Consider the following 230,686-nt stretch of genomic DNA (forward strand, 5'->3'; position numbering starts at 1 on the left):
TGCCTATAAAAGAAGTGTTAGTTCCTCTTATAATAGAAGCAGAGTACAATTATGAGAGTCGAATGGGGATGGAAGCAATGAATGAAGAGTACATGAAGACCCCGGAGAATTTCAACAACGTTCATGCCTTTTTGAGAAAAATGGTAACTTTGACGGGAAAGCTTCAGACCTGGGAGTTCGTCAGATTCGAGTTTTGGGAGTGTTATGAAGCCGCTAAAAGCCCAGACCCGAGCTTCAAGCAAAATAATGCACACCTATGGAAGAATGAAGCCGGTGAGATAACAGGCCTTTTCATTTCCGAATCCGGAGGCGGTTTCTTCAGCTTAATCGTTCATCCGGATTACCCGTATCTGGCGGACGAGATGGTCGCATGGACCCGGAATGTATGGGGCAAGGGGAGAAAGAAGCTTAACACGGATTGCTATCCCTATGGTCAGGAGGTTCAGGCATTATTGGATCAAGGTTTTGTGCAAGATTCCCATATCGGGAATACCCGAAGATACGATCTTGCGCATACTGAGTACACTTTTAACCTGGAAGAAGGCTTCTACATCCGGTGCATGGCGGAAGGGGCAGACGAGGAATCGAAGGGCGAGTTGATTGAACATATCTTCTCTCCGTCTGATTCCGGCCCAGTCAAGGTAGAGTATTGGAGAAAAACTCTGCCGTCCTATCTTGCGGAGCTTGATTTCTCTGTGGTTGATGATAAGGGCCGGCATATTGCCTTCTGTTTCGGGTTCGTGGATCAGGATAACGGGATCGCGGTTATAGAGACGATTGGGACCCGCCCGGATTATCGGCAACGCGGCTTCGGCAAGGCGGTTGTTACAGCCTGCTTCTTGCGGCTGAAGGAGCAAGGTGTGACAACGGCATATATTACAGGGTTCTCTGCTGAGGCTAATGCTCTATATCAATCCCTGCAGCCGGTGGAGATTACTCCGATGCATTCGTATGTATACGAAGATTAAATACAAGCGGGACTGTCCAATGTAGAAGCGTCTATCCTTCATATATATTTTTCCGAAACAGCTTCCTCAGCAGGATTTCACACTTAGTTTATCGAATAAACAAAGTGTGAAGATATACATATAATCTATGAGAGGAATGAGCAGCTTTGGACATGAACCAACAGAAGTATACAACACAAGCAGCGGGATATGATCAGGAGAAAGCAGGGATTGAGCGTGGTAAGATCACGATGATTGAATATCCATCTGCAACAGTGGGCACCACCCGGAAGGCAAGAGTATACACACCGCCCGGTTATTCCAGCAGAGAGAAATATAATGTCTTGTACCTGCTGCACGGCATCGGCGGGGATGAGGACGAATGGTTCACCCACGGCACTCCGCAGATTATTCTCGACAATCTGTATGCCGATCACAAGCTGAAGCCGATGATTGTTGTGTTGCCGAACGGCCGGGCGATGCAGAATGACCGGGCGGAGGGCGACATTTTCGCGCCTGACAAGTTGGAAGCCTTTGCAACCTTTGAGTCTGATCTGCTGAACGATCTGATCCCTTATATCGAAGCGAATTATTCCGTGCTGACGGACCGGGAGCACCGTGCGCTGGCCGGCTTATCCATGGGCGGAGGGCAATCGCTCAATATGGGTCTGAACAACCTGGACCGCTTCGCCTGGGTAGGGGCCTTCTCTGCGGCACCTAACACGAAGGAGCCAGAGCTGCTGGTACCTGATCCGCAGAAGGTAGCGGACGCGCTTAACCTGCTCTGGTTATCCTGCGGAGACCGGGACAATCTCAAGTATGTCAGCGACCGCACCCATGCCTACTTCCTGGAGCATAACGTGCCGCATATCTGGGTGGAAGAGCAGGGCGACCATGACTGGCCGGTCTGGAAGAACGGGCTGTATCAGTTTGCGCAGCTTATTTTTTAAATGGTGTAGAGGGCGTCCTGAGCGGGCGCCTTTTATTCTGGCTGGAAGTTGCCGCTGTATGCCGGGTAATCCTTAGAAGTCCAAATGTTCACCGCAGTGACGATAATGCTTCCAGTTTTAATTAGTAGTGCGTCAGTGTGTCTTACATTCACTGAAGCGCAAAAAAGGCAGCCCCAAGCCATATCTATGGCTCGGGGGCTGCCTTTTCTATCATCTCCGCGCTTTGCAGGTCACCGCTTATTTATTAGCAATCGCATCGGCGCGCATTTTAACGATTTTGTCTGCTCTTTCCTTGTCTACGGCGAAGACATCGTTCCAGCCGAGTCCTTCGACATCGCTCTTCAGCTTGGTCCAGAGCTGGTCGAATTCGGCCTGGTCCTTGGCGAAGATCATTTTCCAGGAGGTGTTCTTGACATAATCCGAGATCTGGCTGCGTTTGTTCTTAACGTCAGAGGAATCGGAGCCAAGACTGGTGTTGATGTTCGGTACGATGTCAATCATGTTGTTCTTCGTATAATACTCAGTCGGAGTAGTGGCGTCATAGGTTTTCTGCCAATCTGTAGTCAGCGCAGTCTTGTTGGCTTCGATGGTGGACGCCCAGTAGGTGCTGTTGTAGAACTCTTTGGTTTCCGGGTCGGTCACGAAATCACTCATAATCATCGAGTTGACCTTGCTCTGGCCATCCTGGTAACCGCCGCCGCCGTATTCAGCAGGCACAGGAGTATTTTCCTGGAATGCAGTCTGACCAACTTCGGTCAGCTTGAATTTGCCGTCCGGTGTTTTTTCATAGTTGAAGCCTTCGAAGCCGTTGGTATAGTAACGCAGGCCTTCCGGAGAGGACATCCAGTCCATCAGTTCCATGATTCTTTCCGGTTCTTTCGCTTTGGAGCCGATGGCGAACACTCTGCCGTTCCCGAAGTAAGCATCACTGTTCTGGATCAGGTGGGTATCGCCGATCGGAACGGCTACGTTGCCGTCACCCTGGTTGCCGCGTTCAATCGTGTTGTAGAAGCCTCTCTGCCAGGAGTACCACAGGAGCAGCACCTGCTTGTTGGTCAGCTTCTCAGATACCTTGTTCCAGTCCTGGGAAGGGGAATCCGGGTCGACGAGACCCATTTTGTTAGCGTCATAATAGAACTGCAGAATCTTCTTGTACATGCTGTTGTCGTCAACGATCGGCACGATGTCACCTTTGGCATTCAATTGAATTGTTGTTGTGCCGTTCGGCTGCTCATAGCCATACCAGTTGCTCAGCCACCGGACATTCTCCATGCTGCCGCCATCCCAGTCCTTCCACAGCGTAATCGGAACAATCGGCTTACCGTCCGGAGTCTTCGGATATTTAGCCTGCATATCCTTCAGGGCGGTCATCAGGTCGTTCAGATTATTCAGCTTCGGCGCGCCGATTCCCTTGTAATAATCCCAAGGCATAATCGGGCTGGAGTAAGGCAGCTCTTCTGAGAAAGTCGTTGGCGAGGTGTCGGCGGTGAAGGCCGGGAGAGCATAGATTTTACCATCCGGGTTCTGCTTCTCGAAGGCCACATTGAACGGCTTAAAGTGATTGTCTACATATTGGGACAGATGCTCCGTGTTCTTAATCATGTCGGTTAAATCCATAATCATGCCTGCCGGAATCAGTTCCTCAAGCTGGCTGTTCTCAATAATCAGGAGGTCGCCGAGGTCACCGGATGCAGAGCGGGTCTTGTACAGCTGGTCGCCCGCTACCTGCGGAGCCAGAATGTTCAGTGTGATATTGAATTTGTCTTTCAGCAGCTTGCCGTACCATCCCGTCTGCTCGCCTTGATAGTTAGCTGCGTTGTCGAATACCGTAATGGTTAGAGGTTTGCTGTGATCGATGCCTGTGCTTGTGCCCGGATCGGATGACTCAGTAGGTGTTCCGGGTTCGGCCGTCCCCGCAGCAGCTCCTCCATTGTTGGAATTACCGCTGCAACCACTTAACGCCGTTGTTACCAGCAGGATGGTCGTCCCTAGTAACAGCGCGGACTTTCTGCCCAGCTTAATGTGTGTTTTCATGTGTAGCCCCCCGAATGATTAATGTATCATAAATGGCGCTGTCGGATTAGCCCTTGACGGCACCAATTATAATTCCTTTGACAAAAAATCTCTGGAAGATCGGATATACCAGCAGGATCGGTGCGACTACGATAATGGTTACAGTCATGCGGATGGAGGTCGAGGTCTGCTTGGTCGCCAGAGTAGCCATCGCCGTGGATCCGGCATTCTGCAGGTTGACCATGGTGGACAAGGAGCTCGCCTGGTTGATGTAGTTATACAGAATGAACTGCAGGCTGTAGAGCTTGCTGTCCGTCACCAGCAGGAGCGTATCTTGGAAGGAGTTCCACTGGTTGACTGCCGAGAAAATGGCAACGGTTGCAAGGATCGGCTTGCTGATCGGCAGAATGACTTTGTAGAAAATCGTGAAGATTCCTGCACCGTCAATGCTGGCCGCCTGCTGAAGCTCCTTCGGTGTTGCCTCCACGAAGGTTTTGACCAGGATAATGAAGAAAGGAGCAACAACGGACGGAAGAATATAAGCCAGGAAGTTGTCCGTCAGATGCAGCGATCTCATGGTCAGATACCAGGGGATGATCCCGGCGTTGAAGAACATTGTGATGATGGTGAAGCGGTACCAGAATTTCTTGCCCCACATATCCTCCTGAGCGAACATGAATCCGAGGAAGGCCGAAGCGCCGACCGTCAGTAACGTACCGATCACGGTTCTGCCGAGGGAAATCATGAACGCATTGCCCAGACCCGGGATTTTGAATACATCGACATAGTTCTGGAAATGAATCCCCTTAGGCCAGAAAATAATTTCGCCTTTAGCGCTTAGGTCGTTCGCGCTGATCGTATTGATAATGATCGAGTAGAACGGGTAAACGCAGATGAAGGCGAACAGTGAGAACAGGATATAGATAATAGTAGAGATGATTTTATCGGTAGCGCTGACCTGCATTTTGACCGTTTTTTTGGTGATGTCGATCTCCCGGGTGTTTGGCGTAAGACTGGTCTGGTTGTCACTCATACAATGCCCTCTCCTCTCAGCATTTTGGACAGCCCGTTCACCGAAAAGAGAAGCACCACGCTGATTACACTCTTCAGCATACTGATCGCAACGGAGACGGAATAGCTGCCGCCGCCCATGGCGAGGTTATACACATATAGATCAAGAACCTGAATAGTGTCCTTGTTAAACGCATTTTGGAAGACGAAATATTGCTCCAATCCGTTATTCAGGAAGCTTGCAATCTGGAGCATCAGGAGGACGAAGTAGGTTGGCATCATGCTTGGCAATACGACATGGCGGATCACCTGCATCCGGGTAGCCCCATCCACATAAGCCGCTTCATACAGCGATTCGTCGATGCCCATGATGGCCGCGATGTACAGAATGGCAGACCAGCCGAGTGTCTTCCAGGTAGCCCAGGCCCACATGGTCCACCAGACATGCTCTGAGCTCTGCAGGAACATTGTAGGTGAATCGGTCAGCCCGGTCATATGCAGGAAGCCGTTGACCATCCCCTCACTGGAGAACATGGAGAAGGCGAGGGAGTACACCAGCACCCAACTGATAAAGTTCGGCAGCGTGGTGACCGTCTGGATGAATTTGCGGAAACGTACCGCCTTGATCTCGGTCAGGAAGATGGCGAAGATCATCGGGAGCCAGGAAAAGAGGATACCCAGTCCGCTGATGCCGAAGGTATTCCAGATGACCTGCATCAGCTGATCGATCTTGACCTGATTCTCAACCAGGGAATGGAACCATTTGAAGCCGACAAACTCGGATTGTGACAATGGGATAGGCGGGGTGTAGTCAAAAAATGCATATACCCATCCATAGAGCGGATAGTACGCAAAGACAGCGAGTAAAAGCATAAAGGGAGAGATGTACAGGAATTTCCGGAACGAATTGCTTCTCATGCACTGGCTGCGCATTGTTTCACTCCTCATCATATTCTCTTTGTATGATTGCTTCCTGAAGCTAAGCCGGGGCAAGCAATCCTGAGTAACTTGTCTGGCTGTCATCCCCCTTCATAATAAAAGCAATGAAAAGCAAATGTGGAGCAATTGATAACGCTTTCATGTATGAAACTATAATAAGTTATCGTCTATCTTCCTACAATGACCGATCCTCACCAATTATTGATCTATTGTCAGGTGAAGGAGACGCGGACGAGAAGGGAAAGTGCATGGGAGGGGGAGCGAGAGTTGCAAGGGACACGGATGAAACGGGAGTTTATAGGAGCGGGAAGAAAGGAATACGGGAGGCTAAACGGAAACCCAGAGAGTGATGAGGGGTATTAATACACCTGATTTTATCAAAAGAGGGCGGATGAGTCGAATGAAGGGTATTAATACACCTGATTTTATCAAAAGCGGGCGGATGAGTCGAATGAGGGGTATGAATACACCTAATTTCATCAAAAGCGGGCGGATGGACCGAATGAGGGGTATTAATACACCTGATTTCAACAAAAGTGGGCGGATGGACCGAATGAGGGGTATTAATACACCTGATTTCAACAAAAGTGGGCGGATGAGCCGAATGAAGGGTATTAATACCAATGTCATTAAGATAAGATATAGAGCCAAAAACAAGAAAAAGGCAGGTTATCGAAAAGATAGCCTGCTCTTTTTTTGCACAAAAAAATCTTGACAATCCGTAGAAAACGTGTGGCGAAGCCCCTTGAAAAAACGAGGAGGTTACGCCAATGAATGCTTATGCAAATTCGCTGAAAGACAGACTGACATCTCTCATCCGTGAGATGGCGGCTGCCCCCGCGCCTTACGTCAGAAACCCGGGAAAGGATTTTACCCGAACGAAAAAACTACCCTTTGAAATGGTTATGCAAACCCTGATCTTTATGGGCGGCAACAGCCTCTATAAGGAACTGTTGGAATCGCAGGGCTATGACGTTAACACCGCAACTTCTTCTGCTTTTGTTCAGCAAAGAAATAAAATTTTGCCGTCTGCGGTCGAATCTTTGTTTCACACCTTTACCGCGTCCCATACGGAATTCAAGGATTATCGAGGCTATCGATTATTGGCCATTGACGGTTCCGATCTGCATATTGCAACAGATCCTGCGGACCCGTTGACCTATTCTCAAAGTCAGCCCCACTCGAAAGGCTTTAACCTTCTGCACTTGAACGCTGCTTATGACCTCTGTAACCGGCTTTACGTGGACGCCATCCTTCAACCTCGAAAGCTGCGCAACGAAGGAAGGGCGCTGTCCACGATGGTGGATCGGTCCCCTATTCAGGGGAACGTCATTGTGTTGGCGGATCGAGGATTGGAAAGCTACAATACGTTCGCGCATCTGGAACGGAAAGGATGGAAGTACGTCATACGGGTCAAGGATTTGCATTCGAATGGCATTCTTTCGGGCTTGCACTTGACCTTTGAAGGGGCGTTTGATCAGGAGATTCACCTGACGCTGACTAAAAAACGAACGAAAGCGTTCAGGGATCACCCCGAAATCTATAAAATTCTTCCGGCCACCTCTAGCTTTGATTTTCTGGACATGCAAAAGAACCTGTTTTACCCGATTTCCTTTCGGGTGGTTCGTTTCCTCCTGCCCAGTGGCGATTATGAAACCGTCATTACCAATCTACCGGCTGCTGAATTCTCACCGGATGAACTCCGGGAACTGTATCACCTGCGATGGGGGATTGAGACCTCTTTCCGGGCCTTAAAATACACCATCGGTCTGACCCATTTTCACGCAAAGAAGCAAGAGTCCATTACCCAAGAGATATTCGCAAGAATGATCCTCTACAATTTCGCTGAAATGATTACCTCGCACGTAGTCATTTCCCAAAAGGATAAACGGCACCTCTACCAAGTCAACTTCACGGTGGCCGTTCACGTCTGTAGACATTTCCTGCGCTCCAAGGGCGATGGACCCCCGCCTGATGTGGAAGCTTTGATTCGCAAAAATATGTTGCCGATTCGTCTCACCCGTCCTGGGCAAAGGAATACACGCAGAATACGTAGCAAATCCGCCATTAGCTTCGTCTACAGAGTAGCATAATTCGGTTCGCATGAACATTTTTTTAAGTGGATCTTCCATCCGCTTTGTTTGCTATGCGCTTTTTTCCTTCCTTACACCAAAAACAAACGGCATAGGACGTTTCCCCATACCGTTTTGGATTCTCTTTATTAATTCCAAACTTATCTTTGAACTTATCTTAATGACATTGGTATTAATACACCTGATTTCGGAAGAAGTGGGCAGATGAGCGGGCAGGTGCGAACTGGAACGCAACATTATACATAACGCACAGGCCGCTCACTCCACCCCCCTCCGCCTCAGGCAATGACGAAGCATTGCTTGCGGTATTCATTGGCGCTGGTTCCCGTGTATTCTCTGAATTTCTTGTAGAACCAGTCGATTTCCGAATATCCGACAGCGTCTGCAATCTCATAGATCTTCATGTCGGTCGTTTCCAGCAGCAGCTTGGCCTTCTCCATCCGCTGGCGCAGAAGATATTCGTTGAAGGACATCTTCTCCTGCTGCTTGAATTTCTGTCCGAGATAGGCGCAGTTGAAGTTCAGGGAGTCGGAAATCCGCTTGAGTGTAATATTATGATGGAGCTGCTCATCCACGTATTGCTTGATCGTACTGACGATCGGGCACGGGGAGGACGGCTCTTTTTGAATGGTGAACTGAGCATAATCCCGCTCCGCAGCAGCCGGTCTGCCGGCCGGAGCCAGCACCCGTCGAACCGCCTCCAGACTTCCGCCCAGCTCAGCCGGATCCACCGGGTCTGTTAAGTAATCGCTTACATTATAGAGTAAGGCTTGGCGCGCCAGCCCGAAATCTCCGCTGCCCCCGAGCAGAATAATCGGAACGGAGCTTCCCTGCCTGATCTGCTCACAGACTCGCATGCCCGGCGTATGGGCATCCCTGATATTCAGAAGAACCAGTGATATCCCCTCGCTGCGGATCAGCCGCAGAACATCGGATGAATAATCAGCATGCGCATGAATGATGAAATTCTTAAGTCTGCTCCCTGCCATATAAGAAGCGATCTCCCGCACTTGGGCGTTTCGCTCTACACATAAGATTCTGTACAACATGAAGACCCCGCTTTCAGAGAGAAGTTAAGCTTCCTTCATTCATTATGTGCAACAGAGCCGGGCGCTACAATGTGCAATTCTTGCACCAGGCTCCATTTGTTTACCTGATCGGAATCCGGTTGCCCGGTGGATAAGGACTTGTGGACCCGACCTATAATTTGACAGGTGAACACCTGAAGTTAGACGGGTTGCTGCCTGAAAATGTAAGCGCTAAACTTTCAAGGTAAGTCATTCATACTTGGGGGGACAGATCATGCGGGCAAAAAAAGTAATGTCAGTATTCATTAGTATGTTGTTATTAGCGGCAACGACGGCATGTGGAGGAGCGGGGAACGGCGGAAACGCCGGCGGGGGAGCGTCAGCCCAGCCGGCAGCGGCTACGGAGACTCCGGCAGCTGAAGCCACTGCGGAAGCTACGCCCACTGCGGAGCCGAGCAATGCTACACCAGAAAAAGACTTCGATATGGGCGGCCGAACGATCAAGATTGTGTCCTGGTGGGATATGACGATTCCTGAGGACAATCCTGACAATATCCAGCGCTCGAAGAATCTGAAGGAATTGATGGCCAAGCATAATTTCAAGGTTGAATATGTAGCGCTGGACTTCGGTGAATACCAGAAGAAGGTAGTGGCTTCACTGGTCGCCGGTGAACCGCTTGGCGATATTGTCAGAATGGGCAAGGGCTATATGATTCCGGTGCTGACCAAGCAGGATATGTTCTGGCCGGTTGACGAGTATACCAAGAATGAGAATGCCTTCAATCAGCGGATGACTACAGAATTCTCACAATATGAGGGCCGGGGCTATGGCTTCTCGGAGAATGCGGGCAACCTGATCAGCGGGATATTCTATAACCGCACCCTGATGAAGAAGCTGGGCATGAAGCCGCTCCAGGAATATGTGAACGAGGATAACTGGAACTGGGAGACCTTCACCCAAGTCGCCAAAGAAGCGAACAAAGATACAGATAACAACGGTAAATTTGATGTTTGGGGCTTGGCCTCCGGGGGGTTCCTGGAAATGGCGCTGGCCTCCAACGAGACCGATCTGACCGTTGACGACAAACAGAATCTCGATGATCCGAAGCTGCTGGAGGTCTTCAAGTTCATCGCCAAGCTGGGTGCCGAGAAGGTAGCACGGCCGACAGAAGGCGGGGACTGGCAGGAACCGGCGCAGTTCTTCCGTCAGGGGAACACGCTGATGTATGCAGGAGCCGATTATGAGGCGAACGGCTTCAAGACGGATATGAAGGATTATGATATCGGCTTTGTTCCTTTTCCAAAAGGGCCTAATGCTACCGAATACCACAGTGTGGAATCCAATGTCCAGTTCCTGACCATCCCGAAGAAGGCCGAGAATCCGGATCAGCTGCTGTATATCTGGGAGAAGATCAACGATATCGAGTCGATCTACGATTATCCGAAGCAGGCTTCCCTGGAGAGCACGTATGACAACGAGGACGATATCAACAACGCCAAGCTGGTCGAAGGCGGCATGCTGCTCACGAACCATAATACCTTCTCGACCATGCCTTACTACGAGATGATTGACGAACTCAAGAAGGGAACCTCGGCCTCTACTGTCATTCAGAAGTACAAGGCTAAGGTTCAGGCATCTGTAGACGCAGTTTACAAAAAATAAACGGATACCGCATGGAACAACAGTCCCCCGCGGACTGTTGTTCCCATTCTTGCTGAAATTTTATGATCCATCGCTTAAGGGGAGGAGTACGATTGAATATTCGAATCAGGAACATAGCGATTATATTGGTTGTTGTCCTGCTGGCCGGGACGATCTGGATATTTAATTCCCCGGGGCAGCCTGTGCATTCCGACTCTCCCGCAGTAGGCAAGTTCACGGCAGCCGCGCAGGACGCCGCAGAGGGCAGCTATGAAGCCTATCTGAAGCAGCATGCGAACGCCGCACGCCCTGACCGGGAGATCCGCATCGAAGGGGAGAGCTATTCCCCAGGCAGCGGAGATGTCTTCGAGGTGAAGCAGCAATTCGAGGGGCTTGACGGAGCAGCAGTCATTACCCCGGAATCGGGAACCATCTCCTGGGAGGTGCCGGTTCCGGAATCCGGGCTGTATAACCTCCGGGTTCATTATTATCCGGTGGAAGGCAAGAGCTCGTCGATTGAGCGTTCCTTATCCATCAACCGGGAGGTGCCGTTCAAGGGAGCGGATACCCTGCTCTTCGACCGGGTCTGGGGGAACCGTGAGGAGGTCATTAAGCAGGATGACCGCGGCAACGATCTGCGCCCCAGACAGGTGGAGCAGCCGGTGTGGCAGTCCACAGTCATTGCAGACAGTGAAGGCTTCTATGAGGAGCCGTATGCCTTCTATCTGGAGCAGGGGAATCAGACTCTGTCGCTGACCGCGCTCCGTGAGCCGATGGCCATTGATTATATTGAGCTGTTCCAGGACCGGACAGTGCGCTCTTATGCAGAGGCTAAGCAACAGTATGAGACTAAGGGTCTTCAGCCGGTAAAGGAGCCTTATATCGAGGTCCAGGCCGAAGCGGCATCTGCCAAATCCTCGCCCACCTTATATCCGTTATCCGACCGCTCCAGCCCGGCAGTGGTTCCTTATGCCGTCTCGAATTTAAGGATCAACACCATCGGCGGGGTGAACTGGAAGCTTCCGGGGCAATGGATCGAATGGGAGATTGATGTCCCTGAAGAAGGTCTGTACCGGATAGCGCTCAAGGAGAAGCAGAATCAGCTCCGGGGCGTCTATGCCAACCGCAGCCTGACCATTGACGGTGAATATCCGTTCACCGAGATGAAGCAGATCCGCTTCAATTACTCTCCCGGCTGGCAGATGAATGTACTCGGCGGGGAAGAGCCTTATCTGTTCCATCTTACACAAGGGACGCACAAGCTGAGACTGACCGTGACCCTTGGCGATATCGCGCCGCTGGTCCGTACGGTCCAGTCCAGCGTCCTGACCTTGAATGAAATGTACCGCAATATTCTGGCGATTACCTCCAATAACCCGGATAAGTTCCGCGATTATCAGCTGGAGAAGCGGATACCGGAGATGACTAAGGTATTCCGGGAGCAGGCGGAGATTATCCGCAGTGTCGGCGAATATCTGGAGCAGGCAACCGGGGAACGCAGCGACAAGGTATCCGTGCTGTACTCGATGGTCACCCAGCTGGAGGATATGGCTAAGCATCCGGACACGGTAGCCAAACGGCTGGTCTCCTTCAAGACGAATGTCGGCGGTCTGGGGACCTGGATACTTAGCGTGCGGGAACAGCCGCTGACGCTGGATTCACTGGTGGTCTCGGCGCCGGATAAGCCGCTTCCGTCTGCGCAGGCGACCTTCTTCCAGAAGCTGAAGCATGAGCTGAGGGCTTATGGCGCCTCGTATACCGAAGACTATGACAGTATCGGCAATGTGGCGAAGAACCAGAAGGCGATTACGGTCTGGATTTCAACAGGCCGGGATCAGGCTCAAGTGATGAAGAGCATGATTGACGATACCTTTACGCCGGATTCGGGCATCTCCGTGGCACTGCGGCTGGTGCCTCCGAACATTCTGCTGCCGGCAACCCTGGCGGGCGAAGGGCCGGATGTAGCCATGCAGATCGGCGAGGATCTTCCAGTGAACTATGCGATGCGCAAAGCATCGGCCGATCTGTCGCAGTTCGCCGATTTCAAAGAAGTAGCTGACCGGTTCCGGGACAGTGCGCTCACGCCTTATAAGTACAACGGAAGCGTCTACGGGCTGCCTGAGCAGCAGATCTTCCCGATGCTCTTTTACCGGAAGGATATTCTGCAGGAGCTTGGCCTGGAGCCGCCTACCACGTGGGAAGAAGTCTACAATGTGGTCTCTGTTCTGCAGAGACACAATCTGGAGTTCTATCTGCCCCTGGAGGATACACTGAACAACGCGACGCTGGTGCCGAATGCGGCCTTCACCATGCTGCTCTACCAGAACGGCGGGCAGCTCTACACGGATGACCAGAAGCGAAGCGCCCTGAACTCGGAGACCTCCATGAGTGAATTTAACAAGTGGACCCAGTTCTATACCAATTACAAGTTCCCGGTGAAGGTGGACTTTCCGAACCGCTTCCGTACAGGCGAGATCCCGATCGGGATTGCAGATTATACCATCTATAACAGCCTGACGGTGATGGCGCCGGAAATCCGCAATTTGTGGGAATTCACGGTGGTGCCGGGAACGAAGCAGGCGGACGGCACGGTGAACCATAGCGTGGCCAGCCATACAACCGGCGTCATGCTGCTGGAGAATGCCAAGGACAAGGATTCGTCCTGGGAATTCATGAAGTGGTGGACAGACAAGGACACCCAGGTCCAGTACGGCCGGGAAATGGAAGGGCTGATGGGAGCGGCGGCACGTTATCCGACCGCCAACATCGAAGCGCTGGAGGAGCTGCCTTGGCCGGTGAAGGACTACAAGGAGCTGGAGAGCCAGTGGCAATGGGTGAAGGGGAACCCTCAGGTTCCGGGCGGCTACTTCACAGGCCGGCATCTGGACAATGCGTTCCGCAAGGTGGTCAACGGGAATGTGAATCCGCGTGAAGCCCTGTCGGATTATCTGATCTACATTAACGATGAAATTCAGATCAAACGGAAGGAATTCAAACTTCCGTATTAGGTTGGAGGCTGCAAGCTGATGGTACAAATACACAATACCACTGAACCAGCCTTGCAAGGGCTGGCTGGCGGTCCGCTCAAGGAATCCCGCCTGGCGCAATTATGGAAAGATATCAAGAAGAGCAAGCATTATTATTTCATGATGAGTCCCTATATGATCATCTTCTTCCTGTTCACGGTGATCCCGGTGGTCGTCTCCTTCGGGCTGAGCTTCTTCTATTTCAATATGCTGGAGACGCCGAGATTCATAGGCTGGGAGAACTATTCCAGGCTGCTGCTGGGCGATGATGTGTTCATGATCGCACTGAAGAACACCTTTTTGTTCGCTGTCATCACAGGCCCGTTAAGCTATATCGCATGCTTCCTGTTCGCCTGGCTGATCAATGAGCTGTCACCCTTTGTCCGGGCGCTGATGACACTGGTCTTCTATGCGCCCTCGATCTCGGGCAATGTGTTCTTCATCTGGCTGATTGTCTTCTCGGGGGACAGCTATGGTTACCTCAACGGCTTCCTGATGAAGATCGGGGTGCTGCTGGAGCCGATTCAATGGCTGCAGAATGAGAAGTATATTCTCGCCATTGTCATTATCGTCCAGCTCTGGCTGAGTCTCGGCACAAGCTTCCTGGCGTTCATCGCCGGACTTCAGACCGTGGACCAGACGCTGTTCGAGGCGGGGGCGATGGACGGGATCAGGAACCGCTGGCAGGAGCTGTGGTTCATTACCCTGCCGTCCATGCGTCCGCAGCTGATGTTCGGTGCAGTCATGCAGATTACCGCCTCCTTCGCGGTGGCCGAGGTCTCTATTGCGCTTGCGGGCTTCCCGAGCGTTAACTATGCGGGACATACGGTGGTAACCCATCTGATGGATTACGGGACACTGCGCTTTGAGATGGGCTATGCCTCTGCGATTGCCACCATTCTCTTCGCGATTATGCTCGGAACCAATATGATGACCCAGAAGCTGCTTCGAAAGGTGGGTGAATGACCCTGTATTCAAGAGTGATAGGGGCCCTTCGCCCTCAAAAAAGACTGAACCGTTCCTTTGCTGTCAGCTTTATGCTCTTCGGCCTGCTGCTGGGCTTCGGCGCGTTCATGGTTCTTCCGCTGATCTACACGGTGAACAATGCCTTCAAGCCGCTGGATGAGCTGTTCATCTTCCCGCCGAGATTCCTGGTGCGGAACCCGACGCTGGAGAACTTCACCGATCTGATGGTGATCATGGGCAATTCCTGGGTGCCGTTCACCAGATACATTGCGAATACACTGCTGATTACACTGGTAGGAACCGCAGGACATATCCTGCTGGCGTCAGCAGCGGCGTATCCGCTGGCCAAGTTCAAATTTCCGGGCTCCAGCATTCTGTTCAAAATTGTAGTGCTGTCCCTGATGTTCTCGCCGCATGTTACGGCGATCCCCAACTATCTGGTCATGTCGCAGCTGGGGTGGATCAATACCCAGGCGGCGATTATCGTGCCGTCACTGGCCTTTTCACTAGGTTTGTTCCTGATGAAGCAGTTCATGGAGCAGATCCCGGATGCGCTGATTGAGGCGGCCAAAATCGACGGTGCGAACGAGTACCGCGTGTTCTGGCAAATCGTAATGCCGAATGTGAAGCCGGCCTGGCTGACGCTGATGATCCTGCAATTTCCGGCGCTGTGGGGCACAGATGGAGGGAGCTTCATCTACAGTGAGAACCTGAAGACGCTTCACTACGCGCTCAGCCAGGTCATCCAGGGCGGGATTGCGCGTGCCGGGGTCGGAGCGGCCGTCGCGCTGCTGCTGATGACTGTGCCGATTCTGTTGTTCATTATTTCACAGAGCAGTGTCATCCAGACGATGGCCACATCCGGTATGAAAGAGTAGAGAGGAGGAACGGTGACAATGGTCGCAAGGATAAAGAAACTGAGAACCGGTCTGCTGGCCTTGTGCTGCCTGGTCAGTCTGGGGCTTGGCGGAGAGCTGGTCCTGGCAGAGAGCGCAGCCCCTTCCTACAATTATTCATACTGGGGGAATGCGGTGGCGGCTCCGTCCGCCTACGAGGCTACTACGCTCATCACGGGTGCCAGCTCCGGTGCGGGTCCCTTCAACAATCCGCAGGATATTCAGGTTACGGCGGATCAGCAGATCTATGTTCTGGATAGCGGCAATAACCGGTTTGTGATTCTGGATAAGGATTACAAATCCGTCAAGACGGTAGACGCATTCCAGTTCAAGGGGAAGGCGGAGAAGTTCAACAATCCGCAGGGCATCTATGTAACGCAGCAGAAGGAAGTGTATATCGCGGATACGGGTAATAAGCGTATCGTCCATCTCGACAGCAGCTTCCAGGCGGTGGGGATCATTGAAGCCCCGAAGTCCGAGCTACTGCAGGCGAACTTTGAATTTCAGCCAGTCCGTGTTGCTGTAGATAAGGCGGACCGCATCTATGTGATGTCTGCCGGCGTCTTCGACGGATTCATGGAATTCGGGGCGGATGGTGTGTTCAAATCGTTCATTGGTGCGAACCGGGTGCATGTCGATGCGGTGGAGTATTTCTGGAAATCGATCTCGACCAAGGCGCAGCGCGAGCAGATGGTGATGTATACGCCAACCGAGTTCACGAATCTGGACATTAATGATGAAGGCTTTCTGTACGCTACCAACGGTGACGATTACGGGGACCCGATCAAGAAGCTGAACGCGCAGGGGGCAGATATTCTGCGGAGAGAGGGCTATTACAAGCCCAGCGGTGATCTGCTCTACTCCACGCGCTCAGGGGGTGCCCCGCGGCTCGTGGATATCGATGTGAGCGACAGTGAAATATACGCGGTGCTGGATGCCAGCCGGGGCCGGGTGTTCACGTACAACGGGGACGGCTATCTGCTGTACATTTTCGGCGGAATCGGTAACCGTCTGGGCGAATTCAACACTCCGGTTGCCATTGAGCACAGCGGTGACGATATTCTGGTGCTGGATCAGGCGCTGGGTGAAATCACGGTATTTCAGACCACAGAGTATGGAAGAACGCTGAACAGTGCCGTGCGCAGCTACTATAACGGTGATGAGGAGATGGCCTCTCAGCAGTTCAGCAAGGTCGTCAACCTGAATGCGAATATGGAGTATGCCTATGCGGGCATAGGCAAGGCTTATCTGCGGCAGGGCGAGTACAAGGAGTCGGCGGAGTATTTCGAGCGCAGCATGGACCGGACCAACTATTCCAAAGCGTTCCTGCTCTACCGTAAGGAAGTGCTTCGCGGACATTTCTCCACCATTATGACGGCTCTGATCGCGCTGGTGGCCCTATGGCTGGGCCTGAGAATGTACCGGAAAATGAAGGCCAGAAAGAAGGTGGAGCTCCATTGAACAGAGAAGCGCTGCAACATCCGCTGTATGTGATGGTTCATCCGTTCAACGGATACTGGGACCTCAAATATGAACGCAGTCAAAAAACCAGTCTGATCATCTCCTTCGGTATTCTGTTTATGCTGATTCTGACGAATGTTCTGGGCAATCAATACAGCGGGTTCCTGGTCAATATGAATAATCCCCGGTATCTGAACAGCCTGCTGGAAGCGGTCTATGTGCTGGTTCCTGTTCTGTTCTGGTGTGTGGCGAACTGGTCGCTGACCACGCTGATGGACGGGGAGGGGAAGTTCACGGAGATTTTTATTACCACCTGCTTCGCCCTGGTTCCAATTGTCCTGATTAATTTCCCCTGGATCTGGATCAGTAATTTCATCTCGGCCCAGGAGAGCTCTTTTTATTACTTTTTCAAAAACTTTGCCATTCTCTGGTCGGGATTGCTGCTGTATGTGGGCATTATGACCGTTCATCAGTTCTCCCCGTCCAAAACGATCGGGACGATTCTGCTGACGCTGCTCGCTATGGCCTTCATGGCTTTCCTGACCCTGCTGTTCTTCAGTCTGGTTCAGCAGATGATTGCATTCGTCTCGACCATATACCAAGAAATTGTCTTGAGGAGATAGGAGGAGGACCGGGAATGAGGAAGCCGTTAATCATGCTGCTCTCGATTCTCTTCAGTATGAGTGTGCTGGCCGGCTGTTCGGCGTCGAGCTCAGGCAGCCAGGCCAGCGGGCATGAACCGAATCTTGAAGTGTCCTTTACGGAAGGGAGCGCGCTGAAATCTGCCTTCACCGATAGTGGGGTGAGCGGCATGACAGGGGTGCTCGAGAACGCGCAGCTCCGGCTGTTCATGGATGAAGCTACCGGAGGAATCGCCGTCAAGAATCTGTCGGACGGGACGCTCTGGTACAGCAACCCGCCGGACCGTGAAGCGGATGCCAAGGCCAGCGGGGATAATAAAGACCTGCTGTCCGCGCAGCTCAAGCTGGATTTCTATAACAACCTGGGTCAAGTCAGCTCTGTCAATTCATATACGGACAGCGTGGCCCATAAGCAAATGAAGCTGGAACTGACGCCGGAGGGCGTCAAGGTCTTCTACCAGTTCGGAACGACCGCCGCAACGGCGGAGGATCTGCCGATGAAGATGGGCAAGGAGCGGTTCGAGGAGAAGATCATGAGCAAGATGGATAAGACCGGGCAGCGGACGATGAAAATTGCCTACACCTTCGATGAGGAGAACGGGGTATATACGCGAAACGATGAAGCGCTGAAGGGGCTTCAGCTGGAGCGGACTCTGAAGGGCTTCGAGAAGGCGGGGTACACAGAGGAAGATCTGCAGCAGGACATCGCCGAGAACAACCTCAGCCAGACCAAGCCTGCGCCGCGTATTTTCCAGCTCGCCATTGAATACGCCCTGGACGGGGATCAGCTGGTCGTCAAGGTTCCGGCAGCGGATATCCGCTATCCTGCGGATTATCCGGTGAATGACATCTCTCTGCTGAGCTTCCTGGGTGCCGGTGGGAGCAAGGATTCGGGGTCCATCCTGGTGCCGGACGGCTCAGGAGCGCTGATTCATTTCAATAACGGCAAGACCCGTTATCCCGCATACAAGCAGGCGGTATATGGTGTGGACGGGACGATGGAGACCACAGATGCCTATGCGCAGCAGCAGGAGGTCAAGCTGCCGGTGTTCGGCCTGATCCGGGAGGAAGGTGCAATGCTGGGCATTATTGAACAAGGCGCTTCCTTGGCTACCATCAACGCGGATACCAGCGGCAGATTGAACGGATACAACTACGTGTATCCGAGCTTCACCCTGATTGCCAAGGGAGATCTTACCCTGACGTCAAGCGATCAGAACCGCACCCTGCCGAAATTCCAGCAGGAGCCGCCTAAGACAGATTATGTCGTCCGTTACGCGTTCTTGAGCGGAGCAGAGGCCTCTTATCCGGGCATGGCGCGTTATTACCAGAGCTATCTGGCGGAGCATGGCGGACTGCCTGAGGCACAGCCGGCCGCTTCCGCAGAAGCTCCTGTGAATACGCCGTTCTATCTGGAGCTGGTAGGCGGAATCACGAAGACCAAGCATGTCCTGGGTATTCCATATCAATCGCTGGAGGCATTGACCACCTTCGAAGAGGCCCAGAGCATTCTGGAGCAGATGAAGCAGCGCGGCATTGATAATATCAAGCTGAAATATGCCGGCTGGTTCAACCGGGGCCTCGATCACAAGGTGCCGGACCGGCTGTCTGTGGATCAGGCGGTCGGCGGCAGCAAGGGACTGAACCGGCTGGCTGCATACGCCAAGGAGCAAGACATTCAGCTCTTCCCTGATGTGGCTCTGCTCCGGGCGAACCAGACCTCCGGCTTCCGGATTAACCAGAAGGCTTCCCGGATGCTCAGTGAGATTCCGGCAGCTGTCTATCCGTACAATATGGCCTTGAACCGGCGGGACCGTTCCTTCACCCCGGCCTACATTATTTCGCCAAGCAGGGTCGGCGGATATGTTGATGCCACGCTGAAGGACATCGCACCGTTTCAGACCGGCGGCATCTCGCTCAGGGATATGGCCGATCAATTGAACAGCGATTTCCGCAAGAATCAGGAGGTCGACCGGGCAACGTCCGAGCAGATCTCGGTCCAATCGCTGGAGAAGATCACGGGGCAGTCGCTGCGTATTCTTGCGGATGGCGGCAATGCCTATGCCCTGCCGTACCTCTCTGACATTACGGATGCTCCGGTGTCCAGCAGCAGGTTCAAGCTGGAGGATGAGGAGATTCCGTTCTATCCGATGGTGGTGCGGGGATATGTGAATTACACCGGCAAGCCTTTTAACCTGTCCACGTTCACCAATCCAAGGCAGTATATCCTGAAGAGTCTGGAGTACGGCTCCGGTCTCTATTATGAATGGATGTATGCGCCTAATTACAAGGTGAAGGATACCGACTTCGATAACCTGTATGCGGTCCATTATGAGCAGTGGATCAACCAGGCGGCCGATATGTACACGGAAGTGAACGCAGTGATGAAGAATGTTCATAATCAGCGGCTGACGGGTCATGAGAAGCTGGCAGACGGTGTCTATAAAAGCACTTACGGTAACGGGATGTCTGTCATCGTCAACTACAATAAGACCGCAGTCCTTGCCGAAGGCCGGACGGTTGAGGCCGAAAGCTATATTACGGGTGGTGAGCAATCTTGAAATCCATACTTAGACTGGACCGCAGATCCTACAATGAGCAAAAGGCATTAATGGGCTTCTTCTATGTACTGCCCTGGCTGCTGGGGTTCATCTTCTTCTTCCTGATTCCGTTGTTGTCTTCGCTGCGCTACAGCTTAAGCTCGGTGCAGGCCAACTCCGACGGACTGATTGTTCATTTCAGCGGCTTCCAGAATTACGTTGAAGCGCTGACGGTGAATACGGAATTCAACCGCTCGCTGGCCGATGCCATATTGAATATGGTCATCAATGTGCCGCTGATCGTGATCTTCAGCCTGTTCCTGGCGGTGCTGCTGAATCAGAAATTCATTGGCAGATCGCTGGCCCGCTCGATCTTCTTCCTGCCCGTCATTCTGGCCTCCGGGGTTATTCTGAGTCTGGAGAGCACCAGCCTGATTCAGGCGGTTAACGATCAGAATGCCGGAGCGGGAGCGATTCAGGGACTGGGCACCTTCGAGCTGGAGGGGCTGATGCTGGATGCGGGCTTAAGCGAATGGGTAGTGAACTATCTGACCAGCGCCGTGAGCCGCATCTATAGTATTGTGAGCCAGTCCGGCGTACAGATTCTGATTTTCCTGGCCGGCATCCAGACCATCTCGCCGCAGCTGTATGAGGCGTCCAAGATGGAAGGGGCAACCGGCTATGAGGCCTTCTGGAAAATCACTTTTCCGATGGTCAGCCCGCTCATTCTGGTGAATTCTATCTATACGATTATCGATTCCTTCTCGAATAACGCCATGACGGACCTGATCCGGGAGACCGGCTTCACCCAGTTCAACTTCGGTCTAAGCTCTGCGATGGCCTGGCTGTATTTCGCCGCAGTGGCCTTAATTCTGGCTGTCAGCAGCTATCTGATCTCGAAGAAGGTCTTCTACTATGATTAAAGGGAGGATGGGACAAATGCATGCGACCCGCTTACTGTCGCTCGAACGCTGGAAGAAATGGATATGGTCCTTCGTGCGGCTGACGCTCATTGCAGGCCTGTCGTTCGTGATCCTCTATCCGGTACTCCAGAAGATATCCACGGCCTTCAAGGCCAAGAGCGATCTGTATTCACCGATTGTCGTCTGGCTTCCCGAGAATTACACGCTCGACAATTTCGTCAAAGCGATTGGAATTATGGATTACTGGCAGGCCTTGCTGAATACCTTCACCCTGTCGGCGCTGACTACAATCTTGACCGCCATCTCCTGCGCGCTTGCAGGGTATGGCTTCGCCCGGCTGAAGTTCAAAGGGAGCCAGCTGCTGTTCGCCGGGGTCATATTGACGATCCTGGTTCCGCCGATCACGATTCTGATTCCGGTCTACCTGAATTTGAAGGATTTCAGCCTGATGGGGCTGATTCCACTCCTGACCGGCAAATCGGTGAATCTGCTCAACACCTACTGGCCGTTTATTCTAACCTCTGCTACAGCGAATTCGCTGAAGGCGGGGCTGTACATTTTCATCTTCCGGCAGTTCTTCCGGGGGATTCCCAAAGAGGTGGAGGAAGCGGCTTATATCGACGGGGCCGGGGTAGGCAAGACCTTCTACCGGATTATGCTGCCTAACGCGATACCATCCATTGTTACGGTACTGCTCTTCTCGTTTGTGTGGCAATGGAACGACAGCTTCTTCACCACGACTTATCTGACCTCCAGCAAGGTGATGGCGACCCAGCTCGGCTCGCTGCCGTATAATCTGGCGATTCTGCTGGAGGATGGGGCCAATTCCAAGGCTGATCCGTTCTACCTCAGCATGGTCCAGGATACAGGGATTCTGCTGGCGATCCTGCCGCTGATCATTATCTACCTGTTCGTGCAGCGGTATTTCGTGGAGAGTATTGAGCGTACCGGGATTGTCGGTTAACCGTAGAAGGAGGATGACTGTGCGCCAAAATAACAGAACAAGCACTCCGGCCAGACTGGCCCGGAGTATAGTCTTCGCAGCCGCGCTTCTATGGTTATCCGGCTGCTCCACTTCGGGCGGGGATGCAGCTCCGGCTGCTTCCCCGCCAGGGAATGTAGCGTCATCCCCGGCAGCCTCACCCGACGGGACTCCGGCCGCTGCCCTTGCAGCTTCGCCTGAAGCTGCGGCGGAAGCTCCGGTGCAGCAGGAGGCTCCGCCGCTGGCGGCAGCCTATGCGGATTACTTCCCCATAGGCGCTGCGGTGGAGCCGGACCAGACAGAAGGGGCCACGGCAGAGCTGCTGAGGCGGCATGTGAACTGGCTCGTGGCCGAGAATGCCATGAAGCCGGATGCAATTGCACCGGCTGAGGGCACCTTCACCTGGGAACGGGCCGACCGGATCGTCGCCTTCGCCAAGGCGAACGGCATGGGGCTGCGCTTCCACACCCTGGTGTGGCACAGCCAGACGCCGGAGTGGTTCTTCCGGGATGAAGCCGGCCGGGCGATGGCGGATGAGACCGATGCGGCGAGGCGCGAAGCGAACAAGAAGCTGCTGCTGAAGCGTCTGGACCGCTATGTCACTGCCGTGGTCGGCAGGTATAAGGAGGACATCTCCTCCTGGGATGTAGTGAATGAGGTGATTGAGCCGAATGACCCGGATGGCATGCGGGCGAGCGACTGGTACAAGCTTACCGGTACCGGATTCATCGAGACCGCCTTCCGGGCGGCCCGCAAGGCTGGAGGACCGGAGCTTAAGCTGTACATCAATGATTACGGCACAGACAACCCGGAGAAGCGGGACCGGCTCTACGAGCTGGTGAAGGACATGCTGGCGAAGGGAGTGCCGATTGACGGGGTTGGCCACCAGACCCATATTAATCTGGAGTATCCTCCGGTGGAGAGCATTATCGAGTCCATGGAGAAGTTCCATGCTCTGGGCCTGGATAATCAGATCACCGAGCTGGATATGAGCCTGTATGTCTATAACGATCTCAGTGATGTCGGACCCGTGGTTCCCGAAGACATCCTGCAGCGGCAGGCCGCGCGGTACGGCGAGCTATTCGCTGCTCTAAGAGACAGGAAGGAACTGCTAAGCGGGGTCATGTTCTGGGGCATTTCGGATGATCATACCTGGCTGAGCACATTCCCGGCCGAGCGGACCGAGGCCCCGATGCTGTTCGACAGGCAGCATCAGCCCAAACCGGCCTTCCAGGCGGTCACTGATTTCTAAATAGTAAAGAACGGGTAAGCCAAACAAGAATTGCACCTTACAATTTCATTATTTTTGCCGGGATAATATAATATTCCGGTATTCATAATCTTGCAAAGTGAGGTTGCAACTGGTGCCCAAAACAATCAAGAACACGATGGCCTGGACTGTCACAGCATGCATGGTCGTAGGGCTGCTGACCGCTTGTGAGAGGAGCGATAGCCTTGCGGAGCGTTCTCCGGTCCCTGAGGGACAGCCGGGGAGCGCTTCGTTATATGAAGAGCCGGGTCTAAGCAAATATGATCCGGCCATCCAGCTGTCGTTCGTACGTGAGAACAACGATGCGCTGGAAGAAATACTGAAGGAATTGCCGGGAGAGTCGCTGGAGCATAACCGCTGGACCGAGCTGTATGAAGAGGTGCTCGGCATTAGGGTCACCTATGATTGGACGGAGTGGAGTTCCATCTACTCCCGCAAGCTGGGGGTATCTCTGGCCTCCGGGGATATCCCAGATATTGTGCGGGTGAATGCTTCGCAGCTCAGGGTGCTGAGCAATGCAGGGCTGATCCAGGACCTGAGCGAAGTCTATGACAAGTATGCAACCCCGTTAACCCGAAAGGTGCTGAGTGAGGAAGGAACGGGTCCGTTCGAGACGGTTACCCTTGACGGCAAGCTTATGGCGATCCCGGAGACCAATTCGTCCATTGAGGGCGCGATGTTCCTGTGGATTCGGACGGACTGGCTGGAGCGGCTCGGCCTGCAGCCGCCGCAGACGATGGCAGAGGTGCTGGCTATTTCGAAAGCGTTTACGCAGCAAGATCCTGACGGTAACGGCAAGCATGATACCTATGGCCTTGCGGCAACCAAATATCTGTGGGACCCGGTCATGGGACTTACGGGGTTCATGGCCGGTTATGGTGCGTATCCCGGAATCTGGATTAAGGACAAGACCGGCAAGCTGGTCTATGGAGGTATCCAGCCGGAGGTCAAGCATGCCCTGCAGGTGCTTCAGGACTTGTACCGGACAGGGCAGATTGACAGGGAGTTCGCCTTCAAGGACGGGGTCAAGGCCAGCGACTGGATTGAGCATGAGCAGGTCGGCATGATGTACGGGGAGCAGTGGGGCTCCTTCCTCGCGCAGTCCAGCCGTGAGCATAATCCGCAGGCCGAGTGGCAAGCCTTCCCGCTGGTCTCGGAGTCGGGGGCCGCGCCGAAGGTGCCGCTTCCGTTCAGCACTAACCAGTTCCTGGCGGTCAAGCAAGGCGTCCAGCATCCGGAGGCGCTGATTAAGCTGATTAACCTGCATCTGGAGAAGAATTGGGGGGCTACGAGTGAGGTGGAGCGGTACTATAACGCTCCGCAGGCGGTGTGGAAGCTGTCGCCGGTGACACCGTTTCCGGTGCAGAAGAACCTGGAGGCCTTCCGGGAGCTGGAGACCTTCCGGCGCACTGGCGATGCCTCCGTGCTTCAGGATGAAGCGAAGACGATCCAGAAGCGGATTGCCGCTTACGAGGCCGGAGGTGCGGACAGCGAGACAGGCTGGGGCTGGGAGCGGACGTATGGGCCTTCGGGTGCTTTTTCTATCCTGGACGGGTATGAACGTAAATCTCAGCTGCTCTATGAGAGCTTCGTCGGCGCACCTACAGAGACGATGATCGAGAAGCAGAATATTCTAAATAATCTTCAGATTGATGCCTTTCTTGATATCATTCAGGGCAGACCGCTCAGCGAGTTCGATAATTTCGTGGCCCAGTGGAACAAGCTGGGCGGCGAGCAGATTACGGCTGAGGTTAACGACTGGTATGCAGAGAAGGGCGGGAGCGGCAAATGATCGGACCTGAGCAGACGAGTGGAGGCGGTGCACGTGCTTAAGTTTCCTGCGGTGTCGATGCGCCACACTATTTTTATCCGGATGGTTGTCACTTATCTCGCTATTATTCTGCCGATTCTGCTGCTTGGACTCTACCTCTACAACTGGAGCTACAGGAATGCAAGCCAGGACCTGTCCAGAGCGACGCTGTCGCAGCTAACCTATTATCTGGAGGACCTGAACCGCGAGGTGGAGTGGATGGAGATCCAGCAGTATGATCTTGCCCAGGATACCGAGCTGAACAAGATTGCCGTCACCTGGAATTACATGGACGATGTTCAAAAGCGGGAGAGCCTGAACTACATCACGCAGCGGCTCACCTCCCTGAAGAACAGCAGCGCCTACATCGGCGATGTGTTCGTTCATATCCGTACCATTAACAAAACGCTGTCCGCGATGAACGGCATCGATGATTTTGACAGCAGCAAGTTCAATTTCTTCCGGTCCGTCGATCTCAGAAAAGAAGGCCGGCTGATCAACTGGAACAACTTTCTGGAGCTAAGCGTTACCCAATCCAGCGGCAGGAGGAATGAGCCTCCGCTGTTCATCGTTCAGATCGAGCTGGACAACGAGAAGCTGAAGGATTCGCTCCGGGCGATCAACGCGTACGAGGAGAGCGGCTCGCTGCTGGTCTCGCGGCTGACGGATTATGCGCTCGGTACAGAGAACAGCTCCCCGGAGCTGATTGAGAGCTATCACCGGGCGATCGATGAGGGGAATCTGTACAACTGGGAGCTGGACGGAATACGGTATCATATTGACAGCTTCACCTCGGACAAGCTGGGGATGGCTGTGGCCACCTATTTGCCGGAGAAGGCGGTCAAGCGGCCGCTGACCAAGTTCGTGGTCTGGGCCTGGCTGTTCGCGGCGGCGTCCTTCCTGGCGGTGCTGATCTATTCCTACGCGACCTATAAGTTCGTCCAGAAGCCGCTGCTTGTGCTGATCCGCAGCTTCAAACGGATGGAGAGCGGCTCGCTGGATATTCAGATTGACCATGGCCGCAAGGATGAATTTGGCTATCTGTATCTCCGGTTCAACCAGATGCTCAGCCGGCTGCGGATGCTGATTGACCAGGATTACACCCAGAAGCTGATGATGCAGCGGGCGGAGCTGAAGCAGCTCCAGTCGCAGATCAATCCGCATTTCCTCTATAACAGCTTCTTCATTCTCAGCGCCCTGGCGAAGCAGGGGGACAGCTCCCGGATTGAGGAATTCTCCGGCATGCTGGGCGAATATTTCCGGTTCATCACCCGTAACGGAGAGGATAATGTCCGGCTTGCGGAGGAGACGCGCCATTCCCGGATGTATACGGAGATCCAGAAGATGCGCTTCTCCAGGCGCATTCAGGTTCAGTTCGATGACCTGCCGGAAGCGATGGAGGAGCTGCGGGTTCCGCGTCTGATTCTCCAGCCGATTATCGAGAATGCCTATGAGCATTGTCTGGAGAAGCAGGCGGAGGATGGGGAGCTGCGGGTTTCTTTTGAACAGGAGGAACGGGAGATTCGCATTATTGTTGAGGATAACGGAAGCGGGCTGACCGATGAACGGATCGAGACCCTGAGAAGGCGGCTGAATCAGAACGGCGGAACGCATGAAGTCACCGGCATGAGCAATATCCACCGGCGTATCCAATTAATCTACGGGGAAGGCAGCGGCCTGTTCCTGGACAGAAGCATGTTAAGCGGCCTCCGGGTCGAGATCCGGATTAGACTGACGGGAGGTGAAGGTCTTGTACAGACTATTGATCGTTGATGATGAAGAGATAATAACAGACGGCTTATACGAGGCGTTCAACCAGCTGCTTCCGGACAAGCTTGATGTCTACAAGGTCTATTCGGCCAAAGCGGCCCTGGAGTGGCTCTCGCGCACCCGGATCGATATTGTGCTGACCGATATCCGCATGCCCGGCATGAGCGGGCTGGAGATGTCTGAGCAAATCCGGGAGTTCTGGCCGCGGTCGCGGATTGTTTTTCTGACCGGCTACAGCGAATTCGATTACGCCTATAGTGCGCTGCAGCTTCCCGGGGCCCGTTATCTGCTGAAGACGGAGGGCTTCGACAAGATTATTGAGACGGTGCAGGAGGTGCTGCAGGAGATTGAGCAGGGCAACATGCTGAGCGAGCTGCTGGAGCAGTCCAGGGAGCAGCGCGATTCCATGGAGACGGCGGCGCAGGGCGATTATCTCCGCCATCTGCTTCAGGACAGCCAGGCCTTGTGTAAGGATACGGATGCGTTACGTGCAGACTTCAGCAAGCTGGGTATCAGCCTTAAGGCTGATACCCCGGTCATGCTCGTTCTTGGACGGCTTACCTACCCGGAGGGCATCTCTTACATGGACCGGCGTGAGCTTCTGACCTCTTCCCGGCTGATCTGGAATTCCCATCTGGCGGAGATGACCCGGCATGCCTGGGTGCTTGACAGGCACGGGGATCTCCTGTGGCTGCTGCAGCCTCTGCACAATGCCGGGGCTGCCTTCGGCGTGAATTTCGCGCGGTATCTGGAGGGGACGCTGGAGATGATCCAGGAGTCCTGCCGGCAGACGCTGGGCCTGCCGGTTGCTTTTACGGTCAGTGGCTCGGCCTGTGCCTGGACAGAGACCGGACGCCATTACGAGCGGCTTCACCGTCTGCAGCAGATGAAGATCGGGGACGGCATCTCCATGGTGCAGATTGACCGCAGCGGTCCGCCGGAGCCTGACGCAGTCCGTGAGACGGGAGTGCGGCTCCACCAGCGGGTGGAGAATCTTGCGGCCCATCTGGATGCCGGACGGCGGGAGCGGTTCGCTGAGACGCTGGAGGACATCCGGGAAGGCATTCATTCGGGCGTCTCCGTGGAAGAAGCCGCCGAGCTGTATTATACAGTTGCCCTTGTGCTGCTGTCCCATATGAACCGCTCGGAGCTCTACAGCCTTGTCAATGAATATGGCAAGCTGATGCGGCTGGATGAGCATTCGTCCCTGGGGGAGGGCATCTATTATCTGGAGAGGCTGGCCTCAGATCTCTTCGAGCGGAGAAGCACAGCCGAGAAGGAACGCTCCTCGGAGGTTATTGAACGGATCTGCGATTATATCCACAGCCATTTGGGCGAAGACCTGTCTCTGGTGCGGCTGGCCGAGCTGCATTATTTCAATCCGTCGTACCTGTCCCGCTTCTTCAAGCAGGAGCAGGGAATTAACCTGTCTGAGTACATTGATCAATGCCGGGCTGTAAAAGCGAAGGAGCTGCTGGGAAATGAAACGCTCAAGATCCGCGATGTGGCGCTGTATGTCGGTTATGAGGCCCACCATTCCTTCACCCGGTTCTTCAAAAAAATGACGGGAATGACCCCCCAGGAATACAGGGAGTCTCTGCATGTAAATTTATAATCTGAGTCTATCAACTATAATTTGTAAGTCTATCAACTATAATCACACAGGTTTCAGCCCGTCTCCCCGCAGAGTACAATTCAGATGTATTCGCTTTCATTAAGACGGCATCTGCCGATTACACGTTCATGAGAAGGAGATGGGTATCTGTGAGAAAAAGGAAGTTAAGCTTATCCATGAAGCTGCTGGTGATGCTGGCCCTGCTGCTGACGCCGATGCAGTCCGGCGGCGGCACTGCAAACGCTTGGGAGGGTTCGCCTGTTCCCAAGCTGCATGTAAGCGGCAATCAGCTGGTGAACAGCAGCGGGCAGCCTGTGCTGCTAAGCGGCTGGCATCAGCCTACCGGGGCTTACTGGACGTATCAGAACAGCAATTATTACCTAAACCGCAACGGCGGGAACCGGCATAAGGCTACTCTGGAGTACCTGAAGGAGATCACGGATACCTTCACCAGCACCTCCGGCAAATACGGCAACAGCCACGGCTGGTACTCGAATCAGGTCCGCCTGTTCATCGACCGGGAGGATATGGGCGATGTCGCAGCAGGAACGTATAACTTCGCGGGCCTTCAGGCAGCTACCCAGAATCTGATCATTCCCTATGTGGAGTATGCGAAGACGAAGGGGCTGTATGTCACGCTGGGGCTGGACTTCACCCTGCTGGACAATAAGGCGACCACCCAGGCCAATCTGGACAAGTTCAATCAGATCTGGGGTTACCTGGCCTCCCAGCCGGGACTCAAGAGCGCGGATAATGTCATGTTCGAGCTGGTGAACGAGCCGGTGCTGAGCGATGTGAACGGACAATGGGGCGGCAATCCCTCCCAGCCTAACTTCGCAGCGTTCTGGAATTCGCTGAAGAACTTCCAGAACTCCATGATCTCCACGATCCGCAGCAAGGGCGCGGATAATGTGATCTGGGCTTCCGGACTTGGCTGGGATCAGCATTATCAGCTGACGGCATCCAGTCCGCTGACCGATCCGCTGAACAATTACGGCTATGCCGTACACTGGTATCCGGGCTACGGCGCTTATGACAATTACAACTCGCTTCAGCAGATCTGGGATAGCAGCATCAAGCCTGCTGCCGATGCTTACCCGATCAATATTACTGAAACGACCTGGTTCAAGAACCAGCCGGGCGATTCCGCGTATTGGGATCTGTTCAACGGTACGAACGCAGGCTTCGGCAAGAATACCAAAGCGATCTTCACCGCCGCCGGCAATGTCAGCATTGCGGTCCATATGAACGGCTTCCTGCTCAATCCCGGTCCCAAAAGCTCCTTCGCCGATCCCGACGGCGGGCTGCTCTATGACGGCAACGCCACCCGGGACGGCATGGCGCGCTTTATCTTCGAATGGTATTACGAGCGGGCACAGTTCAACCCCTGGAACGGGGTGTGGAACGGGGTCACCAACAATGCGAAGTATAAGCTGATCAACCGGGCGTCCGGCAAAGCGATTGACGTTCCGAACGGGCAGAATACGAACTCCCTTCAGCTCCAGCAGTGGCCGGAGAACACCGCGCTGGCTCAGCAATGGACGGTTACGGATATGGGTACGTACAATAATATTTACCGGCTGCGCAGCGTGAATTCTTCCGACAATAAGGTGATGGATGTGCGTAACGGCACGAAGAATAACGGCGAAGCCATCCAGCTGATGCAGGATTTGAACAATACCGCCCAGCAGTTCCGGCTCATCAAGCTGAGCAACGGCTACTGGAGCATTCTTAATGTGAACAGTAACAAGGCAGTCGAAGTCACAGGAGCCTCCATCGCAGACGGAGCGAAGCTCCAGCAGAACCTCTACCGCGGGGATCTGCACCAGCAGTGGAAGCTGGTCCAGGTGAACTAGAGCTTTATGGTAAGAGCCCCCTTCTCCATCTGCAGGGCGGTCCGGGACAGTACCGGATTGCCGCGCGGGGAAAGGGGGCTTTTTTGAGCGTGCGGGAGGTGCGAGTGCCGAATGTAGTCGCAAAACCGATTACATTCGGCGCTGCGGAGGCGTGCGGGCGAAATGTAATCGGAAAACCGATTACATCGGGCAGGACGGAGGCGAGCGGGCGAAATGTAATCGCAAAACCGATTACATTCAGCGCTGCGGAGGCATGCGGGCGAAATGTAATCGCAAAACCGATTACATCGGGTGTGTGTGTAGGCGCGTGGGCGAAATGTAATCGCAAAACCGATTACATTCAGCGCTGCGGAGGCATGCGGGCGAAATGTAATCGCAAAACCGATTACATCGGGCGTGTGTGTAGGCGCGTGGGCGAAATGTAATCGGAAAACCGATTACATTCGGCGCTGCGGAGGCGTGCGGACGAAATGTAATCGCAAAACCGATTACATTCGGCGCTGCGGAGGCGTGCGGGCGAAATGTAATCGGAAAAACGATTACATCGGGCGTGTGTGTAGGCGCGTGGGCGAAATGTAATCGCAAAACCGATTACATTCAGCGCTGCGGAGGCATGTGGGCGAAATGTAATCGCAAAACCGATTACATTCAGCGCTGCGGAGGCGCGTGGGCGAAATGTAATCGGAAAACCGATTACATTCAGCGCTGCGGAGGCATGTGGGAGACGGGTGTCGGAGGCTGGAGCGCCGGGCGCTAATGTGCGGAGGGAAACAATTGCCTTCTATACACTTACTGATGAACGGAAGGCTTCTCCTACAGCAACGGTTGGAAAAACAACACGTACTCCCGCCCACTCCCGCCGAAGTTGCTGCATATGCGCCCACAAGCATCACAATCCGCATAAAACAAACCAAGCTCTTTACACCTTCGACTCTCTCACTCCTTATATAAGAAAAGCAACATCCATCCATATGAAAGCAACGTCAAGCTATAGATTACAAGGATTGGGTGTGATTAAATACATAAATAATACAGCATTTTCCCAGGGATCAATTCCTGTCATAATGCGAAAGGATGAATACAAATCATGGACAAACAGCAACAGCTTGGCTTAACGCCTCCGATGGGATGGAATTCGTGGAACACGTTTACTTGGGATATCAACGAGCAATTGATCCGGGAAGCGGCCGATACACTGGTGGCGGACGGTTATAAGGATGCAGGGTACGAATACATTGTTATTGACGACTGCTGGAGCCTGAAGGAACGGGACAAGGATGGCAAGCTGGTGGCTGATCCGGTTAAATTTCCGAACGGAATGAAGGCGGTTGCAGATTATATTCACTCTAAGGGACTGAAGTTCGGCATGTACTCTTGTGTGGGAACGCATACCTGCGCAGGGTATCCGGGCAGCTTCGAGCATGAATTCCAGGATGCCGCGTCGCTGGCGGAATGGGGCGTAGACTTCCTGAAGTATGATTACTGCTTCAAGCCGCGACATATGTCGGGCGAACTGCTGTACAAGCGGATGAGTCTCGCACTTAAGAACTGTGGAAGAGACATTCTTTTCTCCGCATGTAACTGGGGTGAGGATAATGTCTACCAGTGGATTCGTGAATCCGGCGCGCATATGTACCGTTCCACCGGCGACATTCAGGACAGCTGGGAATCGATCAAGACCCTGGCCCTGTCGCAGCTCGATAAAGCCCCCTACACCGGTGCGTACTGCCATAACGACCTGGATATGCTCGTTGTGGGCATGTACGGGGGGAGCAACAGCGACTTCATCGGCAGCCAGATCGGCGGCTGCACGGATGTGGAGTACAAGACACACTTCTCGCTGTGGAGCCTGATGGGTTCTCCGCTGATGATCGGCAGTGATATCCGCAAGGCGAACGAGGCCACCAAGAACATTCTGCTTAACCCCGATCTGATTGCCATCAATCAGGATATCGAGGGCCGGGGGGCTTACCGCATTAAGCCGGAGCCGCAGTGGTTCCATACCAATGAAGTGTTCATGCTGGTCAAAGTGCTGGCGGACGGTGACCTCGCAATCGGGTTCTTCAATCTGAGTGATGGTCAAAGAGAGATGTCGCTGCAATTCTGGGATTTCGGGCTTCCGTATGCCTCCGGCAAATCGCTGTCGCTGTATGACTGCTGGGAGCACAAGGAGCTTGGAGTGTTCAGAGAACGGTTCGCTCCGGTTGTGCCGGCTCATGACTGTCTGATTGTACGGGCCAAGATCGTCTAATAGGCAGCCAAAAGATGAGCAGAACCTGCAGAAAATGCGGCGTCCCCTTAATGACGGATGATGTGGCGATTTACCTGAAGCTGGTCACCCGCAATGCCCAGGACTTCCTGTGCATCGATTGTCTCGGGGAACAGCTGAAATGCGGCCGTGAGCCGATTGAGAAGCTGATCAAGTATTTCCGGGAATCCGGCAAATGTGTGTTGTTCCGTTAACGTTACTGACAAGCCTGAGCAGCGGTCTCCATGAATGGAGATTCGCTGCTCTGTATATGTTTTGGGGTCCCCGTAAAGTACCTGATTTATCATCGAAGCTAAAGCCCCACTTTATGGGGGTGTTGTTAGAGGATCAGTGTTGTCAAGACAGGGCGCATTCCGTATATATACGGTTAACATTCTGGCTATGTCTTCAGGCGGCATGGCACGGCCGCTCGTAAACCAGTGATGGATAAGCCCAAATTGTGCGTTACCCAAATAAGCGATGGCATATTCAGTAAACAGACGGCTTTCTTTATCCATCTCCGGTTGCTGATGCTTCAGATGATCATATAAGCGTGTACCGGTCAGATAACGCAGCCGTTCCTGGATCTCAGCCGGAGCATCCGGATGGAATAGCGCCTTGAAAAAACTGGCGTGCTGCTGCATATACTCAAAGGCCTTAGTAATAGGAGGGAATGCTGCTTGCGGATCAGGATAGTCCATTAACTCTTGCATCTGGATAGGCGCAAATACCTCTAATAGTCCTTGGAAAAATGATGTCTCCTCAATCAGATGAAAAATATCTCTATAATGCAAATAGAAGGTGCCCCGGTTAATCCCTGCTTGTTCACAAAGGTTTTTGACCTTCAGCCCTTTAATTCCTTCCTTCTCCAAGATAGACAATAAGGCGTTTTCCATTTGAGTGCGGCTGCGGACGGCTCTCATGTCAGTACTACGTTCAATCATGGGCGGAGCTCCTTTGTACGGATAACCATTATTTTATCAACACTATTGACATTGTATCTATTAATATACACTTTGCCTCTAATGTTCATTGATCTCCTTGTTATGCCTGATTATAATGGGTCCTAGCGCTGGAATCAACACGTGTTCATTATCTTCGCCATGGCAGGAATTTAACTAGGAGGATGATCATGGAATATCGTTATCTTGGAAAGACAGGTACTAAGGTCAGCAGCTTTGCGCTCGGCGGGTCTGGTTTTGGAACCAGGACAAGTGAAGAAGAGAGCCGGCAAATCATAGATAAGGCTTTGGATTACGGGATTAATCTGGTGGATACCTCTAATATTTACGGAAAGGGGGAATCAGAACGTGTAATAGGCCAAGCCATTAAGCACCGACGGCAGGATGTTCTGCTGGCTTCTAAATTTGGTGCGGAGTCTTCTGAGAAAATCAATCAGAGCGGCGGGTCACGCCGCTGGATACGGACGGCTGTCGAGCAAAGTCTGTTACGCCTGCAAACCGATTATATAGACATTTATCAGCTTCATCTTCCGCTGGAGTGGATGGGCTATGAAGAAATTCTGCTTACCTTGAACGATTTGGTGAAGGAGGGGAAAATCCATCATATCGGTACCTCCAATCACCTCGGCGGGCAGCTTGTGCATGGACAGGCGATTAGTGACCGGTATCATATTCAGCGTTTTGTAAGTGAACAGACACCCTATTCGTTGATTAACCGGCGCATGGAATTTGAACTTGCCGGAATCGCCAAGCAATACCAGTTGTCTCTATTTGTGTATAGTCCTTTATCCGGGGGTTTGCTGACTGGCAAATATAAACCGGGCCAGCCTGCACAACGCGGCACACGCGCTTCCGAATTAAAAGGATACATGGATAATCTCGACCCGGAATTAGCCGAAAATGAAAACAAGTTCAAGATCATTGCCCAATTGCAGCAGTTGGCCAATGAATCCGGGATGGAACTTGCGGATATGGCCATCGCTTTTACACAAAGCCATCCGGCCGTCACCTCCACTATATGGGGGCCACGGACCTTGGACCAATTAAATGCCTATATCTCCGGTGCGGGGATCAGGCTCAGCACAGAGGTGCTGGATGCGGTTGATGGTATAGTTCCGCCAGGCAAGCGGGTGGATGATAAAGAACAAACCTGGACTCCGGAGTGGATGGAGCCGGAACAGCGCAGGCGGCACATGTAGAGCACGAACGGGAAGCTTAGGTATATAACAACAACAGCGGCAGAATAGGGCGGGTACCCGCCCTATTCTGCCGCTGAGTTATTTATTTAGAGGGATGAAGGATGCTAAATCACCGGGAGTTAGTTCATTAATTCCGCTTGCATCAGCAAGCGGAGAATGACGGTTGCCGCCTCCGCACGGGTTGCGGATTGACCCGGCTGGAATTGCCCCGCCGGTGTCCCGGTGATCAGGCCGGCCTGAACTGCCTTGGCCACATCCTGCTGCGCCCAGCCCGCAATCTTGTCGGCATCCTTGAAGGCTGTAGGCTGAAGCTCTGAAGCTGGGAGCGGCGAGCCTGCAAGGGCCATCGCCTTAACCAGAATAACAGTCATCTCCTGTCGGGTAATGATGTCGCTTGGCCGGAAATTATTGTCCGTTCCACCCTGCACCAGACCCAGCTCAGCGGCTGTTCCGACACTTCCGGTGTACCATGCGCCGGAGGGGGTATCCTTAAACGAAACATCTGCGGAACCGGAGGAGGAGTAGCCCAGCGCACGAACCATCATCGCTGCGAATTCCGCGCGGGTTGTGGTAGCGTTCGGTGCGAACCTACTGTCCGTTAAGCCGGTGAGGATGTACTTGGAGGCCAGCTTTTCGACGGATGCCTGTGCCCAGTGCTCCTTGATATCCTCAAATGTCTTGTTGCTTGAAATCACTGCAAACGTACCGTTACTTGGACTGTAGAAGGTTACACTGGTGCCGTTGAAGACCGCCGGAACGAAGGTGAAGCTTCCGTCCTTCCCGATCCGCACCACAGTCGCATTGCGGCTGTCCGCCGGAGCATCAAGCTGCAAGGTGTGCCGGGAATAGCTGCCCTTGAAGCCCGGGATCTCCACCGTACGTCCATTGGCTTCAGCTGTTACCGTGTATTCAATGGCTTGGCTGATTAATTTGCCCTTGGCTGCCAGAACAGCCTGAAGGATCTCTTGCTGCCGCTGTTCCGGCAGGACCGTCATACTGACCTTAAGCTTCCAGTCCCCGGTTCCCAATTGCTGTCCCCAAGCTGCGGTATCAACCGCTTTGACAGGGAAGTGGAAGGTGCCGAGCGGAGACGAGACGGTGATCTGGTCTGCCGCTTTTACTTTCTGCGCGTCCAGTGTGGCTGTAGCAGTAGTTCCTGTAACCTCTGCTTCGACGGTCAAATGGCCGCTGCCGCTTGGTGCTTCCGGCTGAGCAGGGGTGACCGAACCAACGGTAGAGCCACCGCCGTTGCCACTCCCGGCGTTCCCGCCGCCGTTATTACCGCCGCCAGGATCACCGCCGCCGTTATTGCCGCCGCCAGGATCACCGCCGCCGTTATTGCCGCCGCCAGGATCACCGCCGCCGTTATTGCCGCCGCCAGGATCACCGCCGCCGTTGTTGCCGCCGCCAGGATCACCGCCGCCGTTGTTACCGCCGCCGGGATCACCGCCGCCGTTGTTACCGCCGCCGGGATCACCACCGCCGTCAGTCGCAAGCGTATGCCGGGCATAAATATCGAACCGGTCGAACGCAGGCGCGTATTGGCGCGGGACCGCTGTGTAAGGAGTGAAGCCTTGCGCCCCGGTTCCTCCATAAGGGTTAGACCCGCCGTCATACGTATTATTATTGGAGAAACGGATGCTGTTGGTGCCTGCTTTCAGTTCAACATCAAAGGTCTGTGTGGCGAACTGTTGCCATGAGATGGTGTTCTTGAAAAAGACCGTCTGCGGCTCGCCCCCGTTGACGCTTACTTGCGCATACCGTTCAACAACGTCATTGTTGTAGGCGTGCGTCCCGGCGCTTTCACCGTTCGCGTAGGTAACGACCAGCTTGTAGGTGCCTGCTTTGGACACCGTGATGTCCTTAAGCTCCAGATACCGCTCTGCTCCGTCGAAAGAGGTAATGCCGTTCACATATTTGCCGCCGGAAGCGTATTTGGCAAAGGCATCCTCGCGGATGAGCGGCAGCTCGGAGCCGGCCGGAGTACCTACGACCGTTGCCGCCTCTGCTTCAACGGAATATACAGAAGTCTGGCTGACGAAGGCTGCATTAATATAATCGAGGCTAAGCGCAGCGCTGGAACGCACATCAACCAGGTTAATGCCTGTGCGTAAGAAGGTTGGTACTGTAGCGGTCTGCCATTGTCCGCCAGTATCGGTAACAGGCAGATCCACGAGCGGCTTGCGGTCATGTTGAATTTGCAATTTGCCCGCGCCCGATGCCGCATAGCGAATCTGCAGATCATACATGCCGTCTTGCAGCACACTTACCACAAAGCGGGTATTGGCGTTCTGGCTGCTGCCGTAACCGGTCACATATCCGGCACCCTCGAAGCCTTCGAGGCTGCTCTCTCTGGATAATCCCAGCGCAGAATCATAGTCGGCGAATTCCGCTTGAACACGGTAGCTCGGCTCTGCGCCCAACACACCGCTATAAGTTAATTCCATCGCATCAAGGGTGGACTCGCCCTGGCCCGCTTCTCCCGTATCCGGGTTGTACTTGCTGATGCCGATGGAATGTGTCCCTTGCGTCAGATCGGCAAAAATCGTATTGCCTCCCAGCAGCTGCATGTTGTAATCCGCACGCAGAACCACCTTCGTTGCCGGCTGATCATCAATCTTGATGAACCATTCGGAATTGATGCGCTGATTCGCATCTCCGGTATTGGATTGATTGCGCAGGGTGGAGGTTGCGCCGCTGCCGCCAATCAGATCCAGACGGTAGCTCCCGTCTGCCGGAACCGTAACCTCCGTCCATTTCACCAGGCTGTCCGCAGCCTTGATGCCTTGGACATACTGGCCGTTCGAGGCGGAGCGTCCGGTGCTCTTGCGCGGATAGTGATCCGTCAGTGTCACATTGGTCCGCACCTCTGCATTCTCAGCCTCGAAGCGCTTATAGAAAGTCTCCTTCGGGGCATGAGCTACCGCCGGAGTAATGACTGCATAATACGCCGAGGTGTAATCGTTCAGGTTGACATCCAGTGTGACCGAGCCGTTCTTGACGGGATAATCACGGTCCAGGATCTGGGTAGGCTCTACGAGAAATCCGGTCAAGCCCGTATATCCAGCATGCCATACGGTGATATGCACCGCTTCTGCTTCTGTGAGGAAGGAGGGGCTGTTCCCGTTGCCGGTCACGTTGTTGAACACGATCTGGCCGTCTCCTTGTGTGCCTCCGAACGCGATACTGACCTGCTTTTTGTTGTCCTGAATGGAGCTTAGCCCGTACAAGCCGGGGCCGAAGGCGTCATTCTCATGTCTCGCGTTGATGACCTCAATCTTGGCCATGTCGCCGCCCATCATATCGGCATACCATTTGTAGAGCCACCATGCCCCGTTAGGCTCATTCTGCCCGGCGAGCAGGGACCCGTAGGAGTTGGCCGTGTTCCAATACGGCAGCATGCTGTTCATTTTCAGCTCATCATAACGTGCGATGTAATGAATCAGCGAGCCGCCTACGGCAATCTCCGAGGTTGCTGCATACTCATTGATGTCCACCTTGATCGGGAAGGGGACCGTCCGGTCCGGGTACAGCTCCCGATAGCGCTGCACGGACCTCTCTTCCACCGTCCGGAAGGTGGCTACGTTGGAGGGAGCCTGGTTGAAGGCTTTGTCCCACAGCATATGCCAGCTGATAATGTCCGGCAGACAGTCATTCTCTACGCAGTAGGGAATGAAATCTTCGAATACCTTGGCTCCGTACTGGGTTAGATTCACTCCCGAAATGACTGCCCCGGGGTCAATCTCCTTGATCTTCTTCGTTACCGCCAGCCAGTCGCTGTTGAATACGGCTCTTGAATTCTTGCCTGTCTGGTTATCCGCCAGCAGCTGGGGATAACGGGTATTGTTCTGCTCCGGCTCATTGAACGGGATATAGATGAATCTGGCATCCGCATCCCGTCCCGGATTCGCGGCCTCCCATTGCTGCTTGTAGGCCTTGACAGCTGTTGTAATCGGAATGACGGCTTCCTGAATATATTCGTCAGCCGTTCTGGACGGATAGTACCAATGCTGATAATAATCCTGCATGACGATATTTACAGCTTCCCCGCCAGCCTCGAAGAAATAGTCCGACACCCGCAGCGCGTCGCCGGTCGGATGCTGGATGCCGTTCGGCGGCTTCTGGGAGATATGCGAGGGCTTGATCGGAATCAGTGTATTGATATCCGGCACATTCGGCTCGCTGATCGCATACAGTGCGCCGGAAGATCCATGGAATACAGGTCCGAGCGAGCGGTCTGCCAGATCGACCGAGATTTTGGCCGGCTTGGCTGAAGTGTTCTCTTCATGCTTCGTCGCCGCATAGAGTGCGCTGACCTGAGTGGCATTTAACTGGACATTATAGATCCGCAGATCGTCGAATTTCCCCTTGATATCTCCATCCGAGGTATAGAGTGATCTGCCGAAATCGTTGAATTTCAGCGCGTTCAGATAATCACGCGAGAAGAAATGCTCCAGAACGGAGGACATGGTCGCTTCAGGGGAGCTTTTGCCCTGATCCAGACCTTTGGTGCCAACGGGAACACCGTCCAGGTATACCTCATAGGCCCCGCTGCTGGTCATAGTGACAGTCACCTGCTGCCATTTGCCCTTGGCCGGGTTACGGTTCCAGACGATATCGCCTTTGTAGCTGGCAATCTGACTTGGATTCGTGCCGGTATAGACCCGGTTGCTGAACGTGCCGTCCCCGGCGATGATAATGAATTCGGAGTCCTGCCAGCCGCTTACCCCGGCATTCGTCAGCCCCTTCTCGGCAATTGTGGAGGACAGCAGACGGTTATAGGCGTTAGCCGAAGAGTCGATGTTGGCCCAAAAGGAAATGGACAGTTCATCCTTGATCCTGCTGTAGAGCTGATCGGGCAGCTTCAGCCAGGCAGTACCGTTCCCGCCGCCTGGTAAAGAGAGGACGTCTCCGCGCTGGTCGTCATAGACAATGGCTGCTACTCCCTTAAGCTCAGCACGTTCAGCGGCCGCATCGGGGTAGACGCTGTTCACCACCGTGGTGCGGTCAAGCACCTGTCCGGGGCGGAAGCTCCACTGGAACAGCGGGGCCGCCTCAGCAGCGGTCTTCAACTGGAGCTGATCCGGCGCAGTCTCCTGAACAGGAGCCGCCTCCCGCAGTGCAGCAGCGTCCGCCACCGCAGCAGCATCCGGCTCTGCCGGGGAAGCAGGCACTTCATCGGAATCAGGTGCCGGAACCGGATCGGTTACTAACTCCGAATCAGTCACCCATACAGAATCTGCCACAGGAACCGGGTCTGCGGCCGGAGCTGTGGAAGCGCTTGCCAAACTGGAGGGCAGAAGAGTCAGAATTGCCAGTATAGATATCAGTGAACGCTTAAGATATAGCCTCAATAGATACTCACCTCTTTTGTTTTTTGGGGATACCTGTCCTAATAGAACGGTCTGCGCACTTGAAACAATTCTCTATTCACTAACACTTATCTCCGCATAGGCACCGCAACCTCCCTGTCATTGCTGCTTCGCTTCACCGAGAATGTTAAGTGAATGACCCTTACTATAAAATCAAGCTTTTTTACTGTTTTTGTTCCTTTCTTTACGTCTCTGGGTTACTGCCTGGAGCGGGCAGACAGGGAAGCAGAAGCGGGAGCCGTAGAATCCTGCCAGCCCTTTCCCCGTAATCCCCCTACATGTAAAAAAGGGAACGAAAAGAGTAAAAAAAAGACATGCAGAGCAGGGTGGCGGGAAAGCAGCCGGGAGTCTATCATTAAAGGTATTCTACAAAGGTGTTCCACCAACTCTGCTGCCGGAGGTTATGACTTGAAAGCTCCCTTCACCTTGAAGCCCAGCCGCCGTTTTGTGAGCGTGAAGAACAAAATGCTGTTCTTTTTCCTGCTGGCCATTCTGATTCCGGTTGTGATTCTGTTCGTTACCTCCTATATCTCCTCCCAGCAGATGCTTGAACGTAAATATACGGACCTGCTGGCCGATGTGACGAGACAGTCGAATATCCGCATCGAGGAATTCCTGGAGGACACGAAGCAGATTTCGCTTATCGCCAGCTACGGGATTAACAGCTACATCTCAGCCGTCTCGCAGGAGAACTACCCGGTACAGAACTATCTGCACGACAGCTCTGTGACGAACGAACTTCAGGCCACGCAATTGCTGATGAATTACATCACGATGAAGGACCGCGCCATCTCTATCTATGTCTACAATCTGGTGAATGGCAGCGACCTCTATGTGGCCCCGAACAAGCCTGTCGACTATACGTATAACCCCCGTGAGGAGGACTGGTTCACCGAATTCCTGCGTTCTGACGATATTACGCGCGATCTGCCGACCCGGCTGGACCTGCAGACCAAGGCGGACAGCAATTGGACGATTTACAATCTGCGTAAAATCTTCGATATGGAGAACGGCAAGCTGATCGGCGTAATGGCGGTAAGTGTAGACATAGATTTCATCAACCGGCTGAACAAGCGGATGGAGGCAGGCAACCGTTCGGCCTTCACCGTTACCGATGACAGCGGCAGGATTATATTCAACAACAATTATAACCTGATCGGCAAGCCGTTCAGGACACTTTTTCCGGTGCGTGAGGAAGAACTTGCCGCAGGTTCAGGCAGGCAGATTGTCCGTGTATCCGGCAAGGACTATATTCTGATCCAGTCGCCATTTGAGGAACATAACTGGAAGACTTATATGTATATGCCCGTGGAAGAGCTCGCGGTGGAAGGCGATATCCTGAAGCGGAATCTGTGGACGATTGCTGTCGTGCTTATCCTGTTCGCCCTGGCCAGCTCGGTGTACATGTCGAATCTGATCACCCGGCCGATCAAGCAGCTGATCCGCAATATGACGCTGGTGGAGCAAGGGAAATTCGATAATCTCCCGGCGGTCCGCTCGAATGATGAGATCGGTGTCATGGCCAGCCGGTTCGAGCAGATGTCCGCTGAACTCAAGCAGCTGGTGGAGCGGATCTACGTGGAGCAGGAGCAGAAGGTCGAGGCTGAAATTCGCGCGTTGCAGGCCCAGATCAGTCCGCATTTCCTGTACAATACGCTGAATTCAGTCAAATGGATCGCCACCATGCAGCAGTCGGAGAAGATTGTTGAGATGACCGGAGCGCTGATCTCTATGCTCCGTTATACTGCCAAGACGGACAATCGGCTGGTGCCGATCCGTGAGGAGCTGGAGCACATCGGCCATTATATAATCATTCAGAAGGTGCGGTATTTCAACCGGATCGAGTTCCATTCGGAAGTGGAGGAGACGCTTGCGGAGCAGGAGATTCCGAAGCTGAGCATCCAGCCGCTGGTCGAGAATGCGATCTTCCACGGAATTGCCGACCAGGAGGACGGGCTGCTGTCTATTGAGGTCCGGCGGGCCGGGAATGCTGAACTCACCATTACGGTCAGAGACAACGGTGCGGGCATCAGCGCTGAGGCGGCAGCGAAGCTGCGCAGCAGACTGGGCGGTGCAGAGGACAGCGGCGGCATCGGCGTTACCAATGTGCATCAGCGGATACGCCGGTTATACGGCGAGCCGTACGGGGTATCGTTCGAGAGCAGTCCGGGGCAGGGTGCGGTATTCGTGATCACAATTCCTATTCGGGACAGGAAGGGGGCTTATTGAGTATGCTGGGTGTGCTTATCGTGGATGACGAGCTGCTGATGCGTATCGGCCTGAAATCGATTATTCAATGGGAAGATGAGGGATTTACGATTCTGGGGGAGGCCGCAAACGGGCGCGAAGCGCTGGAACTGGCCGGGACGCACCGGCCGGATCTGATTATTACGGATATCAAAATGCCGGTGATGGACGGTCTGGAGCTGATCCGGGAGGCCCGGCGGCTGGACATCGGCGGGCAATTCGTCATTCTTAGCTGTCTGGATGAATTCCAGTATGCGCAGGAGGCGCTCAGGCTCGGGGCGGCGGACTATCTGATCAAGAGCGATATGAAGCCGCAAGAGCTGGTGCATGTGCTGGAGACGGTTAAGAAGCGGGCGGTCCGCCTCTCCGCAGGCAGCTCCTCCGCAATGCCGCCCGGCTCCTACAAGGAGAGCATCGAGCATTTGAAGGAGACACTGTTCAAGGAGGTGCTGAGCGGCTTCAAGGGAGCCGAAGAGGTGCTCGCCCGGCGTGAAGCGCTGCATATCCGCCTGCCGGACGGGCCGATGGTGCTGATGAAGCTGCGGATCAACCGGTTTGACCAGCTGCGGCGCAAGTACGTGGAGCAGGATGAGAAGCTGCTGCGCTATTCGGTGGCGAATATTCTGGAAGAGATCCTGCCCCGCAAGCGGGCGAAGGAGATCATCGTCATGAATTCCGCGGAATATGTGCTGCTGCTCGATCTCGGAGAGGAAGGCCAGATTGTCCGCGCGGAGATCGAGCGCGCCGCCGCCAAGATCCAGGCGGCGATGAAGGATTTCCTGAAGCTGACCCTGTCGATCGGGGTCAGCGGTCCGGCTCCCGGCTTTGACGGCCTGAAGCGGGCCTATCAGGAGGCGGACATGGCGCTTGACGAGCTGTTCTTCGCCAGCGGGAGCGGCCTGTCCTTCTATGATAAGGCCAGGAGCCGTCAGAGAAGCGGGGAGCGGCTGTTCATCGACAAGCCTTGCATGCGGAAGTTCAGGCAGGATACCGAGAGCGGAAGCGAAGGGGCGCTTGCCTTCCTGAACAGCCTGAAGGATACTATGCTGCTGGAGGGATGCACGAAGCAGGCGGCGCGTTCGACCTACATACGGATGCTTGGGGCGATTCTGTCCTGCTTCCCGGCGCTTCCCGAGCCGAATGAAGCCGGGCTTACGGTGTACGAAAGCATTCTCCATGAAGAGAGTCTGGAGGGGCTGCACCAGACCGTCGCCGGTTATCTGGAGCAGTGCAGAGCGCAGATGTCGGAGGGGCAATCCTCCCGGAGTTATGCAGAGCAAGCGAGTGAGCTGATGATGCAGCTCTACACAGAGGATATCTCGCTGCAGTCGGTAGCGGAGCAGATTAACGTGAACGCCTCTTATCTCAGCAGGGTATTCAAGCAGGAGACCGGCGAGAATTTCGTCAGCTTCCTGACCCGGCTTCGTATGGAGAAGGCCAAGAGCCTGCTCAGGGACAGGAACATTAAGGTCTATGAGGTTGCTGAGCGTGTGGGTTATCCGAACACCGCGTACTTCAGCAAGCTGTTCAAGAAGCTGAACAGTATGAGTCCGGAGGAATATCGGGGCTAGAAAAGTATCAGATTAACGGACCTGAGAGACCCTATTCCCAGCAAAACGCCACCTTTTGCGGATTAACGGACTCAGTAGCCCTTATCGTCTCTCTACGAGAGGTTTAGGAGTAGAGATTCCAAGAATAAGCACCATGAGGTCCGTTACTTGCCCAAGTGGTGACGTTAAACCAGAATAAGCGCGCCTCAGTCCGTTACGCCGGGCAATACGCCTTAAATGGACAACTCCCGTCTTCATCTGGGAATGTTACCTGAAGGGGGGCCCCACTCCTGTAGTCATTCAGGCAGGATAGTGGCCCATCCACCAGTATAAATCGCTTTGGTAAATCGTTTGCTGTGGGTTTGCAGCGCCCCGATTACCATACCTGCTCATGAGCGCTACGCTTAATTGTATTTTGTGCAACTAAAATGTCTGTTTTACTCCATCTTCTCACCTTAGTTGTATTTCGTACAATTAAAATCTCTACTTTCCCTGGGTTCCGCCCTTTGGGGCAGATTTAGTTGTACAGATTACAGCTAGAAGAGGTAAGCCTTCTTTTTCGCTGTTTTTAAGTGTACGTTATGCAACTATCACTGAATGTCTACTTGAACGGCAATTGTCAAAAAAAGAACAGAGTCTGTAAAAGAAGTGCATCCGCTGCGGGTGCACTTTTTGCCGCTTCCGGGGATTGGTCAAAAAAAGGAAATGTTCCGTAAAAAACAGCCATTTCGATACCGTCCGCCTTCACCTACTATTGGAGGTGCAGCAGACGCAGCACATCCTAAATGGAAGTTGGGGGTAATTCTAGTGAAGAAAAAAAGCTTAGCAACCGTATTGTCCATCCTGCTTGCAGCGGTCACCTTGACCGCTTGCGGCAGTGGCAACGGCAACAGCAATACATCGGCTTCACCACCGGCAGAGGCAACGGATGCCGCAGCGGCTACCCAGGCGGCAAGCGGCGAGAAGGTCCAATTGACCTACGCGATCTGGGATTCCAATCAAGAGAAGGGTCTGCGGACCATTGCCGATGAATTCGAGAGCAAGAACCCGGACATCAAGGTCGATATTGAGGTGACCGGCTGGTCCGATTATTGGACGATGCTGGAAGCGGGAGCCACCGGCGGCTCGCTGCCGGATGTCTTCTGGATGCATTCCAATGAGATCTACCGCTATGCGAATAACGGCATGCTGCTTGATCTGACAGACCGCATCAGTAAGAGCGAAGAAGTCAAGCTGGAGAATTACCCGGAAGGCCTGAACCAGATCTATAATCTGGGGGGCAAACAATATGCGGTTCCGAAGGATTTCGATACCATCGGACTGTGGTACAACAAGACGCTGTTTGACGAGGCGGGTGTGAAATACCCGGATGAGAACTGGACCTGGGATGATCTGCACAGCGCAGCGAAAGCGCTCACCAAGGACGGGGTATACGGCTTCCTCGCGCCGATGCACAACCAGGAGGGGTATTACAACTTCGTCTATCAGAACGGCGGCACCATTATTACAGCGGACAAGAAGTCAGGCTATGACGATCCTAAGACGATCGAAGCGCTGGATTTCTATATAAGCTTCGTACGTGACGGACTGTCCCCTGAGGTGTACGGAGATGCCGAGCGTGCCGATCTGCTGAAGAACGGCAAGGCGGCGATGGGCCTGTTCGGTTCATGGAACCTTAGCGGCTTCACAGAGAACGAGTTCATGGCGAAGAATTTCGATGTGGCCGTCCTGCCCAAGAAGGCTGCACAGGCCTCCATCTATAACGGCCTTGGCAATGCGGTTGACGCCAAGACGAAGCATCCGGAGGAAGCGTGGAAGTTCGTGGAATACTTAAGCTCCAAGACAGGTCAGGAGCGCCAGGCGGAGCTGGGTGTTGCCATCTCGGCGTACAAAGGTGCGGCTGACAAATGGGTGGATTCGAACAAGACCTTCAACATCAAGGCATTCGTTGACATGGTCAGCTATGGCGTAATCCGTCCGTATTCCAATACAACGGCTGTCTGGGAAGACAAGGCTTATGAAGCGCTGAAGCCGGCGTTCTCCGGCAAGGTGTCCGTAGAGGAAGCAGCCCGTAATGCAGCGAAGGTGATGAATGAGAGTCTCGCGGAAGAGAAATAAGCAAGAGTCATATGCCTGCGGCAGCCTGGGGGCTGCCGCAAGTTTGATAGGAGAGGGAAGCAGATGAATCAACCCGTCAAGAGGAAAATAGGAGCCAAAACCTGGAATGAATGGTCCTGGGGCTGGTTCCTGATCGCGCCAACGATGATCGGCCTTATCGTCCTCAACTTCATTCCAATAGTGCAGACCGCTTACCTTAGCTTCTTCAAGAGCGGAGATTTCGGCAGAGGCAATATCTATATCGGAGGGGAGAATTACCGCAAGCTGATTCATGATCCCCAGGTATGGCATGCGGTCGGCAATACACTGCTCTACACCTTGCTGGTCGTGCCTGTCAGCATTGCAATCGCCATGCTGGTGGCCGTCCTGCTGAACGGTAAGCTCGCGGGCCGCTCGCTGTACCGCACGATCTATTTCATCCCGATGGTCGCCGCTCCTGCGGCAGTTACCATGGTATGGCGCTGGATGTATAACCAGCACTACGGCCTCATTAATTACGGGCTATCCAAGCTGGGCCTTCCGGCTGTCAACTGGACGACGGACCCGAGGGTAGCGATCTTATCCATCGCGGTGATCGGAATCTGGAGTGTCATCGGCTATAATATGGTGCTGCTGCTCGCCGGTCTGCAGGAGATCCCGAAGGACTACTACGAGGCCTCGGATATCGACGGAGCCAGCCGGGTGCGCCAATTTTTCGTGATCACTCTGCCGCTTGTAACGCCAACACTGTTCTTTGTTGTGGTGACCACGATTATCCAGGCCATGCAAGTGTTCGATGTCATCTATATGATGATCGATGTGAGTAACCCGGCCTATGATCATACAGTATCGCTTGTGTATCTCTTCTATAATAATTCGTTCAAGTACTCCAACAAGGGTTATGGCTCAGCGATTGTAATGGTGTTGCTCGCGCTGATCATGATCATCACCTTCTTCCAGATGCGAGCGCAAAAAAAATGGGTCAACTACATGTAGGAGGCGGCACTATGGCCAAACATAAACAACTTAACCGTATCTTAGCCCACCTTGTGCTGCTCCTGGGAGCAGCCGCGATGATTCTTCCGTTCGTCTGGATGGTGCTGACCTCGTTCAAGTCGGTTACGGAGTCCACCTCGATGAATCCCTTTATCTTTGTCCCCAAGACCTGGCGGGTGGAGAATTATCTGGAGGTATGGCGGCAGAATAACTTCCTGATCCTGTACTGGAATACGTTTGCGATGATGGCTCTGCGGGTGCTATGCGCGGTGATGTTCAGCGCGATGGCGGCGTATGCTTTTGCCAGACTAAGATTTCCGGGGCGTGACTTCTGCTTCAGTCTGGTGCTGTTCCAGATGATGGTGCCGACCCAGATCTTCATCATCCCGCAATATCTGATGGTCGATGCGCTGGGGATGCGCAATACGATCTTTGCCTTGCTGTTTCCAGGGCTGGTCAGTGCCTTCGGTACCTTCTTATTGAGACAATTCTTCATGGGCCTGCCTAAGGAGCTGGAGGAGGCGGCGAAGATCGACGGCTGCAATATCGGCCAGACCTTCGCCAGAATCATGCTCCCGCTGGTCCGCTCCGGTCTGGTGGCCCTCGGGATATTCACGGCCCTCTTCTCCTTCAAGGACCTGATGTGGCCGATGATCGTCAACACAAGCTCGGACGCTGCGACCCTCTCCTCGGCCCTGGCTAAGATTCAAAGCGCCTTCGCCGTGGACTACCCGGAGCTGATGGCGGCGTCCGTGCTGGCGATTTGGCCGATGCTGCTGATCTATATCCTGTTCCAGCGGCAATTTATCGAAGGGATTGCAACTTCGGGGGGCAAGCTCTGATTGTCCGTTGACTGCAATCTATTGGATCGGTCAGAATATAACGATAGGGCAAGAACGTTACAGAAGCGAATGGAGAATAGATTAAGGAAGGGGAAGCGTCATGAAGAAGTGGAGACCCGGTATCGGGGGCAGCATTGTTCTGCTGCTGCTCACGATTGGCGGCTGTGATACCCGGAGCAGTACAGACGCTTCCCTGCTGTCCGGCGGAGGCGGCGCGGCAGACACCCGCGAACCTGTCACCCTCCGGTACTCCAGCTATCTGCTGGATACGGCACAAGCAGGCAAAGTGTATTTTGACGCGATTGCCGAATTCGAGAAGCTGTATCCCCATATCCAGATCGATGCAGATTTCATCCAGAACAATAATTATACGGCGGGGATCAAGATCCGGCTGCTTGGCGGTGAGAAGGTGGATGTATTCGATACGTGGTCGCCCAGCCTGTTCGAGGAATTCCGCGCCCTGCGGAGCGATATGTACCTGGACCTGACCGGAGCCGATTTCCTCAAGGAATTCTACCCGAACTCCCTGCTGCCGGTTACGGTGGGCGGCCGGGTATACGGAGCGCCGGAGGTCATGCACAGTGACGGGCTGCTCTACAACAAAACCTTGTTCGACTCTCTCGGGCTGGAGGTTCCGCGCACCTGGGACGAGTTCCTTGCGCTCTGCGTGCAGCTGAAGCAGGAAGGGCTTATTCCGGTGGCAATGGATGCGGAGTGGTCCACGGCCCAGTTCTTCTGGGGGTCTATCATGTCGGATAACGGGGCGGATGCCGCCTGGACGAAGAAGCTGGAGAGCGGGGAGATCACTATCGATGATCCGGTATTCGTGGATGCCATCCAGAAGCACCGGGAGATTATCGACCGGGAGTTCGTGCCGCCGAACTGGAAGAGCCTGAAGCATGAGCAGGCCAAGGATCTGGTCGGCACAGGCCAGGCGGCCATGATTATTACCGGCACCTGGGACATCCCCAGCATCAAGGAGCGGAATCCGGCACAGGATATCCGGTTCATGATGGTGCCGGGCAGTGTGCGGACGGTGCCGAATATCAATGTCGGCACGTACCGGGTGATCAGCTCGCGGACGGAGCATCCCGAGGAGGCCAAGCAGTTCGTGGCATTCATGAACGGCAGGGCTACGCAGGAGAAGCTGGCCGCAGGCGCTCTGGCCGTGCCTTCGGTCATCTCGGCCCCTACGGACCGGAGCGATTCGGTCTCGTCCATTGCCGCTGCGGTAACGCGCGAGGACGCCACGCTCTATTGGCCGCATACAGTATCGACGGAGTCGCTCCAGGTGAAGATTCTGGAGGGCGTCAACCAGTATCTTGCCGGACAGCCCATGGAGACCGCACTGGCCAATATCCAGCAGGCGATTGATGAGGCTGCGGCCAAGCGGCAGCAATCAGAGTGACCTGAGCAGGAGATGGGGGATGCCCATAGAATATAGTCAGGGAAGCAGTTGAATATACAGACTGGAAAGGTAGGACGACAATGGTTAACTACAGAACGGCAGCTCCGCACGAACGCGAGGAATACATAGATTTGGCCAACCTTGCCTTCCGCTTTGATTTTGAAATTCTGATGCCCAAGGCGTATGACAAGAGTGTAGATTCATCAGCGATGCATAAGGTTGCTGTGGACGAGCAAGGCAGGCTGCGTGCGCTGGTGGCTGTTTTTCCAGAGTCTCTGACGGTATGTGATCATACGCTGCGCACCGGCTATCTGGGTACGGTATCTGTTCATCCGCGTGCGCGAGGCGAAGGTCATATGAAAGCGCTTATGAACCTGTGGCTTGAAGAGCTGCGGGGTACCTGTGATATGGTTGTATTATATGGACAGCGGCAGAGATATGAGTATTTCGGCTTCACGCTTGGCGGTGTCAAGTTCAAATATACCTTGGCAGAGGCCAATGTCCGCCATGGCTTAAGAGGGGTGAATGACACCGGAATATCCTTCAGTCCGCTGTTTGACATGGAAGGTGGAGCAGAATTTGCATATACCCTGAACACCTCGCGGCTTGCTTATGTTGAACGTAACTTAGAGCAATTGCCGCTGATTTTCAGTACACTCTGTCAAAAGGCACTTGGCGTTCTGGATCAGGGCAAGCTGATCGGGTATCTGGTTGTCAACGAAGCGGGCGATGATATCGCTGAAATCGCGCTGAAGAGGGCGGATGACATTCTGCGGACGATCAAGGCCTATATGGCTTACAGCAGCGCAGGGCAGATAACGTTGCACGCGCCGGAATATGACATCCCGCTGAATAAGGCTCTTGGCGGCATTGCGGAAGACTTCGTGACCGAGAACTCGGATATGTATCATATTTTGGATTTCGCCAATGTCCTGAAGGCGTACCTCACGCTGAAGTATAAGACCACAGGCATTATCCCGGGAGAATTCTCCGCAGTCATGGACGGACAGCCGGTGACGGCGCGGGTGGACGAAGAGGGCGTGAGCGTCGAGCGGTCAGCCAAGCCGGATGCAGTTGTACTTAGCAGGCAGCAGGCCCAGGCCCTGCTGCTTACACAGCACAGCCGTTATATGGCCTTGCCTGCACCCGCAGGCTGGTTCCCGCTGCCTCTGTTCTGGTACAAGATTGATAAATACTGAGTCATCCGTCGCGCGATAATCCCGGCCGTTCCCGCCTACAGCGACTTGCGGAATTCCGCCGGAGTCATGCCGGAGAAGTTACGGAACAGCTTGATGAAGTAGCTGACGTTGTCATAACCCAGCTGCTCCGCGATTTCCACGATGGTCAGATTCGTCTGATTCAGGAGATCGCGGGCCTGCTCCATTTTCACTCTGGTCACGTACTCGATGAAGGTCAGCCCGGTCTCCAGGCGGAATAACCGGCTGAAATGGGTGGGGTTCAGGCCCAGACGCTTCGCCATCTCCTCCATTCCGACCTTCTCGCCTATATGATTCATCACATACCGTTTGGCTTCGGCTATTTCTTTGCGGACATTCTGCTTCCACATGGAGCTTAGCATGAGTATTTTATCCTTCAGGAATTCCTCCAGCCATTCCATAAGCTGCTCCAGCGTTTCGAATTCCTGGATTGAGCGCTGGAGCCGCTCACTGTTGAAGTTGCTGACGAAGTTCTGCATGACGACATATTTCAATTCCAGCTCCATCACCATCTTGAGCAGCCAGCTCTTCACACTCTCCACCGGATACTTCTGGTCCCCGATATACTGCTTGATCTCCCTGACCTTGGCCGCAAGCTGCGGGCTGTCCTCCTGCTGAATGCAGTCCCTTAGCTGCTGAAGGATCTCCGAATAATGCACGAACAGGTCCTCGCCGCTGGTCTGGACAGGTGCATACTTCATAACCGCTCCCTCGGCAGTATAGAAGCGCAGGGCCTGGGAATCCAGCAGCGCCTGAATCTGCTTCTTGATATCGATCAGACTTGGAGTAGCCTCCCCGTAAAAGAAGGAAATCCCCATCCGCAGATGCAGCTTCGCCATTCTCTGGACATGCCGGAAGTTATCACGGAACTCCTCATAAAGATTGCGGACGAGGATATGCGGCAAAGGAATGAACAGGATGAACTGCCGTTCCGTCAGCGCGAACTGGATAATGCCGTCAATCTCCAGAAATTCCTGCAGCACATTATCCATTACGAATTGCAGGTTCACGACTCCGCCGAACCGCCTCTCCAGCTCATAGGAGCGCTCCGGGACCGCCAGTACAGGCAGATACGGGGTGCCTTTGTGCAGGCTGATGCCCATCGCTTCGGCTTGTCCGAACCACTCGGCTTCATCCCAGACCGGCTGCTCCACGAACATGCGGATGAACCTGGTCCGGATGGCGGCGTGGTTCTGGCTGACCAGCTTCTCCATCTGGAGATAGTGGTTACGGGATTTCAATTTCACCTCCAGCCGGGCCACCGCTTCCGTCAATACGGCAATCACCTGATCGATCTGCAGACTCTCCTTCAATATATATTCGGCCACATTCAGTTTCACAGCCTTCTGGGCATATTCGAATTCCCCGTGGCAGGACAGGATAATCGTCTGAAGCTGAGGGTTCATCTCCCGCGCCTTCTGGATTAGCTCCAGTCCATTCATCGCCGGCATGCCGATATCCGTAAGCAGAATATCCGGCTGATGCAGCTGGCAGGCTTCCCAGGCCTGTCTGCCGTCCGAGCAGCAAGCCGATAGTTCAAGGCCGAGGGTGTCCCAGGGAATCGAAGTGCTTAAATACTCCAGCACCGGATAATGATCGTCTGCCAGTACTACTTTATAGGTCATGATTATCTGCTCCTATCCGCTTCACGGGCATGATTAACTGTACGGTGGTGCGCCCCCCGTGAATGCTCTCAATGTTCATCTCGAAGCGCTCCCCGTAGATTAGCTTGAGCCGCTGGTAGACGTTGATTAATCCGATGCCGTGAGCAGACTCTGCCACTGGCGTCCCGTCAGCACTCAAGGCGCCGATCTCCGCATCCTTCTGCCTGATGTGCTGAAGCAGGGCTGCGAGCGTATGCTCCTCAATTCCCGTGCCGTTATCCTCGATGGTAATGGTTAGCCTGGACTGAACGAGTCCGATGGTGATGACCACCCGCCCTCCGCCCTGCAAGAACCCGTGCTTGTAAGCATTCTCAATAATAGGCTGCAGGATGAACCTCGGCACCGTCTCCAGCAGCAGCTCTTTGTCCACATGTACTGCATATTCCGTAGGATATCTCATCGTGAACCGCATTAATTCCATATACTGCTTCGTGAAATCAAGCTCACTGGCAATGGAGACGAATTCCTCCCGGCTGGAGAAGCTGGCCCGCAGCATAGCGGAGAGGGAGCCGACAATCGCAGCATTCTCTTCATCCTGCTTCATCAGCAGCTTCAGCCGGATCGAACTTAGTACATTGAATAGAAAATGAGGGTTAATCTGGGCCTGCAGCATCGCAATCTCCGCCTGGCGCTTGAGTTCCTGCTCCGTCTCCACCTGCCTGAGCATCAGCTGTACCCGGTCCAGCATGTTATCGAAGGAGTGCCCCAGGCTGCCGATCTCATCGGCTCCCCGGATGCCCGAGCGGACCATGAGATCCCCGTCTTCCACCCGGCGGGCCGCTTTGCCCAGAACAAGCACAGGCTTGGTGAATCTCCTCAGCAGAACCGTCAGCGCGAACAAGAAGCTGACCGCAAATATCGTCTGAATGATCAGGCCGGTCCGGTTAATCCCGTTCAACCTTTCTGTTAGCTGCTCATAGGGAGCGACACTGATGAGTCTCCATCTGGCAAACTTCAGCGGCAGCGAGAGGAGGAGCTGATTCTCCCCCTTGAACTTGACGATGTCAGGGAAGACCAGCTCATCTACAGGCAGCAGATGGTCAAAGCTTGTGCCTATCAGCTCCTGGTTCCGGTTCGACAGAATGTTCTCCTCTTCATCCAGCAGATACACATCCTCTTCCAGGGAAGCAAACCGTTCACGGATCGAAGCCTCGCTGCGGCTGACAATCAGGTAAGCGTAGGGAGCGGCAGTCGTTTCTTCTCTTAAGGCACGCGCTGTCATGAAGATATACGGCTGCTCAGCCTGCAGGGAGGTCAGGTAATTGTCTTCTGCTCCCATAAATAAGGTGTCATACGGCGGGAGCTGCTCCAGCGTAGAGAACCAGCCCCGCTTCAGAAATTGCCGGGGATCATAATCATAGAAGGAATAATCGGAATAGGCATGTCCTTCCTTATCCAGCAGAGTGATCCTCAGATCGATGGTGTCTCCGGCCACCTGCTCCAGGCGGCTGGTCAGGGTACGCGCAGCTACGGGATTGGTCTTGGCATCCTCCAGCAGCGTCTTGATCTCCGGGTCGAAGTGAACGAAGTTCGACACCGACACCATCTCCTCGAAGATCACATCTATCTGCGACTGGACAATTCTCAGGGACTGCGTGGCCTTCTCCAAGGAATGTTCCCGGATAATCAGCTTGGAATAGACGTTGGTAATATAGAGCATCCCCAGTGCCGGAATGACCAGGCAGGCGATGGAGGTAAGGATTAGCTTTTGCCGGAAGGAGAGCTGACTGAGCCTGTGCTTTTCTTTCATTAATATCCCTCCAGTTGTAGACCTTCACAGACTTATGGTACTTGATTCTGCGGTTCGGCTCATCCAATAAATTTTTCAATTTAGAAAAAATAATGCTATACAAAGTTTTCACCACAGATAAATTCGTTGCATGTGCAATAAAAGTTGTCCTTCTATAATGAAGCTACAAACATAAAAAGAGGTGGATACAGTGGACGTTATTACTGAAGAGGGGACGGCACAACGGTCCGGCAGCCCCGGGATAAGCAAGATGCGCAAGCAATCCTTTTACGACAATATTGCAGGGTATTTATTCATTGCCCCCATGCTCATTCTGACCGTAACGCTGGTAATTATTCCGATTCTCCTATCCGGTGTGATCAGCTTCTCGAACTGGAACTTTGTATCCGGGCTGGACGGATTTCAATTTATCGGTCTGGATAACTACACCCGGCTGGTACAGGACGAGTCCTTTCACCGCTCGCTCTACAACAACCTGATCATGATTGCCGTTGTTCCGGTAGCGATGTTCCTGGCGCTGGTGCTGGCGGTGCTGATCAACAAGGCAACGTATTTCAAAACCTTTTTCAAAGTGATCTACTTCATGCCCTTCATCTCGAGCTTCGTGGCCATCGCCCTGCTCTGGAGAGTGCTCTATCACCCGAACAACGGTCCGATTAACGGCTTCCTCAGATCTATAGGGATCGAGCATCCGCCCATGTGGCTGGCTGATCCCAAGTTCGCCCTGATCTCGGTCATGATTATTATGGTGTGGACTTCACTGGGCTTCAACATGGTCATCTATCTGGCGGGCCTGCAGAATATCTCACGGGATTTGTATGAAGCCGCCGATGTGGACGGGGCCTCACCGCTCAGACAATTCTTCAGAATTACACTGCCGATGCTGTCGCCTACGTCCTTCTTCCTGCTGATCACAGGAGTTGTCGGGTCCTTCAAGGTCTTCGATCTCATTATGGTGTTAACCGGCGGCGGCCCGGCAGGCTCAACCTCAGTTATTGTCTACTATCTGTATGAGGTGGCGTTCGTCAATCTGGAGTCGGGCTATGCTTCGGCGATGGGCATTATTCTGCTGATCCTCATCCTGCTGGTGACCTTGTTACAATGGGTCGGACAAAAGAAATGGGTCAACTACTAGGAGGTATACACATGCGATCGATCAAGCTTAACCGTGTTATTGTTACCGTTTTCATGGGGGTTGCGGGCATCCTGTTCATCATGCCGTTCTTATGGATGCTCTCCGCCTCCTTCAAGCCCGAGCTGGATGTGATGAAATATCCCATAGAATGGATTCCGTCGAAATGGAATGCGGTGGAGAACTACAAGCAGGTATGGGCGGGAGCCGTGCCGTTCACACTCTATTACTGGAACACAACGAAGGTTACCCTGATGTCTACAGCGCTGTCGCTGATTATTTCTGCTATGGCGGCTTACGGCTTCTCCAAAATCATGTTCAAAGGGCGGGACATCCTCTTCCTGGTTGTCTTGGCCACCTTCATGATTCCGACGCAGGCCATTCTGGTTCCGCAGTTCATCATGTACCGCTGGCTTGGACTCTTCGACAGCCATTTCGGGCTGGTGCTGCTTGCCGCCTCCGGCGTGCTGGGAACCTTCCTGCTGAGACAGTTCTTCCTGGGAATCCATGATGAAATTATTGAATCGGCGCGGATTGATGCAGCGGGCCATTGGACGATCTTAATGCGGATTGCCATGCCACTGGTGCAGCCAGCCCTTGCTACCTATATGATTCTCCGCTTTATCTGGACCTGGAATGATTACCAGAATCCGCTGATCTTCCTTCGTTCCGATTCATTGTTTACCCTGCAGCTGGGCATCCGGAAATTCGCTGATTTCAGCGGCGAGTTCTACTCCTTAATGATGGCAGGTGCCGTATCAGCCATTCTGCCATTGTTAATTATTTTCATGATCGGCCAGAAGCAGGTGATTGAGGGAGTTGCGATGGGCAGTGTCAAAGGCTAGACTAATTACATTACAGGGGGCCAAATCATGTCAAAAGTAAAACGCAATCTATTCATCGCCGTACCGCTGTTATCCCTGCTGGTATCCGGTTGCGGCGGCGCCGGCAATGCAGAGAAGGAGCCGGCGGCAACGGGTGCCGGAACAGATGCAGAACAAGCGGTAACCATTAAGCTGAGCAACTGGTACGCCAAAAAAATGGACAACTGGGATATCGTCATTGCCGAGTTCGAGAAGCAGCATCCGAACATTAAGGTGGAATTTGCCTCTGCGGAGGACAACAACTCCAACGAGTATTATAAGAAGCTGGACCTTGCGGTGGCCGGCGGCGATGATCTGGATATCCTCATGTTCAGTAACATGACCTTCCTGTCCCAGCGTGCAGGGCTCGGTATGATCCAGCCGCTGGATGATTATCTGGCGAAGGACGGCATCAATTTCAAGGATGAATATACAGCCGATACCAGCATTGACGGCAAGGTCTATGGACTGCCCGGCAAGTCCTCCCAGGGTCTGGTGATTATTAACGAGGATCATCTGAAGGAGGCGGGACTTGAGCTGCCTAAGGACTGGACCTGGGATCAGTATATGGATTACGCTAAGGCGATGACGAAGAAAACGGGCGATAAGACCCGGTATGGCACCTACTTCCACAGCTGGATTCAATACGGGTATGTGGCACAGACCTTCGGGCAGGCGGTGAATGCCAATCTGACTACCGATGACGGCAAGACCGCCAATATTGACAATCCATTCATGCGCAAGTCGCTTGAGCTGCGGCTTCGGGGAGAAACGGAAGGCTCCGCAACCCCGTATTCCGAGGTGGTCAGCCAGAAGCTGAACTACAGACCGCAATATTTCAACCAGGATACCAGTATGCTTGTCACCGGCTCCTTCCTGATCCCGGAGACTGGCGGAACGGAGACGATTCCGGCCAGCTTCAAGACCGTGTTCGCTCCGCTGCCGAAGATGAAGATCGAAGATCCGATGTCCTCGAACGTGAGCGGGGATGTCCTGAGCATCTACAGCAAGTCCAAGCATAAAGACGAAGCCTACACCTTCATCCGCTGGTTCTCCACCGAGGGGATTGTACTGCAAGGGAAGAATATTCCGTCCTGGAAAAAAGCTGACTTGAAAGATGTGGTGGACCGGATTATCGCAGGCAGCAAGACCCCGGAAATGATCGACAAGGCTTCGCTGCTCTATGTTCTGGAGAATACTATACCAACTACAGCAGCTACAGCAGTGCCTTATCACGCTGAGCTGGAGAAGGTGCTGCTGGAGGAGTTCGACAAAATGCTGCTGTCCGGTCAAAGTATTGATGATACGATTCAGCATGCACAAACCAAGATTCAGAAGATTATTGATTCCAAATCCTAAGAAGCAGATATCACAGATTAGATAGGAGTGCTGCCCGTGCTGTATCCAATAATGACGGAAACCCGCAGTCTGTACGATCTGGGCGGGGTATGGAATTTCAAGCTGGACGATGGCACCGGCTGGGATGAGAGCTGGCAGGCATCGAAGCTCACAGATACGATCCCTATGGCGGTGCCCTCGGCTTACAATGATCTTGGCGTGAGCCCGGAGATTCGTAATCATGTCGGCTGGGTCTGGTACGAGCGGGAGCTGACGCTCCCAGCGAACATCCTGAATGAACGGCTGGTGCTGCGCTTCGGCTCGGCTACCCATAAGGCGAAGGTATTTATCAATGGAAGCTTGGTAATGGAGCATGCCGGCGGCTTCCTTCCCTTCGAGGGCGTGATTAACGGCTATATCCGCCCTGGAACGAACCGGTTGACGGTGGCTGTTCATAATGTCGTGGATTACACGACACTGCCTGTAGGCCTGTACACAGAGACTGAAGGCCCGGACGGGAAGACCAAGGTGAAGAATCAGCCGAATTTCGATTTCTTCAACTTTGCCGGATTGCAGCGGCCGGTGCGGATCTATTCCACGCCGCAGACCTTCGTTCAGGATGTTACTGTAGTGACCGATTACAAGGAGGAGCAGGGGAAGGAGAGGCAGGGGATAGTCCGCTATAGCGTGGACATTAGCGGAGAAGCGGAGGTCCGGGTCACGCTACTGGATGAAGAGGGGAAGGCGGTCTGTTCGGGTTCAGGGCGGTCCGGCACTCTGGATATTCCTGGCGTGATCCTATGGCAGCCGCTGAATGCCTATCTGTACACCCTGAAGATTGAGCTTCTGCAAGCGGAGCAGTTGGTTGATGTCTATGAGCTGCCGTTCGGTGTGCGGACGGTAGAGGTGAAGGACGGGCAGTTCCAGATCAATGGCGAACCGTTCTACTTCAAGGGCTACGGCAGACATGAGGATACCCCGTTCCATGGACGGGGACTGGATGAAGCCGCGAACATTATGGATTTCAATCTGATGAAATGGTCCGGGGCCAACTCCTTCCGCACGGCGCATTATCCGTATGCCGAGGAAGTGATGCGTCTGGCCGACCGTGAAGGCTTCGTCGTGATTAATGAGACTCCGGCGGTAGGCTTGGATCTTAATTTCCTGGTGATGTTCTCAGGAGGTTCGAAGAAGGATACCTGGGCAGAGGTCCAGACCTTCGGGCATCACCGGCAGGTGATCCGGGAGCTGATTAACCGGGATAAGAACCATGCCTGTGTAGTGATGTGGAATGTGGCTAATGAACCAGCCTCTTATGAGGATGGGGCTTATGAATATTTCAAGCCGCTGATTGAGCAGCTGCGGGAAGAAGACCCGCAGCATCGTCCGGTTACGCTGGTGACGCATATTGAGGCATCCCCGGCGAACGACAGAATCTCTGAGCTGATTGATGTGCTGGCCTTCAACCGGTATTACGGCTGGTACGTGGACGGGGGAGATCTGGAGTCGGCGAAGGACAAGCTGAGGCTGGAGCTGGAAGCCTGGACCCGGCAGTGCCCGGGCAAGCCGATGATGATGACCGAATATGGAACCGATACCGTGGCCGGACTGCATGATGTGGAGCCGATTATGTTCACGGAAGAATATCAGGTGGCGTTCTACCGGGCGAATCATGAAGTCTTCGATGAGTTCCAGGAGTTTGTGGGCGAGCAGGTATGGAATTTCGCCGACTTTGCCACCAGCCAGGGCATCATCCGCGTGCAGGGGAACAAGAAGGGCATCTTCACCCGTGACCGCAAGCCCAAGGCGGCAGCGCACGAGCTGCGCCGGAGATGGACGGCTATACCGGATTTTGGGTATAAGAAGTAGATTGAGTTTAAGTTACAGCGTAAGTTTGCAAGCCTCCCGTTACGGGAGGCTTGTTTTTTTGCCGCACTCCGAACTGTTTAATCCAGCTTGGCGTACCTTCCAGGGGATACTCCGGCGATCTTGGTGAAGCTGCGGATGAAATTGGCGTAATCGCTGAAGCCGGATTGATAACAGGCCTCGGTAAGGCTAAGCCCGTCGCGGAGGTAAGCCTTGGCCAACGAAATCCTGCGGTCCAGTATGTAGGAACGTAGCGTCAGGCCTGTGTGCTGTTTGAACTGACGGCTAATATAGGTGCTGTTCAAATGAAAGGTGCTGCTAAGCTGCTCCAGCGTGATGGTCTGCTCCAGATGGGCGTCAATGTACTCCATCGTCCTGCGGACCAGCTCCGGCATGATATTGGCAGGAACGATACTTGTCTTATGAAACGCCGCATTGGTTAGCACCAATAATTGAGCAAGCATGCTGTTGGCGAGGATATCTGCTCCATACGCATCCGATGAGAGGGCCTTCTCCAAGTCACCGGTCAACCGTAGCACCTGTTGAAGCTCGGCTTCCTCCAGATGCACAATGTTGCCCTTACCCTTCGGACGGTAGTCGAAGCACCAGGATAGCGGGGTAGCCGGAGTAGACAGGCGGTGCAGATAGGATTTTTGGAGATTGATCGTGATCCGTTCGTATTCTGATTCATCCTGGCTGAAGGAACGGTGCATCTCTTCCGGGTTCAACACAAGCAGATCACCGCGTTCCAGATGGTAACAGCTGTTCTCAATATAGAAGTTGACATTGCCGCGCAGGAACAAGTATAACTCATACGCTTCATGGCGGTGATAGAAGGTCCCCATATTATAGGTAGTCGTCCTGTGCAGGTAGAGGAAATCTTTATGGATAGGATCATACCGCAGCTCAAAAGGGTCGTTCATCGGTAACCTCCAGGTGTCATTTGGCGCAATACATCGCGCGGAATTCGCAAGGATTCTTCTCTGGAACTACTTTAAAATGTCATTATCCTAGCATGTCAGGATATGAATTGCAAGCGTTGTATTGTACACACCGGACTGGAGGATAGGATGATGGAACTAATCTTAACAGCTAGAAGCAAGCTTCAGGAAGATCCTGAATATACCGGATTGAACGGACATGGATTACAAGCATCCGTCGAGATAACAGGCGGAGCAGGCAGTGCCGTGCAGCCTTATCAGGCATCTGTAACGATCACGAATCTGAACAGCACGCCGTGGTCGGGTGTCATTCATGTAGAGCTGCCGTTTGCGAAGACAGCCCCGCGCTTTTTTCTTCCTGCCTTTATGTATGGGCGCAACCGCGGAGAGGCACCGCAGAATGTTCCGAATGAGTTCCCGCGGCTTAGAGACGGCCAGCCCTCGCGTCCTTCTTCTCCCTGGTGGATGGTCCGAAGCGACCGGCTGTCGCATCCGGCAGCGCTGGCATATGACAACGGTAAGGTATGGGGACTGTGTGCCAGCCCTTACTTTGTACACCAAGATGGGGGGAAGTCCCAGTGGAGGCCCGGGCATGAAGGGGAGTTCTACCAGTATGGCGGCTTCACCTGCTCACTTGCCAAGGGAACGGTCGGCTATACGCTGGGGTATGAGAATGCTCCGCTTCTGTTCATCAAATCGCGTCTTGTCAAGGAACGGGCACCTCTGGAGGAGAACTGCTTTGAACTGGCGGCCTCAGAGTCAGTAGCGTTCATGCTGGATCTGTATGACTACAAGGCTGAGTCTGAGCTGGGCATTAATACTGCGCTGGAAGACATCTATTTCCGCTATCATCAGCCACCGAGATCTGGAAGTGATATGCGGACCGCTGCGGCCGATCTGTCGAAGGCGATCTATCAATATGCATGGCTGCCTGAGGACCGGAGCTACACCACCTTCGTCTATGAGGACAAGGAGACGGGCGGGTACCGGTATAATAAAATCATCTCGACCAGTTGGACAGACGGTCTGACTGTAGCCACTCCTATGCTGATGGCTGCGCTGCGGCTGGAGGATGAGCCGATGCGCGGGCAGGCACTCTCCTGCATTGAGAATATCATCGGGAACTCCATGAACCCGGCTTCCGGTCTTCCCTACGAGGCCTATCAGGATGGGAAATGGAGTATTAACGGCTGGTGGTTCGACGGAATGCGTACTCCGGGACATTCCGCCTATCTGTGCGGACAGGCCTTATTCTATATTATGAAGGCCTATGAATACGAGAAACGGCTCAAGCATGTCGTTCACGAGGAGTGGGTGGACTTCGTGCGGAAGATTCTCCCCGTACTGGAACGAAGCCGGAATTCGGACGATGAATACCCGACGATTCTCTCCGAGCGAACCGGTGCCGGGCTTGAATACGATTCCTTCAGCGGAACCTGGATTATGGCTGCAATCGCCTACTACAGCTGGCTAACCGGAAACCGGTCGCATCTGGACAGCCTGAAGCGCAGCGAGCGGCATTATTATGAGACCTATGTGAGACGGATGGAATGTTATGGGGCGCCGCTTGATGCAGATAAGGCGGTAGATTCTGAAGGGATTCTGGCGTACATCCGGGCGGTCAGATATCTGCACGCCCTTACAGGGGATGAGCTGTATCTGGATCATATGCGGGATGCGCTTGCTTACGAGTTCACCTTCAAATTCGCCTATAATTCACCGGTTAAAGTGCCGCCGCTCAGCACAGTGGGCTGGTCCAGCTCCGGGGGGAGCGTGACCTCAGTCGCCAATCCGCATATTCATCCCATGTCGAGCAGCGTGGTAGATGAGCTGTATTATTATATGAAGCGGCGTGAAGATCCGTATGTGAAGCAGCGGATGCTGGATACCGTCGGCTGGGGCTGTCAGACCTACAACCGGTATGACCGGGAGTTCGATCACGGCTTGACGGGCTGGATGTCCGAGCGCTTCTGTCATTCCGAAGGGCTGGTAACAGAGACCTACAGTGACGGCTCACCGGCCAGCACCTGGTTCTGTCTGATGCCCTGGGCCAGCGGCAGTATTATTGAAGGTCTTGTTGGGGACTATTGGGAGGCGGACAGCGAGTAAAGCTGTTCATTCTCAATGTTGATATTCTGTCAAAAATATGGGGCTGTCCCAAAAGTGACAGCCCCTTTTATTGTGGGAACGAAAAACAGCATACATTGTGCTGATGCGCAGGCGTGAGGCCTGAATGTATGCGAAAAACAGCATACATTTGCTGATGCGCAGGCGTGAGGCCTGAATGTATGCGAAAAACAGCATATATTTTGCTGATACGCAGGTAATGTCGGAGTGTCCCCTCCCCCAGGTGCTCATGCTGAATCTACTCCAGCAGAAAGAGCTATCCCAAGCAGCCGTTTCATGGCTTCTGGGACAGCTCCGATTAAGCTACCGTAAATTTCATACCAGCTGTCTGCAATACTTTTCCTTGAACTTCAGTGACCCCGTCTTCTGCGGAGACCGGAATTTCCAGTGCTGCTATAAGCTTTGTCCAGAACTTAACCGCTTTTACATTCGATTTGAACATCCCCACCTCGTAGCGGCCCGAGTGCAGTTTTAAGATTTGCATGACAGCATCTTTGGCTATATTCGTGCCTCTGTATTTGGGCAATACAAACAGCTCCTGCACTGAATAGTCCACTTCCTGTGCAACATAAGGAGGAGAGGTAACCAGAATAAACCCAACGATTTTGCCATTAAACGTGATGAAGTAAGGATGCAACCGTTCATCCCTATAATATGGCGAGATGTCTTCCATTTCGTAGATGCCTTTTGTTCCAACATCCTCCTGTGAGTAAGCAGAAAGCTCGTAGAGATAATAATTAAATAAGTTCTCAAATTGTTCCTTGTTTGTATCTGTTATTGGTTGAATTGTCGCCTTCATCTTAACCCCCATAATATTATTCTCTTAACCTACTGTATCAGCACATTACGCCGAACGTAAGGGAAAAGACCGCTATAATGAACCTTACCTTTTTCAAAAGAATGCCCAGGCACTTACGGCAGCATCCCTGCCCGGTATCTGCCCGGAGATACTCCGGCTACCTTGGTGAAGCTGCGGATGAAGTTGGCGTAATCGCTGAAGCCGGACAGCTCGCAGGCGGCCGCGACGCTCTTGCCGGCGGCAAGGTGGCTCATGGCCAGGGAGATGCGCTTATTGACAATATAAGAGCGGATGGTAAGTCCCGTATGCTCTTTGAATTGCTGGCTTATATATTTGCCGCTGTAATGAAATTCCTGCTCCAGCTGAGCGGAGTAGATCGGTTCGAGCAGGTGTTCCTCGATGTAGGCCATCGTCAGCCGGACCAGCTCCGGCATGAGATTGTGCGGCAGGGCGGAGGAGGATTGCTGCAGGGTATTAATGAATACAAGCAGCCGGGTGGCATAGCAATCGGCCAGCAGGTCCTGTCCGTAATCCTGCGAGTGGAGGCTATGAATCAATTGGTCCGCCAGCCGGGAGTAGAAGGCGCACTGTTCACGGGAGAGCCGGATCAGTGTGTTCAGCCCGGAGGGTGAGGATTGGAAGCAGGCCAGCAGATTCGTCCGGCTGCTGGACAGCCGCTGAAGGGCGGACCTTCTCAGGTTCAGCCCGATCCGTTCATACGGCTGGTTGTCGGCACAGACGCACCGGTGCATCTCACCGGGCCGGATCAGGAGCAGATCGCCGGGTGTCAGCTGGTAACAGGCCTGCTCCACATACATATAGGCATTGCCTCTCAGAAACAGGTAGATTTCGTAAGCATCATGCCGGTGGTAGGGCTGAGCCGGGTTGAGCTGCTCCGTGGTGGTTGACTTGTGGAAGCAGATCATTTCTTCCGGGATCGGGGTGAACACATACTGGACATCCTGTTCCATGGCATACATCCCTTCAAATGGAAATATAGGGATTATCGGTATCCGCGCAATATATTCTCTCTGATGTGCAACGACTAGACTAGCAGATATTTACTATAATACAGGAAAAGGAAGCGCTTGCAAGTGCTGCAAGAATCATGGACAAGCCTGTATGGCGTTCATCTGCCGCTTCTAGCAGACAGGAGGTGTGGCGGGAGAAGATCCGGCAGAACTGATAGCTTAAGAATATTTCATATGAAGAGGAGCTGAAGCAATGAAGTCAAAATTCAAAAAATCACTGTTGACCCTATTGGCTAGTGTGACCATGCTGTCTGCACTGGTGATTCCCCCGCCGCCCAAAGTAAATGCGGCCAGCGATGTGACCGTCAATCTGTCCGACCAGAAGCAGGTAATTCGCGGGTTCGGGGGTATTAACCATCCGGTCTGGATCGGGGATCTGACAGCCGCGCAGCGGGAGACCGCCTTCGGCAACGGGGCGAACCAGCTTGGATTCTCGATTCTGAGAATCTCTGTAGACGAAAACCCGAACAACTGGTATAGGGAGCTGGATACGGCCAAGGCGGCCATTGCCAAGGGAGCAATCGTCTTTGCTTCGCCGTGGAATCCGCCGAGCAGTATGACAGAGACCTTCAACCGCAACGGGAATCCTTCAGCCAAGCGTCTGAGATACGACAAGTACGGCGCATATGCCCAGCATCTGAATGATTTCGTGACGTACATGAAGAATAACGGGGTTGACCTGTATGCGATTTCGGTGCAGAATGAGCCGGACTATGCCGAGACCTGGACCTGGTGGACGCCTGCCGAAATGCTGAACTTCATGAAGAATTATGCCGGTGCGATCAACTGCCGTGTCATTGCGCCGGAGTCCTTTCAATATCTGAAGAATATGTCTGACCCGATTCTGAATGATTCCCAGGCGCTGGCCAATATGGACATTCTGGGGGCGCACTTGTATGGAACTCAGGTGAACAACTTTGCCTATCCGCTCTTCAAGCAGAAGGGTGCAGGCAAAGATCTGTGGATGACCGAGGTCTACTATCCTAACAGCAATAACAACTCGGCCAACCTGTGGCCGGAAGCGCTGGAAGTGGCATACCATATGCACAATGCGCTGGTTGAAGGGGATTTCCAGGCCTATGTATGGTGGTATATCCGCCGTCAATACAGCCCGATGAATGAGGACGGCACGATCAGCAAGCGCGGGGACAGTATGGCCCAATTCTCCAAGTTCGTCCGTCCGGGTTATTTGAGAGTGGATGCCACGAAGAACCCGAATACCAATGTCTATGTCTCGGCCTACAAGGGAGATAACAAGGCAGTTATTGTCGCTATTAACAAAAGCACATCGGCCGTAAGCCAGAAGTTTGTCCTGCAGAACGGGACGGCCTCCAGTGCCTCGGCATGGATCACGGACGCGAGCCGCAAGGTTGCTGCGGGAGCATCCATCAATGTATCGAACGGTTCCTTTACAGCCCAGCTTCCGGCGCTAAGTGTAACGACCTTTGTAGCGGAACTTGGAAGCGGGGGCGGTACCGGCTCGGGAACGACTTATGAGGCTGAGACTGGCACCACACTGACGAATGCGGCCGCAGAGACAGTCAATGCCGGTTATACGGGCAGCGGCTACGTCAATTTTAATGCGGCAACAGATGCTGCGATCCAGTGGAACAGTGTGTACTGTGCGGTGGCCGGAACCAAGAATCTGAAATTCCGCTATGCCCTGGAGAGCGGCACAAGAAATCTGGATGTGTATGTGAACGGCAGCAAGGTTATCAGCAATGCCGCGTTTACCGCAACGGGTGCCTGGTCCTCCTGGGGGGAGAAGACGGTTCAGGTTCCTATGAATGTCGGCAATAATACGGTAAAAGTGGTGACTACCGGTACGGAAGGTCCGAATGTGGACAGCATTACTGTGACCGCCCAGTAGGTTCTGGAGCCTCATCGGTTCAATAGGCTGAAATTTAATCCCGGCTTGTAGACAGCAGCTTGTATAGTGCGTTTACGGGCCGGGGTTTTTGGCATTCCGCGACATCGTTTAAATTTGAAAGAGAATAGTGTTATTTTAAAATGAATCGTGCATCCTTCTGCTACAAATGTCCAAGTTCAGTTGTTAAGATATTACCAGGTAAAAACATGTAAGCGCATACAAGAGGAGGAATCTCTAGGATGAGTAAAAAGATCAGGAGAAAGGCACTCTCGGTTTCAATGGCTGGCGTGCTGCTGCTGTCCGTCATTACCCCTATGCCATTCTCTAACCCGCTTCAAGCTGCTCCGGCTGCTGCCGTTCAGGCCGCAATTGCCCCGGCACAGGTAACCGCGGACTGGTACAAGACTTACCAGACGATGGATGGTGTTGGCGCCGCTTATGCTTACACGGATTCCATCCATATGCTGCAGCTGGCGTCGGCCGGACATCAAGACACTGTCAGGCATCTGCTGGATCTGACCTTCAGTGAACAGGCAGGAACAGGCCACGATATTGTCCGGGTGATCATCGGCGACAACGGCGGCCTGACGACTTCCGGGGCTACGGCGGCCAGCCCGGGCTTCAACCCGCTCACCAGTCTTCTGGCCGATGTGAATAATCCCGGCTTCGATATTGAAGGCAATGCTATTCCCCTGCGTGGAACGGGCGGGCAATATGGATACAAAATAGAAGCGGAGAACCGCTATTACGATGGTAATACAGACAGTATCTGGCCTGTTGAACCGGAACACGCTCCAGGGACGCTGGTGCCTGTGCAGGATTTCGTATGGGATTATCCTTCCTGGGATCAGCCGGCCGCGAATGACGATGGAGGCCCGACCAATCTCCTGAGCGCGCCTGGGGATCATCCTGTGGTAATTAAGAACTCACCGCGTACCCGCAAAGAGCTGTTCGATGTGGATCAGGTCTGGACAATGCGCCAGGCGATGCAATACGGCGTCAAGCAGTTCTACGCCTGTACATGGACTGTGCCTTACTGGATGAGCCAGTCTTCGACAGGCTCCCCGAATAAGATTGTCCGCAGCGATACAGCCATGATTAATGGAAAAGCGGTGAAAATCTATTATCAGGCCTATGCCGATTATCTCGTGAATTATATCCGCGGAATGTGGGAGCAATACGGAATTCCGATTACCCATATCAATCCCTTTAATGAGGTTGATCTCGCGGGCGGGTCAGCCGCGTACGTTACCGAGCTGATTAACGGTTATATCGGTCCTGCCTTGAAGAAGTCCATGCAGCCGGGCGGCGACCTCTACGATATCAAGAATCCGGACGGCCAGCTCATTGACTTCATTCCCCAGCTTGCTGCCGTGGACGGCACCAATCTGAACGCTTCCTTAAGCAGAGGCGGCGAAGTGTTCAGTCAGACCGACCCTGACAATGCACTGGACAAAAACCCTTATCTCGACGTATTTACCACCCATCTGTATGGAACGGTCGGGATCGGCACGGATGAGAACAAGCTCTACCATACCGGTGACTTCTCCCAGAGTCCGCTGGATTACTCCAAGGATGGAAGTAAGTATCCCGAGTACCTGACCAAATACAAGCTCTGGCAGGCCGAGTTCATGAATCAGGATACCGGTGACGGATCGGCCGGTGCCTACACCCAGCGTTACGGCAACCAGAATATCAATGACGCTGTACGCTGGTCCAATCTGCTGACCAATATGTTCAGCAGCAACCCCGGATTTAACGGCTTCGTCTGGTGGAGCATGTGGGACAGCAACGGTGCGGACGGCTCCGACCTGATCCGCTTCGTGACGACCAACTCCCAGCAGGAGCCGGGACGGATCAGCACGCTGACGGGGGAATACCGCTTGTTCAAGCGCTTCTACGGCTATGGGCATTTCTCCCGGTTCATGAATCCCGGAGATGTACGGTTTGATGTGACACGGGTACCTGCGGCCGATATCAACGTGGTCGCCTTCAAGAGCCCGGATACCAATGATTTCTCGATGACAGTATCGAATGCCAAGAATGATGACAGCGTTCAGCCGCTTGAATTCAATCTGAAGGACTTCCCGGCGGGCACGACAAGCGTAACCGTGTTCCGGACTTCAGGCAGCGAGAATCAGAAGAAGCTGGCCACGATTCCGGTAACGGGCGGCAAGTTCGTTGTTGACATTCCGTCGGCCAGCATCGTAACGGTGGTTCCGTCCCAAGGCAAATTCGCCACGTACCAGGGACTTGACGGCGAGCGCGATATTTTTTCAACGCTGGAAGCAGAGGGGAATGACAACAGCGTGCCCGGCGATAGTGCAGGTAATGCGGGCCGTGCGAATGAGGCAGTGACACTGGGTGCAGGCGGTTATCTCGCCTATAGAAACCTGAACTTTGCAGATGGCTCCGCGAACGGCGGCGTTGTACGCAGACACTTGCTGTACCTGACCGCCCAGAGTAAGTCGGCTCAAGGAGGTAAGCTCGCCGCCTATGTGCTTCCGGTGGGAACCGCTGTCGGCAATAGCGCCGATATCCTGTCCCAAGGCACGCGCGTAGCAGAAATTCCGGTACCAGCCAATGAGGTATACGGTAAATTCCAGGACATGGTCGATACAGGCGATCTTAGTGCTTACGGCCATAAGGATCTGTATATTGTGGCCGAACCTAACGGGACTGCGGGTACCCTCACCGTTGACCGCTTCCTGTTCGGAGCAGGCGATGCCGACTGGAGTACTGCGGCTAATAACTCTACAGTATTCATACCAGGCAATCTGCTGCTCAACGGGGATTTTGATACGGCGACCGCTTCCAATACAGACAACTGGTCTGCAGGACGTTACAACAAGGGAACCTTTGAGCCTGCTGCCGCAGGACCTGTGTTAACGGCGGATACCATACAGAGCTATTCGGGTCTGTCACGTTACCTGAAGAACAGCTCCACCTCGAAGGTTGCCGGTTCCGGCAAGCTTGCTGGCCGCATCGACGCTGCGCAGCAGTATGACGGAATGTGGCAGGATGTTACCGGTAAGCTGAACAAGGGAGAGAGCTATAACTTCAAGGGCTACTTCCTCTCGATGATGAGCCGTCCGGAGAGCTATGATGTGGCTGCGGAGCATCCGGGTGATGTCGAAGCGGCGCTGGTGTATTACGACGGGAACGGGAACCAGCTCGGCATGACTCCGATCAATGGCCGCGATATGCCTGAACCGTACGCAGCCCGTGAAGCCGGTGATCCTGCATACTGGGCGGGCGGCAAATTCATCGGACGCATTCTTGAGGGCGGGCCGCTCAGCTTAAGCTCCTTCCAGCCTGTGGATGTGAAGGTGGCGGACTGGCATGAGACGCCTAATGCTCCGTTTACCTATGATGAGCCGGCAGGTACGGCCAAGGTGGTGCTGGCGGTGTATGCAAAGGATGCCAACATCCTCTACGCCGATCAGCTATCACTGACGCCGGAGGCTGTGACTTCGCGCAATATTTTCGTGGATGGCGTTCAGCCGTCTAACTTCGATGCCGCGAAGTATGAATACAAGTACACGGTTACCGGGAACACCGTGCCGAAGGTAACAGCATCAACCAATGACCCGTCTGAAATCGTAAGCATCTCCCAGGCGGACAGTGCGCAAGGCACGGCAGTAGTCCGGTTCGTCAAAGGAGAACAGATCAAGACTTATAAAATATTCTTCAGTACCAACGAGGTGGTTGATTTCTCAAATGGCCTTCCGGCGGGCTGGGAAGTCATCAATCCGGCTGATCCGCAGACTGCCCTTGGCTATAGCGCGGAGGGCGCGGCCATTCAGACCTTGAAGGGCGACACGGAATATCCGGGCAGCCATAATATGCTGCAGATGCCGGGTTCGGCTGAAGGTAACTGGACACTTACAGCGAAGCTTACGGTAGACAAACCGCTTAATGATTCGTCGGTGGGTGAGAATTCCCAAGCAGGACTTGGCATCAGCCGGACTACAAACGGTGAATTTTACCGGATCAATGCCAGGAAGGTAAGCGCCAATATCAAAGTGAATAATTCGGGGTTAATAGGCAATCAGCCCTTCACGAACAATACGAATCAGACGAATCTGAGCGGCACGAACTATTATTTGCGGATTGCAAAAGAGGGCAATGTGGTTCAAGGGTATTTCTCCACGAACAGCGGTTCTTCCTGGACGGCGATGGGCAATCCGTCAACGTATACCCCGGACTTCTTCAAGGATGCCAAGGTGCAGTTGTACGGAACCAATACGAGCGCTGTAACGGACTTCAAAGTCACCTTCTCTGGGGTCACACTGGTGAAGACCCTGGGCGAGACGGGACAAATCTGGCCTGAGGGAAGCAAGCTTGAAGCTACCGGTGTTACGCGCAACGGGGTTACCTTATCGTGGCCGGCGGCAATGGATAATCTGGGTGTTACCGGCTACCGCATCTACAACGGGATCGATGCCGAGCCGCTGCTTGTAACCGGCATTGAGCCGGTGGAGACCGGAGCCGGAGCCGTATACCGTTATGAGGTATCCGGGCTGTTGCCGAACACGCAGTATACCTTCAAGGTGGAGGCAAGAGATGCTGCGGGGAATTGGAGTAAGGACGGACCGAGCGCCATGGTGACCACTCTGCCGGGTGAAGACATCACACCGCCGGTCTGGGCGGAAGGCAGTACACTTGCCGCTTCCGGCATCACAAGTAGCGGGCTGACGCTGACCTGGTCGGCTTCGGCCACAGATGACAGCGGCATCTACGGTTACCGGATTACGAACGGAACCGGAGACCAGCCGATTACGGTTACAGATGCTGTGTACACGGAGACCGTAACCGGTGCTGTATATAGTTATCAGGTAACGGGATTACAGCCGGGTAAGCAGTATACGTTCAAAGTGGAGGCAGGCGATATGGGCGGCAATTGGAGCGAGGGTGGGCCTTCGGTGTCAGCAACCACGCTGCCTGCTACCGACACCACACCTCCGGTCTGGACGGAGGGCAGCAAGCTTGAAGCTTCACGGATCACGGCATCCGGCCTGACATTAACCTGGACGCGGGCTGAGGATGAGACGGGAGTGACAAGCTACAGAATCTATAAGGAATCGGAGGAGATAGCGGCGTTACCTGGTACGGTGCTGCAGTATGAGGTAGCCGGACTTGCTGCGGAAAAAGAGTATCATTTCTCGGTGCAGGCCGGGGATGAGGCAGGGAACTGGAGCACGAATGGTCCCGCCCTATCTGTAACTACGCTAAAAGACAGCAGCGGTCCGTCTGAGCCGACGCCAACACCAACAACACGACCAACACCAACACCAACACCAACACCAACACCAACACCAACACCGACACCGACGCCAATATCGACACCAGCGCCGACATCTGCGCCAGGTTCTATCCCGTCATCTGCACCAACGCCTACCCCTGTGCCTGGAGCAGTAGTGTCGCCATCGCCGTCACCAGCTGTAACTTCGGCACCTTCACCGGTGCCTGCCAGCCCATTCCAGGATGTGCAGGCCAAGTATAGATGGGCTTCTGAGGCGATTGACACGCTATACGGGATGGGTATAATCACAGGAATCTCCAGTACCACGTTTAACCCGGAGAAGAACATCACGAGAGCGGATTTTGTGCTGATGCTGGTGCGGGCACTGGGACTTGAAGCAGAGGCAGATTCCAGCTTCGCGGATGTCAGTCAGGGTGCCTACTATTATGAAGCATTGAGCATTGCGAAGAAGCTGGGAATCATCCAGGGAGTAGACGGAAGCAGGTTCAATCCGAAGGGAGAAATCACCAGACAGGATATGATGGTCATCGCTGCCAGAGCACTTATGGCGGTGAACAAATTGACGGTTAGCGGCAGTGCGGGAGACTTAAACGGCTATACGGACAGCAGTAAAATAGCGAAGTATGCCGTAGATAGTGTAGCCGCTCTGGTCAGAGACGGCATCGTGCGGGGAGACGGCATATCCATTCATCCCGCCGCAGCCACCACCCGGGCGGAAGCCGCCGTCATGATTTTCCGTATGCTGAAGAAGTAATGAAGTAACACCCCGCAGGTAAAACCATAGAATCACATCAAATAACCCTCACGGCCGCGAGCGTCCACCCATCGGAAGATGGGCCGGATTTCGCTGGCCGGAGGGGATTTTTGAGTAATATAAACTCCCGCGTACCAAGCGCAATCCCTCGCCGTACCTACCACCGAACAAACCAGCATACTAATAATCCCGGGTGATCCCGGAAACAAGAAGCTACCAGGACCGGAATTGTTGGATAAAGTACACTTGCTGATGAGCGAATGGACACTACTGGAGCAGCAGTTGAAAAAAAATCCCTAGGATATCAGCGAATTAAGATATGTTTTTCCAAGTGTTTGCGGCTTGAAGGTGTGCGTGGAAGCTACTCCCCAATAACCGCAATATCCGTGTTGATCCATTTGGCTGTGTCTACGCTCTTGGCCAGTAGAAGCAGCGTGTTGATGATATCCTCACCCCAGTTCTGCTCGTTCTGTGAGATCACCCGGGTAATCTGGCCGTTATCCAGCGCCTGCTGCAAGGCAGGGGTCAGGCCTAGGGCGAGGTTATAACGCTTCAGCCCCTTGGCCTTCCAGACCAGCACAGAGCTGGTGCTGGAGACGAAATCCAGATTGACCAGCGCGCTGAAATGGGGATGATCCGAGATCATCTGCTCCAGCTGCCCGGCAGCCCGCTCCTCACTGCCGTCGTTGTGACGGATCTCCAGTACATCGATGTCTGTATGCTGAGTCAGGTAAGCTTCAAATCCCAGCAGACGTTCCCGGGTGCTCTGCATCCGGGACATCCCGGACTCGACCAGAATCATTCCTTTGCCGCTTAGCAGGCGCTCCACCGTCTGTCCCATCACTGCGCCGGTTGCGCGGTTATCTGCCCCGATATAGGCTGCTCTCCGGCTGGCAGGCGAATCCGATTCGAAGCAGACCACGGGAATCCCTTGGGCGGCCGCTTTGTTAATCATGGCGGTGAGCGCCTGCGAATCCACCGGAGCAATCGCAATGCCGTCTACCCCCCGTTTAATCATCATCTCCATGATGCGGATCTGCTGCTCCAGATTGGCTTCATCGGGAGCTTGCACCAGCAGCTCCACATTATGCTTCCGGGCTACCGCTTCCGCTTTGCCGGTGATCATCTCATAGGTGGCATTCACCATAGGGTAGATGATGCCGAAGGTCAGCCGAGGTTCTTCGCTCGTGCTTGCCGGGGAATCTCCAACGCCCATCTGATGAGTATCCGCTGCTCCGGCAGCCTTAAGGCAGCCGCCAAGCAGGCAGCCTGCCGTCAGCAGCAGGAGAACCACGGACCAGCCCCGCAGCCTATTTACGCTCACGCATTTCCCGCCCCTCTGCGGATCGTCTGCAGTTGCTCCTCGGGTTTTCCCTGCTTGCGGAATTCCATGGGCGTCATCCCCGTTACTTTTTTAAACAGATTGGAGAAATAATGCTGATCGTTGTAGCCGACCAGATAGGCGATTTCAAAGGTTTTGTGCCCCGTGGATTTCAGCAGCTCCTTGGCCCGGTCCATACGTGTAGCTGTCAGGAATTCCGTGATGGTCTGTCCGGTCGCCTGACTGAAGGTCTTGCTCAGATGGCTGGGACTGACCCTGACCACCTTGGAGATGTCATTCAGGGAGAGCTGCTCCTTGTCGTATTGCTCCCGGATATACTGCTTCACCCGGTCGATCAGCTCACGGTGCTTGTCTGCGCCTTCGGACCGCCATTCCCACAGCCGCTCGTACAGCTGCTTGAGATACTGAAGGCCGTCATCACTGCTGGAGATTTGCTTCAGCTGTGTCTGCAATTCCTGGAGGATGCCGGCGTGGCCCGCCGCTGCGCGGAACCCGTTCTTCGCCGTCTGCACCAGCTCCAGGGTGATATCGTTCATCAGGTAACAGGCATATCCTGAGTTCCAGTTCATCTGCTCAAGCTCCTTGGACAGCTCCAGCAGGAAGCCGGACATCTGCCTGTGGTCGCCTGACTTCAGGAACTGGACCAGCCGGCTTCTGTCGAGCAGAACCCCATGGGCGCTAGGGTCATAATACGCCTCAAGCATGGCGGCGGAATGCATTCTGGACATCTGCTTGAACATCCGGTCATTCTCAGCCTCCAGATAGGAGAGATGAATGCCCTGAAGACGTTCGCAGACCTTGCCCCGGCTGACGGACAGCTCCAGCCCGCAGCCTTCCCTCAGCCGCTGCTTCGCAGCCGTGCACAGGTCATCCAGAGCGCAGGTCATCCGGAGCGGATCACTGCCTTTATAGATCAGGACCATCTCCATGCGGCTGCGCTTGTAGATGAAGCTGTCGGCCGCCTCCTTGAGCAGGCCCGCTAACAGCGCCTCTGCATCCGGTGAAGCGGGGGGAAGCTCAGGGGCCTCCTCCATATTCTGCGGATGCAGAGTAAATATAGCGGCGGCGTAGTAAGGAGCTGTTAACTGCAGCTCAAGCTGGGCCGCTGCTTCGTAGGCGGCAGCGGTGCTGATCAGGCCTCCGCACAGATCGGCGAACAGGTTCTCGGGGGTGTAGGCATATTTGTGCCTGATCCGTAATTCCTCATCAATCCGTGCGCTGACGCTGCGCAGAAGCTGCAGCAGGTCGGCTGCGCTGAACGGCTTCAGGCAGTAATCCTCAACCCCCAGGCGCAGCGCCTGCTGGGCATACTGGAAGTCATCATGGCCGCTGAGAATGATGATTTTGATCTGCGGGAATTTCTGGCGGACGACAGAGGTAAGCTCCAGGCCGTTCATGAACGGCATTTTGATATCGGTAATCAGAATGTCGGGCAGCTGCGCTTCAATAATAGGCAGCGCCAGCTCACCATCGGGAGCGTCACCGCAATAGAGGAAGCCCTCCTTCTCCCAATCGATGCATTCCCGGATATTCTCGCGGATCAGGATCTCGTCATCCACCAGCATAATCTTCTTCATCACTAGACCCCCCTGTTCTTGGGTATGCGAACTGTAATCTGTGTGCCATAGCCTTCCGAGCTGTCCAGACGGATACCATATTCGGGCCCAAAATACAGCCGCAGCCGCTGATGCACATTCTGCAGGCCGAAGCCGCCCTGGCCGGTGTCCTCAGGTTCCTCCGACTGAATGGGATGCTCAACCGATTCCCTTAGCGCCTCCAGCCGCCCGGCGGGGATGCCGATGCCATTGTCCGAGACCGTAAGCATAATGGTGCCTCCGTCGGTGTACGCGCCGATGCGGATCAGTCCCATGCCCCGCTTATTCTTGATTCCGTGATACAGGGCGTTCTCGACCAGCGGCTGCAGGGTCATATTCAGAATCGGATACTCCTGCAGCTCCTCCGCCACTTCCAGCTTGAACTCCAGGATGTCGTGGTAGCGCATCTGCTGGATGATCAGATAGCTCTGCACATGGGCCAGCTCGGAGCGGATCTGTATCCAGTCGCGCCCGTTGTTGAGGCTAAGCCGGAAGAACGCGGATAACGCCTTCACCAGCCGGATCACGCCATCGTGATTCCCCGCTTCCGCCATCCAGACAATAGAATCGAGAGTGTTATATAGAAAATGAGGGTTAATCTGCGCCTGAAGCGTCCGCAGCTCTGCCTTTTGCAGCTGCTGCTGCTTACGGATGCTCTGGGCCAGCAGCTCTTTGATCTGCCCGACCATGATGTTGAAGCTCTGTCCGAGATCGGCGATCTCATCGGTGCCATCCGGCTTGACTTTGGCTTCCAGATAGCCACTTGCGGTCAGACGCATCTTGTGCTGGAGCAGCTGGATGGGCCGGGTTAGCCGCCGGGTCAGCAGATAATGAAGCGTGATCGCAAAAATAATGCTTAAGCCCACGCTGACAATAATCAACTGCCTAATCCGGTTCGCCTCGGCCACAATCTCCTGCAGCGGGGCTATGCCGATAATCGTCCAGCCTGTCGCCAGCGACGAGGTATGGACGATGAACCGGGGCGGGCCGCCCGTCTGAAGCACGAAGCTGCCGCTTCGGCCCCGTTCCCCCGCAGGAATCAGGTTGTCCTGAATGACGGCCAGCTCTCCCGCCCGCACAGGAGGGACATAGAGGGGACGGTTCTGCTCGTCCAGCAGGTAGAAGAATCCGGTAGTGCCGATCGTCACCTTGTCGCAGAACTCTTTAATGAAGGAATCGCTCAGATCCACAATGATATAACCGATGACCTCATGCGTAATCCGCTGCTTGACCGCCGTCATAATCGAGATCACGCCCTCGTCCCCGTAGGTGAATCCGTCCACCCGGTCATAGCCGGTAATCAGCGGCGGGGGCACCCGAAGAATAAGCTCCGGCTGCTGGGATAACGCCTGAAAATGCGGATTACGCAGCGGGTTGCTGGCCGACTGGAAGATTCCCCGGCGCTCGCTGATGCCTTTGCCGTACAGATTAATCAGGCTGATGTTGAGCACATTCTCATACTTGTAGGTGTCCCGGTAGAGGGTGAAGGTCTGCAGAATATCCTTGGCCTCCTGATAGGTCTCCGACTGTGAGAACAGAAAGTGGATGACCTGAGGATTATTGCTAAGCTCCAGCAGACGCTCGGTATCCTTGAACAGGTTGTCCATATTCGTTCCCAGCATATCGGCCTGAAGCATGCTTGAAGCCTTGCTGTGACTGGAGATGGATTGGTAGGATTTCTGGTAGGAAATGAGGCCGACGGCAATCAGCGGTATGGTGGACAGCACTATGAACAAAGCCAGCAGTTTGGCTCTAAGACTGGAGGAGATCCAGCGTGTAATCCGCATTATCGGGAATTCCCTTTCACAAGTAGAGTAGATGCCGTTCCTAGCTCTATTTTATAACAAATATTGGAATACCGAAACAAAAAAGAAAGCGCAAACAAAATATCCACCTTTTGAATAAAAAAGTACACCAAAACACCCGCCCGGGGGCAATAAACCCAAAATTAGAAAGCAAACGCCAAAGGCTGCCCGTATAATGCCCTTCTGTAAGCGTTCTATAATGGGCACAACACCGGAACAAGGTGAACGTCAAGGGGGAGGAATAACGAGATATGAAAAAGCTTGGAAAAGTGGGGGCTGTGCTGGCCCTGACCCTGTCTATGACCCTGTTAGGGGCATGCAGCAGCAATAACGGCGGGAACACGGCGGCGGATGCGGGCAAGACAGACAGTGCAGCAACGAAGGCGCCGGCGGCAAATGCCACCAAAGAGGCCAAGGACATCACGCTCGGCTTCTCACAGGTTGGGGCGGAGAGCGGCTGGCGCAGCGCGAATACGAAGTCCATTCAGGATTCAGCCAAGGAAGCGGGCTACACACTGAAATTCTCGGATGCCCAGCAGAAGCAGGAGAATCAGATTAAGGCACTGCGTTCTTTTATCCAGCAAAAGGTCGATGTCATCTCCTTCTCTCCGGTAGTAGAATCCGGCTGGGATACTGTGCTGAAGGAAGCGAAAGCGGCGGGCATTCCTGTGGTTCTGACCGACCGTGCGGTAGATTCCAAGGATACCTCGCTGTATGTTACCTTCCTGGGCTCCGATTTCGTGGAAGAAGGCCGCAAGGCAGGGAAGTGGCTGACCGAGCAGTATAAGGACGCTTCAGAGGACGTTAACATTGTGGAGCTGCAGGGAACTACAGGCTCTGCTCCGGCCAATGACCGGATGGCAGGCTTCGCCGAGACCATTAAGGATAACCCGCACCTCAAGGTCATTGCTTCACAGACCGGCGACTTCACCCGCGCCAAGGGCAAGGAAGTCATGCAGGCCTTCCTGAAGGCCAATAAGGATATCGATGTGCTGTATGCCCATAACGACGATATGGCGCTGGGGGCGATTCAGGCGATTGAAGCAGCAGGTCTGAAGCCGGGCCAGGATATCAAGATTATCTCTGTCGATGCCGTGAAGGACGGCATGCAGGCCGCCAGTGAAGGTAAAATCAACTTCATCGTCGAGTGCAACCCGCTGCTTGGACCTCAGCTGATGCAGGTAGTGAAGGATGTGGTCGACGGCAAGCCGGTAGAGGCCCGGATCGTGACCGAGGAGACAACCTTCACTTCCGAGCAGGCCAAGGAAGCTTTGCCTAGCCGCCAGTATTAAATATTGTATAAGAAGAACTTAAGAAATTAACGAAAAGCAAAAAGAAGCGGAGGGGAAATTTGGAACTGTAGGAGCGGCAGCGACCGCCTTTGTCACCGGATTTCAACCGCGAAGAGCGGATTAAATCAAGAAATCTGGTGACAACAGCGGCCGTAAGTCCAAATGTTCACCGCAGTGACGACCAAGCTTCAAGTTCAAACTTAAGTGCGTGGAGAATAAGGAGTGGATATAGCCTTGAGCATACAGCAGCCCATACTGCAAATGACCCGGATACATAAACGGTTTCCGGGGGTGAAAGCCCTGACAGATGTGAGTCTGCGCCTGTTCCCCGGCGAGGTTCATGCCTTGATGGGCGAGAATGGCGCCGGCAAGTCCACCTTGATCAAGGTGTTGACCGGCGTCTATTCGATTGACGAGGGCCTTGTGGAGATGGAGGGTACCGCCATCTTCATGCGCAGCCCGCAGGAATCACAGTCTGCGGGCATCAGCACCGTGTACCAGGAGGTGAATCTGTGCCCCAACCTGACCGTGGCCGAGAACATCTTCATCGGCCGGGAGCCGCGGCGGTTCGGCTGCATCCAGTGGAAGCAGATGAATCTGCGGGCAGAAGAGCTGCTCCGGGAACGGATGAATCTGCACATCGACGTCACCCTGCCTCTACAGAGCTACTCTGTTGCAGTTCAGCAATTGGTTGCCATTGCCAGAGCGCTGAATATCTCAGCGAAGGTGCTGATTCTGGATGAGCCGACCTCAAGCCTGGATCAGAATGAAGTGGATCAGCTGTTCCGCATTATGAGGAAGCTTCAGCAGGAGGGGCTGTCGATCCTGTTTGTGACGCATTTTCTGGACCAGATGTATGAAATCTCCGACCGGGTCACCATTCTGCGCGGCGGTGAGCTGGTCGGAGAATACATGGCGAACGAGCTAAGCCGCCTGGATCTCGTACTCAAAATGATCGGCAAGGAGCTTCATCTGTTGGATGAGCTGCCTGAGCTTGCAGCACAGGACAAGAACAGCCTGGGCGATGAGCTGCTGAGGGCGGAAGGGCTGGGCCGCCGGGGCGGAATCGAGCCGTTCGACCTGAATATCCGTAAGGGAGAGGTCGTCGGACTGGCCGGGCTGCTGGGTTCCGGGCGGACGGAGGCGGCACGGCTGTTGTTCGGTGCCGACAAGCCGGACTTCGGGCAAGTGATCCTGCCGTCAACTGGCGGCGGGGTGCACTCCCCCCGGGAAGCCATAGGACGGCGGATCGCCTTCTGCTCGGAGAACCGCAAGACCGAGGGAATCATCGGCGATCTGACAGTAAGAGAGAACATTATTCTGGCGCTCCAGGCCAAGGACGGGATGTTCAAGACGATCCCGCGCAAGCGGCAGGAGGAGCTGGCCGGAGAATACATCCGCATGCTGAATATCAACCCTCCCAGCCCGGACCAGCTGATCAAGAACCTCAGCGGCGGCAATCAGCAGAAGGTGCTGCTGGCCCGCTGGCTGCTGACGGAGCCGGAGCTGTTCATCCTCGATGAGCCGACGCGGGGCATCGATATCGGAGCCAAGGCAGAGATTCAGAAGCTGGTGCTGACGCTCTCCCGGCAGGGGATGTCGTTCCTGTTCATCTCCTCGGAGCTGGAGGAGGTGCTGCGGGTCAGCGACCGGATCGCCATTCTGCGCGACCGCCGCAAGGTGAAGGAAATTTCAGAGAAGGACATGAGCCAGCAGCAGATTATGCAGGCGATTGCGGGAGGCTGAACCGATCATGAGCTCAATAATGAAGCATCATTTATTCTGGCCGCTGTGCGTTCTGGCTGCACTGCTGCTGTTCAATCTGTGTTATTCGCCGGATTTCTTCTCGATCACCGTCCATGACGGGCATTTATACGGCAGCTTGATCGATATTCTGAACTTCGGTGCCCCGCTGATTCTGGTAGCTATCGGGATGACGCTGGTAGTGGCTACCAAGGGGATCGACCTGTCGGTCGGTTCCATAGTAGCCATCTCAGGCGCCATCGCCTGTCTGAGCATCAGCAGAGCAGCGGATCAGAACAGTCTGGGGCTGATCCTGACCTCGGTGCTGCTCGCCGCAGGCTTGTCCCTGATGCTGGGGGCCTGGAACGGACTGCTGGTCTCAGGGGCCGGGATTCAGCCGATTATTGCCACACTGATTCTGATGGTTGCGGGAAGAGGCATCGCCCAGCTCATTACCGGCGGACAGATTATTACGGTAACCAGCACCAAGTATGCGTTCATCGGGTCCGGTTCACTGGCGGCGCTGCCTTTCTCCATTTTTGTCGTAGCGCTGGTTCTGGTGATCGCTCTGCTGCTTACCCGGCGGACGGCCCTCGGCCTGTTCATCGAATCGGTGGGCTGTAATCCGGCCGCCAGCAGGATGTCCGGCATCCGTGCCCACTTAGTCATCTTATCTGTCTATGTGTTCTGCGGCTTATGCGCCGGCATCGCCGGCCTGCTGCTCAGCTCGAATGTCTCCAGCGCTGACGGCAATAATGCCGGTCTCTGGTATGAGCTGGACGCTATTCTCGCCGTGGTCATCGGCGGGACGTCGCTGAACGGCGGCCGCTTCTATCTTACCGGCACCGTGATCGGAGCGCTGATCATCCAGACGCTGACCACCACCATTTACATGATCGGCGTGCCGCCGGAGATTACGCTGGTTGTTAAGGCCTGTGTCGTCCTGGCCGTCTGCCTGATCCAGTCGGACACTTTCCGCGCTGCGGTTGCCGCCCGCTGGAAGTCGCGGCATTACCCCGCTGAGAAGGAGATGAGCCGCCATGCCTCTTAACCGCAAGTATATTCCGATCGTTGTCACCATTCTGCTGTTCATCGTCATGTTCACCGCCGGTTCCTTCCGGTACACAGGCTTCTTCTCTCTCCAGGTGCTGATGAATCTGCTGGTGGACAATGCTTTTCTGCTAATAACGGCTGTGGGCATGTCCTTCGTCATCCTGTCCGGCGGCATCGATCTGTCGGTCGGCTCGGTGATTGCGTTATCCACAATGGTCTCGGCGAGCCTTGTGCAGCAGCAGGGCTGGCCGCCCGCCGTGGTGATCCCGATTGTGCTCCTGATGGGTGCCGTATTCGGCACGGCTATGGGAGCGATTATCCATTATTTCTCCATCCAGCCGTTCATCGTCACACTGGCCGGAATGTTCCTGGCCCGGGGCTTATGCTATGTCATCAGCATCGATACCATCACCATCGATAACACCTTCTACACCGCCATGGCCCAGACGCGAATTCCGCTGCCGGGAGGCAGCTTCCTCTCCATCAGCGCGGTTATCGCCATACTTGTCGTTGCCGCCGCAATCTTCACGGCCCACTATACCCGGTTCGGTCGCAATGTGTATGCCCTTGGAGGCAGTGAGCAATCGGCGCTGCTGATGGGGCTGCCTGTGGCGAGAACCAAGGTACTGGTCTATACGCTTAGCGGGCTATGCTCGGCGCTGGCAGGCGTGGTGTTCACCTTTTACATGCTGTCGGGGTATGGGCTGCATGCCGTCGGCTTCGAGCTGGACACGATCGCGGCGGTCGTCATTGGCGGCACACTGCTGACCGGAGGGGTCGGATATGTGCTGGGCACCTTCTTCGGTGTACTGATTCAAGGCGTCATTCAGACGATTATCAGCTTCGAGGGCACACTCAGCTCCTGGTGGACGAAGATCGTCATCGGCCTGCTGCTGTTCATCTTCATCCTGCTGCAGCGGGTGCTAAGCTCCAGGCGGCTGACTTTAAAAGAATAAGTACGGAGATCGGGGAGACAAATCATACTTGTCTCTCCATTTTTTTGAAATATAATAATGTATAGGTTTCACGCTATACATTATCCTTCTATTTCTCGCCGAAACGGTACCATCCTTTAAAAGGATGGCAATGCCGTTTCCACTTGCTATATTATTGTAATCGCTATCATACGGAAGGGGGGATCTGCTTGCAAACGGTAAAAGAGTGCCTGCTGCTGCTGTTGTTCATCCTAACACTGATGCTGACGGGCGGCTGCACGGGTGGCGGGAATAACGGCGGGCAACAGGCACTGCCAATGCAGGAGCCTTCTCCTGCGGCCCTTACAGGCCTGCTGCCATCGGCAGCGGAGATCGCCGCTGACAACAAGCCTATCGTGCTGGGCTTCTCCCAGCTAGGGTCGGAGAGTACCTGGAGGGAAGCGAACACCGCCTCGATCCGCGAAGCCGCCGGGGAGGCGGGAATTACGCTGCTGCTGAAGAACGCCGAGCAGGATCAGGAGCAGCAGTTCGAGGCCATCCGCTCTTTTATCCGCAGCGGGGCCGATGTGATCGCCATTGCGCCTGTGGTGCAGACCGGCTGGGAGCCGATTCTGCTGGAGATTAAGCAGGCCGGAATTCCGGTGATTATCCTGGACCGTTCAGTGAATGTACCGGACAGCTCGCTCTATGTCACATTCATCGGCTCTGACTTCTACGAAGAAGGGGTGAAGGCGGCCAAGTATGTGAGGGACAAGATGCGCCATCATAGCGAAGAGATCCGCATTGCCGAATTGCAGGGAACCGTAGGCTCAACGCCGTCCATCGACCGCGGGCGCGGGTTCCGCAAGCTGATCGCGGATCAGCCGAACCTGCGGATTACCCTGAGCGCCCCGGCGGATTTTACACGCAGCGGCGGTCATGAGGTGATGAAGACCTTCCTGCAGCAGCCTAAGGAGCAGTGGCCCCAGGTGCTCTATTCCCACAATGACGATATGGCAATCGGTGCAGTGGAGGCTATTAAGGAGGCCGGACTTGTGCCGGGAGAGGATATTATTATTGTGTCGGTGGACGGAACGCGGCGGGCATTCGAGCAGATGGTGGCGGGCAGCATCAACGCGGTGGTCGAATGTAATCCGCTGCTCGGGCCGCTGCTGATGCAGGCCGTGAAGGAGATTATCGCCGGCCGGACTCTGCCGAAGCGGATGGTGACCCCGGAGGATATATACACTCAGGAGCTGGCTGCAATAGAGATTAACAACCGCAAATATTAAGACAAAAAACCAAAAAATTTCAACTTTTCAAACAAAAATCTACATTGTTCATTGGGCAGAAGTATATTAAGATGATCTCGAATAACAAATATTAGTAGATTCATTCAAGTAATTCTATAGGAGGGGAGGATTGTGAGCTTCCGGCATAAGTAGCGCATCCGATTGAAAGGGTTTACACAAATTCGAAATGGAGGAGAATGCCGATGTTCAAAAAGCTCTCGGTGCTTGTGATGACCTTTGTTCTGCTGCTGGGCTGTATGCCTATGCTGTCTGCTCAAGCGGCAGGGAACGCCACAGCCAAACAGCCGGGAAATTCCAATCCGCTGATGGACCACAAGCTGGGTGCCGATCCCTTCGCATTGACGTATAACGGAAGAGTCTATATCTATATGTCGAGTGATGCCTATGTCTATAACAGCAACGGAACCGTGAAGGACAACGATTTCAGCGCACTGAACAAAATTAATGTCATCTCTTCGGCAGATATGGTGAACTGGACAGACCATGGTGCCATCCCGGTTGCCGGAGCCAATAATGTTAACGGTTCTGCGGGCATTGCCAAATGGGCCTCGCTCTCCTGGGCACCTTCAGCAGCCGTCAAAAAAATCAACGGCCAGGATAAATTCTTCCTGTACTTCGCCAACGGGGCGTCAGGCATCGGGGTACTGACAGCCAACTCTCCGATTGGCCCATGGTCCGATCCGCTCGGTAAAGCGCTGGTGACAGGCAGTACACCGGGAATGTCCGGGGTGACCTGGCTGTTTGACCCGGCGGTACTGGTCGATGACGACGGCAGCGGCTATCTGTATGCAGGCGGGGGCATCCCCAACAATTCGGACCCGGCATCTATTGCGAGTCCCAAGACAGCCCGCGTGCTGAGACTTGGTGCGGATATGACCAGCATTATTGGAAGCGCCTCCACGATTGATGCTCCCTATATGTTTGAGGATTCGGGCATCCACAAGTATGGCGGCAAATATTATTACTCGTATTGCTTCAACTTCTCCGGCACGCATCCGGCTGCCTATCCGGCAGGTGAAATCGGGTACATGGTCAGCAACAGTCCGATGGGACCCTTCACCTATACCGGGCATTTCCTGAAGAATCCGTATACGTTCTTCGGAGTGGGCGGCAATAACCATCATGCCGTGTTCAACTTCAATAACGAGTGGTATGTGGTGTACCATGCCCAGACTGTAGCGAAGGCAGTACTTGGCGACGGCAAGGGCTACCGCTCACCGCATATCAACAAGCTGTTCCATAATTCCAATGGGACCATTCAGGAGGTTCAAGGCAATATGGCGGGCATCGCCCAGATTGCCAATCTGAATCCGTATAACAGAGTCGAAGCCGAGACGATTGGCTGGAACGCTGGCATTACAACGGAACGTACGCAGGCTGCGGGCGGTCCTGTCAGCAATATGAATGTGACCAATATTAACAATGGAGACTGGGTTGCCGTGGGCAATGCCGATTTCGGCTCCGGCGCTTCCAGCTTCAAGGCGAATGTGGCATCGGCTACAGGCGGCGGTAAAATCGAAATCCGGCTCGACAGCGCAACCGGCCCGCTGGTCGGCACACTGAATGTTCCTAATACAGGAGGAGCGCAGTCCTGGCAGGAGGTACAGACTACGGTCAGTAATGCGGCAGGGGTGCACAGACTCTATCTGGTCTTCACCGGATCAGGCTCCGGCAATCTGTTCAACTTCGATTACTGGCAGTTCTCTACGGGCGGTGATGGCGGCACGACACCTCCTCCGGTAAGCAAGGTGGAAGCGGAGGACATGACGCTCAGCGGGACCTATGCCGGCAAGATCACTTCCCCTTTCAGCGGAGTGGCGCTGTACGGGAATGATGACGCTGCTGCATTCAATCAATATTATGCCTACGGTACGCATAACTTCTCGGTCCGGGGGGCTTCTAACAATTCCTCTACGGCGCGGGTGGATCTGCTGATCGGCGGTGTGAACGTTGGCTCCTTCAATTTCAGCGGCACAACGCCCTCGGTACAGACATTGACCAACGTGGCCCACGCCACCGGCAATCAGGAGGTCAAGCTGGTGGTTACCACAGATAATGGAAGCTGGGATGCCTATGTGGATTATATTGAATGGAGCCAGTGATGAGGCAATCAGATGGGAGGAGGGGCGCTATGGCAAGTGGAAACGGCCGTGTGCAACATATAAATTCTATTTTTAAAAAAACAGGGCTGTACCTGCTGGCAATTTCGCTCATGCTCGGCATCCTGTTCAATCCTTCTACGGCTGCGGCCGCGACCTTCACGAACCCGTTTATCTATGCCGATGCCCCGGACAATGATGTCATCAGGGTAGGCAATGTGTATTACATGACCAGCACCACCATGCATATGACCCCCGGAGTCCCTATCATGAAGTCCTATGATCTGGTGAACTGGGAAATCGTGAACTATGTCTACGATACGTATGCGAACGGGGATGCCCAGAACCTGAACAACGGACAGAATGAGTATGGCAAGGGTTCCTGGGCAAGCAGCATCCGGTACAATAACGGGATCTACTATGTGTCCTTCGGGTCCAACTCTATCGGCCGGACTTATATCTATCAGACCTCGAATATAGAAAATGGCCCCTGGACCTCATCGGTCCTGAACAGCTATTATCACGATGCGTCGCTGCTGTTCGACAATGGCCGGGTCTTCCTGGTGTACGGAGTTGATAATATCAGCCTGATTGAGCTGACGGCAGATGCCAAGGCGATTAAGTCTGGCGGAATCAGTCAGGTCATCATCCCGAATTCCAGCAATATTGCCGGTTCGAGCTTCGTCGTGAAGGCCGAAGGCGCGCATATCCAGAAGATTAACGGCTATTATTATGTGTTCCTGATCTGCTGGCCTTCGGGAAGCGGACGCACCCAATTGACCTACCGCTCCACCAGCTTAACCGGAGGCTATACGGGGCAGGTGTCACTTAACGACTCGGGCATTGCCCAGGGAGGAATCGTGGACACGCCATCCGGCTCTTGGTACGCGATGCTCTTCAGAGACAGCGGGGCGGTCGGGCGGATGCCGTATCTGGTGCCGGTAACCTGGTCAGGGAACTGGCCGGTCTTCGGAAGCGGGGGTAAGGCGCCGCGGACCCTGAACCTGCCTGCCGAAGGGTATCCGGTGAAGAAGGTGTACGCGTCAGACGAGTTCACAGCACCATCTTCAGGCTCAGGGCTGGCTAAGGTCTGGCAGTGGAACCACAATCCTGATAACTCGAAGTGGTCGCTGACTCAGCGCCAAGGCTTCATGCGGCTGACGACCGGCAAGGTAAGCACAAGTCTGCTGGATGCCCGGAACACGCTGACCCAGCGGACGTTCGGACCGAAGAGCACAGGCGTCACGGCTCTGGAGACGGGCGGAATGAAGGACGGGGACGTTGCCGGACTGGCTGCTTTTCAGGCGAAATACGGGTTCGTCGGCGTGAAAATGTCCGGCAATTCCAAATCCATTGTGATGGTCAATGCCAGCTCCGGGTCTATGACTCAAGTGGCGGGTGTGCCGCTCAGCCAGAACAGAGTCTATCTGAAGGTGCTCTGCGATTTCACTAATCAGACGGATAAGGCGTACTTCTCCTATAGTCTGGACGGCAACAACTGGACATCCATAGGGAATACGCTGCAGATGTCTTATACGCTGCCTCACTTTATGGGCTACCGGTTTGCACTGTTTAATTATGCGACGAAGTCAGCGGGCGGCTATGCGGATTTTGATTATCTGCGTCTGGAATAGCTTGTTTGAATTTGAACCCAATTAGAAAAAGGAGATGTATTCAATTGAAGAATAGAATCAAGAAGGTTGTGGGCGGGCTCGCCTTAGCGAGTGTCCTGCTCACCTCTGTGATGGCAGGCAATGCCAGCGCAGCAATTACCAACGGATCGAAGTTCCTGGGGAATATTATTGCAGGCAGTGCTCCCAGCAACTTCACCACCTATTGGAATCAGGTCACCCCTGAGAACGGCACCAAATGGGGAGCGATTGAAGGCAACCGCAACCAGATGAACTGGGGCAATGCGGACATGATCTATAATTATGCGATTAGCAAAAACATCCCGTTCAAGTTCCATACCCTGGTCTGGGGAAGCCAGGAGCCTAACTGGGTTGCCGGCTTATCGGCAGCGGAGCAGAAAGCGGAGATCAGCTCGTTCATTACTCAGGCAGGGCAGCGTTATTCGGCCAAGTCAGCCTTCGTGGATGTTGTCAATGAACCGCTTCATGCCAAGCCTTCGTACCGTAATGCCATCGGCGGTGAGGGAAGCACCGGCTGGGATTGGGTCATCTGGTCCTTCCAGCAAGCCCGGGCGGCGTTCCCGAATTCCAAGCTGCTCATCAATGAATATGGCATTATCGGTGACCCCAGCGCGGCCGATAAGTATGTGACCATTATCAATCACCTGAAGTCCAGAGGACTGATCGATGGTATTGGTATTCAGTGTCACTACTTCAATATGGATAACGTTAGTGTGAGCACCATGAATACTGTACTGAATAAGCTTGCTGCAACAGGCCTGCCAATCTATGTCTCCGAGCTGGATATTACCGGTGATGACAACACCCAGCTTGCCAGATACCAACAGAAATTCCCTGTGCTCTGGAACCATCCTTCCGTTAAGGGCGTAACCCTGTGGGGCTACATCCAGAATCAGACTTGGGCAGCGAATACCCATCTGGTGAATTCCAACGGTACAGAGCGCCCGGCGATGAAGTGGCTGAAGCAATACCTGGGCGGCTCCTCGGCCCTGATGGAAACCGCCGACACCCAGGACATCACCGACAGCGTAATCCAGCCGGACAGTGTGGTTGAGCCAGACCTGCAACTGGATCTCCAGCCGGTGCTGGAACCCGTTCCGGCCGAGTAAGGTGACAGCATAAGGGCTGTTGCCAAAGTGTGAACAAGGCTGTTACTGATGCATGAATATGGCTGCTCCCCATGCGTGGTAAGACGCGCCGGGAGCAGCCTTTTTTTGGTGGGATGCAGTGCGGAGGTGCATGGGCCAAATGTAGTCGAAAAACCGAACACACATTGGTTAGTGCGGAGGCGCGTGGACCAAATGTAGTCGAAAAACCGAACACATTGGGCAGTGCGGAGGTGTGCGAGCCGAATGTAAGCGAAAAACCGCACACATTGGGCAGGCACAGGCGGACCGGAAGGCAGCTTGTGATTTTCATCTTGCGTTCGCTGACCAAAAGTGGCACACTAGTAATAAATATATTGAACGTGGCAAAGTATGCCCCGCTCCCTTCTCTTGTAGAAGGAGGCGGGGTTTTGTGCGTTTATAGATTAATCTCATTGCAGAGCGGGGGAATTAAAGTGGGATTTACAGAAGAACATGACCAGTGGTTAAACAAGCATTTGAAACAAAGAAAGGGGGAGCGGCTTGATGCACTTAAGCGGGGGCATAGCTACGGTAACCGCTTATTTGTTGAATGTGTGTGGTGGCCACTTACCGGACATTTTCACGGACTCCATCCGGAATATGAAGTTAAGGATTGGCGCGGCAGATCCTATTTTATTGATTTACTGTGGGAGGTTGGTTCCTCGCGTATTGCATTTGAAATTATGGATTACGGATCGCATGGAACGGACCGGAGCAAATACCGGATGGACTTGAATCGCGGTCTCTTCCTGCAATCGCAGGACTATATGGTTCTTTATATCTCGCTGGATGAGATGAAAGAGAATCCGTCTTTTGTCCTTTCCACACTGCGGAATGTGCTGACTCCTTACTTGTTGGCAGGAACTGCTAATAGAAGCACAGAGAAATCCTATTCCAGAATTGAACGGGATTTGATGAGGTTAGCTATCCGTAACTATCGTGTCCTTCGTCCCGGCGATGCAGCGAGAGAGCTTGAGCTACACTACACCACAATTATTAAATACAGCCGTATGCTGGTGGATAAAGGGAAATTCCGCCCTGTAGCGAGAGGGACTTCTCCGCGAGTTACATACTACGAGTATATAGGCACCATTCAAAGCCCAGATTTGGTCTAAAAAACAGCGTCACCGAATGTAATCGAAAAACCGATTACAATGGGCCGGACGGGAGGCGTGGACGAAAATGTAATCGAAAAACCGATTACATTGCGCCGGATGGGTGGTGCGGACGAAAATGTAATCGAAAAACCGATTACATTGCGCCGGATGGGCGGTGCGGACGGGAATGTAATCGAAAAACCGATTACAATGGGCCGGATGGGCGGTGCGGATGGAAATGTAATCGAAAAACCGATTACAATGGGCCGGATGGGTGGTTCGGATGGAAATGTAATCGAAAAACCGATCACATTGCGCCGGACGGGGGGCGTGGAGGGAAATATAATCGAAAAACCGATTACAGTCGGCCGGACGGGGGGCGTGGCCGAAAATGTAATCGAAAAACCGATTACAATGGGCCGGACGGGGGGCGTGGACGAAAATGTAATCGAAAAACCGATTACAGTCGGCCGGACGGGAGGCGTAGATGGAAATATAATCGAAAAACCGATTACAATCGGCCGGACGGGGGGCGTGGACGAAAATGTAATCGAAAAACCGATTACATTGCGCCGGATGGGTGGTGTGGACGGAAATGTAATCGAAAAACCGATTACATTGCGCCGGCTGGGTGGTGCGGATGGAAATGTAATCGAAAAACCGATTACAGTCGGCCGGACGGGTGGTGTGGATGGAAATGTAATCGAAAAACTGATTACATTGCGCCCGCCATCGCTCACTGCACAGGCAGCTTGTCCCCGCACCCGCCAATCTCACCCGCCATCCGCCGCAGGAAGAACGATCTTCCCCTCCCTATACACCTTCCTATACTGTGAAGGCGTGTAGGAAGTAACCTTCTTGAATATCTTCGAGAAGTACAGCGGGTCGTGGTAGCCGACCGAGTAAGACAACGACTTCACCGACAACCGCGACTCCGCCAGCAGCTCACAGGCCCGCCGGATGCGCAAGGTGGTCAGGTAGCTGGAGATGGAGGTGCCTGTCTCTTTTTTGAACAGCCGGAACAGGTAACTGCGCTCAATCGACACATATTCCACCACATCCAGCACCGACAAGGAAGACTTCCAATAGTTACTCTCGATATAGGCCTTCGCTGACCCTACATAGTCCTTCTTGAGACTGGCCTGCTCACTCGGATAATACTCCATGTAATACGACAGCAGCAGATGAAGCGCCGCATCCGAGCGCTCCCGTGCATACGGCTCCTGTTGATATCCCTTGACCTCATCGTACATAGCTCTGAAATCCTGCGGGGCAGCCGTTACAACGGGCTGGTCCGGTGAGATATGAATCATGGCAAGCAAGCGCAGAGCCTCTGCCCCGCTGAACTCGATCCAGCAATACGCCCACGGGTCCTGCGGATCAGGATAATAATACACCTCCGTCTGCGGAAAAATCATGAAGCTCTCGCCCGTCTCCACAGGGTGTACCGTCTGGCCGGTCTTCAAGTAGCCCCTGCCGCTTACGATATAATGCAGCGCATATACATCCCGGACGCCGGGTCCCCATCTGTGCAGATTGGGGGGCTTATATCCGTTTCCTTTTACCATTGGACCCTCATTGAGTCCGTATTCCCTAGAGTTCATAGTCGGCACCTGTACCCTTTAAAATGATAATACTACTATTATAAGCTGAATATCAGCCACTGGCTCTATGCCCAGTCGTCACTATAGTGAATATTTGGACTTCCTGCATAATACCCCAACAGGCTGTCAGAATTAACTGGATTTTATAGGCGTTTATGCAACTATATAGATTGAACTTGATAACTCAAGTTAAAGGAAAAGGGACGGAGGGGAATTTTGGAACTGTAGGAGCGGTAGCGTCCGCCTTTGTATTTGGATTTCTACCGCGAGGAGCGGTTTCAATCAGGAAATCCTAATACAACAGCGGCCGGAAGTCCAAAACTTCTCTGGAGTCGCGGCTAATCCCAAAACATAAAAATAATTAGTTCAATTTATATAATAATGTAGATGGAGCCAGTTAAGTATGTCTTAGCCGTATTCAAAAATGACAACGCTTTCTTAAGAATGTTGGCTTACGCCGTCCCGGAGCTTGCAGGTAAACTAAAGGTACGAGGGAGGAGCGCATATGGAATTGGAAACACAGCCAAAAAGTCCCGGAACCGGCGGCGGCCGGCGGTCGTTTTTATGGAAGCGGTTTAAAAAACAGAAAGTACTGCATTTGTTCGTCGGGCTAGGCATGATCTATCTGCTGATCTTCGCGTATACTCCGATGTTCGGCATTCTGATGGCGTTCAAGGATTACAGCATCTCCGGCGGCATCAAAGGAATCTTCACCAGCGATTGGGTCGGGTTGAGGTATTTCGATGAATTTGTCCATGACTATCAATTCGGCAAGCTGGTCCGCAACACGCTGGTCCTCAGTCTGCTGAAGGTCATCTTCGCCTTCCCGGCGCCGATCCTGCTGGCAATCATGCTGAATGAAGTGAAGCACATGGCCTTCAAGCGGTTTGTGCAGACGATCAGCTATCTGCCGCATTTTATCTCCTGGGTGGTCGTGGTTGGCGTATCCTATGCCTTCCTGTCCGCCGATGTCGGTGTGGTCAATAAGGCGCTGATGGCGATGGGCTTCACGGATGAGCCGCTGGCCTTCCTGACCAGTCCGAATTACTTTTGGGGGCTGGCGGTAGGGAGTGCGGTGTGGAAGGAGATGGGCTGGTGGACGATTATTTTTCTGGCAGCGATCTCGGGGATCAGTCCTTCCCTGTATGAGGCTGCTGAGATTGACGGTGCTGGAAGGCTGGCGCGAATCCGTTATATCACCCTGCCGGGGATGAAGGGAACCATCGTTGTTGTACTGGTGCTGACCATCGGAAGTATTCTCGGCGGCGGACTGGTAGGCTCCAACTTCGAGCAGGCCTACCTGCTCGGCAACAGTATCAATAATCCAACCTCTGAGATTGTCCAGACCTACGCATTCAGGGTGGGGTTAAGCGACGGGCGGTTCTCCTATGCAGCGGCGATCGATTTAATTCAATCGGTAATTTCGGTAGCGCTGATATTCTCCAGTAACTATATCGCCAAGCGGGTGTCAGGCTCAAGTCTGTTTTAGAGAAAGGAGGGAAGGCTATGCTGAAGAGTCAGCGGCAGAAGGATTTTGTTTTTGACAGCGTGATCTATGTGGTATTGTTCATTATTATGCTTACGATGCTGTATCCGTTCTATTATGTGTTAATTGCCTCCTTCAATAAAGGCTCGGACTCGCTGCTGGGCGGTGTGTATCTGTGGCCCCGGAATTTTACCCTGGAGAATTACCGGGTGTTCATGGATGATCCCAAGTGGGTGAAGGCGTTCCTGGTCTCCGTACTGCGGACAGTGTCCGGCACCTTGCTCGGACTGCTGCTCACCAGCATCGTCGCTTACGGTCTATCCCATCGTGATCTGTTATTCAGCAAGGTCTATTTCACAGTGATCGTATTCGCTATGTACTTCTCCGGCGGACTGATCCCTTATTATGTAGTCCTGCGTTCACTAGGCTTGTTAAATTCCTTTGCGGTGTATATCATCCCGTCCATGCTCAGCACGTTCTTCCTGCTCATTGCGATCTCATTCTTCCGTGAAATTCCCGCTGAGCTAAAAGAATCTGCGCATATAGACGGGGCCGGTGAGCTTACGATATTCTTCCGCATCATCCTGCCGGTCTCAACGCCGGTGCTGGCGACTATGGCCTTGTTCATGGGGGTGGGGCAATGGAATTCCTGGCTGGATTCGGCTTATTTCGTCCAGTCCGAGGAGCTGCGTACGCTGGCCTTCCGCATGATGGAGGTCATCAACAAGAGCAACTCTCCGATGGATTCGCTGGCGGTAGCCAACAGTGCCTCGGCGGGTGTGACCAGCTTCTCCTTACAGGTCACTTCAATGGTCGTTTCCATTGTTCCCATTATCTGTGTGTACCCGTTCCTGCAGAAGTATTTTGTTCATGGCATCATGCTGGGTTCGGTAAAAGGCTAGGCCAGTGCTTCAGTGTTCAAATGTTCCATTGCTCATACAGCTCATTAATTCAATCATGGAGGGATTAGCTTGAACAAAAGCAGAAGCTTCAAGATCGTCGCAGCCGCACTCTCAATGGCCGTAGTGTTATCCGCCTGTGGCGGTAACGGGGGAAATACCGCCCAGCCCGCCCCGTCCGGCAGCCCGGACGCCGCAGCAGGCGGGAATGCACCGGCCAAGCCCGGACAGGTGAAGGAGTTAAGCCTCTTCATCGATGCGTCGTGGTACCCGGTTACGGAATGGAAGGGCCCGGTCGCCGACATGATTACCGAGAAGACGGGAGTGAAGCTGAAGGTTACGGTCGCTACCGATGATAAGCAGCTTCCGCTGATGATTGCCTCCGGTGACCTGCCGGACCTGGTGTTCACCTCTTCCAACATAGACCGGTTATCCGACTCGAAGCTGTCATATTCCTGGAATGAGCTGATTGAGAAATATGCGCCGGATTTCAAGATTGACAAGACCCGGATTGCTATTCATACCATGGATGACGGCAAGTTCTATACCGTGCGGAATTCCTTTGCTACCCAGGAGGAGATGGCGAATAGTAAATATTCGTTAGGCAGCGACGGCAACCCGGGCATCGCGGTACGGGAGGATATTCTGAAGGAGCTGGGGAATCCGCCGATCAAGACCCTGGATGATTTCGTCAAGGTGCTGGGCATGGTCAAGGAGAAATATCCCGAGATGGTCCCGCTGATCATGGACAAGGACTGGATCGAACAGTATTTCCTGGCCCAGTTCGGTACGGAGACCCTGCTCGACGGCTGGTATGAGCAGGACGGCAAGGTGGAATATGCGATCAGGCAGCCTAAGATGCTGGACTTCTTCAAGTTCATGAATAGCCTGTACCGCAACGGATATATCCTGGCTGAGAATTTCGCACTGGCCAATGACCAGATTGATGATCAATATGCTACGGGCGGCAAAGCCTTCGCCCATAGCCACACCGTCTCCACCGCAGATACCGATAACATCAAGATCAAGAGCAATCAGGGGAACTTCTCCTTCAAGATGCTGCCAAGCGTATTGTCGAAGGATGCCAAGGTAGTCAGCTCAGGACTCGGCTTCTCCGGAACCTTCATCACCAAGAAGAATAAGGACCCGGAGGCCTCCATCAAATTCATGCAATATCTGGCCAGCGACGAGGGCAAGAAGCTGACGATGTTCGGGGTAGAGGGCGTGCACTGGACCTGGAATGAAGAAGGCCACCCCGATTTCAAATACAATCCGTCCGATGCCGATTTCGTGAACAGCAACGGGATTAAGTGGTGGTATCTGTATAACGATGGAGTTACGGAGGGCATGCTGTCCTATGTTCCTGAGCTGCAGAAGACCCAGGCACTGATGGAGCTGAAGTCCGTCAGAGTCTATAAGCCGGAGATCGGCCTGATCCAGACTCAGCCGGATTCACAGGAGAAGACCATTAAGACCAAGATTGATGAGATGGTCAAGAATGAGAAGGTCAAAATCTATCTGGCTGAGTCGGAGGAAGCCGCAGTAGCAGCCTATGAGAATATGCTGAAGAACGCAGAGAACATCGGCCTGCAGAAGCTGACCGATTGGGCGAATGCGACCTATCAGAAGAAGAAAGAACTGTTCAAGTAAGCGAATTCCTGCCGGTAGAGACCTGTCTCTACCGGGTTTTACATGTTCATGGTAGGATTAGAGAACACAAGTCGGGCACCGGAGGGACAGACTGCCGTGAGCATTGTACGCAAGATGATAGTAGGGTATATCTTTCTGATTTTTATTCCTGTAGTTACGTTTGGCTACTATTATTATAGTAAGATCTATGACAGTGTAAGCAGCCAGTTTGTGGAGAGCCGTCAAAAGATACTGGAGCAGGCCTATGCCAATATGAAGGCGGATCTGGCTCGGATTGATTCCACCCAGCGTATGCTGCAGTACAACCCGTATGTCACCGACTATCTGGACGGCAGCTATGAGACGGACTCAGAGAGCATATATGCCTATAACCGTTATATCAATCCGGTGATTCTGCAATCGCTTAATATCAGTCCTGAGATCGACACGTTCAGAATCTATATAACCAAGCAGGGCGTGCTGCCCATTACTGACCGGCTGCTCGAACTATCGGCGCTGGATGAACAGGGTGCCGAGGCTACCCGTATACTCCGGCCGGGCCAGGGCAAGTGGATCATTCCCGATCCTGAAGTGGAAGCGCCCCCGCTGGTATTCTACCAGAAAATATATAATAATGACTTTACCGAGATTGTGGGATTGCTGGAGCTGCGGGTCGGCAGTGAGCTGATCCGCAAGTTCTACCGGGCAACAGGCGGAGGGGATTGGACCGCGCTGCTTCTGCCGGCAGAGGGTGAGCCGCTGGAGCGGGAAGGCATTCCCGCAGCGGTGGACGATGCCACCTGGAGCAGACTGGCTTCGGGAGAAGCACAGACCTATTTCATTAACCGGGAGGTCATTGTTAATCAGCTATATATGAAGGAACTGGGCGTACGTGTCGCGGTAATCGGCAAGGTATCCGAGGTGTTCCGCTCGATCAGGAGCCAGGAGCTGGTGATGATTACGACATTCGCGGTGCTGCTTGCGTTATTGTCGTTCGCCTATTACACACTTGCATCAACGATTACGAAGCGCGTACTCCGGCTCGCCAGGCATATGCGCAATCTGAACGATGACAACCTGAAGCAGTCGGTCAGCAAGGAAGATAAGCCGGGCCGCAGGGATGAGATCAGCTTCCTGACCGAGACCTACAATTCGATGCTCCTGCGCATGGATGAGCTGATCAACAATGTCCACCGGGCCGAGCTGCGCAATAAGGAAGCCGCTTACAAGGTGCTCCAGGCCCAGATCAAGCCGCATTTTCTCTATAATACGCTGGAGACCATCCGCATGCTGGCCGAATCGAACAACGACAAGGAAGTGGCGGAGATCTCTTACTGGTTCGGCAAGCTGATGCGCTACAGCCTGTCCGCCCAGGACGATCATACCGTTCTCTCCCAAGAGCTTGAGACCGTAGTTTTCTACCTCAATATTCACAAAATGCGGCTGCAAAAAAGACTTACCTATGAGGTCGATATCGCTGTGGCTGCCGAGAACCTGATCTGTCCAAGATTCATCCTCCAGCCGCTGGTCGAGAATAGTATTATTCACGGAGTTGCCGTGACACTGCGGCCGGTCCATATCCTGATTCAGGCGAAGGAGACGGCGGATGAGATTCGAATCAGCGTGTCGGACAGCGGCATTGGCATTCCTGAGAACCAAGTGCGGCTTATTCGCGCCCGGTTATCCCGCGCAGAAGAGGTGAGGACTCAGGAGGAGGCGGAGGGAGGCGTGGGGCTGTATAATGTCAGCGAACGGATTAAATCATTCTATGGCGGGACTTCACGGCTGGATCTTGAGAGTGAAGAGGGCAAGGGGACCTGCCTGACCATCATCCTATCGAAAGGGGCGGCAGAGCAAGCATGAGAATTCTGATCGTAGACGATGAGCCGATTATCCTTGGAGGGCTGGTGAAGGTGATTGGCGGAGCCGCGCCGGTCGGAGCCGAGATCCGCGAGGCCGGCGACGCCTTCGAGGCGCTTCAGATTATGAAGGAATACATGCCGGATGTGACGGTAACCGATCTGCATATGCCGGAGAAAAACGGGTTCGAGATGATGGAGGAGGCGAAGGAGAACGGTTTATGTGAGCGCTTCATTATTCTTACCGGACATGATGACTTCGAATATGCCCGCCGGGCGCTCCGCTACGGGGTAGTGGACTACCTGCTGAAGCCGGTGGATAAGGAGGAGGTAGCCCGGCTGCTGAGTCTGGTGAACCGGAATCTTCCCTCCCTGGACAGTACGGACTGTCCGCCTCATGCCAAACGGATTCTTGCCTATACCCGGCTGAATTACATGAATGACCTGTCCCTGGATCATCTGGCTGAGCTGATGCATCTTCATCCGAATTACATTAGCAGCCTGTTCAAGAAGGTCACCGGCGATACGTTCGTCAATTACCTGAATACCACCCGGATCAAGGAAGCGCAGAAGCTGCTAAGCCTCCACCGGGATCTGCCGGTAGGTGAGATCGGACGCCGGGTCGGGTATGAGAACAAGCATTACTTCAACAAAGTGTTCAAAAAATACACCGGCAGCACCCCGGGCTCTTACCGTGACAATCACTAATTAATTCCCCTCTTGGCCTTCATGCACTTCAGCTTGTAGGTACGCCCGTAGGCTGTGCCGTATCTTACGATCCGGTCCAGCATCCGGGTATCCTTCAGCTTGGTGAACGGGCAGGGATCGGGGGCGGTGTTCACCTCCAGAATCCAGGGAGTCAGCCGCCGGTCCAAGGCCAAATCCAGGCCGATTTCCTTAAGTCCGGGATAGGCAGAGCTTAACTGGAGGGCGCACTTCACGCCAAGTTTGTACATTTGGGCAAGCAGCTCACTGCTTTTTTCTGAACGGGTGTAAGCCTTCAGCAGCGTCTCCACCGGATAGATGGTTCCGCCCTGGCTGCCATTCGTAACCACCTTCTGCGGATGTGCCACGCGTCCCGCCGCTCCGGTAGCCTCCCACTCCCCCTGAAGATTACGCTGCACCATCACCCGGATATCAAAAGGCCGTCCGCCGTAAGTCAGCAGCCGGATGCCCTTTTGCACCAGATAGGATCGGCCCCGGGTCTCCGCCAGGAGGGCCTGATAGGCCTCGTTATAATTACCGAATGTGCGTATCCTTGTCCCTGCCTGATAGCGGTAGGACCGTCTGGTCCCCGAATCAGTCCCGCTTCCGCCAGCGCCGCTACTGCTCCGCAGCATCCGCTGTTCAACCCTTATGACGCCTTCGCCCAACGAACCGCAGCAGGGCTTAATGTAGACCATCTGATGATTTTGCAGCATGGCCTGGAGTACTCTCCGGCTTAATTGCCGGGTCTCCGGGATATGTCGCTTTAATTCAGACTTCTTCGCCAGTACCGTTGTCTTCGTTAATTTATTGGAGATTCGGCTGATTTGCTCCTTCATGCTACTCCCCCGTTCTATGGACTCTAATAGGCTATAGTACGGTACAGAGCAGGATTTGGCTTGGGCGGATGCCCCGGGGCCGAACACACAGGCCGATGATTACATAGATTATTGAAGGTATTCATCCGGGGCTGCGTTCAGGCAACCGGTGCGGGAGGCGTCGAGAGGAATGGCGGAGCAGTGGCGGGATAAAGTAAACGAAGTAATCAGGTACTTCCCCTGGTACAAGGATCTTATCGGCAATGAGCACGTGAATTACAGTCTGGAGCAGCTTCCCCTTATGACTTCGGATCTGCTGGATATTCATTATTATAACAACGAACCCGATGCTTCCCATGCCGTCTACCGGACCTCGGGCACCAGTACAGGACGGCGTAAGGCAATCGTCTATTCGGAAGAGGATGAACAGCATTATATCGATATCAAAACCAGGCTGTTCGGGGAATTGCTTCAGGGAAGCGGATGTGCCCGGGCGCTGGCGGATATGGGAACCGGACATGCTGCGCATACGGCGCTGGCTATATTTGCACGGCTGGGACTGGTGAACAGCTCCATTCCCTTCGAGTTGCCGGTAGAACAGCATATTGAGCGTATTCAGGCTTTCCAGCCCGACCTGCTGTACACCATGCCCTCGATCTTGGATCATATCGTATATGCTGCGGAGGACCCCCGGGCGTTCGGAATCCGCAAAATCATTCTGGTCGGCGAGATCGCTACCCGCGAGTGGCAGCAGAACATGGCCCGCCTGTTCGGCCTGAAGCCGCAGGATATTACCGATACGTACGGGTCGATTGAAATCGGCACGATTGCTTATTATTCGCATGAGCTGGGCCGGTATCTGCTGGCTGAAGGCATCGTTGCCGAAGCTGTGGGAACGGAGATCGTAGGGGAAGGGCTCGACCCGCTGGGTAACGGCGAAGGCATTCTGGTGTTAACTTCAACCGTGCGTAAGCTGCTGCCAGCCCTCCGGTTTGTCACCTATGATGTGGTGAGGGATTTCAGGACTGTGCAGGTAGACGGGGTGGAGCGGCAGAGCTTCCAGTCCATCGTCAAGCGGGTGGGCCGTGAGCTGAAGCATGGGGAGAAAATCAGCATCTACGATATTGAACAGGTGGTCTACCGTCATCTTCAGCAGGCCAGGGTCCGGGTCGGGGTCAGCCATAATGCATTATCCGTGTACATCCAGAGCAGGTCAGCTGCTCCATCCTGCGTTCCGGTCATCAGGGAAGAGATCAGGGCATGCATCCCGGAGATTGGTCTGATGATCGCAAATCACCTGCTTGACGATATTGAAGTCATTCTGATGGCAGAGGATGGGGAGCTTGCGGGCGGACAGGTGAAGAACAAGAAGCTGTATTATCAGAAGGAGAAGGACCAAATGCAGGGCAGGGCGGAGCCGCAGACAGTGGAGCAGCGGGCAGAGCCTCAGCTTACCAGCGGGATTTTATCGGCTATCGGACATACACCACTCCTGAAGCTGGATAATCTGTTTCCTGCCAGCGGGTTCAGCGTCTACGCCAAGCTGGAGCTGATGAACCCGGGAGGAAGCGCCAAGGACCGCCCGGCCTTGCGGATGATCCGGGAAGCGTGGAAGGACAGTCTTATTGGGCCGGGGACCGTTATTATTGAATCCAGTTCCGGGAATATGGCCATCAGCCTGGCCATGATATGCAAGCAGCTGGGGATGACCTTCATCAGTGTGGTGGATGCCAGAACCACCGGGATGAATCTTCAGCTGCTGAAGGCCCTGGGTGCGGCTATTGATTTCATTGACCGCCCTGATCCCGAAACCGGGGAATTCCTGCCGGCCCGGCTGAAGCGTGTGCAGCAGCTGCTCGCGGAAATACCGGGCAGCTATTGGCCGAATCAGTATGCCAATCCCAATAACTATTTATCCCATTATGATACGACTATGCCGGAGATCGTGAAGGAACTGGTGCAGGTCGATTACCTGTTCTGTAGTGTTAGTACCTGCGGAACGATAAACGGACTGGCAGAATACGTGAAGGACAAGGGACTGCGGACCCGGATTGTGGCGGTGGATGCAGAGGGTAGCGTTATTTTTGGCGGCCATGCGAAGAAGCGGCACTTCCCTGGACTGGGTGCCGGTATTGTGCCCCCGCTGCGCAGACCGGATTTGATCGACCGGATTGTGCATGTTACCGACGCCGATATGGTCAAGGGCTGCCGGGCGCTGGCCCGCAGGGAATCCATTCTGGCCGGAGCCTCCTCCGGGGCCGTGCTTGCCGCTATTCGGCAACTTAAGGAGGAGATCCCTCCCGGCGCAGTCTGCACCGCCATCCTGCATGATAAGGGAGAACGGTACCTCGATACGGTATACTCGGATACCTGGGTTCAGAGCCAATTCGGAGCGGAGCTGCTATCAGCTACGGAAGAGTTCCTAGTGTGATTACAACAGGGAGAACATTTACGTGGACGATCATACCTGACACGAGCTTGGTATTATCGGCTGGAGGCTGATAATGCCAAGCTCATTGTCAGCTGACCCTTAGCGCTCCTTGGCAGCAGGATTGAACGGATTCAGAGATAGTCATCACCTGGGAAGAAGGCCTATGGTATGATGGACGTAATCGTAATAGCAGAACCGCCCGTGATTTTACACCCCATTAACATGCTTCATATGTTCGCGTGATATAACTGAAACAATCGGTTATAAGAGGAGAAGATGAGATGAAGCTAAGCAAAGAGGAGAGATCGTGGATTCTGTACGACTGCGGAAATTCCGCTTATTCGATGGCCGTGACTACGGCGCTGCTGCCGATTATCTTCGGGATGTTCGATAATGTGGGCAGCAGTATGGACCTGGGGTACTTCAACTCCATCGCCAGTATTCTGGTCGCGGTCCTCAGCCCGATTCTGGGCACGATTGCGGATTATAAGGACCGGAAGAAGCGGTTTTTTATTTTTTTCGCTGCGCTTGGTATCCTTGCAACCGCCTCCCTGGCCTTCGTGTCCCCGGACAGCGGTCAATGGCAGCTGCTCATCGCCTTTTACATTCTGTCAGCGGTCGGCTTCGCCGGGTCTAACATCTTCTACGATTCCTTCCTGGTGGATATTACGGAGGACGAACGGATGGACAAGGTGTCTACCCGGGGGTTCGCCTACGGCTACATCTTCAGTTGTATTCCGTTCGGCATCAGCCTGCTGCTGATCTTCCTGCTGGGGATGGACAAGGCCATCGGCTACCAGATCGGGTTCATCATTACGGCGCTCTGGTGGGGGCTGCTTACGGTGCCGATGATCCGCGATGTGAAGCAGAGATATTATATCGAGCCTGAGCCGAAGCCTGTTGCCCGGAGCTTCCAGCGTATCGCTGCCACCTTCAGGAATATCCGCCAGCACCGAATCGTCTTTGTGTTCCTGCTCGCCTACTTCTTCTACATTGACGGAGTAGATACGATTATCAAAATGGTTGTGCCCTACGCCACCTCCGTCCTCGGCACAGATGCCCTGGATACCTTCACGCTGCTGGGAATTCTGCTCATCATCCAGATTATTGCCTTTCCCTGCGCGATTCTCTATGGCAATCTGGCCAAAACCTACTCCGCCCGGAATCTGATTATTGCCGGGATCTTCACCTACGTTATTTCTTGTATCGCAGCGTTCTTCATTAGCTCGGTATGGCATATTTTCCTGCTGGGTGCGCTGATCGGCTCGGCACAGGGCGGCATTCAGGCGCTTAGCCGGTCCTATTTCGCCAAAATCATCCCGAAGGAGAATTCCAACGAATTCTTCGGGTTCTATAATATTTTCGGCAAGTTCGCGGCGATTCTCGGCCCTGCCTTAATGTCTCTGACCACTACCTTGAGCGGGGATGCCCGCTACAGTATTTTATCGATTATTCCGCTCTTTCTGATCGGCTTCTTGATCTTCATCACATTGCCAAAGGGGACATAGTATGGAATCTACTGGACTGCAACCGCAACCACCCCCGGCAGCCAAGCATCTGATCGTCATCTCCTATGATGCCTTCTCTGAGGATCACTGGGAGCTGGCCAGCCGCCTGCCTAATCTGTCGAAGCTGATCACCAGCGGTGCTTACAGCAACCGTCTGAGAAGTGTCTATCCCACGCTCACTTATGTGGTGCATACGACCATCGCTACCGGCGTCTACCCGGATAAGCACGGCGTTTATCACAACAATCCGCTGCAGCCGTTCGTGCCGGAGGAGGAGCAGCGCTGGTTCTGGTTCCGGGAGGCAGTCCAGGTGCCAACGATCTATGATGCCGCGCGTAAGGCGGGTCTGAGTACGGCGGGACTGCTGTGGCCGGTAAGCGGCAAGTCCTCAATTCAGTATAATATTCCAGAGATCCGGGCGCTAAAAGGAGAGAATCAGGCGCTCAAGATACTGCGAAGCGGCAGTCCCCTGTACTGCGCCCGGCTGGAGTTGAAATACGGACGAATCAGGCAGGGAATCACCCAGCCGCAGCTCGATAACTTCACCACGAAGTGCGCCGCCGATACAATTAAGCGGCATAAGCCGAACCTGCTGCTGATGCATCTAATCGACCTGGATGACACCAAGCATATGTACGGCACGGATAGCGGGGAAGTGGACGATGTCATCCTGCGGATGGACAACCGGCTGGGTGAGATCATGCAGGCGGTAGAGGATGCCGGAATCTGGGAGGAGACGGTGATTATGGTACTGGGTGACCATGGTCAGTTCAACGTGCGCTACAAGGTGCATTTGAACAACCTTTTGCAGGCTAAGGGGCTGATCTTTGACAAGGACGGTGAGATGCACTGGCGGGCCTACTTCCAGAGCGGCGGCGGTTCAGCTTATCTGCATGTGCAGCCCGGAGATGAGGAAGCGCAGCGGCTGGCCTTGGCGGTGGTGGATGAATATAGGCGTGAAGGAGCATCAGGAATCGAGAGTGTATATACGGAAGAGACGCTGAAGCAGCTCCACGCCAGCCCGGTGGCAAAAGTCATGCTTGAAGCACAGCGGGGCTACAGCTTCGATGAGACGCTGGCGGACACGCTGATCACCGATCTGCAGGCTGAAGGCATACGCTATGCTACGCATGGCTACTCGCCGGATGCAAGCGGGTACCGCTGCAATCTCGTCATCGCAGGGGCCGCGATCAAGCAGAGCTACCCCATCGGTGACCTGGAGATGGTCGATATCGCCCCGACGATGGGACGGATTCTGGGGATGGAGTTCGGGCCGGGGGACGGGCGGGTGTTGGAGGAGATTTTTGAGGCATAGCTAGGGGAATAGTAGTGGTAGTAGGAATGCTAATAGAGCAACTTCCATCGGTCTGATCAGGATGTCCGCGCACGCGGCCGCCGGGTTGGGCTTTTTTTTGTTGATTGCAGAGGCCAATATGATGATAGCTAGCTTATGCGGAGGTGTGGAGCGGGAGACTGTAATTTAAATTTAAATTACCGTTGACAATTTGCCTATGATCAAATATATTATCCATAAGAATAAAAGTTTCCTGAAGGAAACATATATGCAGATGAGAAACAATAGACATATTAATAGGCTTTATAGTTTGAACTAAAAAATTTAAGTTTAGGGAAAAGTGGCGAACAGCCAATTCCAAAACCTAAAAAATCATTAGTTCAATTTAGCCAGATAGGCTAAATAAGAGACGGGGTGCTGACATGATTCAGATTAAAGGTTTAAATGTTGATTATTTCGGCCATTCGGCGCTGGAAGGAGTGACGCTCGATATCCCCTTCGGGCATTCGGTAGGCATTATCGGGCCTAATGGCGCCGGTAAATCCACGTTCATTAAGGCGCTGCTGGACGTAATCAAGAAGAGAAGCGGAACGGTGAAGGCAGAGGGGAAGGACATCGCCCTGTACAGACGGAATATCGCCTACGTGCCGCAGAAGAACGATATTGACCTGACTTTTCCCATTACAGTGAAGGATACGGTGCTGACCGGAACTTATCCGAACTTGAAGCTGTTCCGGCGTCCGGGCAAGAAGGAGCGGAATATTGCGGAGCGCAGCATGGCGATGGTGGAGATCGGTGACCTTGCGGATAAGCAGATCAGCAATTTGTCCGGCGGGCAGCTGCAGCGGGTGTTTATCGCCCGGGCGCTGGCTCAGGAGGCCAGTGTGTTTTTCCTGGATGAGCCGTTTGTGGGCATTGATATGGTCAGCGAGCGCATCATTGTGAACCTGTTCAAGCAGCTCCGCGAGGAAGGCAAGACCATCCTGGTGGTGCATCATGATCTGCATGAGGTCGAAGAATATTTTGACAAAATCATTCTGCTCAACAAGCAGCTAATCGCCTTCGGAGATGTACAGGATACCTTCACCACGGAGAATATCCGCAGAGCCTACGGTACCTCCTTGGGCAATGTAATGATCCAGGGGGCAGGAGGTGCCGCTCATGCTTGAGTCCTTATCCAGCCTGCTGAATATTCCAGTGTACGCCATTAACGCCGGGCTATCTGCGATTATCCTCGGGATTGTCTCGGGGGCGCTGGGCAGCTTCATCGTTCTGCGCAAAATGTCGCTGATGGGCGATGCCTTATCTCACGCTGTGCTTCCAGGCGTCGCCCTGTCTTATATTCTGGGCATTAACATCCTGCTGGGCGCTTCGTTATTTGGCCTGTTAGCCGCTATTCTCATTCAATTCATCACCAGCCGCAGCAATATTAAGAGCGATACCTCCATCGGCATCATTCTCAGCTCCTTCTTTGCACTCGGCATTGTTCTGATTACATTCGCCCGCAGCGGGCTGGATCTCACCCATATTCTGTTCGGCAACATTCTGGCCGTTCCGCAATCCGAGCTGCTGCAATCCTTCATCATCATGCTGGCGGTGCTTGCCATTATTACACTGCTGTACAAAGAACTGCTGATCAGCTCATTCGATCCGGTGGTAGCGAAGGCATACGGGCTGAAGACCGGCTTCTATCATTATCTGCTGATGATGCTGCTCTCCGTAGTGACCGTCTCCTCCTTGTCCCAGGTTGGGATTGTGCTGGTCATCGCCATGCTGGTCATCCCGGCAGCCACCTCGTATCTGTGGTCTAATTCCTTACTGCATATGATCGTTTTAGCCTCTGCAGTAGGGGCAGCCTCGGGGATCATCGGCGTATACGTGAGCTTCCGCTACAATCTGCCGACAAGTGCAACAATCGTGCTGGTTGGCGTCACCCTGTTCAGCATTTCATTCATCATATCGCCCAAAAATAATTTTCTGCGGAAAGGATTGAAGCAAGCATGAGACTGTTCAAAATACTATCGGCATCCGTACTCCTTCTACTACTAGCAGCCTGCTCCAACACCAGTAAGGGGGGAGCGGATGACGGTAAGCTGGAGATCGTGGCCACGTATTCGATTATTGCCGACATGACCCGGAATATCACCGGAGATAAAGCGGAGGTCTATAGCATGGTGCCTATCGGCACAGACCCGCATATGTATGATCCGCTGCCCGCAGATACAGGCAAGGTGTCGAGTGCGGACCTTATTTTCTATAACGGCTTGAATCTGGAGACCGGGAAGGGCTGGTTCCAGGATCTGCTCAAGGTGACGAAGAAGGAAGCGGCCGCGTTTGCCGTCTCTGAAGAGGTTGCTCCGATGTACCTAACGGAGAAGGGGAAGGAATCTCAGGTTGACCCTCATGCCTGGCTGGATATACAGAACGCGGTCAAGTATGTGGATGTCATTACCGCGCGTGTGATCGAACGGGACCCGGACAACAAGCAGTATTATCTGGATAACCAGACCGCGTATGTGAAGGAGCTGACCGAGCTGGATCAGTATGCCAAGGAAGCCGTGAGCAAGGTCCCGCAGGAGAAGCGCGTCCTGGTGACCAGTGAAGGAGCCTTCAAATACTTTTCCAAGGCCTATGGCTTCGAATCCGCCTTCATCTGGGAGATCAACACGGACAGCCAGGGAACACCGGAGCAGATGAACCGGATTATCGGCATTATCAAGGAGAAGCAGATTCCGGCGTTATTCCTGGAGACGAGCGTCAACCCCAAGACAATGGAGACCATATCCCGCGAGACCGGGGTGCCGGTGCACTCCAAGATTTTCACGGATTCTCTGGCTAAGGAAGGCGAAGACGGCGACACCTATCTGAAGATGATCAAGTGGAATATCGATCAGGTGATTGAGGGCTTGTCGAAGGAATAAGCGGATGCCTGTGTACGAAAAAGAGCCCGCAACAACCAATAACCCGCAAGGCCGGATAAGCACTGCTATCCTTGCCTGCGGGTTATTCGTTATCCTTAGGGGTTATTTTGTGTGGTGACAATCCCGAGCACAAAGCCGTCATAGCCCTTGCTGCCGACCGTCTGTATTGCAGTAGCATCTATACGCGGCTCTGCGGCGAGCAGCTCCATGAACTGCCGGATACCTTGAACCCGGTCATCCTTACTGCCCGGGTCAATAACCTCGCCGTCACGCACTACGTTATCAGCCACAATGACCGCGCCCGGCCGGGCCAGCTTCAGCGCCCACTTCAGGTAATGCGGATTATTAGGCTTGTCGGCATCAATGAAGATGAAGTCAAACGGCTCATCGCCCCGGGCTTCCAGCAGCGCCAGCGAATCCAGCGCCGGGCCTTCAATTACCTCTGTCTTGTCTGCCAGCCCCGCCATTCTCAGGTTATCCTCAGCTACCACAACATGCTTGTGCTCGAATTCCAGCGAGACCAGCCTGCCCGTCTCCGGCAATGCCCGCGCCAGCCAGATGGTGCTATAACCGCCCAGGGTGCCGATCTCCAGAATGTTGGACGCTCCCTTCATTTTGGCGAGCAGATACAGCAGCTTCCCCTGATTCGGAGCGACATCAATCGCCGGTAAGCCGGCCCCGGCATTCGCATCCAGCACAGCGTCCAGGACCGGATCTGCAGCCAGCAACCTGTCACTGAAATAGGTATCGACCTTACTCCATTTACTTTGTTCTTCCATGTGAATCCCTCCGTTAGTTGTGTTTTGTATTAGTGGATTAGAACTGCTTTAAATATAAGGGTTTATCATTCATAATACTAATATATGTTAATGTCATAATCATAAATATAGGTTATGAATACAACCCATGAATAGGAGCGTGTTTATGAACATTCATGCACTGAGGCTTTTTTATTATGTGGCTGAGACGGGAAGCGTCACGAAGGCGGCTGCCCGGCTGAGGATCAGCCAGCCGGCGGTGACCAGCCAGATCAAGAGGCTGGAGAAGGATCTGGGACTGCCGCTATTCAATCCCAGCGGCCGGGGAATCTCGCTGACTCCCTTCGGGACAGAGCTGGCGAAGCAGGCCGGTAATCTCTTCACCTATGAAGAACGGATTGAGGAGTTCGTAGAGGATTACCGCCAGGGACGGAAGGGGAAGCTGCGCATTGCCGCCACCTATCTTCCGGCGAATTTCCTGGTCCCGGGCTGGGCCGCCCGGTTCAAGGCGGGGCAGCCCGAGATGGAGATTGAGATAACCACGACCAATTCCACGCAGGCCTTTGAACAATTGCAGCGTCATGAAGCGGATGTCGCCTTTTACGGTGGCGGAGCCAAGGAGAAGCCTGAGGATGTAGACTGGCTGGAGCTGTTTGAGGATGAGCTGTGGTTCGTAGTGGCCCCTTCCCATCCTTTTGCCAATGGTACGGTATCGCTGCCGGAGATGATGCAGGAGCCGTTCGTAATGCGTGAGGAAGGCAGCTCCACCCGGGAGCGTCTGGTCTCGCTCTGTACAACCTATGGTCTGAAGCCGCCGCGTGTGACCCTGCAATTCAGCGGGCTGGGCGAAGTCATTCGTTCGGTCATGGCAGGGTATGGCGCCAACTTCATCTCCTCACTGGCTGTGCGGGACTATGTGGAGTGGAAGCAGTTATGCCGGGTACAGGTGGAGGGCATTCAGCTTAGCAACCATATTGCTGTCTGTACACGCAAGAACGAGACCCTGTCAGCCGGGCTACAGCGGTTTATTGACATCTGCCGGCAATGATGAACAATAAGAATATATTCCTTTTCAATTAAAATATATTGATAAACGATAAATATTATGCTAAATTATACTCACTCTAACAAGTGAGGTGTTTGTGTGATGAACCGTAAGCCAGGCTCAACCACGTTTCTGAAGGCGGTACTTATTGTGTTCGCGCTGGCTGCGCTGGCCTTGTGTATCTTCGCGGTCCCGGCGATCGCTGGCTTCGCGGCGGAGCTGTATCCAGACCATTCGTATATCCAGGTGCTGGTGATGATAGATCTGTACGGGGCGGCTCTGCCGTTCTTCATAGCACTGTCCCAGGCCTACAGGCTGTTAGGCTTCATTGACCGTAATGAGGCGTTCGCGGAGGGCTCGGTGCGGGTGCTGAAGCATATCAAGCATGCGGCTGTGTCCATTAGCGGAATGTTCACCTTAGGACTGCCGCTGTTCTATCTGCTGGCGGAGAGGGATGATGCCCCGGGCATTATTGTGATCGGGCTGATCCTTATTTTCGCATCCATGGTGATTGCAGTATTCGCGGCGGTGCTCCAGAAGCTCCTGAATGAAGCGATTGAATTGAAATCTGAGAACGATCTGACAGTCTGAGGTGGCTACCATGGCGATTATCGTTAATATTGATGTGATGCTGGCTAAGCGGAAAATGAGTGTAACAGAGCTTACGGAGCGGGTGGGAATTACGATGGCGAACCTGTCCATTCTGAAGAACGGCAAGGCCAAGGCGATCCGCTTCTCAACGCTTGAGGCAATATGTAAGGCACTGGACTGCCAGCCGGGAGATATTCTGGAATATACACCGGATGCTGCAGAATAATGGGCACAGGGAGCGGGGAGGGGACGGTATTGAGAGCCATGACACGGCTGCTGCACTTCGGGTATCATCAGGCGATGAGCTGTATCTTTCCTGTAGCGATCTTCGGAACGTTAATCCTGACCCGGACAGCAGAGCTGCCGTTCATCCACCGCTATGATCTGATTCTGCTGATCCTGCTTACTGTGCAGTACCTGATGTACCGGAGCGGGCTGGAGACGCTGGATGAGATCAAGGTGATCTGTGTGTTTCATGGGATTGGACTGGTGCTGGAGATGTATAAAATAAGAATGGGCTCCTGGGCCTACCCGGAACCCGGTTATGCGAAGCTGCTCGGTGTGCCGCTGTACAGCGGATTCATGTATGCCAGTGTGGCAAGCTACATGTGCCAGATCTGGCGCAGGCTGAAGATGGAGTTGACCGGCTGGCCGGGTCTTGCCGCTGCGGGACTGCTGGGCGGAGCGATCTACCTGAACTTCTTCACCCACCACTATATTCCGGATTTCCGCTGGTGGCTGACAGCCCTGGTAGTAGTGGTATTCTGGAGAACCTGGATCATCTACCGGGTGCAGGGCAAGACGTACCGGATGCCGCTTGTGCTGGCTTTTGCCATTGTAGGCTTCTTCATCTGGCTGGCCGAGAATATTGCGACCTTCCTGGGGGCGTGGCAATACCCGGACCAGCACGGGAGCTGGCAGCTGGTCGGCTTCGGCAAGATCAGCTCATGGTTCCTGCTGGTAATTATCAGCGTGATTATTGTCGCCCAGCTTAAGCATGTGAAGGCCGGGCGGAGCGGCGGGGGACACAGTTAAGGCCATCATGGCCTGCCGGACCGGGTCCAATAAGCCAGGCCGTCCAGCGGATTACGGAAGGACGGTCCGGTTCCGCCGGAGACGGACGGGATTAGCGAACATTGTTCCCCGTTGGAATCAAGGGAGAATAGCTGTTCAATATGATAGACACCGGGAGACGGTGCTGACTCATAGAGTCTCAAGGCGACTCCAGCAGCCGTTGCCGCTGTGATGGATGCTTCATGTACGCCTGTAATTCCGTATTCTCTGGTGGCGGGCCTGTCATCCTTCGTGCCGCAGGCATCGACTTTGACCGCGTAGCGCTCGGAGCCGAAACGGAAGCGGGTGAACGCCTGGACCGCGAGGTTGCGGAGTGTCCGGTTACGCAGCAGACGGGAGAGTCCGGTGCGGCGCAGCAGCGCTGCGGCTGTGGTCATGCTCCGAGAATCGAAGCAGAGCCGGGTCGAGACGGAAGGTACGGCAAGGGTCTGAGGCAGAGTCATCTGATCCGAAAAAGGAAAACGGTAGGCTCTATGCGTCCGCAGAGCAAAGCCGAAATCCGCCGCCTTAGCCTCCGTGAAGCTTGAGGCGGTGCGCGGTCTGCCGTGCTCGGTAATCTCGAAGTCGGCTCCAAGGTTGTCCACCGTCCACTCCATAGCCGCCTGTCCATGGCTGTCACCCAGTCCCAGCATGATCGAGATGTCGATCTGCTCTGTATGGTCCAGCTCCTGGACGGCCCTTGCCGCAAGCAGGTTGGTTAACCCCGGCGCGAGCCCGACACTTAGCACTGCTGCCGCCTTGAGCTTATGCTTCACAGGGTCCAGCCTTTGCAGCATAGTCAGGAAGTCTCCGCTTGCCGAGACATCTACATAATGAGTGCCGCTCTGGAGGCAGGCTTCGGCCAGCCGGGTGTCCTGCTGATCCAGACACATGACGACCAGCTTGACCTTCTCCAGCAGCTCAGGGGGAAGCGGCTTCTCTGCCGACAGGCGCAGCGGCTTCACGTATCCGCCGGTACTGCGGGAGAATTCCTCGGCCCGGTTCAGGTTTCTTCCTGCCGCGTAGACCTTGCCGGGGTGCTGTGCCCCGAGTAGCCGGCATATCTGTGACCCGACATGCCCGTAACCGCCGATCACTACAATATCTGTTTTCATGAGTATTCCCGTCCTTCGTGGTGGATTGCAGAATCTGCGGTATAATTAACGTTACGTATCATTATCCTGCTAAGGCGGGCGGCAGACTATCCCACATTTGTGGGATTTCGGGGAGGGAAGGGCAGAAGATGAACAAGGGAGTACATAGTCTATTACAGCTTGACCCTGCCCGGGGCGGGCCGGTGCTGGATTCCCAGCAGTACCGCGAAGCGGTGATTGCCAGGCTCCGCCTGCTGGTTCCGTTCGCTGCGGCCTGTTGTACGACAGTAGACCCGCACACGCTTTTAACCACAGGGGCGGTCACGGAGCAGGGACTGGAGGAGGTTCATCCGCTATTGTTCGAGTATGAATATCTGCATGAGGATTATATGAAGTATGAGCAGTTAGCGGTGTCGGATATTCCGGCAGTCTGCTTAAGCGGAGTGACCGGGGGAAGTCTGGAGAAAAGCGCGCGTTACCGCAAGGTGCTGCAGCCCGCCGGATTCGGGGATGAGCTGCGTGTAGCGCTGCGCACCGGCGGGGTCTGCTGGGGGTTCCTGACCTTATTCCGTCCGCTGGGCCAGCCGGCGTTTCAGGAGCAGGAATGCGCCTTGCTGGCTTCGGTAGCTCCGCTGATCGCTGAACGTCTGCGGGCGTATGCCTCTGTCCTGCCGGTATCCGGAGCGGACCGGGCCGTGCCGGAGGATAACGGTATTCTGGTGCTGAGTGAGCAGCTGGTCCCGGTCAGTGCGAATGCAGCAGCCCGTTACTGGCTGAAGCAGATCTGGAACCTGGAGCTGCTGGAAGAAGGGCAGCTTCCCGGTCCGGTGCGTGCCGTCTGCCTGCGGGTGCTCGGCGCGAAGAAGCCCGCCGGAACCGGGACTTCTCAGGCAAGAATAAGTCTCCCAACCGGAGACGGGGCGTATCTGACAGTTACCGCAAGTTTGCTTGGCGGCCCGCAGAGACAGCTCGCCGTATCCTTGGTGAGTGCCCGCTCCGGGGATGTCTTCCGGCTGCTGGCCGAAGCCTTCGCCCTTACTGCGCGGGAGAAGGAGCTGGCAGAGCTGCTGGCGCTGGGGTTATCGACCAAGGAGCTGGCGGAATCGCTGCATATCTCCGCCTACACCGTGCAGGATCATTTGAAGTCCATCTTCGCCAAGACAGGCGTGTCCAGCCGCAGAGAGCTGATCAGCCGGCTGTTTTCACGATAGAGGAGGTGGGGGGGGCCGGGTCCAAAAGAGAAGTAGCAGTGATGTCTTTCAGCCTTAACATTTCGCTGCTCTCTAGTCATATCTGTTTCGCCTTCTCGCGCTCAAGACTGTGTTATTTTGCTACATGTCACAAGGGGCTGTCCCAAAAGCCATGAAATGGCTGCTTGGGACAGCTCCATTAAATCGGCCGGAAGCGGGCCGGATGGGAAAATGAAAGGGATAAATCCCATTAAATCGGCCGGAAGTGGGCCGGATGGGAAAATGAAAGGGATAAATCCCATTAAATCGGCCGGAAGCGGGCCGGATGGGAAAATGAAAGGGATAAATCCCATTAAATCGGCCGGAAGCGGGCCGGATGGGGAAATGAAAGGGATAAATCCCATTAAATCGGCCGGAAGTGGGCCGGATGGAGAACTGAAAGGGGCTGTCTCAAAAGTGATTTTCTATGAGCGACGACAGCCACTTGCAGAAATCCCCGGAAGCCTCGATTGTTCTTCAGTTGTCCAAGCAATTTCCGGTTCTGTCATTCAGCGTACAGCGAATGGGTCGTCTTTTAAGGCAACACATCCTTACGCAACTGGCGAACGTCCTCTGAGCGATTTTTTTGTTTCTTTTTTAGCATGGATGAGTCGTTTCCCACTTAAACAGCGGTGCGGACGGAACGATTGTGTAAAAGCGGAAGCGGTCGCCTTTGTGTCCGGATTTTCACCGCTAAGGGGAATGAAAAAAATCTGGACACAACAGCGATTGGAACAACGGTCCGTTTGCGGAGCGTCCACCTAAGTGCTCACGTTGGTCCCACTCCGCAATAAAGAGCTGTCCCAAGCAGCCATTTCATGACTTTTGAGACAGCCCCCTTTAACTTAGGATGAATTGCAGCCGGTATTATTCTGCCGGGTTAATTACGAGCGCAGTGTCTTCAGCGCGCCGCTCCAGGCCAAGACCTGATCCAGCATCGCGTTGACGTTGGCAGCATGCAGGTCAGCCGGCTTGAACACCGAGCCGTTCTCGAAGTCGGTGAACAGCGAGAGCAGCGGGTGGACGCGAACATCGGCAACGGACAACTCGCCGAGAATACCGCGCAGATGCTCAGCGGCGCGGGCGCCACCGGCGGAGCCGTAGCTGACAATTCCGGCAGCCTTGTTGTTCCATTCTTCGCGGGCAGAATCCAGTGCGTTCTTCAGTGCCCCGGAGAGACTGTGGTTATATTCTTGGACGATGAATACGAATCCGTCCAGCGTAGCCAGCTTGGCGGCCCAGGCCTGGGCTTCGGCGTAGCTGTCGCTCTCCCCGAGCAGCGGCAGCTTGAAGTCGGCAATATCTACGATTTCGTAATTGGCATCGCCACGGGCGTCAGCAATTCCCTTCACCCATTCGCCTACCTGCGGGCTGACGCGGCCCTGGCGTGTGCTTCCGAGAATAATTCCGATGTTAAGTGTTGTCATTGTAATTCCTCCTCGAATTTTGTTTTCCGTAATTTGTTTTGTTTGATATGTTTTTATTATAGATGATAACTTTAATAAAGCAAGTGAAATTTTGAAACCTAGTTAAATTTTTAGCTAAAAATTAAAGCGGCCCAATCGCAGACCCGAATCTGGGAAGGCAATGGACCGCAATTGGTGTTATGTCTCTAGTTGCAGCTAATGGCGGGCTTCGGCCGATTTCACTTTTCCGGCCAGCCGTTTAACCACATAAGGTATGGTGATGGAAGTCAGGATAACAGTAAAAGCAATCTGTGCTATAGCTGTATCTGCATAAGGAGCATAAGCCGGGTTGAATCCGGCAGCCATCCCGGGCACGACCATCGATAGACCAGCGACTGAACAGGTAGCCGCCGCTGCATACCCCGGGCGTTTTAACAAGTGACGGTCAATCATAACCAGCGGCAGCAGACAAAGCAGGAAAAAGAGTAAGGTTAGCAACAGACCGGATAAGCTCGACCGGAAGGCCAGGCTCAGGTTGATGCTAGACCCGAAGCTGATGCCGAGGAATGGCAATAGGATCACTGTTCCCGGAGCAAACATCTTCTGAAGGTTAGCATCAAGATTGCCAAGTAGTATACCTACGGCAAAAGGGAGCAGCGTGGCCGCCACGCTAAGATAATCAATTCCTGCCCCGCTGGCCGAATTCAGGATCATGACCGGAATGACCGGAACAGCGATCAGGTTCAGAATTCCAAAGGCAGCCTGATCCATCTCATCTCCATAAGAATGCATCAGTGCCAGATATAGCCCCGGATTGCAGCTTGTCATCACGGCGATGAAGGCAATGGCAGAGATGCCGCCGAAGCCCTCTGCGCCGAACCCCTGCACAAAGGCCCAGCCGATCAGCCAGGCGATCAGGATTCTTGCCAGAACATGCACCCCGGCGCGCTTCAGTGTAGCAGGGAGCAGGCGGAGGTCCAACTGCGTCCCGGATACAAACAGGATCAAGCCGATAAGCACCATCGTTCCTCTGGAGGTAAACAGAGCGGTTGTAGGATCACCAATGCCGAACAGCTGCGGAAACACCGTGTTGACGGCGGCTGCCAGAAGCATGGGGACGATGAGCAGACCGCCGGGTATTTTTTGGACAGACCGTAGTATATTCATACTGCCTACAGCTCGGCCCCGTTCGTCCGGATAACATTCTGATACCAATAGAAGGAATCCTTGCGGGTTCTCTTCATCGTCCCGTTGCCGTAGTCATCCTGATCCACATAGATGAACCCGTAACGTTTGCTCATTTCCGAGGTAGAAGAGCTGATCATGTCAATCGGCCCCCACATGGTATAGCCTATCATTTCGACACCATCCTGAATGGCCAGCCCCATCTGTTCGATATGTTTTCTCAAGAATTCTATGCGGTAAGGATCGTTCACAGTACCGTCTTCATTCAACTTGTCGTAGAAGCCTGAGCTGTTCTCCAGAATAAACACAGGCTTATTGTAGCGGTCATACACCAGGTTCAACGTATACCGCAGCCCAACAGGGTCGATCTGCCAGCCCCACTCATTTTCCGGCAAATGCGGGTTTTTATAGACACTGTGTACGTTGCCTGCCGTCAGTTCGAGCTGCTCTGTGTCACTGCTGGAGATCATGGAGTTGTAGTAGGACATACCAACGTAATCCGCCGTATGTGCACGGATGCTATCCAGATCGCCATCCTCGATGTGCAGCGTGATATTTTTGTCTTTGAAATAAGTCTTGGCGTAATAAGGATATTCGCCCAGGTTCAAGACATCGAGGAAGAACTGGTTTTTCATCTGGTCATCCTTCTGCATCTGGAGGGCATCCTCCGGTTTGCAGGTGTACGGATAGGTAGTGAAGTAAGCTACCATGCTGCCGATTTGGTTACCCGGATCAATCTTATGCGCCAGTCTGGTTGCTCTGGAGGCTGCCACGAACTGATGGTGCAAGCCCTGGAACAGCATTTCCTCATAATTCGGTTTATCGTATTCGATAATTCCGAGCGTTTTTGCTCCGGCTTTGACACTCATATTGATCTCATTGAACGTCACCCAATACTTTACTTTGCCCTTGTAACGCTTGAATAACACCTCGCAGTATTTGACATATAAGTCCACCAGCCTGCGGTTATACCAGCCGCCGAATTTGTCAATCAGCACGATTGGCGTATCGAAATGACTAATGGTGATCAGCGGCTCCATGCCGTGCTTCAGACACTCCTCAATCACCTGATCATAGAATTGCAGCGCCTTCTCATTAGGGGCCGCATCATCCCCTCCAGGGAACACGCGCGCCCATGCGATAGAATAACGGAATACCTTGAAGCCCATTTCGGCGAACAGAGCGATATCTTCACGGAAGGTGTGGTAAAAGTCGATGCCGCGCCGTTTTGGATATTTCACAGTATCCGGGTCGTTTTTGGCTTCCTCGATCATTTCGCGGTTAATTCTCAACTGCTTGGTTACTTTACGATCATTATTCTTATTGAATTGCATCACATCAGGAATGGTCAGACTCTTCCCGTCTACATTATATGCACCTTCCGCCTGACAGGCGGAGAGAGCGCCTCCCCACAGGAAGCCTTCCGGAAATAGAGACTGTGTCATGATATTGTTCCTCCTTGATTGGTATGAGTTATGGAATCAGTTTGAGCAGTGCTCCGCTTTCTTGGATGGGACCGCTATCAGAGGCCGTCAGTACATCGGCGAACTGCTGCATATTGGTCACGACAATAGAGGTAATGGTAGGATACCCATCGGCAATAATTCCTGCGGGATCGAATTCCACCAGCAGATCACCAGCTTGTATGGCTTGTCCTTGCTCTACATAGGATTTGAAATGTTTGCCTTTCAGGCTCACCGTATTTACGCCGATATGAATCAGTATTTCTACGCCGTTAGCAGCTTTAAGCCCGATGGCGTGCTTGGTTCTGTACAATGCCTCAACCACTCCGTCAAAAGGGGCATACACTCTGCCTTCACTCGGCACAATAGCAATGCCTTTGCCCATCAGCTCCTGAGAAAAGGCTTGGTCCTCAACCTCGGCTAACGGCTTAATTTCACCTGTCATCGGACTGACGATCAGCATACCAGCGGTATCCGCAGCGCGGGATACCGAAGGGGTGGCATCCTGAGCGGCTGCCGGCGAAGCGGCGTTCTTCTTAGCCTTCGTAGTGGCTTGCCCGCCCGCATCTTCCTTGATGCCTGCGAGCAAGGTGAATACAAATCCCAGAACGACTGCTGCGATGGACCCGATCACAATATAGACGTATCGGTCTGCTGTATACGTTCCCAGGGCCAAGACTCCCGGAAGGGCGATAGCATTTGCACTCGCATGAACAATACTGTAGAAACCGCCTACGATTCCGGCTGCCGCACACCCGGCAAAGAACGGCCGTTTGTAACGAAGATTCACACCGTAAATCGCCGGCTCGGTAATGCCGAACAGGGCGGTGAAGCCGCTGGACCCGGCTGCGGATTTCATCGTATTGCTCTTGGTGAGGACGAAGACACCGAAGGCGGCTCCCGCCTGGGCAAGGTTAGCTGCAAGAGAGGCCGGCAGCAGCATGGTTGAGCCTATGCTGGCAATCTGTTGAATCTGGATCGGCATAATGGCGTAATGCATGCCAAACATAACCATAATGGGCTTGAAGAACCCAAGAATCGTACCTGCCAATACGCCAACGGTTGCATACAGGTAGTTGATGCCGTCGGTCAGCCAAGTACCGATATAAGAGCCGACCGGTCCAAGTACGATCAGTTCCAGCGGGATCATGATGAACAATACAATCATTGGAGTTAAGAGCACCCGCAGAAACTTGGGAATGAATTTGTCCACTACAGGGTAGAGGTAGCTCATGACCCACACGCCCAGAATGATTGGAATCACCGACGAGGAATATTTCATCAGCAGGATCGGCATGCCGAGGAAATCGATTGTTTTCACGCCGGTTTCGGCAATTTTGGCTGCGCCATCCAGAATCACGGGATGCATTAATCCGGCAGCAAGCGCAACGGCCAGATACGGATTGGTTTTAAATTTCTGGGCAGCACTTACAGCGATGAAGAAGGGCAGGAAGTAGAAAATCAGATCGCCAATCATATTGACGATGGACAGGAACCCGGAGCCTTCCATCCATCCTAGCGCTGCCAATACTGTAGCCACGCACTTGATCATACCGCAGCCGATCAAGGCCGGGAGCACTGGAGTGAAGATGCCTGCAATCGTCTCAAGGACCACATTTACCGGATTTTGTTTCTTTTTGGGAGCTGCATCTCCGTCTTCGCTCTGGAGGTTCCCCGAGGTGAGATTGCGCAGCTCAGCATACACAGCATCTACCTTGTTCCCGACCACCACTTGAACCTGCCCGCCTGCATTCTGCGCCTTCAGTACGCCTTCGAGTCGGTCCAGCACCTTCAGATCGGCCTTTCTGTCTTCTTTAAGCACGAATCTCAGCCGTGTTGCACAGTGGGTGAGCGATGAGATATTACGTTCGCCGCCTACAAGCTCCAGTACGTTTTGGGCCAATTCCTTGTTGTTCATGACCATTCTCCTTACATAAAGTAGTCTGGGAATAAAAAAATGACCAAGCCAGGGAATCGTCATTCCCGTGTGCTTGGTCATGCCTGATCGAATCAGTAACAGTCCAATTCATAGTATGCAATTATCGGGCAGGGCCGGCTAGTCGTTGGAGATTAACCTTTGAATGTGAAGAATCAGATACAGCTTCTCATCATTGGTGCAGCTCCAGCCGTAATTGTTCTGCAGGAATGCCGCGATCTTCTCCACACACTCCAGTTCACGCGGGAATTTCTCTGTTACCATCTCAAACAACGCTTCATTCTCTTTCTTCAGCGACTTGCCGCTCATCTGCCGCATGATGAAATAGCGGACATGGGTGGCGAAGCGCATGAAGTGAATGGACTCTTCCTCAAAATCAATTTTCAGCGCGTATTTGATGATGGACAGCATCTCGCCGGTAACGGTGGTAATTTTGGTTGTATCGCTCATTTCTCCAGACCCCACCTGGGCATTCACAAAATGTAAGGCAATCAGGGTCGTTTCGGCTGCCGGGAGACGGACTCCCGCTGTAGCTTCAATTAACCGGACTGCAGCTTCACCTACACGGGTCTCATCCGGGTATAGGGTGCGCACTTCCCATTCCAGCGGATTCTTGATGGAGACACCTTCACGGGTTCGGGCCAGAGCAAAGCTTATATGGTCAGAGAGAGTGAGCAGCAGATTGGTATTGAACGTCTTATGCAGAATGTCGCTGCCCATGGTAATGACTTCTTCCGCCAGATAGATATGCTCAATCGGAATGCTGTTCAACAAGTCGTACATGCGGATGTTTTTGGGAGCGACAAAGATTTTCTCCACCACCATATCGGTTTCAGTCAACTGATAGGGGGTCTTTGGGAAACCAACGCCCTTGCCAACCACAAACACTTCCTCATTGTTGTCATTAATAGCAATAGCTACATTGTTGTTCACTTTTTTGATGACCTTCATACATACTCACCTCCCCGCCAAATAAAAAATGACCGAAAAGGATTACAAAAAAATGTAATCGTTTTCGGTCATGCCTGGTTGCCCAGTAACAGTCCGTGTAAGGAATATAACCTTATTATAATCAGCAGCTTCGAAATGTCAATCATGCATTTTATGGGTATTAGAAATCAATTTATATGTCACTTCGCATAACATTGAATAGCTAATTTTAGGCTCGAATACGAAATATTCAGCGAAATAATTGATTGTCATGATGAAATTAGCTTAAAATACACTCAACAAGTCAGTTATTCTGACATATAATTAAGCAATCTTATGTATCTATAATATATGAAGAGGTGGGGCAGCCATGATAGAGGAAAAGAAACGGCAGACAGAGCTTGAACTCCCGCGTGATTGCACCTTCTCGCCTGAAGACTGGCGTATTCTGGCCCAGTACTGGTATCCGGTGGCTACGGCAGCAGAGGTACAAGATCAGCCGGTGGCCGTGAAGCTGCTGGATATGAAGCTGGTATGCTACCGCAGCGGAGGCAAGGTGGTTATTGCCCGGGATCTGTGTTTTCACCGGGGAGCCCCGCTGAGTAAGGGATGGGTGGAGAACGGGGAGATTGTCTGCCCGTATCACGGGTTCCGCTATAATTGTGAGGGGAAATGTACTGCGGTACCGGCACATCCAAGCGCCAAAATCTCGCCCAAATTGAAATTGATTGTCTATCCGGCCATCGAACGCTACGGTCTGATCTGGACCTGCCTGGCAGATGCGCCGGAGCAGATTCCCGCCTTCCCGGCCTGGGATGATCCCGACTATATTAATATTCTGATTCCGAGCTTCGATATCGCCGGCTCCTCCGGGCGGCAGATGGAAGGCTTCCTTGATGTATCCCATTTCGCTTACGTGCATACGGCAACCTTCGGTGACCGCAATAATACAGAGGTTCCCCAGTACAAGGTGTGGCGTGAAGGAGAGACGGAGCTGGTGGCCGAATACTGGAGCACGGTCAGCAACTATGGCAAAGGGCAGGAGAATCCTGCACCGGAAGGCTTCCAGTGGCTGCGGGAGTTCCGTGTATTCGCACCGTTCGCCGCATCGCTGACGGTCTATTTCCCGGATGAGGGCAGGCTGAAGATTCTGAACTGTGCATCTCCGGTGTCGGCCCGTTATACCCGGCTGTTCTGCCCGATCTCGCGGAATTTTGACAAGAACGCTCCCTTGGAGGATACGGTGAAGTTCAATCTGCAGGTGTTCCAGGAGGATGCGGAGATGGTGGAATCGCAGACGCCGGAGGATCTCCCGCTGGATCTGCAGGCTGAAGCCCATATTCCGGCAGACCGCACCTCCATTGCTTATAGACAACTGCTAAGCAGTCTAGGGCTGGGGCAGAATTATACGTCCTGATTCATCATTTCAATCTTAGGCATTATTAACAGCACACGCCCGGCAGCAGAGAGCAGAAGCTCGGCAGCCGGGCGTGTGCTGTTGTGTTGATTGGGTGGAGGCTGCTGCGAAACGCAAAGCTGGCGGCAGCAGCTAGACCGTATAATTTTCCAGCGACAGGCTCAATCTTCCGTCCACCAGCCCGATTCTGTGCAGGCTGGCATAGGAAGCAGGGAATTTACTGCCCCGGTTATTCCAGTCGATCCCTTTGATGATGTGATAGATGATATTTATGACACCGCCGTGTGTAACAATAATTATGTTATCATCGGGGCCGCTGTCCGCATGCTCTTCGCAGAGCCGGGTGAAGGTCTCTTGAATCCGTGTGAAGAATTCGAGCGGACTCTCTCCGTCAGGGTAACGCTCGTCCATCCGCAGTCCTGAGAAGTATAAGCCGGGGTAACGTTCATTCACGATTTCGTTCGGCATGCCGGCGATCACACCATTGTTCATCTCCCGCCAATCCATATTGCGCTCCAAGGGTAATTCTAGCTCTCTTGCCAGCTCGCCGGCTGTATCCAGCGCCCGCTGCAGATCGCTGCTGACTATACGTTGTATAGGGAATGAAGCCGAATTCTCTCTCAAAAAACAGCCCAGCTTCTCGGCTTGTCTGTAGCCTTGGGTATTTAGTCCCCGCTGGCTCCATCCGCCGCGATATCCTTCGTCGTCCTTGCCGTGTCTTACCAGATAAATCGCCAACTGCTCTTCGGCCTCCTTTAAGTAGGATACCCTGCTAAGTCTATCACTCACTTTCCAGAATGTTCAAGAACAGAAGTTACAATTGCGTGTCTGGCTGCGGAGCAACACAGCTGACAATACCCGGACACAGCTTGCTTGGAGGGTTCAGGATTGCTTATTTTAGGGCACGAAGACAATACGCTGCTGATTGTCTGGCGGATTCTTCCATACTTGTTCAATCTGAGATAACGGATAAATGATAGGGTTCGCTGTAAGCTGACCCTCTGCAATCGCCTCAATCAACGCCGGGAATTCGGCCAGATATCCGGCAGGCGTGACGGACCCCTGGCCGCTGCCGATGATCTGGAAGTTGGCAGAACGGAGTGCAGCGGAAGGAATCGCGGCGTCCGCGCCTGCCATGGAACCGATCTGAATCCAGGTTAACAGCCGGCTGCGGTCGGACCGGCGGGTTAATATCGGGAGCATGGAGAGTGCAGCAGGATCACCCCACAGATAGTCGAGAACGATATCCACTTCAGCTGAGGCTTCGCCGAGGTTCCGGGACACTGCCCCGGGATCCCCGGTAAGCGATATGACTGCATCTGCACCATACTGTGTAAGCGAACGCAGACGTTCCGGGTTCCGCCCGGCAGCGATGATCTGACTGGCTCCCATAAGCTTGGCGATCTGCACAGCCATCTGCCCGGAGTTGCCTGTAGCACCCAGAATGAGAACCTTGAACCCGGGCTTAGCCTGAACCCGGCGGCGGAGAGTCACCCAGGAGGACATAGCCGGATTCATCGCGGCGGCGATGAGCACGGGATCGGCATCTGCGGGCAGCTGGACAGCGCGGCGAAGATCGATGAGGGTCTGGTCTGCGAACGATCCCGGGGCATTATCGGCGGCTACAAAATAGACCAGCTTGCCATCCGGGAGCCGTCCGACGCCATCAATGCCTGGGATTAGCGGCAGTTCATCCGTACTGGTGTAGTGAGAGCCATTGGCTTGTGCCCGGACCCGGAGATGTAGTCCGGCAGCCAGCACATCTACCAGAGCTTCGTGTTCTCCTGAAGGTACCGGAGCTGCAAGCTTTTCGTATTTCGGACCTGAATCGAAGGATCTTACAATAGCAGCGTACATAAATAGGCCTCCATTTACCCGGATAGTTACCAGGTGAGTGATTTTGGTTTGTGAAACAAACTAAAAAGTTTGTAATACAAATAATATAGTTTGTATTACGTACAAAGTCAACGGCTACTGTGTTACAATAGGAGCGAACAGGTCTGAAATATACAAAAGTGCGGAGTGAAATCAATGAGCGGTTACGATAATTCTTTTGATAAGCTGGAGGATCTGTCGATGGTAGACAGCCTTGTGCAGCTATCCTTCCTGGTTCAGAATATCCTTGCCCGGATAGGAACGGAGCATGATCTGTCAATCATTCAGATCCGTCTGCTGGGGATACTGCGCGACCGGGAGCCGGGCATGCTGCAGCTGGCCAAGCATCTGGGCCTCGACAAATCCAGTATTACAGGGCTCGTTGACCGGGCGCAGCGCCGCGGGCTGGTAGAACGTACCGTATCACAGAGTGACCGGCGGGCATTCAATGTGAGGGCTACTCCGGCAGGCTGGAAGATTATTCACGAGGTCGGGGAGCAGATCGAGCGTCAGATTACGGCGGTAACCGATGGTCTTACCGGAGAGGAACGGGCGCAGATGATTGCCCTGGCCAGCAAGATTCTGGTCACTGCACCTGGGGTGAGCCGCTGAACGATAGGGTTCGTGACGATGAAGCATATAGGAGGGATTTCCATGGACCAGGAACTTATGAATGAACTGGCGTCTCAATTCAAGAATTCGCTGAAGGTGCTGAACGCGGTCGGTGCCGAGACCCGGCAAGCCATCCTGATGGCCTTGCTGCAAGGGCCGCAAGATCCGGGCATGCGTGTAGGCGAGATAAGAGGGATCACCCACTTTTCCCGTCCGGCCGTGTCCCATCATCTGAGAATATTGATAGAAGCGGAGATAGTTAGCGTCCGAAAAGAAGGCACCCGCAACTATTACCGGCTTGATTCTGGAAGCAAGCTGATGGTGCTCAAAAGCCTGGTGAACGGGCTGGAGAAGGTTCTGGCACAATGCGAGCGTGAAGCAGGGATTCTCTGATTATGGAGAATCCCTGCTGTGCGGTATAGGCTAATGCTAAGAATGTGTTGGCGTGAAGGCACGTGGTCCAAACGTATGCGGAAAATTTAAGCTACCTTGTTCCAGCAAAGCATGCTATGCTATAATCAATTACCGACAGACAGTCGGTCGGTAATTATTTTTCACAAATAATGCTACGGTTACAGCCAAAGTTACATGTACAGTTACACTCAAAGTTAGTACAATCCCAGCCTCACCACAAGGAGACATGACCATGAGAGTTGTAAAAGAAGCGGAAGCCCGCAGAAATGAGATTCTGGATGCAGCAGAGGAGCTGTTCGGACAGAAGGGCTTCGACGGTACCAGCACGGGCGATATTCTGGGCAAGGTCGGCATTGCGCGCGGGACACTGTATTATCACTTCAAGTCGAAGGAGGATATTATGGACGCGCTGATTGAGCGGACGAATGCCGCTATCCTTCATGCCGCTCAGCAGGTTGCTGAAGACAAGAGCATCCCCGTCATCGACCGGATTCTCCGTGTAGTCATGGCGCTGAACATCAGCAGCGGAGAGGGGAGCAGCACGGAGATCATGGAGCATATCCACAAGCCGCAGAATGCGCTGATGCATCAGAAGGTTCAGAAGGCGGTTATCCGCAGCGTTCCGCCCATTCTGGCCTCCATCATCAGCGAGGGGATCGAGCAGGGGATATTCAATACTCCCTATCCGTACGAATGTATGGAGATGGTTGTCATCTATGCCACCACCATTTTTGATAATGACATGGTTGAAATGACGGAAGAAGAGCGTATGTCACGCATTCTGGCCTTCATCGCCAATGTGGAACGGCTGCTCGGTGCCGGGAACGGAAGTCTGATGAGTGTAATGCAGATGTTCGGCGGCTCCGGTGGAGTGGAAGCGGGCAATGGTGATGAATAGATCCGGAACAGGCTTCGGCAGATTCCTGTTTCTGTGGTCAGGGCAGCTGATTTCGGCTATCGGCGGCGGGCTCACCGCGTTCGGGCTGGGGATTTATACCTTACAGCAGACCGGGCAGGCTTCGGCTATGGCGCTGGTGACATTACTGGCATTCATGCCTTCGCTGCTGCTTAGTCCAGTCGCAGGCGTGCTAGCGGACCGCTATGACCGCAGACTGCTGATGGTGCTGGGGGATACGCTCTCTGCCTTAGGTCTGATTTATATTCTGGTCTGCCTGCTGAATGGAGATGCGCAGCTGTGGCAGATCTGCTTAGGGGTGACCGTCAGCTCGGTATTCTCCTCGTTGCTTGATCCCGCCTATAAAGCTACGATAACCGATTTGCTTACCGAGGAGCAGTATACGAAGGCCAGCGGGTTTGTGCAGATTGCCGGCTCCGCCAAATATCTGATTTCGCCGCTCATTGCCGGGCTGCTGCTTACAGTCTCTGATGTGAAGCTGCTGCTGATTATCGACATCTGTACTTTTTTTCTAACCGTGCCTACTACGCTTGCGGTCCGCAGCGGTCTTCCCTCCAAAAAGACGGAGCAGACACCAGCCTTTATCCGTGAATTTCAAGAAGGCTGGAGAGCAGTCTCCGGGAATCGGGGAGTACTGGTGCTGGTGATTATGACCTCGGTCATGACCTTCTTCATCGGGTTCATCGAGACCTTGTCCATGCCGATGATTCTGGCGTTCTCTAATAGTGCCGTCTTGGGGACGCTTGAGACGGTCATGGCATCGGGAATGCTGGTGTCGAGTGTCATTATAGGGATGCTGCATATACAAAAAAATTTCGTGCGCATGCTGGCAGTGTCGCTTTTTTGCTCAGGAATCAGTATCGCCGTCTTCGGACTGCGTGAGAATATTGTGCTGATTGGCGCTGCCGGATTTATGTTTTTTGCCATGTTGCCCTTTACGAACACAGCCCTGGATTATCTGGTCCGCACCAATATTGACAATTCCGTTCAGGGGAGAGCCTGGTCATTGATCGGACTGCTCTCACAGCTAGGATTCGTGGCGGCTTATATGCTGGCAGGTGTGCTGGCAGACTACGTATTTACTCCCTTGCTGGTGAGCGGCGGAGTTCTGGCGGATAGTGTGGGGCGGATCATCGGCACTGGCAGCGGGCGGGGGATGGGACTTCTCATCATCATTGCCGGGCTGCTGTTAAGCGCTGCTTCGGTCATGATCTATCGGCTCAAATCCATTACAAGTCTTGAGAGCAGGGGGTAACTTATGTTTTACCGAATCATCCGCAGAGATATCCGCACAAGTAAGGGAATTACACTGACGACTATGCTGTTCGTAGCGGCCGCTGCCATGCTCGTCTCTCTGTCAGCCATTCTGGTCGTCAATCTGAGTGGGGCCATCGATCATCTGATGACGCAGGCGAAGACGCCGCATTTCCTGCAGATGCATTCCGGCCAGCTGGATCAAGACCGGCTCAAGGCCTTTGCAGAGCAGAACAATAAGGTTGAAGAACACCAGGTGCTTGATTTTCTCAATGTAGAAGGCGCGAGGATTGTCATGGACGGGCATACGCTTGCGGACAGTGTTCAGGATAACGGCTTCAGCACACAGAGCGGGAAGTTTGATTATCTGCTTGATCTGGACGGGAAAGTGATTGATGTACGGGGCGGCGAGGTGTATGTCCCGATCAGTTATATGAAGGATGGCTCCGTCGAGGCCGGAGGGACGGTTACCGTGGGAGACACAAGTCTCACCGTAGCGGGGTTCCTGCGGGATTCACAGATGAACTCACTGCTTGCTTCGTCGAAGCGGTTCCTCGTCAGCCCGGCGGATTATGCGGAGCTGGCGCAGTACGGAACCACGGAATACCTGATTGAGTTCAGACTGAAGGACCTGTCGATGCTGGGGGCCTTCGAGACAGACTATACCGCAGCAGGACTTGAAGGCAACGGCCCGGTGATTACATATCCCCTGTTCAGAGTGCTTAATGCGATCTCGGACGGACTTATGATTGCGGTGATCCTGCTGGCGAGTGTGCTGGTTGTTATTATTGCTTTTCTATGTATAAGGTTCACCCTCATGGCAACCATCGAGAGCGATTACCGGGAGATCGGTGTCATGAAGGCCATCGGTCTGCGCGTCTCGGATCTCAAAAGAATCTATCTGGCCAAATACGCAGCGATAGCAGCTCTGGGGAGTATCCTCGGCTTGGCATTATCGTTCAGCTTCAGAGGTCTGCTGCTTGAGAATATCAGGCTGTATATGGGCGAAAGTGCGCATCCGGCACTTGCTCTGGCCTGCGGCATCCTTGGAGTGCTGCTCGTATTCCTCATTATTGTTGCCTATGTGAACAGGGTGCTGAAGCGTTTCCGGAAGATTTCAGCTGTCGAAGCCATCCGTTTCGGCACATCCCGGCAGACCCGGGCGGGCTCAGGGCGGTTTACCTTGAGCGCCAACCGGCTGCTGAACACGAATGTTTATTTAGGCGTTAAGGATGTCTTGTCCAGAAAAGCTCTATATGCAACTATGCTTGCAGTACTCGTCATCTCTTCCTTCCTTATGATTGTGCCCCAGAATCTCTATCATACGATCTCCTCTTCAAGCTTCATTACATACATGGGCATCGGTGACAGTGATCTGCGCCTGGATATCCAGCAGACGGACCATATTCCAGAGAAGGCCGCAGATATTGCGCGGGTGATGGAGCAGGATGTGATGATCTTCCGTTTTGCCGTGCTGACCACTCAGGCGCTGAACGTGAAGCTGGACAATGGTGTCGTTGAGCGGATAAAGGTTGAGCTGGGCGACCATTCTATTTTTCCGGTTGCCTATGGTGAAGGACATGGCCCGGTTGCAGCGAATGAGATTGCCCTCTCCGCCGCGAATGCCAAGGAGCTGGGCAAGCAAGCCGGTGATTCCCTGACCCTGCTCGTAGACGGAGAAGCGAAGGAGCTTACGGTGTCCGGGATTTATTCGGATGTGACCAACGGCGGGAAAACAGCCAAGGCCACCTTCACCACGACTTCTGATCAGGCCATGTGGGCCGTGATTTATGCGGAGCTTGCAGATTCCATGCTAATCAGCAGCAAGGTGAGCGAATATGCAGAGCGGTTCAGTTATGCTAAGGTGTCTGATATCGGGGAATATGTGACGCAGACCTTCGGCTCTACCATTAGCTCAGTCGGTAAGGCTGCATGGGCTGCTCTAGCCGTGATGCTGGTCCTGAATGTACTGATTACACTCTTGTTCATGCGGATGCTGGTAGCCAAGGACCGTTACTCTATTGCCGTCATGAAATCGATGGGCTTCCGGAATTCCGATCTGACTGTACAGTATTATGCGCGTTCTATATTTGTACTGGTGACCGGGATGATTCTGGGCATCCTGCTGGCGAACACTCTGGGGCAGATTCTTGCCGGGGCTGTGATCTCCTCCTTCGGGGCTTCGTCGTTCAAGTTCGTGGTCAATCCACTCTCGGCGTATCTGCTGTGTCCGCTAATCATGACCGGTTCTGTACTCATCGGGGCGGTTATCGGCACATCGGGCATCGGTCGAATTCAAATATCCGGCAATATTAAGGAGTAGATCAAGAAGATGAAGAAGATCATTTCGGGAGAAAATATAACCAAACAATATGGCACTGGCGGGGAGCAGCGCAAAGTGCTGGACGGGGTATCCGTCGATATTCACGAAGGTGAATTCGTCTCGGTAATGGGACCCTCAGGCTCAGGGAAGTCCACGCTGATGTTTGCACTGAGCGGAATGGACCGGATCGACTGGGGGCTGGTTACTTTTGAGGGCAGGGATCTGGGGATACTTGAAGAGGATGAGCTTGCGGATCTCCGCAGAACGGAAATGGGCTTCGTGTTCCAGCAGCCGACACTGATGAAGAATCTGAACATCCTGGACAATATTATTCTGCCGTCGATGCGTGACAACAGGCGGAAGGTTGCAGCGATTATGGATAAGGCGCAGCAGCTTATGGAAAAGGTGGGGATCGCGGAGCTGGCGAAGCGTGATATTACAGAGGCTTCGGGTGGACAGCTGCAACGGGCGGGTATCTGCCGCGCGCTGATGGGCAGCCCGCGGATTATTTTCGGGGATGAGCCAACCGGCGCGCTGAATCTGAAGGCTGCCGAGGAGATCATGGACCTGCTGTCCGGAATCAATGAAGAAGGGACGGCAATCATGCTGGTCACCCATGATGCTACTGTGGCGGCCAGGACGCAGCGGATTATGTTCATGTGCGACGGCCGGATTGTCGATGAGATACGCCTGCCGAAATACAACGGAGGGACGCTGGAGCCCCGCATGAACTTAATCACGGCAAAAATGCGGGAGATTGGGATTTAATGGTAAAGTTTTTGAATTCACGTCCTCTGAAGCTGCAAAATTACTGATAGAAAAATCACTAAGTATCTAATGGCTTAGTGATTTTTCTATATAATAAAATGTAATTATGTTGATATTAAAGGTTTTAATGTTTAAAAAATATAATAATTACAAAGTATTCCAATTTATTTGTTTTTGTGCTATATTAATTGCACAAGAACATGTTACTAGAGTTGATTGTGAAAAAAATCTCATAACTGTTTGATATATTCCTATTTTTAAGAAAGAGGTGGGAAAATGAGTACACTGAAATGCCATGAGGAAATTGGGCGGTTATTCGCATTGAAACAAAAAAGTGAGATTCAACGACTAGGCAAACTTTTCTCAACGGAAACAAATAATTACTATTATGATACTGGAACGGGAAAAGTCTTACAGTTAGATGATGATTCTTTTAAAATCATGCAGTGTCTCTTCGAAGTATCTGATGTTAATGATGTCAATGAAATGTTGATCGTACAAGAAATAACCATCTCAGCTATTAAAGATTTTTGCCAAACGGTTATTGATGAACAGCTATTCCGTGCATTAAAACCCGAACGTTTGTATACGCCAGGGCATAACGAACTTTTAGAGGAAAGGGTTAACAATGAGTTATCACAAGTGATTCTGGAATTAACAGGTCGTTGTAATTTGCGGTGTGGATATTGTATATATAATGAAAATTGCGACTTAAACAGAGATTTCAATCACAGTGATATGAGTCTGGAAATTGCAAAGGCAAGCATTGATTATGCGGCACAACATTCCGGAGAGAAAATAGCTGTTACCTTTTATGGAGGAGAGCCGTTACTCAAATTTGATGTATTGAAATGGGCAGTAGAATATTCTTTGGAAGCTCTAAAGGGAAAAAAAATCACATTCTCCTTGACAACAAATCTGACATTAGTGACAAAAGAAATAGCGGATTTCTTGGCAGCGGTTCCAGGTATGGGGGTTGTTTGCAGCTTGGACGGTCCGGAATATGTGCAAAACGCATATAGAAAATATGCTAATGGAGAAGGCAGCTTTTCTCGGGCACTTCATGGTCTGAGGCTGATGAGTGATTCGTTTTCGAAAAGTGAAAATTCAATCTCCATAAACGCTGTATTTGCACCGCCGTATTCACATGAGAAGCTGAATGATATTAATTCTTTTTTCTCGGGTTTGGATTTCTTGTCACCTAATGTAGATATTAATATTGGTTATGCTGCAGAAGGTAGTATTCCTAATGCAGATATTAAATTTAAGAACAAACATGACGCTAAACCCAAAGAAATAGATCCTTTGTGGTCATGGTTGGAAGAATCGGCCTTAAGTCGTCCAGTAATCAGAGATCATATTAATAATATTTCTTCTTCAGGCATCGAAAGCTCGTTAATCAGCATTGAAAAACGTTATCTTTCGAAAATCCCTGGTGAATTTTATCCCTTTAATGGTTGTTGTACTCCTGGAGCACGCAGACTTTACATAACTACAAATGGAGAATTATATGTCTGCGAACGCGTAGGCAATTCACCTTCCATTGGGAATATTAAGGATGGCATCGATTTTAGTCGACTTAAAAAATACTATGTTGAAGATTATTCTGAAGGATCAATTGAGCAATGCCAAAACTGTTGGGCGATAAGATTGTGTTCCGTGTGTTATGCGCATAATTATACAGAAACTGAATTTAATGCATTTGAAAAAAACAGAAAATGCAACTTGCGCAGAAGTATACACCTCAAGGATTTAATTCTATATCATACTGTACGAGAAACTTCACCTGAGAAGTTGGCATTTTTAGAACATACTGAAATTTACTGATGATATTTTTCCTCGAATTTTGAGGATTAATATAAATAAATTAATGATAGAGGAGGTGTAAGAACCATGTTAGTAGTTAACCCTTTATTTCGAAATCAAGATGATGCCTTGACAGCAGCGCATAAATGTAACTGTATTTGTAATGTGGATACTCCTAATCAACATGATAATACAGGTGACAGAGCGTGGTGGTGGGGTGTTCCGGATTGCGGATGTGGATGTAACAGCAATATTACTGATAATAAAGAACGTAATACGAGTACAGCAAGTGACGGATCATAGTAATGTGAACTTATAAGGTGATCTAACTTTACGTTAGCTCACCTTTATTTAATATTCTTATACTCTCTAATCGAGGAGATACGATTTAGTATGGCACCTAAATTATCTTTTCATCAAGAAAACAATATCTTTTTTGTAAATGATCAATGTGAGGAAACGCTGGTTATTGTGTGTATTAAAGCTGGATGTGGACAGGAACCTATAGGTAAAAACGGAATAGCTCATTTGGTTGAGCATATTTGTCTTTCCTATCGACATTATATTCCTACATCTACTATTCGTTTTAAAATATTCAATAGGGTTTGTTTACGTTCGTCCGGAATTACTAATTATGGACAAACCATATTATTGTTCTCTTTTTCCTCACATATGGATAATATCTATACATTCCATCAAATTTTAAAAGTAGTGCTTGATACTACTATTATCACCAAAGAAACTTTTGAAAAATCAAAATCTGAGATATTAACCGAATGTAAGCAGAAAGCATCTCAGTGGTACTGGCAGCAGGATATTATCTCATTTATAACAGATAGACAAATTAATGAGCTTCCCGTAGGAAATGAAGATGAAATAGCATCACTAAAAATGAGAGATGCAATCACATTTCTTCAAAAATACTATATTCCAAATAATATGGCACTTGTTTATTTTTCTGGATTGCAGATGAAAGATATTCTATCAAATCTATATCAAGAAATACCAGGTTTTGAGACTGGAATTTCTAAACGATTAAACTATAATGCAAGTTTTAATGATACCAAAAACCAAAAGTGTAGCTTGTCGGTTTGCAGACTGGAGCATCCTTCTTATCATAATGTAGTTGAAATCTATTATCAGTATTCTTATAAATCTTTAAATCTGAAGTCAAAGATAACAAGAATGTTATATGAAGCTGTTACAAAAAAAAGTATTGATGAATATGTATCTGCATCTCCATATGCTCATAGGTGCTCTGGCATTTCAGTAACAGACAAGCATGTTTCCGCTAATCTTTATTATGTTGTATTTTCATTGAGCTTTACTACTATAGATGATACACTATCTCGTTTTGCAGAAAATGTTGTTAACTTTTTAAATCATTTGTTGATTACAGAAGAAATACTGCAAGCATCGAAAGAAAATATTTCGCCATTTTTCTATGAACAAGAAGAACCGAACAGAGTTCAGACATTTCAGAATTTATCTTGTCATATTTTTTATGGCGAACCCATTCATATAACTACCAACCAATACAGTCAGTTAAAGGAATTAATTGATCAAATTGAGGTTAGCGATCTTATGGATTACAGGGAATGGATATTGAATGCTCCTTGTAAAATAGTAATCTCTACCTAAAAGGTGATGATAAAGGTGATTGGAAAAATAAAAAGATTGGAGCAAAATTGCTGGATTTTTGCAAAGACTATTATTCTGCTTTGGAAGACCAGTCCTGCTAATTTCTTATTTATTTTTTTTGTTGATACAATTATAGGGTTTACAGTTCCTGGGAAGCTATGGGTATGGAAAGAATTTATTGATGCGGCAACCGAAGTTCTCAGTGCACCGTCAATTTCCTTTAAAAAGATGTTTATATGGTTAGCAATAAATTTTTTTCTTGTACTACTCAGTTCTGTGTTAGGCAAGGTGTCGAACTTTGTACAGAACTTGTTTTCTGCGAATTTGAATAAAGCTATAACTGATAAGATACTCCATAAAATAATGATATTAGAAATGAAAGATTTGGATGACTCACACACTTATAATCAAATTCAGAAGTCCAGTGAAGAATCGTTAAACAGAAGTATGAATATTATGAAAACTACGGTTAGCTTTATTAATAATATTACATCTCTTTTTGGCATTATAGGAATTCTTGTGTTTTTGAAACCTTCTGTGGTTATGCTTTGCCTAATTTCAGCAGTTCCCATGTTTTATATCAGCATCAGAATTCTAAACAAATGGTTTAATGTGTTTAATGAACGGGTTGAGCAAAATCGGTTCATTAGACATTTGAAAACAATATTAGTAACAAATAATTATGTCAAAGAACTGAAGATTTCCCGCTCAGATCAATTTCTCACCAAGACTATTCTTGAAATAATGCAAAAATACATAACTGAAGATAAAAGAATTAGAAAGCGTTTTTTAATAGAAAACTCTTTTGTAGATATCGTAGATAATTCACTGATGTATATCATTAAGGTTTTTGTAGTAATTATATGCGTAAATAACAGGTTAACAATTGGATCGTTAACGATGTATGTAACAGCGGTGGATAACTTAAAGAATACAGTGTCAAATATCCTTTCGTTAATATCTATGGCTTATGAGAATTGTCTATACATGCAAAGTATATTTCAATTGTTAGAGATTCCTGAAGAGAAACAGGATATGAAAAAAGAATTTCCGGTTACATTTAAGCGGATAGAATTTAGGAATGTTACCTTTAAGTATCCAGGTTCAAATTATTATGCACTTAAGAACATTAACATTGTGCTAAATGCTGGATATGCCTATGCACTTGTGGGGCTGAACGGATCTGGAAAAACAACTTTAATCAAGATGCTTTTGAACTTATATCAACCAACTGAGGGAGATATTTTAGTAGATGGTATAAACATCAATGAATATAACCGTTCAACCTTGTTCCGGCATGTCGCCGCTGTATTTCAGGACTTTATTCAGTATCCGTTTGACGTTAAAACAAATATAGGATTAGGAAATTTAGAGGAGGTAGACAATCTGGACCAAATAATGGATGCAGCTAAAAAGACGGGAGCAGATGAATTTATTTCTCAGCTTCCTGAAAAATATGAAACAAGATTAAAGAAGGAGTGGTCTGGAAGTGTAGATCTTTCGCTGGGACAATGGCAAAAATTAGCTATTACACGGGCTTTAATGAAACCTTCCGCTATTCTGATTCTGGATGAGCCCACTGCATCATTAGATGTGGTTTCGGAGCATGAAATATTCAAGCAGTTTCAAGAAATGAAATTTAGCAGACTATGTATAATGGTTACTCATAGATTCGTTAATACAAGAGATGTAGACAATATTATTGTATTAGAGTCAGGAGAAATAAGAGAATTGGGTACGCATGCCGAACTGATTCAGCAGGAAGGACTGTATGCCCGTCTATACAGAATGCAGGCGGATTCATATGAAAAAGAATCGGGTCAAGAGATTCACGAAAAAGTCACAATATAATTCCATTTTTTATCGCACAAATTAGTTATACATAATAAGGAAAGGAGGGAACTACGTGGATGAGGTGGAGTGGATCCGAAGAATACAGGAAGGGGAGACGCAGTATCTTACACCGCTGATCGAGCATTACTACCCAGGGATTCAGAAGTACTGCTACTACAGGGTCCGAAGTGAGGAAGAAGCAAAAGATCTGACTCAGGAAACCTTCTATCGATTCTGCAGAAGTATTGACAAGTATAGGCATGCGGGAAAATGCCTTGCCTATTTATACACAATCGCCCGGAATCTTTGTAATGATTACCTGCAAAAACGCCGCTCATTATCTTGGGAGCAAGTGCAGGAAGCAGAAAAAGTATATAGATGGCAAACCCCTTCTATTGAAGAGCAAGTGGAAGGAGAGCAACTGGTGACTGAACTGCTTCTGCTGCTGCCTGAAGAACAGAGGGAAATGGTCTTTATGCGATACTGTCTGGACATGACTTTTCGCGACATTGCCCGTGTTACGGGAGTGAATGTATGCATAGCCCAATATAAGGTGAATCGCGGACTAGTTGTATTTAGAAACTATTTAGAAAGGAGTGAGTTTTTTGAAAAAGAAAAAGAAACATTTCATCACAACTACACTAAGAGGCTACCCTTCGTTTCCCGTTGATCATGAGCGAGTAGAACAAACCATTTATGGGGCTAATGAGATGCTGAGACAAGCACATGTCACGCGAAGAATCTCATTTCCAGAGTTTTATAAGGCTCAACTTTCTTTTATCAGTTGGAAAGTATGGATGCTACAACTGTTAATTGTCGCTGGAATGGGCGTACTTCTATATCAATTTGTGAATCGACCTCACGGAGATATTGAAATTGTCATGCTGGCTTCTATTGCTGCTCCATTATTAGTGATTACGGGTTTACAGACACTGACCCGATCTTTGACTTGTCATATGATAGAGATTGAATTAAGCACCTGGCGGAGGCTGGAGAAGCTGACACTGGTGCGCATGAGTCTGCTTGGCATTGCGGATCTAATCGGTCTGATCATTTTGGCCATTCTCTTGAACGTTTGGATAGAGATGGAGATTGTGAGCCTCCTGCTATATCTTCTGGTACCGTTCAATGTGTCATGTCTTGGATCCCTTTGGTTAATGAACCGAGTTCGTAACACAAATTGTGGATATTACTGTCTGGCGTATTGCGGACTGTTGATTATAGTACAGATTATTTGTACATTTACTCCTTCCTTATCTTTATTTATTTCATCAGCAGACACATTGTGGGGAATAGTACTGTTTCTTTCTTTGGGTGGGATTGTGTACGAGACTCTAGGGGTAAGCAAGAACTTCAAAAGTCTGGATACAGCCGTGAAATTACATTAATATTTATAAGTTTATAGTAGACAGATCAATTGTGATTATAAGGAGAAGTGTGGAATGCTTGAACTAAAATTAAATCAAGTGAGTAAAAAATTTTCTGCTAAAAGAGCGGTAAACGGGATCTCAATCCAGCTTTCTAATGGTGTCTATGGTCTACTGGGAGCAAATGGTGCAGGAAAAACAACACTGCTACGAATGATCTGTGGAGTCCTGAACCCTACATCGGGTACGATCCAGATGAATAAAGAGGATATCAGTGACATGGGGGAGCGCTATCGTGACTTGCTTGGCTATCTGCCCCAAGACTTCGGTTATTATCCTGATTTCAGTGCAGAGGAGTTTCTGTGGTATGTTGGATCGCTAAAGGGATTGACTTTGGCGGCATCAAAAGGGAAAGCACGGGAATTACTGGGCACAGTGGCTCTGGAGGATGTGGCCCGGAAGAAAATTCGTACCTTTTCTGGAGGAATGAAGCAGCGGCTGGGTATTGCACAGGCTCTTCTTAATGATCCCCGCATTCTGGTACTGGACGAGCCTACGGCAGGTCTGGATCCTAAAGAACGTGTCCGTTTCCGCAATTTACTTGCTGATCTAGCCAGGGATAAAATAGTAATTTTGTCAACCCATATTGTATCCGATGTGGAATATATTGCCGATCAAATTCTCGTAATGAAAAAAGGGGAGTTGATGACAAGCGGAACGGTTGATCAACTTACAGCAACGATGAAAGGACGCGTATGGACTTGTCATGTCCCGCTTCGGGATGCTGAGGAATGGAATGCCCGTTATTGCGTAAGTAATTTACGCCATGAAGGGGATCAGGTGGAATTGAGAATTGTGTCCGCAGATCAACCGAACGAGACGGCGATATCAGTCGTACCCTCATTGGAGGACTTCTATTTATATCATTTTCAGGATGAAGAAACAGTCACGGCTGAAGAAAAATAGGAGGCGTGTTCCATGGATATACTAACCCGGTTTGAACTGCGAAAGATTATCCGTAAAAAAACATTTTATGCAGGAATTTTATTTTTAGTAGCGGTGGCGTTATTTTTATCTATTGTACTGGTTGCAAATATGCAAATGACCGGTAAGGATGGACAGTTTGTGAATGGAGTTGCAGCCATCCGGCTGGAAAGAGAGTACAATCGGCAGCTTGCTGGTCCGTTAACTATAGCAGCAATGGAGGCCGCTATAAGAAGGCATCAGGACTTACTTCATGATCCTAATAACCTGGACAAGAAGGGGGAGATGACTGTCGAAGCTAATGCAAAATATGATATAAAGGATAATCAAATTCAATTCTTAATTACGGATGCCTTCTCTCCTGCTAATGCATACGATTATTATCTAATCGACAAAATCAACCCTGAAGAGATGCAGGGATTTTATCAGCGACGGTTGGATAAGGTGAGAGAATTTTTAAATAGCAATGATTCTGATAACAACTATACTGCCAAAGAGAAAGCTTATTTTACAAAAATGAACGAAGGAATTCCAGTGCCTTTTCAAATGGACTATGTTACCGGCTGGAAAAATGTATTTGAAAATTTACCGGATCTCTTTCTAATCATTGCTTTTGTTATTGGGTTCTGTCTCGCACCGGTTTTTGCTGGGGAGTATCAGAGAGGAACTGATGCTATAGTTTTATCTACTCGTTATGGTAGAAGCAAAGTTATTGCTGCTAAATTAAAAGCAAGCTTTATAGTTTCTGTAGGACTAATTTTTTCTCCAATTGCAATATATACTTTCCTGATACTTGGGGTGTTTGGATTTGATGGTGCAGGTGCCCACGTGCAAATGATCAGGTTTTTGGCTCCCGTTCCCTTCACGGTGATTGAGACCTACCTGTGGACAGTATTGATCGGTAGTCTGGCGTGTCTTATGGTAGGAGCTTTGACACTTTGGCTCTCTAGCCGGATGAGCAATTCATTCACAGTTATTGTTGCAACTGGAGTTTTTCTTGTAGGTACGCAGTTTATTCCCGAAAGCAAAAATAGTCGTCTATTAAGATATCTGACAGATCTGCTCCCAGGAAATATGTTTGACAGCTTTAGAAAGATAACTGGTTATCAAATATTTAATATTGGGGGACAGTTGGTTCCAACGTATAAAATAATGGTTGGATTTTCGATTATTGCTATAGCACTTCTGATACCTTTTACTTATCAGGCATTCAAAAAGCATCAGGTTGTATAGGGGGCTTGACTTATGGACGTGCTAACCCGTTTTGAAATACGGAAAATAATAAGGGGCAAATTATTTTATCTCGCCATTGGACTTGTGATGGCTGTTGTCTTACTTTTGGTCAACATGAGGTTTACTGGGGCATACATAACCGATCAAACGGGGAAGGGAATTAAAGGTATTGCAGCAATTGCTTTGGAAAAAAAATATGCGCGTCAGCATGCCGGACCCTTGTCAACGGAAAAAATAGCAAATGCGATTGAACGCCATAATAAAATTTTGCTTGATCCGAAGAATATTGATTATAAAGGGAATTTAAATCAGCATGCTTATGCTGTATATGAAGTTCCAGATGAACAGATCAATACGCTAATACGGTATGCTTTTTCACCCTTAAGCCAGTTCGATTATTCTGTAATGAATAGATTACATGAGGATGATGCAAAGAGATTTTATGAGAAGCGGATGGAAAAAATAAATGGATATTTAGATTACGATTATTCTTATGGTAATTATTCAGATAGGGAGAAAGCTTTTTTTAATGCAATGAACGAAAAACTTCGCGTTCCCTTTCAGATGGATTATGTTACCGGCTGGGAGAAGGTATTTCAAAATCTTCAAAACCTTTTTTTGGTGATCGCTTTAGCTATTGGAATATGTCTTGCTCCAATCTTCGCTGGTGAATATCAGCGGGGGACTGATGCGATAATTTTGTCTACACGTTATGGCAGGAATAAGGTGATCACTGCCAAACTCAAGGCGAGCTTTATCCTATCTTTAGGTTTACTCTTCTTAGCACTCATGCTATACACACTTCTTCTTCTGGGGATATTTGGTTTTGAGGGCACGGGAGCCAGTGTACAGATCATTGATCTTTTAGCTCCCGTTAATTATACGGTAATCCAAGCATATCTGTGGACGATCTTGATTGGTAGTTTAGGCTGTCTGATGGTAGGAGCATTGACGTTATGGCTGTCTAGCAGTATGAATAGTCCCTTTTCAGTTATTATTGTAATTGGTATATTTGTGATTGCTCCATTCTTTATTCCTGCAAGCAAGAGCAGCCGTTTGTTTAATCAACTGATGGATTTATTACCTGCTAATATGTTTAATGGTTTCAAAAAAATCACTTCATATGAAGTAATTGATCTATTCGGTGCATTAATTCTAGAGTATAAGTTCATGACAGGATTCGCTATTATTGTTATAGCAGCATTGCTTCCACTTACTTTTAGAGCATTTAAGAACCATCAGGTAACCTGATTAAGAATAAAGTGTACTTTATGTATTATTATTAATCAGCCTGTAGACTGCCGATAAATTAATAAAAATAGCTTTAAAAAAAGATGGAGACTCTCGCAGGGTTGAAGTCTTCTTTTTTGTATTATATAGAAGCACAGCTGAACGAAAACCTAAGTGCCAAGAGCTGGAGTCCCGCATGAATTTAATCACGGCAAAAATGCGGGAGATTGGGATTTAATAGAAATGAACGATCTGGCCGGATGGTTCGTATTATAGTTATTTGCTAACACCAAGGAAGAGGTGAGAGGAAATGCTGACCATCAAGAATTTTACGAAGAGTTATAAAGGCGGCGCAAAGGCCGTGGATGATCTTAGCCTTGAGGTTGAACGGGGCGACATCTACGGCTTCATCGGGCATAACGGCGCTGGCAAGACCACGACGATCCGCGCTGTGGTGGGCGTGCTTGATTTTGAACAAGGGGAGATTGAAATTGACGGCATCTCAATTAAAAAAGATCCGTTAGCCTGCAAGGCGAAAATTGCCTACATCCCGGATAACCCGGACCTGTACGATCACCTGACGGGGATTCAGTACCTGAATTTCATCGGCGATCTCTTCAGTGTATCGAAGTCCACCCGGGAGCGGCTGATCGGGCAATACGGCGATGCCTTCCAGCTCACAGCCAGTCTGGGCGACTTGATCTCCTCGTATTCCCACGGCATGAAGCAGAAGCTGGCCATTATCTCGGCGCTGATTCATGAGCCGAAGCTGCTGGTGCTGGACGAACCCTTTGTCGGCCTTGATCCGAAGGCGGCGCATACGCTGAAGACGATCATGGCAGATGTGTGCAGCAGAGGCAGTGCGATTTTCTTCTCCACGCATGTGCTGGATACTGCTGAGAAGCTCTGCAATAAGATTGCGATCATCAAAGGCGGACGGCTGATTGCCCATGGTAAGACCGAAGAGGTCAGGGGCGAGAACAGCCTGGAGGATGTATTCATGGAGCTGATCAATCATGATTAATGTCTGGAGATTAACGAAGCTGCAGCTATTGTCCTCCTTCGGCCTCAATAAAGCGCTGCATACGAAAGACCCTGCGGAGAGACGGAAGGCGCTGTTGCTCAGCATTGCGATGATAGCCGGGATACTCATGATCGGAGCCGTGTCATTCGGCTACAGCTTCATGATGGCGCAGTCGTTCGAGCAGCTTGGGAGGATGGACTTATTGCTGGCAGTGATGATGGCGGTCACTTCGCTGGTAGGCTTCTTCACTACGGTCTATAAGGCAAGCGGGGTATTATTCAGTTACAAAGACTACGATATGATCATGTCGCTTCCCGTGAAGACCAGCCATGTGGTGGCGAGCCGTGTGCTTCAGCTTTATGTGATGAATCTGTTCTTCACGCTGCTGGTCATGCTTCCGGCGGGGGCGGTGTATGCGATACATGTGAAGCCGGGCGTGCTGTTCTACCTGTTTTTCCTATTGACGCTCTTCTTCATTAATCTGCTGCCGATTATAGCGGCTGCGCTTGTGGGCACCCTCATTAGCTGGGTCTCGTCCCGGTTCCGGGCGAGCAAAATCCTGAATATGATTCTCACGTTCGCCTTCATCATTGTGCTGATGCTGGGCTCGTTCACGCTCAATCAAGGGCAGCAGGCGATTGCAGATGTTGGGGCCGCCTTGGGTGATATGATTTACAAGGTGTATCCTCCGGCTTTCCTGTACGTTGATGCGGTCTGCTCGTACCGGGTAAGTGCCTTGCTCTTCTTCATCGCGGTGTCTGTGCTGGTCTTCATGCTCTTCTCAATCCTGCTGGCGACCCGGTATAAGGCGATTCATACAGGGCTTATGACCAGCCGGGCAAGCCGCGGATATACGATGAAGCCGCTACAGGCTAATTCAGCATTCAAGGCCTTGTATCTAAAGGAGCTGCGGCGTTATTTCAGCTCGGTCAATTATGTGCTGAACACAGGGATCGGCATGGTGCTGCTCCTGATGATGTCCATTTCCTTATTATTCGTCAGCTCAGAGCAGCTGGGAACCATTCTTGACATCCCGCAGCTGTCGGACTCTCTAAGTACGCTGAGTCCGCTGGTGATCTCTCTGTTTGTTGTTCTGAGCTGCACCACGGCCTGCTCCATTTCGCTGGAAGGAAATCATCTGTGGATCTTGACCAGCTCCCCCGTGCCCAAACCGGCGATTGTATTCAGCAAAGTGGCGGTGAATCTCACCATTACGTTACCCATTACAGCTGTAAGCTGGGGGCTGCTGGCCTATACTCTGCGTGCCGGGTGGATGGAAAGTATATTAATGCTGGCCGTTCCGGTAATCTATGCCTGCTATTCCGCCCTGCTGGGCGTTATGGTGAACCTGAAGCTGCCCAAGCTCGACTGGACCAGTGAAGTTGCGGCGATCAAGCAGAGTGCGTCGGTGCTGGTAACGATGATTATCGGCGTTCTCACGCTGGCTGTTCCCGCCGTACTGTTCATGCTTCTTCCTGGAGTGGGCGGAAATCTCATTCTGCTGGGATACGGCATTCTAATGGCAGCGGTGTGCGCCGGTATGTACAGATATATCCAGATCAACGGAGAGAGGATGTTTCAGAAGCTGTAGTCCGCTTGTTGTGCACGCGGGGAGAAGTTTTTTTTCGGATACACCCGATTAGCCCCTTGAAGTTGCCGCGGCGTCAAGTGATAGGATAGCTAAGAGAGGAGGGTGAAATGAACAAGACTGTTGTTACCATACAGCAATTGTCGGAGCAACTCGGGCTGACTACGTGTATAGGCCATGAAATTGGGGGGACTATGAAAAAGTCAGAGGTTACACTAAGTAAAGCTACAGTGAAGGATGCGGCGGCGATTCATGCGTTGCAGCTTGAGGCCTTCATGCCGCTCTTAGAGAAATATCAGGATTATGAGACAAATCCGGCTAATGAAACGTTGGAGAGACTCGTAGAACGGATGAATCAGGAATTTGTTAATTACTATATCATCCGAAACGCCGGGAATGCTGTAGGCAGTATCAGAGTCAAGAAAATAGAAGAGCATCATTACTGGCTCGGTCAATTATGTGTAGTTCCGCAATCCCAAGGCCAAGGCATCGCCCAGCAGGCATTCGCCCGGATTGAAGAGATCTATTCGGATGCGAAAATGTGGGGGCTGGCGACCGTCGTCCAGGAAGAGCGGAACTGCTATTTGTATGAGAAGCTGGGCTACAGAAGGACCGATGAAATCCGGGAAATCAATGATAAGATGACCTTGTGCTTTTATGAGAAAAAGCTTGTTAAGTAAAGTTAATGCTGATAGCTAAGAAATACTGCATAAATTGCAACTCTGGTTGATTAATACCTAAGTATTCGGGAGAAATGTTGTATAAAAAGCAGGAATAGTCCCGTCCAGCTGTCTGGTGGAGGCGGAGAAGCTGCCTTTTGTGCAACATTTTTTGATTACGGGCCTTAGAGTGAGCAGAATGTTGCAATATGTGCAGGATTGTCACTGTTCATCTAGTAAAATGTGTTCAAAAACTATTAGTTCAGCGGCCTCTTCTTAGGAAGGGGCTATTTATTGTACTCAAGTACTTGACAACTGTAACTATAGAAAGTAAAGTGAGGATATAAATTATCTTAACTTAAAGATAATATTCAACCAAATATCTTAAAGTAAAGATATAATTCGATTTTATTAACTTAGGAGGCAATTCAAATGAACAAACAAACCATGGGTATTCATCATATCACCGCGATTGTCGGGCATCCGCAGGAGAATATGGACTTTTATGCAGGCGTACTGGGGCTGCGGCTGGTGAAGCAAACGGTCAATTTCGATGATCCGGGAACGTATCATTTCTACTTCGGCAATGATGGCGGGAAGCCGGGAACCATTATTACCTTCTTCCCATGGGCGGATGCGTACCAGGGTAAGATCGGCGGGGGCCAGGTTGGCGTTACTTCGTATGTGATTCCGGCCCAGGCGATGGCGTTCTGGAGAGAGCGGCTCACGGCATTCAAGGTGGCTTACACAGAGATGGAGCGGTTTGGCGAGCAGTACCTGGAATTCGATGATCCGCACGGCCTGCATCTGGAGCTGGTGGAACGGGAGGCGGGTGAGCGTAATGAATGGACCTTCGGCGGAGTAACGCCCGAGGTGGCGATCAAGGGCTTCGGCGGCGCGACGCTGCTGTCCACTCATCCGGAACAAACCGCTGAGCTGCTGGAGAAGGTGATGGGACTTACATTCGTGGGGCAGGAAGGCGATGTCGCCCGCTACCGCTCGGCTGCAGATCTGGGCAATGTGATTGAGCTGAAGGTGACGGCTGTACCGCGTGGTGAAATGGGGGTTGGCACTGTCCACCATATTGCCTGGAGAGCGAAGGATGACCAGGATCAGCTTGAATGGCAGGATTATGTGCATGATAATGGATATGGGGTAACGCCGGTGCAGGACCGAAATTATTTCAACGCTATCTACTTCAGAGAGCATGGGGAGATTCTGTTCGAGATCGCTACCGATCCTCCGGGCTTCGCTCATGATGAAACGCCGGAGACGATGGGGACCAGCCTGATGCTGCCGGAACAATACGAGCCGCACAGAGCAAAGATTGAACAAGTTCTGCTGCCGGTTACTGTAAGAGCGCTTGACTAATCTGCTTTGACATTAAAAAGGAGGCATGAGCATGATCCCTATTGATCCGCAGCAGGGCACCGAACGGGATAATTATAAGCTTCTGATCGGGACAATTATCCCGCGTCCGATTGCTTTTGTAACCACCTTGTCGGAGGGAGGGGTCTTGAACGGTGCGCCGTTCAGCTACTTCAATATCGTATCCTCCAATCCGCCGATGATCTCTATCTCTATTCAGCATGCCGGGGGCCAGTCGAAGGATACTGCACGCAACATTAAGCAAATGAAGGAGTTTGTGGTTCATATTGTGGATGAGCAGAATGTCGGACAGGTGAATATGACCGCCGCGCCTTTGCCGCCGGATCAGAGTGAGATAACCTTAGCCGGAATGACGCCTGTAGATAGCCTGCGCATTAAGGTTCCCGGCGTTCAGGAAGCGAAGGTGCGGATGGAATGTGTCCTTGAGCAGTGTCTGGAGCTGCCAAATACTGATCTATTGATCGGCAGGATCGTGCAGTTTCATCTGGACGAGGCGATCTACGAACAGGGGAGAATTAATCCGGTGGCATTAGGGGCGGTCAGCCGTCTGGCCGGGAATAACTATGCGGGGATCGGGGAGATTTTTGAGATTGAGCGGCCGTTGTAACGGCTGTGCTGGTGAGCAGACGGTTAGCCGTTTCAGCGGGGGATAGCGGGCAATACAAGGACAGGTTATCACCTAAACAACAAAACCCTGGCGCAAGCGCCAGGGTTATTTATGATTCAGGAAGTATTGCATACAAAGAAATAATATGCTAATGTTAGAAGACTGTTGACTATTTTTAAAAATCAGATCGGAGGTAACGCATCTTATTTATATTTTAATTATAGCAAAGGGACATCCGGTTTGTCAACCCGCCTGTTTGGGACTATTTCAAGAAAGAGGAGTGATCAGGTGATGGAGAAGGTAAGCAGCTGGGAGCAGGAGCAGGAGTGGCTGGAGCAGGTGAAGGAGAAGCTGAAAGCGGGGATCGCTGAGCTGGAGCCGGAGGTCGGGCAGCTGAAGGAGCAGGCCACAGACATCCGCCGGAGATTCTGGGAAGAGGTAACGGTCAATACGAGTACGGAGGAGGATTTCGAAGAGAGCTTTTTCACCATTACCCAGCAGGACGCAGTCCTGTCAGAACGGGAACGCAGTCATGCGCGGAAGCTGCGGCAATGGAAGAATATGCAACGGCTGCTGCCGTCGCCTTATTTTGGGCGGATAGATTTTCATGAGGAGGGTCAGAAGGCTGTGGAACAGGTCTATATCGGAGTGTCCTCCTTCATCGAAGAGGATGGTCTGAGCTTCGTGGTCTATGACTGGCGGACCCCGATTGCGAGCCTGTACTACGACTATCCGCCGGGAAAAGCAGCCTTCGACACACCTGGAGGACGGATTAGCGGAACGATGGAACTGAAGCGGCAGTACCAGATCCGTGACGGTCAGCTCCAGCATTTGTTCGATTCTAGCGTTACAATCGGAGATGAACTGCTCCAGCAGGTGCTTGGCAAAGGCGCAGATTCACAAATGAAGAGCATCGTAGCCACGATTCAGGCCGAGCAGAACGCGATTATCCGTAACGATACCAGCCGGATGCTTATTGTGCAAGGAGCGGCGGGCAGCGGCAAAACCTCGGCAGCGCTCCAGCGCGTAGCCTATCTGCTGTACAAACACCGGGAGCGGCTCACGGCGGATCAGATCGTATTATTTTCCCCGAACCCGATGTTCAACAGCTATGTATCCACCGTTCTTCCGGAGCTGGGTGAAGAGAATATGCAGCAGACGACCTTTCAGGAGTATCTGGAAACGTGGCTGGGTCAGGATTACCGGATAGAAGATTCGTTCGATCAGATGGAATACGTGCTTACCGCTCAGCAGGAAGAGGGTTATGAAGCCCGTCTTAAGGGAGTCGGATATAAGGCGTCGGAAGCCTTCCTCCGGGCACTTCAGGGTTATGCGCAGTGGCTGAAGCTGGAGGGGATGCTGTTCAAGGACATTTGCTTCCGGGACCGCGTGTTAATCTCGGGGCAGCAGATCAAGAGCAAGCTGTACAGCTATGATCCTTCGATTCGTCTGCCGAACCGGGTGGAGCTGGTGCAGAAATGGCTGCTCACCGAGCTGGCGGGACTACAGAAGGAGGAGCAAGGGGCAGCCTGGGTAGAGGAAGAGATGAATTACCTCGACAATGACCAATATGCTGAAGTGCACGGTAAGCTGCACAGAGAGAAGGGCGTGTTCGACTTCGCGGAGAAATACCTTCGCCTGCAGGAGCTGCTGGTGCATAAGCGGGAGCAGGATGAAGGGGACTTCGATTACGCCGAGCGGGAGGAGGCGCTGCTGGGAGAGATGATCGTGAAGGAGCAGTTCAAACCGCTGAGACGGGGGATCAGGAAGTTCACCTTTATCGACATGGCCGGGCTCTACCGTCAATTGTTCAGTGATGAAACGGCCTACAGGGAAATGACAGGTGAAGCGGAGGTACCGGAGCTATGGCCGGAGATCTGTGCGCAGACCCGGAAGATGCTGGATAGCGGGACACTCTGGTATGAAGATGCGACCCCGTATTTGTATTTAAAAGAGCTGATCGAGGGTGTGCGGACGAATACGCAGGTGCGGCATATTTTCGTGGATGAAGGCCAGGATTATTCCATGTTCCAGTATGAGTTCCTCAAAAAGCTGTTTCCGCGTGCCCGCATGACGGTGCTGGGAGACTTCGGCCAGGCGATCTTCACGCAGGCGACGAATCTGTATGGAAGCAGCTCACCGCTGCTAAAGCTCTATGGAGAAGAAGAGACTAACCAGTTCCTGCTGGTCCGCAGCTACCGCTCGACCTTTGAGATTGTGGAGTTCACGAAGCGGCTGCTGCCCGGCGGCGAGGCGATTGTGGCTTTTGAGCGGAGGGGCCGGAAGCCTGTATTGGCTAAGCTGGACAATCATGAGTTGAGGGCGGAGCGAATCGTGAAAGATCTCGCGGAGCTTCAGGCTGAAGGCTATAGCTCCATCGCTGTGATTACGAAGACGGCCGCAGAGAGCAGAGAAACTTATGAGTGCCTGACGGCTCGAGGTAGCGCCCCGGAGCTGAAGCTGATTACAAAGAACACGCCAACTTTTGAAAAAGGAATACAGGTGATCCCTGCCTATCTCGCCAAAGGCGTCGAATTTGACGCGGTGCTAATCTACGATGCTTCTGCGCAGACGTATCATAGGGAGAGCGAGCGGAAGCTTTTTTATACGGCATGTACTCGGGCTATGCACCGGCTGCAGTTGTTTACTGCGGGGGAGTGGACGCCGTTTGTCGGTGGGGTAGATGGGGCGTTGTATGAGCAGACAGTAGCTACGCTATAGATCTAAGAAGGCCTCTCCAATTCAATGGAGGGGTCTTTGCTTGGAAGTTGGATTAGCAGATCAAATTGTACAACTCCCGGAAAAGATGCATAGTCATAGCGGCAGTTCCCATGGTAGACTTTAGAAAAATATTTAGGGGGATATAAATGCGTCGAGGTGTTGTTCTATTATTAATGATTGTGTTGCTTACTGCCTGCGGGTCATCAAACAAAGGATTATCCACAGATGATCTTGCAATTGTGAGAGTAACTGATGAAAAACAAATTGTAAGCTACGGTATGAGCCGTGCGTTAGCAGAAAAGGTGCTTGGAGAAGGTGAAGAAGATGGTAATACAAACTTTTTTAATTATGAGAGTGGTATAAGGATATTTTACCGGGATAATGCTGTAGTGTTTATCTATATGGGCGAAGATTCTAAAGGTGTCTACAAGACTGTACAAGGTGCTGAGATTAATATGAACCAAGATGATTTGAAAAGAATATACGGTAAAAATAATTTTATAGAACATGAAGGAATAGTTTCGGCCTATAGATATGATTCGATAAACAAAAAATATCTTACCGATTTTGAAGTTGGCTCAGAAGAAAGAGATAAGTTTTATGAAATAGGTTTTGCTTATAAAGGTGGAGAGGTTAAGGGGATAGGTTTGGCAGATTACAAAGCTTTCGCTGATAGGAAGTAATACCAACGGATATCCCATAAAGAACTTCATAATTAGCCCGCTGGCTTCAGCTAGTGGGCTTTTAAGCATAGACTTGCCTGGTCCGCCTATAAGAATGCAGTGAACGGCTCGGTAATACTTTTTTCATATCAAAACACTCGTTAAATGATATTTCACCTATTAATAGTGGTTTGTTACGCTTAAATTACTATTAATAAGGAGGTAAGAAGATGGAATATCGGAAATTGGGTGCTAGCGGCTTATCGGTCAGTGAGATTGCTTTTGGCAACTGGATTACGCATGGGGCACAAGTGGATAATGACACCGCCAAAGCTTGTGTCCATGCTGCATTGGATGCGGGAATTACTACATTTGACACCGCAGATGTGTATTCGGATACGAAGGCGGAGACGGTGCTGGGGCAAGTCTTGTCAGGAGTGCGGCGCGAAAGCATCGAGTTATGTACCAAGGTCTATCAGCCTACAGGAACAGGACCTAATGACCGTGGTCTATCCCGGAAGCATATTATGGAAGCTTGTAACTCTTCGTTGAAAAGGTTACAGACGGATTATATAGACATTTATTATGCCCATAGATTTGATAAAAAGGTTTCGCTGGAGGAGACCTTCCTGGCCTTCTCTGATCTGGTGCGTCAAGGGAAGGTTCTGTATGTGGGGATCAGCGAATGGACGGCGGAACAGATCACACAAGCCGCGGTGTTGGCCCGGGAGCTGAGGGTTCCTCTGGTGGCCAGCCAGCCGCAATATTCGATGCTATGGCGGGTAATTGAAGCGGAGGTTATTCAGGCTTCTGAGCGGGAAGGGATCGGGCAGGTTGTCTGGTCACCGCTGGCCCAAGGCATTTTGTCGGGAAAATATCTGCCGAATCAACCTGTCCCGCAGGGGTCCCGTGCTTCGACTTCAGCGGGTTCTCCGTTTTTTGAACGATTGGCTGGCCAGTGGCTGCACACAGAGGTTCTTACGGCTGTATCCCGGCTGTCCTCACTTGCACACGAGGCGGGGCTGACGCTTCCGCAATTAGCCATAGCATGGGTGCTGCAGAATCCGCAGGTGTCGGCTGCAATCATTGGGGCATCCAGACCAGAGCAGGTACAAGAGAATGTGAAGGCTTCGGGGGTGCTTCTTGAACCTGATTTGCTGAGTGAGATCGACAGAATATTAGAGGGACTGGTTGAGCGTGATCCTGCAAAAACCGGGTGAGTAACGCTGTCCGCTCACCTTTCACCTGGAATTATGCTCTTGTAAAATCTCTATAAATGCAGAGAGGATGGCCTGATTCGTATCCGTTCTCCAGGCAGCGTAGAAGGGAACAGGCGGCGCATTTTCTTCGAAGGGTCTGAACACGACCCCGCTGCGCTGGAAGACGGAAACTGAAGAAGGGACAATGGAAACCCCCAGGTTCGCTGCCACAAGGTTAACAATGGTATACATCTGCACGGCTTCCTGTACAACCTGAGGGTAAACATCATGCTCAGCACAGAAGCCCATAATCAGATCATGAAAAGGAAGGCCGTGCTTACGCGGAAAGAAGACAAAAGGCTCAGAACGCAAAGCGGACACTGGCAATGCAGGAAGCTTGGCCAGCGGATGTTGATCAGGCAACACGGCAACCAGAGTTTCGTTGATCAGGCTGCAATGACTAATGTTCTTGGCCGGCTCAATGAAGCGAAGGAATCCAATATGGATGTTGCCGTCATGCAAGGCCTGCCATTGCTGGGCAGAAGTCATCTCCAGCAGGTTCAGCTGTATTTGAGGGAACCGTTGCCGGAAGATTTTGAGCACATCGACCATGATGCCGCCCTCTGCTGAACCGATGAAAGCTATATTTAAATGTCCAATGATGCCTTGGCTTGCCAGTTGTACCGTTCGAATAGACCGCTCCAGTTGAGATAAGATCCGGGTGGCTTCCTCCCAAAAAACAGATCCCGCTGGTGTGAGGCGGACTTGACGTTTGTTCCGTTCAAACAGCTTCACGCCAAGCTCTTGTTCCAGCGCTTGAATCTGCTGAGTCAACGGAGGCTGTGTCATATTTAATTTCTCTGCGGCACGATGGAAATGAAGCTCTTCCGCCACCGCAACGAAGTATTGTAATTTTCGTATATCCATTGTTGTGGTCCTCTTTTCCTACAGATAAAGCTAGTATAGCATAAGGGGTAGGATCGGCATGTATACTGCGAAGCACCGCAGATGAATCTGGGGACAGTCAGATACTATACGCAGATATCCGCCGGGACACGCGGCCTTCGACACACCGTGAGGACGGCTCACCGGCACGATGGAGCTGAAGCGGAGGGATTAGTAATTTGATTGAAATGTAAATTGTCGAAAAAGTTAGAAATATGTAAATATAGGTATATACAAATATCTAAAAAAGTAGTAATATTCTCCTGTGAAATAATTACCATGGGGGGATTTGGAATGTTTGCAATGGGTCTAATTGGTGGTATTACTGGTATTATCGCCTCACTCTTAGCGATGGCTATCGGAGGCGTTGATGCTGCTTTTTCGGATAGTGGGACTTCAAGTATTACAGGGTTGGCAGTTTCTGCGTTACTATTCAGTATTTTGGGAATAGTTGGTTCTGCGTTCTCTAAAAGCAAGCCAAAACTAGCTGGATATCTTATGTTGGTTAGTGGTGTAGCTGGGGCTATCAGTATTTCGTTGTTCTACGTTCTTTCAGGAGTACTACTTATCGTGGCTGGATTCATGGGAGTTTTAAGTAAGAAGAAAGCTGGAAATTCCACAGTTCCTCCTGTATTTGAATAAGTACAGAACAATTGTGGAAATTTAAAATTATAAATTATACAGTTTGGATTTTTTTTAAAAAAGCCTATCAACCAGTTAAGGTTGGCTGGCTTTTTTCTTTTTGTAATTAGGACCTATCAATCTTTTACCTCTGAACTCCAGCAATATCCGGATCTCACGTAAAGTGAGAATATTGACATTCTTCATGTCTTACACTAAACTGTAACAAATACAGTTAACTGTAACAAAAATTCCGTAAGGAAGGAGAATCCAATGAATACCTACACCGCGAAGCAGTTGGCTGAAGTGCTACAGAATGAAGATCCGCAGATGAATCTGCGGACGGTCAGGTATTATACGCAGATCGGGATGTTGCCGCCGCTGGAACTGGTGGGCAATAAGAGGGCGTATACAGATAGTCATTTGCATTATTTACGGGCGATCCTTGTATTAACCAGGAGCGGCGAGACGTTGGCCTCGGCCCAAGAGAAGTTAGCCGGACTGACGATGGACGAAATCATGAAGCTGGGCGATAACCTGCGGCTTTACCAATCGGATCAGATGCTCCAGAGTGAGCTGCATGTTGTTAGTGAGGATGTCATTCTCTCCGTTAGTCCGCGCATCTCAACGGCGCTGAAGGAGAAGATGCTTGAGACGATTACTAGACTACTTCAAGAGGAGGGGCAGGTATGATCCATATCCGCTTTGCAAAATCTGCTATAGAGCAGGAAGAAGGAATGAATCATCTCTGGCTTCACATCGCGCTGCCCGGCGGGGTGCAGAATGCCCGCTTACAATTAATCCTTCCGGCAGGGCTTCACCGGTCCCCTAATCTGAATGGTGCTGTTGAAGACAGCAGCGGGAGAATATGGATTAACGATACGCAGTCAGTAACTGACCTGTACGTTGAAATCTTCACCCGGGAGCCGGTCCCTTGCGGGGAGTATAGTCTGGCGGTTGAATTGTCTTACACGGACAGGGGGGGAACGGGTACCAGTGTTAAGCAGGTGATTCCGCTTAAGGTAGTATCCGAGGAAGAGTCGGCGGAGATTCGTACGGATGATGAAGTCGTGCGCAGAATCAAAGCGCTGCAAGGGGTAGGCAGCAGCAACAGTGAGCTGAGACAGTACAACGAGTACACCCCCGCCAAGCTGATCAGGCTGGACTCCAGCCAGGTGTCAGAATGGGAGAAGAAGTACCGCGTCGAAGGGGCAACCCGATAATGAATGGATCTACAGGCAGGTGAATCCTATGAACTATGAGAATGCCGGGGATGTTCTGCCGGAGAAGCTGTTACAGGAAGTGAAGAAATATGCGGCAGGCAAGCTGCTGTATGTTCCACAGGATAACCATAAGAAAGCCTGGGGCGAGGTATCGGGCCACCGCCAGGTTCTGGTCAGACGCAATCAGCTGATCCTTAATAAATTCCTGCACGGAACCCCGATCTGTGAGCTGTCGAAGGAGTACTTTCTGTCTGAGGAGACGCTCAAACGAATTGTGTATTCCAAGAAGGATACGAATAAACTGGATTACCATCCCACCACCAAATCCGCCAAAGCCTATTCGGAAGCAGGTATGCTGGAAGAGTGGGTTCATACGTATGTACTGTTCGGCCGGCGCAACAAGGGGTTCTCTGAGGGGTTACGGCTGATGGACAGATGTTATCTGGGGCCACATGTGATGCCGCTCACCTTGTTCAGCAGATCCAGCGGACCGGAGAGTGGCATGAAGTGGAGGGTGGACCGGGAGTATTTTGAGCAGAAGGTGATCCGCTGGACGAAGCGAATTCAAGTTGGCGAAGATACTCCGCCGCTCATAGTGAACTATGCACAAGGGAAGTTGGAGCTGAATTGCGGCAATCCATTGCTGGAAGCGCTTAACCGCGTCGGAGTGAGCGAATATCCTGTAATCATCTGGGTGACGGAGTTAGCGGATTATGAGCAGTGTCTGGAAGATTACGCTATGCACGTATAAGCTAATGGCGAATTTAAGTTTAATCATTCTCGTCATATGACCGTTCCTCCTTCTTCAGTATGATTAAGACATCACCTATAGAAAGGCAGGGGTTCAAGATGGTCTATGGAACTACCGGGTGTGCCATGGAGTATGCCCGGCAGGGGGCGATTGACGAGTGGCTGCAGCTTTTTCTAAGAAATGATGGAAGGAATGTAGCATTGGCGGACGGATTACTGCGTGAGCCGAGAGTGTATACGGGACCTGTCAAAGTAGATATCACGAGGTTAGGAATAGAAGAAGGCGCGCCTTCGTATTTGACCACGGCTGCTGAAATTGCTGATTTCTATGCCATCGTTGATAAAATGACAGCGGGCTACAGTGGGTGGGATATGCCTCCGCTCATTGTTAATTATGCTGACGGACAATTTGAAATCAATGACGGGCGCCACCGTAACGTGGCCCTGCATCAGATGAACATTACCCATGCCCCGGTAATATTCTGGACGAGCTCGGAAGAGGATCATGTCTATATTGCGGAATACATAAGCAGGAGAGGATGATGGAAATGAAATTGCCATTGTTTATTATCACAGGAGCCAGCGGCGTAGGCAAGACAACGGTTATGCACGAGCTGAGGCAGCAGCTGCCTGAATTTGTGCTGTTCAGTACGGATGATGATCATTTCGGAACGACAGGGAAGAAGCTGGAGTATCAGGACCGCTACAACCTGCTGCTACATGCTGCCCATGCTGTTGCTTTGTCTGGACGAGGGACGGTGATCTGCGGGACTATGATGCCATGGGATGCGGAGAAATGTGATGCCTACAGCACATTCAGTGAAGTGCACTTTATTAACCTGCATTGTGACGATGCCACCCGAAATGCCCGTCTGCGCAGCCGTGAGGATGCGGCGACCTGGACAGAGGATATGCTTAGGCAGCATGAGGTATTTGCCCAGTGGCTGCTGAATCATGCGGAGACGGATTATGATCCGCCGATGCCTACGTTTGACTCGGCTTCTACACCTCCGGCCGCGCTGGCGGAACAGATCAAGGAGTATATTAAGGGGAAATGGAAGAGTAGCACGGGAATTGTCTCTTAGGTGAATAAATCTGACATTTGTATGTAAAAGCTTAAGGCCATCCCGGCAGGGATGGCCTTTGAACTATTTTAGGTTATCCCACAGCGCCTGGAAAGCACCGGGCTCAACCTCGAAGAATACTGGCGCATTGCCGTAGCGCACAAGTCCCTTGCCGAACAAGGTTAGCTCAACCCGGGCTTTGTCAGCAAGTTCGAGGTAAACCAGCTTGCGGTCCTCATTGTCATAGATGCCTTGCGCCATGAGCGAGTCTGCGGACAGCGGCTTGGCGGCATTAAGCGCGCTCAGGAAGCTGTCAAGCGCTGCGCCTTCGGGCAGCGGCAGGTATTGCTGCTTGCCGTTATTCCAGCTGTCGAAGCTCTCCCACTGGGCGGAGGCGATGCGCCCGTCCAGGTTCAGCTTGCCAATAAGATCGGCACCGCTATGCACAGTAATCCCGTTGGTGTGTTCGTACAGCTCCGCGAACACCTGACCGTCTGCCTCTGTATAGGACATGACCAGGAAGCCGGAATCGTATCCTTTGACAGCATAGATATCCGTCTCTCCGATGTTTGAGGCCAGCTCTGTATACGCATCCTTGCCGCTCCATTCATCAATCCCGCTGGTCGTGCGGCCCAGCTTCTCCCCGCGCAGTGCAGCCGCATCGGCCGCTTCAATGCGGATCGCCGCCTGGGTATAGATATTTCCCTGGTAGATGACCAGGCCGATCATATCTGCCTGGGCACCGGAGCTTTTATCCGGCAGCTCGATCTTGGGAATAACGACTCCGGCAGAATTCCCTGCCGAAGGTGTGCCCGGATCTACCTGGGCTACTTGATTCGGCGAAGCTGTACCATTGAGCTGCTTCATTACGCCGGGTCCGGCCAGGCCGATTCCGGCGGCGACCAACACGCTTGCTGCGATATAGACCATTTTACGCGGACGGCGCTTTTGTTCCATTTTACCTTCTAAACCTTGCTTCATTTCTCTGCTTGAACTCATAGTATCCACCGCTTTCTTGTATTGGGTTCGAAACTGATCTTCCTTCATTCCGCTTCTGCTCCTTCCAGTTCCAGTCTTAACAGCTGACGTCCGCGCTGAAGTCTCATCTTCACGGCAGACTCGCTGATCTGCAGAATTCTGCTGATCTCCTGGACGGGATAATCCTCGTAATAGTACAGATGAATCACAGTCTTATACTTCACCGGCAGGGCCAGCACGAGCTGCAAGACCGCCAGCTCCTCGGGGTTATCGGCCGTGACCGGCTCCACCCCTTCGAGCTTGACCTCGCGCTTGCGCCAGCCTCTGCCCAGCAGATTCTTGCAATGATTGGTGATGACCCGGATCAGCCAGGCCTTCTGGTGTTCGTCATCCTTGAATACGGGAGCCTTCTCCATCAGCTTGATGAAGGTGTCCTGCGTAGCCTCTTCGGCATCCTGGCGGCTGCCCAGATGAACCAGGGCAATCCGGTACAGCATATCTGCATATTGTTCGTAGCTCTTCATCACAGGATGGCCCGGCCGGGTCATGGGTTGCTGCATGAGGTTATGCCCTCCTTTATCTATAACACCCTTTAGGACGGCATCCGGTCACATTTTGTTTCCGGGAATTTATTCTGCTTGTTCTAAGCTCACCCTGATACAGCAAAAAACAGGGGATGAAGAAGTCCAAGACTTCCTCATCCCCTGTGATAGAGGCCGTATGAAGCGGCCGGCTCATCCGGTCACTTATCTGTTTGCAGGAATCCTGCTGTTACTCGGGGGTTCCCTGGGTTACCCCGTGAACATAAGTCTTCCAGGGGGTGTCCAGCGCCCCTTGTCCCGGATTGTAAGTGAAGAAATACTCTACGGAATCGCCTTGCTGCACGTTATTGACCGCGTAGGTGTAATTGCCGTTGCCTGCGGAGGTCATGGCTACGTTCTGCTGGCCGCCGCCGTTGATCTTGTAATGCAGATCAGCGAAGGTGGCGCCGTTCACATAGAAGAGCAGGTTATTGCCTGTTTTCTTCAAGCCGCGCACCTGATCTCCGATCACAATGGTTGCTGGCGGAGGGGAGACTACAGTGATTGTGCTGCTGGAGGTTTTGTTACCATCCGCGGTTGTTGCAGTAACGGTAGTGGTTCCCGTTGCAATTCCGGTAACAAGACCACTCTGGCTCACTGATGCAATGTTGCTGTTCGCTACGCTCCAGTTCACCTGTTTGTTGGACGCACCGGAAGGTGCTACGTTAGCTGTTAACTGGACATTCTGCCCAATCTCCACTTGGGAGGTGGACGGAGTTACGGTAACGCCGCTAACCGGGACGGTACCCGGATTGCCCGGGTTCCCGGGATTTCCGCCGCCGCTGCCTTCCTTATACACCCGTACATAATCGACCTGCATCGTTGCCGGGATATCGGACGGAGCCGGAGTCAGTCCGCCGTCGAAATGTCCGCCCACTGCCAGATTCATAATCAGATAGAAGGGCTTGTCGAAGGGAGCATTAGGATTGTTCGGCGCTGCAACGGAATACCACTGCTCTTTGTTAACCTTGAAAAAGAACTTTCCGTCCACATACCATTTCACATTGTCTTCTTCCCAGACCATGGAATATACGTGATAGTCGTTCGCAAAGGTCTGACCTTGCGGGAAGTGATATTCCCCGGCAATGTACTTGTTCACCGGCCATTGTCCGCCGAAGTGAACCGCGCCGCTGGTCGTGCCGGGCAGCCGTCCTTTGGCTTCCATAATGTCAATCTCACCGGATGCAGCCCAGGCTCCATAAGCCGCATCCTGCGGGAGCATCCACAGCGCGGGCCAGATACCGTTGCCTGTCGGCAGCTTGGCACGGATGTCTACCCGGCCGTACTGGAAGGACAGATGGTCTTTGGTATTGATTTTGCCGGAGGAGTATTGTGCATAGCGGTTCGGGTCCTGCGGGAAGGACTTCGGATCGTTCTTGGCCCGGATGTTCAGCTGGCCGTTCTGCACAAACACATTCTCCGTACTATTCGTATAATGCTGCAACTCGTTATTCCCCCAGCCCCAGCTGTTAGGGTCATTGGTGATATAGTAACCCTGCTCATAGTTCCACTTGCTGGTATCCAATGCGGTTCCGCTGAACTCATCCTGCCAGAGCAGGTTCATGCCCGCTACGGCCGGGTCTGACGGAGTACCCAACGTAATATCTTCCTGATCGCTTTCATCTGGACGCGGAGCATTCGGGTTACCGGTGAAGGTATAATACACATAATTGCTGCCGATATTGCCGCCCTGCTGGCCGTTTAACGGATAGCCGATGCGGATCTCCATATTCTCCTGGATCGGCTGGAACCACAGTCCATAGACGTAATCGGCCCAATAGCCCCACTGGTTGGCCGCGGACATATTGTTGTAGCCGTTGCCTGCATAGACGAAGCCGCTCTGGGCGGAATTGCTCAGATCGACCCACTGGCCGCCGATTTTGATCTGATACACATATTTGTTCAGCTCGCTGCCAATCGGTGCGCCCCCGTCAATTTTCGGCAAAGGGAAACCGATAGATCCGTTGTTATCCGCAGTGAAAGCTGTGCCTTCATAAGCGGATAGGACATAGGAAGCTCTGACGGGCTGATTGAAGGTAAGGGTGTAGATCACGTTCGCGGATGAGGTCTTGGACTCTAGCTTGACGTTGATAGATTCGGTGATCGTGAACCAGTATCCGCCGCCTCCTTCGGTGAACTGACCGAAGTTGCTGTCGTAGATCCAGCCGCTGGCTGCATTGTTGTCAATATCAATCCAGGTGCTGCTGTTCACCGGCTTCACATACACCTTCAGGTCATCGGCCACAGCTTCATAGGTGAGCGCCGGATCATTATTGAAGGTAGGGTAGGTGAAGCCGGCCCCGCCGGTGAAGCCTGCTGTAATCTGCGGCCCTTGGGTTGGTGTCATCGCGGTGATCGTTGTCTTGTTCAGGTTCTGAAAAGCCAGCGTATAATTCAGCGTAACCCCGCTATTCGCCTTAGAGTGGAGCTGGATCTCGGTTGTAGCCGACAGGGTGAACCAGTAGCCGTTCTGTCCGCCGTCGCTCCAGTGTCCCCAGTTCTGGTTGTAGACAAAGCCGCCTGCGCTGTCAATGTCAACCCAGTTGCCATTTACTTTGACTTTGACGCCTACATCATCCGACACATCGCTCCAGGACGCAGACCCGCCGTTAAATACCGGCATAACGAACCCGTAGCTCGCCTGGCCGACACCTGATTTGGAGATAACCGGACCGTCTGCCGCTGAGAAATAAGCCATTGAGGTAACTGTAGTTCCTGCGGCCTCCGCTGTACGGATGCCCGAAGCAGGGAGCTGGCCGATGCCGGACAACAGCAGCAGGACCAGTAACAAACTAAGCACCTTCCGCTTGAAACCGGGTTGCGTAACATAAATTCGCTTCATACTTGCCCTCCTTTAATTAAATGGTAGTGAAGGTAACCGCTTACATGTGAGAGAACATCTTTATTCTATCGAAACTTGTCAGCTGCTAAAAGGGACAATCCTTTTTGTTTTGACCCAATTTTTTGGGTCTGCTGCCAGTGAAGGGCTGGCGCGGGGCGCGTGGGCGGAATGTAATCGGAAAACCGATTACAATGGGCGTGGCGGAGGCGCGTGGAGGGAATGTAATCGGAAAACCGATTACAATGGGCGTGGCGGAGGCGCGTGGAGGGAATGTAATCGGAAAACCGATTACAATGGGCCTGGCGGAGGCGTGGGGAGGGAATGTAATCGGAAAACCGATTACAATGGGCGTGGCGGAGGCGTGTGGGCGGAATGTAATCGGAAAACCGATTACAATGGGCATGGCGGAGGCGTGGGGAGGGAATGTAATCGGAAAACCGATTACATTAGGCATGGCGAAGGCGCGGGGAGGGAATGTAATCGGAAAACCGATTACATTCTGCCCAGCGCGGGACCTGAAGGTCGGCCGCGCTGGGAATTTCGCATAAATAGCGGAGCGGACGGAGCATAGGTTGAATCAGCCGCCCGATAGCTGGTGACTGGCGCGGGGCGCAGGGGCGGATTTTTTTTCACAGCACAGTATCGCGGTAATCCTCTTCACTGGCAGGCTTCCGGCGGATCAGCAGACGGTATTCGGTCGGCTGCATGTCCATAGCTTCGCGGAAGGCGCGGGTGAAGCTTTTGTAGCTCTCGTAGCCGACCATGGCGGCAATCTCGATGATCTTGTGGTCGGTCTCGGCCAGCAGACGCCGCGCTTTGCCCAGACGCACATCACGCAGGTATTCGGCGAAGCCCTTGCCGATATTCTTCTTGAACTGGTTGGAGAAGTACGCGTAATTCAGCGAGACATGATTGGACACCATCGCGAGATCCAGCGGCTTGTGGTAATTCTCGTGGATGAAGCGGATAGCCTCATTCAGATCTTGCGAGCTGCGGTAGCTGCACTTGTATTCATAGTAGAACTGGTCGAGCCGCAGGAGCTGCTGCTGTAAGGCCTGGATATATTCGCGGATGCCGGGATAGTCGAACAGATTGCGCAGACACTCCAGATCAAGCGCTTCTTCACCCAGATAAGGACGGATGACACGCTCATAATCCTCCATCATCCGGACAACGGCGCGGCATAGCTGCTGGGTGTAACGGATGTGATAGTGCTGAAGCACCTCCTTATGGAAGAGGCTGGAGATCCCTTGGGTGATTCTGCCGCTGTTACTTGTGCCGGTTAACTGGAAGAGAGCATACAGCTCCTCATAAGGAAGCTCCCAGTGCTGCTCCAGCCGTGCGATGTGCTGAGGCAGCAGGCAGCGCGTATCCGGGAAAAGAAAGCTGTGGCGGTACAGATCAAGCACCTGTATATAACTGCCCGGCAGAGTGCTTAATCCTTGGTGTGGCTCAGTCATGGCCGTGACAGCCCCGATCTGCTCTTCGCTGAGCGCAGCAGGCAAGGCTCCCGGATCTATGGCTGCATCCACGGCCAGGACCAGGTGGGGGCGGTGCTGGAGACAGATGCAGCCCTGTCTGCCATACACACGGTAAGCCACAGCTTCGATGCTGTGACTGCTGCTGGCCCCCGGCTGGTTAATCCAGCGCTCCTCGCGCAGATGGCAGAGGCGGTAGCTGCGCCACAGCCCCGGGTTCTGCTGCTCAGTCGCGGCAATCCACGCTTCATCGCCCGCCGCACCTTGCATATACATCCGCAGCTCCTTGCGGTCCGTCTCCCGGGCACGCTGCGAGAGCCGCTCGATATCGCTGGTGAGCAATATGCGCGTCTCGATCTCCTGCCAGACATGCTCCACCGAGACCTGCAGGTCCTCGCGCTTCACAGGCTTGAGCAGGTAACCTTTGGCCCCGAGCTCAATGGCCTTCTGGGCATAGGCGAAATCGCTGTATCCGCTAATGATCAGATAATCCGCCTTCAGGCCTTCCAGCCGGCTTTGCGCCATAAGCGCAAGGCCGTCCATATCCGGCATGCGGATATCGGTAATGACGAGCTGGATGCTGTGCGCCCGGAGAAGCTCCAGGGCTTCAAGCCCGTTAGCGGCGCTGTACATATGCCCCGGCTGCTGCGGGAACTGGCGGAGCATCGCCTGCAGTCCGTCGCGGATATGCTTTTGATCATCCACCACCAGAATATTGATCATGCCTACCAACCTCCAAGATTCTCATTTTCCCAGGGCAGCCTCAGGGTTACACAGGTATATTCCCCTTGAACGCTGCTGATCCACAGGCCGCAATCCGTGCCGTAATGAAGCTGCAGGCGCTTATGTACATTGTCCAGCCCCAGCCCGCTGCTGCTGCTGATAATCGGGGTGTCAGAGTCCCCCCGCAGCACAGACTGCAGGCTGTCCAGCATCCGGGGAGCTACCCCGGCGCCGTCATCGCGGATCTCGATCAGCAGCAGACTGTCATTCTCTACCCGTACCGAAATGGTGATCTGAATACTGCCGCCGGAAGGGGCCGCATGGTGTACGGCGTTCTCGACAATGGGCTGCATGCACATCTTGGGGATGCGGTAGCGCTGGACCTCCGGGGGGAGATCGGCCGACAGCTCCGTGCTCCCGCCTTCCATGAAGTTGATGAACCGGATATAGCTGCGGATATTGGCCAGCTCCTCGCTGAGCGCGACCGTATCGCTGCGCCATTGCATGCTGTAACGCAGCAGGGACCCCAGCGAGACGAGAGCGCCTGCGATGGCAGGCTGCCGTTCCACCTCTGCGCGCATTCTGATAGATTCCAGCGCATTGTACAGAAAGTGGGAGTTGATCTGCGAATGGAGAGAGTGGAGCTGCGCATTCTTGGCGATAAGCTGCTTATCCACTACCTGTGTCATCAGCTGCTGGATTTCGTCCAGCATACTATTGTAGCTGACGGCGACATAGTCAATTTCGTCACCGGTTTCGTTCGCGCCAAGCCCGGTATCAATCTTGGCATCCAGCTGGCCCCTGCGCACCTTGCGCATCGAGCCCAGCACCTTCTCTAAGCGTCGGAAGATCCGCCGGGTCATCCTCGACACCAGCAGCAGCATCAGCAGCAGGACGGAGGAGGTGATGGCAATGACCAGCAGATACCCGTCGCGCGGACCTTTCATCAGTGCCTGACGGGAGGCGATGTCCACCACATAGGCGTTCAGGGGAGCGATATAACGGTAGAGCGCATAGTAAGTCTGGTCCCCGGAATGGACCTCAATGGGGGCCTTTTGCTCCAGTACGTTCAATTGCTCATGGGTCCGGCTAAGGATGTCATCCAGCTTCTCTCCGGCCTTCTGCGGGAACACATGCCCCGGAAGGTAGACATTACGGGAAGCATCTGCGCTGTCCATGATCACGGTGAAGAAATCCCGCCCGCTGTCCTCCAGCAGATCGCTGAACAAGACGTTATGCCGCGCCCGGATCTCCATAATGGTAGGCAGCCTCTGCTGCTGGCCCTGAAGCCGCACCAGCCTGTAGTAAGACAAGGTATCTGCGCCATCCTTGAAGGAGAACAGCCGGAAGGCGGCGCCGCCTTCATCCCGGAGGGTCATCCAGTAATCCTGCGGCCAGAACTTGCTGTAATGATAGATTTCCGGCCAGATCTCATAGACATCGGGGTTATCTACATAGAAGCTCAGACTGCTAATCATCGCATGGCTCTGGATGATGTTATGCATCTGTTCATATTGGTTCTGCTTGAATTTCACAAGCCGCAGACCGTCCCCGCGCATGCCCGAATGGATGAAATCCACGAAGGACTTCTGGGTCAGGGCTGTTGAGGAAGCGTTCTCAAGAAGTTCAAGCCGGCTGCGCAGCCGTTCGTTCATCCGGGCGACATGGTTGCTGCCCTCGGCCATAGCCTCTTTATAGAGCTGGTTCTCCTGGCTGCGGATGAACAGGGAAGACACCACAACGGCCGGGATGGCGATCATCAGGCTGAAGGCCAGGAACAGCTTTTGCGAGATCGGGGCATTGCGGTATAGCCTTCTTAACGTGGTCAGCAGCTTCTTCATCGGTAACCCCTCCATCCCAGTAATATAGCATAGATCATAAATGGGCTGGTAGGGAATATGGCACGTATTTTAGCAGCTACAGCCCGTAGGGAGCCTCCTCTATGCAGGAAATACCGGCAGCCCTCACGGCCGCCGGTACAGCTCCATTACACCGGCGGATTATTCCGCCATCTTGGCCTTGCGGGCATCCAGCTCGGTCTGCCGGTATTCCATCACCTGCGCGAACCCGTAGCCGTCGCGGCGGGAGCGGAAGCTCTCGAACACCTTGTCAAAAGCCGCCTCATCCTTGGCCGTAATCAGCTCCGGCAGCACCTCTTCCCAGTTCTGGGAGATCCGTGACCAGGCTACGGCAACATCGGAATCGCCGAGCGGGTCCAGGCCTTTGTAGATCCCGCTGTCAATATCGGCCTGCGCATTCGCGAAGTCCTCCATCTGCTTGATGACCGGGGCTTTCTCCGGTCTCCACTGGTTGACGATGACCGGGTTACGCATCATCCAGTAGGTGTCCAGAATGCCGTATTCTTTCTCCAGCTTCTCAATATTGCTGCCCAGCATGTCGGCGAACTCGGCCTTCAGCTGCGGCTTGCCGTCCACGGAATCCCAGGTTTCGCCCTCCTTGCCAAGGAACAGGTCGCGCTGGCCTTCTTCACTGGCGAGGTAGGTCAGGAAGCGGATCGCCCGCTCCGGGTTCTCCGTGGATTTGCTGATCATGGTCACCATCCAGCCGTCCATGTTGCCGGGGAACAGCTTGGCGCTCTCGCCCTTGCTATTCTGCGGCCCATCAACCGCGATGTAGTAAGAGTCCGGGTTGGCCCCCGCCGCCAGCATCGGATTGACCGCTGACATGCCGGTCCATTCGCGGATCATCATGAAGTAGCGGGCGTTGTTCGTTTTCTCCTCTACCTGGGTATCGGAATCCACCAGGAAATCGACGTTAATCAGTCCGCGCTCGTAGGCGGTACGGAAGGTTTTGAGCCAGGCGATGTAATCAGGGTCGGTAATACGGTCATATACTTTGCCATCCTTCTCATGTGGAACCGCCAGCAGATTCTGGAGATATTCCGTCATCCCGTAAGGCACATTGCCCTGGGCGAAAAAGGGGCTGATCGGCTGGCCCTTATACTCGGGGTACTTATCCTTCAGCAACTGCAGCGCACTGAGGAAGCCTTCCGGGGTACTGAGGTCCGGCTTGCCCATCTCCTCGTACAGATCCTTGCGGACCAGGAAGGTCTGGTTGGCCGCCGTCATGCCGGTCTCGTGCATCAGGTTAGGGCTGTAGGAATCATTCGGCACTCCGTAGGTGTTGCCGTTCTCCTGCCGGTACCACTTCAGTGTGCCGTCACCGGCAACCTTGAAGAAGTAGGGATCATACTTGTCGGCCAGTTCATTAAGCGCATAGACATGATCGCCTTCCCACAGTTTTTTGACAGCGGTCTCCCAGGAGCCCATGCTGATCAGGTCAGGCAGCTTGCCGGAGGTCATCATCAGCGTAACCTGCTCATTCGCTTCCCCGGAGGGAACCTCCAGCTTGACGTTCACGCCCGTCTTCTCGGTGACATACTTGGAAGCTAGGCTCTCGCCCCAGGTGTGGGCATACCAGTTCGCGCCGACGAACCACGTGAGATCCACCGGACTGGTATCGAGCTTCCAGGCGGGCTCCTCCGCATTCAGCTTGGTCTCGGTCTGCGGTTCCGCTGACGCTTCGGCCTGAGGCGCAGCCGTCGGCGTATTCTCCTTAGTGGCGGAATTGCTGCTGCAGGCGGCTATGCTTAATGCCAAGGTTACGGTCATCATTGCGGCCAGGATGGGGCGTACAGGTTTGCTTTTCACAGCATAATCATCCTTTCGGGTTAGGTGTGGTTAGACTTCCTACGGTTATCCCTTAATCGCGCCGATCATCACACCCTTGACCAGATAACGCTGAATGAAGGGGTAGAAGATCAGGATCGGCAGCGTGGCCACCATCATGGAGGCGAATTTGATTGAGTTGCCGGGCAGACGGGCACCGAATTGGGCCATAGCCTGCTGCTGCATGAAGGACATGGAGTTCTCGGCGATGATTTTGTACAGCATGGTCTGCAGCGGCAGCAGCTCCTGGGAATGGATGTAGATCACACCCTGATAATAATCATTCCAGTGATAGACGGCGGAGAACAGCGCAATGGTAGCAATGACCGCCATGCTGTTAGGCAGTACAATCCGGAACAGCACGCCGTAATCCGAAGCGCCGTCTACCTTGGCCGACTCCTCCAGGCTATCAGGAATGGTACGGAAGAAGCTCATGAAGATGACCATATTAAAGAAAGTATACATGGACGGGATGATGAACACCCAGAAGCTGTCATACAGGCCGAGCTTGGTCATGAGAATGAAGGAGGGGATCAGCCCGCCTGAGAAGAGCATGGTGATCAGAGAGATTTTGAGATAGAGCTTGCGGCCGATGAGATTCGTCTTGCTGATTCCGTAAGCGATGATTGCGGTGAAGAGCACATGCACCACTGTTCCGATAACCGTCCGCATTGTAGTGATGTAGAACCCGTTCATCAAGGTCTTATCGTTAAAAGCCACACTGTAACTGGCCAGCGACAGCTCGGAGGGGAACCAGTTAACGGTGCCTAGTGAAGCCTGCTCCGGCGAATTCAGCGAGTTGACGAGCACGAACCACATCGGGTACAGCGTCAGGAAGCAGACGGCCAGCATCAAGAGCGTATTGCCGATCTCGAAAGCGCCAATCCGCCGGTATCTTCCGCGTCTTGCCATGAATCGGTTGTCTCCTTTCCAAATGGAATCCTGCTCTAAAAAATACTGTCCCCCGTAAGCCTCTTGGAGCTCTGATTGGCTAACAGCAGCAGTCCCAGCGCTACAATCGAGCGGGCGAACAGGACGGCGGTGGAGAAGGAATGGCGCCCGGAGACCAGTCCCATGTTGTAGATGTAGAGGTCCAGGCTCTCCGCCATCTTCATGTTCATATTGTTCTTCAGCATGAAGATCTGCTCAAAGTTGCTGCCGAGAATGCCGCTCACAGCGAGGATGAAGAGGATGGCAATGGTCGGGCGGATGCTCTGCACCGTGATATGCCACATCCGCTGCCAGCGGTTCGCGCCGTCCAGCTCGGCAGCTTCATACAGCCCCGGATCAATGCCCGCTATGGCCGCTATGTAGATAATGGCGCTCCAGCCGGTCTCCTTCAGCGTATCGGTGAAAAAGGTAATCCACCAGAAGTACTGCGGCTCGCTGTTGAACAGAATATCCCGGTCCTGAAGCCCCAGCGCCATCATCAGCTGGTTAATGACACCGCCTTCGCCCAGCCAGTTGAGCGCGATTCCCCCGAAGATCGTCCAGGCGATGAAATGAGGCAGGTAGGAGATCGTCTGCACCGTACGCTTGAACCGGAGGCTGCGGATTTCATTCAGCAGCAGGGCGAACAGAATAGGGATGGGGAAGCCGAGGAAGAGCTTGATGCTGCTCATCCCGAGGGTGTTGCGGATCGAGCGCCAGAACCGGTCATCTGTCAGGAAATCGCGGAAATGCTTCAGCCCGACAAACGGAGATTCCAGCATAGGCTTCGCGATACTGAAATCCATAAAGGCTATGATCAGCCAGAGCATGGGGATGTAACAAAAGATAAACATCCAGAGAATGCCCGGGATCACCATGCTTTGCAGCTGCCACTGCCTAAGAAGCGCTTTCATTTGTCCCGTTCGGGTGTGGAACATGTACTGTACCCCCTTCCTTCTTCATCGTATGAAAAAGGCCGGCGGAAAAAAAGGCCATGATTATTGGCCCTATCCCAATTTTTTGGATTCCATTGACCGGCCCCCGAAATTAAGTATGCTGTGATTAACTGAAGGGAGTGTGCCAAACGATGAACAGACTGGTATGGGAGCAGGATTTCCAGGGGGGGACTGCTGATTTGAAGCTATGGAACATCCGCATGGGCAATGATCTGCTGGACAATGACGGAAATGCAATCTTCCCGGGCTGGGGGAATGGAGAGCAGCAATTCTATACGGGGCGGCCGGAGAATCTCTCGATTGGCGCAGAGGGGCTGCAGCTCTGTGCGCGCCGCGAGGTGACCCGGCAGGAGGGCCGCAGCTTCGCTTACACCTCGGCACGAATGGATACGAGGGATCATTTCGCTTACTGCTACGGCAGGCTGGTCGTACGCGCCAGGCTGCCGGTAGGCCAGGGCATCTGGCCGGCCATCTGGCTGCTTCCGCAGGATCAGGCCTACGGCCCCTGGCCCGCTTCCGGCGAGATCGATATCCTGGAGGCGAAGGGCCGCCTGCCCCGGCACATAGCAGGAACGCTGCATTATGGGCCGGATCTTGAGCATAAGGTCGTGGAAGAATTCACCCATGAGCTGGAGCGCGGGACGATTAACGAATTCCGGGAGTACACGCTGGAATGGGAGGAAGGCTCCATGAGGTGGCTGGTGGACGGGCACTGCTATGCCGAGCGGCGGCTTGAGCCGGGGATGCCGTTCGACCAGCCCTTTTATCTGCTGCTTAATCTTGCTGTTGGCGGATGGTATGACCCTGTCGCAGTAGATGAAGCTGCGCTGCCTGCGGTAATGACGGTGTCGGGCATCCGGCTGTATCAGAGCTAAGGACAATCCCTCAGATCCCGGCAAAAATATCATTCAATCGGTCCCAGTTGGCCGCGATCCAATGATTCTCCTGACGGAAGCGGACGAGCGGCGGGAATTCATCCTGCTGAGGCACAGCAATCCATTCGGCTTCCTTCCACCAGGTTAATTTCAGTGACCGGATGAGTGTACTTGCAGGCAAGGGAGTATATTCACGGTAGCCCGTCACGAAGGCCCGTACCCGGTCCAGCCCGATTCCGTCCTCAGATAACGCGCAGGAGAGGATCGGCCGGGCTATATCGAACTCCGGGTAGACGAAATGCAGCCGGTCGAAGTCAAGGATCGCCGCCACCTGATCTGCGCTGAACAGTATATTATCCACGAACAGGTCCCGGTGCCCCCAGCCCCGTTCGCAGTCCGCGAAGATGCCGGTGTCCATCCGGTCGATGATCCTCCGCTGAAGCTCAAGCGCCGATAGAGTATCCTCGCTCTGCCGGGCGGTAGCCTGATGATAGCGTGCCTCCCAGTTTCTCACCATAGACGCCTGGCTGCGGACCTCCCAGTACAGCGGCAACGAAGCAGGCTGAGCGTTAAGTAACTTGTGCATCCGGCCGACTACCCTGCCCAGCGAATACATCTGCTGCTCCGTGGCCGAGCCGGGGGCAATACTGTGCCCGTCACACAAGGTCATCAGCACGTAACGTTCCTGTGAAGGCGTTCTCAATACATAATTTCCGGCGTGCGAAAATAACTTCGGAACAGGAAGGCCTTCCCGGTACAGATGATCCTGATGGCTTAAGGAGACTTCCAGTCCGCGGGTGAGGGCTTCAGGGTAACGGATTTTGCTGTACTGCTTCACGAACAGACGGCCTTGATCACTGTCCAGCCTCCACTTTAGATTCAGGAAGCCCTGATCGATCTGGACCGCTTCAGTGACATGCAACCCGAATTGTTCTGTGATGGAGTCCAGGATCTCATCCCGGATTCTTACGGCGGTGTCTGACATACAATATCTCCTCACCGGGATAATATAGAGGCTGGATTAGCGAAGTATTCACACTAGTAGAGCATCAGATTTAAAATGGTGGAGTAGAGGCTGAAAGAGACAGGGTTATAGAAATGGGAAAAAAGAGCGCAACAGACCGCGCTTCCTTGGTGGAGACATCAGCCTGCCAGCGGCAACCGGATAAAGCTCTTCATGCGGGGAGAGGGATGGACTGCCGGGCTTCTGCATCGTTTCCAGCGTTGCGGATAATTGTTTAATCATTACTCGCATATCCTCAAGCTCTGCACGCTGCTGGAGCAGCTGTACCGAAACAATCTCGCTCGCTTTTTGATCCAGTGCGTGTTCAATATACTCGATCCGGGACCATATTTTATTCATAGGGTCACCATCTGTATATAGGCTTGGATTCTCTTGCAGCGGGCCCCTTGGCAGCTTGTCGTTAGTGAGATCCGGATCTATGCCTTCCAGTGCTTCCCCCTGATTAATACGGTCTTTAATATGATTGAGCTGGCTGATTTGCTGCTCCGAGAAGGTATAATGTCCAAGACGGTCCTTTGGAAAGAAATCGGGGAACATGGCCGCCCAGCGTTTGATCGTAGTCTGGCTAACGGACAGCAGCTCCGCAGCTTCCTTTGTTTTCAGAATTTCCATTTCAATCCCTCCGGTGTAGTAGTCTTCTATGAGTTATTCGCTATTCTTCGGCGGCCCCCTGCACAGGTGACAAAGGAAGTGCTGATTCGCCAAGCAAAGTGTTATTACGACTATTCTTGCTCTCTAGAGAGCAGTGTACATACAGAAGAGTATAATTGTATCCCCAGAGAGCTCCAGAGGTAGAATCTATAACAAAGAAAAAGCTTTCCATAACCCCCTTCCGGGCAATTATGGAAAGCTTTCTTCAGCTAGTTACAGACATTGTGCTGAGCTGCCTTAAGGGAGAAGGCAGTTTATAGCAGGGCGAGCTTGAACTTGAAGGTATACGGACGGTTGGCAGGCAGCGTGAACTGCTCATGGGTTGGCGCACCCCAGCTGTCATCGCCGCCCACGCCCATTTGCTTGTAATTGACACGCAGCACGGTCTTGTCAGGGGCTGGCAGCTTGTAGCCGTGGTCGCTGGCTTCAAGCTCAGCCGGAGACCAAGGAAGTGCATTGACTTCAAGCGGCAGCGCGCCCTCCACGGATAATCCGTGTCCTTCGTGTCCTGCGGTGACGGAAGCATACCGTACATCCGTCTTGTTGCCGCACTCCTGCGGGCGGAGGTAATCCGTGAACTGCTCGCTGACCTTGCCTGTGTACAGCCCCAACGGAGCTCCGGACTTACGGTCCCAATAGTTCTCATGCGGCCCGCGGCCGTACCAGGAGACCGTGTCCAGGCTGCTGTCCAGCTCGAAAACCATCCCGAATTCCGGGATCTCCGGCAGGGCGCTGCTGCCCGGGTTAAGCTCCTGTACAATCTCGACCGAACCATCCGTACGAATCTCGTAATGAACACGCAGGGTGGACTGCGGCTGCGAACCCAGCAGATAGTCAGCGGTCACGAAGCCGAGGCCCCCTTCCACACGGCAGCTGAACCGGGCCAGCTGACGCTCGTAGGACGCTTCCTTCCAGATCGCACAGCGCTCAGGATGCTTGTTGCCCAGATCATTGTCTGTTACAGCTCTCCAGAAGTTAGGTCTGGCCGGTGCGACGAGAACCTCCTTCCCGGAGGACTTCAGCGAGACAAGCGCGCCGGTTGCTGTCTCGAAGGCAAGCGCGAATCCGTTGCCCTCGAAGTTCACGAAGCCATCCTGTTCCTTCACTTGCAGGGTGCCGCCCGAAAGTTCCGGGTTACGGGACGGAATATACGGGGTTAACACGAACTGTTCCCAGGCAACTTCATGCGCGGCCTCAGACCAGGCGGTTGCGCCCTCCTGAACGAACGACACTGTAAGCACAGCTTCCTTGTCCGATTCAAGCAGCGCTGAATCCAGCGGAACCGTGAAGCCGGCTGCTTCGCCAGGCGCTGCCGAGAGCGGTAATTGTCCTTCCTGGGCCGCCTCGCCGTTCAGAGCCAGCGTCCATCTCAGCTGATAGTCTGCCAGATCCGTGAACAGGAAGTTATTGCGGGCCTCGAAGCTTCCGCTCTTCAGATCCAGTGCGGTGATGGTGATATTCTGATAGCATTTCTTCACTTCGTAGAGCTTAGGCGTCACGCTGCGGTCCGCGAACAGCAGCCCGTTGCCGCTGAAGTTGCCGTCATGCGGCTTCTCCCCGAAATCCCCGCCGTAAGCCAGATAAGACACGCCTTCAGGAGTGGTTGTACGGATCGCCTGATCCACCCAGTCCCAGATGAATCCGCCCTGAATGCTGTCATATTTGTCGAACAGCTCCGTGTACAGATGCAGGCCGCCGCAGGAGTTGCCCATGGCATGGCTGTATTCACACAGAATGTAAGGCTTCTTCGGGTTGCTGAGAGCGTACTCCACGACTTCATCCGGCTTGATGTACATCGTCGATTCAATATCGCTGGCCGCGTCCGAAGGTCTGTAATGATAAGTGCCTTCATAATGCACCGGACGGGTTGGGTCAGCTTGCTTCAAGTGGTCATACATGGCCAGGAAGTTATCGCCGCCGAAGGATTCGTTGCCAAGCGACCAGATAATGACGGACGTGTGGTTCTTGTCGCGCTGCATCATGGAGTTACAGCGGTCAATGACGTTCGCGCGCCATTCCGGGCGGCTGCCGGGAACGTTCCCCTCATGCAGCTCCTTCTGCCCGTATTGCCAGGAGCCGTGTGTCTCCAGGTTCGTCTCGTCAATCACATAGAGACCATATTCGTCGCACAGCTCGTACCATACCGGTTGATTCGGATAGTGGGAGGTCCGCACGGCATTGATATTGTGCAGCTTCATCAGCTTAATGTCGGTGATCATATCTTCTTTGGAGAGCGCACGGCCGGTATCGCAGGAGAATTCATGGCGGTTCGTTCCCTTGAATACAATCCGTTTGCCGTTAATCTTCATCAGGCCTTCCCGGATCTCGAAGGTCCGGAAGCCCGTCTTGCAGCTGAGCGCTTCCAGCAGCTGTCCCTGATCGTCCTTCACCGAAATCAGCAGGGTGTAGAGGTTAGGCTTCTCTGCGCTCCATTTCAGCGGGTTCTTCACGGCTGCGGACAGCTTAAGCAGCTGAGTTCCTTCTTGTTCAAAAGCAAATCCGGCGGACACCGGCGCTGCCCATACCGGCTGCTGCTTGCTGTCGTAGAGCTGCACCTCTACGGAATGTGCCCCGGTGACCCGGTTATAATAGTTCTCCAGAGTCAGGTCGACCTGCAGCTCCGCATCGGTGAAGCTCTTGTCCAGCTCGGTGCGGACGAAGAAGTCGGCTACCCGTACCGGAGGCGCAGTGTAGAGATAGACATCGCGGAAAATTCCGCTCAGACGCCAGAAGTCCTGATCTTCCAGCCAGCTCGCATCACACCAGCGGTAGACTTCAACGGCCAGCTTGTTCTCGCCGGGAAGCAGGTAGGCGGTGATATCGAATTCTGACGGTGTGAAGGTATCCTCAGAGTATCCGGCAAGTTCGCCGTTCACCCATACATAGAAGGCGGATTCCACACCCTGGAAGCTGAGGAACACCGGCTGTCCGTCCCAATCCTGCGGAACGCTGAAGGAACGGATATAGGAGCCTACCGGATTGTATACCGTCGGAGCGAAGGGAGGCTTCAGATCCGGCTCGGATACTTCCCAAGGATAGCGTACATTGGTGTATTGGGGATAATCATATCCCTGGAACTGCCAGTGGGAAGGGACGGCGATATCTGCCCAGCCGGCAGAGTCGTATCCGGCCTTATAGAAGTCCTTGATCCGTGCATCCGGTGTCTCGGCAAACGCGAATTTCCATGTTCCGTTCAGCGTCTGGTAACGGGATGAGGACGCTTTATCCCCTTGCAGAGCGTCGGCTGCTGCCGGGAAGGACATCATGGAGGCGTGGGCATCTATACGGTTCAATTGAAAAATCTCAGGATTATTGTTCCATTCGGGATATCCGTTGGCAGGCTGCTGATATGAGAGTTTGTTGCGCAAGTTAACATCTCCTTATATTGTTATATTCATATTATAGGATGGGAAATGTTCTGGGTATATATAATGATTTTGTTTAGATATAATAGAATATGAAACTAAGTGATGCCAGATTGCATCTGGAGGGAGGCTGCTATGGACAGTACGATGATCTTTTGCGAAATGGAAGATATGCTTCTGCTGCCCCTGTATCCCATGACCATCGGGTATTGGGAGCATCAGGGGGAGATGTCCCGGCCTGCGGGCTTCCCGGATTATCAGCTGCACCAGGTCCTTGGCGGCAAGGGTGAAGTGAATATCAAGGGGAAAACCTATATTGCCGAGGCGGGTGATATCTTCTGTCTCTACCCGGATGTGCCCCACTCTTATACGCCGCTTACCCGCGAATGGGAGCTGGCCTGGATCTCCTTCAACGGAAGAGAAGCAGCCCAGATGCTGCTCTACGCCGGAATACGGGAGTCCGGGGTGGGACGCCTCAGAGCAGAATCCATCCTTGCTCCGCTTGAGGAGATGCTTACGCTCTCCTGCGGCAATGAGCTTCAGGACAACATGGAGCGTTCCAAGCTGCTGTATGCCCTGCTGCTGGATCTGAAGCGCAGCCTGCTTCCGGCCTCGAATGAGGACAATGAGCTTGCGCGGATGAAGCCGGTGCTGCAATATATTGAGCTTCACCTGCACCGCCCGCTGCTGCTGAAGGAGCTGGCCGAAGTGGCGTCAGTCTCGCCGCAGTATCTGTGCCGGCTGTTCCAGCGGACCGTCCGTGAACGGCCGGTGGCCTATATTAACAAGCAGCGGGTCAACCGGAGCAAGCAGCTGATGTTCAGCAGCCGGGGGCAGCGGATCTATGAAATCGCCCAGCGGGCCGGCTTCGAGAATGTCAGCTATTTCTGCGCTGTCTTCAAACGCATTACCGGCATGCAGCCGGAAGAGTGGAGAGGACTGCACGGGTTAGACTAGAGGAGCGGCTTCTAAGATAGCTCACGCAAGCTCCAGCTTAAACACAACCGGCAAGGCGCTTGTGACCGTAGTGGTACGGATGGTTAAGGCCTCAGTATCCCGTTCCCAGGAGGGCTGCTCGCTGAACCCGAGGACTGTAATATCCCTCAGGATTCCCTCGAAGCAGGGGGATTTCTCCCGGAGCGACTGGATGCGCACGATACCATCCTCCGGGTACACCAGTACTGTCGCATACAGGCAGCTGCCTTTTACAGTGAAGCGGATATCTTCCGGTGTGAATGTTTTGGCCTGGCCATCGGTAAATTGTCCTTCTTCAATACGTGTCGGCCCTTCCCCAAATATGCGCCAGAAGGAGGTATCATAGATCGCTTCTCCGTTTGTACCCAGCCAGCTGCCGATGGCCGTCAGAATCGCCTGGTCCTCCTCTGCGAAGCTGCCATCGGCCTTGGGCCCCACGTTCAGGAGCAGATTGCCGTTCTTGCTGACGATATCGACCAGGTCGCGGATGATTTCTGCGGCGGATTTGTAATCGTTATTCTCCGTATAACACCAGGAATTACGCGCCGCCGCGGTATCTGTCTGCCAGAAGAAGGGCTTCAGCCCGGCGAATTGCCCGCGCTCGACATCGGGGACCGCACTGCCGAACATGAAGGCATCATGCTTATAATTAATAGCTGCCGGCATTCCGCGCTCTGCCGCGCGATTGTAGTAGTAGGCCGCGAACTTTTGCAGATAGGGCCGGAAGGCCGCATTCTCAATCCACCAGTCGAAGTAAAAAATCTTGGGCTGGTACTGATCGACCAGCTCGCAGCAGCGGATCAGCCAGTCCTCCAGATACTCCCCGGACGGGGGAGAGCCGTAGGGATCATGATGATCCGGTTCCGGCATGGCCGGCCAGTAGAAGTCGCCGCGGACAAGCGGCTCGCGGATATCGGAGTCGAATTCCTTGCCGTGGGACATAAAGAACCAGTGCTCCGCGCGGTGGGAGGAGACGCCCAGCTCCAGCTCCTGCTCTGCGAAGGCCGCCTTCAGCTCGCCGAGAATATCCCGTCCGGGACCCATGTCATAAGTGTTATAATGAGAGACAGCGCTTTTATACATCTGGAAGCCGTCATGGTGTTCTGCCACGGGAATGACATATCGGGCGCCGGAGGCCTTGAATAATGCAGCCCACCCGGCCGGATCGAACTGCTTCGCTGTGAACAGGGGAATGAAGTCCTTGTACCCGAACTCCTTGTGGTTCCCGTAGACTGCCAGATGATGCTCATATTCCTTCGTGCCCTGAATGTACATATTGCGTGAATACCACTCATTGCTGAAGGCCGGAACCGAATACAGCCCCCAGTGAATGAAGATCCCGAATTTGGCCTGGCGGTACCACTGCGGCACCTCATAGGCGCTTAACGATTCCCAATTCGCCTTATAAGGGCCTTTCTTAATCGTCTCGTCAATAACCTGCAGATAATCAGTCGTGTTCATCATGAGCCAGTCATCTCCCTGTGTATGAGGTAATGCCTTTATTGTACCGGGCGTCAGGGCGGGTAAGAATGTACAGTGCTAACTTTTTGATGTACAAAAATAACCTTTAAGGCGGTCTGTCCCATGGACTCCCACAATCTTCTTACCAGCTACCTGGCCAATCTTAAGGTTGACCTGATCGTAGCTGACTATAACGAATGCTCTATGGATTGGAAGGATCTGGACTACACTCCGGACTACAGCAAATTCTATTACATAATTGGCGGAGAAGGCTGGCTGAAGATCGGGGATAAGGAGTATTATCCGCAGCCGGGTGAACTGATTCTAATGCCGGAGGGGGTGAGGCAATCCTATGCCTGCATCAGCGAACGCCCCTTTCTCAAATACTGGTGTCATTTCAGTGCCAAGGTCGGGCAGATGAACCTGTTCCGTGTGCTTGAGCTGAGCCATGTCTGTCTTCCTGAGAATTCTGCGGCGGTTGAGGCGGCGTTCAAGGGGATCACCGACAGTGCCAGATCTGACGCGGTCTACGCCCCGCTGCTGGCGAGAAGCAAACTGCTTGAGCTGATGTCCTATTACCTGATGAATCTCAAGCTGGATGAGCTCTCTTATAAGAATCTCGGGGCGGCCCGGAAGCTGACGGCTGTCCTGGACTATATCGCGGAGAATATCGAGCAGAATATGAGCATTCATGATCTTGCCGAGATTGCATACATGCACCCGAACTACTTCATGCGCCTGTTCAAGCAGCAGATCGGCGTGCCCCCCATCCAGTACATTACCCGGCAAAAGATTGAAAAGGCCAAAGAGCTGCTGACCACCACCTCCGGTTCGGTCAGCGCGATTGCCGACCAGCTCGGCTTCGGCGATCTGTTCTATTTCTCCAAGCAGTTCAAGAAGCATGCCGGGCTTACGCCCACCGAATTCAGGAAACAAAAGAGCGGAGGGATGCTGTAGTGCTTCTGGAACAGAGCATTGCTGCCCGTCTATAGCGCGAGTGGAGAATACAGGGTGAAGTCTGTTAATATAGAACTACGGCATCATCCATATCAAAGGAGAATTCAATGTGAACGAGAACCTGAAGCAAGCGTATGTACAGTTAGGATTACCTGAAACCGTAACCAGAGAGGAACTGAACAAGCGGTTCGATCTGCTCCTGAAGCGAAGACGCGCCCTGACCACAGAGGAAGAGATAGCAGCCTACGAAGCGGATTTCCGGGCGTACAAGCTGATTCTCGATACCTGGGATGAGCAGGAGATCCAGAAGGCCGAAGACGAGCGGCTTGCCAAGTATGGACGCTTCTCCGGTACGGCAAGCAAGTGGGAGACCTTCATGCGGCTATACCGGACACATGTGATCCTCGGCATTATCGGGCTGCTGGTAGTGATTTTTGGCGGGAAGGCTCTCTATGACAATTATCAGCATAGACAATATCTGGCTTCTCTGCCGCCAGTAGATGCTAAGATTATGTTCATCGGCAGCTTCGGAGTTACGGATACCAGCGGCAAGACCGAGGAGCTGGAGAAGGCGATCATCGCGGCTTATCCGGAATGGAAGCGGGTGGAGACGGTGATGACTTACCTGCCCAGAACGGGCGAAGGTTCCGACTCGCTGGATATGAATTATATGCAAAAGGCCGTTGTGGAGCTGGCGGCGAACCGGCCGGATATCCTCATTCTGGATGAGGCCACCGTCAAGTGGATCGGCGGACAGACCGGATTCCAGAATCTGGAGCCGATCACAGCGGACGGGAAGCTTGCCGCTGACGATACCCGCATGCAGTGGGGAGTCAATGAGGACACGGGCAAGAATGAGCTGTATGGTGTAGATATTCTGAAATCTCCGTTCATCTCAGAGCTGCCTATCAATTATAATGCGAAATCCATCATTATCGGTGTACTGAATGACAAGGACAAGGATAAGATGCTGGCGTTCGTGAAGCATATTGCGGAGGAGCCGCCCGTTAAGTAAGCAGGATACACAGTACACCAAAAACCTCTCTTCACCGATGGACTGGACAGTCATCAGGAAGAGAGGTTTTTGGTATGCCTATTGCTCTATTATATGCCTGTTAAGGGTCTGGTCTTACTGCTCTAAGCGGTAGCCCCCATGGAATACAGGACCGACATACTCATTGAACGCATAGCCATTGCGGATGGCGGCGGATACGAAATCCTTCGCCTTCACCACAGCATCCTTCACCGACAAGCCGTTAGCCAGTCCGCCGGTAATCGCTGCGGCGAAGGTGCATCCCGCTCCATGGTTATGGGCAGGCTCGATCTTCGCAGTCTCCAGGACGAGGTATTCGCTGCCGTCGAAGAAGATATCAATCGCCTTGTCGCCGCCCAGCGCCTTGCCGCCCTTGACGACAACATTCCGGGTGCCGAGCTGATGGATCAGGCGGGCAGCTTCCTTCATCTGATCAAGCGTAGTCAGCTTGCCGAGACCCGAGAGCACTCCGGCTTCGAACAGATTCGGAGTAGCCACCGTAGCAAGCGGCAGCAGCAGATCGCGGATGGCATCTGCACTCTCCGGGTTCAGTACTTCATCCTCGCCTTTGCATACCATAACCGGATCGATCACGACATTGGTCTGCTTGTTGCTCTTCAGGGCCTGTTCAGTAACCTTAACAATGTCCACACTGCCGAGCATACCGGTCTTCATGGCATCCACAGGACCGCCGGCGAAGATCGTCTTAAGCTGTTCGGCAACGATGGCAGCATCGACAGGGTATACATTATGATGCCAGCCCCGGTCAGGGTCCATCGTTACAATGGTAGTCAGGGCACTAAGGCCGTAAGTACCGTATTCCTCAAAGGTTTTGAGGTCTGCCTGAATGCCTGCGCCTCCGCTGGAGTCACTGCCGGCAATGGTTAATGTCTTAATGATTTTTGACAAAGGTAACGTCCCCTTCTTGTATATAAATAGTATGCTGCTTATTATAACAAAAATCATCGGCTTAGTCCGCAAAAAAAGTATAAGCTCCAAAAACGCACCGCTGCCCTTGGGTGAGAGCATGGGTTTGCCGGCTGCTGCACTGCATATCATGGTAGTCTAGTGGATTATGTATTCAGGAGGCTGCCATGATTGAGATCAGTTTATGCATGATTGTCCGCAATGAGGAGAAGAGCCTGCCCCGCTGCCTGGCTTCGGTGGAAGGGCTGGTCGATGAGATCGTCATTGTAGATACGGGATCGGCAGACCGCACCAAGGAGATTGCCGGTGCCTTTGGCGCCGCAATTTATGATTTTACCTGGATTGACGATTTCTCCGCTGCCCGTAATTACGCCTTCAGCAAGGCGACCCGGGATTATATCTTCTGGCTGGATGCGGACGACTATCTGAGAGAAGAGGATCAGGCGCTGTTCAGGGAGCTGAAGTCTTCGCTGCCGGAGCAGGTGGACAGTGTGAATATGCAGTATAATCTCGCTTTTGACGGGGAGGGAAGGGTGACGACCTCCTTGCGGCGCAACCGGCTGGTCCGCCGGGCGTGCGGGTTCCGCTGGATCGGTCCGGTGCATGAATATCTGGAGGTGTACGGCCCGTCGCTGGCAAGCAGAGTCTGTGTCACCCATGAGAAGGATAAAGCGTACACGGACCGCAATCTGCAGATCTACCGCAAACGGGAAGCGGAAGGAGAGAGCTTCTCTGCGCGCGATCAATATTATTACGCCAATGAGCTGCGCGACCACGGAATTCACCGGGAGGCCTGCCGGTATTACGAGCTGTTCCTCAGCGGCGGGCAGGGCTGGATTGAAGATAATATTCAGGCCTGCCTGCGGCTGGCCGAATGCCTGGAAGCGCTTGGGGACAAGGAAGCGGCCTTCACTGCGGTCACCCGCACGCTGCAATATGATGCCCCGCGTGCCGAAGGCTGCTGCCGGATAGGTGCATGGCATCTGGAGAAGGGCCAGCTTCATCCGGCAATCTACTGGTTTGAGCTTGCTATTCAGCTGCCCGGACAGACAGAGTCCATGGCGATGAAGAATGAGGCCTTCGCCACCTGGATTCCGAATCTGCAGCTTGCGCTCTGCTATGACCGGCTGGGCCAGCATGAACGGGCCAACCGCTATAATGAGACTGCGCTGCTTCATTCCCCCGGCCATCCCAGCATGCTGTATAACCGGAATTACTTCCAGAAGCTACTGGGCGACAAGTATGTCTCCTTGCAGCAGCCCTGAACACATAACAAGCGCTCCCCTGCCGAGGCTGGGGAAGCGCTTGTTATTGTCTACGGATGTCCAGGCATTGCCGCAGGCTCCAGCAGCAGCTGGGGTTCACTCATGCGGATGAATTCCAGCACCTTGTCGTAGATAATCCGGTGGCCCTCCCGGTTGGGGTGGATGCCGTCCCGGCAGATGAACTTGGTGTAATCCGGCTGCTGCAGGAAGGCGCCCCGGACATCGATAATCTTGGTCCTGGTGCTCTCGGCGACCTTGAGGATAGCGGAGTTATAACGCTCCTGCCACCAGTAGATTTTGGTGACGCTGCCGAGGAACTTCATAATGTTCACTTCGGAATCGGGATTGTTGCCGCTGACCCACTTGAAGTAGTTGTCCGCATTCAGCGGAGGCAGACTCATCAGGATTGGCGTGATTCCCTGGTTCTTCAGGAAATGGATCATATCAGCCAGCATCCGCTCGAAGGCCGGAAAATCTGTCTTGGGACTATGCTCTGCCTCGGGATTGCTCGCAATCTCACTCCAGTGGTAGTCACAGTCATTGCCGCCGTATTCAATCAGCACCACATCCGGCTTCTCCTTCAGGACATCCCGCTTCAGATTGCCGAAGCCCTTCATCAGCGTATTGCCGAATCTGGCAGTATTGCGCATAGCTCCCTTGAGCTTGCCCTGAAGCATGGATACATAATTATCCTCCAGAATGACATACTTGCTTCGGGTCTCGTCATACACAACGCCCTTGGAGATAGAATCTCCGCTGACCATATATTTGAACTGAGACCCCATGGACTCTTGCTGCTCCTCATTCCTGTTCATGCTCCCGCCTCCGATAACCCTAGTGTATATACAATCAGTGTAAACCATACATGCAGCCGTGCCTATGTATAGATGTCATGGGTTCTTAGGCTTGCCGGCAGTATTCTGGCGGATCAGTGGAAAATACAGAAAAGGTTCAACCCCATCCTCATAAGTTGGACCTTTTTCTGCATTCTCCGGGACCTCTACCCATTCTCTGCAAAAGGTCGGCTGGAGCGCGATTTACCCGCACCGTTCCCCTTTAAAAAAGCAGCGGCCGTCCGTTCCATGATTTTGACACTGTTCTCCCAGGTCCATGATCTTGAATCGGTCTCACCGCGCTCGGCGATCCGGTTCCGGAGTACGGGATCTTGAATGAGCCGCATCACATCCGCCGCAAGCCGGTTCTCATACCGGTAGGACAACAAGGAGTTCTCCTCATGGCGGGCATACTCCAGATTTCCTCCCGAGTATACCGAGACTACCGCCGCCCCGCAGCGCATCGCCTCCAGCCCGGGCAATGAGCCGGTGTCGAAAATGCTGGAGCTGACAAAAATATCAGCACCGTTATAGTGATAGCATAGCTCCTCGTCATTGAGCGGCGTGAAGAAGCGGTATTTGCCGCTGTCCATCATTCTTCTCAGTGTATCAGAAGTGAAACATTCATCCGGCGGACTGATGAAATTGATATTGACCCATGGGAAGTTCAGCTTCACGATATCCAGCTGATTTACCAGATAATCCTGCTCGCGGTGCCAGGAGAAGCCGTGCTCCACCTTGCGCAGAATCGCTGTAATATTCAGCGGCTCCTGAAGCTCCTTGCGGATATTCATATTTCGGAATGAAGCGCTGATCCCTACCGGTACAATGCTTCCGCTGATGCCGTGACTGAGCCTAATCAACTCCTGCTGCCATCTGGAGAGGACAATTAGTTTATCGGTAATGTGGTAAGAGGGGAAGGATATCTCGCTCTGCGGGAGAAAAAGAGGTTCATAGCATAGAGAAAGGCGGATATGCATGCCTTTGCCGCTCAGGCTGGCTGCCTGTGAGACCGGAACCGTAGTGTAGAAGTTGGAGACGATGATATCACTGACCGGAAAATCGGATTCACGGAGCAGCGGGTAGTCGGTAATCAGCAGAGTGGAACGGACGTCATAGGAAACATCCCCTCCCAGCGGCATGACAATCACAACCTGGTGGCCCCGGGCCGTAAGACCGTTCGTAAGCTCCACGAGCATGCGTTGTGCCCCGCCATGGCTTAAGGTAAGAATGGGGAAAGTGAACCGCATCTGTGATCCCTTCCTTTCTGTACAATCGCCCTGCAAAAATGCGATAGGTATACTATTTTATTCAGTGAAAAGCGAAAAGTACCGCTAAGCGGTACTTTTGGAGGAAATGGGGGTATGGCTGGATTATAACGATTTGCGCAGATTGCGCAGCAGATTCACAGTGTCCCGGATCTCCAGGCTGGTGACATCCTCCAGCGAGACATCGATCATAGGCTTATGCGCCTCAAGCTTGTTCAGGAACTCAGCGGTGTGGAACAGTCCGGCTCCGGGAGCGCCGTGACGAATGTGTCCGCCGTCTTCATAGATTCCTTTGAGATGGGCGAGGATGATCCGGTCGCCGAACAGGCTGAAGGATTGATCGACGATCTCATCCTGGAGATGAACCTCTTCACCGATCAGGTTGCACGGGTCGAATACGACACCGATGGAGCTGGAAGGCACCTCGTCGAGGATGCGCCGCATTTTGGCTGGAGAGGACAGGGTATGGGTACTGACGCCTTCAAGCCCTAAGAATACGCCCCACTTCTCCGCCTCCTCTGCCAGCTCCTCAATCGTTGCCTTAAGGGCATCCCAGCCGAGCTCCTCATAGCGGTAAGGATCAAGCTCCTGGAAGGTCTTGAGTGCTCCCGTCTCCGTGGCGACCATAGGGGCACCGAACAGGCGGGCATAGCGCAGATGCTCCTTGAAGCGGTCGATCTCCGCCCGGCGGACCGCAGGATCGGGGTGGATCGGATTGATGTAGCAGCCAAGCACGCCAATGCGGATACCGGCCCTGTCGAATTGCTCACCGATATAGGAGGCTAGTCCAGGACTCAGCTTGCCCGGGGAGAGGTCGATATCCTGTATGGCTTTGGACAGAGCGAGCTGTACGAAATCAATATTGTAGGTCTGAAGAGCGGAGGTCAATTCCTTAAGCGGCAGGCAGCCGGCAGTATGCGCCAACGTTCCGTAACGAATAATAAACAACTCCTTTGGAATTCTATGAATTTATATCTATAATATTAATGACGCTTACATAGACATGCAAGGTTAAAGAGTGCATGCACAACAGGAGGAATTGAGATGAATGCAATAGAAGCGCGTAAGCAAGAGCTTGAGAACTGCCGTCCAGAGCCGACTCTGGACCGGGAGACGGTTGATGAATTCTGGAATGAGCTGCTCGCGGAAGATGAAGAGCAGCCGCTGGATGTGAGCATCACCCCTGAAGAGACCCCCTATCCGGGAATGAAGGTGAGCAAGGTCAGCTACATGAGCTATGGTGAGACTACGATCAATGCCTGGTATATCCAGCCTGCCGGTGATACAGAGAACACTGGAGACCGGCCGTGTGTTGTGACCTTTCCAGGTTACACCGGAGACCGGGGATATCCCGAGCGTTACGCACATTTCTTGCTGCTTGGCTACACTGTCCTCGCCGTAGATGTTCGTGGACAGCTAGGCGAGACGGGCAATCTGCTGCCGCAGGAGCACGGCATTGTCAGAGGCTGGATTACCCAGGGGTTGCTGGAGAAGGAGCAATCCTATTATCTGGCGTTAGCTATAGATACCGTCCGGGCCATTGAGACGGCAGCACAGCTGCCAGGGGTTGATCCGGCGCGCATTGCGATTACAGGAGCCAGCCAGGGCGGGGGGATCGCTCTCTTGGCAGGGGCGCTCAGCCGCCGCGTGGCTGCGGTAGCCGCAGATATTCCTAATCTGTGCCGGCTGGATTTCGGTGTGCTGAATTCCACCAGCTCACTTACAGAGATCGCGGAATACTTGAAGCGCTATCCGGAGCACCTGGAGCGTGTGCTGGAGAATCTGGCCTTTTTCGACATCGTTAATTTGGCTCACCGCTTCACTGTCCCTGTCCTGATGTCTGTAGGCTGGAAGGATACGGTATGTATGCCGGAGACGATCTATGCCGCGTATAACCGGATAGAGTCGCCTAAGGAGATTAAGGATTATCCGTTCTCCGGGCATGAGGTGAGCGAATTCCAGCGCAGACAGACGGCACTGTTCTTCCAGGAGCATCTGGGCTCCTAAGAGAAGCGGTACAGGCTACAGTGATTAGCAGCAAGGGAATGGTGTGATGATATAGTAAGGGCTGGCGCGAGGCCAAGTGAAGGCAGTCTAATCACCGGGAGGGAATTACAGATGGACAATCAGACAGGTAAGCTGCCGGCGGGAGTATTGGTGGAGAGCTTTGAGTATGACAAGAAGAATGAGGAGCTGGTGAAGAAGAGCTTCTGGAGCAAAACCAAGAAAGCCGCCGGTAAAATCCCCTTCACCAGAGAAGCGATAGCCATGTACTATTGTGCTATGGATGCCAAAACACCGCTATGGGCGAAAGGGATTGCCTTTGGAGCGCTGGCGTATTTCATTTCCCCGATCGATGCTATTCCCGATGCGCTGATCGGCCTGGGCTTCACAGACGATGCTGCCGTCATGGCGGCGGGCATCCGGGCTATTGCCGGACAGGTCAAGGAGGAGCATAAGCAGAAGGCGGAGGAGTTTTTCGAAGATTCATAATAGGCTGGAAGATAGCGAAGGGATGCAGCGGGTTGCTGCATCCCTATTCTGTGCGCTCTGCTACACTCCGGTGTCTATAGCTGGACGCTCTGAAGTCTGCTGCTTCGCCTGGTACTCCAGACCCCAATCTCTCATCAGCTTGATGATCGGAATCAGAGACCGGCCGAAATCAGTCAAGGAGTACTCGACCTTCGGCGGCACCTGATGATAGACCTCACGGTGTACAACGCCATCCTCCTCCAGCTCGCGGAGCTGCAGGGTCAGCATGCGCTGGGTGATGCCGGGGCAGATGCGGCGGAATTCATTGAACCGGACGGTGGAATCCATCATATGGTACAAGAGCACACCCTTCCATTTGCCGCCGATAACATCAAGGGTGAATTCTACAGGACAAGCAGGGCCCTTGCCGTCCGGGCAGGTGCCGAAACCGCCTTTACGGTCGCGCATCACTGAACACGCTCCTTAGTATCATTTTGTATACTACATCACATAAATGTGCGTACTTCTAAATGTGTTGTATATCCATTACTATAGGCATGGGAACAGGAAAACGTCAATTCCTTATCATGAACGGTACACAGAAAGGGAGTATGGAGGATGGAGAACACAAGCACAGCAACTCAAATGACGAAAGCGCAGATTTTGGCGGCCTATGAGTACAGACATGCGACCAAAGAATTCGACAGCAGCAGAAAAATCAGCGGGGAGGATTTCGGCTTCATTCTGGAGACGGGACGTCTGTCACCGAGCTCGTTCGGCTTCGAACCCTGGAAATTTGTAGTGGTCCAGAACCCGGAGCTCCGGCAAAAGCTGCTGCCGTACGCCTGGGGAGCTCAGAAGCAGCTTCCGACCGCAAGCCATTTCGTGCTTGTTCTGGCCAGACAGCCGCGTGATCTGGCAGCTGACTCAGAATATATTCAGAGTATGATGTCAGAGGTGCAGAAGCTGCCGGTTGAGATTGCAGAGGGCAAGCAGCGGGTCTTCGGCGCATTCCTGAAAAACGATTTCGGCCTGGCTGGCAATGAGCGGGCGATCTTCGAGTGGGGGGCGCGTCAGACGTATCTGCCCCTTGGCAATATGATGACCGCAGCCGCGCTGATCGGCGTCGATTCCTGTCCGATTGAAGGCTTCGATAAGCTGAAGATGGAGCAGCTTCTGGTTGATGAGCGGATTATGGACCCTGAACATTTCGGGCTGGCTTGCATGGTAGCCTTCGGCTACCGTACCGGCGAGCCGCGTGCCAAGACCCGGCGGACCGCTTCGCAGGTGGTGGAGTGGGTCTAAGGGCGGCGGCGTCAACGGGCAGGAGAACGTACTGAGAATCTAAAAAGAAACGGATGCAGCCCCAGGGCGTCATCCGTTTCTTTTTGCAATCTGGAGATTCTGCGGCAGTTCCTGCTTCCGCCTGCACCATTATGAAAGTACATAGAAGAGTCGAAAACTTATTGAAAATTTACTGAAAATTCTGCTACTCTTAGGAGGTCAACTTGCTGCCGGTAAGCAGCTGCTTAAGATCGTCATTTCAAGATTGAAGGGATTCCTGCATTATGAAAATCATCCGCATTATCGCCGAGGTCTGCCTGCTGTATGTGTTCTTCCTGGCCGGAGACTATCTGCAAGAGCTGCTGCATTTGCCGATTCCAGGCAGTATCGTGGGACTATTGCTGCTCTTCGTCTTGCTGCTGCTAAAGATTGTGCCCGTGAAGCTGATCGAGAACGGCTCGTCCTTTATTCTGGCGTATCTGCCCATGTTCTTCATCCCGGCCACCGCAGGCATTATGAACCATCTGGATATCTTCAGCGGAAGAGGCTTGCTCCTGATTGGTATTCTTGTCATCAGCAGTGTGCTGACCATGGTTGTTACAGCACATTCCAGCCAGTGGATCGCTGCCCGCAGCGTCAAACGGTTAACACGCCGGACGTACCGTGCCCGTAATCTCCACGGGAAGGGGAAGGAAGCATGAGAATTCTGCTGGCCATTGGTTTCGTGCTGATGAATGTTGTGATCTATCTGGTCATGTCCATGCTGTACAGACGCTACCGTCTTCCTGTCCTGCTGCCTGCACTGACGGCAACGTTCACGGTTGTTGTGCTGCTCATGGGCTTCCATATCTCTTATGAGACTTATATGATCGGCGGCGACTGGATTAACCGCCTGCTGGGACCAGCGGTAGTATCGCTGGCTTATCCCTTATACAAACAGCGGCATGTACTGTGGAAGAATCTCCCCGCCATTCTCGGCGGAACGGTCACCGGACTTATGGTCGGAATGTTCAGCGGGCTGCTGATGGCAGCCGGACTCGGCTTCTCCAAGCTGTACGTGCTGTCCATTCTGCCCAAGTCGATTACCACCGCTGTAGCGATCCAGATCTCCAGCAATCTCGGCGGAGATTCATCGCTGACCTCCGTGTTCGTGATGGTTGCCGGCTTCACGGGAGCGATTGGCGGCCCCTACATTATCAAGCTGTTCAGAATCCGCAGCGAGTCGGGGATCGGCATTGGCCTGGGCACAGCTTCCCATGCCCTCGGCACAGCCAAAGCACTGGAATACGGCGAGGAGTCAGTCTCCATGAGCTCTGTAGCCATGACCGTATGCGCGATTGTCGGCTCCATCGCCGGACCGCTAGTCGCCTGGATCATGTACCATTGAGCTTGCAGCAATCAGTAATCAGCCGTTCACCCGCAGCCGGATTACGTTCCAGGAAGCAGCCGGAAGCATTGCGCTCACCCGGCCGCCGTCTGCGGCTGCTGTTCCCCGGTTGTGCGGAAGCACATTCGACGGGTTGGAGCGGGTATTTGCCGCCTGAAGATCCTCATGCTCAAGAACCGTGTGCTGAATAACCTCTACAGCGCCGAAGCTCCGCAGATCAACCGCCAGCTCCATGCCTTCGCTCAGATGGCGGTTCACTGCAAACACAGTGACCTCGTTCAGCTCCTCATTATATACACTGACCGCTTCCAGATATGGAACGTCGGTGAAATCCTTGGAATCATATTTCGAGCTTGTAATCAGCGGGTGCAGCACCGTTCCCCGGCCGTAGATGGAGGCATGCATGTAAGGATAATAAGTGGTCTGCAGCCAGAGCGGTCCGCCATCCTCTGTCATAATCGGGGCAATGACATTAATGAGCTGGGCGATACAGGCCATCTTGACCCGGTCTGCATGCTTGAGCAGGCTGATCAGGCAGCAGCCCACCACCAGCGCATCCTCCAGGGTATAGACATCCTCGAATTCAGGCGGTGCAATCTGCCAGTGCTGCTCGGCACGGCTAGAGCCCTGCGATTTCCATACATTCCATTCATCGAGGGACAGGTAAATCTTTTTCTTGCTTTTCTTCTTGGCCTTGATATAATCACATACTGCTGCTACGCTGTCGATGAACTGATCCATATCGAGCGATTGGGCCAGGAAATTCGCTGTATCCCCATCATTGTTATTGTAGTAAGTGTGCAGCGAGAGGAAATCGACATTATCATAGGTGAGATCCAGGACTGTAGCTTCCCATTCGGCAAAAGTGCTCATATTGCTGCCCGAGCTGCCGCAGGCGACAAGCTCCAGGGAAGGATCCACCCAGCGCATCGCTTTGGCGGTCTCATTGGCGAGTCTTCCGTATTCGATGGCAGTCTTGGCTCCGATCTGCCATGGACCGTCCATTTCATTGCCCAGACACCAGGTGCGGAAGTTGTGCGGCGCCTTGTAGCCATGAGAGATCCGCAGGTCACTCCAGTAAGAGCCGGAGGGATGGTTGCAGTACTCGACCAGATTCCTTGCAGCGTCGATTCCGCGTGTGCCCAGGTTCACTGCCATCATCACTTCAGAACCGGCCAGCTTGGCCCAATCGGCGAATTCATTCGTGCCTACCTGGTTAGTCTCTGTAACCCACCAGGCAAGTTCAAGAGAGCGCTTCCGTTCCGCTTTGGGTCCAACGCCGTCTTCCCAGTTATAACCGGATACGAAGTTGCCCCCCGGATAACGGATGATCGGTACGCGTAGTGCCTTGATAGCCTGAAGGGCATCGCCGCGGAACCCGTTCTCGTCAGCGGTAGGATGTCCCGGCTCATAGATTCCGCCATAGACGGCCCGGCCCAGATGTTCAATGAAGGAACCGTATAGCCTTGGATCTACCTCGGCCAGCTTGAAGTCTTTGTCGACAATCATCTTGGATTGAATGCTCATAGTTAGTAGCTCCTTTGTGTTAGATTAATGGAATAGCTAATCGTTCAAGCCCATTTATGATTACATGATACGAATTACGGGGTATACTAAGCAATAACTAATTTCAGGATTAACTTAATAACTAATTCAAAGAGCGCGGAGGGCCACCGATGTATTTAACCACAGATTCCGAATCGTTGAAGGTCTATGAAGCACTTGCCAGTGAAGTGCGCCTGCGGATCATCGATCTGCTTAGCAGCGAGGAGATGCATATTAAGGAGATTGCAGCGAGGCTGTATCTCAGCAGTGCCATTGTCAGCTCGCATGTAACGAAGCTCCAGAAGGCTGGCATCGTCAGCTCCCAGATGAAGCGGATCGACGGGGGGACTTATAAATTCTGCTCACTTTCCGCGAATTTCTTGCAGATTAAATTATCCGGGGCCAAAGGCATCGCCCGCAAGGTAGTGGAGGTCTCTGTCCCTGTGGGCCATTACACCGACCTTGCAGCTGCACCGACCTGCGGCATTGCCACAACCGAGAAGCTGATCGGATATTATGACGACCAGCGTTATTTCCTGGACCCGCAGCGGGTGGATGCCGGGATTCTCTGGTTCGCCAAGGGATACGTGGAATATAAGGTTCCGAATTATCTGTTCATGGATCAGACGGTGCAGGAGATTGAGATTTCGATGGAGATTGGTTCGGAGGCGCCGAGTGTGAACGAGAAGTGGCCTTCGGATATCTCTTTTATGATGAATGGCATTTCGCTTGGCAAATGGACCAGCCCCGGCGACTTCGGCGTGATGAGAGGCCGGCTGACTCCAGCCTGGTGGCAATCGGATGTGAACCAGTACGGGCTGCTGAAGGTGCTCAGAATTAATGCAGGGGGAACTTATATAGACGGCCAGCAGATATCGGCAGTTACCATCGATCAGGTGGGCTGGCAGCAGGACCAGTGGAGCTTCAGGTTCACGGCAGAAGACACGACCCGAAGGCGGGGCGGCTTAACGTTATTCGGGCGCGGCTTCGGGAATTACGAGCAGGACATTGTGTTTCGTGTCTATTATGAATAAGAGGGACCTGTTCGCCGAATGGCAAGTGAGCCGAATGGCAAGTGAATGGATAAGACAAGGAAAAAAGGAGCTTTGTTAAGACGGGATGTTTGCAAAAGGGGTCTGCGGGTAACTATAACTAAGTAATCCAAATCGCGCACAACTTGCATACAAGGAGGAATTCACATGTCGGATCAATCCCATAATGAAGCAGACATCCGCAACAAGGAGAATAAAGACGGGGATTCACTCGCAGAACGCAAAAAGATGGAGAATGGTGTGGATATTGAACCTGAAGCCGATGATTGGGAAGCCAAACCGGCCGAAACCGCCCATCCTGACCCGCTCCCGAAGAATTAGGGGATAGGGATAAGGCATGCGGCTAGGTCATAAGGCAGCATAAGGTATAAGGCAAATGCATGTAACAGACTGTTCCTCACGGGGCAGTCTTTTTTTCTTTCTGGCATAGGAATCAACAGGGTCAGCCATGCGCAGATCCGCCAGATATTCCCGTCATAATGTCCCGTTCTTGGAGACATACTAGCTCCAATTGGAAAATAATTGGGACCGGAGGCGGGGATAACTACGATGACACCGTTACTTTTACAGCATAGTTACAGTGTAGTGGCTGCGGCAAGTCCCTATCTGTTCTATTTCACTGTATACTCGTTTCTGGGGTGGGTCCTTGAAGGCAGCTATAACCTCTACAGCACGGGGACCTTTCGGAAAGAAGGCTTCCTCAAAGGGCCATTTAAGCCCATGTATGGCTTCGCCCCGCTGCTGCTGCTGGCGGCACATGAAATTAGGCTTCCCTTTCTGTTATTCCTGCTGCTTGCGCTGATTGTCCCTTCGGCGGTTGAGTTTGTCAGCGGCTGGCTGCTTAAGGGGATCTTTCGCAGACAATGGTGGGATTATTCAGGGATGCCATTTCAGCTGCAAGGGCATATCTGCTTGAAATTCTCGTTGTATTGGTGGGGACTGTCAGTGGCTTGCATCTTCGGCTTGCAACCGCTGGTACACTTCCTGTATTTGCATATGGAGCGGGTATGGATGCCTGTACTGCCCATCGCCCTGCTCGTATTCACGGTGGATCTGCTGTGGACCTTCCGCACCCGCCGCCGCGGGCTGCAACTGCTGGATCATCTGTTGGAGCCACCAGAGCTTGGAGAAGGCTAAGGAATTAGTGACGAACGTGAATACAAAAAAACAAAAGAACCCAAAGATATCTCCGGCGTATGTCTGGAGGTATTTTTTGGGTTTCCTTACTTTTTGTATCGTAACAGTTTTTAATCACTTGCATCACAATTGTGCGTCAGACAAGGAATATCATACAACCATGTCAAATATAGTGCTAACCCGGTTTATTCATAAACCGTAGTACGGGAGGGAACATGAACAACTTTTTCAGCAAATACAGCCGGTCTATTATAATTCTTGAAACGCTACTTATTGCAGTACTATCGCTAATGCTGATAGGGGAATTCAACAAGCCTGTCCCTCTGGTCAGGGACCAGAGGGACTTGATTACGCATTTTGATCAGCTGGATTTGGACAGAATTACAGAAATGATACATAGATTTAATGAAGGCAAGGGAGATAACCTTACCATGCTTCAGTGGGGTGTTGACAGCGGGCCGTATGTTCATGATTTCTACAACGATGGCAGGGTGCTGCACTGGACGGTGGACAACAGCCGGGACTGGGCAGGCGACGGCGGGAAGATTGAATATGTGTGCAGAGCGATAGGGCTCTCCGAGACTCAGGAGTTCTATAACGTAGAGCTGACGGATTGTGAGAATCAGCCGGATGATTTCGTGGTTCATCCGGTTTCTTTCCGCAAGGATGAACTGTAGGCTGGAATTATGAAGGATATAGGGATTAATTGAAATAAAGTCAGGAGGAAACTTCATGCCAATGTCTGAGTATTACCGGGAGCTGCGCGGGAAGGCCGGCAACGGACTGTTAATGATGCCGTCTGTAGCGGCTGTAGTAAGGGATGAACAGGATCGGATTCTGCTGATCCGCAAAAAGGATGAGACCTTATGGGGCCTGCCAGCCGGAGCGGTTGAACCTGGAGAGACCCCGTCCAGGGCGCTGCGGAGAGAGGTGTTCGAAGAGACCGGCTTAATGGTTACGCCTGAACAGATTATCGGCGTATTCGGCGGTGAGAAATTCAGATATGAATATAGCAATGGGGATCAGGTAGAGTACACGGTTATTGTATTTGAATGCGTCATTGTTAAAGGCCAGCTCAGAAGCCTGGACGGGGAAGCGGAAGAGCTGAGATTCTTCAAGGAAGATGAACTGCCCGGGCTAACGATGCCTTATCCCCCGAACCTGTTCGTGCGGGATACATCTGCGCCGCGGAAAATTGTATTTGATTGATGAAGGAGTAGTTTCGATTGCGGATTTTGAATTTACAATCCAGAATGATCTACTGCGGCGCAGTACTGCTAGCCGCCCTGCTGGGTCTTGGGACCAGGGCATACGGGAACTCGCTGCCGCACTTTGTCAGCGAACACTTTGGGGATGCGATCTGGGCAGGGATGATCTACCTTGCCTCCCGGGTGCTGCTGATCCGGCATCCGCTATGGATGTCGCTTGTCCTTAGCCTGTGCTTTAGCTTCGGAATTGAGTTCAGCCAGCTCTACCAGGCAGAGTGGATTCTGCATGTGCGTGCTACAACCCTTGGCAGCTTGATTCTCGGCCACAGCTTCCTGTGGATTGATCTGGTCCGGTATACAGCCGGAATTCTGTTCTGCTGGACGGTGGACCAAATCTTACAAAATTGATTCTGGATTATATAGGAAGAAGAATATACATTAAGTGAGGCGATCCGGTCTGTAATAATCTGGAACAAGAATACCGGTCATCTGCCGAATGCTGCCTGATTTGGAGATGAGTAACCGTAAATGACGAACAGCTTATTAGTGGTATGCCTGTTGACTCTGATTATTCATACAGCGGAGACATTGTCGTATTCGGTGCGGTTTGCGGGAGTGAAGCTGAACAAGATCGCTATCGCCTTATCCCTGACCGGAATTATCGTGCTGGTCTCCAGAACCGCAAATATGGTACAAGGTCCCTTAACGGCGAAGTTCGTAGATTATGCCAAAGCTGACGACAGCTTCCCGCTGCTCAACTATCTGCGGATTATTATGCTGGCTTCTTCACTGGGGACATTGATCGCGATTGCGTTGTTTCCAACCTTCGTAGGACTGTTCGCAAGAGTGATCTCCAAGCTGGAGATCGAAGGATCTATCCCTAAGCTGCTGACGAGTGTAACGGTCAGCCAGCTCAAGAATACGCGCAAATATATCCGCAGACCGAAGGTCAGGCTGAGCAGCTTCCGTTATCTTGGAATTCCCAAACGCTTCATCGTGATGAATGTCTTCGTGACGGCCTTCTACACGGTAGGCGTGTTATCCTCGATGTATGCGGCCAAGCTGTTGCCGGCGTTCAGCACCACTGCTTCCCAGGCATCGGGCCTGATTAACGGGATAGCAACGATCCTGCTGACGGTGTTCATCGATCCGCAGCTGGGAATCATTACGCACAAGGCAACCGAGAATGCGGAATACCGTGACCAGCTCGGGAAGATCTATGTACTCCTGATGGGCTCGCGCTTCCTGGGATCACTGCTGGGCCAAGCCCTGCTGGTACCGGGAGCCTTCATCATCACCTGGCTGGTGAAGCTGCTCTGACCCTCATGACTATGCTGCTTCGGCTACTTCGGCAGCTTCAGCTCTGCGGCACGGAGCGCCGTGCTGATCTGTTGCTCCCAGTTGTACAATTGTCCCGCCATAGTACGGATCTCCTTCATCCGGTTATAAGACAGCTTCATTGCAGCCGCAGCCTGGGGAGCGTCCCCCGCCTGGACCGCAGCTTTGTAGCGCTTGTCGGCCTCGGTTCTCTCTGATTGTGCGGCTGAGAATAGCTTGTTCTGGGCGGCAATCTGCTTCTTGAGCAGGGTGACGGGGGCAAGGGCATCCTTAGCCGGCTTGTTCTTCGCGGCAGTTAACGCTTTGGCTTCTGCCAAGGCTGAGGCGGCCTTCTTCACTTCAGCCCGTGCTGCGGCAGCGGCAGCCTTAAGCTTATTGCGCTTCAGCTCAAGCACAGTGGCACTCTTCAGATTGCTTGCCTTGCGGGCAGCGGTGATCTGTTTGCTGAGAGCAGTATACTGGTCCAGGAGCGGAGCATGCTTCTTCTGCACCGCCTCCGAGGCAGCCTTAAGCTTGGCGAGCTGGGCAGCATTAGTGGCTTGAAGCTGCTTGTTCACTGCGGCAAGTGCAGCGTTATTCTGCTTGCGCAATTCCTGATTCCGCTGGAGGTCAGACTTCAGCGATGCCTGAAGACCCGTATAGTCTGTATACAGATTATGAATCTCGTCCAGCGCAGCATCCCACCCGGAATCGGCAGAGACACCGGACAAGGGATATGTACAAAGTGACAGCAGTATCACCAGCACAAACAGCCTTCTTACAGCTCTTCCCGAGAAAGGTGTAACAACTCCCATACCTCTCCAATTCGTCAAGTCCATGAATTTAAACATTGCGTTCAGCTCCTCTGATTGTTCATTTGGCAATAGACACAAAGAAGCACCTCCAAGAAAGGCATGAACTGCCTGTCCTGCGAGGTGCTTCTCCCGCTTAACGTGTGCTATTGTGCATCTACTATAACCCTGTGAACCTGCGGCAGTCAAGCATTTTTAAGAACGCCAGTTCGTGAAATGGGATATTTATCTTCTTTTTGTATATGACTCTGCCGGAAAATCTAGTAGAATATATCTGTAGTTTACAATAATATATAAAGTTCGACATCTTGGTACTCACAGGAATGGGAGATGCATTATGCAGCTTAGACATGTGAAAATAAAAGGAACAGGCAAATATTTGCCGGAGCGTGTAGTCAGTGATGCAGAGCTTGATCAGATCCTTGGCACAACACCGGGCTGGGTGAACAAAATCACCGGCGTCGGCACCCGCCATTATGCCAATACAGATGAAACCGCCTCCTTCATGGGCGCAAGAGCTGCTGAAGCGGCCCTCGCCGATGCAGGCCTCAGCTTCAGTGAGGTCGATTGTCTGGTGTGTACGAGCGGAACCAAGGAGCAGCCGCTGCCGAGTACCGCCGTGTTCATTCAGCAGGCCATGGGGCAGGCGGATTCCGGTGTGCCGGCTTTTGATATCGATGCGACTTGTCTCAGCTTTCTGGTGGGGCTTGATGTAATGTCCTACATGGTGGAGGCGGGCAGATATAAGAATGTGCTGCTGGTGGCCACTGAGATTGCATCTGTGGGGCTGAACTGGCAGGATAAGGAGAGCTCGGCCTTGTTCGGTGACGGAGCGGCAGCGGTGGTGATCGGACCTGCGGAGACCGGTGATTCCTCGCGGATACTCCACGCTTCGCTCAAAACCTACAGCAGCGGTGCGCGTTATTCGGAGATTGCCGGGGGCGGGACCAGACTGCATCCCCAGAATTATACAGCTGAGGATGCGCTGCCTTATCTGTTCCATATGGATGGCCAGGCTATATTCCGCAAAGCGTCCAAGCTGCTTCCGGATTTCATTGCAGACATGCTGAGCGCCACAGGCAATAAGATGGACGACTTCTCGCTGGTTATTCCCCATCAGGGAAGTGCAATGGCGATGCGTCTCCTGCGTAAAAAGCTCGGTATTGCCGAGGACCGCTTCCTCGACAACACCGCTGGCCATGGTAATACGATTGCAGCGTCTATCCCGATGGGGCTGCATGAAGCGATCCGTCAAGGCCGGATATCGCGCGGAGAGCGGATCATGCTGATCGGCACAGCTGCAGGGCTGTCTCTGGGAGGCATGATTATTGAGTACTGAGGCCCGGCGTATTCTGATTACCGGCGGACGCGCCCCGGTAGCCCTGGAGCTGGCAAGGCTGTTCAAGGCTGCGGGCCACCGGGTATACGTGGCGGAAAGTGCTGAGTATCATCTGTGCCGGGTATCCTCTGCCGTTGAGGCCAGCTTCCGGGTGCCTGCCCCAAGGCATCACCCGCAGGCATATGTCCAGCGGCTGGCTGCGTTAACGGAAGAACTGGGCATTCACTGCCTGATTCCCACCTGCGAGGAGATCTTCTATGTCTCTGCCGGTCTTGAGCATCTGACGGGGTGCCGCGTACTTACGTCAGAACGAAGTATTCTGGCCGGGCTGCACCATAAAGGGGAGTTCATGGTCCTGCTCCGTTCGCTCGGCTTCAAGGTCCCGGACACGGTGCTGATCAGCAGTGCAGAAGAATGGCGGAGAGCCGTGAAGCAGGCAGCGGAGAGGGGGGAGCAGCGGGTCTATAAGCCTGCGTACTCCCGCTTTGCCTCTAAAGTCATTCTTCCGGGTAAAAGATCCGCTTCAACTAATCCGCATAGTCTTGCTCTAGGGGAAGCAGAGCCTCCAGCCGGACTATCGGCCGGGGCTCCCTGGGTGTCCCAGGAGTACATTCAAGGCAGAGCTGTTTGTACGTACAGCATTGTTCATGACGGCACAGTTGTGGCGCATGCAGCGTACGACAGCAGGTACAGGACGGGGCGCAGCGGGGCAAGTGTGTATTTTGAACCGCTGGAGCATCCTGCGGCTCTGGAATGGGTACAGCGGTTCGCCGCAGCAACCGGCTTCAGCGGCCAGATCGGATTCGATTTCATCGAACCGGAGAACGGGATGCTGTATCCGATTGAATGCAATCCGCGCGCTACAAGCGGTATTCATCTGTTCACGCCGGAGGAAGGGCTGACGGAGGCGCTGCTCAATCCCGGACCGCTCATGCAGAGCGGAACAGTCATTGTCCCGCGTTCAGCCCGCACAGCCATGCTGACGCTGCCCATGCTGGGCTGCGGACTGAAGCCGGGACCCGGGGGCTTCCGCAGCTGGCGGCAAGCGTTGCTTGGAGCAGCGGATGTGGTCTACCGCAAGGATGACCGCCGCCCTGCGCGCGAGCAGTTCCGCATAGTATACGCCGCCTGGAAGACAGCCCGGCGGCATCACATCTCGATTACAGAGGCGTTAACTGAAGATATAGAATGGAATGGTGAAGCATGACCAAAGCGCTGGTAACAGGTGCAACCGGATTTCTTGGACGGCATACCGCCCTGAGGCTGGCCCGGATGGGCTGGGAGGTTTACGCGCAGGGACGCAACCCGGAGCTGGGGAAGCAGCTGGAGCAGGAAGGTGCAGTGTTCCTGGCCGGGGATCTGCGTGACCCGGAGACTGCCTATAGCTTTTGCCGGGGAATGGATGTGGTGTTCCATTGTGCAGCATTGTCGTCACCCTGGGGGAAGTACAAGGAGTTCTATACTTGCAATGTGGAGGCTACAAGCCATATCGTAGAAGGGTGCAAACGTCATGGCGCAGGAAGGCTGGTTCATATCTCCACGCCCAGTGTGTATTCCAGCCAGCGGCCCCGCTTCGGCATCCGGGAGAGTGATCCGCTTCCCGGGCGGCCGGCCAATGCCTATGCCGCAACGAAGCTGATTGCCGAGCAGATCGTCCGGCAGGCTTCAAGCGCTGGCCTTACCGCCTTCATGCTCCGGCCCAGAGCCATATTCGGCCCGATGGACAATGCCTTGTTCCCCCGGCTGCTGGCAGCGAATGAGAGCAAGGGGGTGCCGCTGATGAATGGCGGACAGGCCAAGCTTGATCTCACCTGCGTAGAGAATGTAGTCGATGCCATGCTGCTCTGCTGTGAAGCCCCGCTCTCTGCTTCCGGCAGCGTCTACAATATTACCAATGGTGAGCCGTTAAGGTTCGAAGAGCTGGTCACCCGGCTATTCTCACTGCTCGGGCTGCCGCTGCACACCCGGCGATTGTCCTACCCGGTAGCTTATACCGCAGCGGCCCTAATGGAGGGGATCTACAAGGTGCTGCCTATTCCGGGTGAGCCGCTGCTGACCCGTTATTCTGCAGCCGCACTCGGCATCTCCCAGACACTGGATATTACACTGGCCCGCGAGCAGCTGGGTTATCAACCGCGTATAACAACAGACGAGGGACTTTGTGCCTTCGCAGAGTGGTGGAGGGAACAGCAATGATTACAGAAATTCCAGTTGGATTATCTATACTGTCTGCGGGCTATTGCCTGCATCCCGAGCGTCTGACGCTGCGTGGAGGCACACTGAAGCCGGTTGCCTTCCCGGCGGGCTATGCCCTGATCCGGCATCCGCAATACGGACCCATCCTGTTCGATACGGGCTACAGTGCGCGTTTCTTCGAGGAGACAGCAAGTCTGCCAGCCTCTCTATACCGCAAGATCACTCCGGTTGTCTATAGGGAGGAAGAGAGTGCTGCGCGGCGGCTGCAGGCAGGCGGGATATCGCCGGAGGAGGTGCGGTATGTGGTACTGTCGCATTTTCATGCCGACCATATCGGCGGGGTACGGGATTTCCCGCAGGCGCAGTATATTTATCTGCAGAAATCTTACGATGCCGTAAGCGGGCTGGGTCCGGTGCGGGCGACGAAGGCGGGATTTCTGCCCGGGCTGCTGCCGGAGGATTTCAAGCTCCGCTCCATCCCTGTGGATGAAGCCACGGCGAAGCGTGCGCTGCCGCCAGGCTTCCCGTTCACAGAAGCCTATGATCTGCTTGGAGACGGCAGCCTGCTGGCGGTTGAGCTGTCAGGCCATGCCGCCGGGATGATCGGCGTATTCGTCTCCACCGGCGAGCATGATTATCTGCTCTGCGCAGATACAGTCTGGTCGAGCCGGGCGTTCCGGGAGAACCGCAAGCCGCACCCGGCAGCAGGCTTGATCATGTCCAGCCGCACAGAATACCACCGCAATTTCGAGCGGCTGCGCCAGCTGCATGAACAATTTCCTAAGCTTCGGATTGTGCCCAGCCATTGCCGCGAGGCGCTTGCGCACTGGGGAACGGGAAGTGTGACATGAAGCGCATCAGACTGGTGATCACCCATTATATTCTTACCAAGTGGGGCAGACGCTGGAAGAACCGGGCAGCACTCGAGCAGTGGCAGGAGAAGCGTATCCGGCTTCATGTAGAGAAGGTGAGGCAGCGCTCGGAATTCTACAGGGAGCTGTGGGCAGGTATTCCGTCCAAGGAATGGCGGAGTTTCCCGGTGATCGGGAAGCCGGAGATGATGGGGAATTTCGATCAGCTCAATACAGCGGGCATTACGAAGGAGCAGGCTTTTGCAGAAGCCTATGAAGCGGAGAACAGCAGGAACTTCAAGCCTACGCTGCAAGGCGTCACCGTCGGGTTATCCTCGGGTACCTCCGGCAACCGGGGGATTTTTCTCGTTGGCGAAGAAGAGCAGGCCGCCTGGACCGGTACGGTGCTGGCAAAGCTTTTGCCGGGTGGACTATGGAAGCGGGCGAGCATTGCATTTTTTCTGAGGGCAAATAGTAATTTGTATGAATCTGTGAAGCAGGGACGGCTGCAGTTCCGGTATTTCGATCTGCTGGAGCCGCTACCGCAGCTCTTGGCCCGTATGAAGGAATACCAGCCGGATATCTGGATTGCACCGCCGTCCATGCTGCGTCTGCTTGCCGGGGCACAGCAATCGGGTGAGATGAATCTGCATCCCCGCCGGATCATTGCGGTTGCGGAAGTGCTTGACCCGCTCGACCGGCAGCAGATTGAGCAGACCTTCGGGCAGAAGGTCCATCAGGCTTATCAGTGTACCGAGGGCTTCCTCGGTGCGACCTGCAGTCACGGGACGCTGCATCTTAATGAAGATATTGTACATATCGGCAAAGAAATGCTGGATGAACATTCACGCCGGTTCGTGCCCATCGTGACCGATTTCTCCAGAAGTGTGCAGCCCATCGTCCGCTACCGGCTGAATGATATTCTGACCGAAGCGGCAGAGCCTTGTCCCTGCGGTTCGCTGTTCACGGCCATTGAGCGGATCGAAGGACGCTGCGATGATATTCTGTATCTGCCCCATGCGGCAGATAGCACGGAGGTCACTCTATTCCCTGATTTCGTTACCCGGGCTGTGCTGGCTGCTTCCGCAGACATTGAGCATTACAGGGTTATCCAGCACAGCCTGACTGAGCTGGAAGTCTCCTATCGTACACGTAGCGGCACCGATCAAGGCACGGAGCAGCAGATTACAGCAGAACTGACGCGCTTGTTCACGAGGCTGTCCTGTCGCCCTCCACACCTGACTTTTACCGCTTACAGCTTCGTACCCGGAGCTGTGAAGCTGCGCCGGGTGGAGAGGAGGTGGAAGCTGTGAAGAACAGAGTGACGCTATATGACCGCGATTCTGTCGGTGGGCTGGATTGGCCGGATTCGGAGTATGGGCGGTATGCCCGGGAGTATCTTACACCGCTGCTGGAGCGGGGTGCGCAACCTTTTATCGATAATGTGAGTACAACTGTTAAGGTGCTGACCATCGATGGACTGCCGGTTCCGATTACCGTCAACGAAACAGACTATGACAATTCGTATGTATGCTCACCCTATACCCACTATGTTAGCTATGCGCGTGAGGAGTTAGCTCTGCTTAATAACCGGATGCTTGAGCGACTCCTGTCGCTAATGCTCTCAGGAATGGGCTGGATGCTGCGGCAAGCACGGTTCAACCGGGTGGTTCAGGTGAATAACTGGCTGCTGTCCACCAATCTGTATCCTGCCTTAAGTACGGAACAGCTGACGGCGATACTCGATTACCTCCGGCAGACTTATCCGGGTTATACCTTAATGTATCGTTCGCTTAGCCGGGAGACCTCGGGAGAACTCATTGCCACATTGGAGCGGGATGGCTGCAAGCTCGTTCCAAGCCGGCAGATCTACCTGTTGCACCCGAATACCTCTGACTCCAAGGCCAGATGGCTGGTCAAGCGCGACAGGAAGCTGCTGGCAAAGCACGGCTATACTGAGGTTGGCCCGGAGGAGATCACACAGGAAGACATTCCCCGGATCGTGGAGCTGTACAGACTGCTGTATATCGATAAATATTCGGCCTATAATCCGCAGTTCACCGAAGCCTATATTGCTCTGGCGCTGGAACGGCGGACCTTGCAGATCTATGGTCTGCGCAAGGAGGGAAGGCTGGATGCGGTGCTTGGCTTCTATGAGCGGGAAGGCGCGATGACCGCGCCATTATTCGGTTATGACACAAGTCTGCCTCAGTCTTTAGGACTCTACCGTATGCTGTCCGCTGTGCTGATCGGGCTTGCAGGCAGCAGAGAACTATTACTGCACGAGAGCTCCGGCGTCGGCCAGTTCAAGCGCAACCGGGGAGCGGCTGGAGCCACCGAATATTCGGCGGTGTATGACCGGGGCACCTCACTGCTCAACCGCTGCGGCTGGTCCATCCTGGAGCTGCTGCTCCGGCGGATCGGCATGCCGCTTATTCAGAGGCTGAAGCTGTAGGCCGGAACCATGAATGTGAGACAGGAGGCAGAAGATGAACTTAGCTAACCGTATTACCTTGTTCAGGATATTGCTGATTCCGCTGTTTATTGTCCTTTTTCCCATTTACCCGGAAGCATGGGTCAACCAATTCTCGATCCTGGCATATTTAGAGGTACATGGTGTTTTTTATGCAGCTGTAGTTTTTATAGTGGCTTCTATAACAGACAAGCTGGATGGATACGTGGCGAGAAAATATAACCAGACAACAAATTTAGGAAAATTGCTTGATCCGTTGGCAGATAAGCTGCTTGTTGCCGCTGCGCTTATTCTAATGGTGAGTCTGCACATGATCCCATCTTGGATTGCTTTTTTAATATTAGCGAGGGAAGTTATAATGATGGGTGTCCGTATCGCCGCTTCAGCGCAGAAGGTAGCTTTGGCAGCCGATAAATACGGTAAATGGAAAATGGTCCTGCAAGTTGCTGCTATCTCGGCCATTCTTTTGAATAATGCGCCATTCAGTATGTTCACTTCTTTCCCTGTTGACCTAACCCTGATGTATGGTGCATTAGTTATAACTGTATACTCGGGTTACAACTACATTAAGAACAATTATCAGCTGCTGCAATTGGAAGCTCATACATCACATCATTAAAAAAGGAGGTGCCCCATGAACACTAATTTAGGCCTGTCCCATGGGCATGAGCCGGTTGCGCTGATTACCGGGACCTCCAGCGGCTTCGGGCTGCTGACCGCAGTTACGCTGGCCCGCAGAGGGTACCGGGTCATTGCCACGATGCGGGATCTTGGCCGCAGCAAGGAGCTTGTTCAGCAGGCTGAACAGGCGGGGGTACGGGAGCGCATTCATCTGCTGGCACTGGATGTGACGGACGAAGCTTCGATTGCGTCTGCCGTTCAGGCTAGTCTTGAGCTCGCCGGCAGAATGGATGTGCTGGTGAACAACGCCGGCTTCGCTGTAGGCGGATTCGTGGAGGAGGTCAGCATGGAGGAGTGGCGGCGGCAGCTGGAGACCAATTTTTTCGGACTGGTTGCCGTAACGAAGGCGGTGCTTCCTCACATGCGGGTCCAGCGCAGCGGCCTGATCATTAACGTGAGCAGTGTCAGCGGCCTGAGCGGATTCCCGGGCTATGGTCCGTATGCCGCCTCCAAGTTTGCGGTGGAAGGGTTCAGCGAGAGTCTGCGCCAGGAGATGCTTTCTTTTGGCGTCCGCGTTGTACTGGTTGAACCGGGCTCCTTCCGTACCCCCATCTGGGACAAAGGGATTACGGGAATGCACAGAAGTGAAGGCTCCCCGTATCACACCAGGCTTGAAGAGGTGCTGCGGTACTCCCGGCGGGCGTCCGAGACGGCTCCCGATCCGCAGGAGGTGGCTGACCTGATTGGACGGATCACTGCCAAGCGTGCGCCGAAGCTGCGCTATCCTGTTGGCCGGGGCTCGCGGGTGCTGATGATCGGCAAGGCCCTGCTTCCCTGGAAGGTGCTGGAGGGCATCATTTCGAGGTCACTGCGGGCGATGAAGTGAGTGTATTGCTGTCCGGTATTGTGCCGGTACCACAGGCAAGAATGGAACAGGAGGGTTGCTTTTGCCGGGAACAGTTGGATTACATATATGCTTTGATGAGCAAGGCCGGGAGATTGAGGTGCTGGATGTGACCCGGATCGATAAGGACACGTACAGGATTGAGGAGACGCCGATTTTTAACCCGGGGATTGCGCTTGGCGACATTATCAGAGTGAATGAGCGTGAGGGGATCGCTTATTACGTTGAGACGGTGAAAAAGTCCGGACTTGTCCGGTATGCCTGGCTGCTCAGCAAGGAGGCGGCGGCTTCCGGCGAGATCCGCAGCTTTACGGAGCGGGTTACAGAGCATGGGGGCAGATGGGAGCAGATCTTCGGCGGACTGCTGGTGATTTATCTGCCTAAGCACTCTCTAGTGGATGCGGAGCTGGAAATGTCGCGGATTATAGAGCATTTTGAAGGCTAAATATACGAAGCTGAGGTGAAGGAAGTTGAAGAAATTCTTGAAGCAGTGGGTGCCGAGTATTGCCATTGGCATTATTCTATCCTTATTTATTCGTACCTACGTAGCAGAAGCAATGCGTGTGCCTACCGGCTCGATGATTCCGACTATAGCGGTTAATGACCGGCTTGTAGTGGACAAAATGCTCTGGAATACCTCGCTGAAGCATGGCGATATCGTGGTGTTCCATCCGCCGGTTGCGGAAGATGCGCATAAAAGATATGTAAAACGGCTGATCGGCCTGCCGGGCGATGTGATTGAGATCAAGGATGGCACTCTGTACCGTAACCATGAGGCGGTCGATGAGCCATACCTGCAGGAAAAGATGACCTATACCTTCGGGCCGGTCACCGTTCCCGCAGACCATTATTTTTTCTTGGGCGACAACCGTAACGTCAGCTATGACGCTCACTTATGGGAGACTCCGTTCGTAGACAAGGATGCGCTGATCGGCAAGGTGCTGTTCGATGTGAACCAGTTGTTCTAAATCGGGTAGTCGACCACCACAACATTCTCCAGGATTCCCTCGAGCATAGACACGAACTTCTGATGGGCTGGATGCGGTCCGTACTCACGCAGGGCTTCCTGATTCTCAAAGGTCACGCGGAGCCCCAGCGTATAGCCGTGGACATTCTCCTGCTCCTCGGTCACATTGATGCCTGCCGTAAGGTCAATGATGCCGGGGATTTGCTTTTTCAGCGCCAGCAGTGCTTGTAACAGGTCTTGCTCCTGGCCGTTATCGAATTGCTCATTGAAGCGGAAGACAACGAGATGCTCATACATAATGGATGGATCCCCCTTGGACAAAGTGTTGGACTGCATTAGCGATTATACTACAAATTGGACGGATGGAGGTTGAATGCGTTGACTGGAGATTTCCTAGCCGTAACCGACCGGATCAAAGCGCCTAATCCTGTTAAAGTCCTGATAAGTATACTAATTCCCATAAGTATTATGTCACTGCCCACCAGCCTCGACCCGGATAGGCATTTCTATTTATACTACTCCAGATTGGTGTGGATTGGACTCAGCATCGCGGCCTGCCTTTTCATTCTCATCTACGCGTTGCGGAAGGAAGGCCGGCTTCAATGGGGGACAGATTCGCTTATTATTCGCAAAGAGCGCATCTCTGCATCAGGGATTAAGGTCATTTACATAGATGGTCCAATAGTAGGAATATTGCCTGCAGGCAAACGGATTGTCCCGGTTAATCTCTGTTTCAGGTTCACAGAAGACACGGCAGCGGGGAGGAAGAGACTAATGAACTGGGCGGAAGAGAACGAAATTAGGCTAAAGTACAAGAAATTTGTCAGATGGCTCTGAACAGAATATGGAAAGGCGTCTAAAGACAGGGATTCTATAGCACTAGATTACGGGGAGTTTGTGACTTTGACCGGATTGTTACTTTACCGTCTGTTGACTATGATCAAGTGGAGCATAACGGAATATTCCTAACAAGCAGAAACAGCTTGGCCGTCCTTTCAAGGACGGCACGTTTCAGCGAGAAATAGAAGGATAAGTTACCGTGTGAAACCTGTAAGTTCTTATATTTAATACAAAAGGGGTGCTGGTACTTGAAAGTACATGTCACGGATCTGAAGCACGGTGATTGTCTAATGGCAGACACTTTCAATGGTGTAGGTCTGCATGTTCTCCCCAAGGGGACACGTGTTGAGCGGGAAGAGATTAGTATTCTGATCCGGCACAAAATTGATTATGTCGATATCGAGCCGCGCAGCGGGCTGCATACGGATGCCGAACCTGCGCCCAGCCACGGGCTGCACGATGATTTTGATCTCGCTATTTTGAATTATGAAGCGATTTTTCTGGAAGCCTTGACGAAGGGCAGCTTCTCGCAGTCTGCAGTCGATGATACGCTGAAGCCGCTTCTGGAGACGTTGGAAGGGCAAAAGGATGTTGTCTCCCTGCTGCTCCTGCTGGACCGGGATGACATCGATACATATCACCACTCATTACAGGTGGGCTTATTATCTTATTACATCGCTGCGTGGATGGGTTACTCCAAGGAGGAGCGCTACCAGATCAGCCGTGCGGGCTATCTGCATGATATCGGCAAAAGCCAGGTGCCGCTGTCGATCCTGAACAAGCAGGGTCTGCTGACGGATTCCGAGCAGGAGGAGCTGGCACGCCACACCTTCTATGGCTATGATCTGATCCGCGGCTCCCAGATGGATGAGGTTACCGCGCTGGTAGCTCTCCAGCATCATGAGTACGAGGATGGCTCAGGCTATCCCAATCAGCTGCTCAAAAAAGAGATTCATCCGTACGCCCAGATTGTTTCGGTAGCCAACATCTATATGTCGCTCACCACTTCTACTGCAAACCGTCCCAAGCAGGGGCTGGTTACGGTGCTGCGTAAGGTGCATGAGATGGGCTTCGGCAAGCTGAACGAGACGGTGGTGCAGGCATTGACCGGACATTTACTGCCGAGCTTCGTGGGTAAGAATGTACAGCTCAGCAACGGCGAAGTGGGTATGATCGTCATGAATAACCCGCTGGACCTCTTTAAGCCGCTGGTCAAAGTAGGCGAGGGCTTCCGGGATTTGTCGCGTGAGCGGAGCCTGTCCATTGATGAAGTGGTTAACTGAATAACCGGATGAAGAGGCACTGTCAACAGCGCCCGCTTCTAATGAACGGCCAGACTGTCTTTTTGGACAGTTTGGCTTATTTTTCGTATGCAGAGAGTAGAAAGGAGGACAGGCCTGAGGGTCCCGGTGACCGGAGGAAGGTTTGTATTCAAGTCATAGATTGGCTATGATTAATGAGAGATGGAAGAGTTGATAAAGGAGAAATGAAGATGCATACCGACAACCAGTTAGAGAAATTGAAGCAGCTCAAATATGAGCTTACCCGCTTTATGATGATTTACAAGTTCGCTCTTGCCGAGATGGAGACCAAGATAGATATCCTCAAAGAGGAATTCCAGCTGCTTCACGACTATAGCCCCATTGAGCACACCAAATCCCGGATCAAATCCCCGGAGAGCATTATGAAGAAAATGCTGCGCAAGAACAGTGAGCTGTCCCTCCCGCAGATCAGATCCAGTATCAAGGATATCGCCGGACTGCGGATTACCTGTTCGTTCATTTCGGATATTTATCAGGTTAGCGCTATGCTACAGAAGCAGGACGATCTCAAGGTGCTTGAGGTGAAGGATTATATTAAAAACCCGAAGCCCAACGGTTATCAGAGTCTGCATCTGCTTATCGAGGTTCCCGTATTCATGTCGGACTGTCAGGAGCATGTCTGTGTTGAGGTACAGATCCGCACGATTGCTATGGATTTCTGGGCCAGTCTGGAGCATAAAATCTTCTATAAATACAGCCAGGCGGTTCCTGAGCATCTGACCCGTGAACTTAAGAATGCGGCTGACAAGGCGTACGAGCTCGATCTGCAGATGGAGCGGCTGCACCGTGAAATTAAAGAAATCAAGGATTCGCAGGAGGACGAAGATCCATTCTCCGAGTTGCGGGATATGATTCTTAACAATCAACAGCTCAGTCTGCCGGATAACTTTGTTAAGCTGTTGAAGGAATAGAGGATGGTTCGACAAGAAAGACATATACATACAGGAGCCAACAAGGGAGCGATTACAGGATGAGTGACAAGCGTCTTCGTACCATTGCAGTGAACCAGGCAGGTTATTCAAGCGGAGGAGAGAAGCTTGCCCTGTTCACCGGGGATACTTCCCGTTTCCATGTAATTGACACAGCAACCGGGAATGCGGTATTCACCGGGCAGACCGGGGCTTATATTGAGGATGAGCCCAGCGGCTGCCGTGTGCGCAGCGGAGATTTCTCGGCGCTTACCTCACCCGGTGAGTACCGGATCGAGGGGGACGAGGGTGAGGAGTCGGCTGCTTTTGTCATTGCAGACCAGCCTTATCAGGAGCTGCAGAGGGGATTACTGAAGGCCTTCTATTACTACCGCTGCGGCGAGAAGCTTGACGGAGAGTATGCGGGAGCCTGGGGGCATAAGGCCTGCCATCTGGCAGAAGGTACGGTCATCGGCCAGCCCGGTCTGAGACTGGACAGCAGCGGAGGGTGGCATGATGCGGGAGATTACGGAAAATACTCCGGGCCTGGAGCGAAGGCCGTAGCGGATCTTCTTCTGGCCTGGGAGCTGTATCCTGCGGCGTTTGCCGGTGTACATACACTACCGGAGAGTGACGGCAGCCTGCCGGATGTCCTGCTGGAATGCACCGTGGAGCTGGACTGGCTATTCAAAATGCAGGAGACCGGCAGCGGCGGGGTCTACCACAAGCTGACCACAGCGCATTTCCCCGGCCTTGATGTGATGCCGGAGGAGGATACTGGGGAGCTGTATTTCTCGCCGGTCTCTGCGGCTGCTACCGGGGACTTCGCCGGTGTGATGGCTATGGCGGCACGGATCTACAAGCCGTTCGATGAGGTATATGCGGCGCGGTGTCTGGAAGCTGCGCGGGCTGCCTGGAGCTGGTTGACCGCACATCCGCAGGTGCCGGGCTTCACCAATCCGGGAGGGATTACCACAGGGGAATATGGCGATAAGGTAGACAGCGATGAGCGCTTCTGGGCAGCGGCGGAGCTATTCCGCACGACAGGAGATGAACAATTCCATAGTGCTGCTCTTGAGCTTGCCAAGCTGCCGTTCCCCAAATACAGCTTCGGCTGGGGGGATATGGGCGGCTATGGCACACTGGCTTACCTGCTCCTAGGGGAAGCGGATACTGAGCCATCTCTCTATGCGGAGCTAAGGGAGGGTTTGCTGGCAGAAGCAGACCGCCTGCTGCGGCAGAGCCGTGACGACGGCTACAGAATCTCGCTGCTGGAGGAAGATTATATCTGGGGCAGTAATATGCTGGTCATGAACCATGCCATGCTGCTGCTGGCAGCGGAACATTTCAGCGGGGAACAGGAGTATGCTGCTTGTGCTCTGGATCATCTGCATTACCTGCTGGGCCGCAATGTGCTGGGAATCAGCTATGTGAGCGGGTTCGGCGAACATGCGGTCATGCATCCCCATCACCGTCCGTCTGTGGGCGATCATGTGCTTGATCCGGTTCCGGGCCTGGTGGTTGGCGGGCCGGACCGGGGACTGCATGATGAATATGTGAAGAAGCATTTGCGGCGCAAACCCGCAGCCCAGTGTTACGCGGATCACGAGGACAGTTATTCCACGAACGAGGTAACAATCTACTGGAATTCACCGGCATTGTTCGTGACGGCGAGGTTCAATTGCTGATCAGATAAGGAGACGCAGAACAATAACAAAGGAGCTGTGAGCGAAATGAACGACAATGTGGAAGAGCAGGAGCTGGAGTTGTTAAAATACCCGATTGGAAGATTCGCCGCTAAGGGGAACCGGACAGCAGAAGTGCGGGAAGAATCGATTGCGGTCTTTAAGCAGTTGGCAGGGGAGTTACGGGCAGCAGTTGAGCCGCTGACGGTTGAACAGCAGCACACGCCTTACCGGCCGGGAGGCTGGACCGTGATTCAGGTCGTGCATCATCTCGCCGATACCGGCATGTATGCATACCTCCGCTTCAAGCGGGGACTGACGGAGGAAACACCGCAGGTTCCAAGCTACAGACAGGATCTGTGGGCGGAACAAAGCGATTATACCGGCGAGCCGGTGGAATCCTCACTCCAGTTCATCGGACTGCTAAACCGTAGATTCGCCACTTTGCTGGAATCCTTGCAGCCTGAAGATTATGACCGGACCTTCGTAAGCGGCGGTCTCGGTGAGATGACGCTGGATACCGCAGTGGAGCGGTACATCTGGCACAGCCGCCATCACATCGCCCAGATTACAGCATTGGTCCAGCGAAGCGGCTGGTAAGTGATAACTTTGTTTTACTATGAACAGACGGAGAGGGTGTTTACCCGCCGTCTGTTTATTTTGTCCGGGACCGGAAAAGGGGGGGAGGCCCGACGAGTGAACGAGGAGTCTGGAATGTATGTGGAAAACAGCATACATTCGGGCGGATAAGAGGCTCCCGGGCAGAATGTATGTGGAAAACAGCATACATTCGGGCGGATACGAGGCTCCCGGGCAAAATGTATGTGGAAAACAGCATACATTCGAGCGGAAGCGGGCCTATGGTCAGAATGTATGTGGAAAACAGCATACATTCAGGCGGAAGGGGGACTTCGGGCAAAATGTATGTGGAAAACCGCATACATTAGCATAGGGCGGCTGCGGAGCATGTGAGATGTTGCTCCTTTTATGGTTGCAGCTCCATCCGGCCCAGCCCGTCCGCCCAATCTATTGTCTAATCACGTATCCAGCTATTCAATTTCGCTGAAGTGCAATTTTACTGTACGGCGGAGCTATTTATCGTCACCTGGGCAGGTGCGGATACATATCCTATAACCAGAACGATAAAAAACGGCCCCGAGGAAAGGACGGATATGTGTGACCTCTTATATGGACTATACGTCGCCCAATACACAGTTTACGTTTGATATGAATGGCAACACCTTATTCAAGAAGGATGATTGCAATTACATCAACGTACTGGGCATCAAAAATCTGAACACCCTGGAGAATACCTCGCTGCTCGATATCTATCTCAGCAGATCCAATGTGGTCGAGCCGCATTATCATCAAAATGCCGCTGAGCTGGTGTATTGTATCTCAGGCGCGGCCGTGGTGTCGCTGATCAATCCGTTCACGAATGAGCTGCTGCATTTCCCGATCACCCCGGGCCAGGTTGCCAATGTGCCGCAGGGCTGGTGGCATTATGAAGTGGCCACGGTGGATTGCACCCATCTGCTGGCGATCTTCGATGCTCCTACTCCGGAAGTCATCCTTGGATCGGATCTTCTGAGCCTAACCCCCGCCAATGTGCTCGCGCATACCTACTGCTTGAATGAAGCGCTGGTTAAGGAAGCACTCGCTCCGGTGAAGCCTCAGACCTTCATTGGTCCGCCTGCAGATTGCTGTCCCCCTGGGAAGGCCGCGGCCGAGAATATGAAGGGGACCCACATTGCTCCCGCCAATATGGCGCCGATGATGGCTAATGCGAACATGCCGTCTTACATGCACCAGCAGCAGGCTCCGCAATCCTTCGGATACCAGCCGATGGCGGTACACGGTTATTATGCTCAGCCGTATGCCCAGCCCTACCGCCAGCAGCAATACGTTCAGGCTCCTCCGCAAGCTGTACATGAGGCTGGAACCGAATAACAGAAATCCATACAGCACAAACGGCAGCGTATTCTGTGAATGCAGAATGACGCTGCCGTTCTTTCTTCAATGATTCTGATCTCGAACCTGGAAGGAACGCAGATAATTCTGAATATCCTCCTGCGGGGTTTCAAGCAGACCTGCCAGCATGCTTTGAATAGCATGCAGGGCGGCAACCTTTTCGTCGATTTCGGTGATTTTATCGCGGACGAGTTCCTTCAAGGTGTCTTCATCCATCTTCGAGCCGAGCAGGGCGAGCGCCGCCTGAATTTCTTTCAGTGAATAGCCCAGAGACTGGGCATCCTTGATGAACTTCAGCTTCACCAGAACATCTGCAGAGTAGATCCGGTATCCCTTCGCGGTCCGCTCCGGGGCGGGCAGGATGCCGCTGTCCTCATAGTAACGGATGGTGGCTGCACTCAGCCCCGCCTGCCGCGCCAGCTCACCACGGGTCATTCCCTTCATCTGTCATTCCCTCCTGTATTTCATAACTATCTACCTACGCCTATGGTCTCTTGTACGTGTAGGCCGGGTCAAAGGTTACTTCCGGGTATTCAGCCGACGGACCATTCAGCAGTTTCTGAGGTTCCTCTTTCAGATACTGATCGAAGAATGACCGGGTATAGGTTCTGCTTATATCTACAGTATGCACCGGATCAAGGCCGTTGGCGAATAAGGAGGGTGACAGCAAGGCTATATCCGTAAAACTCTGGTGAATGAATTGATCCACTGTCAGATAATAGGTATCCCTGGTGCTGCGGCTCATAACCGACTTCAGATCCGGTGTGAACTCTTCATAGATAAGGGGCTCTGTGCTCGCTTCAGGATGTGCAAGATGCTGCGCAGTCGTTCCAGACATCACGTACATAAAAGGCTGCGTCAGCCCTTCATGGGCAACCTTGCCCCAGAACCCGCCCTCCAGACTGACACCGGCCTTGAACCGTTTGTCCTGGGCTAAAGCTTCGGCGGTTGTCGCCCCGCCATAGGAATGGCCGAAGATCCCTGCACGGCTGAGATCCAGCCTGCCCTGGAACAGTCCATTAGGGTCTTGGGTATTCCAAGCCGTCAGGGTGTCCAGCACAAAGCTGGCGTCCGCTGCACGGATGGTAATTCCGCTCACATTGTAGTTGTAGAGCTCTGCAGAAGTATTGAACTTCGGATCAGGCACGTAGTAGACCGAAGCGCCGTACGGGTAAGTGACCTTAGCTGAGGTATAAGGATGATCGATCCCAACGACAATATAGCCGTGGCTGACCAATTCTTCGATAATCGACATACTCTGGAATCGGGTCGAGCGGATTCCCGGCGAGAACAGGAGGACCGGATAGCTGGCTTCTTGTGCCGATAGCTTCACTCCGTCTACGACATGAGTCGGGATATCAGTGACTTGGCTAAACAGCTGCTTCGGCAATCCGAAGACAAGACTAATGGCCTCACCCAGTGCGGAAGGATAGTGCTCCTTAGGCTTACCCTCAGTCTGGCCGGGATCGGCCGGATACCATACATTGACCATCAGCTTACGCTTGTCGCCTGCTTGCGGAGTCAATGTCTCTTCGCGCTTCTCGTCGGTCAGCTCCCGCGCTATTGTACCGATGGCATAGGACCCTGTGGGTTCTGGCAAGGTGAACATCGGCAGCAGCCTGGAAGCATAGACGGATACTCCTGATAGAAGGAGGACGAGTATAAGCAGCAGACTCTTCCATAACTTCGCATACCGCTTACGCTGGTCCAACCGTTGACGCTTCACAAGTCTGAATCCGAGTATGGTCAGCAGTCCGAGCACTGCGGCGTAAGCCGGAGCCATCTGGATACGGTGGTTCTCCAGCGTTCCATGCAGCACCAGGGCTATCATTACAGCCAGCAGCATAAGGATATCCAGCCTCCGGCTCTTCTTTGTCCACATCACTCCTGCTGTAACAGCCAGAACAGCAACAATGACTATCATCTCAAAAATTCTCATCTGAAATACCTCCAACTCTATTCATCTGGAACAATTAGAGTATAAAGGTTGAAGTATACTTCAAGGTCAAGACCTAATTATGCCCGGGGACGTATATGCAAAAAAAGGCGGCAGCCCGTTCCAGATTCAGAACGGCAGCCACCAGTACGGCTAATCTTCGCATCAAGTGAGATTAGGATAAGCGGACAAGCACCCGGCCCCGGGTGCCCGACTGGAGAATATCCTGAAGCGCCGCAGGCAGCTCAGTCAGAGAAATCTCACGGTCCACCAGTGTATCCAGCACCGCAGGCTTCATGTCGCCTGCCATGCGCTGCCAGAGCGTGGCCCGTTTCTCCATAGGGCAAGCTACGGAATCGATGCCGAGCAGACTGACTCCGCGCAGGATAAACGGCAGGACGGTAGTCGGGACAGACGTGCCTGCGGTTAAGCCGCTTGCGGCAACTGCGCCGCCGTAAGCGATTTTGCTCAGGACTGCAGCAAGCGGCGCACCCCCGACTGAATCTACTGCGGCCTGCCAGAGCTGCTTGTCCAGCGGCTTCACTGCACTGCCCGCGATCTCTTCGCGGGAGATCACCTCAGCAGCACCCAGTGCCTGCAAATATCCGGCTTCATCCGTTCTGCCGGTACTGGCAGTGACCTGATAGCCGAGCTTCGCCAGAATGGCGGTTGCCGCACCTCCGACACCGCCGGTGGCCCCGGTGACGAGCACTTTTCCCTGATCAGGGGTCATGCCTTGTGCTTCCAGTGCCTGTACAGACAGTGCCGCCGTGAATCCGGCCGTGCCGTAGATCATTGCTTCCCGCAGCGTCAAGCCCTCCGGGAGTTCAACAACCCAGTCCGCAGGGATACGGGCGTATTCGCTGAAGCCGCCGAAGTGGGAGACGCCGATTCCATAGCTGGTGGCAATGACCGACTGGCCTTCGCGGAAGCGGCTGTCCTTCGATGAGACTACCGTCCCTGACAGGTCAATGCCCGGAATGAACGGATAATTTCGCACAATATTTCCATTCGGGATGCTTGCCAGCCCGTCTTTATAGTTTACACTGGAATAAGCTACCTTAATTAACACTTCACCGGCGGGCAGTTCCTCCAGCGATACCGGTCTGACCTCTACGGAGAATGGTTCTGTCTTGTCCACTACCAATGCTTGAAAAGGGTTCGTCATAGCTTCTCTCTCCTAATTCGTGTTATATTTGTTTGGTTCAAAGACAAGAATTCATAGGCTTCGCGCCATTACTATTGTGCCCTGTCAATTGAGGAAACACAATGATATCCTGCACTAAATGCTTACAAAGGAGCGTTCATATGAGAGTGAAAATACGTAAAACCGTGCTTGCCACAGCAATCTGCCTCGTTCTGGGCGGGGGAGCGCTATACGGGTTCGCAGCATCTGATTCCGCCCCGGCGGTACACCGGCTGCGTCTAAGTGAGGACGAGCCTGCGCGGTATTTGCAAGGGTTGGAGTCTGTGACTCAAGATCAGCTGGAGCTGTCGCTTGGCGATCAGAGCCGTCCGGGTAATTATATCAGCATCCCTAATCATACAGAATTGCTATGGAGGAAGCCGGTGCCGACTCCGGCAGGTGAAGGGGAGCTGATCAAGTTCGTACAGGGGGGAAGTGCGGTATATCCTGCTTCTGAGGTTACTTATTATTGGCTGTGTTATCAGCGTCCGGGCCAGAGTGACAGCGATAATACGTTAACCTACTATATAGAAGCGAAAGTATTGGGGCAAGATGAAGAAGCTGCGGAAGCAGAGCTGCTAAAGCTGGCAGAGGACTGGGAAATTCCCGGTTAACCCGGATTTAATTGTGAACAACAAGTGAACTGTAGTATATTGAGATAGAATTCATCCGTCTGATGAGGGAGGCATACTCTATGTCCATTGCAACAACGATGATTATCCGGCTTGAAATCCGTAAGGCAGAAGCTTCTTTTGGCGATGTGGCGTCCAGACTGGCAGCGGCCGGCGGCGATATTGTAGCGATTGACGTAATCCGTGGTGGCAAGGATGTGACGACCCGTGACCTGACCGTGAATGTGCAGGATGCGGCGAATGAAGAGATTATAAGCGTGCTGAGGAATATGCCTGGAATCAAAGTCATCAATGTCTCCGACCGCACCTTCCTGGCCCATCTCGGCGGCAAAATCGAGGTCACCCCGAAGATGCCGATCAAGAACCGGGAGGATCTGTCGCTGGTATATACCCCTGGTGTAGCCCGTGTCTGTACCGCGATTGCCGAAGATCCGTCCAAGGCGTATTCCCTGACGATGAAAAGAAATACGGTAGCCGTGGTCACCGACGGTACCGCTGTGCTGGGTCTTGGCGATATCGGACCGGAGGCGGCGATGCCGGTGATGGAGGGCAAGGCCATGCTGTTCAAGCAGCTGGCGGATATTGACGGGTTCCCGCTGTGTCTGGACACGAAGGACCCGGAAGAAATCATTAAAATCGTGAAAGCGGTTGCTCCCGGCTTCGGAGGGATTAATCTGGAGGACATCAGCTCTCCGCGCTGCTTCGAGATTGAACGGCGGCTGTCGGCGGAGCTGGATATTCCAGTCTTCCATGATGACCAGCACGGAACGGCAGTAGTTGCTCTCGCCGGATTGCTGAACGCGCTCCAGGTGGTGGAGAAGTCGATTGCAGACTCCAGAATTGTAGTCGTCGGCATCGGTGCGGCAGGCGTGTCGATCTGCCGTCTGCTGCTGGCGGCTGGCGCGAAGCAGCTCTACGCGGTAGACAAGGAAGGGATTCTGAACCGCAGCGAAGCCTACACCAATCCTGAATGGAGCTGGCTGGCCGAAGCAACGAACCCCGAGAATCTGAGCGGAGGACTGGATGAGGCGGTGCGCGGAGCAGATGTCTTCATCGGCGTATCCAGGGGAGGGATTCTGCAGGTTAGCCATCTGCAGAGCATGGCTCAGGACAGCATCGTGTTCGCTATGGCTAATCCGACCCCGGAGATTGAACCGGATTTGGCGGAGCCTTACGTCCGGGTGCTGGCAACCGGCAGAAGCGATTACCCTAACCAGATTAACAACGTGCTGTGTTTTCCGGGGATTTTTCGCGGGGCGCTGGACTGCCGGGCCAAGACGGTGAATCTGGAGATGAAGCTGGCAGCGGCGCAGGCCATTGCAGCAGTGGTCCACCCGGATGAGCGGAATGAACAATATATTATTCCGAGCATTTTCAACGAGAAGGTTGTGGAGCAGGTACGTCTGGCTGTCATCCGGGCCGCTATCGCAACCGGCATCGCCCGGCGCATCCCGCCGGATGTGAGCTGAACGGTAATCATTAACCGGAACAGCTCTGGATAACGGCAAGGTGAACAAGCTGCGGCCTGGGGCTGCGGCTTTGTTTGCGTGGTCCATTTGCTTTATATATAAGGGATGGCATGGTAAAATATACAAATGGATACAATGATTCTTTCATACAGGAGGGCCTATGTACCGCAAAATTCATATTATGGGAGCTTCCGGGGCGGGAACGACAACCTTGGGCAAGGCGCTGGCGGCGAGGCTTCCGCATGTACATCTGGATAGTGACGACTACTATTGGGAACAGAAATACAGCATTAAGAGCGATGTTGCCGCACGTCTGAGCAGACTGGAGATGGACCTCAAGCGGCATGAGCCGTGGATTCTGTCCGGTGCGCTCTGCGGCTGGGGTGATCCGCTGCGCGACACCTTTGACCTGGTGATTTTCCTGTGGATTCCGGAGGAGCTTCGTCTGGAACGTCTGCGGGCGCGGGAGTATGAACGTTACGGAGATGAGGGTCTGCCGGGCGGAGATAAATATGAGGATGTTGAGAGCTTCATAGACTGGGCAGCGCAGTACGATACGGGCGGAATGGAGGTCCGCAGCCGCATGCTGCATGAGGAGTGGATGGCCGGACTAAGCGGTGATCTGCTGCGGCTCGAAGGGGATCTTACGGTGGAGGAGCGGGTGGAGGCAGTACTGCAATACATGTCACGTTCACGCTAATGTAATCTATGGAAAAAGGGGGCTGACCATGAGGAAGATACTGCGTGTGCTGCTGCTTCCGGCAATTCTGCTATTGCTGTTAACGTCCTGCAATACGGAAACGACCCATTTCAACTATACCTTCAAAGGCGAGGGGGACACCTGGTCGGGCGTCTATAAGCAGGAGGCCAGCCAGAAGCTGATTACGAAGAAGGATAAAGTGACAAGTGAAAGCTCCAAACAATATACCTTCGATTTGAAATACAAGGGTGAGCAGTCTGATCTGGGAGAAATCAAGCAGTTCAAATATGGCTACAAAGGCACCAGCGGCAGCAGCACCCGGACGGAGGAAGGACCAGTGCGCTGGGATATGCTGCATATGAGTGGATATGGAAATGGTGCGTTTGAAAATGAAGACTCCGTCATTAAAGTCACTGTCGAGTGGGACGGGAAGATTGAGGAGTTTGAGCTCAAGAATGAGAAGTAGGGGGCATAACAAGCCATGGTAACCATCGAACAAATCGAACTCGCATCACTGGAAGCATTGAACACACTCTACGATGAATTAATGGGCGGACGGGCGGACCCGGTGAAGCTGGAGAATGCTTTTCGGACTATCCGGGAGGATGATCGGTATGTGCTGCTGGGTGCTTTTGTAGACGGGGAATTGTTAGGCTCATTGATGGGGATCGTCTGCCAGGACCTGGTGGGCGATTGCCGCCCGTTCATGGTTATTGAGAATGTGGTCGTGTCTTCGCGCGCACGGCGGCAGGGGCTTGGCAAGAAGCTGATGACTGCGATCGAAGCAATTGCGCATGAACGGGACTGTTACTATATCATTTTCGTGTCCGGGGAGAAGCGGAAGGAAGCGCATATTTTCTATGAGGCGATGGGGTATAGGGAGGAGAAGGTTGAAGGATACCGCAAGCATCTCAGCTCGCATTAGGGTGGCATAGAGGACATAAAAGTTTGGAAAAACTGAAATTGCCCCGGCATATTTAGCCTGAAATAGCAGTGTCCGTACGAATGGCATTGTTATGGGAGCCAAATTGAGGGCCATCATCTTCGATGATTGTATTATGTACAATCAAAAAGGTGGAAAACCCTAGCTTTTTCGCCACCGATTGTACTTCATACATTAGATTTTCGGATATTTGCCTGAAATGGACCCTTTTAAGAAATTCTATTGCAGCAAATACATTAGAATGCGTTTTGGAGCGCTTTTTTTTCCGATTCTACTGTACATAATGCAATTACCTGGCGGGGGATCTAAGAATAACGGAGATTGGGATGCTCCTTCGTATACACTGGACAACATACTTTTTACTAAAATTGCACAACCAAGAGCAGGGAATGTCTCCCTGCTCTTATTTTTAGTTTGACCATCCCATTGAGAGCGCTTTATAATCCGTTCATAGTGGCTAGGGCCAGAGGTTATGACTACAGAAGGCGGGGGAGAATCATGAATCCAATATGCAAGGTGCTGATTGTGGACGATGAAATCCTGGTCCGGCAAGGGATTAAGTATGTGCTGGACTGGGAACAGGAAGGATTTCAGATTGTGGGTGAAGCGGCTAACGGGCGGGAGGCGCTGAATTCGCTGCAGACCCTGCAGCCGCATATCATCATTACGGATATTGTGATGCCGGTGATGGATGGCGAGGAGCTAACCCGGCTGGTGAAGCGCGATTATCCGGCTACCGAGGTGATTGTGTTAAGCAGCTTCAGCGAATTTCATTATGTGCGCTCGACGTTCCAGCATGGGGTGGCGGATTATATTTTGAAGCCGAAGCTGGAAGCCGGGGCCTTATTGCAGGTGTTAAAAAAGACCCGGGAACGCATCCCGGGACTGAGTGCCGCCGGGGGACAACAGAAGGCAGAAGCGCAGCCGCTGGATACCCTGCTCGGCCGGATGCTCTCCGGTTACCGGCTGCCGCCAGAGAGCGAAGCGCATGTGAAGCAGCAGCTTCCGCACAACAGCTTCGCGCTGCTGGGCTGGGAACCGGTGCAGCAAGCACAGGGCGGCAAAGCCATGAACCATACCGCCATAAACGCGGTCAGCAGCGATAACGCCGTGAACCATACCGCTGTTCACGCGGTCAGCAGTAACGCCGCCAATGCACATGAGGCCGCATCCGCTACCGTGGTTACCGCTGTTACCGGTGAACTAAGCCGGAGTGTTCCGGGACGGGTGCAGTGCGTTATTCCAGGCGCAGAGCCGCCGGGCACTATGTTCATGCTGATCAATCTGCAGGAAGTCCATTGGCCGCAGCTGCTGGAGGCTGTACACCGCTTGGCCTATACGATGGCCGGGCAGGAAGTGGAGCTGCGGCTGACACTCAGCCGGAGGTTCAGTTCGCTCAGCGAGCTGGCGGCCGTCCAGCATGAGAGCAATGCGAGACTACAGCAGTGCCGGTTTTTCCGGCCGGATCAGGTCCTGCTGGTGCAAGGAGTTCCGCCTGAGCAGGAGACACTGTTGCCCAAGTTCAATCTGACGCAATTCACCGAGCAGTTGAAGCGTCAGCAACTGGAAGAAGCGTTCGGTGAACTGCACCAGCATGTGGAAGCGCTTAGCCGCCAGAATGACGGGGATGTGTATCAGTTCAAGTCGTTCCTGGGGAATATCATCTTCAATATTACGAATCAGTTCAGTCATCTGCAGGAGCTGGAGGAGGGGAAATACGGCCTTTTCCGGGCCATCGATGAAGCGGGCACTGCCGAGCAGGCCATGCAGATCCTGGATGAATACCTGACCCGGATCATGGAACTGACTGCATCGGCAGCGCCTGCACCGGGCGGCAATGCCAATATGACGAAGCTGCTTCAGTACATAGAGGAGCATTATGCTGAGCCGTTAACCCTTACGGAGCTGGCCCGTCATTTTCATTTCAACCCTTCGTATCTGTCGAGCCTGTTCACGACCTACAATCACGAGGGCTTCAAGGAGCATCTCAACACAGTCCGCACGGGCAAGGCGGCAGAGCTGCTGCGGGCCGGGGAGGCACCCATAGCGGAGATTAGCAGTATGGTCGGATACGGGGATCACAGCTATTTTTGCAAAGTGTTCAAGAAATATTACGGCTTGTCCCCGAGCGGCTACCGGCGTCAGCATTACGGGCAGGAGTAGAGCGTATGCGCAGATACTGGGAGCGGTTCAAATTTCACAGCCTATTCATCAAAATCTTCATCGTGATGCTGATCAGCATCATCGCCGTAGCCATCGCTTCCTCCTGGACGACCGTCCGTATGTCGGAGAAGCTGTTCATGAATACGTTCAGCATTACGAATTCCAAGGTGATCAGCCAGATTAAGGCGAGCTTTGAAGCTTTTCATTACTCGATCGTTACGGCCACCAACAATACCCAGCTAAGCGGCACGATCCGTTCCTTCCTGTCTGAGGAGGACTCGGATTCCGTGCGGATGCTGCGGACCTATTACAACATGACCACACAGATGAAGAAGATTCAGTCCACACTCGATGCCTATCAGGTCGGGGTCAAAATCATGGGCAAAAACGGCCGCAGCTACTCCACCAATACGAATAATCTGCTGATGAGTGACCGGGAGCTGCAGGAGCACGAGCTGACACGGAATACGCTGGCCGAGCCGAAACGGCTGATGTACCAGTTCTATGAGGAGACGATGCCGGATTCGGCGCAGAAGGAAGCGGTGATTGTAGGCAGCAAAGCGCTGATGGACCGGACAACGGGCGATATCTACGGGACGCTTTTTTTCACCATTCATGAAAAGGATTTCCGCTCCTTCTACGGGAGCTTTGTCAGTACCGGGAACGATGTGGTGATCCTGAATAAGCAGGGGGTGATTGTGTCCAGCAACCGCAGTGATCTGATGGGCCAGCAGGCGGGGGATCTGTTGCAGGGGGCGAAGGAGATTGACGAGCAGCAGCTTGCTTACCAGAACACCGATTTCCAGGGCACCGATTCGATTCTGATTGCGGATTACCTGCCGTCTTATGACTTCTATATTGTGAACCTGATCGATAAGCAGACGGCCCTCGGCCAGATGGTCAACGGTAAAATGGTCGTGCTGTTCTGCTCAGTTATCGTGGCTGTGGCCCTGATCGTGGTGTTCCTGATCTTCAGAAGGCTGACCCGCTCGCTCACGCTGCTTACCCGGCAGATGTCCAAGATTACCGAGCGTAACTTCCACAATTACATTACGGTTACGGGCAGCTTTGAATTTCAGGAGCTGGGGCATGCCTATAACTATATGCTGGACGAGCTGAATGAATATGTCGAGAAGCTGGTGGAGACGCAGCAGGAGCAGCGGAATGCCGAGCTTGCGGCGTTGCAGCATCAGATTAACCCGCATTTTCTGTATAATACGCTGGCCTCGGTGAAATTTCTGGTGCAGCAGGGCAGTCAGGAGAAGGCGGTGCATACAATTCATGCCCTGATCTCGATGCTGCAGAATGCGCTAAGCAATGTCAGTGAGAGCATTACGGTGACGCAGGAGCTGGAGAATCTGAAGTCTTATGTGTTCATCAACCATGTGCGGTACGGCGAACAGATCAGGGTGAATTTCTTCGTCTCCCCGGATTGTATGGACTGTCATCTGCCGAAGCTGATTATTCAGCCGTTCATTGAGAATGCCTTCTTCCATGCGTTTACGCGCAAAAGCGGCGGATATATTCATATCCTAATCTCTCAGGATGCCGGAGCTCTGCTCTGCGAGGTGGTGGATAACGGGGACGGAATGGATACCGGAGCGGCTGATCTGCCTATGTCCGGCCTTGAGGGAAAGCGCCAGCTGTTCACCGGAATCGGTATCCGCAATGTGCATGACCGGCTGGTGCTGATGTACGGCGAAGAATATGGAGTCACCATAAAGAGTGCGCCGGGGGAGGGGACTGCCATCCGAATCCGCCTGCCGCTGATGAAGAAGTGAGATTATTACCATTTTCCAAAAAAAGAACAAATACCAAACAAGGTAACGCTTACAATCAGGCGATAAAATGACCAATCCCCATAAAGTAAGTTCTAACGGGTCGCCCGGAGCGGGTGATAAGATTACTTATGTAATAAATAAGCGCTTACATTCAAGCAAGATATAGTAAAGCGCATCAAAGGGGAGGCTTACCAATGAAAAAAGGCTTTGCGTTAGTCCTGATTTGCCTGCTACTGCTTACGGCCTGCAGCTCTAATTCCGGGTCCAAGAATTCCGGCAATACTGCTGGGGACACGGGAAAGACAGAGAATACAGCAGCTACAGAGCCTGCACAGGCGAAGGAAATTACGATTTGGGCTTGGGACCCTGCATTCAATATCGCCGCGCTGGAAGTGGCCAAAGCAGAATATGCCAAGACCAACCCGGATGTGAAAATTAACATTGTGGAATATGCACAGGCGGATATTATCCAGAAGCTGAACACGGGGCTGAATTCCGGGACTACCAAGGGTCTGCCGAATATCGTGCTGATTGAAGACTACCGTTCCCAGAGCTTCCTGCAATCGTACAAGGATTCCTTCTACGATCTGAGCAGCTCAATCAAGGGCGCTGACTTCGCGGATTACAAAAGCGGTCCTACCAGCCTGGACGGCAAGCAGTACGGGATTCCTTTTGACTCCGGCGTAACCGGCCTCTATGTCAGAACGGACTATCTGGAGCAGGCAGGCTACAAGCTGGCCGATCTGCAGGATATCGACTGGAAGAAATATATTGAAATCGGCAAAGCGGTGAAAGAGAAAACCGGCAAAGCGCTGATTACGCTGGACCCGAACGACCTCGGACTGATCCGGGTGATGATTCAATCCGCAGGCGAGTGGTACCTGAAGGAAGACGGCAAGACGCCGAATATCGCGGGAAATGCACCGCTTAAGGAAGCTTTTGAAACCTATAAGGAGCTGACCGAATCGAACGTAGCCAAGGTGCATGCAGACTGGAGCCAGTTCGTAGCCGCCCTGAACAGCGGTGATGTAGCCTCGGTGCCGACAGGCAACTGGATCACCCCTTCGATTACGGCGGAAGCGTCACAATCCGGCAAGTGGGGCATCGCACCGCTTCCGAAGCTGACTGTGAACAAATCCGTTCATGCCTCGAACCTGGGCGGAAGCTCCTGGTATGTCATGAATGTGGATGGTAAGGAGACGGCAGCAGACTTCATGGCGAAGACCTTCGGCTCGAATGTGGAAATGTACCAGAAGCTGCTCACGGACATCGGTGTCATTGGTACCTTCAAAGCGGCTGCGGGCGGAGAGGCTTACAGCCAGGCTAATGAATTCTTCAGCGGCCAGAAGGTTGTAGCGGATTTCGCCGCCTGGACGGAGCAGATCCCAAGCGTCAATTATGGAATCAACACGTATGCGATTGAAGACATCCTGATTGTAGAGATGCAGAATTATCTGAACGGCAAGGATATTGACAGCGTGCTGAGCGATGCCCAGGCCCAAGCCGAGTCACAGATTAAATAGTTAGTTCTCATACAGTGACCTTGGGCGTGGCCTGCAGCTTCCGGGAGTTCAGGGGGCGGGCTGTGCCCGGGGTTTATTTTAAATGATAAGGAAAGGACTGGGCAGCTGTGCATCAAACCAATTCCAAACTTAGATTCCGCACCAAAAGTGTGTTGACCGGATGGTCCTTCGTCCTGCTGGCGGTCATTCTGATCTTCGTCTTCTATTTCTATCCGATGCTTCAAGCACTCATTCTGTCGTTCCAGACGGGAACGGGCAGCAATCTTACCTTCACCGGCTTCGATAACTATTCACGGCTTCTGTCTGACAAAACATTCATTGTATCGGTTAAGAACACCTTCATCTATCTGCTGGTTCAAGTGCCGCTGATGATCATCCTCGCGCTGTTTATCTCGGTGCTGCTGAATGACAGTAAGCTGAGATTCAAAGGATTCTTCCGCACGGCGATCTTCCTGCCCTGTGTCACTTCACTGGTTGCGTATTCTGTGGTATTCAAGTATTTGTTCTCCGGCAATGGCCTGGTGAATACGATGCTGCTGAAGCTTCATCTGGTTAGTGCCCCGATTGAATGGATCACCGATCCGTTCTGGGCCAAAATCACCATTATCATAGCGATCACTTGGCGCTGGACGGGCTACAATATGATTTTTTACCTGTCCGCCCTGCAAAATATCGATCACTCCATCTACGAGGCCGCCCGGATTGACGGAGCTTCAGCTTCCCGCCAATTCTTCGGAATTACGGTCCCGCTGCTGAAGCCGATCATCCTGTTCACCTCGATTACCTCAACCATCGGGACCCTGCAATTGTTCGACGAGGTCATGAATATTACGAAGGGCGGCCCGGGCAACGCGACCCAGACGATCTCCCAGTATATCTATAATTTGTCGTTCAAATATGCAGCAGACTTCGGCTATGCAGCCACCGTATCGTATTCGATTGTCATTATGATCGCGCTGCTGTCGGTCATCCAGTTCAAAGTGGCAGGTGATAAAAATGGCTAAAAGTAAACGTTTCTTCATGTATCTGTTCCTCAGCATCGCGGCCATTGTCTCAATCTTTCCATTCCTGTGGATGGTCGTCAGCTCGACGAACCAGTCGGTGGATGTCACCCGCGGGCGTCTGCTGCCAGGCACCCATCTGCTGGAGAATCTGCGCAAGCTGCTGGACACTACGGACCTGCAGTTATCCCTGATGAATTCAGCGAAAATCTCGGTAACCACCACGCTGCTGGCGCTGCTGATTGCCTCGCTGGCCGGTTACGGCTTCGAGGTCTTCCGCAGCCGCTCGAAGGATATTGTATTCAACATTCTGCTGCTGTCGATGATGATTCCGTTCGCCGCGCTGATGATCCCGCTGTACCGGATGTTCGGCCAGATCTCGAACGTCTTCCCATGGATGGGCATCGATACGATGGTCTCGGTCATTCTGCCTACCGTGACTACCGCGTTCCTGATTTTCTTTTTCCGCCAGAGTACGAAGATGTTCCCGAAGGAGCTGCTGGAGGCCGGGCGGATGGATGGGCTTAGCGAGCTGGGCATCTTCCTGCGCATCTATCTGCCGACGATGAAGACGACTTACGCCGCCGGAGCGATCATTACGTTCATGTCGAGCTGGAACAACTATCTCTGGCCGCTGATCGTATTGCAGACGCCGCAGACCAAAACCATGCCGCTGCTCATCTCCACCCTCGGCTCAGGCTACGCCCCGGACTACGGGATGATTATGATTGCGATTGTAATCGGCACGATCCCTACTGCGCTGGTATTCTTCGTGATGCAGAAGCATTTTGTGGCGGGGATGATCGGGTCGGTGAAGTAATGTGAACAGGAGCAATTCTACACTTTGGGAGTAGTCGTGGCTCCGGGGATTGTTTGGACTTTCGGCCGCTGTTGTCTCCAGATTTCTTGATTCAAGCCGCTTCCAGCGGTTGAAATCCGGAGACAAAGGCGGACGCTGCCGCTCCTACAGTTCCAAACATCCCCTCCGCCACTCCTCCCAAAAGGGGGAAGCTCAAGTTCAATTACTGTGGGGGTAGGGCAGGGGGGAAAGGCAAGAGCTCTATCGCTGAATGTTCGCTACAAACACAGCTTCATTCATTAACTTAAAGCTTCCGTATTGACATATCGCAAATCATCGATATGATAATGACTATGAATCCAATTGATGTATTTAAGGCTTTGTCGAATGAATCCAGGTTACAGATCTTACAATGGCTCAAAGAGCCATACGTTCATTTCAAACCCCATGAAGGAGTAGATATGGAAGAGATCGGGGTTTGTGTAAGTCAAATAACCGACAAGCTGAACATGACTCAGTCCACGGCTTCTCAATATCTTACGATGTTGCAGCGGGCAGGGCTAATCACCACAAAACGTATTGGCAAATTTACGTATTATCAGAGAGACGAGGAAGCCATACGTCAGTTAGCGCAGTATACGATGACAGATATGTAAGAGAGATAACACTGAGTTCTTTACCGGGAATTCGGCGTTATCTTGACATTATATATCGACAATTCGCGATATGTCTTTTTTGTTATCGTATCGATAATTCGTGAATTGTATATTCAAAATAATCAAAGGAGCTGTATCATTTTATGTCACTAAGCTGGAAGGTTTATATTTTAGCCATTGTTAGTTTTTTGGTAGGGACGTCCGAGTATATTCTGTCTGGCATTCTAGATAAGGTATCCATTTCTCTTGGTGTTTCAGTTGCTGCCGCCGGGCAATTAATTACGATTTTTTCGCTGGTCTACGCTATATTTACTCCTATTCTTATGGCTGTAACCGCAAGTATGGACAGGCGGAAATTAATTATGCTGGGTCTAGGTTTGTTTGTGGTATCTAATGTTCTCGCCGTTCTTTTGCCCGGGTATGGATTGTTTGTGGTAGCCCGCATCATTATGGCCATGGGTGCAGGTGTAGTAGTTGTTACCGCCTTAAACATTGCAGCGAAAATTGCGCCTTAGGGGAAACAAGCAAGCGCGATTGCAACAGTCGTAATGGGCTTTACAGCATCCTTAATTATTGGCGTACCTCTTGGGCGCATTGCAGCGGATACGCTTGGCTGGAAATCTGTGTTCGGGGGAATTGCCCTTCTAGGTATTATCGCAATGGTCATCCTTTCTTTCGCCATCCCGCGTGTTAAGGGAGATGAACCTATTCCATTACGCCAACAATTAAGTTTACTGCAAAAGCCTAAGGTAGCATTGGGATTAGCGATTACCTTCTTTTGGCTTGGCGGATATTCGGTTACCTATACGTATCTTTCACCGTATCTGCTTGGAGTATCGGGCATAAGTGATAAATATCTTAGCGGAGCTTTGCTTATATTTGGAATAGCCAGCATGATAGGCTCCAAGATCGGTGGCTTCAGCACGGACCGGTGGGGGGTTAACCGAACCTTATTCAGCGGATTGATACTCCATATTGTAATGCTGATCCTATTGTCTTTGGTGACGAATACATTCATTGGTGTAATGGTCGTGCTATTGTTGTGGTCGTTCTCCGCATGGTCCTCTGGTCCAACGCAGCAATATCATTTAACGACAATTGAACCCGAAGCATCGGGTGTTATGCTTGGTCTTAATCAGTCGATGATGCAGCTTGCTATGGCAGCGGGTGCTGGTATAGGCGGGGTAGCGATTGAAAAGATCTCGCTTGCATCGATTACATGGATTGGTGCTGCAGGGGTTGCGATTGCTATAATCGCTACGCTCATTTTATATAGAATGAATTCTAAATCAGAGATGAGTGTTCAACATTAAGTTCAAAATAAGTGAATGATGCTGCGTGAAGTGTACTTACTTCCGGCTTGTTTTGGGAGTAGTCGTGGCTCCAGAGATTGTTTGGACTTTCGGCCGCTGTTGTCTCCAGATTTCTTGATTCAAGCCGCTTCCAGCGGTTGAAATCCGGAGACAAAGGCGGACACTACCGCTCCTACAGTTCCAAACATCCCTTCCGCCACTCCTCCCAAAGGGGTGGACCAAGTACGCTTACCGTGGGGTGGCGCATGGATGTTTTAATCGCTGCTGTTTGTCTTCATTTAATGCCTCCCGTTAGTATATTTCCCTCCCAATCCACGAAAATGAGAGTTTCTTTATCCATAAGGCTCCATTCAATTATGGTTTTCACATGGCCCGGCGTTATAACGTTGTCATCCCACAACTTCATAGGAAAAGTTGAATTTTTTATCATCCGAAACAATAAATAGTTTTATTCGTCCGTACTCTTCATCGTCTTCTTTGACATACCAGAAATAACTCTTTTCACCATAAACGAATTTTCTTCTTCCCTTTTTATTAACACCCAATGTGTTCGTCCCCGCATTCCTATATAATTCTATTTCCGATTTTCCACTTCATGAAAAAATTAATATCCTCAATCGAATCGAGAATTCTCCATTCATATTCTTTATTCTCACGAAGCTCGCTTAGAACGAGGGGTTTAACGATGTGTTTCTCTAACAGTCCTTTCGTCCTGGAAATATATGCGAATCCCAAAATAGCATTGGCTCGAATAGCAGCAGACTCATGATCCGCAAGCTGGGCACAAATATCTTGGGCAAACTTCCAGTTGGGATGGTACTCACCGATAGAAAGAGGGAGCGTCAGAAGATCAGCGGCGTCATTTCTTTTTAGACGGTCCTTTATCTCCTCGCTGGAAAGATCATTGGGCGGTGTATAAATTTTGGACAATTTCAGTATAATTCTCCTTCATCCCCTTGTACTTTGGCATAGCTCATAACACTAATCTCCTTTGCAATAACTTCATTTTAATTATAAATATATCAAGAAAGTATTCAAACGCCTTCTACATGTTCAAGCTGAGAAAGAGCATGTCACGAAAAGACACTGCTTCCCTGTGAGGGTTGTTAAATTTTACTAGAGACGCGCAACTGATGAGGGGATTTGGAGTAATAAGAAAGATGATAAAAATATATGAAATAGAGGGAAAGAGAGGATTTTGGGATGAAGACAGGTAAAAAAGTGTGGACAGCCTTACTGGCTGCGGGATTGAGCTTCGCCATGTTGACGGGTGTGAATCCGGGGAAGGTAGAGGCGGCGGCTAAGAAATACCCTGCGCTTCTGAAAATCAACGATTATTATGTGCTCTATACAGCACCAAAGGCGCCATATGTGGATTCCAACTACCGAACGATGATCCCGCTTCGCTCCATTAGCGAGCTGATGGGGGCGAAGGTCAGCTATGATGCCAAGGCTAGAACGGCTGCCATCGAAAAGGATAGTGTAACGGTTAAGTTCACCATTGGTTCCAAATCTGTTTCGGTTAACGGGGTTGCCGGATCGATGGACACGGTTCCGGTGATGGAGCAGAATTCAATGTTCATCCCGGTCAGTGTGCTGGCCGGACGTCTGGGTATTGTGAGCAAATGGGATCAGGCGAATCAACTATACACTCTGACGGGTGAAACCCTGATGCAGACGGATATCATCAAGCTTTCTTTAGAGGACAATGAGAACGGACCCTTCACTTCCCCACCGGGGAAGATCATTAGCAACGATGCGTTCCGGCCAGTTTCTTACACCTTTGACCCTGCAAAAGGCAGCTTCACGGTGAAGGCAAAGAATATAACAGGTAAGGATGTACCTGAAGGGGCGGCGGATGTTGCCGCGTATATACTTTATGATGAACTAATTCAATTGCCGCCGCAGGAACGGGAAAGACCGGCTGTGCGTAAGGATGGAACGATTGAGGTTACCGTTAAAACCGAAACACCGAGTACTCCAGCTTATTTACTTGTAAAAGGGCGCCTGCTCGACCGTTCCGGAAATTAATTTCAATTTCGATTTTGAATCAGAGGTGAATTCGTTGAAGGACATGCTGGCGATTAAAAAGGCAGTAAGTACCTTGCGGGATGAGGAAGTAAAGTCGTACTTGACGCAGCTTCTGGCGGGAATTGGCGAGTTGAAGGAGCAGAGCGAACTGCTGGAGGAGCGCATGGCGGAGCCGGTTGCTAGATTGATTGACCAGTACTCATCACTGATGAGTCTTCCGGCACAGCGTGCCTTCTGGGACCCTGCACCTGACAGTACCCATGTTCATATTCTCTGCGGCGACTCCTTCGGAGGCAGTGTGAAGCAGGTGCTTAAAGAATTTGGCTGGACGGATACCCATAAGCTGATTATCCTGCGGGAGAATTATGCTATAGGTCCGCTGGATCAGTTGGATACGCCAGTAGGGAGGAAACTGCGCAGCGAATGGTTCCGCCAAAATATAACGGAAAATTATAATGTCTCATATGATTGTGAAGAAGAGTATACGGAGCTGCTGGACAATCTGGAGCAGATTCCCGAACAGGCCAAGGTTGTGATCTGGACCGGGAGCAATGCATCCGAGCAGGCAGGGCTGCGTCTTACGGTCCATTTGCTGGCGAACAGACAGAATGAGATTGTAGTGCTTAATGCCGGGGCCATCTGTGAGGAGCTGTTCAACTGGCCGGATGCTTTCATTAACTTCTGCCATTCCGGTGAGATTCCGTCAGACAAGCTCCGGGAAGCGCTTCTGCGGATCGGTGACGCCAGCAGGCTGACTGCTGCGGATATCATGCGGCTGGCCCGGGAATGGCAGCAGATCGCAGAGCAGTGCGGGGCTCTGCGAATCTGGCAAGAGGACGCCCTCCTGGAGGTGCCTGCCGATTATTATGATGGCTATCTGCTGGAAAAGCTGGATTCACTGACACCCCCGCCAGGAGAAGACGGATTCCTGAAATCAGCCCGGCTGGTCGGAGAGGCGCTCGGATACTGTGAGCAGTATGTCGGTGATACTTATTTCGAGCATAGGGTGAGGGAGTTGATCTACAGCGGGGTACTGGAGATCAAGGGCGTTCCCACAGCGATGAGATTCTATAGCATCCGGCGCAAGAAAGGGTAAGGTATATAAGAAGCACTAATGAAATTAACGAAAAGCAAAAAGAAGCGGAGGGGAAATTTGGAACTGGAGGAGCGATAGCGTCCGCCTTTGTGTTTGGATTTCCACCGCTAATAGCGGTTAAAAATGAAGAAATTCAAACACAACAGCGGCCGGAGGGCCAAATGTTCACCGCAGCGACGACCAAGGTTGGAGTTCAGATCTTAAGTGCATTTTATATAGCAGCGGTTTAATCAGCAACAGCGGCCAGCAGTCCAAATGTTCACCGCAGCGACGGTCAAGCTTTGAGTTCAAATCTAAGGAGGACAACCATGCAAACCTTATTTCGTTATAACTGGCAGGTCCGCGAGGAATGGTATCAATGGTGCGGGGAGCTGCCGGAAGAAGAGCTGGTGAAGACACGCATTGGCGGAGTGGGCGGAATCCTGCAGACGCTGGTGCATATAGTGGATGTGGAATTAAGCTGGGTCCGGGATATGGAAGGGAAGCCGGATATCCGATTAGACTTCACGGAGTACAATACTTTGCAGAAAATCAGAGAGGTGGACGCACGCTTCAGGCCTGAGGTGGAGTCCTTCGTAGTGGCTTGGAATGAGGGATTGGAACGGAGGATTCTAAGGGAGGATAAGCCGGATGGGCAGGTTATCCAGCATAGATGGGGCGAAGTGATGCGCCATGTTGCCGCGCATGAGATTCATCACATCGGCCAGCTCTCCATCTGGTCAAGGGAACTCGGCCGGAAGCCAGTCTCGCCTAATCTGGTGGGCAGAGGTCTGGCTACGTACTTACCCGGTACAGAATAAAGGAGGCTGCGGGTCCTAAAATAGTCTGGCGGTGCAGCCTCCCGGCCTCCGACTTCGTATCTACAGCTCCGGCGGAAACCACAGATGGCGCAGATCGACCCAGCCCTGGCTGTTGAAGGTCACCCCGCGCACGGAGGGCAGATAGGCGGTCTCGGCAGGCCGTTCGTAGAGAATATGCAGCTGGTGGTCACGGGTTAGAGTATCCTCGATCACCCGGAAGCCTTCCGCCCGAACGGCGGCGTCAGGCTCCCGCGAGATCTGGCGCAGTCTGCCCTCAATGCCCGCACGGGTGCGTGGTTCGATATGCTGCGAGAGGGTCAGATACAGGTCGTACAGCCGGAGCTGCTCGTCCTGGTCGCGGAGCAGCGAGAAGACGATCAGGTCAGACTTCAGGCGGATCGGACCTTTGAATTCCTCCGGCGACACGGATAACACCTTGCAGGCATATCCATGCTGCGTTAGTCTTGCGGCGATGTATTCGGCATCCCCGGCGTATTGCGGGATCGTGGCAATCTGCAAGACTTCAGCCGGAGGCGCTGCGAAATGCCGGAAGGGCACTCTCGGAGCTTCATGCAGACAGGACAGCAGTTCGGCACGGAGAAGGGGATCGCTTAGCGGTCCCTTTTTCTTCGTGTTGCACGTTACGAATTTGCGGACATAGGACTCAGAGTGGATTCTGCTTAGAGAGTCTGCGCCCGACGCTGACGGATTCGGGATGACATGGAAGGCAGAGCCGGTCTCTGAGGGCTCCCGGTCAAGGCTCCACGGGACATAGATGATCTCCACACGGTCCAGATGGGCCCGCCCCTGGAAGTAATAAGGGAACACCTCCAGCACACAGGTATCCTCATTCATCTCTACGACCTTGAACGGTCCGGTGCCCGCCGGCCTGCGTCCAAACAGATTCTCTCCAATAGACTCCAGATCGCGGGGCACAATCGCCGCCCGGCTGGTGCAGAGGAAGGGAAGGAAGAGCTCATTCGGCTTCTTCAGCAGTATGCGGACGGTAGAGGCATTCAAGGCCTGGACCTCCTGAATCTCCTTGACAATATAGCTGTACAGCATGCGCTGCGAGGTAGACATCATCCGTTCGAACGAGTAGACGACATCCTCGGCGGTCAATACCTTACCGTGATGGAACAAGACCTCCTTGCGCAGATGAAAAGTCCAGGCGGTCCGGCTCCCGTCTGTCTCCCAGGCATGGGCCAGGCCGGGGATCACCTTGCCGCGTTCACCGCTGCGGCCGACCAGCCCGTCAAAAACATGGCTGGAGACGAATGACTCCGCCAGCAAATTCATATAGAGCGGATCGAAGGTCTGGAGCTGCTGGGTGACCGGCAGCCGCAGCGTATCGATCCGCTTGTCGCTGTGCACCTCGGCATGATGCCCGAAGTAAGCCAGCAGCCAGCCTTGCAGTGTGTCCTGCAGCGATGAGGTGCGGGCATGTCCGCGTATGCCCTCCAGCGCACTGCTGATATCCTTGCTGCTTATCGCCTGCTTCATGGATTCCAGGGCAATGTCCTCGGCCGCTGCGAGGAACACCAGCTTGGAGCGCCGCCCCCTCCCCCGGCTGGGGGTCCAGGTGATCCAGCCGAGATCGGCCATTTTGCGGATCACATGCAGTGCATTGCGGTGGGTGCAGCCAAGGGTCAAGGCCAGCTCGTCCAGGGTGACGGAGATCTCGGCCGGACCTCCATGCTGCGAATGCAGCTTCAGGAACTGACTGTGCAGCTTCATGTGGAGAATTCTCCTCCTGTCTAATCTATAAAATAGGAAATTAATAATATTATATTTCTCTTTTTCTTCTTATTTTATCAGCTAAAATCAGGATATGATAGTAAGAAGATGGGGGAATTTACCATGGACGAACAAACGGTATCCAAACCGGGGCTTGGGCGTGTAGCCTTATTGGCCGCATTTCTGCTTGCGATTGTGCATCAGTACCTGTTCTACGGCAAAATGCCGGGGATCTCTTACCCGATTTTTGTGGTCTTATTTTATGCTTTTATGCTCTATTTCGCCAAGGAGCGGCTGCGCAAGCAGAACGGGTTCAGCTATGTTTGGATGGCTTCCATTTTTCTGCTGTCCCTGACCTATATGCTGTTCGGCAACTGGTTTTTCTTTGCCCTTAATTTCGTTGCTATTCCGGTGCTCATTCTATTACATATGACGTATATGCTTAGTTACCGTAAGCCCGCCTGGAGCGGACTCGCGCTGATCGGCGCGGCGCTTGAGCATCTGTTCCCGCAAAGTCTGCGCAACTGGGCCACGGCAATGAGGCTGCTGCGCCGGGGCAAAGGCGGGATACCGAATGAACGCAAGCAGGTATTGATGCGGGTGCTGATCGGTCTGCTGATTTCCGTACCGCTGCTGCTGATTGTGATCTCGCTGCTCTCTACGGCGGACGGAGTGTTCAGTCAGCTGCTGGAAGCACTCCCGGGGATTTTTGACAATATTTCACTGGGGGACTGGATCTTCCGGGGCCTGTGGGTTCTGCTGCTCGGGCTGGGCATGTTCGGCTTCGTCTGGGGGTTCGTACAGAGTAAATCCTATATCCGCACTCCTCTGATCAGTGAGTTTGATGCGATGGGACAGAAGCTGGAAGCGGCTGAAGCAGGGGAGGATAGTATCGGTCT

192 protein-coding genes and 1 pseudogene (1 of these 193 only partly in view) are annotated in these 230,686 nt (G+C 52.8%); 142 read left to right on the top strand and 51 right to left on the bottom strand.

All coding sequences use genetic code 11. The features are described 5' to 3' along the window. Nucleotides 1-77 precede the first annotated feature (77 nt). Nucleotides 78-968: a GNAT family N-acetyltransferase gene (locus MKX51_RS10825; protein WP_340992342.1), complete on the top strand. Its 891-nt coding sequence runs from the start codon at nucleotides 78-80 to the stop codon at nucleotides 966-968. 152 nt (nucleotides 969-1,120) lie between these two features. After that, nucleotides 1,121-1,897: an alpha/beta hydrolase gene (locus MKX51_RS10830; protein WP_340992343.1), complete on the top strand. Its 777-nt coding sequence runs from the start codon at nucleotides 1,121-1,123 to the stop codon at nucleotides 1,895-1,897. Between the two features lie 237 nt (nucleotides 1,898-2,134). On the opposite strand, the gene MKX51_RS10835 is transcribed toward MKX51_RS10830, so the two are convergent. The 3 genes from MKX51_RS10835 to MKX51_RS10845 are packed head-to-tail and all read right to left on the bottom strand — an operon-like array spanning nucleotide 2,135 to nucleotide 5,854. Continuing rightward, entirely contained in the window at nucleotides 2,135-3,931 is a 1,797-nt protein-coding gene (locus tag MKX51_RS10835; RefSeq protein ID WP_340992344.1) for a hypothetical protein, read from the bottom strand. A 46-nt stretch (nucleotides 3,932-3,977) separates the two neighbouring features. Then, complete coding sequence (locus MKX51_RS10840) at nucleotides 3,978-4,943, bottom strand: carbohydrate ABC transporter permease (protein ID WP_083684293.1); 966 nt, start codon at nucleotides 4,941-4,943, stop codon at nucleotides 3,978-3,980. Further along, the gene (locus tag MKX51_RS10845) at nucleotides 4,940-5,854 is read right to left on the bottom strand and encodes an ABC transporter permease subunit (RefSeq protein WP_340992345.1); all 915 of its coding nucleotides are present in this window, start codon (nucleotides 5,852-5,854) and stop codon (nucleotides 4,940-4,942) included. Before MKX51_RS10845 ends, MKX51_RS10840 begins: the two co-directional genes overlap by 4 nt. Before the next feature lie 406 nt (nucleotides 5,855-6,260). Between MKX51_RS10845 and MKX51_RS10850 the strand changes: the two genes are divergently transcribed. Both MKX51_RS10850 and MKX51_RS10855 read left to right on the top strand, forming a co-directional pair. Further along, nucleotides 6,261-6,575 carry a hypothetical protein gene (locus MKX51_RS10850; RefSeq protein WP_340992346.1) on the top strand — a complete coding sequence of 105 codons (315 nt, stop codon included), beginning with the start codon at nucleotides 6,261-6,263 and terminating at the stop codon, nucleotides 6,573-6,575. A 55-nt stretch (nucleotides 6,576-6,630) separates the two neighbouring features. Next, entirely contained in the window at nucleotides 6,631-7,953 is a 1,323-nt protein-coding gene (locus MKX51_RS10855) for an IS4 family transposase (RefSeq protein WP_340991681.1), read from the top strand. 278 nt (nucleotides 7,954-8,231) lie between these two features. Here the strand turns inward: MKX51_RS10855 and MKX51_RS10860 are convergent, their stop codons facing one another. Then, entirely contained in the window at nucleotides 8,232-9,002 is a 771-nt protein-coding gene (locus tag MKX51_RS10860) for a helix-turn-helix transcriptional regulator (protein ID WP_340992347.1), read from the bottom strand. 253 nt (nucleotides 9,003-9,255) lie between these two features. Here MKX51_RS10860 and MKX51_RS10865 point away from each other — a divergent pair, with 253 nt between their 5' ends. The 16 genes from MKX51_RS10865 (at nucleotide 9,256) to MKX51_RS10940 (ending at nucleotide 32,842) form a co-directional block, all read left to right on the top strand. Next, complete coding sequence (locus tag MKX51_RS10865; RefSeq protein WP_340992348.1) at nucleotides 9,256-10,644, top strand: ABC transporter substrate-binding protein; 1,389 nt, start codon at nucleotides 9,256-9,258, stop codon at nucleotides 10,642-10,644. 62 nt (nucleotides 10,645-10,706) lie between these two features. Beyond that, nucleotides 10,707-13,631 carry an extracellular solute-binding protein gene (locus MKX51_RS10870; RefSeq protein WP_445321999.1) on the top strand — a complete coding sequence of 975 codons (2,925 nt, stop codon included), beginning with the start codon at nucleotides 10,707-10,709 and terminating at the stop codon, nucleotides 13,629-13,631. Between the two features lie 18 nt (nucleotides 13,632-13,649). Continuing rightward, nucleotides 13,650-14,615, top strand: coding sequence for a carbohydrate ABC transporter permease (locus tag MKX51_RS10875; protein WP_340992350.1), 966 nt, complete (start codon nucleotides 13,650-13,652; stop codon nucleotides 14,613-14,615). Then, nucleotides 14,612-15,493: a carbohydrate ABC transporter permease gene (locus MKX51_RS10880; protein WP_036724919.1), complete on the top strand. Its 882-nt coding sequence runs from the start codon at nucleotides 14,612-14,614 to the stop codon at nucleotides 15,491-15,493. Before MKX51_RS10875 ends, MKX51_RS10880 begins: the two co-directional genes overlap by 4 nt. Before the next feature lie 18 nt (nucleotides 15,494-15,511). Next, on the top strand, nucleotides 15,512-16,972 hold the full coding sequence (locus tag MKX51_RS10885; protein ID WP_340992351.1) for a hypothetical protein: 1,461 nt from the start codon (nucleotides 15,512-15,514) through the stop codon (nucleotides 16,970-16,972). Next, nucleotides 16,969-17,595: a YIP1 family protein gene (locus tag MKX51_RS10890; RefSeq protein ID WP_036724916.1), complete on the top strand. Its 627-nt coding sequence runs from the start codon at nucleotides 16,969-16,971 to the stop codon at nucleotides 17,593-17,595. Before MKX51_RS10885 ends, MKX51_RS10890 begins: the two co-directional genes overlap by 4 nt. 14 nt (nucleotides 17,596-17,609) lie before the next feature. Continuing rightward, nucleotides 17,610-20,174 carry a DUF5696 domain-containing protein gene (locus MKX51_RS10895; RefSeq protein ID WP_340992352.1) on the top strand — a complete coding sequence of 855 codons (2,565 nt, stop codon included), beginning with the start codon at nucleotides 17,610-17,612 and terminating at the stop codon, nucleotides 20,172-20,174. Continuing rightward, complete coding sequence (locus MKX51_RS10900; RefSeq protein WP_340992353.1) at nucleotides 20,171-21,076, top strand: carbohydrate ABC transporter permease; 906 nt, start codon at nucleotides 20,171-20,173, stop codon at nucleotides 21,074-21,076. Before MKX51_RS10895 ends, MKX51_RS10900 begins: the two co-directional genes overlap by 4 nt. 16 nt (nucleotides 21,077-21,092) lie before the next feature. Then, a complete protein-coding gene (locus MKX51_RS10905) occupies nucleotides 21,093-22,040 on the top strand; it encodes a carbohydrate ABC transporter permease (protein WP_076073664.1) in 948 nt (315 codons plus the stop codon). A 19-nt stretch (nucleotides 22,041-22,059) separates the two neighbouring features. Then, nucleotides 22,060-23,310, top strand: a complete 1,251-nt coding sequence (locus MKX51_RS10910; RefSeq protein WP_340992354.1) for an endo-1,4-beta-xylanase — start codon at nucleotides 22,060-22,062, stop codon at nucleotides 23,308-23,310. Nucleotides 23,311-23,446: 136 nt separating this feature from the next. Next, the gene (locus MKX51_RS10915; protein ID WP_340995588.1) at nucleotides 23,447-25,120 is read left to right on the top strand and encodes an extracellular solute-binding protein; all 1,674 of its coding nucleotides are present in this window, start codon (nucleotides 23,447-23,449) and stop codon (nucleotides 25,118-25,120) included. Between the two features lie 33 nt (nucleotides 25,121-25,153). After that, nucleotides 25,154-26,911 carry a sensor histidine kinase gene (locus MKX51_RS10920; RefSeq protein ID WP_340992355.1) on the top strand — a complete coding sequence of 586 codons (1,758 nt, stop codon included), beginning with the start codon at nucleotides 25,154-25,156 and terminating at the stop codon, nucleotides 26,909-26,911. Beyond that, on the top strand, nucleotides 26,889-28,523 hold the full coding sequence (locus MKX51_RS10925) for a response regulator transcription factor (protein WP_445322000.1): 1,635 nt from the start codon (nucleotides 26,889-26,891) through the stop codon (nucleotides 28,521-28,523). The genes MKX51_RS10920 and MKX51_RS10925 overlap by 23 nt, the downstream gene beginning before the upstream one ends. Before the next feature lie 149 nt (nucleotides 28,524-28,672). After that, nucleotides 28,673-30,379 carry an RICIN domain-containing protein gene (locus MKX51_RS10930; protein ID WP_340992357.1) on the top strand — a complete coding sequence of 569 codons (1,707 nt, stop codon included), beginning with the start codon at nucleotides 28,673-28,675 and terminating at the stop codon, nucleotides 30,377-30,379. Between the two features lie 1,087 nt (nucleotides 30,380-31,466). After that, on the top strand, nucleotides 31,467-32,630 hold the full coding sequence (locus MKX51_RS10935; protein ID WP_340992358.1) for a glycoside hydrolase family 27 protein: 1,164 nt from the start codon (nucleotides 31,467-31,469) through the stop codon (nucleotides 32,628-32,630). 14 nt (nucleotides 32,631-32,644) lie between these two features. Continuing rightward, nucleotides 32,645-32,842 (top strand): hypothetical protein, encoded by a 198-nt coding sequence (locus MKX51_RS10940; RefSeq protein ID WP_238649503.1) that lies wholly within the window; start codon nucleotides 32,645-32,647, stop codon nucleotides 32,840-32,842. A gap of 111 nt (nucleotides 32,843-32,953) precedes the next feature. Here the strand turns inward: MKX51_RS10940 and MKX51_RS10945 are convergent, their stop codons facing one another. After that, a complete protein-coding gene (locus MKX51_RS10945; RefSeq protein WP_340992359.1) occupies nucleotides 32,954-33,571 on the bottom strand; it encodes a TetR/AcrR family transcriptional regulator in 618 nt (205 codons plus the stop codon). A gap of 188 nt (nucleotides 33,572-33,759) precedes the next feature. Here MKX51_RS10945 and MKX51_RS10950 point away from each other — a divergent pair, with 188 nt between their 5' ends. Further along, complete coding sequence (locus tag MKX51_RS10950) at nucleotides 33,760-34,788, top strand: aldo/keto reductase (protein WP_340992360.1); 1,029 nt, start codon at nucleotides 33,760-33,762, stop codon at nucleotides 34,786-34,788. A 119-nt stretch (nucleotides 34,789-34,907) separates the two neighbouring features. On the opposite strand, the gene MKX51_RS10955 is transcribed toward MKX51_RS10950, so the two are convergent. After that, complete coding sequence (locus tag MKX51_RS10955; protein WP_340992361.1) at nucleotides 34,908-40,142, bottom strand: S-layer homology domain-containing protein; 5,235 nt, start codon at nucleotides 40,140-40,142, stop codon at nucleotides 34,908-34,910. A gap of 426 nt (nucleotides 40,143-40,568) precedes the next feature. Between MKX51_RS10955 and MKX51_RS10960 the strand changes: the two genes are divergently transcribed. The 7 genes from MKX51_RS10960 to MKX51_RS10990 all read left to right on the top strand — a co-directional run bounded on the left by MKX51_RS10960 (nucleotide 40,569) and on the right by MKX51_RS10990 (nucleotide 50,499). Next, entirely contained in the window at nucleotides 40,569-42,389 is a 1,821-nt protein-coding gene (locus MKX51_RS10960) for a sensor histidine kinase (protein ID WP_340992362.1), read from the top strand. A gap of 2 nt (nucleotides 42,390-42,391) precedes the next feature. Next, nucleotides 42,392-43,978: a response regulator gene (locus tag MKX51_RS10965; protein WP_340992363.1), complete on the top strand. Its 1,587-nt coding sequence runs from the start codon at nucleotides 42,392-42,394 to the stop codon at nucleotides 43,976-43,978. Between the two features lie 786 nt (nucleotides 43,979-44,764). Then, nucleotides 44,765-46,075, top strand: a complete 1,311-nt coding sequence (locus tag MKX51_RS10970) for an ABC transporter substrate-binding protein (protein ID WP_340992364.1) — start codon at nucleotides 44,765-44,767, stop codon at nucleotides 46,073-46,075. Nucleotides 46,076-46,138: 63 nt separating this feature from the next. After that, entirely contained in the window at nucleotides 46,139-47,050 is a 912-nt protein-coding gene (locus MKX51_RS10975) for a carbohydrate ABC transporter permease (protein ID WP_340992365.1), read from the top strand. A gap of 11 nt (nucleotides 47,051-47,061) precedes the next feature. Then, nucleotides 47,062-47,892 (top strand): carbohydrate ABC transporter permease, encoded by an 831-nt coding sequence (locus MKX51_RS10980; protein ID WP_340992366.1) that lies wholly within the window; start codon nucleotides 47,062-47,064, stop codon nucleotides 47,890-47,892. 100 nt (nucleotides 47,893-47,992) lie between these two features. Further along, nucleotides 47,993-49,300: an ABC transporter substrate-binding protein gene (locus MKX51_RS10985; protein ID WP_340992367.1), complete on the top strand. Its 1,308-nt coding sequence runs from the start codon at nucleotides 47,993-47,995 to the stop codon at nucleotides 49,298-49,300. 80 nt (nucleotides 49,301-49,380) lie between these two features. Then, nucleotides 49,381-50,499, top strand: a complete 1,119-nt coding sequence (locus tag MKX51_RS10990; RefSeq protein WP_340992368.1) for a GNAT family N-acetyltransferase — start codon at nucleotides 49,381-49,383, stop codon at nucleotides 50,497-50,499. A gap of 35 nt (nucleotides 50,500-50,534) precedes the next feature. Here the strand turns inward: MKX51_RS10990 and MKX51_RS10995 are convergent, their stop codons facing one another. Then, nucleotides 50,535-52,142 carry a response regulator transcription factor gene (locus MKX51_RS10995; protein WP_340941698.1) on the bottom strand — a complete coding sequence of 536 codons (1,608 nt, stop codon included), beginning with the start codon at nucleotides 52,140-52,142 and terminating at the stop codon, nucleotides 50,535-50,537. Then, on the bottom strand, nucleotides 52,132-53,931 hold the full coding sequence (locus MKX51_RS11000) for a sensor histidine kinase (protein ID WP_340992369.1): 1,800 nt from the start codon (nucleotides 53,929-53,931) through the stop codon (nucleotides 52,132-52,134). The genes MKX51_RS10995 and MKX51_RS11000 overlap by 11 nt, the downstream gene beginning before the upstream one ends. 190 nt (nucleotides 53,932-54,121) lie before the next feature. On the opposite strand from MKX51_RS11000, the gene MKX51_RS11005 reads away from it, so the two are divergent. From MKX51_RS11005 to uidA, 4 genes are read left to right on the top strand one after another with little or no spacing between them, the layout of a single operon-like run. Beyond that, nucleotides 54,122-55,066: a carbohydrate ABC transporter permease gene (locus MKX51_RS11005; RefSeq protein WP_340992370.1), complete on the top strand. Its 945-nt coding sequence runs from the start codon at nucleotides 54,122-54,124 to the stop codon at nucleotides 55,064-55,066. An 11-nt stretch (nucleotides 55,067-55,077) separates the two neighbouring features. Further along, on the top strand, nucleotides 55,078-55,908 hold the full coding sequence (locus MKX51_RS11010; RefSeq protein WP_340992371.1) for a carbohydrate ABC transporter permease: 831 nt from the start codon (nucleotides 55,078-55,080) through the stop codon (nucleotides 55,906-55,908). A 27-nt stretch (nucleotides 55,909-55,935) separates the two neighbouring features. Further along, entirely contained in the window at nucleotides 55,936-57,285 is a 1,350-nt protein-coding gene (locus MKX51_RS11015) for an ABC transporter substrate-binding protein (RefSeq protein ID WP_340992372.1), read from the top strand. A gap of 36 nt (nucleotides 57,286-57,321) precedes the next feature. Further along, nucleotides 57,322-59,133: a beta-glucuronidase gene (uidA, locus tag MKX51_RS11020; RefSeq protein ID WP_340992373.1), complete on the top strand. Its 1,812-nt coding sequence runs from the start codon at nucleotides 57,322-57,324 to the stop codon at nucleotides 59,131-59,133. A 77-nt stretch (nucleotides 59,134-59,210) separates the two neighbouring features. Here uidA and MKX51_RS11025 read toward each other — a convergent pair whose 3' ends face one another. Then, complete coding sequence (locus tag MKX51_RS11025) at nucleotides 59,211-60,053, bottom strand: AraC family transcriptional regulator (protein WP_340992374.1); 843 nt, start codon at nucleotides 60,051-60,053, stop codon at nucleotides 59,211-59,213. Nucleotides 60,054-60,200: 147 nt separating this feature from the next. Here MKX51_RS11025 and MKX51_RS11030 point away from each other — a divergent pair, with 147 nt between their 5' ends. Then, complete coding sequence (locus MKX51_RS11030) at nucleotides 60,201-62,180, top strand: hypothetical protein (RefSeq protein ID WP_340992375.1); 1,980 nt, start codon at nucleotides 60,201-60,203, stop codon at nucleotides 62,178-62,180. Between the two features lie 316 nt (nucleotides 62,181-62,496). On the opposite strand, the gene MKX51_RS11035 is transcribed toward MKX51_RS11030, so the two are convergent. Beyond that, entirely contained in the window at nucleotides 62,497-62,997 is a 501-nt protein-coding gene (locus MKX51_RS11035; protein WP_340992376.1) for a GNAT family N-acetyltransferase, read from the bottom strand. Nucleotides 62,998-63,110: 113 nt separating this feature from the next. Continuing rightward, the gene (locus tag MKX51_RS11040) at nucleotides 63,111-63,968 is read right to left on the bottom strand and encodes an AraC family transcriptional regulator (protein WP_340992377.1); all 858 of its coding nucleotides are present in this window, start codon (nucleotides 63,966-63,968) and stop codon (nucleotides 63,111-63,113) included. Between the two features lie 253 nt (nucleotides 63,969-64,221). Here MKX51_RS11040 and MKX51_RS11045 point away from each other — a divergent pair, with 253 nt between their 5' ends. Both MKX51_RS11045 and MKX51_RS11050 read left to right on the top strand, forming a co-directional pair. Next, nucleotides 64,222-65,898: a carbohydrate-binding protein gene (locus MKX51_RS11045; protein ID WP_340992378.1), complete on the top strand. Its 1,677-nt coding sequence runs from the start codon at nucleotides 64,222-64,224 to the stop codon at nucleotides 65,896-65,898. A gap of 239 nt (nucleotides 65,899-66,137) precedes the next feature. After that, nucleotides 66,138-71,918, top strand: a complete 5,781-nt coding sequence (locus MKX51_RS11050) for an S-layer homology domain-containing protein (RefSeq protein ID WP_340992379.1) — start codon at nucleotides 66,138-66,140, stop codon at nucleotides 71,916-71,918. A 361-nt stretch (nucleotides 71,919-72,279) separates the two neighbouring features. Here MKX51_RS11050 and MKX51_RS11055 read toward each other — a convergent pair whose 3' ends face one another. Genes MKX51_RS11055 through MKX51_RS11065 form a run of 3 tightly spaced genes read right to left on the bottom strand, consistent with a single transcriptional unit; the run spans nucleotide 72,280 to nucleotide 76,642 of the window. Continuing rightward, entirely contained in the window at nucleotides 72,280-73,242 is a 963-nt protein-coding gene (locus MKX51_RS11055; RefSeq protein WP_340992380.1) for a sugar ABC transporter substrate-binding protein, read from the bottom strand. Beyond that, nucleotides 73,239-74,837 carry a response regulator transcription factor gene (locus MKX51_RS11060; RefSeq protein WP_340992381.1) on the bottom strand — a complete coding sequence of 533 codons (1,599 nt, stop codon included), beginning with the start codon at nucleotides 74,835-74,837 and terminating at the stop codon, nucleotides 73,239-73,241. The genes MKX51_RS11055 and MKX51_RS11060 overlap by 4 nt, the downstream gene beginning before the upstream one ends. A gap of 2 nt (nucleotides 74,838-74,839) precedes the next feature. Then, nucleotides 74,840-76,642 (bottom strand): cache domain-containing sensor histidine kinase, encoded by a 1,803-nt coding sequence (locus MKX51_RS11065; protein ID WP_340992382.1) that lies wholly within the window; start codon nucleotides 76,640-76,642, stop codon nucleotides 74,840-74,842. 269 nt (nucleotides 76,643-76,911) lie between these two features. On the opposite strand from MKX51_RS11065, the gene MKX51_RS11070 reads away from it, so the two are divergent. The 10 genes from MKX51_RS11070 to MKX51_RS11115 all read left to right on the top strand — a co-directional run bounded on the left by MKX51_RS11070 (nucleotide 76,912) and on the right by MKX51_RS11115 (nucleotide 89,796). After that, nucleotides 76,912-77,952, top strand: a complete 1,041-nt coding sequence (locus tag MKX51_RS11070) for an ABC transporter substrate-binding protein (protein WP_036729933.1) — start codon at nucleotides 76,912-76,914, stop codon at nucleotides 77,950-77,952. A 222-nt stretch (nucleotides 77,953-78,174) separates the two neighbouring features. Then, nucleotides 78,175-79,698: a sugar ABC transporter ATP-binding protein gene (locus MKX51_RS11075; protein ID WP_340992383.1), complete on the top strand. Its 1,524-nt coding sequence runs from the start codon at nucleotides 78,175-78,177 to the stop codon at nucleotides 79,696-79,698. 7 nt (nucleotides 79,699-79,705) lie between these two features. After that, the gene (locus tag MKX51_RS11080) at nucleotides 79,706-80,746 is read left to right on the top strand and encodes an ABC transporter permease (RefSeq protein WP_340992384.1); all 1,041 of its coding nucleotides are present in this window, start codon (nucleotides 79,706-79,708) and stop codon (nucleotides 80,744-80,746) included. Then, the gene (gene yjfF, locus MKX51_RS11085; RefSeq protein WP_340941678.1) at nucleotides 80,736-81,704 is read left to right on the top strand and encodes a galactofuranose ABC transporter, permease protein YjfF; all 969 of its coding nucleotides are present in this window, start codon (nucleotides 80,736-80,738) and stop codon (nucleotides 81,702-81,704) included. Before MKX51_RS11080 ends, yjfF begins: the two co-directional genes overlap by 11 nt. Nucleotides 81,705-81,892: 188 nt before the next feature. Next, entirely contained in the window at nucleotides 81,893-82,954 is a 1,062-nt protein-coding gene (locus MKX51_RS11090) for an ABC transporter substrate-binding protein (protein ID WP_340992385.1), read from the top strand. A 203-nt stretch (nucleotides 82,955-83,157) separates the two neighbouring features. Further along, on the top strand, nucleotides 83,158-85,077 hold the full coding sequence (locus MKX51_RS11095) for a carbohydrate-binding protein (protein WP_340992386.1): 1,920 nt from the start codon (nucleotides 83,158-83,160) through the stop codon (nucleotides 85,075-85,077). Nucleotides 85,078-85,106: 29 nt separating this feature from the next. Then, nucleotides 85,107-86,708, top strand: coding sequence for a glycoside hydrolase family 43 protein (locus tag MKX51_RS11100; protein ID WP_340992387.1), 1,602 nt, complete (start codon nucleotides 85,107-85,109; stop codon nucleotides 86,706-86,708). 44 nt (nucleotides 86,709-86,752) lie between these two features. Continuing rightward, complete coding sequence (locus MKX51_RS11105; RefSeq protein ID WP_445322001.1) at nucleotides 86,753-87,835, top strand: endo-1,4-beta-xylanase; 1,083 nt, start codon at nucleotides 86,753-86,755, stop codon at nucleotides 87,833-87,835. Nucleotides 87,836-88,287: 452 nt separating this feature from the next. Further along, complete coding sequence (locus MKX51_RS11110) at nucleotides 88,288-88,968, top strand: hypothetical protein (RefSeq protein WP_340992388.1); 681 nt, start codon at nucleotides 88,288-88,290, stop codon at nucleotides 88,966-88,968. A gap of 57 nt (nucleotides 88,969-89,025) precedes the next feature. Then, nucleotides 89,026-89,796: a hypothetical protein gene (locus MKX51_RS11115; protein WP_340992389.1), complete on the top strand. Its 771-nt coding sequence runs from the start codon at nucleotides 89,026-89,028 to the stop codon at nucleotides 89,794-89,796. Here the strand turns inward: MKX51_RS11115 and MKX51_RS11120 are convergent. Continuing rightward, nucleotides 89,724-90,518 carry an AraC family transcriptional regulator gene (locus MKX51_RS11120; protein ID WP_340992390.1) on the bottom strand — a complete coding sequence of 265 codons (795 nt, stop codon included), beginning with the start codon at nucleotides 90,516-90,518 and terminating at the stop codon, nucleotides 89,724-89,726. The genes MKX51_RS11115 and MKX51_RS11120 overlap by 73 nt on opposite strands. 541 nt (nucleotides 90,519-91,059) lie before the next feature. Between MKX51_RS11120 and MKX51_RS11125 the strand changes: the two genes are divergently transcribed. From MKX51_RS11125 to MKX51_RS11145, 5 genes are all read left to right on the top strand, one after another. Beyond that, nucleotides 91,060-92,043, top strand: coding sequence for an ABC transporter permease (locus tag MKX51_RS11125; protein WP_340941667.1), 984 nt, complete (start codon nucleotides 91,060-91,062; stop codon nucleotides 92,041-92,043). A 17-nt stretch (nucleotides 92,044-92,060) separates the two neighbouring features. Beyond that, nucleotides 92,061-92,942, top strand: a complete 882-nt coding sequence (locus tag MKX51_RS11130) for a carbohydrate ABC transporter permease (RefSeq protein WP_340941666.1) — start codon at nucleotides 92,061-92,063, stop codon at nucleotides 92,940-92,942. A gap of 69 nt (nucleotides 92,943-93,011) precedes the next feature. Further along, the gene (locus MKX51_RS11135) at nucleotides 93,012-94,589 is read left to right on the top strand and encodes an extracellular solute-binding protein (RefSeq protein WP_340941665.1); all 1,578 of its coding nucleotides are present in this window, start codon (nucleotides 93,012-93,014) and stop codon (nucleotides 94,587-94,589) included. 96 nt (nucleotides 94,590-94,685) lie between these two features. Beyond that, complete coding sequence (locus MKX51_RS11140) at nucleotides 94,686-96,431, top strand: sensor histidine kinase (protein WP_340992391.1); 1,746 nt, start codon at nucleotides 94,686-94,688, stop codon at nucleotides 96,429-96,431. Next, a complete protein-coding gene (locus MKX51_RS11145; RefSeq protein ID WP_340992392.1) occupies nucleotides 96,428-97,135 on the top strand; it encodes a response regulator transcription factor in 708 nt (235 codons plus the stop codon). Before MKX51_RS11140 ends, MKX51_RS11145 begins: the two co-directional genes overlap by 4 nt. Here the strand turns inward: MKX51_RS11145 and MKX51_RS11150 are convergent. Beyond that, nucleotides 97,132-97,971, bottom strand: a complete 840-nt coding sequence (locus MKX51_RS11150) for a YheC/YheD family protein (RefSeq protein WP_340992393.1) — start codon at nucleotides 97,969-97,971, stop codon at nucleotides 97,132-97,134. The genes MKX51_RS11145 and MKX51_RS11150 overlap by 4 nt on opposite strands. Nucleotides 97,972-98,140: 169 nt before the next feature. Between MKX51_RS11150 and sbnA the strand changes: the two genes are divergently transcribed. The 6 genes from sbnA (at nucleotide 98,141) to MKX51_RS11180 (ending at nucleotide 106,104) form a co-directional block, all read left to right on the top strand. After that, nucleotides 98,141-100,381 carry a 2,3-diaminopropionate biosynthesis protein SbnA gene (gene sbnA, locus MKX51_RS11155; RefSeq protein ID WP_340992394.1) on the top strand — a complete coding sequence of 747 codons (2,241 nt, stop codon included), beginning with the start codon at nucleotides 98,141-98,143 and terminating at the stop codon, nucleotides 100,379-100,381. Nucleotides 100,382-100,662: 281 nt separating this feature from the next. After that, nucleotides 100,663-101,889 carry an MFS transporter gene (locus tag MKX51_RS11160; protein WP_340941659.1) on the top strand — a complete coding sequence of 409 codons (1,227 nt, stop codon included), beginning with the start codon at nucleotides 100,663-100,665 and terminating at the stop codon, nucleotides 101,887-101,889. Between the two features lies 1 nt (nucleotide 101,890). Continuing rightward, nucleotides 101,891-103,204 (top strand): alkaline phosphatase family protein, encoded by a 1,314-nt coding sequence (locus tag MKX51_RS11165; RefSeq protein ID WP_340992395.1) that lies wholly within the window; start codon nucleotides 101,891-101,893, stop codon nucleotides 103,202-103,204. A 404-nt stretch (nucleotides 103,205-103,608) separates the two neighbouring features. Next, the gene (locus MKX51_RS11170; protein ID WP_340827797.1) at nucleotides 103,609-104,352 is read left to right on the top strand and encodes a metal ABC transporter ATP-binding protein; all 744 of its coding nucleotides are present in this window, start codon (nucleotides 103,609-103,611) and stop codon (nucleotides 104,350-104,352) included. After that, nucleotides 104,345-105,187 carry a metal ABC transporter permease gene (locus MKX51_RS11175; protein WP_036729903.1) on the top strand — a complete coding sequence of 281 codons (843 nt, stop codon included), beginning with the start codon at nucleotides 104,345-104,347 and terminating at the stop codon, nucleotides 105,185-105,187. The genes MKX51_RS11170 and MKX51_RS11175 overlap by 8 nt, the downstream gene beginning before the upstream one ends. Beyond that, a complete protein-coding gene (locus MKX51_RS11180; protein ID WP_340941656.1) occupies nucleotides 105,184-106,104 on the top strand; it encodes a metal ABC transporter substrate-binding protein in 921 nt (306 codons plus the stop codon). The genes MKX51_RS11175 and MKX51_RS11180 overlap by 4 nt, the downstream gene beginning before the upstream one ends. A gap of 95 nt (nucleotides 106,105-106,199) precedes the next feature. Here the strand turns inward: MKX51_RS11180 and MKX51_RS11185 are convergent, their stop codons facing one another. Continuing rightward, nucleotides 106,200-106,883 carry an O-methyltransferase gene (locus MKX51_RS11185; RefSeq protein WP_340941655.1) on the bottom strand — a complete coding sequence of 228 codons (684 nt, stop codon included), beginning with the start codon at nucleotides 106,881-106,883 and terminating at the stop codon, nucleotides 106,200-106,202. A 145-nt stretch (nucleotides 106,884-107,028) separates the two neighbouring features. Here MKX51_RS11185 and MKX51_RS11190 point away from each other — a divergent pair, with 145 nt between their 5' ends. The 4 genes from MKX51_RS11190 to MKX51_RS11205 all read left to right on the top strand — a co-directional run bounded on the left by MKX51_RS11190 (nucleotide 107,029) and on the right by MKX51_RS11205 (nucleotide 109,533). Then, nucleotides 107,029-107,910, top strand: a complete 882-nt coding sequence (locus MKX51_RS11190; RefSeq protein ID WP_340941654.1) for a LysR family transcriptional regulator — start codon at nucleotides 107,029-107,031, stop codon at nucleotides 107,908-107,910. Nucleotides 107,911-108,009: 99 nt separating this feature from the next. After that, nucleotides 108,010-108,498, top strand: coding sequence for a DUF2975 domain-containing protein (locus tag MKX51_RS11195; protein ID WP_340941653.1), 489 nt, complete (start codon nucleotides 108,010-108,012; stop codon nucleotides 108,496-108,498). A gap of 10 nt (nucleotides 108,499-108,508) precedes the next feature. After that, nucleotides 108,509-108,724, top strand: coding sequence for a helix-turn-helix domain-containing protein (locus MKX51_RS11200; RefSeq protein ID WP_340941652.1), 216 nt, complete (start codon nucleotides 108,509-108,511; stop codon nucleotides 108,722-108,724). A gap of 29 nt (nucleotides 108,725-108,753) precedes the next feature. After that, complete coding sequence (locus MKX51_RS11205) at nucleotides 108,754-109,533, top strand: DUF817 domain-containing protein (RefSeq protein ID WP_340992396.1); 780 nt, start codon at nucleotides 108,754-108,756, stop codon at nucleotides 109,531-109,533. 5 nt (nucleotides 109,534-109,538) lie between these two features. Here the strand turns inward: MKX51_RS11205 and MKX51_RS11210 are convergent, their stop codons facing one another. Continuing rightward, nucleotides 109,539-110,666, bottom strand: a complete 1,128-nt coding sequence (locus tag MKX51_RS11210) for a saccharopine dehydrogenase family protein (protein WP_340992397.1) — start codon at nucleotides 110,664-110,666, stop codon at nucleotides 109,539-109,541. Between the two features lie 128 nt (nucleotides 110,667-110,794). Between MKX51_RS11210 and MKX51_RS11215 the strand changes: the two genes are divergently transcribed. Further along, nucleotides 110,795-111,856 carry a LuxR C-terminal-related transcriptional regulator gene (locus MKX51_RS11215; protein ID WP_340992398.1) on the top strand — a complete coding sequence of 354 codons (1,062 nt, stop codon included), beginning with the start codon at nucleotides 110,795-110,797 and terminating at the stop codon, nucleotides 111,854-111,856. A 156-nt stretch (nucleotides 111,857-112,012) separates the two neighbouring features. Next, nucleotides 112,013-112,639 carry a hypothetical protein gene (locus tag MKX51_RS11220; RefSeq protein WP_340992399.1) on the top strand — a complete coding sequence of 209 codons (627 nt, stop codon included), beginning with the start codon at nucleotides 112,013-112,015 and terminating at the stop codon, nucleotides 112,637-112,639. 119 nt (nucleotides 112,640-112,758) lie between these two features. On the opposite strand, the gene MKX51_RS11225 is transcribed toward MKX51_RS11220, so the two are convergent. The 5 genes from MKX51_RS11225 to MKX51_RS11245 form a co-directional block, all read right to left on the bottom strand. Further along, the gene (locus MKX51_RS11225; RefSeq protein WP_340941647.1) at nucleotides 112,759-113,301 is read right to left on the bottom strand and encodes an NADPH-dependent FMN reductase; all 543 of its coding nucleotides are present in this window, start codon (nucleotides 113,299-113,301) and stop codon (nucleotides 112,759-112,761) included. A gap of 195 nt (nucleotides 113,302-113,496) precedes the next feature. After that, nucleotides 113,497-114,447: a 2-keto-3-deoxygluconate permease gene (locus tag MKX51_RS11230; protein ID WP_340941646.1), complete on the bottom strand. Its 951-nt coding sequence runs from the start codon at nucleotides 114,445-114,447 to the stop codon at nucleotides 113,497-113,499. A gap of 5 nt (nucleotides 114,448-114,452) precedes the next feature. Further along, complete coding sequence (locus MKX51_RS11235) at nucleotides 114,453-115,910, bottom strand: glycoside hydrolase family 1 protein (RefSeq protein WP_340941645.1); 1,458 nt, start codon at nucleotides 115,908-115,910, stop codon at nucleotides 114,453-114,455. A gap of 28 nt (nucleotides 115,911-115,938) precedes the next feature. After that, nucleotides 115,939-117,846, bottom strand: a complete 1,908-nt coding sequence (locus tag MKX51_RS11240) for a beta-glucoside-specific PTS transporter subunit IIABC (protein WP_340992400.1) — start codon at nucleotides 117,844-117,846, stop codon at nucleotides 115,939-115,941. Nucleotides 117,847-117,984: 138 nt separating this feature from the next. Further along, on the bottom strand, nucleotides 117,985-118,815 hold the full coding sequence (locus tag MKX51_RS11245; RefSeq protein WP_036729881.1) for a PRD domain-containing protein: 831 nt from the start codon (nucleotides 118,813-118,815) through the stop codon (nucleotides 117,985-117,987). Nucleotides 118,816-119,164: 349 nt separating this feature from the next. Here MKX51_RS11245 and MKX51_RS11250 point away from each other — a divergent pair, with 349 nt between their 5' ends. Further along, the gene (locus MKX51_RS11250; RefSeq protein ID WP_340941643.1) at nucleotides 119,165-120,211 is read left to right on the top strand and encodes an aromatic ring-hydroxylating dioxygenase subunit alpha; all 1,047 of its coding nucleotides are present in this window, start codon (nucleotides 119,165-119,167) and stop codon (nucleotides 120,209-120,211) included. A 132-nt stretch (nucleotides 120,212-120,343) separates the two neighbouring features. Here MKX51_RS11250 and MKX51_RS11255 read toward each other — a convergent pair whose 3' ends face one another. Both MKX51_RS11255 and MKX51_RS11260 read right to left on the bottom strand, forming a co-directional pair. After that, the gene (locus MKX51_RS11255) at nucleotides 120,344-120,949 is read right to left on the bottom strand and encodes a histidine phosphatase family protein (protein ID WP_340992401.1); all 606 of its coding nucleotides are present in this window, start codon (nucleotides 120,947-120,949) and stop codon (nucleotides 120,344-120,346) included. Between the two features lie 159 nt (nucleotides 120,950-121,108). After that, nucleotides 121,109-122,068, bottom strand: a complete 960-nt coding sequence (locus tag MKX51_RS11260; protein WP_340992402.1) for a quinone oxidoreductase family protein — start codon at nucleotides 122,066-122,068, stop codon at nucleotides 121,109-121,111. Between the two features lie 174 nt (nucleotides 122,069-122,242). Between MKX51_RS11260 and MKX51_RS11265 the strand changes: the two genes are divergently transcribed. The 23 genes from MKX51_RS11265 (at nucleotide 122,243) to MKX51_RS11375 (ending at nucleotide 148,337) form a co-directional block, all read left to right on the top strand. Further along, a complete protein-coding gene (locus MKX51_RS11265) occupies nucleotides 122,243-122,698 on the top strand; it encodes a MarR family winged helix-turn-helix transcriptional regulator (RefSeq protein ID WP_340992403.1) in 456 nt (151 codons plus the stop codon). A 42-nt stretch (nucleotides 122,699-122,740) separates the two neighbouring features. Beyond that, nucleotides 122,741-123,091 carry an ArsR/SmtB family transcription factor gene (locus MKX51_RS11270; protein ID WP_445322002.1) on the top strand — a complete coding sequence of 117 codons (351 nt, stop codon included), beginning with the start codon at nucleotides 122,741-122,743 and terminating at the stop codon, nucleotides 123,089-123,091. A 253-nt stretch (nucleotides 123,092-123,344) separates the two neighbouring features. Next, nucleotides 123,345-124,010, top strand: a complete 666-nt coding sequence (locus MKX51_RS11275; RefSeq protein WP_340992405.1) for a TetR/AcrR family transcriptional regulator — start codon at nucleotides 123,345-123,347, stop codon at nucleotides 124,008-124,010. Beyond that, nucleotides 124,003-125,283, top strand: coding sequence for an MFS transporter (locus MKX51_RS11280; protein WP_340941635.1), 1,281 nt, complete (start codon nucleotides 124,003-124,005; stop codon nucleotides 125,281-125,283). Before MKX51_RS11275 ends, MKX51_RS11280 begins: the two co-directional genes overlap by 8 nt. Nucleotides 125,284-125,286: 3 nt before the next feature. Then, nucleotides 125,287-127,605, top strand: coding sequence for an ABC transporter permease (locus MKX51_RS11285; RefSeq protein ID WP_340992406.1), 2,319 nt, complete (start codon nucleotides 125,287-125,289; stop codon nucleotides 127,603-127,605). Nucleotides 127,606-127,614: 9 nt separating this feature from the next. Next, nucleotides 127,615-128,373, top strand: coding sequence for an ABC transporter ATP-binding protein (locus MKX51_RS11290; protein WP_340992407.1), 759 nt, complete (start codon nucleotides 127,615-127,617; stop codon nucleotides 128,371-128,373). Between the two features lie 276 nt (nucleotides 128,374-128,649). Further along, nucleotides 128,650-130,200 carry a radical SAM/SPASM domain-containing protein gene (locus MKX51_RS11295; RefSeq protein WP_340992408.1) on the top strand — a complete coding sequence of 517 codons (1,551 nt, stop codon included), beginning with the start codon at nucleotides 128,650-128,652 and terminating at the stop codon, nucleotides 130,198-130,200. 66 nt (nucleotides 130,201-130,266) lie between these two features. Further along, complete coding sequence (locus MKX51_RS11300) at nucleotides 130,267-130,482, top strand: hypothetical protein (protein WP_340992409.1); 216 nt, start codon at nucleotides 130,267-130,269, stop codon at nucleotides 130,480-130,482. Between the two features lie 90 nt (nucleotides 130,483-130,572). Then, nucleotides 130,573-131,820, top strand: coding sequence for an insulinase family protein (locus MKX51_RS11305; RefSeq protein WP_340992410.1), 1,248 nt, complete (start codon nucleotides 130,573-130,575; stop codon nucleotides 131,818-131,820). Between the two features lie 15 nt (nucleotides 131,821-131,835). Beyond that, nucleotides 131,836-133,671 (top strand): ABC transporter ATP-binding protein, encoded by a 1,836-nt coding sequence (locus MKX51_RS11310; RefSeq protein WP_340992411.1) that lies wholly within the window; start codon nucleotides 131,836-131,838, stop codon nucleotides 133,669-133,671. A gap of 55 nt (nucleotides 133,672-133,726) precedes the next feature. Beyond that, complete coding sequence (locus MKX51_RS11315; RefSeq protein ID WP_340992412.1) at nucleotides 133,727-134,323, top strand: RNA polymerase sigma factor; 597 nt, start codon at nucleotides 133,727-133,729, stop codon at nucleotides 134,321-134,323. Beyond that, nucleotides 134,259-135,041: a hypothetical protein gene (locus tag MKX51_RS11320; protein ID WP_340992413.1), complete on the top strand. Its 783-nt coding sequence runs from the start codon at nucleotides 134,259-134,261 to the stop codon at nucleotides 135,039-135,041. Before MKX51_RS11315 ends, MKX51_RS11320 begins: the two co-directional genes overlap by 65 nt. Before the next feature lie 54 nt (nucleotides 135,042-135,095). After that, nucleotides 135,096-135,986, top strand: coding sequence for an ABC transporter ATP-binding protein (locus tag MKX51_RS11325; protein ID WP_340992415.1), 891 nt, complete (start codon nucleotides 135,096-135,098; stop codon nucleotides 135,984-135,986). Between the two features lie 12 nt (nucleotides 135,987-135,998). Then, a complete protein-coding gene (locus MKX51_RS11330; RefSeq protein WP_340992416.1) occupies nucleotides 135,999-137,237 on the top strand; it encodes an ABC transporter permease in 1,239 nt (412 codons plus the stop codon). A gap of 12 nt (nucleotides 137,238-137,249) precedes the next feature. Beyond that, nucleotides 137,250-138,488, top strand: coding sequence for an ABC transporter permease subunit (locus tag MKX51_RS11335; RefSeq protein WP_340992417.1), 1,239 nt, complete (start codon nucleotides 137,250-137,252; stop codon nucleotides 138,486-138,488). A gap of 289 nt (nucleotides 138,489-138,777) precedes the next feature. Further along, complete coding sequence (locus tag MKX51_RS11340) at nucleotides 138,778-139,491, top strand: ABC transporter ATP-binding protein (RefSeq protein WP_340992418.1); 714 nt, start codon at nucleotides 138,778-138,780, stop codon at nucleotides 139,489-139,491. Beyond that, nucleotides 139,484-141,082 carry a hypothetical protein gene (locus MKX51_RS11345; RefSeq protein ID WP_340992419.1) on the top strand — a complete coding sequence of 533 codons (1,599 nt, stop codon included), beginning with the start codon at nucleotides 139,484-139,486 and terminating at the stop codon, nucleotides 141,080-141,082. Before MKX51_RS11340 ends, MKX51_RS11345 begins: the two co-directional genes overlap by 8 nt. 107 nt (nucleotides 141,083-141,189) lie before the next feature. Continuing rightward, nucleotides 141,190-141,759, top strand: coding sequence for a GNAT family N-acetyltransferase (locus MKX51_RS11350; protein ID WP_340992420.1), 570 nt, complete (start codon nucleotides 141,190-141,192; stop codon nucleotides 141,757-141,759). A gap of 411 nt (nucleotides 141,760-142,170) precedes the next feature. Then, entirely contained in the window at nucleotides 142,171-143,109 is a 939-nt protein-coding gene (locus MKX51_RS11355) for a ring-cleaving dioxygenase (RefSeq protein WP_340992421.1), read from the top strand. 31 nt (nucleotides 143,110-143,140) lie between these two features. Continuing rightward, nucleotides 143,141-143,734, top strand: coding sequence for a flavin reductase family protein (locus MKX51_RS11360; RefSeq protein WP_340992422.1), 594 nt, complete (start codon nucleotides 143,141-143,143; stop codon nucleotides 143,732-143,734). A 291-nt stretch (nucleotides 143,735-144,025) separates the two neighbouring features. Beyond that, on the top strand, nucleotides 144,026-146,455 hold the full coding sequence (gene helD / locus MKX51_RS11365; protein ID WP_340992423.1) for an RNA polymerase recycling motor HelD: 2,430 nt from the start codon (nucleotides 144,026-144,028) through the stop codon (nucleotides 146,453-146,455). 146 nt (nucleotides 146,456-146,601) lie between these two features. After that, complete coding sequence (locus tag MKX51_RS11370; RefSeq protein WP_340992424.1) at nucleotides 146,602-147,138, top strand: hypothetical protein; 537 nt, start codon at nucleotides 146,602-146,604, stop codon at nucleotides 147,136-147,138. Nucleotides 147,139-147,347: 209 nt separating this feature from the next. Continuing rightward, on the top strand, nucleotides 147,348-148,337 hold the full coding sequence (locus MKX51_RS11375; protein ID WP_340992425.1) for an aldo/keto reductase family protein: 990 nt from the start codon (nucleotides 147,348-147,350) through the stop codon (nucleotides 148,335-148,337). 21 nt (nucleotides 148,338-148,358) lie between these two features. Here the strand turns inward: MKX51_RS11375 and MKX51_RS11380 are convergent, their stop codons facing one another. Next, nucleotides 148,359-149,243, bottom strand: coding sequence for a LysR substrate-binding domain-containing protein (locus MKX51_RS11380; protein ID WP_340992426.1), 885 nt, complete (start codon nucleotides 149,241-149,243; stop codon nucleotides 148,359-148,361). 201 nt (nucleotides 149,244-149,444) lie between these two features. Here MKX51_RS11380 and MKX51_RS11385 point away from each other — a divergent pair, with 201 nt between their 5' ends. The 6 genes from MKX51_RS11385 to MKX51_RS11410 all read left to right on the top strand — a co-directional run bounded on the left by MKX51_RS11385 (nucleotide 149,445) and on the right by MKX51_RS11410 (nucleotide 152,940). Then, nucleotides 149,445-149,903, top strand: a complete 459-nt coding sequence (locus MKX51_RS11385) for a DUF4064 domain-containing protein (RefSeq protein ID WP_379312911.1) — start codon at nucleotides 149,445-149,447, stop codon at nucleotides 149,901-149,903. Between the two features lie 252 nt (nucleotides 149,904-150,155). After that, nucleotides 150,156-150,575: a MerR family transcriptional regulator gene (locus MKX51_RS11390; protein ID WP_340941616.1), complete on the top strand. Its 420-nt coding sequence runs from the start codon at nucleotides 150,156-150,158 to the stop codon at nucleotides 150,573-150,575. Then, complete coding sequence (locus tag MKX51_RS11395) at nucleotides 150,572-151,105, top strand: hypothetical protein (RefSeq protein WP_340992427.1); 534 nt, start codon at nucleotides 150,572-150,574, stop codon at nucleotides 151,103-151,105. Before MKX51_RS11390 ends, MKX51_RS11395 begins: the two co-directional genes overlap by 4 nt. A gap of 28 nt (nucleotides 151,106-151,133) precedes the next feature. Continuing rightward, the gene (locus MKX51_RS11400) at nucleotides 151,134-151,856 is read left to right on the top strand and encodes a CD3324 family protein (protein WP_340992428.1); all 723 of its coding nucleotides are present in this window, start codon (nucleotides 151,134-151,136) and stop codon (nucleotides 151,854-151,856) included. 98 nt (nucleotides 151,857-151,954) lie between these two features. Further along, on the top strand, nucleotides 151,955-152,398 hold the full coding sequence (locus MKX51_RS11405) for a hypothetical protein (protein ID WP_340992429.1): 444 nt from the start codon (nucleotides 151,955-151,957) through the stop codon (nucleotides 152,396-152,398). Nucleotides 152,399-152,403: 5 nt separating this feature from the next. Next, the gene (locus tag MKX51_RS11410) at nucleotides 152,404-152,940 is read left to right on the top strand and encodes an AAA family ATPase (protein ID WP_340992430.1); all 537 of its coding nucleotides are present in this window, start codon (nucleotides 152,404-152,406) and stop codon (nucleotides 152,938-152,940) included. A gap of 63 nt (nucleotides 152,941-153,003) precedes the next feature. Here the strand turns inward: MKX51_RS11410 and MKX51_RS11415 are convergent, their stop codons facing one another. The 3 genes from MKX51_RS11415 to MKX51_RS11425 all read right to left on the bottom strand — a co-directional run bounded on the left by MKX51_RS11415 (nucleotide 153,004) and on the right by MKX51_RS11425 (nucleotide 157,320). After that, nucleotides 153,004-153,966, bottom strand: a complete 963-nt coding sequence (locus tag MKX51_RS11415; RefSeq protein WP_340992431.1) for a hypothetical protein — start codon at nucleotides 153,964-153,966, stop codon at nucleotides 153,004-153,006. After that, complete coding sequence (locus MKX51_RS11420; protein ID WP_036729806.1) at nucleotides 153,963-154,457, bottom strand: RNA polymerase sigma factor; 495 nt, start codon at nucleotides 154,455-154,457, stop codon at nucleotides 153,963-153,965. Before MKX51_RS11420 ends, MKX51_RS11415 begins: the two co-directional genes overlap by 4 nt. A 211-nt stretch (nucleotides 154,458-154,668) precedes the next feature. Continuing rightward, nucleotides 154,669-157,320, bottom strand: a complete 2,652-nt coding sequence (locus MKX51_RS11425) for a family 16 glycosylhydrolase (RefSeq protein ID WP_340992432.1) — start codon at nucleotides 157,318-157,320, stop codon at nucleotides 154,669-154,671. A gap of 137 nt (nucleotides 157,321-157,457) precedes the next feature. Between MKX51_RS11425 and MKX51_RS11430 the strand changes: the two genes are divergently transcribed. Beyond that, nucleotides 157,458-157,868, top strand: coding sequence for a hypothetical protein (locus MKX51_RS11430; protein WP_340992433.1), 411 nt, complete (start codon nucleotides 157,458-157,460; stop codon nucleotides 157,866-157,868). Between the two features lie 81 nt (nucleotides 157,869-157,949). Here MKX51_RS11430 and MKX51_RS11435 read toward each other — a convergent pair whose 3' ends face one another. From MKX51_RS11435 to MKX51_RS11455, 5 genes are all read right to left on the bottom strand, one after another. Next, nucleotides 157,950-159,521 (bottom strand): response regulator, encoded by a 1,572-nt coding sequence (locus MKX51_RS11435; protein WP_340992434.1) that lies wholly within the window; start codon nucleotides 159,519-159,521, stop codon nucleotides 157,950-157,952. Between the two features lie 2 nt (nucleotides 159,522-159,523). After that, nucleotides 159,524-161,362: a sensor histidine kinase gene (locus MKX51_RS11440; RefSeq protein WP_340992435.1), complete on the bottom strand. Its 1,839-nt coding sequence runs from the start codon at nucleotides 161,360-161,362 to the stop codon at nucleotides 159,524-159,526. Nucleotides 161,363-161,521: 159 nt separating this feature from the next. Continuing rightward, nucleotides 161,522-163,192, bottom strand: a complete 1,671-nt coding sequence (locus tag MKX51_RS11445; RefSeq protein ID WP_340992436.1) for an extracellular solute-binding protein — start codon at nucleotides 163,190-163,192, stop codon at nucleotides 161,522-161,524. Nucleotides 163,193-163,237: 45 nt separating this feature from the next. Next, the gene (locus MKX51_RS11450) at nucleotides 163,238-164,122 is read right to left on the bottom strand and encodes a carbohydrate ABC transporter permease (protein WP_340992437.1); all 885 of its coding nucleotides are present in this window, start codon (nucleotides 164,120-164,122) and stop codon (nucleotides 163,238-163,240) included. A 35-nt stretch (nucleotides 164,123-164,157) separates the two neighbouring features. Then, complete coding sequence (locus tag MKX51_RS11455) at nucleotides 164,158-165,078, bottom strand: ABC transporter permease (protein WP_340992438.1); 921 nt, start codon at nucleotides 165,076-165,078, stop codon at nucleotides 164,158-164,160. A 149-nt stretch (nucleotides 165,079-165,227) separates the two neighbouring features. On the opposite strand from MKX51_RS11455, the gene MKX51_RS11460 reads away from it, so the two are divergent. Further along, the gene (locus MKX51_RS11460; protein WP_340992439.1) at nucleotides 165,228-165,971 is read left to right on the top strand and encodes a glycoside hydrolase family 16 protein; all 744 of its coding nucleotides are present in this window, start codon (nucleotides 165,228-165,230) and stop codon (nucleotides 165,969-165,971) included. 10 nt (nucleotides 165,972-165,981) lie between these two features. Here the strand turns inward: MKX51_RS11460 and MKX51_RS11465 are convergent, their stop codons facing one another. The 3 genes from MKX51_RS11465 to MKX51_RS11475 form a co-directional block, all read right to left on the bottom strand. Beyond that, nucleotides 165,982-166,956, bottom strand: a complete 975-nt coding sequence (locus MKX51_RS11465) for a phosphotransferase (RefSeq protein WP_340992440.1) — start codon at nucleotides 166,954-166,956, stop codon at nucleotides 165,982-165,984. Between the two features lie 105 nt (nucleotides 166,957-167,061). Beyond that, a complete protein-coding gene (locus MKX51_RS11470) occupies nucleotides 167,062-167,607 on the bottom strand; it encodes a MerR family transcriptional regulator (RefSeq protein ID WP_340992441.1) in 546 nt (181 codons plus the stop codon). Nucleotides 167,608-167,900: 293 nt separating this feature from the next. Further along, a complete protein-coding gene (locus MKX51_RS11475; protein ID WP_340992442.1) occupies nucleotides 167,901-171,014 on the bottom strand; it encodes a glycoside hydrolase family 2 TIM barrel-domain containing protein in 3,114 nt (1,037 codons plus the stop codon). 132 nt (nucleotides 171,015-171,146) lie between these two features. On the opposite strand from MKX51_RS11475, the gene MKX51_RS11480 reads away from it, so the two are divergent. Continuing rightward, on the top strand, nucleotides 171,147-171,968 hold the full coding sequence (locus MKX51_RS11480; protein ID WP_340941596.1) for an AraC family transcriptional regulator: 822 nt from the start codon (nucleotides 171,147-171,149) through the stop codon (nucleotides 171,966-171,968). 21 nt (nucleotides 171,969-171,989) lie between these two features. On the opposite strand, the gene MKX51_RS11485 is transcribed toward MKX51_RS11480, so the two are convergent. Further along, nucleotides 171,990-173,450, bottom strand: coding sequence for an alpha-L-fucosidase (locus MKX51_RS11485; protein ID WP_340992443.1), 1,461 nt, complete (start codon nucleotides 173,448-173,450; stop codon nucleotides 171,990-171,992). Nucleotides 173,451-173,570: 120 nt separating this feature from the next. Here MKX51_RS11485 and MKX51_RS11490 point away from each other — a divergent pair, with 120 nt between their 5' ends. Then, nucleotides 173,571-174,404: an AraC family transcriptional regulator gene (locus tag MKX51_RS11490; RefSeq protein ID WP_340941593.1), complete on the top strand. Its 834-nt coding sequence runs from the start codon at nucleotides 173,571-173,573 to the stop codon at nucleotides 174,402-174,404. Between the two features lie 109 nt (nucleotides 174,405-174,513). Beyond that, nucleotides 174,514-175,419 (top strand): hypothetical protein, encoded by a 906-nt coding sequence (locus MKX51_RS11495; RefSeq protein ID WP_209875639.1) that lies wholly within the window; start codon nucleotides 174,514-174,516, stop codon nucleotides 175,417-175,419. 114 nt (nucleotides 175,420-175,533) lie between these two features. Here the strand turns inward: MKX51_RS11495 and thiD are convergent, their stop codons facing one another. Then, nucleotides 175,534-176,346 carry a bifunctional hydroxymethylpyrimidine kinase/phosphomethylpyrimidine kinase gene (thiD, locus tag MKX51_RS11500; protein ID WP_340941592.1) on the bottom strand — a complete coding sequence of 271 codons (813 nt, stop codon included), beginning with the start codon at nucleotides 176,344-176,346 and terminating at the stop codon, nucleotides 175,534-175,536. Nucleotides 176,347-176,531: 185 nt separating this feature from the next. Between thiD and MKX51_RS11505 the strand changes: the two genes are divergently transcribed. Next, nucleotides 176,532-177,629 (top strand): glycosyltransferase family 2 protein, encoded by a 1,098-nt coding sequence (locus MKX51_RS11505; protein WP_340992444.1) that lies wholly within the window; start codon nucleotides 176,532-176,534, stop codon nucleotides 177,627-177,629. A 50-nt stretch (nucleotides 177,630-177,679) separates the two neighbouring features. On the opposite strand, the gene MKX51_RS11510 is transcribed toward MKX51_RS11505, so the two are convergent. From MKX51_RS11510 to MKX51_RS11520, 3 genes are all read right to left on the bottom strand, one after another. After that, nucleotides 177,680-178,444 carry an SGNH/GDSL hydrolase family protein gene (locus tag MKX51_RS11510; RefSeq protein WP_051478358.1) on the bottom strand — a complete coding sequence of 255 codons (765 nt, stop codon included), beginning with the start codon at nucleotides 178,442-178,444 and terminating at the stop codon, nucleotides 177,680-177,682. 185 nt (nucleotides 178,445-178,629) lie between these two features. Further along, on the bottom strand, nucleotides 178,630-179,712 hold the full coding sequence (locus MKX51_RS11515; protein ID WP_340992445.1) for a glycosyltransferase family 4 protein: 1,083 nt from the start codon (nucleotides 179,710-179,712) through the stop codon (nucleotides 178,630-178,632). Nucleotides 179,713-179,835: 123 nt separating this feature from the next. Continuing rightward, entirely contained in the window at nucleotides 179,836-180,678 is an 843-nt protein-coding gene (locus tag MKX51_RS11520; RefSeq protein ID WP_340992446.1) for a sugar phosphate isomerase/epimerase family protein, read from the bottom strand. A 96-nt stretch (nucleotides 180,679-180,774) separates the two neighbouring features. On the opposite strand from MKX51_RS11520, the gene MKX51_RS11525 reads away from it, so the two are divergent. Together MKX51_RS11525 and MKX51_RS11530 are read left to right on the top strand one after the other, a co-directional pair. After that, nucleotides 180,775-181,737 (top strand): acetylxylan esterase, encoded by a 963-nt coding sequence (locus tag MKX51_RS11525; protein ID WP_340992447.1) that lies wholly within the window; start codon nucleotides 180,775-180,777, stop codon nucleotides 181,735-181,737. Between the two features lie 111 nt (nucleotides 181,738-181,848). After that, nucleotides 181,849-182,223 carry a YkvA family protein gene (locus tag MKX51_RS11530; RefSeq protein WP_209992298.1) on the top strand — a complete coding sequence of 125 codons (375 nt, stop codon included), beginning with the start codon at nucleotides 181,849-181,851 and terminating at the stop codon, nucleotides 182,221-182,223. A 60-nt stretch (nucleotides 182,224-182,283) separates the two neighbouring features. Here MKX51_RS11530 and MKX51_RS11535 read toward each other — a convergent pair whose 3' ends face one another. Continuing rightward, a complete protein-coding gene (locus MKX51_RS11535; RefSeq protein WP_340992448.1) occupies nucleotides 182,284-182,670 on the bottom strand; it encodes a winged helix-turn-helix transcriptional regulator in 387 nt (128 codons plus the stop codon). 150 nt (nucleotides 182,671-182,820) lie between these two features. Between MKX51_RS11535 and MKX51_RS11540 the strand changes: the two genes are divergently transcribed. The 3 genes from MKX51_RS11540 to MKX51_RS11550 all read left to right on the top strand — a co-directional run bounded on the left by MKX51_RS11540 (nucleotide 182,821) and on the right by MKX51_RS11550 (nucleotide 184,873). Beyond that, nucleotides 182,821-183,507 carry an NAD(P)H-dependent oxidoreductase gene (locus MKX51_RS11540; RefSeq protein WP_340992449.1) on the top strand — a complete coding sequence of 229 codons (687 nt, stop codon included), beginning with the start codon at nucleotides 182,821-182,823 and terminating at the stop codon, nucleotides 183,505-183,507. 263 nt (nucleotides 183,508-183,770) lie between these two features. Beyond that, nucleotides 183,771-184,187: a CidA/LrgA family protein gene (locus MKX51_RS11545; protein WP_036695124.1), complete on the top strand. Its 417-nt coding sequence runs from the start codon at nucleotides 183,771-183,773 to the stop codon at nucleotides 184,185-184,187. Further along, a complete protein-coding gene (locus tag MKX51_RS11550; RefSeq protein ID WP_076073978.1) occupies nucleotides 184,184-184,873 on the top strand; it encodes an LrgB family protein in 690 nt (229 codons plus the stop codon). Before MKX51_RS11545 ends, MKX51_RS11550 begins: the two co-directional genes overlap by 4 nt. 18 nt (nucleotides 184,874-184,891) lie before the next feature. Here MKX51_RS11550 and arfA read toward each other — a convergent pair whose 3' ends face one another. Continuing rightward, entirely contained in the window at nucleotides 184,892-186,400 is a 1,509-nt protein-coding gene (arfA, locus tag MKX51_RS11555) for an arabinosylfuranosidase ArfA (RefSeq protein WP_340992450.1), read from the bottom strand. Between the two features lie 149 nt (nucleotides 186,401-186,549). On the opposite strand from arfA, the gene MKX51_RS11560 reads away from it, so the two are divergent. From MKX51_RS11560 to MKX51_RS11590, 7 genes are all read left to right on the top strand, one after another. Continuing rightward, the gene (locus tag MKX51_RS11560; RefSeq protein ID WP_340992451.1) at nucleotides 186,550-187,452 is read left to right on the top strand and encodes an ArsR/SmtB family transcription factor; all 903 of its coding nucleotides are present in this window, start codon (nucleotides 186,550-186,552) and stop codon (nucleotides 187,450-187,452) included. 165 nt (nucleotides 187,453-187,617) lie between these two features. After that, nucleotides 187,618-187,791: a hypothetical protein gene (locus MKX51_RS11565; RefSeq protein ID WP_340754305.1), complete on the top strand. Its 174-nt coding sequence runs from the start codon at nucleotides 187,618-187,620 to the stop codon at nucleotides 187,789-187,791. A 228-nt stretch (nucleotides 187,792-188,019) separates the two neighbouring features. Continuing rightward, nucleotides 188,020-188,607, top strand: coding sequence for a putative ABC transporter permease (locus MKX51_RS11570; RefSeq protein WP_340992452.1), 588 nt, complete (start codon nucleotides 188,020-188,022; stop codon nucleotides 188,605-188,607). A 431-nt stretch (nucleotides 188,608-189,038) separates the two neighbouring features. Next, nucleotides 189,039-189,284 (top strand): hypothetical protein, encoded by a 246-nt coding sequence (locus tag MKX51_RS11575; protein WP_340992453.1) that lies wholly within the window; start codon nucleotides 189,039-189,041, stop codon nucleotides 189,282-189,284. Nucleotides 189,285-189,339: 55 nt separating this feature from the next. Next, complete coding sequence (locus MKX51_RS11580) at nucleotides 189,340-189,816, top strand: NUDIX domain-containing protein (RefSeq protein ID WP_340992454.1); 477 nt, start codon at nucleotides 189,340-189,342, stop codon at nucleotides 189,814-189,816. A gap of 17 nt (nucleotides 189,817-189,833) precedes the next feature. Further along, nucleotides 189,834-190,223: a ribosomal maturation YjgA family protein gene (locus MKX51_RS11585; RefSeq protein ID WP_340992455.1), complete on the top strand. Its 390-nt coding sequence runs from the start codon at nucleotides 189,834-189,836 to the stop codon at nucleotides 190,221-190,223. A 120-nt stretch (nucleotides 190,224-190,343) separates the two neighbouring features. Further along, on the top strand, nucleotides 190,344-191,135 hold the full coding sequence (locus MKX51_RS11590; RefSeq protein WP_036729737.1) for a lipid II flippase Amj family protein: 792 nt from the start codon (nucleotides 190,344-190,346) through the stop codon (nucleotides 191,133-191,135). 23 nt (nucleotides 191,136-191,158) lie between these two features. On the opposite strand, the gene MKX51_RS11595 is transcribed toward MKX51_RS11590, so the two are convergent. Beyond that, nucleotides 191,159-191,983, bottom strand: coding sequence for a hypothetical protein (locus MKX51_RS11595; RefSeq protein ID WP_340992456.1), 825 nt, complete (start codon nucleotides 191,981-191,983; stop codon nucleotides 191,159-191,161). A gap of 298 nt (nucleotides 191,984-192,281) precedes the next feature. Between MKX51_RS11595 and MKX51_RS11600 the strand changes: the two genes are divergently transcribed. The 10 genes from MKX51_RS11600 (at nucleotide 192,282) to lepB (ending at nucleotide 201,296) form a co-directional block, all read left to right on the top strand. Next, the gene (locus MKX51_RS11600) at nucleotides 192,282-193,283 is read left to right on the top strand and encodes a beta-ketoacyl-ACP synthase III (protein ID WP_340992457.1); all 1,002 of its coding nucleotides are present in this window, start codon (nucleotides 192,282-192,284) and stop codon (nucleotides 193,281-193,283) included. Then, nucleotides 193,273-194,490 carry an ATP-grasp domain-containing protein gene (locus tag MKX51_RS11605; protein WP_340992458.1) on the top strand — a complete coding sequence of 406 codons (1,218 nt, stop codon included), beginning with the start codon at nucleotides 193,273-193,275 and terminating at the stop codon, nucleotides 194,488-194,490. The genes MKX51_RS11600 and MKX51_RS11605 overlap by 11 nt, the downstream gene beginning before the upstream one ends. Further along, nucleotides 194,487-195,479, top strand: coding sequence for an NAD-dependent epimerase/dehydratase family protein (locus MKX51_RS11610; protein ID WP_340992459.1), 993 nt, complete (start codon nucleotides 194,487-194,489; stop codon nucleotides 195,477-195,479). The genes MKX51_RS11605 and MKX51_RS11610 overlap by 4 nt, the downstream gene beginning before the upstream one ends. After that, a complete protein-coding gene (locus MKX51_RS11615; RefSeq protein ID WP_340992461.1) occupies nucleotides 195,476-196,330 on the top strand; it encodes an MBL fold metallo-hydrolase in 855 nt (284 codons plus the stop codon). Before MKX51_RS11610 ends, MKX51_RS11615 begins: the two co-directional genes overlap by 4 nt. Further along, on the top strand, nucleotides 196,327-197,643 hold the full coding sequence (locus tag MKX51_RS11620; RefSeq protein ID WP_340992462.1) for a F390 synthetase-related protein: 1,317 nt from the start codon (nucleotides 196,327-196,329) through the stop codon (nucleotides 197,641-197,643). Before MKX51_RS11615 ends, MKX51_RS11620 begins: the two co-directional genes overlap by 4 nt. Continuing rightward, nucleotides 197,640-198,785 carry a GNAT family N-acetyltransferase gene (locus MKX51_RS11625; protein ID WP_340992463.1) on the top strand — a complete coding sequence of 382 codons (1,146 nt, stop codon included), beginning with the start codon at nucleotides 197,640-197,642 and terminating at the stop codon, nucleotides 198,783-198,785. Before MKX51_RS11620 ends, MKX51_RS11625 begins: the two co-directional genes overlap by 4 nt. 34 nt (nucleotides 198,786-198,819) lie before the next feature. After that, on the top strand, nucleotides 198,820-199,422 hold the full coding sequence (gene pgsA / locus MKX51_RS11630; protein ID WP_340992464.1) for a CDP-diacylglycerol--glycerol-3-phosphate 3-phosphatidyltransferase: 603 nt from the start codon (nucleotides 198,820-198,822) through the stop codon (nucleotides 199,420-199,422). A 15-nt stretch (nucleotides 199,423-199,437) separates the two neighbouring features. Next, entirely contained in the window at nucleotides 199,438-200,310 is an 873-nt protein-coding gene (locus MKX51_RS11635) for an SDR family oxidoreductase (protein WP_340992465.1), read from the top strand. A 61-nt stretch (nucleotides 200,311-200,371) separates the two neighbouring features. Continuing rightward, a complete protein-coding gene (locus MKX51_RS11640; RefSeq protein WP_340941551.1) occupies nucleotides 200,372-200,773 on the top strand; it encodes a DUF4265 domain-containing protein in 402 nt (133 codons plus the stop codon). 25 nt (nucleotides 200,774-200,798) lie between these two features. Beyond that, nucleotides 200,799-201,296 (top strand): signal peptidase I, encoded by a 498-nt coding sequence (lepB, locus tag MKX51_RS11645; RefSeq protein WP_340941550.1) that lies wholly within the window; start codon nucleotides 200,799-200,801, stop codon nucleotides 201,294-201,296. Here the strand turns inward: lepB and MKX51_RS11650 are convergent. Next, entirely contained in the window at nucleotides 201,293-201,592 is a 300-nt protein-coding gene (locus MKX51_RS11650) for a Dabb family protein (RefSeq protein WP_340992466.1), read from the bottom strand. The two genes, lepB and MKX51_RS11650, sit on opposite strands and share 4 nt — an antisense overlap. 81 nt (nucleotides 201,593-201,673) lie before the next feature. Between MKX51_RS11650 and MKX51_RS11655 the strand changes: the two genes are divergently transcribed. The 6 genes from MKX51_RS11655 (at nucleotide 201,674) to MKX51_RS11680 (ending at nucleotide 208,000) form a co-directional block, all read left to right on the top strand. Next, nucleotides 201,674-202,132 (top strand): hypothetical protein, encoded by a 459-nt coding sequence (locus MKX51_RS11655; RefSeq protein WP_340992467.1) that lies wholly within the window; start codon nucleotides 201,674-201,676, stop codon nucleotides 202,130-202,132. Nucleotides 202,133-202,383: 251 nt separating this feature from the next. Continuing rightward, complete coding sequence (locus MKX51_RS11660; RefSeq protein WP_340992468.1) at nucleotides 202,384-203,418, top strand: HD-GYP domain-containing protein; 1,035 nt, start codon at nucleotides 202,384-202,386, stop codon at nucleotides 203,416-203,418. Nucleotides 203,419-203,627: 209 nt separating this feature from the next. Further along, on the top strand, nucleotides 203,628-204,368 hold the full coding sequence (locus tag MKX51_RS11665) for a GTP pyrophosphokinase (protein WP_340944585.1): 741 nt from the start codon (nucleotides 203,628-203,630) through the stop codon (nucleotides 204,366-204,368). A gap of 59 nt (nucleotides 204,369-204,427) precedes the next feature. Beyond that, nucleotides 204,428-206,053 (top strand): glycoside hydrolase family 9 protein, encoded by a 1,626-nt coding sequence (locus tag MKX51_RS11670; protein WP_340992469.1) that lies wholly within the window; start codon nucleotides 204,428-204,430, stop codon nucleotides 206,051-206,053. A 45-nt stretch (nucleotides 206,054-206,098) separates the two neighbouring features. Further along, complete coding sequence (locus MKX51_RS11675) at nucleotides 206,099-206,650, top strand: YfiT family bacillithiol transferase (RefSeq protein ID WP_340992470.1); 552 nt, start codon at nucleotides 206,099-206,101, stop codon at nucleotides 206,648-206,650. A 576-nt stretch (nucleotides 206,651-207,226) separates the two neighbouring features. Next, nucleotides 207,227-208,000: a cupin domain-containing protein gene (locus MKX51_RS11680; protein ID WP_340992471.1), complete on the top strand. Its 774-nt coding sequence runs from the start codon at nucleotides 207,227-207,229 to the stop codon at nucleotides 207,998-208,000. A 66-nt stretch (nucleotides 208,001-208,066) separates the two neighbouring features. Here MKX51_RS11680 and MKX51_RS11685 read toward each other — a convergent pair whose 3' ends face one another. The 3 genes from MKX51_RS11685 to MKX51_RS11695 form a co-directional block, all read right to left on the bottom strand. Continuing rightward, nucleotides 208,067-208,465, bottom strand: coding sequence for a MerR family transcriptional regulator (locus tag MKX51_RS11685; RefSeq protein WP_340941537.1), 399 nt, complete (start codon nucleotides 208,463-208,465; stop codon nucleotides 208,067-208,069). A 40-nt stretch (nucleotides 208,466-208,505) separates the two neighbouring features. Continuing rightward, on the bottom strand, nucleotides 208,506-209,960 hold the full coding sequence (locus MKX51_RS11690; RefSeq protein WP_340992472.1) for an alpha/beta hydrolase family protein: 1,455 nt from the start codon (nucleotides 209,958-209,960) through the stop codon (nucleotides 208,506-208,508). A 172-nt stretch (nucleotides 209,961-210,132) separates the two neighbouring features. After that, entirely contained in the window at nucleotides 210,133-211,125 is a 993-nt protein-coding gene (locus tag MKX51_RS11695; protein WP_340992473.1) for an acrylyl-CoA reductase family protein, read from the bottom strand. A gap of 140 nt (nucleotides 211,126-211,265) precedes the next feature. On the opposite strand from MKX51_RS11695, the gene MKX51_RS11700 reads away from it, so the two are divergent. The 12 genes and pseudogenes from MKX51_RS11700 (at nucleotide 211,266) to MKX51_RS11755 (ending at nucleotide 224,123) form a co-directional block, all read left to right on the top strand. After that, nucleotides 211,266-211,757 carry a hypothetical protein gene (locus MKX51_RS11700; protein ID WP_340992474.1) on the top strand — a complete coding sequence of 164 codons (492 nt, stop codon included), beginning with the start codon at nucleotides 211,266-211,268 and terminating at the stop codon, nucleotides 211,755-211,757. An 80-nt stretch (nucleotides 211,758-211,837) separates the two neighbouring features. Beyond that, nucleotides 211,838-213,244 carry an NAD-dependent malic enzyme gene (locus MKX51_RS11705; RefSeq protein ID WP_340992475.1) on the top strand — a complete coding sequence of 469 codons (1,407 nt, stop codon included), beginning with the start codon at nucleotides 211,838-211,840 and terminating at the stop codon, nucleotides 213,242-213,244. Nucleotides 213,245-213,404: 160 nt separating this feature from the next. Continuing rightward, nucleotides 213,405-213,944: an AAA family ATPase gene (locus MKX51_RS11710; RefSeq protein WP_340992476.1), complete on the top strand. Its 540-nt coding sequence runs from the start codon at nucleotides 213,405-213,407 to the stop codon at nucleotides 213,942-213,944. Nucleotides 213,945-213,972: 28 nt separating this feature from the next. Further along, on the top strand, nucleotides 213,973-214,410 hold the full coding sequence (locus MKX51_RS11715; protein ID WP_340992477.1) for a hypothetical protein: 438 nt from the start codon (nucleotides 213,973-213,975) through the stop codon (nucleotides 214,408-214,410). A 15-nt stretch (nucleotides 214,411-214,425) separates the two neighbouring features. Next, nucleotides 214,426-214,869, top strand: a complete 444-nt coding sequence (locus MKX51_RS11720) for a GNAT family N-acetyltransferase (protein WP_340992478.1) — start codon at nucleotides 214,426-214,428, stop codon at nucleotides 214,867-214,869. A gap of 516 nt (nucleotides 214,870-215,385) precedes the next feature. Beyond that, a complete protein-coding gene (locus MKX51_RS11725; protein ID WP_340992479.1) occupies nucleotides 215,386-217,050 on the top strand; it encodes a response regulator transcription factor in 1,665 nt (554 codons plus the stop codon). Nucleotides 217,051-217,055: 5 nt separating this feature from the next. Beyond that, nucleotides 217,056-218,831 carry a sensor histidine kinase gene (locus MKX51_RS11730; RefSeq protein WP_340992480.1) on the top strand — a complete coding sequence of 592 codons (1,776 nt, stop codon included), beginning with the start codon at nucleotides 217,056-217,058 and terminating at the stop codon, nucleotides 218,829-218,831. A gap of 194 nt (nucleotides 218,832-219,025) precedes the next feature. Continuing rightward, nucleotides 219,026-220,354 (top strand): ABC transporter substrate-binding protein, encoded by a 1,329-nt coding sequence (locus MKX51_RS11735; protein ID WP_340992481.1) that lies wholly within the window; start codon nucleotides 219,026-219,028, stop codon nucleotides 220,352-220,354. A gap of 107 nt (nucleotides 220,355-220,461) precedes the next feature. Then, a complete protein-coding gene (locus MKX51_RS11740; RefSeq protein ID WP_340992482.1) occupies nucleotides 220,462-221,358 on the top strand; it encodes a carbohydrate ABC transporter permease in 897 nt (298 codons plus the stop codon). Further along, nucleotides 221,351-222,175 carry a carbohydrate ABC transporter permease gene (locus tag MKX51_RS11745; RefSeq protein ID WP_340992483.1) on the top strand — a complete coding sequence of 275 codons (825 nt, stop codon included), beginning with the start codon at nucleotides 221,351-221,353 and terminating at the stop codon, nucleotides 222,173-222,175. The genes MKX51_RS11740 and MKX51_RS11745 overlap by 8 nt, the downstream gene beginning before the upstream one ends. Before the next feature lie 332 nt (nucleotides 222,176-222,507). Beyond that, the gene (locus tag MKX51_RS11750) at nucleotides 222,508-222,810 is read left to right on the top strand and encodes an ArsR/SmtB family transcription factor (RefSeq protein ID WP_340754230.1); all 303 of its coding nucleotides are present in this window, start codon (nucleotides 222,508-222,510) and stop codon (nucleotides 222,808-222,810) included. A gap of 143 nt (nucleotides 222,811-222,953) precedes the next feature. Next, nucleotides 222,954-224,123 (top strand): annotated as a pseudogene (locus MKX51_RS11755) (MFS transporter). Between the two features lie 564 nt (nucleotides 224,124-224,687). Here the strand turns inward: MKX51_RS11755 and MKX51_RS11760 are convergent. Then, nucleotides 224,688-225,053, bottom strand: coding sequence for a hypothetical protein (locus MKX51_RS11760; RefSeq protein WP_340992484.1), 366 nt, complete (start codon nucleotides 225,051-225,053; stop codon nucleotides 224,688-224,690). A gap of 273 nt (nucleotides 225,054-225,326) precedes the next feature. Here MKX51_RS11760 and MKX51_RS11765 point away from each other — a divergent pair, with 273 nt between their 5' ends. From MKX51_RS11765 to MKX51_RS11775, 3 genes are all read left to right on the top strand, one after another. Beyond that, a complete protein-coding gene (locus MKX51_RS11765) occupies nucleotides 225,327-226,154 on the top strand; it encodes a copper amine oxidase N-terminal domain-containing protein (protein WP_340754224.1) in 828 nt (275 codons plus the stop codon). Nucleotides 226,155-226,197: 43 nt separating this feature from the next. Continuing rightward, nucleotides 226,198-227,250, top strand: coding sequence for a DUF1835 domain-containing protein (locus MKX51_RS11770; RefSeq protein ID WP_340995592.1), 1,053 nt, complete (start codon nucleotides 226,198-226,200; stop codon nucleotides 227,248-227,250). 308 nt (nucleotides 227,251-227,558) lie between these two features. Then, on the top strand, nucleotides 227,559-228,050 hold the full coding sequence (locus MKX51_RS11775) for a DinB family protein (RefSeq protein WP_340941513.1): 492 nt from the start codon (nucleotides 227,559-227,561) through the stop codon (nucleotides 228,048-228,050). A gap of 60 nt (nucleotides 228,051-228,110) precedes the next feature. Here MKX51_RS11775 and MKX51_RS11780 read toward each other — a convergent pair whose 3' ends face one another. Beyond that, complete coding sequence (locus MKX51_RS11780) at nucleotides 228,111-229,787, bottom strand: ABC transporter substrate-binding protein (protein ID WP_340992485.1); 1,677 nt, start codon at nucleotides 229,785-229,787, stop codon at nucleotides 228,111-228,113. 123 nt (nucleotides 229,788-229,910) lie between these two features. Here MKX51_RS11780 and MKX51_RS11785 point away from each other — a divergent pair, with 123 nt between their 5' ends. Beyond that, nucleotides 229,911-230,686, top strand: the 5' portion of a protein-coding gene (locus MKX51_RS11785; protein WP_340992486.1) for a DUF4153 domain-containing protein. It continues 763 nt past the right edge of the window; the window shows 776 of its 1,539 coding nt (coding positions 1-776); its start codon is at nucleotides 229,911-229,913; its stop codon lies beyond the right edge, outside the window.

The organism is Paenibacillus sp. FSL M7-0420 (assembly GCF_038002345.1).
Classification (GTDB): Bacteria; Bacillota; Bacilli; order Paenibacillales; family Paenibacillaceae; genus Paenibacillus_AQ.

Bases quoted from the DNA above. Each gene is read 5' to 3' on its own strand.
- MKX51_RS10825 (WP_340992342.1), top strand. From the start codon at position 78: ATGAATGAAGAGTACATGAAGACCCCGGAGAATTTCAACAACGTTCAT.
- MKX51_RS10830 (WP_340992343.1), top strand. From the start codon at position 1,121: ATGAACCAACAGAAGTATACAACACAAGCAGCGGGATATGATCAGGAG.
- MKX51_RS10835 (WP_340992344.1), bottom strand. From the start codon at position 3,931: ATGAAAACACACATTAAGCTGGGCAGAAAGTCCGCGCTGTTACTAGGG.
- MKX51_RS10840 (WP_083684293.1), bottom strand. From the start codon at position 4,943: ATGAGTGACAACCAGACCAGTCTTACGCCAAACACCCGGGAGATCGAC.
- MKX51_RS10845 (WP_340992345.1), bottom strand. From the start codon at position 5,854: ATGCGCAGCCAGTGCATGAGAAGCAATTCGTTCCGGAAATTCCTGTAC.
- MKX51_RS10850 (WP_340992346.1), top strand. From the start codon at position 6,261: ATGAAGGGTATTAATACACCTGATTTTATCAAAAGCGGGCGGATGAGT.
- MKX51_RS10855 (WP_340991681.1), top strand. From the start codon at position 6,631: ATGAATGCTTATGCAAATTCGCTGAAAGACAGACTGACATCTCTCATC.
- MKX51_RS10860 (WP_340992347.1), bottom strand. From the start codon at position 9,002: ATGTTGTACAGAATCTTATGTGTAGAGCGAAACGCCCAAGTGCGGGAG.
- MKX51_RS10865 (WP_340992348.1), top strand. From the start codon at position 9,256: ATGCGGGCAAAAAAAGTAATGTCAGTATTCATTAGTATGTTGTTATTA.
- MKX51_RS10870 (WP_445321999.1), top strand. From the start codon at position 10,707: ATGATCCATCGCTTAAGGGGAGGAGTACGATTGAATATTCGAATCAGG.
- MKX51_RS10875 (WP_340992350.1), top strand. From the start codon at position 13,650: ATGGTACAAATACACAATACCACTGAACCAGCCTTGCAAGGGCTGGCT.
- MKX51_RS10880 (WP_036724919.1), top strand. From the start codon at position 14,612: ATGACCCTGTATTCAAGAGTGATAGGGGCCCTTCGCCCTCAAAAAAGA.
- MKX51_RS10885 (WP_340992351.1), top strand. From the start codon at position 15,512: ATGGTCGCAAGGATAAAGAAACTGAGAACCGGTCTGCTGGCCTTGTGC.
- MKX51_RS10895 (WP_340992352.1), top strand. From the start codon at position 17,610: ATGAGGAAGCCGTTAATCATGCTGCTCTCGATTCTCTTCAGTATGAGT.
- MKX51_RS10905 (WP_076073664.1), top strand. From the start codon at position 21,093: ATGCATGCGACCCGCTTACTGTCGCTCGAACGCTGGAAGAAATGGATA.
- MKX51_RS10915 (WP_340995588.1), top strand. From the start codon at position 23,447: ATGGCCTGGACTGTCACAGCATGCATGGTCGTAGGGCTGCTGACCGCT.
- MKX51_RS10935 (WP_340992358.1), top strand. From the start codon at position 31,467: ATGGACAAACAGCAACAGCTTGGCTTAACGCCTCCGATGGGATGGAAT.
- MKX51_RS10940 (WP_238649503.1), top strand. From the start codon at position 32,645: ATGAGCAGAACCTGCAGAAAATGCGGCGTCCCCTTAATGACGGATGAT.
- MKX51_RS10945 (WP_340992359.1), bottom strand. From the start codon at position 33,571: ATGATTGAACGTAGTACTGACATGAGAGCCGTCCGCAGCCGCACTCAA.
- MKX51_RS10950 (WP_340992360.1), top strand. From the start codon at position 33,760: ATGGAATATCGTTATCTTGGAAAGACAGGTACTAAGGTCAGCAGCTTT.
- MKX51_RS10965 (WP_340992363.1), top strand. From the start codon at position 42,392: ATGCTGGGTGTGCTTATCGTGGATGACGAGCTGCTGATGCGTATCGGC.
- MKX51_RS10975 (WP_340992365.1), top strand. From the start codon at position 46,139: ATGAATCAACCCGTCAAGAGGAAAATAGGAGCCAAAACCTGGAATGAA.
- MKX51_RS10980 (WP_340992366.1), top strand. From the start codon at position 47,062: ATGGCCAAACATAAACAACTTAACCGTATCTTAGCCCACCTTGTGCTG.
- MKX51_RS10985 (WP_340992367.1), top strand. From the start codon at position 47,993: ATGAAGAAGTGGAGACCCGGTATCGGGGGCAGCATTGTTCTGCTGCTG.
- MKX51_RS10990 (WP_340992368.1), top strand. From the start codon at position 49,381: ATGGTTAACTACAGAACGGCAGCTCCGCACGAACGCGAGGAATACATA.
- MKX51_RS10995 (WP_340941698.1), bottom strand. From the start codon at position 52,142: ATGACCTATAAAGTAGTACTGGCAGACGATCATTATCCGGTGCTGGAG.
- MKX51_RS11000 (WP_340992369.1), bottom strand. From the start codon at position 53,931: ATGAAAGAAAAGCACAGGCTCAGTCAGCTCTCCTTCCGGCAAAAGCTA.
- MKX51_RS11010 (WP_340992371.1), top strand. From the start codon at position 55,078: ATGCGATCGATCAAGCTTAACCGTGTTATTGTTACCGTTTTCATGGGG.
- MKX51_RS11015 (WP_340992372.1), top strand. From the start codon at position 55,936: ATGTCAAAAGTAAAACGCAATCTATTCATCGCCGTACCGCTGTTATCC.
- MKX51_RS11025 (WP_340992374.1), bottom strand. From the start codon at position 60,053: ATGAACGACCCTTTTGAGCTGCGGTATGATCCTATCCATAAAGATTTC.
- MKX51_RS11030 (WP_340992375.1), top strand. From the start codon at position 60,201: ATGATGGAACTAATCTTAACAGCTAGAAGCAAGCTTCAGGAAGATCCT.
- MKX51_RS11035 (WP_340992376.1), bottom strand. From the start codon at position 62,997: ATGAAGGCGACAATTCAACCAATAACAGATACAAACAAGGAACAATTT.
- MKX51_RS11040 (WP_340992377.1), bottom strand. From the start codon at position 63,968: ATGGAACAGGATGTCCAGTATGTGTTCACCCCGATCCCGGAAGAAATG.
- MKX51_RS11045 (WP_340992378.1), top strand. From the start codon at position 64,222: ATGAAGTCAAAATTCAAAAAATCACTGTTGACCCTATTGGCTAGTGTG.
- MKX51_RS11050 (WP_340992379.1), top strand. From the start codon at position 66,138: ATGAGTAAAAAGATCAGGAGAAAGGCACTCTCGGTTTCAATGGCTGGC.
- MKX51_RS11060 (WP_340992381.1), bottom strand. From the start codon at position 74,837: ATGAAGAAGATTATGCTGGTGGATGACGAGATCCTGATCCGCGAGAAT.
- MKX51_RS11065 (WP_340992382.1), bottom strand. From the start codon at position 76,642: ATGCGGATTACACGCTGGATCTCCTCCAGTCTTAGAGCCAAACTGCTG.
- MKX51_RS11070 (WP_036729933.1), top strand. From the start codon at position 76,912: ATGAAAAAGCTTGGAAAAGTGGGGGCTGTGCTGGCCCTGACCCTGTCT.
- MKX51_RS11080 (WP_340992384.1), top strand. From the start codon at position 79,706: ATGAGCTCAATAATGAAGCATCATTTATTCTGGCCGCTGTGCGTTCTG.
- yjfF (WP_340941678.1), top strand. From the start codon at position 80,736: ATGCCTCTTAACCGCAAGTATATTCCGATCGTTGTCACCATTCTGCTG.
- MKX51_RS11095 (WP_340992386.1), top strand. From the start codon at position 83,158: ATGTTCAAAAAGCTCTCGGTGCTTGTGATGACCTTTGTTCTGCTGCTG.
- MKX51_RS11100 (WP_340992387.1), top strand. From the start codon at position 85,107: ATGGCAAGTGGAAACGGCCGTGTGCAACATATAAATTCTATTTTTAAA.
- MKX51_RS11120 (WP_340992390.1), bottom strand. From the start codon at position 90,518: ATGGTAAAAGGAAACGGATATAAGCCCCCCAATCTGCACAGATGGGGA.
- MKX51_RS11125 (WP_340941667.1), top strand. From the start codon at position 91,060: ATGGAATTGGAAACACAGCCAAAAAGTCCCGGAACCGGCGGCGGCCGG.
- MKX51_RS11130 (WP_340941666.1), top strand. From the start codon at position 92,061: ATGCTGAAGAGTCAGCGGCAGAAGGATTTTGTTTTTGACAGCGTGATC.
- MKX51_RS11145 (WP_340992392.1), top strand. From the start codon at position 96,428: ATGAGAATTCTGATCGTAGACGATGAGCCGATTATCCTTGGAGGGCTG.
- MKX51_RS11150 (WP_340992393.1), bottom strand. From the start codon at position 97,971: ATGAAGGAGCAAATCAGCCGAATCTCCAATAAATTAACGAAGACAACG.
- sbnA (WP_340992394.1), top strand. From the start codon at position 98,141: ATGGCGGAGCAGTGGCGGGATAAAGTAAACGAAGTAATCAGGTACTTC.
- MKX51_RS11160 (WP_340941659.1), top strand. From the start codon at position 100,663: ATGAAGCTAAGCAAAGAGGAGAGATCGTGGATTCTGTACGACTGCGGA.
- MKX51_RS11165 (WP_340992395.1), top strand. From the start codon at position 101,891: ATGGAATCTACTGGACTGCAACCGCAACCACCCCCGGCAGCCAAGCAT.
- MKX51_RS11175 (WP_036729903.1), top strand. From the start codon at position 104,345: ATGCTTGAGTCCTTATCCAGCCTGCTGAATATTCCAGTGTACGCCATT.
- MKX51_RS11180 (WP_340941656.1), top strand. From the start codon at position 105,184: ATGAGACTGTTCAAAATACTATCGGCATCCGTACTCCTTCTACTACTA.
- MKX51_RS11185 (WP_340941655.1), bottom strand. From the start codon at position 106,883: ATGGAAGAACAAAGTAAATGGAGTAAGGTCGATACCTATTTCAGTGAC.
- MKX51_RS11190 (WP_340941654.1), top strand. From the start codon at position 107,029: ATGAACATTCATGCACTGAGGCTTTTTTATTATGTGGCTGAGACGGGA.
- MKX51_RS11195 (WP_340941653.1), top strand. From the start codon at position 108,010: ATGAACCGTAAGCCAGGCTCAACCACGTTTCTGAAGGCGGTACTTATT.
- MKX51_RS11200 (WP_340941652.1), top strand. From the start codon at position 108,509: ATGGCGATTATCGTTAATATTGATGTGATGCTGGCTAAGCGGAAAATG.
- MKX51_RS11210 (WP_340992397.1), bottom strand. From the start codon at position 110,666: ATGAAAACAGATATTGTAGTGATCGGCGGTTACGGGCATGTCGGGTCA.
- MKX51_RS11215 (WP_340992398.1), top strand. From the start codon at position 110,795: ATGAACAAGGGAGTACATAGTCTATTACAGCTTGACCCTGCCCGGGGC.
- MKX51_RS11220 (WP_340992399.1), top strand. From the start codon at position 112,013: ATGGCTGCTTGGGACAGCTCCATTAAATCGGCCGGAAGCGGGCCGGAT.
- MKX51_RS11225 (WP_340941647.1), bottom strand. From the start codon at position 113,301: ATGACAACACTTAACATCGGAATTATTCTCGGAAGCACACGCCAGGGC.
- MKX51_RS11230 (WP_340941646.1), bottom strand. From the start codon at position 114,447: ATGAATATACTACGGTCTGTCCAAAAAATACCCGGCGGTCTGCTCATC.
- MKX51_RS11235 (WP_340941645.1), bottom strand. From the start codon at position 115,910: ATGACACAGTCTCTATTTCCGGAAGGCTTCCTGTGGGGAGGCGCTCTC.
- MKX51_RS11240 (WP_340992400.1), bottom strand. From the start codon at position 117,846: ATGAACAACAAGGAATTGGCCCAAAACGTACTGGAGCTTGTAGGCGGC.
- MKX51_RS11245 (WP_036729881.1), bottom strand. From the start codon at position 118,815: ATGAAGGTCATCAAAAAAGTGAACAACAATGTAGCTATTGCTATTAAT.
- MKX51_RS11250 (WP_340941643.1), top strand. From the start codon at position 119,165: ATGATAGAGGAAAAGAAACGGCAGACAGAGCTTGAACTCCCGCGTGAT.
- MKX51_RS11260 (WP_340992402.1), bottom strand. From the start codon at position 122,068: ATGTACGCTGCTATTGTAAGATCCTTCGATTCAGGTCCGAAATACGAA.
- MKX51_RS11265 (WP_340992403.1), top strand. From the start codon at position 122,243: ATGAGCGGTTACGATAATTCTTTTGATAAGCTGGAGGATCTGTCGATG.
- MKX51_RS11270 (WP_445322002.1), top strand. From the start codon at position 122,741: ATGGACCAGGAACTTATGAATGAACTGGCGTCTCAATTCAAGAATTCG.
- MKX51_RS11275 (WP_340992405.1), top strand. From the start codon at position 123,345: ATGAGAGTTGTAAAAGAAGCGGAAGCCCGCAGAAATGAGATTCTGGAT.
- MKX51_RS11280 (WP_340941635.1), top strand. From the start codon at position 124,003: ATGAATAGATCCGGAACAGGCTTCGGCAGATTCCTGTTTCTGTGGTCA.
- MKX51_RS11285 (WP_340992406.1), top strand. From the start codon at position 125,287: ATGTTTTACCGAATCATCCGCAGAGATATCCGCACAAGTAAGGGAATT.
- MKX51_RS11290 (WP_340992407.1), top strand. From the start codon at position 127,615: ATGAAGAAGATCATTTCGGGAGAAAATATAACCAAACAATATGGCACT.
- MKX51_RS11295 (WP_340992408.1), top strand. From the start codon at position 128,650: ATGAGTACACTGAAATGCCATGAGGAAATTGGGCGGTTATTCGCATTG.
- MKX51_RS11300 (WP_340992409.1), top strand. From the start codon at position 130,267: ATGTTAGTAGTTAACCCTTTATTTCGAAATCAAGATGATGCCTTGACA.
- MKX51_RS11305 (WP_340992410.1), top strand. From the start codon at position 130,573: ATGGCACCTAAATTATCTTTTCATCAAGAAAACAATATCTTTTTTGTA.
- MKX51_RS11325 (WP_340992415.1), top strand. From the start codon at position 135,096: ATGCTTGAACTAAAATTAAATCAAGTGAGTAAAAAATTTTCTGCTAAA.
- MKX51_RS11330 (WP_340992416.1), top strand. From the start codon at position 135,999: ATGGATATACTAACCCGGTTTGAACTGCGAAAGATTATCCGTAAAAAA.
- MKX51_RS11335 (WP_340992417.1), top strand. From the start codon at position 137,250: ATGGACGTGCTAACCCGTTTTGAAATACGGAAAATAATAAGGGGCAAA.
- MKX51_RS11340 (WP_340992418.1), top strand. From the start codon at position 138,778: ATGCTGACCATCAAGAATTTTACGAAGAGTTATAAAGGCGGCGCAAAG.
- MKX51_RS11345 (WP_340992419.1), top strand. From the start codon at position 139,484: ATGATTAATGTCTGGAGATTAACGAAGCTGCAGCTATTGTCCTCCTTC.
- MKX51_RS11350 (WP_340992420.1), top strand. From the start codon at position 141,190: ATGAACAAGACTGTTGTTACCATACAGCAATTGTCGGAGCAACTCGGG.
- MKX51_RS11355 (WP_340992421.1), top strand. From the start codon at position 142,171: ATGAACAAACAAACCATGGGTATTCATCATATCACCGCGATTGTCGGG.
- MKX51_RS11360 (WP_340992422.1), top strand. From the start codon at position 143,141: ATGATCCCTATTGATCCGCAGCAGGGCACCGAACGGGATAATTATAAG.
- helD (WP_340992423.1), top strand. From the start codon at position 144,026: ATGGAGAAGGTAAGCAGCTGGGAGCAGGAGCAGGAGTGGCTGGAGCAG.
- MKX51_RS11370 (WP_340992424.1), top strand. From the start codon at position 146,602: ATGCGTCGAGGTGTTGTTCTATTATTAATGATTGTGTTGCTTACTGCC.
- MKX51_RS11375 (WP_340992425.1), top strand. From the start codon at position 147,348: ATGGAATATCGGAAATTGGGTGCTAGCGGCTTATCGGTCAGTGAGATT.
- MKX51_RS11380 (WP_340992426.1), bottom strand. From the start codon at position 149,243: ATGGATATACGAAAATTACAATACTTCGTTGCGGTGGCGGAAGAGCTT.
- MKX51_RS11390 (WP_340941616.1), top strand. From the start codon at position 150,156: ATGAATACCTACACCGCGAAGCAGTTGGCTGAAGTGCTACAGAATGAA.
- MKX51_RS11395 (WP_340992427.1), top strand. From the start codon at position 150,572: ATGATCCATATCCGCTTTGCAAAATCTGCTATAGAGCAGGAAGAAGGA.
- MKX51_RS11400 (WP_340992428.1), top strand. From the start codon at position 151,134: ATGAACTATGAGAATGCCGGGGATGTTCTGCCGGAGAAGCTGTTACAG.
- MKX51_RS11405 (WP_340992429.1), top strand. From the start codon at position 151,955: ATGGTCTATGGAACTACCGGGTGTGCCATGGAGTATGCCCGGCAGGGG.
- MKX51_RS11410 (WP_340992430.1), top strand. From the start codon at position 152,404: ATGAAATTGCCATTGTTTATTATCACAGGAGCCAGCGGCGTAGGCAAG.
- MKX51_RS11415 (WP_340992431.1), bottom strand. From the start codon at position 153,966: ATGAAGGAAGATCAGTTTCGAACCCAATACAAGAAAGCGGTGGATACT.
- MKX51_RS11420 (WP_036729806.1), bottom strand. From the start codon at position 154,457: ATGCAGCAACCCATGACCCGGCCGGGCCATCCTGTGATGAAGAGCTAC.
- MKX51_RS11425 (WP_340992432.1), bottom strand. From the start codon at position 157,320: ATGAAGCGAATTTATGTTACGCAACCCGGTTTCAAGCGGAAGGTGCTT.
- MKX51_RS11435 (WP_340992434.1), bottom strand. From the start codon at position 159,521: ATGATCAATATTCTGGTGGTGGATGATCAAAAGCATATCCGCGACGGA.
- MKX51_RS11440 (WP_340992435.1), bottom strand. From the start codon at position 161,362: ATGAAGAAGCTGCTGACCACGTTAAGAAGGCTATACCGCAATGCCCCG.
- MKX51_RS11450 (WP_340992437.1), bottom strand. From the start codon at position 164,122: ATGGCAAGACGCGGAAGATACCGGCGGATTGGCGCTTTCGAGATCGGC.
- MKX51_RS11455 (WP_340992438.1), bottom strand. From the start codon at position 165,078: ATGTTCCACACCCGAACGGGACAAATGAAAGCGCTTCTTAGGCAGTGG.
- MKX51_RS11460 (WP_340992439.1), top strand. From the start codon at position 165,228: ATGAACAGACTGGTATGGGAGCAGGATTTCCAGGGGGGGACTGCTGAT.
- MKX51_RS11465 (WP_340992440.1), bottom strand. From the start codon at position 166,956: ATGTCAGACACCGCCGTAAGAATCCGGGATGAGATCCTGGACTCCATC.
- MKX51_RS11470 (WP_340992441.1), bottom strand. From the start codon at position 167,607: ATGGAAATTCTGAAAACAAAGGAAGCTGCGGAGCTGCTGTCCGTTAGC.
- MKX51_RS11480 (WP_340941596.1), top strand. From the start codon at position 171,147: ATGGACAGTACGATGATCTTTTGCGAAATGGAAGATATGCTTCTGCTG.
- MKX51_RS11485 (WP_340992443.1), bottom strand. From the start codon at position 173,450: ATGATGAACACGACTGATTATCTGCAGGTTATTGACGAGACGATTAAG.
- MKX51_RS11490 (WP_340941593.1), top strand. From the start codon at position 173,571: ATGGACTCCCACAATCTTCTTACCAGCTACCTGGCCAATCTTAAGGTT.
- MKX51_RS11505 (WP_340992444.1), top strand. From the start codon at position 176,532: ATGATTGAGATCAGTTTATGCATGATTGTCCGCAATGAGGAGAAGAGC.
- MKX51_RS11510 (WP_051478358.1), bottom strand. From the start codon at position 178,444: ATGAACAGGAATGAGGAGCAGCAAGAGTCCATGGGGTCTCAGTTCAAA.
- MKX51_RS11515 (WP_340992445.1), bottom strand. From the start codon at position 179,712: ATGCGGTTCACTTTCCCCATTCTTACCTTAAGCCATGGCGGGGCACAA.
- MKX51_RS11525 (WP_340992447.1), top strand. From the start codon at position 180,775: ATGAATGCAATAGAAGCGCGTAAGCAAGAGCTTGAGAACTGCCGTCCA.
- MKX51_RS11530 (WP_209992298.1), top strand. From the start codon at position 181,849: ATGGACAATCAGACAGGTAAGCTGCCGGCGGGAGTATTGGTGGAGAGC.
- MKX51_RS11535 (WP_340992448.1), bottom strand. From the start codon at position 182,670: ATGCGCGACCGTAAAGGCGGTTTCGGCACCTGCCCGGACGGCAAGGGC.
- MKX51_RS11540 (WP_340992449.1), top strand. From the start codon at position 182,821: ATGGAGAACACAAGCACAGCAACTCAAATGACGAAAGCGCAGATTTTG.
- MKX51_RS11545 (WP_036695124.1), top strand. From the start codon at position 183,771: ATGAAAATCATCCGCATTATCGCCGAGGTCTGCCTGCTGTATGTGTTC.
- MKX51_RS11550 (WP_076073978.1), top strand. From the start codon at position 184,184: ATGAGAATTCTGCTGGCCATTGGTTTCGTGCTGATGAATGTTGTGATC.
- arfA (WP_340992450.1), bottom strand. From the start codon at position 186,400: ATGAGCATTCAATCCAAGATGATTGTCGACAAAGACTTCAAGCTGGCC.
- MKX51_RS11560 (WP_340992451.1), top strand. From the start codon at position 186,550: ATGTATTTAACCACAGATTCCGAATCGTTGAAGGTCTATGAAGCACTT.
- MKX51_RS11565 (WP_340754305.1), top strand. From the start codon at position 187,618: ATGTCGGATCAATCCCATAATGAAGCAGACATCCGCAACAAGGAGAAT.
- MKX51_RS11570 (WP_340992452.1), top strand. From the start codon at position 188,020: ATGACACCGTTACTTTTACAGCATAGTTACAGTGTAGTGGCTGCGGCA.
- MKX51_RS11575 (WP_340992453.1), top strand. From the start codon at position 189,039: ATGCTTCAGTGGGGTGTTGACAGCGGGCCGTATGTTCATGATTTCTAC.
- MKX51_RS11580 (WP_340992454.1), top strand. From the start codon at position 189,340: ATGCCAATGTCTGAGTATTACCGGGAGCTGCGCGGGAAGGCCGGCAAC.
- MKX51_RS11590 (WP_036729737.1), top strand. From the start codon at position 190,344: ATGACGAACAGCTTATTAGTGGTATGCCTGTTGACTCTGATTATTCAT.
- MKX51_RS11595 (WP_340992456.1), bottom strand. From the start codon at position 191,983: ATGTTTAAATTCATGGACTTGACGAATTGGAGAGGTATGGGAGTTGTT.
- MKX51_RS11600 (WP_340992457.1), top strand. From the start codon at position 192,282: ATGCAGCTTAGACATGTGAAAATAAAAGGAACAGGCAAATATTTGCCG.
- MKX51_RS11610 (WP_340992459.1), top strand. From the start codon at position 194,487: ATGACCAAAGCGCTGGTAACAGGTGCAACCGGATTTCTTGGACGGCAT.
- MKX51_RS11615 (WP_340992461.1), top strand. From the start codon at position 195,476: ATGATTACAGAAATTCCAGTTGGATTATCTATACTGTCTGCGGGCTAT.
- MKX51_RS11620 (WP_340992462.1), top strand. From the start codon at position 196,327: ATGAAGCGCATCAGACTGGTGATCACCCATTATATTCTTACCAAGTGG.
- pgsA (WP_340992464.1), top strand. From the start codon at position 198,820: ATGAACTTAGCTAACCGTATTACCTTGTTCAGGATATTGCTGATTCCG.
- MKX51_RS11635 (WP_340992465.1), top strand. From the start codon at position 199,438: ATGAACACTAATTTAGGCCTGTCCCATGGGCATGAGCCGGTTGCGCTG.
- MKX51_RS11650 (WP_340992466.1), bottom strand. From the start codon at position 201,592: ATGTATGAGCATCTCGTTGTCTTCCGCTTCAATGAGCAATTCGATAAC.
- MKX51_RS11665 (WP_340944585.1), top strand. From the start codon at position 203,628: ATGCATACCGACAACCAGTTAGAGAAATTGAAGCAGCTCAAATATGAG.
- MKX51_RS11670 (WP_340992469.1), top strand. From the start codon at position 204,428: ATGAGTGACAAGCGTCTTCGTACCATTGCAGTGAACCAGGCAGGTTAT.
- MKX51_RS11675 (WP_340992470.1), top strand. From the start codon at position 206,099: ATGAACGACAATGTGGAAGAGCAGGAGCTGGAGTTGTTAAAATACCCG.
- MKX51_RS11685 (WP_340941537.1), bottom strand. From the start codon at position 208,465: ATGAAGGGAATGACCCGTGGTGAGCTGGCGCGGCAGGCGGGGCTGAGT.
- MKX51_RS11690 (WP_340992472.1), bottom strand. From the start codon at position 209,960: ATGAGAATTTTTGAGATGATAGTCATTGTTGCTGTTCTGGCTGTTACA.
- MKX51_RS11695 (WP_340992473.1), bottom strand. From the start codon at position 211,125: ATGACGAACCCTTTTCAAGCATTGGTAGTGGACAAGACAGAACCATTC.
- MKX51_RS11700 (WP_340992474.1), top strand. From the start codon at position 211,266: ATGAGAGTGAAAATACGTAAAACCGTGCTTGCCACAGCAATCTGCCTC.
- MKX51_RS11705 (WP_340992475.1), top strand. From the start codon at position 211,838: ATGTCCATTGCAACAACGATGATTATCCGGCTTGAAATCCGTAAGGCA.
- MKX51_RS11710 (WP_340992476.1), top strand. From the start codon at position 213,405: ATGTACCGCAAAATTCATATTATGGGAGCTTCCGGGGCGGGAACGACA.
- MKX51_RS11715 (WP_340992477.1), top strand. From the start codon at position 213,973: ATGAGGAAGATACTGCGTGTGCTGCTGCTTCCGGCAATTCTGCTATTG.
- MKX51_RS11720 (WP_340992478.1), top strand. From the start codon at position 214,426: ATGGTAACCATCGAACAAATCGAACTCGCATCACTGGAAGCATTGAAC.
- MKX51_RS11725 (WP_340992479.1), top strand. From the start codon at position 215,386: ATGAATCCAATATGCAAGGTGCTGATTGTGGACGATGAAATCCTGGTC.
- MKX51_RS11730 (WP_340992480.1), top strand. From the start codon at position 217,056: ATGCGCAGATACTGGGAGCGGTTCAAATTTCACAGCCTATTCATCAAA.
- MKX51_RS11735 (WP_340992481.1), top strand. From the start codon at position 219,026: ATGAAAAAAGGCTTTGCGTTAGTCCTGATTTGCCTGCTACTGCTTACG.
- MKX51_RS11745 (WP_340992483.1), top strand. From the start codon at position 221,351: ATGGCTAAAAGTAAACGTTTCTTCATGTATCTGTTCCTCAGCATCGCG.
- MKX51_RS11750 (WP_340754230.1), top strand. From the start codon at position 222,508: ATGAATCCAATTGATGTATTTAAGGCTTTGTCGAATGAATCCAGGTTA.
- MKX51_RS11765 (WP_340754224.1), top strand. From the start codon at position 225,327: ATGAAGACAGGTAAAAAAGTGTGGACAGCCTTACTGGCTGCGGGATTG.
- MKX51_RS11770 (WP_340995592.1), top strand. From the start codon at position 226,198: ATGCTGGCGATTAAAAAGGCAGTAAGTACCTTGCGGGATGAGGAAGTA.
- MKX51_RS11775 (WP_340941513.1), top strand. From the start codon at position 227,559: ATGCAAACCTTATTTCGTTATAACTGGCAGGTCCGCGAGGAATGGTAT.
- MKX51_RS11780 (WP_340992485.1), bottom strand. From the start codon at position 229,787: ATGAAGCTGCACAGTCAGTTCCTGAAGCTGCATTCGCAGCATGGAGGT.